Origin of the sequence: Streptomyces sp. NPDC057280, assembly GCF_042668605.1 — a bacterium.
GTDB lineage: Bacteria > Actinomycetota > Actinomycetes > Streptomycetales > Streptomycetaceae > Streptomyces.
The window spans coordinates 57,672-280,035 of sequence record NZ_JBHUYR010000005.1; the positions used below are offsets into that span (position 1 = coordinate 57,672).

The 222,364-nt window shown below is 71.5% G+C and carries 205 protein-coding genes, 1 pseudogene and 1 riboswitch (2 of these 207 only partly in view); of the genes and pseudogenes, 107 read left to right on the forward strand and 99 right to left on the reverse strand.

Annotation, left to right across the window (positions count from 1 at the left end):
* Positions 1 to 332, reverse strand: partial view of an ROK family protein gene (locus ACFUO4_RS27780; protein WP_383489904.1) — the start only. The gene continues 610 nt to the left of window position 1, outside the view; 332 of the gene's 942 nt are visible here — the first part of the coding sequence; it begins with the start codon at positions 330 to 332; its stop codon lies beyond the left edge, outside the window.
* 90 nt (positions 333 to 422) lie between these two features.
* On the opposite strand from ACFUO4_RS27780, the gene ACFUO4_RS27785 reads away from it, so the two are divergent.
* From ACFUO4_RS27785 to otsB, 3 genes are all read left to right on the forward strand, one after another.
* Positions 423 to 1,703, forward strand: coding sequence for an ABC transporter substrate-binding protein (locus ACFUO4_RS27785; RefSeq protein ID WP_383489907.1), 1,281 nt, complete (start codon positions 423 to 425; stop codon positions 1,701 to 1,703).
* Between the two features lie 43 nt (positions 1,704 to 1,746).
* The gene (locus tag ACFUO4_RS27790; RefSeq protein WP_079307019.1) at positions 1,747 to 1,974 is read left to right on the forward strand and encodes a DUF3263 domain-containing protein; all 228 of its coding nucleotides are present in this window, start codon (positions 1,747 to 1,749) and stop codon (positions 1,972 to 1,974) included.
* Between the two features lie 64 nt (positions 1,975 to 2,038).
* On the forward strand, positions 2,039 to 2,926 hold the full coding sequence (gene otsB, locus ACFUO4_RS27795) for a trehalose-phosphatase (protein WP_383489910.1): 888 nt from the start codon (positions 2,039 to 2,041) through the stop codon (positions 2,924 to 2,926).
* Here the strand turns inward: otsB and ACFUO4_RS27800 are convergent.
* Both ACFUO4_RS27800 and ACFUO4_RS27805 read right to left on the reverse strand, forming a co-directional pair.
* The gene (locus tag ACFUO4_RS27800; RefSeq protein ID WP_383490736.1) at positions 2,902 to 4,290 is read right to left on the reverse strand and encodes a trehalose-6-phosphate synthase; all 1,389 of its coding nucleotides are present in this window, start codon (positions 4,288 to 4,290) and stop codon (positions 2,902 to 2,904) included. The two genes, otsB and ACFUO4_RS27800, sit on opposite strands and share 25 nt — an antisense overlap.
* A gap of 94 nt (positions 4,291 to 4,384) precedes the next feature.
* Positions 4,385 to 5,329, reverse strand: coding sequence for a glucosyl-3-phosphoglycerate synthase (locus tag ACFUO4_RS27805; protein WP_079306947.1), 945 nt, complete (start codon positions 5,327 to 5,329; stop codon positions 4,385 to 4,387).
* A gap of 162 nt (positions 5,330 to 5,491) precedes the next feature.
* A riboswitch (SAM riboswitch) is annotated at positions 5,492 to 5,648 on the forward strand.
* 18 nt (positions 5,649 to 5,666) lie between these two features.
* Between ACFUO4_RS27805 and thrC the strand changes: the two genes are divergently transcribed.
* From thrC to ACFUO4_RS27840, 7 genes are all read left to right on the forward strand, one after another.
* Positions 5,667 to 6,962 carry a threonine synthase gene (thrC, locus tag ACFUO4_RS27810; RefSeq protein WP_079306945.1) on the forward strand — a complete coding sequence of 432 codons (1,296 nt, stop codon included), beginning with the start codon at positions 5,667 to 5,669 and terminating at the stop codon, positions 6,960 to 6,962.
* On the forward strand, positions 6,959 to 7,234 hold the full coding sequence (locus ACFUO4_RS27815) for a ubiquitin-like small modifier protein 1 (RefSeq protein WP_059195843.1): 276 nt from the start codon (positions 6,959 to 6,961) through the stop codon (positions 7,232 to 7,234). The genes thrC and ACFUO4_RS27815 overlap by 4 nt, the downstream gene beginning before the upstream one ends.
* A gap of 443 nt (positions 7,235 to 7,677) precedes the next feature.
* Positions 7,678 to 7,881: a cold-shock protein gene (locus ACFUO4_RS27820; protein ID WP_004986573.1), complete on the forward strand. Its 204-nt coding sequence runs from the start codon at positions 7,678 to 7,680 to the stop codon at positions 7,879 to 7,881.
* Between the two features lie 309 nt (positions 7,882 to 8,190).
* Positions 8,191 to 9,813: a chaperonin GroEL gene (groL, locus tag ACFUO4_RS27825; protein ID WP_059195844.1), complete on the forward strand. Its 1,623-nt coding sequence runs from the start codon at positions 8,191 to 8,193 to the stop codon at positions 9,811 to 9,813.
* Positions 9,814 to 10,036: 223 nt separating this feature from the next.
* Positions 10,037 to 11,155 (forward strand): NADH:flavin oxidoreductase, encoded by a 1,119-nt coding sequence (locus tag ACFUO4_RS27830; RefSeq protein WP_383489917.1) that lies wholly within the window; start codon positions 10,037 to 10,039, stop codon positions 11,153 to 11,155.
* Between the two features lie 28 nt (positions 11,156 to 11,183).
* The gene (locus ACFUO4_RS27835; protein ID WP_383489920.1) at positions 11,184 to 12,047 is read left to right on the forward strand and encodes a metallophosphoesterase; all 864 of its coding nucleotides are present in this window, start codon (positions 11,184 to 11,186) and stop codon (positions 12,045 to 12,047) included.
* Between the two features lie 76 nt (positions 12,048 to 12,123).
* On the forward strand, positions 12,124 to 13,581 hold the full coding sequence (locus tag ACFUO4_RS27840) for an MFS transporter (RefSeq protein ID WP_383489923.1): 1,458 nt from the start codon (positions 12,124 to 12,126) through the stop codon (positions 13,579 to 13,581).
* 22 nt (positions 13,582 to 13,603) lie between these two features.
* On the opposite strand, the gene ACFUO4_RS27845 is transcribed toward ACFUO4_RS27840, so the two are convergent.
* From ACFUO4_RS27845 to ACFUO4_RS27870, 6 genes are all read right to left on the reverse strand, one after another.
* Complete coding sequence (locus ACFUO4_RS27845; RefSeq protein WP_194084140.1) at positions 13,604 to 14,170, reverse strand: hypothetical protein; 567 nt, start codon at positions 14,168 to 14,170, stop codon at positions 13,604 to 13,606.
* A 123-nt stretch (positions 14,171 to 14,293) separates the two neighbouring features.
* Positions 14,294 to 14,824 carry a DinB family protein gene (locus tag ACFUO4_RS27850; protein WP_383489927.1) on the reverse strand — a complete coding sequence of 177 codons (531 nt, stop codon included), beginning with the start codon at positions 14,822 to 14,824 and terminating at the stop codon, positions 14,294 to 14,296.
* A gap of 40 nt (positions 14,825 to 14,864) precedes the next feature.
* Entirely contained in the window at positions 14,865 to 15,056 is a 192-nt protein-coding gene (locus ACFUO4_RS27855) for a hypothetical protein (protein ID WP_383489930.1), read from the reverse strand.
* Positions 15,057 to 15,132: 76 nt separating this feature from the next.
* Positions 15,133 to 16,461, reverse strand: coding sequence for a PTS transporter subunit EIIC (locus tag ACFUO4_RS27860; RefSeq protein ID WP_383489933.1), 1,329 nt, complete (start codon positions 16,459 to 16,461; stop codon positions 15,133 to 15,135).
* Between the two features lie 16 nt (positions 16,462 to 16,477).
* The gene (gene murQ, locus ACFUO4_RS27865; protein WP_383489936.1) at positions 16,478 to 17,413 is read right to left on the reverse strand and encodes an N-acetylmuramic acid 6-phosphate etherase; all 936 of its coding nucleotides are present in this window, start codon (positions 17,411 to 17,413) and stop codon (positions 16,478 to 16,480) included.
* A gap of 50 nt (positions 17,414 to 17,463) precedes the next feature.
* On the reverse strand, positions 17,464 to 18,393 hold the full coding sequence (locus ACFUO4_RS27870) for a MurR/RpiR family transcriptional regulator (protein WP_079306933.1): 930 nt from the start codon (positions 18,391 to 18,393) through the stop codon (positions 17,464 to 17,466).
* 55 nt (positions 18,394 to 18,448) lie between these two features.
* Between ACFUO4_RS27870 and ACFUO4_RS27875 the strand changes: the two genes are divergently transcribed.
* Positions 18,449 to 18,844, forward strand: coding sequence for a hypothetical protein (locus ACFUO4_RS27875; protein ID WP_079306930.1), 396 nt, complete (start codon positions 18,449 to 18,451; stop codon positions 18,842 to 18,844).
* The gene (locus ACFUO4_RS27880; protein WP_383489939.1) at positions 18,841 to 19,110 is read left to right on the forward strand and encodes a DUF4031 domain-containing protein; all 270 of its coding nucleotides are present in this window, start codon (positions 18,841 to 18,843) and stop codon (positions 19,108 to 19,110) included. Before ACFUO4_RS27875 ends, ACFUO4_RS27880 begins: the two co-directional genes overlap by 4 nt.
* Here ACFUO4_RS27880 and ACFUO4_RS27885 read toward each other — a convergent pair.
* Both ACFUO4_RS27885 and ACFUO4_RS27890 read right to left on the reverse strand, forming a co-directional pair.
* The gene (locus tag ACFUO4_RS27885) at positions 19,107 to 20,228 is read right to left on the reverse strand and encodes a GNAT family N-acetyltransferase (RefSeq protein WP_383489942.1); all 1,122 of its coding nucleotides are present in this window, start codon (positions 20,226 to 20,228) and stop codon (positions 19,107 to 19,109) included. The genes ACFUO4_RS27880 and ACFUO4_RS27885 overlap by 4 nt on opposite strands.
* A gap of 26 nt (positions 20,229 to 20,254) precedes the next feature.
* Entirely contained in the window at positions 20,255 to 20,902 is a 648-nt protein-coding gene (locus ACFUO4_RS27890; protein ID WP_383489945.1) for a hypothetical protein, read from the reverse strand.
* Positions 20,903 to 20,945: 43 nt separating this feature from the next.
* Between ACFUO4_RS27890 and ACFUO4_RS27895 the strand changes: the two are divergent.
* Positions 20,946 to 21,643, forward strand: a pseudogene (locus ACFUO4_RS27895) (maleylpyruvate isomerase family mycothiol-dependent enzyme).
* A gap of 69 nt (positions 21,644 to 21,712) precedes the next feature.
* The gene (locus ACFUO4_RS27900; protein ID WP_383489948.1) at positions 21,713 to 22,405 is read left to right on the forward strand and encodes a copper homeostasis protein CutC; all 693 of its coding nucleotides are present in this window, start codon (positions 21,713 to 21,715) and stop codon (positions 22,403 to 22,405) included.
* Positions 22,406 to 22,514: 109 nt separating this feature from the next.
* Here the strand turns inward: ACFUO4_RS27900 and ACFUO4_RS27905 are convergent, their stop codons facing one another.
* Positions 22,515 to 24,575 carry a UvrD-helicase domain-containing protein gene (locus tag ACFUO4_RS27905; RefSeq protein WP_079306918.1) on the reverse strand — a complete coding sequence of 687 codons (2,061 nt, stop codon included), beginning with the start codon at positions 24,573 to 24,575 and terminating at the stop codon, positions 22,515 to 22,517.
* Positions 24,576 to 24,837: 262 nt separating this feature from the next.
* Here ACFUO4_RS27905 and ACFUO4_RS27910 point away from each other — a divergent pair, with 262 nt between their 5' ends.
* Entirely contained in the window at positions 24,838 to 25,023 is a 186-nt protein-coding gene (locus tag ACFUO4_RS27910) for a hypothetical protein (RefSeq protein ID WP_179143273.1), read from the forward strand.
* A 28-nt stretch (positions 25,024 to 25,051) separates the two neighbouring features.
* Here the strand turns inward: ACFUO4_RS27910 and ACFUO4_RS27915 are convergent, their stop codons facing one another.
* The gene (locus tag ACFUO4_RS27915) at positions 25,052 to 26,695 is read right to left on the reverse strand and encodes a DNA repair helicase XPB (protein ID WP_383489953.1); all 1,644 of its coding nucleotides are present in this window, start codon (positions 26,693 to 26,695) and stop codon (positions 25,052 to 25,054) included.
* A 133-nt stretch (positions 26,696 to 26,828) separates the two neighbouring features.
* Here ACFUO4_RS27915 and ACFUO4_RS27920 point away from each other — a divergent pair, with 133 nt between their 5' ends.
* Positions 26,829 to 27,374, forward strand: a complete 546-nt coding sequence (locus ACFUO4_RS27920) for a hypothetical protein (protein ID WP_383489956.1) — start codon at positions 26,829 to 26,831, stop codon at positions 27,372 to 27,374.
* Between the two features lie 4 nt (positions 27,375 to 27,378).
* Here ACFUO4_RS27920 and ACFUO4_RS27925 read toward each other — a convergent pair whose 3' ends face one another.
* Positions 27,379 to 29,919, reverse strand: coding sequence for a helicase-associated domain-containing protein (locus tag ACFUO4_RS27925; RefSeq protein ID WP_383489959.1), 2,541 nt, complete (start codon positions 29,917 to 29,919; stop codon positions 27,379 to 27,381).
* A 152-nt stretch (positions 29,920 to 30,071) separates the two neighbouring features.
* On the opposite strand from ACFUO4_RS27925, the gene ACFUO4_RS27930 reads away from it, so the two are divergent.
* Positions 30,072 to 31,040 (forward strand): hypothetical protein, encoded by a 969-nt coding sequence (locus ACFUO4_RS27930; protein ID WP_383489962.1) that lies wholly within the window; start codon positions 30,072 to 30,074, stop codon positions 31,038 to 31,040.
* A 52-nt stretch (positions 31,041 to 31,092) separates the two neighbouring features.
* Positions 31,093 to 31,728 carry an HAD family hydrolase gene (locus ACFUO4_RS27935; RefSeq protein WP_383489965.1) on the forward strand — a complete coding sequence of 212 codons (636 nt, stop codon included), beginning with the start codon at positions 31,093 to 31,095 and terminating at the stop codon, positions 31,726 to 31,728.
* On the opposite strand, the gene ACFUO4_RS27940 is transcribed toward ACFUO4_RS27935, so the two are convergent.
* Positions 31,704 to 31,955, reverse strand: coding sequence for a hypothetical protein (locus tag ACFUO4_RS27940; RefSeq protein ID WP_079306906.1), 252 nt, complete (start codon positions 31,953 to 31,955; stop codon positions 31,704 to 31,706). The two genes, ACFUO4_RS27935 and ACFUO4_RS27940, sit on opposite strands and share 25 nt — an antisense overlap.
* 164 nt (positions 31,956 to 32,119) lie before the next feature.
* On the opposite strand from ACFUO4_RS27940, the gene ACFUO4_RS27945 reads away from it, so the two are divergent.
* Positions 32,120 to 32,503: a cold-shock protein gene (locus ACFUO4_RS27945; RefSeq protein ID WP_059195867.1), complete on the forward strand. Its 384-nt coding sequence runs from the start codon at positions 32,120 to 32,122 to the stop codon at positions 32,501 to 32,503.
* 24 nt (positions 32,504 to 32,527) lie between these two features.
* Here the strand turns inward: ACFUO4_RS27945 and ACFUO4_RS27950 are convergent, their stop codons facing one another.
* The 4 genes from ACFUO4_RS27950 to ACFUO4_RS27965 all read right to left on the reverse strand — a co-directional run bounded on the left by ACFUO4_RS27950 (position 32,528) and on the right by ACFUO4_RS27965 (position 35,997).
* Complete coding sequence (locus tag ACFUO4_RS27950; RefSeq protein ID WP_383489969.1) at positions 32,528 to 33,385, reverse strand: 1,4-dihydroxy-6-naphthoate synthase; 858 nt, start codon at positions 33,383 to 33,385, stop codon at positions 32,528 to 32,530.
* A complete protein-coding gene (locus ACFUO4_RS27955) occupies positions 33,382 to 34,020 on the reverse strand; it encodes a futalosine hydrolase (protein ID WP_079306902.1) in 639 nt (212 codons plus the stop codon). Before ACFUO4_RS27955 ends, ACFUO4_RS27950 begins: the two co-directional genes overlap by 4 nt.
* 13 nt (positions 34,021 to 34,033) lie before the next feature.
* Entirely contained in the window at positions 34,034 to 34,537 is a 504-nt protein-coding gene (locus ACFUO4_RS27960) for a hypothetical protein (RefSeq protein ID WP_079306900.1), read from the reverse strand.
* 62 nt (positions 34,538 to 34,599) lie between these two features.
* Positions 34,600 to 35,997 (reverse strand): MFS transporter, encoded by a 1,398-nt coding sequence (locus ACFUO4_RS27965; RefSeq protein ID WP_179143271.1) that lies wholly within the window; start codon positions 35,995 to 35,997, stop codon positions 34,600 to 34,602.
* Between the two features lie 326 nt (positions 35,998 to 36,323).
* On the opposite strand from ACFUO4_RS27965, the gene ACFUO4_RS27970 reads away from it, so the two are divergent.
* Entirely contained in the window at positions 36,324 to 37,250 is a 927-nt protein-coding gene (locus tag ACFUO4_RS27970) for a DUF3027 domain-containing protein (protein WP_079306896.1), read from the forward strand.
* A gap of 14 nt (positions 37,251 to 37,264) precedes the next feature.
* On the opposite strand, the gene ACFUO4_RS27975 is transcribed toward ACFUO4_RS27970, so the two are convergent.
* The 3 genes from ACFUO4_RS27975 to ACFUO4_RS27985 all read right to left on the reverse strand — a co-directional run bounded on the left by ACFUO4_RS27975 (position 37,265) and on the right by ACFUO4_RS27985 (position 39,430).
* Positions 37,265 to 37,858 (reverse strand): Uma2 family endonuclease, encoded by a 594-nt coding sequence (locus ACFUO4_RS27975; RefSeq protein ID WP_079306894.1) that lies wholly within the window; start codon positions 37,856 to 37,858, stop codon positions 37,265 to 37,267.
* Positions 37,859 to 37,910: 52 nt separating this feature from the next.
* Complete coding sequence (locus tag ACFUO4_RS27980) at positions 37,911 to 38,765, reverse strand: helix-turn-helix domain-containing protein (protein ID WP_383489975.1); 855 nt, start codon at positions 38,763 to 38,765, stop codon at positions 37,911 to 37,913.
* 200 nt (positions 38,766 to 38,965) lie between these two features.
* On the reverse strand, positions 38,966 to 39,430 hold the full coding sequence (locus tag ACFUO4_RS27985) for an ATP-binding protein (RefSeq protein ID WP_383489978.1): 465 nt from the start codon (positions 39,428 to 39,430) through the stop codon (positions 38,966 to 38,968).
* A gap of 155 nt (positions 39,431 to 39,585) precedes the next feature.
* Between ACFUO4_RS27985 and ACFUO4_RS27990 the strand changes: the two genes are divergently transcribed.
* Both ACFUO4_RS27990 and ACFUO4_RS27995 read left to right on the forward strand, forming a co-directional pair.
* Positions 39,586 to 40,437: a helix-turn-helix domain-containing protein gene (locus ACFUO4_RS27990; protein ID WP_383489981.1), complete on the forward strand. Its 852-nt coding sequence runs from the start codon at positions 39,586 to 39,588 to the stop codon at positions 40,435 to 40,437.
* On the forward strand, positions 40,434 to 40,643 hold the full coding sequence (locus ACFUO4_RS27995; protein WP_383489984.1) for a DUF397 domain-containing protein: 210 nt from the start codon (positions 40,434 to 40,436) through the stop codon (positions 40,641 to 40,643). The genes ACFUO4_RS27990 and ACFUO4_RS27995 overlap by 4 nt, the downstream gene beginning before the upstream one ends.
* Positions 40,644 to 40,708: 65 nt before the next feature.
* Here ACFUO4_RS27995 and ACFUO4_RS28000 read toward each other — a convergent pair whose 3' ends face one another.
* From ACFUO4_RS28000 to ACFUO4_RS28010, 3 genes are all read right to left on the reverse strand, one after another.
* Complete coding sequence (locus ACFUO4_RS28000; RefSeq protein WP_079306886.1) at positions 40,709 to 41,572, reverse strand: hypothetical protein; 864 nt, start codon at positions 41,570 to 41,572, stop codon at positions 40,709 to 40,711.
* 51 nt (positions 41,573 to 41,623) lie between these two features.
* The gene (locus tag ACFUO4_RS28005; RefSeq protein ID WP_079306884.1) at positions 41,624 to 42,403 is read right to left on the reverse strand and encodes a DUF5707 domain-containing protein; all 780 of its coding nucleotides are present in this window, start codon (positions 42,401 to 42,403) and stop codon (positions 41,624 to 41,626) included.
* Between the two features lie 166 nt (positions 42,404 to 42,569).
* Entirely contained in the window at positions 42,570 to 45,698 is a 3,129-nt protein-coding gene (locus tag ACFUO4_RS28010; RefSeq protein ID WP_383489987.1) for a sacsin N-terminal ATP-binding-like domain-containing protein, read from the reverse strand.
* A 265-nt stretch (positions 45,699 to 45,963) separates the two neighbouring features.
* Between ACFUO4_RS28010 and ACFUO4_RS28015 the strand changes: the two genes are divergently transcribed.
* Positions 45,964 to 46,818, forward strand: coding sequence for a hypothetical protein (locus ACFUO4_RS28015; RefSeq protein ID WP_383489990.1), 855 nt, complete (start codon positions 45,964 to 45,966; stop codon positions 46,816 to 46,818).
* Between the two features lie 22 nt (positions 46,819 to 46,840).
* On the opposite strand, the gene ACFUO4_RS28020 is transcribed toward ACFUO4_RS28015, so the two are convergent.
* Together ACFUO4_RS28020 and ACFUO4_RS28025 are read right to left on the reverse strand one after the other, a co-directional pair.
* The gene (locus ACFUO4_RS28020) at positions 46,841 to 49,240 is read right to left on the reverse strand and encodes a cation-translocating P-type ATPase (protein WP_079306880.1); all 2,400 of its coding nucleotides are present in this window, start codon (positions 49,238 to 49,240) and stop codon (positions 46,841 to 46,843) included.
* A gap of 107 nt (positions 49,241 to 49,347) precedes the next feature.
* Positions 49,348 to 49,608, reverse strand: a complete 261-nt coding sequence (locus ACFUO4_RS28025) for a DUF2530 domain-containing protein (RefSeq protein ID WP_079306879.1) — start codon at positions 49,606 to 49,608, stop codon at positions 49,348 to 49,350.
* A 133-nt stretch (positions 49,609 to 49,741) separates the two neighbouring features.
* Between ACFUO4_RS28025 and ACFUO4_RS28030 the strand changes: the two genes are divergently transcribed.
* Positions 49,742 to 51,193, forward strand: coding sequence for an NCS2 family permease (locus ACFUO4_RS28030; RefSeq protein ID WP_383489993.1), 1,452 nt, complete (start codon positions 49,742 to 49,744; stop codon positions 51,191 to 51,193).
* Positions 51,194 to 51,203: 10 nt separating this feature from the next.
* Here the strand turns inward: ACFUO4_RS28030 and ACFUO4_RS28035 are convergent, their stop codons facing one another.
* Positions 51,204 to 51,392: a ribbon-helix-helix protein, CopG family gene (locus ACFUO4_RS28035; protein ID WP_079083374.1), complete on the reverse strand. Its 189-nt coding sequence runs from the start codon at positions 51,390 to 51,392 to the stop codon at positions 51,204 to 51,206.
* Positions 51,393 to 51,537: 145 nt separating this feature from the next.
* Between ACFUO4_RS28035 and ACFUO4_RS28040 the strand changes: the two genes are divergently transcribed.
* Both ACFUO4_RS28040 and ACFUO4_RS28045 read left to right on the forward strand, forming a co-directional pair.
* Entirely contained in the window at positions 51,538 to 51,975 is a 438-nt protein-coding gene (locus ACFUO4_RS28040) for a MarR family winged helix-turn-helix transcriptional regulator (protein WP_079306875.1), read from the forward strand.
* A 26-nt stretch (positions 51,976 to 52,001) separates the two neighbouring features.
* Positions 52,002 to 53,351: an MFS transporter gene (locus ACFUO4_RS28045; protein ID WP_128111997.1), complete on the forward strand. Its 1,350-nt coding sequence runs from the start codon at positions 52,002 to 52,004 to the stop codon at positions 53,349 to 53,351.
* Positions 53,352 to 53,373: 22 nt separating this feature from the next.
* Here ACFUO4_RS28045 and ACFUO4_RS28050 read toward each other — a convergent pair whose 3' ends face one another.
* Positions 53,374 to 53,895 (reverse strand): GNAT family N-acetyltransferase, encoded by a 522-nt coding sequence (locus ACFUO4_RS28050; RefSeq protein ID WP_383489998.1) that lies wholly within the window; start codon positions 53,893 to 53,895, stop codon positions 53,374 to 53,376.
* Positions 53,896 to 53,929: 34 nt separating this feature from the next.
* On the opposite strand from ACFUO4_RS28050, the gene thpR reads away from it, so the two are divergent.
* Complete coding sequence (gene thpR / locus ACFUO4_RS28055) at positions 53,930 to 54,502, forward strand: RNA 2',3'-cyclic phosphodiesterase (protein ID WP_079306871.1); 573 nt, start codon at positions 53,930 to 53,932, stop codon at positions 54,500 to 54,502.
* A 196-nt stretch (positions 54,503 to 54,698) separates the two neighbouring features.
* Here thpR and ACFUO4_RS28060 read toward each other — a convergent pair whose 3' ends face one another.
* On the reverse strand, positions 54,699 to 55,691 hold the full coding sequence (locus tag ACFUO4_RS28060) for an aldo/keto reductase (RefSeq protein WP_079306869.1): 993 nt from the start codon (positions 55,689 to 55,691) through the stop codon (positions 54,699 to 54,701).
* Between the two features lie 175 nt (positions 55,692 to 55,866).
* Between ACFUO4_RS28060 and ACFUO4_RS28065 the strand changes: the two genes are divergently transcribed.
* Positions 55,867 to 56,805 carry a nuclear transport factor 2 family protein gene (locus ACFUO4_RS28065; protein ID WP_383490002.1) on the forward strand — a complete coding sequence of 313 codons (939 nt, stop codon included), beginning with the start codon at positions 55,867 to 55,869 and terminating at the stop codon, positions 56,803 to 56,805.
* Positions 56,806 to 56,810: 5 nt separating this feature from the next.
* Here the strand turns inward: ACFUO4_RS28065 and ACFUO4_RS28070 are convergent, their stop codons facing one another.
* Entirely contained in the window at positions 56,811 to 56,987 is a 177-nt protein-coding gene (locus ACFUO4_RS28070; protein ID WP_383490005.1) for a DUF397 domain-containing protein, read from the reverse strand.
* The gene (locus tag ACFUO4_RS28075) at positions 56,984 to 57,793 is read right to left on the reverse strand and encodes a Scr1 family TA system antitoxin-like transcriptional regulator (protein WP_383490008.1); all 810 of its coding nucleotides are present in this window, start codon (positions 57,791 to 57,793) and stop codon (positions 56,984 to 56,986) included. Before ACFUO4_RS28075 ends, ACFUO4_RS28070 begins: the two co-directional genes overlap by 4 nt.
* A gap of 83 nt (positions 57,794 to 57,876) precedes the next feature.
* On the opposite strand from ACFUO4_RS28075, the gene ACFUO4_RS28080 reads away from it, so the two are divergent.
* Positions 57,877 to 58,305, forward strand: a complete 429-nt coding sequence (locus ACFUO4_RS28080; protein ID WP_383490011.1) for a hypothetical protein — start codon at positions 57,877 to 57,879, stop codon at positions 58,303 to 58,305.
* Here ACFUO4_RS28080 and ACFUO4_RS28085 read toward each other — a convergent pair.
* A complete protein-coding gene (locus tag ACFUO4_RS28085; RefSeq protein WP_383490014.1) occupies positions 58,277 to 58,870 on the reverse strand; it encodes a Uma2 family endonuclease in 594 nt (197 codons plus the stop codon). The two genes, ACFUO4_RS28080 and ACFUO4_RS28085, sit on opposite strands and share 29 nt — an antisense overlap.
* Positions 58,871 to 58,958: 88 nt before the next feature.
* Positions 58,959 to 59,642: a GDSL-type esterase/lipase family protein gene (locus ACFUO4_RS28090; RefSeq protein WP_079306857.1), complete on the reverse strand. Its 684-nt coding sequence runs from the start codon at positions 59,640 to 59,642 to the stop codon at positions 58,959 to 58,961.
* Between the two features lie 95 nt (positions 59,643 to 59,737).
* Here ACFUO4_RS28090 and ACFUO4_RS28095 point away from each other — a divergent pair, with 95 nt between their 5' ends.
* Positions 59,738 to 60,721, forward strand: coding sequence for a WD40 repeat domain-containing protein (locus ACFUO4_RS28095; protein WP_383490018.1), 984 nt, complete (start codon positions 59,738 to 59,740; stop codon positions 60,719 to 60,721).
* 6 nt (positions 60,722 to 60,727) lie between these two features.
* On the opposite strand, the gene ACFUO4_RS28100 is transcribed toward ACFUO4_RS28095, so the two are convergent.
* On the reverse strand, positions 60,728 to 61,489 hold the full coding sequence (locus ACFUO4_RS28100; protein ID WP_383490021.1) for a TetR/AcrR family transcriptional regulator: 762 nt from the start codon (positions 61,487 to 61,489) through the stop codon (positions 60,728 to 60,730).
* Between the two features lie 100 nt (positions 61,490 to 61,589).
* Here ACFUO4_RS28100 and ACFUO4_RS28105 point away from each other — a divergent pair, with 100 nt between their 5' ends.
* The 4 genes from ACFUO4_RS28105 to ACFUO4_RS28120 all read left to right on the forward strand — a co-directional run bounded on the left by ACFUO4_RS28105 (position 61,590) and on the right by ACFUO4_RS28120 (position 66,838).
* Positions 61,590 to 62,564 (forward strand): ATP-binding cassette domain-containing protein, encoded by a 975-nt coding sequence (locus ACFUO4_RS28105; RefSeq protein ID WP_383490025.1) that lies wholly within the window; start codon positions 61,590 to 61,592, stop codon positions 62,562 to 62,564.
* Positions 62,561 to 63,424, forward strand: coding sequence for an ABC transporter permease (locus ACFUO4_RS28110; RefSeq protein WP_383490028.1), 864 nt, complete (start codon positions 62,561 to 62,563; stop codon positions 63,422 to 63,424). The genes ACFUO4_RS28105 and ACFUO4_RS28110 overlap by 4 nt, the downstream gene beginning before the upstream one ends.
* Positions 63,425 to 63,533: 109 nt before the next feature.
* Positions 63,534 to 65,057, forward strand: a complete 1,524-nt coding sequence (locus ACFUO4_RS28115; RefSeq protein ID WP_383490031.1) for a cellulase family glycosylhydrolase — start codon at positions 63,534 to 63,536, stop codon at positions 65,055 to 65,057.
* A gap of 185 nt (positions 65,058 to 65,242) precedes the next feature.
* Positions 65,243 to 66,838 carry an alpha/beta hydrolase gene (locus tag ACFUO4_RS28120; protein WP_383490034.1) on the forward strand — a complete coding sequence of 532 codons (1,596 nt, stop codon included), beginning with the start codon at positions 65,243 to 65,245 and terminating at the stop codon, positions 66,836 to 66,838.
* 105 nt (positions 66,839 to 66,943) lie between these two features.
* Here the strand turns inward: ACFUO4_RS28120 and ACFUO4_RS28125 are convergent, their stop codons facing one another.
* From ACFUO4_RS28125 to ACFUO4_RS28160, 8 genes are all read right to left on the reverse strand, one after another.
* The gene (locus tag ACFUO4_RS28125; protein WP_383490037.1) at positions 66,944 to 67,417 is read right to left on the reverse strand and encodes a hypothetical protein; all 474 of its coding nucleotides are present in this window, start codon (positions 67,415 to 67,417) and stop codon (positions 66,944 to 66,946) included.
* 96 nt (positions 67,418 to 67,513) lie between these two features.
* Positions 67,514 to 68,632, reverse strand: a complete 1,119-nt coding sequence (gene serC, locus ACFUO4_RS28130; RefSeq protein ID WP_383490040.1) for a phosphoserine transaminase — start codon at positions 68,630 to 68,632, stop codon at positions 67,514 to 67,516.
* A gap of 105 nt (positions 68,633 to 68,737) precedes the next feature.
* Positions 68,738 to 69,970 carry a cytochrome P450 gene (locus ACFUO4_RS28135; RefSeq protein ID WP_383490043.1) on the reverse strand — a complete coding sequence of 411 codons (1,233 nt, stop codon included), beginning with the start codon at positions 69,968 to 69,970 and terminating at the stop codon, positions 68,738 to 68,740.
* 70 nt (positions 69,971 to 70,040) lie between these two features.
* Positions 70,041 to 71,246, reverse strand: a complete 1,206-nt coding sequence (locus ACFUO4_RS28140; protein ID WP_383490046.1) for a cytochrome P450 — start codon at positions 71,244 to 71,246, stop codon at positions 70,041 to 70,043.
* Positions 71,243 to 71,932 (reverse strand): ATP/GTP-binding protein, encoded by a 690-nt coding sequence (locus ACFUO4_RS28145; protein ID WP_383490049.1) that lies wholly within the window; start codon positions 71,930 to 71,932, stop codon positions 71,243 to 71,245. The genes ACFUO4_RS28140 and ACFUO4_RS28145 overlap by 4 nt, the downstream gene beginning before the upstream one ends.
* Positions 71,913 to 72,260: a DUF742 domain-containing protein gene (locus ACFUO4_RS28150; RefSeq protein WP_079306839.1), complete on the reverse strand. Its 348-nt coding sequence runs from the start codon at positions 72,258 to 72,260 to the stop codon at positions 71,913 to 71,915. Before ACFUO4_RS28150 ends, ACFUO4_RS28145 begins: the two co-directional genes overlap by 20 nt.
* A complete protein-coding gene (locus ACFUO4_RS28155) occupies positions 72,257 to 72,664 on the reverse strand; it encodes a roadblock/LC7 domain-containing protein (RefSeq protein ID WP_079306837.1) in 408 nt (135 codons plus the stop codon). Before ACFUO4_RS28155 ends, ACFUO4_RS28150 begins: the two co-directional genes overlap by 4 nt.
* Entirely contained in the window at positions 72,661 to 74,445 is a 1,785-nt protein-coding gene (locus ACFUO4_RS28160) for an ATP-binding protein (protein WP_383490054.1), read from the reverse strand. The genes ACFUO4_RS28155 and ACFUO4_RS28160 overlap by 4 nt, the downstream gene beginning before the upstream one ends.
* A 198-nt stretch (positions 74,446 to 74,643) precedes the next feature.
* Between ACFUO4_RS28160 and ACFUO4_RS28165 the strand changes: the two genes are divergently transcribed.
* Positions 74,644 to 77,631: an FAD-binding and (Fe-S)-binding domain-containing protein gene (locus tag ACFUO4_RS28165; protein WP_383490057.1), complete on the forward strand. Its 2,988-nt coding sequence runs from the start codon at positions 74,644 to 74,646 to the stop codon at positions 77,629 to 77,631.
* On the opposite strand, the gene ACFUO4_RS28170 is transcribed toward ACFUO4_RS28165, so the two are convergent.
* Positions 77,628 to 78,182 (reverse strand): GNAT family N-acetyltransferase, encoded by a 555-nt coding sequence (locus ACFUO4_RS28170; protein ID WP_383490060.1) that lies wholly within the window; start codon positions 78,180 to 78,182, stop codon positions 77,628 to 77,630. The genes ACFUO4_RS28165 and ACFUO4_RS28170 overlap by 4 nt on opposite strands.
* Before the next feature lie 61 nt (positions 78,183 to 78,243).
* On the opposite strand from ACFUO4_RS28170, the gene ACFUO4_RS28175 reads away from it, so the two are divergent.
* The 3 genes from ACFUO4_RS28175 to ACFUO4_RS28185 all read left to right on the forward strand — a co-directional run bounded on the left by ACFUO4_RS28175 (position 78,244) and on the right by ACFUO4_RS28185 (position 82,981).
* Complete coding sequence (locus ACFUO4_RS28175) at positions 78,244 to 79,368, forward strand: lipid II:glycine glycyltransferase FemX (RefSeq protein ID WP_383490063.1); 1,125 nt, start codon at positions 78,244 to 78,246, stop codon at positions 79,366 to 79,368.
* A gap of 119 nt (positions 79,369 to 79,487) precedes the next feature.
* Complete coding sequence (locus ACFUO4_RS28180; RefSeq protein ID WP_383490738.1) at positions 79,488 to 80,447, forward strand: DMT family transporter; 960 nt, start codon at positions 79,488 to 79,490, stop codon at positions 80,445 to 80,447.
* A 95-nt stretch (positions 80,448 to 80,542) separates the two neighbouring features.
* Entirely contained in the window at positions 80,543 to 82,981 is a 2,439-nt protein-coding gene (locus ACFUO4_RS28185; protein ID WP_383490066.1) for a hypothetical protein, read from the forward strand.
* Here the strand turns inward: ACFUO4_RS28185 and ACFUO4_RS28190 are convergent.
* The 3 genes from ACFUO4_RS28190 to ACFUO4_RS28200 all read right to left on the reverse strand — a co-directional run bounded on the left by ACFUO4_RS28190 (position 82,938) and on the right by ACFUO4_RS28200 (position 84,846).
* Positions 82,938 to 83,144 (reverse strand): DUF397 domain-containing protein, encoded by a 207-nt coding sequence (locus tag ACFUO4_RS28190; RefSeq protein ID WP_383490069.1) that lies wholly within the window; start codon positions 83,142 to 83,144, stop codon positions 82,938 to 82,940. The genes ACFUO4_RS28185 and ACFUO4_RS28190 overlap by 44 nt on opposite strands.
* Positions 83,104 to 83,949, reverse strand: a complete 846-nt coding sequence (locus ACFUO4_RS28195; RefSeq protein WP_383490072.1) for a helix-turn-helix domain-containing protein — start codon at positions 83,947 to 83,949, stop codon at positions 83,104 to 83,106. The genes ACFUO4_RS28190 and ACFUO4_RS28195 overlap by 41 nt, the downstream gene beginning before the upstream one ends.
* Before the next feature lie 132 nt (positions 83,950 to 84,081).
* A complete protein-coding gene (locus tag ACFUO4_RS28200; RefSeq protein WP_383490075.1) occupies positions 84,082 to 84,846 on the reverse strand; it encodes a hypothetical protein in 765 nt (254 codons plus the stop codon).
* A 159-nt stretch (positions 84,847 to 85,005) separates the two neighbouring features.
* Between ACFUO4_RS28200 and ACFUO4_RS28205 the strand changes: the two genes are divergently transcribed.
* From ACFUO4_RS28205 to ACFUO4_RS28240, 8 genes are read left to right on the forward strand one after another with little or no spacing between them, the layout of a single operon-like run.
* The gene (locus ACFUO4_RS28205) at positions 85,006 to 85,800 is read left to right on the forward strand and encodes a TIGR03084 family metal-binding protein (protein ID WP_383490078.1); all 795 of its coding nucleotides are present in this window, start codon (positions 85,006 to 85,008) and stop codon (positions 85,798 to 85,800) included.
* Positions 85,797 to 87,467, forward strand: a complete 1,671-nt coding sequence (locus tag ACFUO4_RS28210) for an acyclic terpene utilization AtuA family protein (RefSeq protein ID WP_383490081.1) — start codon at positions 85,797 to 85,799, stop codon at positions 87,465 to 87,467. The genes ACFUO4_RS28205 and ACFUO4_RS28210 overlap by 4 nt, the downstream gene beginning before the upstream one ends.
* Positions 87,464 to 89,062 (forward strand): acyl-CoA carboxylase subunit beta, encoded by a 1,599-nt coding sequence (locus ACFUO4_RS28215; RefSeq protein ID WP_383490084.1) that lies wholly within the window; start codon positions 87,464 to 87,466, stop codon positions 89,060 to 89,062. Before ACFUO4_RS28210 ends, ACFUO4_RS28215 begins: the two co-directional genes overlap by 4 nt.
* An 8-nt stretch (positions 89,063 to 89,070) precedes the next feature.
* Positions 89,071 to 90,915, forward strand: a complete 1,845-nt coding sequence (locus tag ACFUO4_RS28220) for a biotin carboxylase N-terminal domain-containing protein (protein WP_383490087.1) — start codon at positions 89,071 to 89,073, stop codon at positions 90,913 to 90,915.
* The gene (locus ACFUO4_RS28225) at positions 90,912 to 92,051 is read left to right on the forward strand and encodes an acyl-CoA dehydrogenase family protein (protein ID WP_079310516.1); all 1,140 of its coding nucleotides are present in this window, start codon (positions 90,912 to 90,914) and stop codon (positions 92,049 to 92,051) included. The genes ACFUO4_RS28220 and ACFUO4_RS28225 overlap by 4 nt, the downstream gene beginning before the upstream one ends.
* Before the next feature lie 29 nt (positions 92,052 to 92,080).
* Complete coding sequence (locus tag ACFUO4_RS28230) at positions 92,081 to 93,649, forward strand: 4-coumarate--CoA ligase family protein (RefSeq protein WP_383490092.1); 1,569 nt, start codon at positions 92,081 to 92,083, stop codon at positions 93,647 to 93,649.
* Entirely contained in the window at positions 93,646 to 94,392 is a 747-nt protein-coding gene (locus tag ACFUO4_RS28235; protein ID WP_383490095.1) for an enoyl-CoA hydratase family protein, read from the forward strand. The genes ACFUO4_RS28230 and ACFUO4_RS28235 overlap by 4 nt, the downstream gene beginning before the upstream one ends.
* Entirely contained in the window at positions 94,380 to 95,036 is a 657-nt protein-coding gene (locus tag ACFUO4_RS28240) for a TetR/AcrR family transcriptional regulator (RefSeq protein ID WP_383490098.1), read from the forward strand. The genes ACFUO4_RS28235 and ACFUO4_RS28240 overlap by 13 nt, the downstream gene beginning before the upstream one ends.
* Before the next feature lie 13 nt (positions 95,037 to 95,049).
* Here ACFUO4_RS28240 and pdxH read toward each other — a convergent pair whose 3' ends face one another.
* Positions 95,050 to 95,679: a pyridoxamine 5'-phosphate oxidase gene (gene pdxH / locus ACFUO4_RS28245; RefSeq protein ID WP_383490740.1), complete on the reverse strand. Its 630-nt coding sequence runs from the start codon at positions 95,677 to 95,679 to the stop codon at positions 95,050 to 95,052.
* 278 nt (positions 95,680 to 95,957) lie between these two features.
* Here pdxH and ACFUO4_RS28250 point away from each other — a divergent pair, with 278 nt between their 5' ends.
* Positions 95,958 to 97,058, forward strand: a complete 1,101-nt coding sequence (locus ACFUO4_RS28250) for a citrate synthase 2 (RefSeq protein WP_079310525.1) — start codon at positions 95,958 to 95,960, stop codon at positions 97,056 to 97,058.
* Here ACFUO4_RS28250 and ACFUO4_RS28255 read toward each other — a convergent pair.
* The 3 genes from ACFUO4_RS28255 to ACFUO4_RS28265 form a co-directional block, all read right to left on the reverse strand.
* On the reverse strand, positions 97,055 to 98,083 hold the full coding sequence (locus tag ACFUO4_RS28255; protein WP_383490101.1) for an isopenicillin N synthase family dioxygenase: 1,029 nt from the start codon (positions 98,081 to 98,083) through the stop codon (positions 97,055 to 97,057). The genes ACFUO4_RS28250 and ACFUO4_RS28255 overlap by 4 nt on opposite strands.
* A 481-nt stretch (positions 98,084 to 98,564) precedes the next feature.
* Entirely contained in the window at positions 98,565 to 99,920 is a 1,356-nt protein-coding gene (gene iscB, locus ACFUO4_RS28260; RefSeq protein ID WP_383490104.1) for an RNA-guided endonuclease IscB, read from the reverse strand.
* Between the two features lie 680 nt (positions 99,921 to 100,600).
* Positions 100,601 to 101,512, reverse strand: coding sequence for an SDR family oxidoreductase (locus ACFUO4_RS28265; RefSeq protein ID WP_383490107.1), 912 nt, complete (start codon positions 101,510 to 101,512; stop codon positions 100,601 to 100,603).
* A gap of 134 nt (positions 101,513 to 101,646) precedes the next feature.
* Here ACFUO4_RS28265 and ACFUO4_RS28270 point away from each other — a divergent pair, with 134 nt between their 5' ends.
* The 4 genes from ACFUO4_RS28270 (at position 101,647) to ACFUO4_RS28285 (ending at position 104,984) form a co-directional block, all read left to right on the forward strand.
* Entirely contained in the window at positions 101,647 to 102,558 is a 912-nt protein-coding gene (locus ACFUO4_RS28270) for a LysR family transcriptional regulator (RefSeq protein WP_383490110.1), read from the forward strand.
* 25 nt (positions 102,559 to 102,583) lie between these two features.
* Complete coding sequence (locus ACFUO4_RS28275; RefSeq protein ID WP_079310510.1) at positions 102,584 to 102,982, forward strand: RidA family protein; 399 nt, start codon at positions 102,584 to 102,586, stop codon at positions 102,980 to 102,982.
* A 40-nt stretch (positions 102,983 to 103,022) separates the two neighbouring features.
* The gene (locus tag ACFUO4_RS28280; protein ID WP_079310524.1) at positions 103,023 to 103,424 is read left to right on the forward strand and encodes a GNAT family N-acetyltransferase; all 402 of its coding nucleotides are present in this window, start codon (positions 103,023 to 103,025) and stop codon (positions 103,422 to 103,424) included.
* A gap of 153 nt (positions 103,425 to 103,577) precedes the next feature.
* Positions 103,578 to 104,984, forward strand: a complete 1,407-nt coding sequence (locus tag ACFUO4_RS28285) for a PAS domain-containing protein (RefSeq protein WP_383490113.1) — start codon at positions 103,578 to 103,580, stop codon at positions 104,982 to 104,984.
* A gap of 21 nt (positions 104,985 to 105,005) precedes the next feature.
* Here ACFUO4_RS28285 and ACFUO4_RS28290 read toward each other — a convergent pair whose 3' ends face one another.
* The gene (locus ACFUO4_RS28290) at positions 105,006 to 105,761 is read right to left on the reverse strand and encodes an SIS domain-containing protein (RefSeq protein WP_079310509.1); all 756 of its coding nucleotides are present in this window, start codon (positions 105,759 to 105,761) and stop codon (positions 105,006 to 105,008) included.
* Positions 105,762 to 106,000: 239 nt separating this feature from the next.
* On the opposite strand from ACFUO4_RS28290, the gene ACFUO4_RS28295 reads away from it, so the two are divergent.
* Together ACFUO4_RS28295 and ACFUO4_RS28300 are read left to right on the forward strand one after the other, a co-directional pair.
* The gene (locus tag ACFUO4_RS28295; RefSeq protein ID WP_059195917.1) at positions 106,001 to 106,693 is read left to right on the forward strand and encodes a metal-dependent transcriptional regulator; all 693 of its coding nucleotides are present in this window, start codon (positions 106,001 to 106,003) and stop codon (positions 106,691 to 106,693) included.
* Between the two features lie 592 nt (positions 106,694 to 107,285).
* The gene (locus ACFUO4_RS28300; RefSeq protein ID WP_079310508.1) at positions 107,286 to 108,233 is read left to right on the forward strand and encodes an alpha/beta fold hydrolase; all 948 of its coding nucleotides are present in this window, start codon (positions 107,286 to 107,288) and stop codon (positions 108,231 to 108,233) included.
* A gap of 3 nt (positions 108,234 to 108,236) precedes the next feature.
* Here the strand turns inward: ACFUO4_RS28300 and ACFUO4_RS28305 are convergent, their stop codons facing one another.
* The 4 genes from ACFUO4_RS28305 to ACFUO4_RS28320 all read right to left on the reverse strand — a co-directional run bounded on the left by ACFUO4_RS28305 (position 108,237) and on the right by ACFUO4_RS28320 (position 111,483).
* The gene (locus ACFUO4_RS28305; RefSeq protein WP_383490118.1) at positions 108,237 to 108,368 is read right to left on the reverse strand and encodes a hypothetical protein; all 132 of its coding nucleotides are present in this window, start codon (positions 108,366 to 108,368) and stop codon (positions 108,237 to 108,239) included.
* Between the two features lie 24 nt (positions 108,369 to 108,392).
* A complete protein-coding gene (locus tag ACFUO4_RS28310) occupies positions 108,393 to 109,985 on the reverse strand; it encodes a transporter (RefSeq protein ID WP_383490121.1) in 1,593 nt (530 codons plus the stop codon).
* Positions 109,982 to 110,755: an ABC transporter ATP-binding protein gene (locus ACFUO4_RS28315; RefSeq protein ID WP_383490124.1), complete on the reverse strand. Its 774-nt coding sequence runs from the start codon at positions 110,753 to 110,755 to the stop codon at positions 109,982 to 109,984. Before ACFUO4_RS28315 ends, ACFUO4_RS28310 begins: the two co-directional genes overlap by 4 nt.
* A 65-nt stretch (positions 110,756 to 110,820) precedes the next feature.
* Positions 110,821 to 111,483: a bifunctional DNA primase/polymerase gene (locus tag ACFUO4_RS28320; protein ID WP_059195921.1), complete on the reverse strand. Its 663-nt coding sequence runs from the start codon at positions 111,481 to 111,483 to the stop codon at positions 110,821 to 110,823.
* A 458-nt stretch (positions 111,484 to 111,941) separates the two neighbouring features.
* Here ACFUO4_RS28320 and ACFUO4_RS28325 point away from each other — a divergent pair, with 458 nt between their 5' ends.
* Both ACFUO4_RS28325 and ACFUO4_RS28330 read left to right on the forward strand, forming a co-directional pair.
* On the forward strand, positions 111,942 to 113,327 hold the full coding sequence (locus tag ACFUO4_RS28325; protein WP_383490128.1) for a transcriptional regulator: 1,386 nt from the start codon (positions 111,942 to 111,944) through the stop codon (positions 113,325 to 113,327).
* A gap of 213 nt (positions 113,328 to 113,540) precedes the next feature.
* Entirely contained in the window at positions 113,541 to 115,304 is a 1,764-nt protein-coding gene (locus ACFUO4_RS28330) for a hypothetical protein (RefSeq protein WP_383490131.1), read from the forward strand.
* Positions 115,305 to 115,324: 20 nt separating this feature from the next.
* Here the strand turns inward: ACFUO4_RS28330 and ACFUO4_RS28335 are convergent, their stop codons facing one another.
* On the reverse strand, positions 115,325 to 116,632 hold the full coding sequence (locus tag ACFUO4_RS28335; protein ID WP_079310507.1) for an ABC transporter substrate-binding protein: 1,308 nt from the start codon (positions 116,630 to 116,632) through the stop codon (positions 115,325 to 115,327).
* Positions 116,633 to 116,749: 117 nt separating this feature from the next.
* Between ACFUO4_RS28335 and ACFUO4_RS28340 the strand changes: the two genes are divergently transcribed.
* Entirely contained in the window at positions 116,750 to 117,250 is a 501-nt protein-coding gene (locus ACFUO4_RS28340; RefSeq protein ID WP_079310506.1) for a hypothetical protein, read from the forward strand.
* 46 nt (positions 117,251 to 117,296) lie between these two features.
* A complete protein-coding gene (gene purU / locus ACFUO4_RS28345) occupies positions 117,297 to 118,178 on the forward strand; it encodes a formyltetrahydrofolate deformylase (protein WP_079310505.1) in 882 nt (293 codons plus the stop codon).
* Between the two features lie 170 nt (positions 118,179 to 118,348).
* Here the strand turns inward: purU and ACFUO4_RS28350 are convergent, their stop codons facing one another.
* Positions 118,349 to 119,773: a zf-HC2 domain-containing protein gene (locus ACFUO4_RS28350; protein WP_383490136.1), complete on the reverse strand. Its 1,425-nt coding sequence runs from the start codon at positions 119,771 to 119,773 to the stop codon at positions 118,349 to 118,351.
* On the reverse strand, positions 119,770 to 120,351 hold the full coding sequence (locus ACFUO4_RS28355) for a sigma-70 family RNA polymerase sigma factor (RefSeq protein ID WP_079310503.1): 582 nt from the start codon (positions 120,349 to 120,351) through the stop codon (positions 119,770 to 119,772). The genes ACFUO4_RS28350 and ACFUO4_RS28355 overlap by 4 nt, the downstream gene beginning before the upstream one ends.
* A gap of 329 nt (positions 120,352 to 120,680) precedes the next feature.
* Here ACFUO4_RS28355 and ACFUO4_RS28360 point away from each other — a divergent pair, with 329 nt between their 5' ends.
* Both ACFUO4_RS28360 and ACFUO4_RS28365 read left to right on the forward strand, forming a co-directional pair.
* Positions 120,681 to 121,061 (forward strand): STAS domain-containing protein, encoded by a 381-nt coding sequence (locus ACFUO4_RS28360; protein WP_079310502.1) that lies wholly within the window; start codon positions 120,681 to 120,683, stop codon positions 121,059 to 121,061.
* A gap of 168 nt (positions 121,062 to 121,229) precedes the next feature.
* Positions 121,230 to 121,742: an EF-hand domain-containing protein gene (locus tag ACFUO4_RS28365; protein WP_079310501.1), complete on the forward strand. Its 513-nt coding sequence runs from the start codon at positions 121,230 to 121,232 to the stop codon at positions 121,740 to 121,742.
* Here ACFUO4_RS28365 and ACFUO4_RS28370 read toward each other — a convergent pair.
* Positions 121,726 to 123,264, reverse strand: a complete 1,539-nt coding sequence (locus tag ACFUO4_RS28370) for a class I adenylate-forming enzyme family protein (protein ID WP_383490144.1) — start codon at positions 123,262 to 123,264, stop codon at positions 121,726 to 121,728. The genes ACFUO4_RS28365 and ACFUO4_RS28370 overlap by 17 nt on opposite strands.
* A gap of 87 nt (positions 123,265 to 123,351) precedes the next feature.
* Between ACFUO4_RS28370 and ACFUO4_RS28375 the strand changes: the two genes are divergently transcribed.
* From ACFUO4_RS28375 to ACFUO4_RS28390, 4 genes are all read left to right on the forward strand, one after another.
* On the forward strand, positions 123,352 to 124,557 hold the full coding sequence (locus ACFUO4_RS28375; protein ID WP_383490147.1) for an amidohydrolase family protein: 1,206 nt from the start codon (positions 123,352 to 123,354) through the stop codon (positions 124,555 to 124,557).
* Positions 124,557 to 125,690 (forward strand): acyl-CoA dehydrogenase family protein, encoded by a 1,134-nt coding sequence (locus ACFUO4_RS28380; RefSeq protein ID WP_383490150.1) that lies wholly within the window; start codon positions 124,557 to 124,559, stop codon positions 125,688 to 125,690. The genes ACFUO4_RS28375 and ACFUO4_RS28380 overlap by 1 nt, the downstream gene beginning before the upstream one ends.
* Positions 125,691 to 125,694: 4 nt before the next feature.
* On the forward strand, positions 125,695 to 126,585 hold the full coding sequence (locus ACFUO4_RS28385; protein WP_383490153.1) for an acyl-CoA dehydrogenase family protein: 891 nt from the start codon (positions 125,695 to 125,697) through the stop codon (positions 126,583 to 126,585).
* A gap of 508 nt (positions 126,586 to 127,093) precedes the next feature.
* Complete coding sequence (locus ACFUO4_RS28390; RefSeq protein ID WP_079310086.1) at positions 127,094 to 127,567, forward strand: ATP-binding protein; 474 nt, start codon at positions 127,094 to 127,096, stop codon at positions 127,565 to 127,567.
* 337 nt (positions 127,568 to 127,904) lie between these two features.
* Here ACFUO4_RS28390 and ACFUO4_RS28395 read toward each other — a convergent pair whose 3' ends face one another.
* Positions 127,905 to 128,831, reverse strand: a complete 927-nt coding sequence (locus ACFUO4_RS28395) for a cyclase family protein (protein ID WP_079310085.1) — start codon at positions 128,829 to 128,831, stop codon at positions 127,905 to 127,907.
* Positions 128,832 to 128,916: 85 nt separating this feature from the next.
* Between ACFUO4_RS28395 and ACFUO4_RS28400 the strand changes: the two genes are divergently transcribed.
* The 4 genes from ACFUO4_RS28400 to ACFUO4_RS28415 all read left to right on the forward strand — a co-directional run bounded on the left by ACFUO4_RS28400 (position 128,917) and on the right by ACFUO4_RS28415 (position 133,473).
* Positions 128,917 to 129,828: an SDR family oxidoreductase gene (locus ACFUO4_RS28400; RefSeq protein WP_383490158.1), complete on the forward strand. Its 912-nt coding sequence runs from the start codon at positions 128,917 to 128,919 to the stop codon at positions 129,826 to 129,828.
* Between the two features lie 110 nt (positions 129,829 to 129,938).
* A complete protein-coding gene (locus ACFUO4_RS28405; protein WP_383490161.1) occupies positions 129,939 to 131,087 on the forward strand; it encodes an acyl-CoA dehydrogenase family protein in 1,149 nt (382 codons plus the stop codon).
* Positions 131,087 to 132,136 (forward strand): Zn-dependent alcohol dehydrogenase, encoded by a 1,050-nt coding sequence (locus tag ACFUO4_RS28410; protein ID WP_383490164.1) that lies wholly within the window; start codon positions 131,087 to 131,089, stop codon positions 132,134 to 132,136. Before ACFUO4_RS28405 ends, ACFUO4_RS28410 begins: the two co-directional genes overlap by 1 nt.
* 77 nt (positions 132,137 to 132,213) lie before the next feature.
* Positions 132,214 to 133,473 (forward strand): MFS transporter, encoded by a 1,260-nt coding sequence (locus ACFUO4_RS28415; RefSeq protein ID WP_383490167.1) that lies wholly within the window; start codon positions 132,214 to 132,216, stop codon positions 133,471 to 133,473.
* Here ACFUO4_RS28415 and ACFUO4_RS28420 read toward each other — a convergent pair.
* Positions 133,390 to 134,424 carry a GlxA family transcriptional regulator gene (locus ACFUO4_RS28420; RefSeq protein WP_383490170.1) on the reverse strand — a complete coding sequence of 345 codons (1,035 nt, stop codon included), beginning with the start codon at positions 134,422 to 134,424 and terminating at the stop codon, positions 133,390 to 133,392. The two genes, ACFUO4_RS28415 and ACFUO4_RS28420, sit on opposite strands and share 84 nt — an antisense overlap.
* Positions 134,425 to 134,494: 70 nt before the next feature.
* On the opposite strand from ACFUO4_RS28420, the gene ACFUO4_RS28425 reads away from it, so the two are divergent.
* On the forward strand, positions 134,495 to 135,811 hold the full coding sequence (locus ACFUO4_RS28425) for an MFS transporter (protein ID WP_383490173.1): 1,317 nt from the start codon (positions 134,495 to 134,497) through the stop codon (positions 135,809 to 135,811).
* Positions 135,812 to 135,843: 32 nt separating this feature from the next.
* On the opposite strand, the gene ACFUO4_RS28430 is transcribed toward ACFUO4_RS28425, so the two are convergent.
* A complete protein-coding gene (locus ACFUO4_RS28430; RefSeq protein WP_383490176.1) occupies positions 135,844 to 136,473 on the reverse strand; it encodes a flavin reductase family protein in 630 nt (209 codons plus the stop codon).
* Between the two features lie 81 nt (positions 136,474 to 136,554).
* Between ACFUO4_RS28430 and ACFUO4_RS28435 the strand changes: the two genes are divergently transcribed.
* Positions 136,555 to 137,493, forward strand: coding sequence for a hypothetical protein (locus tag ACFUO4_RS28435; protein WP_383490179.1), 939 nt, complete (start codon positions 136,555 to 136,557; stop codon positions 137,491 to 137,493).
* A gap of 6 nt (positions 137,494 to 137,499) precedes the next feature.
* Here ACFUO4_RS28435 and ACFUO4_RS28440 read toward each other — a convergent pair whose 3' ends face one another.
* From ACFUO4_RS28440 to ACFUO4_RS28455, 4 genes are all read right to left on the reverse strand, one after another.
* A complete protein-coding gene (locus ACFUO4_RS28440) occupies positions 137,500 to 138,288 on the reverse strand; it encodes an enoyl-CoA hydratase/isomerase family protein (RefSeq protein ID WP_383490742.1) in 789 nt (262 codons plus the stop codon).
* Positions 138,289 to 138,326: 38 nt separating this feature from the next.
* A complete protein-coding gene (locus ACFUO4_RS28445) occupies positions 138,327 to 140,552 on the reverse strand; it encodes an acetate--CoA ligase family protein (protein WP_383490181.1) in 2,226 nt (741 codons plus the stop codon).
* Positions 140,553 to 140,661: 109 nt separating this feature from the next.
* Complete coding sequence (locus ACFUO4_RS28450) at positions 140,662 to 142,143, reverse strand: flavin monoamine oxidase family protein (RefSeq protein WP_383490184.1); 1,482 nt, start codon at positions 142,141 to 142,143, stop codon at positions 140,662 to 140,664.
* Between the two features lie 202 nt (positions 142,144 to 142,345).
* Positions 142,346 to 143,557 (reverse strand): flavin-containing monooxygenase, encoded by a 1,212-nt coding sequence (locus tag ACFUO4_RS28455; RefSeq protein WP_383490187.1) that lies wholly within the window; start codon positions 143,555 to 143,557, stop codon positions 142,346 to 142,348.
* Positions 143,558 to 143,749: 192 nt separating this feature from the next.
* Between ACFUO4_RS28455 and ACFUO4_RS28460 the strand changes: the two genes are divergently transcribed.
* The 3 genes from ACFUO4_RS28460 to ACFUO4_RS28470 are packed head-to-tail and all read left to right on the forward strand — an operon-like array spanning position 143,750 to position 145,261.
* Positions 143,750 to 144,196 (forward strand): DoxX family membrane protein, encoded by a 447-nt coding sequence (locus ACFUO4_RS28460; RefSeq protein WP_079310077.1) that lies wholly within the window; start codon positions 143,750 to 143,752, stop codon positions 144,194 to 144,196.
* Positions 144,196 to 144,591, forward strand: coding sequence for a Zn-ribbon domain-containing OB-fold protein (locus tag ACFUO4_RS28465; RefSeq protein ID WP_383490191.1), 396 nt, complete (start codon positions 144,196 to 144,198; stop codon positions 144,589 to 144,591). Before ACFUO4_RS28460 ends, ACFUO4_RS28465 begins: the two co-directional genes overlap by 1 nt.
* Positions 144,592 to 144,634: 43 nt before the next feature.
* Entirely contained in the window at positions 144,635 to 145,261 is a 627-nt protein-coding gene (locus ACFUO4_RS28470; RefSeq protein ID WP_383490194.1) for a GNAT family N-acetyltransferase, read from the forward strand.
* 31 nt (positions 145,262 to 145,292) lie between these two features.
* Here the strand turns inward: ACFUO4_RS28470 and ACFUO4_RS28475 are convergent, their stop codons facing one another.
* Positions 145,293 to 145,961 carry a pyridoxal 5'-phosphate synthase gene (locus ACFUO4_RS28475; RefSeq protein WP_383490197.1) on the reverse strand — a complete coding sequence of 223 codons (669 nt, stop codon included), beginning with the start codon at positions 145,959 to 145,961 and terminating at the stop codon, positions 145,293 to 145,295.
* A gap of 95 nt (positions 145,962 to 146,056) precedes the next feature.
* Here ACFUO4_RS28475 and ACFUO4_RS28480 point away from each other — a divergent pair, with 95 nt between their 5' ends.
* Entirely contained in the window at positions 146,057 to 147,376 is a 1,320-nt protein-coding gene (locus ACFUO4_RS28480) for a hypothetical protein (protein WP_383490200.1), read from the forward strand.
* 4 nt (positions 147,377 to 147,380) lie between these two features.
* Here ACFUO4_RS28480 and ACFUO4_RS28485 read toward each other — a convergent pair whose 3' ends face one another.
* Positions 147,381 to 148,547, reverse strand: a complete 1,167-nt coding sequence (locus ACFUO4_RS28485; RefSeq protein WP_383490203.1) for an acetyl-CoA acetyltransferase — start codon at positions 148,545 to 148,547, stop codon at positions 147,381 to 147,383.
* Positions 148,548 to 148,630: 83 nt separating this feature from the next.
* Here ACFUO4_RS28485 and ACFUO4_RS28490 point away from each other — a divergent pair, with 83 nt between their 5' ends.
* The gene (locus ACFUO4_RS28490; protein WP_383490206.1) at positions 148,631 to 149,806 is read left to right on the forward strand and encodes an acyl-CoA dehydrogenase family protein; all 1,176 of its coding nucleotides are present in this window, start codon (positions 148,631 to 148,633) and stop codon (positions 149,804 to 149,806) included.
* Positions 149,803 to 150,270: a nitroreductase/quinone reductase family protein gene (locus ACFUO4_RS28495; protein WP_383490210.1), complete on the forward strand. Its 468-nt coding sequence runs from the start codon at positions 149,803 to 149,805 to the stop codon at positions 150,268 to 150,270. Before ACFUO4_RS28490 ends, ACFUO4_RS28495 begins: the two co-directional genes overlap by 4 nt.
* On the opposite strand, the gene ACFUO4_RS28500 is transcribed toward ACFUO4_RS28495, so the two are convergent.
* Positions 150,271 to 150,876 carry a LysE family translocator gene (locus ACFUO4_RS28500; protein ID WP_383490213.1) on the reverse strand — a complete coding sequence of 202 codons (606 nt, stop codon included), beginning with the start codon at positions 150,874 to 150,876 and terminating at the stop codon, positions 150,271 to 150,273.
* Between the two features lie 82 nt (positions 150,877 to 150,958).
* On the opposite strand from ACFUO4_RS28500, the gene ACFUO4_RS28505 reads away from it, so the two are divergent.
* A complete protein-coding gene (locus ACFUO4_RS28505; protein ID WP_383490217.1) occupies positions 150,959 to 151,411 on the forward strand; it encodes an Lrp/AsnC family transcriptional regulator in 453 nt (150 codons plus the stop codon).
* Between the two features lie 86 nt (positions 151,412 to 151,497).
* Here the strand turns inward: ACFUO4_RS28505 and ACFUO4_RS28510 are convergent, their stop codons facing one another.
* The gene (locus tag ACFUO4_RS28510) at positions 151,498 to 152,133 is read right to left on the reverse strand and encodes a TetR family transcriptional regulator (protein ID WP_079310070.1); all 636 of its coding nucleotides are present in this window, start codon (positions 152,131 to 152,133) and stop codon (positions 151,498 to 151,500) included.
* A gap of 135 nt (positions 152,134 to 152,268) precedes the next feature.
* Here ACFUO4_RS28510 and ACFUO4_RS28515 point away from each other — a divergent pair, with 135 nt between their 5' ends.
* The gene (locus ACFUO4_RS28515; RefSeq protein ID WP_383490220.1) at positions 152,269 to 152,997 is read left to right on the forward strand and encodes a VOC family protein; all 729 of its coding nucleotides are present in this window, start codon (positions 152,269 to 152,271) and stop codon (positions 152,995 to 152,997) included.
* Positions 152,998 to 153,166: 169 nt separating this feature from the next.
* Positions 153,167 to 155,518: a PQQ-binding-like beta-propeller repeat protein gene (locus ACFUO4_RS28520; protein WP_383490223.1), complete on the forward strand. Its 2,352-nt coding sequence runs from the start codon at positions 153,167 to 153,169 to the stop codon at positions 155,516 to 155,518.
* 163 nt (positions 155,519 to 155,681) lie between these two features.
* On the opposite strand, the gene ACFUO4_RS28525 is transcribed toward ACFUO4_RS28520, so the two are convergent.
* The 3 genes from ACFUO4_RS28525 to ACFUO4_RS28535 are packed head-to-tail and all read right to left on the reverse strand — an operon-like array spanning position 155,682 to position 158,026.
* Positions 155,682 to 156,452: an enoyl-CoA hydratase/isomerase family protein gene (locus ACFUO4_RS28525; protein WP_383490226.1), complete on the reverse strand. Its 771-nt coding sequence runs from the start codon at positions 156,450 to 156,452 to the stop codon at positions 155,682 to 155,684.
* Positions 156,449 to 156,868 carry a Zn-ribbon domain-containing OB-fold protein gene (locus ACFUO4_RS28530; protein WP_079310068.1) on the reverse strand — a complete coding sequence of 140 codons (420 nt, stop codon included), beginning with the start codon at positions 156,866 to 156,868 and terminating at the stop codon, positions 156,449 to 156,451. The genes ACFUO4_RS28525 and ACFUO4_RS28530 overlap by 4 nt, the downstream gene beginning before the upstream one ends.
* A gap of 3 nt (positions 156,869 to 156,871) precedes the next feature.
* Positions 156,872 to 158,026: a lipid-transfer protein gene (locus ACFUO4_RS28535; protein WP_383490229.1), complete on the reverse strand. Its 1,155-nt coding sequence runs from the start codon at positions 158,024 to 158,026 to the stop codon at positions 156,872 to 156,874.
* A gap of 95 nt (positions 158,027 to 158,121) precedes the next feature.
* Between ACFUO4_RS28535 and ACFUO4_RS28540 the strand changes: the two genes are divergently transcribed.
* Entirely contained in the window at positions 158,122 to 159,693 is a 1,572-nt protein-coding gene (locus ACFUO4_RS28540; protein WP_383490232.1) for a FadD3 family acyl-CoA ligase, read from the forward strand.
* Between the two features lie 99 nt (positions 159,694 to 159,792).
* On the opposite strand, the gene ACFUO4_RS28545 is transcribed toward ACFUO4_RS28540, so the two are convergent.
* Entirely contained in the window at positions 159,793 to 159,957 is a 165-nt protein-coding gene (locus ACFUO4_RS28545) for a hypothetical protein (RefSeq protein WP_179143426.1), read from the reverse strand.
* Positions 159,958 to 160,179: 222 nt separating this feature from the next.
* A complete protein-coding gene (locus tag ACFUO4_RS28550) occupies positions 160,180 to 163,137 on the reverse strand; it encodes a BTAD domain-containing putative transcriptional regulator (protein ID WP_383490236.1) in 2,958 nt (985 codons plus the stop codon).
* A gap of 207 nt (positions 163,138 to 163,344) precedes the next feature.
* Between ACFUO4_RS28550 and ACFUO4_RS28555 the strand changes: the two genes are divergently transcribed.
* The 9 genes from ACFUO4_RS28555 to ACFUO4_RS28595 all read left to right on the forward strand — a co-directional run bounded on the left by ACFUO4_RS28555 (position 163,345) and on the right by ACFUO4_RS28595 (position 175,018).
* Entirely contained in the window at positions 163,345 to 164,583 is a 1,239-nt protein-coding gene (locus ACFUO4_RS28555; protein WP_383490239.1) for an amidohydrolase family protein, read from the forward strand.
* A gap of 122 nt (positions 164,584 to 164,705) precedes the next feature.
* Positions 164,706 to 165,548: a vWA domain-containing protein gene (locus tag ACFUO4_RS28560; RefSeq protein ID WP_383490242.1), complete on the forward strand. Its 843-nt coding sequence runs from the start codon at positions 164,706 to 164,708 to the stop codon at positions 165,546 to 165,548.
* 2 nt (positions 165,549 to 165,550) lie between these two features.
* Entirely contained in the window at positions 165,551 to 166,408 is an 858-nt protein-coding gene (locus ACFUO4_RS28565) for a hypothetical protein (protein ID WP_383490245.1), read from the forward strand.
* The gene (locus ACFUO4_RS28570; protein ID WP_383490249.1) at positions 166,409 to 168,682 is read left to right on the forward strand and encodes a hypothetical protein; all 2,274 of its coding nucleotides are present in this window, start codon (positions 166,409 to 166,411) and stop codon (positions 168,680 to 168,682) included.
* 105 nt (positions 168,683 to 168,787) lie between these two features.
* Positions 168,788 to 169,771 carry an LLM class F420-dependent oxidoreductase gene (locus tag ACFUO4_RS28575; protein ID WP_383490252.1) on the forward strand — a complete coding sequence of 328 codons (984 nt, stop codon included), beginning with the start codon at positions 168,788 to 168,790 and terminating at the stop codon, positions 169,769 to 169,771.
* An 11-nt stretch (positions 169,772 to 169,782) separates the two neighbouring features.
* Positions 169,783 to 170,553 carry an SDR family NAD(P)-dependent oxidoreductase gene (locus tag ACFUO4_RS28580; RefSeq protein WP_383490255.1) on the forward strand — a complete coding sequence of 257 codons (771 nt, stop codon included), beginning with the start codon at positions 169,783 to 169,785 and terminating at the stop codon, positions 170,551 to 170,553.
* Positions 170,554 to 170,641: 88 nt separating this feature from the next.
* Positions 170,642 to 171,760, forward strand: coding sequence for an LLM class flavin-dependent oxidoreductase (locus ACFUO4_RS28585; protein ID WP_383490258.1), 1,119 nt, complete (start codon positions 170,642 to 170,644; stop codon positions 171,758 to 171,760).
* 94 nt (positions 171,761 to 171,854) lie between these two features.
* Positions 171,855 to 173,576, forward strand: a complete 1,722-nt coding sequence (locus ACFUO4_RS28590) for an amidohydrolase family protein (RefSeq protein WP_383490262.1) — start codon at positions 171,855 to 171,857, stop codon at positions 173,574 to 173,576.
* Complete coding sequence (locus ACFUO4_RS28595; protein WP_383490265.1) at positions 173,573 to 175,018, forward strand: aldehyde dehydrogenase family protein; 1,446 nt, start codon at positions 173,573 to 173,575, stop codon at positions 175,016 to 175,018. Before ACFUO4_RS28590 ends, ACFUO4_RS28595 begins: the two co-directional genes overlap by 4 nt.
* A gap of 13 nt (positions 175,019 to 175,031) precedes the next feature.
* On the opposite strand, the gene ACFUO4_RS28600 is transcribed toward ACFUO4_RS28595, so the two are convergent.
* The 7 genes from ACFUO4_RS28600 to ACFUO4_RS28630 all read right to left on the reverse strand — a co-directional run bounded on the left by ACFUO4_RS28600 (position 175,032) and on the right by ACFUO4_RS28630 (position 182,545).
* Complete coding sequence (locus ACFUO4_RS28600) at positions 175,032 to 176,642, reverse strand: FAD-binding oxidoreductase (RefSeq protein WP_383490268.1); 1,611 nt, start codon at positions 176,640 to 176,642, stop codon at positions 175,032 to 175,034.
* Between the two features lie 123 nt (positions 176,643 to 176,765).
* Positions 176,766 to 177,803, reverse strand: coding sequence for an NAD-dependent epimerase/dehydratase family protein (locus ACFUO4_RS28605; RefSeq protein ID WP_383490271.1), 1,038 nt, complete (start codon positions 177,801 to 177,803; stop codon positions 176,766 to 176,768).
* Positions 177,794 to 178,822: a ScbA/BarX family gamma-butyrolactone biosynthesis protein gene (locus ACFUO4_RS28610; protein WP_079310064.1), complete on the reverse strand. Its 1,029-nt coding sequence runs from the start codon at positions 178,820 to 178,822 to the stop codon at positions 177,794 to 177,796. The genes ACFUO4_RS28605 and ACFUO4_RS28610 overlap by 10 nt, the downstream gene beginning before the upstream one ends.
* 49 nt (positions 178,823 to 178,871) lie before the next feature.
* A complete protein-coding gene (locus ACFUO4_RS28615; RefSeq protein WP_383490275.1) occupies positions 178,872 to 180,509 on the reverse strand; it encodes an FAD-dependent monooxygenase in 1,638 nt (545 codons plus the stop codon).
* Positions 180,506 to 181,168: an HAD family hydrolase gene (locus ACFUO4_RS28620; protein WP_383490278.1), complete on the reverse strand. Its 663-nt coding sequence runs from the start codon at positions 181,166 to 181,168 to the stop codon at positions 180,506 to 180,508. Before ACFUO4_RS28620 ends, ACFUO4_RS28615 begins: the two co-directional genes overlap by 4 nt.
* Entirely contained in the window at positions 181,165 to 181,524 is a 360-nt protein-coding gene (locus ACFUO4_RS28625; protein ID WP_383490281.1) for a hypothetical protein, read from the reverse strand. The genes ACFUO4_RS28620 and ACFUO4_RS28625 overlap by 4 nt, the downstream gene beginning before the upstream one ends.
* A 25-nt stretch (positions 181,525 to 181,549) precedes the next feature.
* Entirely contained in the window at positions 181,550 to 182,545 is a 996-nt protein-coding gene (locus ACFUO4_RS28630) for a phosphotriesterase (protein WP_079310060.1), read from the reverse strand.
* A gap of 210 nt (positions 182,546 to 182,755) precedes the next feature.
* Here ACFUO4_RS28630 and ACFUO4_RS28635 point away from each other — a divergent pair, with 210 nt between their 5' ends.
* Positions 182,756 to 183,622 (forward strand): SDR family NAD(P)-dependent oxidoreductase, encoded by an 867-nt coding sequence (locus tag ACFUO4_RS28635; protein ID WP_179143425.1) that lies wholly within the window; start codon positions 182,756 to 182,758, stop codon positions 183,620 to 183,622.
* Between the two features lie 26 nt (positions 183,623 to 183,648).
* On the opposite strand, the gene ACFUO4_RS28640 is transcribed toward ACFUO4_RS28635, so the two are convergent.
* Positions 183,649 to 184,500, reverse strand: a complete 852-nt coding sequence (locus ACFUO4_RS28640; RefSeq protein ID WP_383490286.1) for a helix-turn-helix transcriptional regulator — start codon at positions 184,498 to 184,500, stop codon at positions 183,649 to 183,651.
* Positions 184,501 to 184,622: 122 nt separating this feature from the next.
* On the opposite strand from ACFUO4_RS28640, the gene ACFUO4_RS28645 reads away from it, so the two are divergent.
* The 6 genes from ACFUO4_RS28645 to ACFUO4_RS28670 all read left to right on the forward strand — a co-directional run bounded on the left by ACFUO4_RS28645 (position 184,623) and on the right by ACFUO4_RS28670 (position 191,723).
* Positions 184,623 to 185,846, forward strand: coding sequence for a cytochrome P450 (locus tag ACFUO4_RS28645; RefSeq protein ID WP_383490289.1), 1,224 nt, complete (start codon positions 184,623 to 184,625; stop codon positions 185,844 to 185,846).
* Between the two features lie 17 nt (positions 185,847 to 185,863).
* Positions 185,864 to 187,078, forward strand: coding sequence for an MFS transporter (locus tag ACFUO4_RS28650; RefSeq protein ID WP_383490292.1), 1,215 nt, complete (start codon positions 185,864 to 185,866; stop codon positions 187,076 to 187,078).
* A gap of 136 nt (positions 187,079 to 187,214) precedes the next feature.
* Positions 187,215 to 188,201: an aldo/keto reductase gene (locus ACFUO4_RS28655; RefSeq protein WP_383490295.1), complete on the forward strand. Its 987-nt coding sequence runs from the start codon at positions 187,215 to 187,217 to the stop codon at positions 188,199 to 188,201.
* Positions 188,202 to 188,241: 40 nt separating this feature from the next.
* Positions 188,242 to 189,135, forward strand: coding sequence for an SDR family NAD(P)-dependent oxidoreductase (locus tag ACFUO4_RS28660; protein WP_079312169.1), 894 nt, complete (start codon positions 188,242 to 188,244; stop codon positions 189,133 to 189,135).
* A gap of 81 nt (positions 189,136 to 189,216) precedes the next feature.
* Positions 189,217 to 191,469, forward strand: coding sequence for an MMPL family transporter (locus ACFUO4_RS28665; RefSeq protein WP_383490299.1), 2,253 nt, complete (start codon positions 189,217 to 189,219; stop codon positions 191,467 to 191,469).
* Positions 191,466 to 191,723, forward strand: a complete 258-nt coding sequence (locus ACFUO4_RS28670) for a ferredoxin (protein ID WP_079312165.1) — start codon at positions 191,466 to 191,468, stop codon at positions 191,721 to 191,723. Before ACFUO4_RS28665 ends, ACFUO4_RS28670 begins: the two co-directional genes overlap by 4 nt.
* A 93-nt stretch (positions 191,724 to 191,816) precedes the next feature.
* Here ACFUO4_RS28670 and ACFUO4_RS28675 read toward each other — a convergent pair whose 3' ends face one another.
* Both ACFUO4_RS28675 and ACFUO4_RS28680 read right to left on the reverse strand, forming a co-directional pair.
* The gene (locus ACFUO4_RS28675) at positions 191,817 to 192,455 is read right to left on the reverse strand and encodes an SDR family NAD(P)-dependent oxidoreductase (protein ID WP_383490304.1); all 639 of its coding nucleotides are present in this window, start codon (positions 192,453 to 192,455) and stop codon (positions 191,817 to 191,819) included.
* Between the two features lie 95 nt (positions 192,456 to 192,550).
* The gene (locus tag ACFUO4_RS28680) at positions 192,551 to 193,129 is read right to left on the reverse strand and encodes a TetR/AcrR family transcriptional regulator (protein WP_383490307.1); all 579 of its coding nucleotides are present in this window, start codon (positions 193,127 to 193,129) and stop codon (positions 192,551 to 192,553) included.
* A 117-nt stretch (positions 193,130 to 193,246) separates the two neighbouring features.
* On the opposite strand from ACFUO4_RS28680, the gene ACFUO4_RS28685 reads away from it, so the two are divergent.
* Positions 193,247 to 193,693: an anthrone oxygenase family protein gene (locus ACFUO4_RS28685; protein ID WP_383490310.1), complete on the forward strand. Its 447-nt coding sequence runs from the start codon at positions 193,247 to 193,249 to the stop codon at positions 193,691 to 193,693.
* A gap of 25 nt (positions 193,694 to 193,718) precedes the next feature.
* Here the strand turns inward: ACFUO4_RS28685 and ACFUO4_RS28690 are convergent, their stop codons facing one another.
* Complete coding sequence (locus tag ACFUO4_RS28690; protein WP_079312175.1) at positions 193,719 to 194,111, reverse strand: nitroreductase family deazaflavin-dependent oxidoreductase; 393 nt, start codon at positions 194,109 to 194,111, stop codon at positions 193,719 to 193,721.
* Between ACFUO4_RS28690 and ACFUO4_RS28695 the strand changes: the two genes are divergently transcribed.
* Positions 194,110 to 194,988, forward strand: a complete 879-nt coding sequence (locus ACFUO4_RS28695) for an endonuclease/exonuclease/phosphatase family protein (protein WP_383490313.1) — start codon at positions 194,110 to 194,112, stop codon at positions 194,986 to 194,988. The genes ACFUO4_RS28690 and ACFUO4_RS28695 overlap by 2 nt on opposite strands.
* Before the next feature lie 214 nt (positions 194,989 to 195,202).
* Here ACFUO4_RS28695 and ACFUO4_RS28700 read toward each other — a convergent pair whose 3' ends face one another.
* Positions 195,203 to 196,705 (reverse strand): CehA/McbA family metallohydrolase, encoded by a 1,503-nt coding sequence (locus tag ACFUO4_RS28700; RefSeq protein ID WP_383490316.1) that lies wholly within the window; start codon positions 196,703 to 196,705, stop codon positions 195,203 to 195,205.
* A 131-nt stretch (positions 196,706 to 196,836) separates the two neighbouring features.
* Here ACFUO4_RS28700 and ACFUO4_RS28705 point away from each other — a divergent pair, with 131 nt between their 5' ends.
* From ACFUO4_RS28705 to ACFUO4_RS28720, 4 genes are all read left to right on the forward strand, one after another.
* Entirely contained in the window at positions 196,837 to 197,670 is an 834-nt protein-coding gene (locus ACFUO4_RS28705; protein ID WP_383490319.1) for an LLM class F420-dependent oxidoreductase, read from the forward strand.
* Between the two features lie 123 nt (positions 197,671 to 197,793).
* Complete coding sequence (locus tag ACFUO4_RS28710; protein WP_383490322.1) at positions 197,794 to 200,376, forward strand: bifunctional FO biosynthesis protein CofGH; 2,583 nt, start codon at positions 197,794 to 197,796, stop codon at positions 200,374 to 200,376.
* A gap of 81 nt (positions 200,377 to 200,457) precedes the next feature.
* Entirely contained in the window at positions 200,458 to 201,024 is a 567-nt protein-coding gene (locus ACFUO4_RS28715) for a hypothetical protein (RefSeq protein WP_079312157.1), read from the forward strand.
* A 47-nt stretch (positions 201,025 to 201,071) separates the two neighbouring features.
* Positions 201,072 to 201,608, forward strand: a complete 537-nt coding sequence (locus tag ACFUO4_RS28720) for a hypothetical protein (protein WP_059195997.1) — start codon at positions 201,072 to 201,074, stop codon at positions 201,606 to 201,608.
* Position 201,609: 1 nt separating this feature from the next.
* Here ACFUO4_RS28720 and ACFUO4_RS28725 read toward each other — a convergent pair whose 3' ends face one another.
* Entirely contained in the window at positions 201,610 to 202,110 is a 501-nt protein-coding gene (locus ACFUO4_RS28725) for a DUF2165 domain-containing protein (RefSeq protein ID WP_383490326.1), read from the reverse strand.
* A 90-nt stretch (positions 202,111 to 202,200) separates the two neighbouring features.
* On the opposite strand from ACFUO4_RS28725, the gene ACFUO4_RS28730 reads away from it, so the two are divergent.
* Together ACFUO4_RS28730 and ACFUO4_RS28735 are read left to right on the forward strand one after the other, a co-directional pair.
* Positions 202,201 to 205,416 carry a tetratricopeptide repeat protein gene (locus ACFUO4_RS28730; protein WP_383490329.1) on the forward strand — a complete coding sequence of 1,072 codons (3,216 nt, stop codon included), beginning with the start codon at positions 202,201 to 202,203 and terminating at the stop codon, positions 205,414 to 205,416.
* Between the two features lie 167 nt (positions 205,417 to 205,583).
* Positions 205,584 to 206,699 (forward strand): ADP-ribosylglycohydrolase family protein, encoded by a 1,116-nt coding sequence (locus ACFUO4_RS28735; RefSeq protein WP_383490332.1) that lies wholly within the window; start codon positions 205,584 to 205,586, stop codon positions 206,697 to 206,699.
* Between the two features lie 249 nt (positions 206,700 to 206,948).
* Here ACFUO4_RS28735 and ACFUO4_RS28740 read toward each other — a convergent pair whose 3' ends face one another.
* On the reverse strand, positions 206,949 to 208,490 hold the full coding sequence (locus ACFUO4_RS28740) for a sodium:solute symporter family protein (protein WP_079310905.1): 1,542 nt from the start codon (positions 208,488 to 208,490) through the stop codon (positions 206,949 to 206,951).
* Between the two features lie 127 nt (positions 208,491 to 208,617).
* Positions 208,618 to 209,406 (reverse strand): SDR family oxidoreductase, encoded by a 789-nt coding sequence (locus tag ACFUO4_RS28745; RefSeq protein ID WP_383490337.1) that lies wholly within the window; start codon positions 209,404 to 209,406, stop codon positions 208,618 to 208,620.
* A gap of 78 nt (positions 209,407 to 209,484) precedes the next feature.
* Here ACFUO4_RS28745 and ACFUO4_RS28750 point away from each other — a divergent pair, with 78 nt between their 5' ends.
* Complete coding sequence (locus ACFUO4_RS28750; protein ID WP_383490340.1) at positions 209,485 to 210,336, forward strand: hypothetical protein; 852 nt, start codon at positions 209,485 to 209,487, stop codon at positions 210,334 to 210,336.
* 128 nt (positions 210,337 to 210,464) lie between these two features.
* Here the strand turns inward: ACFUO4_RS28750 and ACFUO4_RS28755 are convergent, their stop codons facing one another.
* From ACFUO4_RS28755 to ACFUO4_RS28765, 3 genes are all read right to left on the reverse strand, one after another.
* Positions 210,465 to 210,656: a DUF397 domain-containing protein gene (locus ACFUO4_RS28755; RefSeq protein ID WP_059196003.1), complete on the reverse strand. Its 192-nt coding sequence runs from the start codon at positions 210,654 to 210,656 to the stop codon at positions 210,465 to 210,467.
* A gap of 242 nt (positions 210,657 to 210,898) precedes the next feature.
* Positions 210,899 to 211,756, reverse strand: coding sequence for a helix-turn-helix transcriptional regulator (locus ACFUO4_RS28760; protein WP_079310908.1), 858 nt, complete (start codon positions 211,754 to 211,756; stop codon positions 210,899 to 210,901).
* Between the two features lie 344 nt (positions 211,757 to 212,100).
* A complete protein-coding gene (locus ACFUO4_RS28765; RefSeq protein WP_079310909.1) occupies positions 212,101 to 212,859 on the reverse strand; it encodes a GPP34 family phosphoprotein in 759 nt (252 codons plus the stop codon).
* 261 nt (positions 212,860 to 213,120) lie between these two features.
* Between ACFUO4_RS28765 and ACFUO4_RS28770 the strand changes: the two genes are divergently transcribed.
* Positions 213,121 to 215,784: a D-alanyl-D-alanine carboxypeptidase gene (locus ACFUO4_RS28770; RefSeq protein ID WP_383490345.1), complete on the forward strand. Its 2,664-nt coding sequence runs from the start codon at positions 213,121 to 213,123 to the stop codon at positions 215,782 to 215,784.
* Between the two features lie 183 nt (positions 215,785 to 215,967).
* The gene (locus ACFUO4_RS28775) at positions 215,968 to 217,899 is read left to right on the forward strand and encodes an MFS transporter (RefSeq protein WP_383490348.1); all 1,932 of its coding nucleotides are present in this window, start codon (positions 215,968 to 215,970) and stop codon (positions 217,897 to 217,899) included.
* A gap of 6 nt (positions 217,900 to 217,905) precedes the next feature.
* Here the strand turns inward: ACFUO4_RS28775 and ACFUO4_RS28780 are convergent, their stop codons facing one another.
* The 3 genes from ACFUO4_RS28780 to ACFUO4_RS28790 all read right to left on the reverse strand — a co-directional run bounded on the left by ACFUO4_RS28780 (position 217,906) and on the right by ACFUO4_RS28790 (position 220,418).
* Positions 217,906 to 218,757, reverse strand: a complete 852-nt coding sequence (locus ACFUO4_RS28780; RefSeq protein ID WP_383490351.1) for a MerR family transcriptional regulator — start codon at positions 218,755 to 218,757, stop codon at positions 217,906 to 217,908.
* Positions 218,758 to 218,858: 101 nt separating this feature from the next.
* Positions 218,859 to 219,365 (reverse strand): glutathione peroxidase, encoded by a 507-nt coding sequence (locus ACFUO4_RS28785; RefSeq protein ID WP_079310913.1) that lies wholly within the window; start codon positions 219,363 to 219,365, stop codon positions 218,859 to 218,861.
* A gap of 9 nt (positions 219,366 to 219,374) precedes the next feature.
* On the reverse strand, positions 219,375 to 220,418 hold the full coding sequence (locus tag ACFUO4_RS28790) for a winged helix-turn-helix domain-containing protein (RefSeq protein ID WP_383490354.1): 1,044 nt from the start codon (positions 220,416 to 220,418) through the stop codon (positions 219,375 to 219,377).
* Between the two features lie 82 nt (positions 220,419 to 220,500).
* Here ACFUO4_RS28790 and ACFUO4_RS28795 point away from each other — a divergent pair, with 82 nt between their 5' ends.
* The gene (locus tag ACFUO4_RS28795; protein WP_383490357.1) at positions 220,501 to 221,697 is read left to right on the forward strand and encodes an MFS transporter; all 1,197 of its coding nucleotides are present in this window, start codon (positions 220,501 to 220,503) and stop codon (positions 221,695 to 221,697) included.
* Here the strand turns inward: ACFUO4_RS28795 and ACFUO4_RS28800 are convergent.
* On the reverse strand, positions 221,672 to 222,112 hold the full coding sequence (locus ACFUO4_RS28800) for a MarR family winged helix-turn-helix transcriptional regulator (protein ID WP_383490745.1): 441 nt from the start codon (positions 222,110 to 222,112) through the stop codon (positions 221,672 to 221,674). The two genes, ACFUO4_RS28795 and ACFUO4_RS28800, sit on opposite strands and share 26 nt — an antisense overlap.
* A gap of 98 nt (positions 222,113 to 222,210) precedes the next feature.
* Positions 222,211 to 222,364, reverse strand: partial view of a hypothetical protein gene (locus ACFUO4_RS28805; RefSeq protein WP_383490360.1) — the 3' end only. It continues 287 nt past the right edge of the window; 154 of the gene's 441 nt are visible here — the last part of the coding sequence; its start codon lies off the right edge, out of view; the stop codon is at positions 222,211 to 222,213.

Sequence of the window (222,364 nt, forward strand, 5' to 3'; positions counted from 1 at the left end):
CCGAGGGCGACGGGGGTGCCCAGGCGTTCGGTGAGCAGGGCGCGCAGCGGGACGTCGCGCCAGCCGAGGTTGGCGGCGTAGACGGCGACGCCCCGCTCCGCGTCGACGATGCCGGGGACGGCGACGCCGGCGGCGGACGCGGGCTCGCCGAGGTGCTCGGCGCCGTACGCGCGCAGCTCGGCGGCGAAGTCGAGGATGCCCTCGACGACCGCGTCCGGGCCGCGCTCACGGCCGGTGGCCCGGCGAGCCTGGTGGAGCAGCTCGCCGGAGGGGCCGACCAAGGCGGCCTTCATTCCGGTGCCGCCCACATCGAGGGCGATGACATGTCTCACGGGGGTAGTGTGGCCCGCCGACCCGTGAGAGGTCTAGTCCACTCACGTGGTGTAGACCTTATGTCTGACCTTTCGAAAGTTTCGGAGACCATGAGGGGCTTGGCAGTGCAGCGGCGTAGGACAGGAACGATCGCGGTGGTGTCCGCACTGGGCATGACGGCGGTTCTCGGCGGCTGCGGCCTCGGCGGGGACTCGGGGGACGTGACCCTGAAGCTGGTCGCCGCCGACTACGGGGACAGCGAGGCGAACAGCTCCCAGAAGTACTGGGACAAGCTGGTGGCGGAGTACGAGTCCGACCACCCGGGCGTGCGGGTCGACGTCAGCGTCTACTCCTGGAACGACGTCGACCGCAAGGTCAAGGAGATGGTCGCGGGCGGCGACGCCCCCGACATGGCGCAGATCGGCGCGTACGCCGACTACGCCCACGACGACCTCCTCTACTCGGCGGACGAACTGCTCTCCATCCCCACCCAGGCCGACTTCGTCTCGCAGCTCGCCACGGCCGGCGAGGTGGACTCGACGCAGTACGGGATGCCGTTCGCCTCCTCCACCCGGCTGCTCTTCTACAACAAGACCCTCTTCAGCAAGGCCGGGCTGACCCCGCCGACGACCTGGGACGAGCTCGCCGAGGACGCCGCCGCGCTGAAGGCGGAAGGCGTGAAGTACCCGTACGCGCTGCCGCTCGGTCCCGAGGAAGCGCAGGCCGAGACCATGCAGTGGCTGCTCAGCGGCGGGGGCGGCTACACCGAGGACACCGGCACCTACGGCATCGACTCCCCGGCGAACATCGACACCCTCACCTGGCTCAAGGACGACCTGGTCGGCAAGGGGCTGACCGGGCCGGTCGCGCCGGGGAAGCTGAACCGGGCGGACGCGTTCGCCGCGTTCGCGAACGGCCAGGTCGGCATGCTCAACGGGCATCCCACGCTGATGAAGACGGCCGCGGCGAAGGGCGTGAAGTTCGGCATGGTCCCGATGCCCGGCGTCGACGGCCCGACCAAGTACTCCATGGGCGTCGCCGACTGGATGACGGCGTTCAAGCAGAACGGGCACGCCGAGCAGATCGGGGACTTCCTCGACTTCGTCTACGACGAGAAGAACGTGCTCGCGTTCTCCCGCGAGTACGACCTGCTGCCGGTGACCATGTCGGCGTCCGACGCCATGAGCACGGCGAAGCAGGACCAGGACCTCAAGCCCTTCCTGACGGAACTCACCGGCTCCGAGCTGTATCCCGTCGGCAAGGTCTCCTGGGCGGAGGTCAGCGCGGCGGTCAAGCAGCGGATCGGCGAGGCGGTGACGGCCGGGGGCAGCCCGGCGGCGATCCTCAACGACCTCCAGTCGAAGGCGCAGATGGCGGAGAGCACGCAGTAGGCGGGGGTGGGGCTTGTCAGTGGCGGGGGCTACGGTCGTCGACATGAACGACCTGGCCCCCCGAGAACAGGCCATCCTCGCGCTGGAACGCCGCGGCTTCACCGGCCCCGGCGCGAAGGAACGCGCGATACGCGAGGAACTGGGCCTGGCCCCCGTCCGCTACTACCAACTGCTGAACGCCCTGCTGGACGATCCGCGGGCTTTGGCCCACGACCCGGTGACGGTGAACCGGCTGCGCAGGGTGCGAGAAGCCCGCAGATCGGAGAGGTGAGGCGGGTAGGGGCGGCGGGGGCGAGAAAAGGCATGTCATCCGCCCACGTGGATAGGGTCCCCCTATGGGCAGCCACAAGGACTCCACGGACGACTCCCTGCCGACGCCGACGCCGGTGACCCGGGCCGGACAGGACGGCCTCGCCGCGATGCTCGCGCACCCCGCGAAAACGATCGTGGCGCTCGACTTCGACGGCACCCTCGCCCCGATCGTCGCCGACCCGGAACAGGCCCGGGCCCACCCCGACGCCGTCTCCGCACTCGCCGCGCTCGCCCCGAAGATCGCCGCCGTCGCGGTGGTCACCGGCCGCCCCGCCGGAGTCGCCGTACGCCTCGGCGGCTTCGCCGGTGTCCCCGGTCTCGGACACCTCGTCGTCCTCGGCCACTACGGCGCCGAGCGCTGGGACGCCGTCACCGGCGAGGTCACCGCGCCCGCCCCGCACCCCGGTGTCGCCGCGGTCCGCGCCGAACTGCCCGGCTTCCTCGACGGCATCGGCGCCTGGCAGGGCACCTGGATCGAGGAGAAGGGGCGGGCCGTCGCGGTCCACACGCGCCGGGCCGAGGACCCGCAGGCCGCCTTCGACGCGCTGCGCGCCCCGCTCACCGACCTCGCCACCCGGCACGGCCTGATCGTCGAACCCGGCCGTCTCGTCCTGGAACTCCGTCCGCCCGGCATGGACAAGGGCGTGGCCCTGACGGACTACGTCCGCGAGCTGGGCGCCGAGGCCGTCCTCTACGCCGGCGACGACCTCGGAGACCTCCCCGCCTTCGCGGCGGTGGAAAAACTCCGCTCGGACGGCGTACCGGGGCTGCTGGTGTGCAGCGCGGGCAGCGAGGAGGTGGCGGAGCTGAAGGACCGGGCCGACCTGGTCGTGGACGGCCCGGCGGGGTTGGTAAGGCTGCTGGGGCAACTGGCGGAGGCCCTTCCTCAGGACCCCAACGCCGCCAGCTGATCGAGGAACCACTGCGCGGGCGGCAGCGCCGTGGCCGCGGCAGCCAGCCGCTTCGTGCGTTCCGCCCGCTCGCCCGGCGCCGTCGTCAGCGCCTCGTGCAGCGCGTCGGCCGTGCCGATCACGTCGTACGGGTTCACCACGATCGCGTCGTCGCCCAGCTCCTCGTACGCCCCCGCCTCCCGCGACAACACCAGCGTGCACCCCTCGTCGGAGACGACCGGCACCTCCTTCGCGACGAGGTTCATGCCGTCCCGGATGGGGTTGACGAGTGCCACGTCGGCGAGCCGGTACGCGGCGAGGGAGCGGGCGAAGTCGTCCTTGACGTGCAGCACCACCGGCGTCCAGCCCGGCGTGCCGTACGTCGAGTTGATCTCGTCCGCCAGTCGCTGCACCTCGGCCGTGTAGTCCCGGTAGACGGCCAGGTCCTGCCGGGACGGGTAGGCGAACGCCACGTGCACGACCCGCTCGCGCCATTCGGGCCGGGTCTCGAGCAGATGCTCGTACGCGCGCAGCCCCCGCACGATGTTCTTCGACAGCTCGGTCCGGTCGACCCGGACGATCGTCCGGCGCCCCTCGCCGATCTCGGCCCGCAGCGCCGCCATCCGTTCGTCGACGTCCGCCTCGTGCGACCGCTTGCGGAGGAAGTCCGCGTCCGCGCCGAGCCCGTGCACCCCGACCCGGGTGTCGCCGAGCCCGCCGGTGATCTCCGCCGCGCACGCTTCGAACGCCGACGCCCAGCGCCGGGTCAGGAACCCCAGCCGGTCGGCGCCCAGCATGCCCCGCAGCACCTGCTCGGCCACGTCGTCCGGCAGCATCCGGAAGTACTCCGGCGGCGCCCACGGGGTGTGCGAGAAGTGGCCGATCCGCAGGTCGGGGCGGAGCGCGCGGAGCATGCCCGGCACCAGGGTGAGGTGGTAGTCCTGCACGACGACCGCCGCGCCCTGCGCCGCCTCCTGCGCGAGCGCCTCGGCGAAGGCGCGGTTGTACGTCTCGTACGACGCCCACTGGCGCCGGAACTCCGCGTCGAAGACCGGCTCCAGCGGGGTCTGGTACAGCATGTGGTGGACGAACCACAGGACCGAGTTGGCGATGCCGTTGTACGCGTCCGCGTGCACGTCGGCCGGGATGTCGAGCATCCGTACCCCGGCCTCGCCCACCCCGCGCCGCACTGCCTCGCGGTCGCCGTCGCCGAGCGCCGAGCACACCCACAGCGCGTCCGCGTCCGCCCCGATCGCCGACAGCCCCGAGACCAGCCCACCGCCACCGCGCCGGGCGGCCAGCGTGCCGTCCGCCTGGACCTCGTACGAGACCGGTCCCCGGTTGGAGGCCACCAGTACCCGCGCAGAACCGAACGTTGAAGCGATACGAGCCATACGGATCAACCTAGCCCGGGCACGGATTGCTCAAACGTTCGTCCGGTTCCCCGGGGCCTGGCGGTGGCCTGGTGGCCCGGAGGACTCAGGCCACCTTCCGTTCCGCGTACTCGGCGATCTCCACCATCGGCGGGCGTTCCTCGGTGTCCACGGAGTAGGTGCGCGGTTCGAAGCCGCTCGCACCGCGCTCGAACTGGGTGAGGGCGGGGCGGATCAGGTGGCCGCGGGCCAGGCGGAGCTGGGCCGTGCGGTAGATCGCGGCGGACATCCGGCCGAGCGCCTGGCCGTCCTGGTGGCGGTGCTTGCGGACGCCCACGTCGACCTGGGCGAGCGCGTCGAGGCCGACCAGGTGCAGGGCGTCGACCAGCATGCCGAGCTCGATGCCGTAGCCGACGGGGAAGGGGAGCTGTTCCAGCAGGCTGCGCCGGGCCGCGTACTCGCCGCCCAGGGGTTGCACGAAGCCCGCCAGCTGCGGCCAGTGCATGTTGAGCAGCGGGCGGGCCATCAGTTCGGTCACCCGGCCGCCCTGCCCGGCCGCGCCGCCCAGCGGACGGTCGTACATGGCCTTGACCAGGTCGACGCCGGGCTCGGTGAGCAGCGGGCCGACGATCCCCGCGACGAAGTCGGAGGAGAACTCCTTCAGGTCGGCGTCGATGAAGCAGACGATGTCGCCGCTGGTCACCAGCAGCGACCGCCACAGCACCTCGCCCTTGCCGGGCACGGTGGGGATGCGGGGCAGGATCTCGTCGCGGTGCACCACCGTGGCCCCGGCCGCGGCCGCCACCTGCGACGTCCGGTCGGTCGACCCGGAGTCGACGACGACGATCTCGTCGACGAGCGGGACCTGCTGCATGAGGTCGTGACGGATGATCGCGACGATGTCGCCGACCGTCTCCTCCTCGTTGAGCGCGGGCAGCACGACGCTGACCGTCTGTTTCGTGCGTTGCTTGGCGGCCAGGAGCTGGTGGAGCGGGCGATCGGTCACGGACCAGGAGCGGGTGGTCAGCCAGCGCTCGACTTCGTTCAGCACAGTGCGCGGCTCCTCTGCGTTCTCTCGGCGAGTCTGGACCCGGCTGTGATCCATCTCGCGGTTCGGACGACTATCTCAACTGTCCTGGTCGTCGGTTACAGTCTTGAACAACGCGGATGACCATCGCATGTCCTGGATCGTCCGACGTTCACAACTTCATACCGCTCATCCAGAGGGGCAGAGGGATACGGCCCGATGAAGCCCCGGCAACCCTCCAGCCGGTCTCGTAGCGATCAGCATCGATCGCATCGCGAGGCTCCCGGCTAGGGAAGGTGCCAAATCCGTCTCACGGCGAGATGCGTCGTGAGGAAGATGAGGAGAAAGGGCCTCGCCTCTCATGGCTGCGCAGACTGTTGCAAGCACCACGGATTCCGCCTCCACCACCGTAGACCTCGGTCCCGCCGCGGCGCTCAGCTGCCGTGAATGCGGCCACCGCGTGCCGCTCGGCCCGGTCTTCGCGTGCGAGGAGTGTTTCGGCCCGCTCGAGATCGCCTACGACTTCTCCGCCTACGACGCCGAGGAGCTCCGCAAGCAGATCGAGGCGGGACCCGCGAACATCTGGCGCTACGCACCGCTGCTGCCCGTCCCCGCGGACGTGGCCGGCAAGCCCAACATCAACCCCGGCTGGACCAAGCTCGTCCAGGCCGACAACCTGGCCCGCGAGCTCGGTGTCGAGGCCGGCAAGCTCTTCGTGAAGGACGACTCCGGCAACCCGACGCACTCCTTCAAGGACCGGGTCGTCGCCCAGGCCATCGAGGCCGCCCGCGTCTTCGGCTTCACCACCCTCTCCTGCTCCTCCACCGGCAACCTCGCGGGTGCCGTCGGCGCAGCCGCCGCCCGCGCCGGGTTCCGCTCCTGCGTGTTCATCCCGCACGACCTGGAGCAGGGCAAGGTCGTCATGGCCGCTGTATACGGCGGTGAGCTCGTCGGCATCGAGGGCAACTACGACGACGTGAACCGCTTCTGCTCCGAGCTGATCGGCGACCCGGCCGGCGAGGGCTGGGGCTTCGTCAACGTCAACCTGCGGCCGTACTACGCGGAGGGGTCCAAGACCCTGGCGTACGAGATCTGCGAGCAGCTCGGCTGGCAGCTCCCCGACCAGCTCGTGGTGCCCATCGCCTCCGGCTCCCAGCTGACGAAGATCGACAAGGGGCTGCAGGAGCTGATCAAGCTCGGGCTCGTCGAGGACAAGCCGTACAAGATCTTCGGCGCCCAGGCGGAGGGGTGCTCGCCGGTGTCCGCCGCCTACAAGGCGGGCCACGACGTCGTCCGCCCCCAGAAGCCGGACACCATCGCCAAGTCCCTCGCCATCGGCAACCCGGCCGACGGCCCCTACGTCCTCGACATCGCGCGCCGCACGGGCGGTGCCGTGGAGGACGTCGACGACGAGCAGATCGTCGACGCGATCAAGCTGCTGGCCCGCACGGAGGGCATCTTCGCGGAGACGGCCGGTGGCGTGACGGTCGGTGTCACCCGCAAGCTGATCGAGAACGGCGTACTGGACCCGACCCTCACCACCGTCGTGCTGAACACCGGCGACGGCCTCAAGACCCTCGACGCGGTGGCCGGCACCGGCCTCACCGCCACCATCCGCCCCAACCTGGACTCCTTCCGAGAGGCTGGCCTCGCATGAGCGTGACCGTCCGCATCCCCACCATCCTGCGCACCTACACCGGCGGGCAGGCCGAGGTCGCTGCCGAGGGGGCCACCCTCGCCGACGTGATCGCCGACCTGGAGAAGAACCACACGGGCATCGCCGCCCGTGTCCTCGACGACCAGGGCAAGCTGCGCCGCTTCGTCAACGTGTACGTCAACGACGACGACGTCCGCTTCGAGCAGGGCCTGGAAACCGCGACCCCGGACGGCGCGGGCGTCTCGATCATCCCGGCCGTCGCCGGCGGCTGACCGAATGACCGAACATTACCTTCGGTAACGCCCATTATTGAGAGTTCACCTAAATTGCCCTCTCCGCACGAGAAGCGGAGGGGGCAATTCTCTATGGTTGAGCGCGGTACAGTTGGGGAACCTGCTGTGCTCCGCATGCCATACGCATATGAGTACCTGCTCCACTTGCGACGAGAAGTAGCCAAAGTGCGTGGCTCTTTTGCGAGTTTTGTGCCTTTTGCGGGGCCCGACTTGCCCTGAATCCGGGTGAATTCTCACTACATTCCGGACCTCGCGCGTCCAGAATTCTCGTCCGATTGACCTGTTGCAGACGGCAGTTGGACAGATACATTCAGCCGCGGTCGACGCGTTCCGGCGCACGCCCCCAATCCGTGGGGGGTGAGGTCTGACCCGGATCCGCGAAGTGTGGATCTGTGCAAGGGCCAGTAATAGGGGAGTTAGGCATGGCTCAGGGCACCGTCAAGTGGTTCAACGCGGAGAAGGGGTACGGCTTCATCGCGGTCGACGGTGGTGCGGATGTTTTCGTCCACTACAGCGCGATCCAGATGGACGGGTACCGCACCCTGGAAGAAGGCCAGCGGGTGGAGTTCGAGATCTCGCAGGGCCAGAAGGGCCCGCAGGCCGACATGGTTCGCGTCACCGCCTGATCGCGCGACCGACCAAACCGCAAGCGACGTCTTCTGCTGAAGGGCTCGTACCTCGCGAGGGGTACGGGCCCTTCGGCCTGTCCAGGCCCGGTCCAGGCCTGCTCGATCCAGGGGAGGCGCTTGCACTCGACCATGCCGAGTGCTAATCATTGGCGTTAGCACTCTGAAGGTGAGAGTGACAAAGAAGGACCGGGTCGGTGAGGCCCGCAGGCCAGGTGGGGCAAGGAACCACGAGGTGTGCGAGCCGTCCGTCGCGGGCGCGGGCGCGGTCCGAAGGAATCACCCCCAGTCCTGGAGGGACCACTTCACATGGCCAAGATCATCGCGTTCGACGAGGAGGCGCGGCGCGGCCTCGAGCGCGGCATGAACCAGCTCGCGGACGCCGTCAAGGTGACGCTCGGCCCCAAGGGTCGCAACGTCGTCCTCGAGAAGAAGTGGGGCGCCCCCACGATCACCAACGATGGTGTGTCCATCGCCAAGGAGATCGAGCTCGAGGACCCGTACGAGAAGATCGGCGCCGAGCTGGTCAAGGAAGTCGCGAAGAAGACCGACGACGTAGCCGGTGACGGCACGACGACCGCGACCGTCCTGGCCCAGGCCCTGGTGCGCGAGGGTCTGCGCAACGTGGCCGCCGGTGCCAACCCGATGGCTCTCAAGCGCGGTATCGAGAAGGCCGTCGAGGCCGTCTCCGGTGCCCTGCTCGAGCAGGCGAAGGATGTCGAGACCAAGGAGCAGATCGCTTCCACGGCCTCCATCTCCGCCGCCGACACCCAGATCGGCGAGCTCATCGCCGAGGCGATGGACAAGGTCGGCAAGGAAGGCGTCATCACCGTCGAGGAGTCCCAGACCTTCGGTCTGGAGCTGGAGCTCACCGAGGGTATGCGCTTCGACAAGGGCTACATCTCGGCGTACTTCGCCACCGACATGGAGCGGATGGAGGCGTCGCTCGACGACCCGTACATCCTGATCGCCAACTCCAAGATCGGCTCCGTCAAGGACCTGCTCCCGCTCCTGGAGAAGGTCATGCAGTCGGGCAAGCCGCTGCTGATCATCGCCGAGGACGTCGAGGGCGAGGCCCTGTCGACCCTGGTCGTCAACAAGATCCGCGGCACCTTCAAGTCCGTCGCCGTCAAGGCCCCGGGCTTCGGCGACCGCCGCAAGGCCATGCTCGGCGACATCGCCATCCTCACGGGCGGCGAGGTCATCTCCGAGGAGGTCGGCCTCAAGCTGGAGAACGCGACCCTGGACCTCCTGGGCCGCGCCCGCAAGGTCGTCATCACCAAGGACGAGACCACCATCGTCGACGGTGCCGGCTCCGCCGACCAGGTCGCCGGTCGCGTGAACCAGATCCGCGCCGAGATCGAGAACAGCGACTCGGACTACGACCGCGAGAAGCTCCAGGAGCGCCTGGCGAAGCTCGCCGGTGGCGTCGCCGTCATCAAGGCCGGTGCCGCGACCGAGGTCGAGCTCAAGGAGCGCAAGCACCGCATCGAGGACGCCGTGCGCAACGCCAAGGCGGCCGTCGAGGAGGGCATCGTCGCCGGTGGTGGCGTGGCCCTGCTGCAGGCCTCCGGTGTCTTCGAGAAGCTGGAGCTGGAGGGTGACGAGGCGACCGGCGCTGCCGCCGTCAAGCTCGCCCTCGAGGCCCCGCTGAAGCAGATCGCCGTCAACGCCGGCCTCGAGGGCGGCGTCGTGGTGGAGAAGGTCCGCAACCTCACCCCGGGTCACGGCCTCAACGCCGCGACCGGTGAGTACGTCGACCTGGTCAAGGAAGGCATCATCGACCCGGCGAAGGTCACGCGCTCCGCTCTGCAGAACGCCGCCTCCATCGCCGCGCTCTTCCTCACCACCGAGGCCGTCATCGCCGACAAGCCGGAGAAGGCCGCCGCGCCCGCCGGCGGCGGCATGCCGGGCGGTGACATGGACTTCTGATCCCCGGCGGATCGGACTCGTCCTGACCGAGGGCGGCACCCCCTGTTCCGACAGGGGGTGCCGCCCTCGGGCGTTCCCCGGGTTGTGCGGGGGCCGGTCACCTTCGCGTGGGCGGGATCACAGGACCCGGAGGAAATGGAAGGGTGTTCTGAGCGGTTGCTCACTGCGTAGTGTCCATGCGTATGCACATACCCGCTGGTACCCCACCGCAAGGAGCCCCCGCGTGACCGCCACCCCCTCCCGTGCCGCCGAGATTCTCGCCCGGCCGACGACGATCAACGGCCTCACCGTCCCGAACCGCATCGTGATGGCGCCGATGACGCGGATGTTCTCCCCGGGCGGCATCCCGGGCGCCGACGTGGCCTCGTACTACGCGCGGCGTGCCGCGGCGGGCGTCGGTCTGGTCGTCACCGAGGGGACGTACGTCGGTCACGACTCGGCCGGCAACAGCAGCCGCGTCCCGCGCTTCCACGGCGAGGAGCAGCTGGCGGGCTGGCAGAAGGTCGCCGAGGACGTGCACGCGGCCGGCGGCACCATCGTCCCGCAGCTGTGGCACATCGGCATGGTCCGCAAGGAGGGCCAGAACCCCGTCCCCGAGGCCCCCGCGGTCGGCCCCTCCGGCCTGCGCATCGGCGAGACCGAGCCCACCGGCACGGCCATGACCCAGCGTGACCTCGACGACGTCATCGGCGCCTTCGCCGAGGCCGCGGCCGCCGCGGAGCGCATCGGCATGGACGGCGTGGAGATCCACGGCGCCCACGGCTACCTCGTCGACCAGTTCCTGTGGGCGGGCACCAACCGCCGTACCGACGCCTACGGCGGTGACGCGGTCGCCCGTACCAAGTTCGCCGCCGAGATCGTCGCCGCCGTCCGCGAGACCGTCTCCGCCGACTTCCCGGTCATCTTCCGCTACTCGCAGTGGAAGCAGGAGGCCTACGACGCCCGGCTCGCCGAGACCCCCGAGGAGCTGGAGGCCATTCTGGCCCCGCTCGCCGCGGCCGGCGTCGACGCCTTCCACGCCTCCACCCGCCGCTACTGGCTCCCGGAGTTCGACGGCGCCGACCTCAACCTCGCGGGCTGGACCAAGAAGCTCACCGGCAAGCCCACCATCACCGTCGGCTCGGTCGGCCTCGACGGCGACTTCCTCAACGCGTTCGTGGGCCAGGGCTCCCCGCTCAAGGGCCTCGACGACCTCCTGGACCGTCTGGAGCGCGACGAGTTCGACCTCGTCGCCGTCGGCCGCGCCCTGCTTCAGGACCCGGAGTGGGCGGCGAAGGTCCTCGCGGGCCGGTTCGACGAGCTGAAGCCGTACGACGCGGCGGCGCTCCAGACCCTGAGCTGACCTCCAACTCCTGTGTAGTGTCCGGGAGATGAGGATTCTCCAGCTCTCGGACACGCACTTGGAGCGCACCGACGCCGCCAACCGGCACGGCGTCAACGCGCACGACTCCCTGCGGCTCCTCCTCGACGAACTCCGGCATCAGCGGGGCATCGACGCCGTCGTCGTCACCGGCGATCTCGCCGACGACGGTTCCCCGGAGGCGTACACGGCCGTGCAGGCGCTGGTGGGCGGGTTCGCGCGGGACGTGCTGGGCGGGGTGCCCGTGGTGTACACGACCGGGAACCACGACGAGCGCGAGGCCTTCGGGAAGGTGCTCGGCAGCGGGCACGGCGAGCCGGAGACGGTGTTCGCGTCCGAGGCCGGTGAGCGGGCCGCCGTGAGCACGGTCGGCGGGTGGCGGTTCGTGACGCTGGACTCGCTGGTGCCCGGGAAGGTGCACGGGCACCTTTCCGCCGGGCAACTCGACTGGCTGCGCGACGTGTTGGGCACCCCGGCCGAGCGCGGCACCGTCCTCGCCTTCCATCACCCGCCCATCGCCCTCGACAACCCCCTCCAGCGGGTGTTCGGCCTGCGCAACCCCGCCGACCTCGCCGATGCCGTGCGCGGCAGCGATGTCCGGGTCGTCCTCACCGGGCACTTCCATCTCCAGCTCTTCGGGCTGCTGGAGTCGGTGCCGGTGTGGGTGACGCCCGGCGTGGTCAACCGCATCGACCTGACGGCGGCGCCGGGCACCGAGCGGGCGGTGCGCGGGGCGTCCGCCTCCCTCGTGGTGCTCGGCGGGCCCTCCGGACCGCTCTTCCACACGTTCCACGCGCGTGATCCCCGGGCGCACGAGACGGTCTACGAGCTGGATGCCGACAGGGTGCGCTCCCTCGTCGAGCAGTACGGCTGACCTGCCCTTCTTTATTAAGTCAGGCAACTGACTTAAGGTTGCCCCGGTCAATTACCAAGCTGACGGAGGCCCAGCCATGTCCGACGCCCCTGCCGCGGTGCCGCGGTCCCCTGCCGTGGTGGCGGTGCTGGCCTTCGCCGGAATCGTGGTCTCGCTGATGCAGACCCTGGTGATCCCGATCGTCCCCGAGCTGCCGAAACTCCTGGACGCGCCCGCCTCCGACACCGCCTGGGCCGTCACCGCCACACTGCTCGCCGCCGCCGTGGCCACGCCGGTCGTCGGGCGCCTCGGCGACATGTTCGGCAAGCGGCGCATGCTGCTGATCAGCGGCGTCATGCTGATCGTCGGCTCGGTCGTCTGCGCGCTGGCCGACTCCCTCCTGCCGATGATCATCGGCCGTGCCCTCCAGGGCCTCGCCTCCGGTGTCATCCCGCTCGGCATCAGCATCATGCGCGACGAACTGCCCGCCGAGCGGCTGGCCTCCGCCACCGCCCTGATGAGCGCCTCCCTCGGCATCGGCGGCGCCCTCGGCCTGCCCGCCGCCGCGCTCATCGCCGACAACTTCAGCTGGCACGTGCTGTTCTGGACCTCGGCGGCGCTCGGTGCCGTGGCCATCGGCCTGGTCACCGTCTTCGTGCCGGAGTCCAAGGTGCGCACCGGCGGCCGCTTCGACCTCGTAGGTGCCCTGGGCATGGCGGCGGGCCTCGTCTGTCTGCTCCTCGCCATCTCCAAGGGCGCGGACTGGGGCTGGGGGAGCGGCACGACGATCGGCCTGTTCGCCGCGGCCGTCGTCATCCTGCCGGCCTGGGGCTTCTTCGAACTGCGCACCGACCAGCCGCTGGTGGACCTGCGCACCACCGCCCGCCGCCAGGTGCTGGTCACCAACCTCGCCTCGATCGCGGTCGGCTTCGCCATGTTCGCGATGAGCCTGGTCATTCCGCAGCTCCTCCAGCTCCCGGCCCGGACCGGCTACGGCCTGGGCAAGTCGATGCTGGCCGCCGGCCTGGTCATGGCGCCCTCCGGCCTGGTCATGATGGCCACGGCACCGATCTCCGCCGCCGTCTCCAAGGCCCGCGGCCCGAAGGTCACGCTGATGACGGGCGCCCTGATCGTCGCCGCCGGGTACGGCCTCAACATCGTCCTGATGAGCGAGGTCTGGCACTTCGTGCTCGTCTCCTGCGTCATCGGCGCCGGCATCGGCTTCACGTACGGCTCGATGCCCGCGCTCATCATGGGCGCGGTGCCCGCGTCGGAGACGGCCGCGGCGAACAGCCTCAACACCCTGATGCGCTCCATCGGCACCTCGTCGGCGAGCGCCGTCGCCGGCGTCATCCTGGCCCAGCTGACCACCGACTTCGGCGGTTACGCGCTCCCGTCGGAGAACGGCTTCAAGGCGGTCCTGGCGGTGGGCGCGGGAGCGGCGCTGCTGGCCTTCGCGGTCGCGTCGTTCATTCCGCGGCAGCGGCCCGCCGGGGGCGCGGTGCCGGTGGCGGAGGGCCCGGCGGAGTCCGCCGAGGTGACCGCCAAGTCGTAGACGTCGTACGGCAGCCGGGGTCCTACAGGTTCCCCAGCGGCTCGATGTCGACCTTCACGGGGGTGCCCCACACCCGCAGCACCTCGTAGTCGGTGAACTCGTGCACCAGCCGGTACGCCATCGCCGCGCGCGGCCCCCGGCGGGCCGCCGCGAGATACAGCTCGGCCTCGCGGCGGTCGCGGCGCGGGGTGCCGCACAGCTGCCACTCCTGGCCGTTCCACAGCTCGGGCAGCCACCGCTGCTGCGGCTGCGGCCGGTCGTCGCGGACGCCGTAGCGGGACGGGGCGGTGGCGGACGGGCCGGTCTGGGCGGGGCCGTTGATGGACGCGCGGCGGGCGGCCCGGCGCCGGGTCTCGCACAGCAGGCACAGGTCGGGGGCGTTCTCGTCGACCGGGCCATTGGGATGCTCGGCGCAGCGGGTGCTGGGCGCGGCGCTGGTGACGCTCTCGTCGAGCAGCTCCAGGGCGCGCTTGAGGTCGGCCTTGACCTCGTGGAGCTTGGCGTCGGGCGTGTCGGAGGAAAGGGCCTCGCCGTGCTCCCCGAGAAGGCGGAGGGCCCGGCCTAGGGCGGTGAGCTGGGCGTGGTTCATCGGTCCGCGTAGTCCTTGAGGTTTTCGGTGTCGAGGGTGATACCGACCGGCGAGGGAAGCTCGACGGTGTCTCCCCAAGGGTACGAGGGGACTGCTGGAAGCGGCCGCCCTTGTCGGCCGTCGTCAGGCCATGCTCTGCGCGCCGTCCAGGGACTCCCGGATGATGTCGGCGTGCCCGGCGTGCTGGGCCGTCTCGCCGATGATGTGCAGCAGCACCCTGCGGGCCGACCATCGAGCCCCGGGCTTGTGCCAGGGAGCCTCGGGCAGCGGGTGGTCGGCGTTCGGGTCGGGCAGGGACGTGACGATCTCGTCGGTCCGGCGGGCCGCCTCCTCGTAGGCGGCCAGCACACCGGCCAGGGTGTCGCCGGGCAGCATCCGGAACTCGTCGGCGCGCCGGGCGAAGTCCGCCTCGGTCTTGTTGCTGAAGTCGTCCGACGGCGACGGGCCGTTGAGGATGAAGGCCGCCCAGTTCCGCTCCACCGAGGTGACGTGCTTGATCAGGCCGCCCAGACACAGCTCGCCGGCCGTGGTCCGCTGCCCGGCCTGCTCGTCGGTGAGGTCACGGGTGGTGAAGCGCAGGAAGTGCCGGTGGTGGGCCAGCGCTTCCAGGAGGTCGGTGCGTTCGGTGGCAGAGCTCTGCGTGGTGTTGGTCATGGGGGCACGCTAGGAGCCGTATAGGTCAGATCCTGACCGCTCAGCCCTCCGCGCAGGCGTGGGTCGGGGTGGAGGCGAGGTCGTGGAGAACGGGGGCGACGGTGTGTTCCGCCGTGCACAGCACCGGGGCGGCCGTGCCCCAGTGGTTGCCGTCGTGGGGGTCGGCGTGGGCGGGGGCGGCCAGGGCGACGGCGGAGGAGGCCAGGGCGGCGGCCATGAGCATGTTCTTCATGGTCGGGAAACGACCGGCCGAGGCAGGAGTCACCTCTCCATGGGGAGCCCGAAGGCTTGCGCCGCCGGGGTCACCGTCACCTCTCCTTCGGCAGCCCGAAGACGTACGTCGCCCCGAATCCGACCGCGTACCCCGTCAGCAGCCCGCCCGCGTAGATCGCCGCCGCCGTTCCCAGCCCGCCGTTCCCGGAGAGCAGAGGGAAGAGGGCCCATCCGGACGGCCCGATCGCCGTGGCGCCCACCCGTTCGCCCAGCATCGCGAACAGTCCGACGAAGGCGCCCCCGGCCGCCCCGCCCGCGCAGGCCGTGAGGAAAGGGCGGCCCAACGGCAGTGACACCCCGTAGATCAGCGGCTCGCCCACGCCCAGCAACCCGGCGGGCAGGGCCGACTTGATCGTCGTACGCAGGGCGGTGTCGTGGCGCAGGCGGACGTACACCGCGGCCGCCGCGCCCACCTGTCCGGCGCCCGCCATGGCCAGCAGGGGGAGGAGAGTGGTCGAGCCCTGCTGTTCGATGAGGGTGGCGTGGAGGGGGATCAGGGCCTGGTGCAGGCCCAGCATCACCAGGGGGAGGAACAGCCCGCCGAGGACCGCGCCCGCGAAGGCGCCCGTCGTCGACAGCAGCCAGTTCGCCGCCGTGCCGATCGCCGAGGAGACCGTGCCGGCGGCGTACATGAGGACGTACAGGGTCGTCAGGCCGGACACCAGGACCGTCAGGGTCGGGGTGAGCAGGACGTCCAGCGTGCCCGGCACCCGGCCGCGGCACCACTTCTCCACGTACGTCCCGAGCAACGCGGCCGCCAGCGCGCCCAGGACGCCGCCCTGCCCGGGGGCCAGCGCGACGCCGAAGGCCGTCACCTTCGCGACCCCCGGGTAGACGACGACGGCCGCGACCGCCCCGCCCAGCACCGGTGTGCCGCCGAACTCCTTGGCGGTGTTGTAGCCGACGAAGACCGCGATGAGGGACATGAAGGCGGAGGCGGTGGCAGACAGGGCCGGCGTCAGCCCGGGCAGCCAACCGGTGTTCACCAGGAGCCCGTTGAGGCCCGCGAGGATGCCGCAGCCGATCAGCGCCGGGATGAGCGGGATGAAGACGTTCGCCACCCGGCGCAGCGCCATCTTCAGCGGGGTCGCGTTGCGCGCCTTCCGCGTCTCCTTCCGCAGCAGCGCCTCGAAGTCGGCCGTCACCCGCGCGACCGCCCCCGGCCCGAGAACGATCTGATACGTGTCGTCGTCCTCGACCACCCCCAGCACCCCCGGCAGCGCCCGCAACGCCTCCCCGTCCACCAGCGACGGGTCGGCCAGGCCCAGCCGCAGCCGGGTCATGCAGTGGGCGGCGGAGGTGACGTTGGCGGGGCCGCCGACCAGGGGGAGGAGGGCCGCGGCGGCGTCGTACGAGGTGGTCATCCGCCGAGCGTGCGGGTCAGCCGCCCGTCGCCGCCAGCGCGGCACGCAGATGGCCGCCGGACTCCTCCAGAAGGCGGGTGGCCGCGGGGCCGTCCACGCCGGTGAGGATCACCAGGATGGCGTTCTTCACCTCGCCGTCCGTCTCCGCCAGCGCCCGCTCGATCTCGTCGTCCCCGGCGCCCGTGGCGAGCGCGACGATCCGCCGGGAGCGGGCCCGGAGCTTCTCGTTGGAGGCGCGTACGTCGACCATCAGGTTCCCGTACGTCTTGCCCAGCCGGATCATCGTGATCGTCGACAGCATGTTCAGGACCAGCTTCTGGGCGGTGCCCGCTTTGAGCCGGGTGGAGCCGGTGACCAGTTCGGGGCCGACGACCACTTCGATGCCGTGCTCCGCGGCGGCGGCCAGTGCGCTGTGCGCGTTGCAGGACAGCCCGATCGTCAACGCGCCCTGCGCGCGGGCGTGTTCGACGGCACCGATGGCATAAGGGGTACGACCGGAGGCGGAGACGCCGACCACGGTGTCCAGGGGCGTCAGCTTCAGGGCGTCCAGGTCGGCTCTCGCCAGTTCCTTGGAGTCCTCGGCGCCCTCGACCGAGGTGACCATGGCTTCCCGGCCGCCCGCGATCAGGCCGACGACCTGCGCGGGGTCGGTGTTGAAGGTCGGCGGGCACTCGGAGGCGTCCAGCACGCCGAGCCGCCCGGCGGTACCGGCACCGGCGTACACGAGCCGGCCGCCCTGGGCCATCCGGGCGGCGATCGCGTCGATGGCGGCGGCGATCTCGGGCAGCCGCTCGGCGACGGCGGTGGGCACGGTGACGTCCTCGCCGTTCATCAGCCGGGCGATGTCGAGGGTGGGCAACTGGTCGATGTCGGCGAGCTCGGGCCGGAAGGCCTCGGTGGTGAGGGTTTCCAACTCGGCGCGCAGCACACGGGGATCGGAGGTGGAGGTCATGGGGGGCGGCTCTTTCACGTGGTTCACGTAAGGGAGGGGTGCGCGGGCTGTCACGTTCTCCCGCGATGCCGGTGCGCCAACGCCTCGTACGACGAGGCGAGCGCCGGCGCCGCGGTCTCGTACGTCCTTTGTGCCACTCCCACGAACAGGCAGTCCACGACCAGCAGCTGGCTGGTCCGCGACGACATCGCCGCCGGCCGCAGCTCGCTCTCCCGGGCCGTGGACGTCGTCAGCACATGGTCCGCGTACTGCGTCACCGAACTGTCCGGCCGCCCGGTGATCGCGACCGTCGTGGCCCCGCGCTCGAACGCGACCCGCAGCGGCTCGATGACATCCCCCGTCGCCCCGGAGTGCGTGATCGCGATGGCGACGTCCCCCGCCTTCAGCTGCACGGCGTTGGTGACGGCGAGATGCGGATCGCTGTGGGCGTGGGCTATCAGCCCTATCCGCAGCAGCTTCTGCACCAGGTCCTGGGCGACCAGCCCGGACGCCCCCACGCCGTACACGTCGATACGGCGGGCGGTCGCCGCCGCGGCGACGGCCGCCGCGAGTTGCACGGTGTCCAGACCGGCGGCCGTGTCGGCGAGCGTCTGCTGCTCGTCGTAGGCGAGTTTCGCGACGACGTCGGCGATGGGGTCGTCCACCGCGATGTCCGTCGTGATCGCGGGCGCCCGCCCCGACTGCTGCTGCGCGGCGAGACCGGCGAGGGCGAGGCGCAGGTCGCGGTAGCCGGGGTAGCCGAGGATGCGGGCGGTGCGGACGACGGTCGCCTCGCTGGTGCCGGTCAGTTCCGCGAGGCCGGTGACCGTCAGGGCCGCGCAGCCGGCCGGGTCACCGGCGACGGCCTCGGCGACCCGCTGCATGGAGCGGGTCATGGAAGGGGCGAGGGTGCGCACCTTGGCGGCGAGCGCGGCGGGCGCGGGCGGTGTGCCCGGGCCGCCCGAGGCGCTGCCGAAAATTTCCTTCACTTCCTGGGTCACACATGAAAGATATTTTCGGCTCGGTGCCGTGGTCAAGAGTGCGCACAATGGGTGCATGGATCCCTCCGGCCTCCCCGTAAGCCCATTGGAGCAGGCGTTGCACGCGGCACGCGCCCTGGTGCTCGCCGATCTGGTCGCGGGAGAGGTCGCCGACGCCGACGTGGTGTCGCTCGTCGAGGAGTCCGTCGTACAGCGTCGCTGGTGGGTGGAGCAGTGGCCGGACGGTGCGGAGTTCGTGGCGGGGCTGGTCGCGCAGGACGTCCAGGACGCGCTCCTGGAGCGGTACGGCCGCTGGCCGCTGTGCCCGGTGTGCGGGGCCGGTGACCCGCACGCGCTGGAGGTGGAGCCGGAACTCGGGCCCGATCCGCACTGGGTGTGCCACAAGGCGGGCGTGAAGGTCGCGTCCGTGGGCGCGCTGGGCTCGGCGGGCGGCGGGACGCCCTCCTCGTGACCGTCTACATCGACCCGCCCTCCTGGCCGGGGCACGGCCGGATGTGGTCCCACCTGGTGAGCGACGAGTCGTACGACGAACTCCACGCGTTCGCCGACGCCTTGGGCGTCCCGCGCCGGGCCTTCGAACGCGACCACTACGACATCCCCTCGCACCGCTACGCGGACGTGGTCGCCGCCGGCGCGGTGGAGGTCAGCAGCCGCGAGGTGGTGCGGCTGCTGACGGAGTCGGGGCTGCGGCGGCCGAAGGGGCGCCCCCTCGCCTAGGGGCGCCTGCGCAGGTACAGCCGGAGGTCGGTGTCCTGCTCGTGCGGCGCGTGCTGTTCGTGGGCGTGTACGTCCCGCTGCTCCTCCACCGTCGCCCGGGAGTATCCGGCGCGGGTGACCACGGCCTGGGAGGCGCGGTTCGTCTCCTCGATCGTCGCCATGAGCAGCCGTACGTCGTCCCGCGCCAGCGCCCACTCGCTCAGTGCGCCCAGCGCCTCCGTGGCGTAGCCCCGGCCGCGGGCGGAGGGGGCGAGGTCGTAGCCGACCTCCGCGCGGCCGTCCTCGTCCGGGGCGCCGTGGAAGCCCATGCCGCCGACCGCCTTGCCGTCCTCGCGCCGGACGAGGACGAACACGCCCCACTCCGGGCGGTGCACGCCCGCCTCGTACGCCTTGACCAGCATCCCGGCGGCCTCCCGGGTGCCGTCGTAGGGGCCGTCGGCGACCCAGTCGTAGCCGCCGTCACCGCCCAGGCGCAGGTCGGCGGCGGCCGCGGGGGTGAGGCCCTCCAGGGTGAGGCGGTCGGTGGGCAGGACGAGGTTGTTGTACCAGTCCCACTCGGTGACCGGGGCACGGCCGGGCAGCTCGCCGCGGCCGGTGGCCCACAGCAGCGTGGGCCAGTGCTCGGGTCCCGGCTGGATGTGCGGGAACATGCGGGTGAGCACGAACTCGGCGAGTTCGGACGGGGGTTCGTAGGGCAGGCCGAGGCCCTCGGCGATGTCGTGGGTGTGCAGCAGCACCTCACCGACGGCGAGCGCGGCGAAGCCCTCGGGGTTGGCGGAATAGTACGGCCGCGGGTGGTAGGCGCGGGCCCGGGGCGGCGTCACCCGGATCGTCGCGCTGAGCAACACCCCGCCGCCCTCGATGAGTTGGAGGACGCGCGCGTTGTCCGTGCCGTCGTCGACGACGATGTCGAAGGGCCGGTAGGTGTCCTGCACCCGCCCGGCCAGCCGCCCCGCGTACACGATCAGGTCCTGCGCGATGTGCTGGGCCGTCTCCCGGCAGCTCCACTCGCACCGCCCGGCCCGCACGCCGTCCCAGTCCCGCTCGACGGCGCCCCGCAGCACCGCCACGGCCCCCGCGACGGCCTCTTCCACCCGCTCCGCACCCCTGTTTCCCATGAGGGCAGGCTATGAGCCCGCTGCCCTCAGGGCGACAGCATTTCCAGCTCGGCGGCGAGGTTGTAACGGGCGGTGGACTCCCAGTGCTCGGCGCCGTACGGCGTCCGGAACAGCCTCGGCAGATCGAGAAGGTGCCGCAGGACCGCCGAACGCCCCTCCCGGAAGGCCTCGTTGGGGACGAAGTGGTACTCCTCGCGCACGGCGGCCGTGTACGCGGCGTACGCGGAGGGCGGGGCGGCGAGGATCGCGAGGTCGGCGTCGCACAGCACCTGTCCGTCACGGTCGTCGTCGGCGGGGTCGTGGGTGACGGTGAGCCGCACGAGCCGCGCGACTTCGGCGGTGGTCGCCGAGGGGACGCCGGCCTCGGGGAGGGCGCGCTCGGCGAGCCGGGCGGAGCGCTCCTCGTTCTCCGACCGCTCGGGCAGATACACCGCGTCATGGAACCAGGCGGCCAGACGGACGGCGTTCGGATCGGCGGCGTACTCCTCCAGTACGTCGATCCGGTCGAGGACCGCCGCCAGGTGCTCCACGGTGTGGTACCGGCGCTGCGGCTCCTGCCAGCGCCGCAGCAGGGCGTCGGCGTACCGGTAGGGGTTGATGGCGCAGGAGTCGTCGGTGCGTGCCGCGAGCAGCGCGCGCAGCCAACGGGAACGGAGGTCGTCGAGATCGGCCATGACCTCATTGTCGCGCCCCCCGCCGCCTGGCAGGTTGGGCGGCATGACGACTGCTGACGTACGCGACCCCGAACTCCCCGGCCTCCTCCTCATCACCGAGCGCGACGGGCTGATCCCGCTCCTGCGGTCCCGCCCCGACGCCGACTTCGCCCAGCCCACGGCCGGGTGTCCCGGCTGGACGGTCCGGGACGTGGTGGCGCACTGCTCGTCCGCGCTGATGCGGATCGTGGAGAGCCGCTTCGAGAAGGACGTCTTCTCACCGGAGGCGAACGACCGGGACATCGCCGAGCGCGCCTGGGGGCACCTCCCACGCCTTTAAGGCAGTGGGGGAGGAGCAACGCGCAGGTCGTGGACGAGCTGGAACGCGGCATGACCGAGGCCGGGCCGGTGATCGCCAAGGCGGGCGGGGTGCTGGACATGGCCGCGCTGGGGGAGTGGGTGCACGGCGGGGACGTACGCGACGCGCTCGGCGAACCGGGCGCCTACGCGGGCCCCGGCCTGCCGCACGCCCTCCTGCTGCTGTCCCGGCTCACCCGGCACAAGGGGACGCTGCCCCTGCACGCCGACCTCGACGACGTCGACGAACCGCTCACGCTGGGCGCTGCGTCGGGGGAGCGGACGCCGGCCCGGTACATCGGGGACGCCGCCACCCTCGTACGGCTGTACGCGGGGCGTCCGGTGGAGGGGCGGGCCTTCGAGCTGGCCGGGGCGGAGGCGGCGGAGCTGAACATCTTCTTCTGATTCTTCCGAGGGGCTGGCGTACCCTGAGATTGGACTAGACCTGTTGCCTACGCCTACGAACGGGGTCCCATGAGCAAGCGTGCAGTCCTCGAGGTCATCGCCCTCGACGCCGAGGACGCGATCGCGGCACAGGCCGGTGGCGCGGACCGGCTGGAGCTGGTGACCGACATGGCGGCCGACGGTCTGACCCCGTCCGTGGCGGCCTTCGCCGCGATCCGGGCCGCCGTCGGCATCGACCTGCGCGTGATGCTCCGCCTGGCGGACGGCTTCGCGGCGGGGGACGTGGACCGGCTGGTCCGGGTCGCCGGTGAGATGAGGGCGGCCGGCGCGGACCAGTTCGTGCTCGGGTTCCTCGACCCGGAGGGGGGCGTGGATCTGGCGGCCGTGGAGCGGGTCATCGCCGAACTGGACGGCTGCTCCTGGACGTTCCACCGCGCCATCGACCACACCGCCGACCGGGACGCCCTGCGCAAGCAGCTGGCGGACCTGCCGGGGCTGGACACGTACCTCACGGCCGGTTCGGCGGAGGGCGTCGCGACCGGGCTCCCCACGCTGCTCGCGGAGGCGGCGAGGGCGGGGGAGCCGGGTTACGAGCAGCAGCTCCTGGTGGGCGGCGGGCTGGAGCTGACCCACGTGCCGGAGCTGCTGGCGGCGGGAGTGGACGCGTTCCACATCGGGGGAGCGGCGAGGCCGGAAGGCTGGGCGCACCCGGTGTCGCCGAAGGCGGTAGCGAACTGGCGCCGCGTTTTGGATGCCGGGTGAGCTGCCGCCGCTAAGGGGCGCGGGGCTGTTTCGATGTGCGGCTCCGCCGCGCGGGCGCGACCAGCCACAGCGCACCCGCACTCGGCGCCCGGCATCATGAGGCACTTTCTCAGCCGAGCTGAACCGGCAGCGGCGCCGCATGGGTCACGATCAACCCCGACACCGCACGAGTGAGCGCCACATACAACCGCCGCAACCCCGTCCGCTCATCCGGCTCCCCGTCGACAACCGCCTGCGGCTCGTCCAGGACCACGTAGTCGTACTCAAGCCCCTTCGCCAACGACGCCGGCACCAGCGTCAGCCGGGTCTCCTCGGTCGTCTCCTCGCCGGGCGCGAGGTAGCCGATGCCGGCCGCGTCGAGCGCCTCCGCCAGGGCCGGGACGCGGGCGTCCGCCGCGATCAGGCCCGTCGAGCCCTCGTTGCGCAGCAGCTCCTCGCAGGCGGCGACCACCTCGGCCGTGCCGGTGATCGCGCGGAGGTCGAAGAAGCCGGGGTTCTCACGGACCGACGCCACCGGCGTCAGCCCCGGCGCGATGTGCGGGAGCAGCCGGGAGGCGTACGTGATGACGTCCGTCGGCACCCGGAAACCGGCCGTCAGCTCCTCGATCACGCCGTCCGTTTTGCCGAGGTGGGCGAGTGCCTCGTCCCAACTCCGGGTCGCCCAGGGCGTGGTGCCCTGCGCCAGGTCGCCGAGGACGGTCGCCGAGCCGGTGGTGCAGCGGCGGCCGACCGCCCGGTACTGCATGGGGGACAGGTCCTGCGCCTCGTCGAGCACCACATGCCCGAGCGAGTGCGTGCGCTCGACGACGTCCGCCGCCTCGTCGATCAACACCGCGTCCGCGGCGGACCACTTGGCCGACTTCACCGACCGCACGGGCTTCGCCCACAGGATCGTCTTCTGCTCGTCCTCGTCGAGGATCCCCTCCGCGTGCGCGGCGAGGAAGTCCGCGTCCGTCAGCAGCCGCAGTACCAGCTTCGCCGGGTCGACCGGCGGCCAGATCTGCTTCACGGCCGCCTTCACCGCCGTATTGCGTGCCACCGAGTCCTGCACCCGGTCGTCCGGCGCCTCGCCCGAGCGCTCCATCTGCACCAGCACGGCGTGCGCGATGCGCTGCGGGAGGGCGTCGCGGGCGGCGCCGTAGCGGATGTCGCGGTCGAGCAACTCGCGGACGATGTCCTCCAGTTCATACGCCGGGACCCGCCACCGGCGCGAGCCGCGCACGACGACGACCGGCTCGGTCGGCATCGTCACGTGCGAGTAGACGGCCCGCCGCAGGACCTCCGCCATCCGCGCGTCACCCTTGATGACCGCGGCGGCCGCGTCGTCGCCGCCGCGCACCTCGACGCCCTTCGCCACCAGGTCGTCGACCGTGGCCTGCTGCACGCTCAACTCGCCCAGCGCGGGCAGCACCTGCTCGATGTAGTGCAGGAAGGACCGGTTCGGCCCGATGACCAGGGTGCCGGTGCGGGCCAGCCGCTCGCGGTGGGCGTACAGCAGATAAGCCACCCGGTGCAGACCGACGGCGGTCTTCCCGGTCCCCGGCCCGCCCTGCACGCACACCGTGCCGCCCAGCCCCGACCGCACGATCTCGTCCTGCTCGGGCTGGATGGTGGCGACGATGTCGCGCATCGGGCCGACGCGCGGCCGCTCGATCTCCTGCTGGAGAAGCTTGCTGGTGGTGGCGGCCTCGGCCGGGTCGGAGAGGTGCTCGTCCTCGTACGCCGTGATGTCACCGCGCGTGTACCCGAAGCGGCGGCGCAGGCCCACGTCCATCGGGTCCTTCTTGGACGCCCGGTAGAACGGCTGCGAGACCGGCGCACGCCAGTCGATGACCATCGGGTCGCCGTCGTGGTCGTGGACGTGCCGCCGCCCGATGTAGAAGCGCTCGCCCTCCGCGCCCTCGGCCAGGTCCGTGCCGGGCGCGTGCAGATAGTCGAGGCGGCCGAAGAAGAGCGGGGTGTCGCTGAGGTCGGCGAGGGCCGCGATCCGCTCGTTGATCTGGCGTTCCAGGATCTGGGCGTTGACCCAGTTCGCGGTGACGTCCTTGATGTCGAGGGACTCGGCGTCCTCCCGCATGGCGCGCAGGGCCGCACGGGACGCGGCGAGATGGCCGCGCTCGCGGCCGAGCGGGTCGTCCAGGGGCGCGGGGTCGTCGACGGGCGTGGACAAGGGGGTGCCTCCGAAGGTGCTGCGGGCTGGGTGGCTGCTGCTGCGAGGTGCCGACCGGTTTCCGTCCGGACGGCGGCGCTCCGTCGAGGGAGGCGGGCAAGAGCGGAGATTCTAGGTGAGCGCGGTAAGAGGCCGCCAATGGATTTCCGGCGGCCCGCACCCCTAGGGGACGCGGCCCTACGGCCCCTACGACTCAGGTATCACAGCAAGTCGGGACCTTGGGCCGATGCCCTCCTTATGCCTCGGAAGCCACCATGGAGACATGAGTGCAGCGACCCTCACCCCAGCCCCCGGTCGCCCTTCCGGAGCGACCCCCCTCACCGACACCCACCCCACGCACCGCCTCGGCGACACCCTTCGCGCGATACGCGTCTTCGCCGGCGCCGCGTTCCAGGTGATCATCCTCGGCGAGTACGGCGAAGAGGCCGGCATCCGCCGAAGGAAGTAGCCCCCTCAGCCCTGCCCTGCCCTGCCCCTCAGCCCTCCGTCAGCAGTTCGTCGGCGTCCACGATCCGGTAGGCGTACCCCTGCTCCGCCAGGAACCGCTGCCGGTGCGCGGCGAAGTCCTGGTCGATCGTGTCCCGGGCGACCACCGAGTAGAAGTGCGCCTGGTGCCCGTCCGCCTTGGGCCGCAGCACCCGACCCAGCCGCTGCGCCTCCTCCTGCCGTGACCCGAAGGTGCCCGACACCTGGATGGCGACCGTCGCCTCCGGCAGGTCGATGGAGAAGTTCGCGACCTTCGACACCACGAGGACGCTGATCTCGCCCTCCCGGAAGGCGTCGAAGAGCTTCTCGCGCTGGGCGTTGGGCGTCTCGCCCTTGATGACCGGCGCCCCGAGGTGCTCACCGAGCTCGTCGAGCTGGTCGATGTACTGCCCGATCACCAGGATCTGCTGCCCGGCGAACCGCCGGACCAGCGCCTCCGTGACCTTCCGCTTCGTCGCGGTCGTCGCACAGAAGCGGTACTTCTCCTCCTGCTCGGCGGTGGCGTACGCGAGCCGCTCGGAGTCGGTCAGGTTGACCCGGACCTCGACACAGTCGGCGGGCGCGATGTAGCCCTGCGCCTCGATCTCCTTCCAGGGCGCGTCGAACCGCTTGGGCCCGATGAGCGAGAAGACGTCCGACTCCCGCCCGTCCTCCCGGACGAGGGTGGCCGTGAGGCCGAGGCGCCGCCGCGCCTGGAGATCGGCGGTGAACTTGAAGACGGGCGCGGGCAGCAGATGCACCTCGTCGTAGACGATCAGCCCCCAGTCCCGGGAGTCGAACAGCTCCAGGTGCGGATAGACACCCTTACGCCGGGTGGTGAGCACCTGGTAGGTGGCGATGGTGACGGGCCGGATCTCCTTCCTCGTCCCGCTGTACTCGCCGATCTCCTCCTCGGTCAGCGAGGTCCGCTTCACCAGCTCGTGCTTCCACTGCCGGGCGGAGACGGTGTTGGTGACGAGGATGAGCGTGGTCGACTTGGCCTGCGCCATGGACCCGGCCCCGACGAGGGTCTTCCCGGCACCGCAGGGCAGCACCACGACCCCGGACCCGCCGTGCCAGAAGTTCTCCACGGCCTGCTTCTGGTACGGCCGCAGCGCCCACCCGTCCTCGGCCAGCTCGATGGGGTGCGCCTCGCCGTCGACGTACCCGGCGAGGTCCTCGGCCGGCCAGCCCAGCTTCAGCAGCGTCTGCTTGATCTGTCCCCGCTCGGACGGATGCACGATGACGGTGTCCGGGTCGATCCGCGCCCCCACCAGCGGCGCGACCTTCTTCGACCGCAGGATCTCCTCCAGCACGGGCCGGTCGGTGGTGGTCAGCACAAGCCCGTGCGCGGGGTGCTTGCTGAGCGTCAGCCGTCCGTACCGGTCCATGGTCTCGGCGACGTCGACGAGCAGCGCGTGCGGCACCGGATACCGGCTGTACTGCACGAGCGCGTCGACCACCTGCTCGGCGTCGTGCCCGGCGGCGCGGGCGTTCCAGAGGCCGAGCGGCGTCACCCGGTAGGTGTGGATGTGCTCCGGCGCCCGCTCCAGCTCCGCGAACGGCGCGATGGCCCGACGGCACTCGTCGGCCTGCTCGTGGTCGACTTCCAGGAGCAGGGTCTTGTCCGACTGGACGATCAGCGGTCCGTTCACGTGCACTTCCCTTCCGCACGGGCCAAACGTCCAGTGTGCCGCATACCGGCGGGAACCGATCCGGCCGTCGGCGCAACCTCTGCCCCGTCTTGTCTGTCTAGTCGGGCGGGGACCGGCGGAGTGAGGAGCACGCGTGTCGGTGGTGAGGTGGGGGTTCGGGCTCGGGGCCACGGCCGTGCTGGTGGCCACGGGGGCGTGGGTGGTGTGGCCGCAGGACGTCGACAGCGACCTGTGGCGGGAGATACGTCCGGCGATCGAGGCCCGCCTCGTCGCCGAGTCGCACGGCACCGGGTACGGCGAGAGCGTCCCCGAGCTCGACGCGCGCTGGTTCTGCCACGCGGAGGCCCTGGAGCTGGACGAGCGGGACGGGGTCGTGCGGGCGGGCGTCGACACGCTCTGCATGGAGTACGGCGTCCAGGCGCACGCCCTGGTCGAGTGCTCCGGCGCCCACGTCCCGCAGGTGCTGCGCCTGGAGCGGGACGCGGACGCGGTCGGCGGCTACCGGATCGTGTCGCAGGAGCAGGCCCCCGAAGGGGCGGGGTACGCGGAGTGGACGCAGGCCCACTTCGGTCACTTCACCCGCGCCGAACTCGACGACACCGTCTCGGCCTCGCCCCTGGAGGCCGCCGCCCGCACCCACTTCGGCCTGCCCGCGGACGCCCCCGTGAGCGACTGCTAGCCGCCTAGTCGCCTGCGAGTTCGGCCACGCCCGTGATCCGGTGCAGCGGGTACGTCCGTACCTCGTCCGCCGTGTGGTCGTACGCCGTCACGAAGCCGCCCTCCACCCGGACCGGGGCGATGACGCGCTGGCTGGCGGCGCCCTCGGCGTTGACGTAGCCGATCCACAGGGCCTCGCCGGTGAGGACGGCGGCCTGCATCGTGGCGAGGGTCTCGGCGGGGCTGGTGCGCGGGAGCTCACCGGTGGGACCCGCCGCGGGGGTCTGCTTGCGCGGGGTCGTGGAGGCCAGGTCACCGGCCCGGATCGCGCGGATCGCCGCCGCCAGCAGCGTGGCGTCCGGCACCGGCGGGCCGTCCGGCACCGGCTCGGGGGCGGTGCGCGGCGGGGTGCGGTGGGCGTGTGCGCGGGCGATCAGGACGTCGCCCTCGGCGGACTCGGCGGCCGGCGCGAACCCCATCGAGCGCAGCCCGTCCAGCAGGGCCGCCGGATCGGCCTGCGAGGCGAGGACCGTGGGGGCGAGACGCCGGAGCCCCAGCCCCGCGGCCCGCTTGTCGGCGAGGATCTCGTTCAGCACGGCGTCGTCGTCGCAGCGGACGTACGCGGCGGCCGCGCCGACCCGGAGATGGCCGTGCTTGCGGGCCACGTCGTCGATCAGATAGGCGAGCGGCTGCGGCACCGGCGTACGGGAGTGCGCGGCCAGGAAGGCGTGCAGGTCGGAGGCGGACTGCCCGGCGTCCAGCGCCCGCCGCACCGAGCCGGGCGTGAACCGGTACACGGTCGCCCCGCCCTTCGACTCCACGTCCGCGAGCACGTCCAGCATGTCGGCGAGCGGCCGCCGCAACGGCCCGGGCGCCACCGCCGTCAGGTCGGCCTGGAGCAGCACATGGTCGAGCGGCTCGGGCAGCAACGGCGCGAGCAACCGCCCGGCGGCCGCGACGGCGACGGCCTGCTCGGCGGCGGAGAGGGGTTCCGGGTGGGGTGCCGGTACGGGGTGGTGGTGCACGGGCAGCCTGTCGCCGGGGCCGGTCGGCTCGTCGGGCTGCTTCGGTTCCTGCGCGGCGGCCCGGACGGAGGCGGCCGCCGGCCCCAGCAACGCCCGCCCGTGCGCCGACAGTGCCCCGCGCCCCGTGATGCCCAGCAGCTCGGCCTCGCTGAGGGTCCACTGGGCGAGTCGCGAGCGCAGGTCGTCCTCGCGGCGCTGCGGCCGTTCCCAGCGCAGTCGCGCCAGCACCGACTCCGCCGTCGGCGCCGCCCCCTCCGGCAGGCCCGCCAGCAGGGTCAGCACCCGGTGTCGTACCTCCGACGCGGCACTGCGGTCGAGGCCGGGACCCAGCGCCGACAGGGTCCGCTCCTTCGCGTCCCGGCCGCCGACCAGTCCCGGCGTCCGCGTCGCCGCCAGCCACGCCTGTGCGAGCCGCGCCCAGCGCTCCGCGGGGGGCTGTTCCAGCCACTCGTCATACGCCGGGGTCGCCGCGTACCGCTCGTCGGCCTCGCCGTCGGAGGCCAGCAGCCCCGCCGCGTAGGCCAGTTCGACCCAGAACGCGGCGACCGGCTCGGGCACGTCGAGGGCGACCGCGGTCCGCTTCAGGTCCCGCACGCTCAGCCCGCCGGCCCGCAGCACCGCGGGCCCGCCCTCGTCCCAGTCCTTCAGCAGCTCCTCGACGGTCGCCAGCGCGGTGTACGCCTGCCCGGCCGCCGTCGCGTCCACAACCTGTGGACGGTACGAGGCCGCCGCCTCCACGACCGGCGGCACCGGCTCGGTCGCCCGGTGCGCGAGCCCGCCCCGCAGATGCAGCGCGACCTCACGCGGCAGCACGACCGTCCCCGGCGCCGTCGGCAGCAGCAGCCCGAGGTCCAGCAGCCGCCGCAGCCGGGGCGCCGGATCGGCGGTGACCTGCCCGTACGGCGGCCCCCACATCAGCCGCCGCAGCACGTCGAGGGACTCCTCCGGCAGCCCGCCGAGCAGCTTCGCCATCCGCTTGCGGTCGGTGAACAACCGGGTCAGCGCGGCCACCGCCGACACCGAGTCGTGGGTGGACGGCAGCCCGGCCGCGGCCACGATCTCCTGGATCCGCCCCGGCGACATCCCCGCGGACGCCTCCTGCACGGTCGGCCCGAGCCCGGTCGGTGACGGATGCTGCGGCGAGGGCGCGAGCAGTTCCCGCGCGGTGCGCACCAGCCGCAGCCGCGTGTCCTCGCCCCACACCAGCGCCTGCTCGCGCAGTGTGCCCACCGCGCGGGGCAGCGCGGCGGCGACGGCGTGGTCCCCGGCGTCCCCGGCCATCAGCCCGAGCAGCTCCTCGTACGACGCCGGGTCCCCGGCCACGGCCAGCGCCTCCGCGGTCTGCAGCGCGAACCGGTCCAGGCGTTCGAGGGCGCGCACGACCGAGGCACGCGTCCCCGCGCGGGTGGCGAGCTGGGTGAGGTCGGTGGGGACGGGGGTGATGAGGTCGGGGCGGGCCCGCAGCAGTGCGGCCAGGGAGACGTCGTCCCTGGCCCGGAGGGCTTCGGCGAGGGAGCGGGGCGGGGTGGCCGGGGTGCTCATCCGCCCCACGGTATCCGGTCGGTACGACGGTGAGGGGTGGCTCGGGCGTCGGAACCCGCCCCGGCGGCACGACCGTACGCGGCTACGTCGGCCGCCCCGCGCGCGATACCGTCACTCCGGGGTTTCAACGCGCCGCCCCCCGGAGGGACTTCGTGGGTATCGAGAGCGATCAGGTCGTCTACGAGTATCTGAGCCGCGTCGGCGACGTCGCGCAGCAGCGGCAGTTGCCGTCCGGCACCCGCATGCGCCTCGTCTCCGAGCTGCGCAACGAGATCGACCGGCGCCGCGCCAAGGCGCCCGTGGACAGCCCCGCGGCCGTACGCGGCATCATCGACCGGCTCGGCAGCCCCGACGAGGTCGTCACCGCGGCCGGCGGCGCCCCGCAGACCGCGTCGGCTCCCACGCCCACCCCCACCGCCGTACCCGTGCAGCGGGACCGGGACGTCGCGGAGCCGCGCCCCAAGGGGCTGCGCCGGATCATCCCCAAGCCCCGTCCCGCCGAGACCCCGGACGAGGCCCCGGCCCCGCCGCACCTCGCCGGCGCGTCCGAGCTCGGGAACAGCACGCTCCCGCCGGACTGGTGGCGGACGGAGGGCTCCCCGTTCGGCGCCGGCGAGAGCGTCCCCGGCTTCGTCGGCGGCGTGGAGATCCCCGAGCTGCTCAAGCCCCCGCCGCCGAAGGAGACCCCGAAACCGCCGGCCGAGAAGGCGGCGCAAAAGCCGGCAGAGGTCGCGGAGGAGGTCGCGGCCCCGCGCCGCCGGCGTCTGTTCTCCCTCCCGAAGGGCAAGTGGACCAACCCCCTGCTGCTGCTCGCCGCCGGCTGCCTGGTCGTCGGTGCCGTGATCGGCAACCTCGTCGTGTTGCTCGTCGGCTGGCTCATCGCCTACGCCTCCCGGCGGCTGACCGACACGGAGACCAAGTGGGCCGTGATGTACCTGCCCGGCCTGGCGCTCACCGCCGGGATCGTATGGCTGTGGGGCAGGACCGAGGGCCGCTGGGGCGAGCCCATCGCCGAGGGGCAGATGAACGCCGCGGTCGCCGACACCTGGCCCTGGGTGGTGCGGGGCGCGGCGGTGGCGTCGGCGCTGTTCGTGGTGTGGCGCTCACAGCGGCAGCGGTAGGCCGGTTTTATCCGCTGTCCGGCCCTCATGCGGTCCGGGCACAATGACCCATATGGCCTCTGCACCCATCTCCGCCCCGACCGTCGGCTTCGACCTCGACATGACCCTCATCGACTCCCGGCCCGGCATCCACGCCTGTTACGTGGCGCTCGCCGAGCGGACGGGGACGTACATCGACGCCGACCTCGCGGTCACCCGGCTCGGGCCGCCGCTGGTGGAGGAGATAGCCCACTGGTTCCCGGCGGAGCGGGTGGCGGAGATGGCCGAGCTGTACCGGTCGATGTACCCGGCGATCGCCATCGCCGCGACGCCCGCGATGGACGGCGCTCGGGAGGCCGTCGCGGCCGTGCGCGCGGCGGGCGGGCGCGCGATCGTCGTGACCGCGAAGTACGAGCCGAGCGCCAAGCTGCACGTCGAGCACCTCGGGCTCGATCCCGACGCGGTCATCGGCGACCTGTGGGCCGAGCAGAAGGCGGTGGCGCTGCGCGAGCACGGCGCGTCGGTCTACGTCGGCGACCACCTCGGCGACGTGCGCGGAGCCCGTACCGCCGAGGCGCTGTCGGTGGCCGTGGCGACGGGCCCGTGCAGCGTGGCGGAGCTCACCGAGGCCGGCGCGGACGTGGTCCTGGCCGACCTCACGGAGTTCCCGGCCTGGTTCGCCGGCTACCTCCCGGCGGCCCGCGCCTGACGCCGTCCCGCCGCGACCGACCGCAGCACTCCCGCGGCGGCGATCAGGAAGCCGACGCCCATGAGCATGCTCAGTCCGAACATGTACGTCGGAAAGGGCGTCGTACCGAGAAACAGCGGGGCCACGGTGACGAGTGTGGCCACCGTACCGACGAAGAACACGATGGCACCGGCACGGATCAGTCGGTCACCGGGCCCGGCGGAATTCGCTTGGGTTTTGTCACGCACCGGACCAGGGTAGTTCCCTGCCCGAAGGAACAACCGGGCGACGTCTTGTCACCGGCCCTAAGACCATTAGCCTTGGTACCGGCGGGTCCGACGACCCGCCCCAGTGCTATCAAGAGCCGTTTTCAGAAGCAGTTTTCCGACGAGTACGAGGACGAGGAACAGACGTGCCTACCGGCAAGGTCAAGTGGTTCAACAGCGAGAAGGGCTTCGGCTTTCTCTCCCGCGACGACGGCGGTGACGTCTTCGTCCATTCCTCGGTCCTCCCCGCCGGAGTCGAGACACTGAAGCCGGGCCAGCGCGTGGAGTTCGGCGTCGTCGCCGGACAGCGCGGTGACCAGGCCCTTTCGGTCGTCATCCTGGACCCGACCCCGTCGGTCGCGGCCGCCACCCGAAAGAAGCCGGACGAACTGGCCTCCATCGTCCAGGATTTGACGACCCTCCTGGAGAACATCACACCGATGCTGGAGCGCGGCCGCTACCCCGACAAGGTCGCCGGAAAGAAGATCGCCGGCCTGCTGCGCGCGGTCGCCGATCAACTCGACGTATAGAGGGCGTACGGAACTGGTGGATTTCTAGGGGAATTCCAGTGCGTTCGGGCCGAGGGGCGGTACCAGTCCCTCGGCCGCCGCACGCGTCAGCAGACCCCTGACCGCCGCGTACCCGTCCTCGCCGAGATCCGCCGTGAACTCGTTGACGTACAGCCCGATGTGCTGGTCGGCGACGGCCGGGTCCATCTCCTGGGCGTGCTCCATGACGTACGGCCGGGACACCTCGGGCTCGTCCCAGGCGGCGCGCACGGAGGCGCGGACGGAGTCGGCGAGCCGCGTCAGCGTCTCGGCGCCCAGCGACCGCTTCGCGATGATCGCGCCGAGCGGGATGGGCAGCCCGGTGGTGTCCTCCCAGTGCTCGCCCATGTCGGCGAGCTTGTGCAGGCCGTAGTTCTGGTACGTGAAGCGCGCCTCGTGGATGACGAGTCCGGCGTCGACCTTCCCGTCCCGCACGGCCGGCATGATCTCGTGGAACGGCATGACGACGATCTCGCCGACCCCGCGCGGCAGCGTGTCCGCCGCCCACAGCCGGAACAGCAGATACGCCGTCGACCGCTCGCTGGGCACCGCGACCGTCCGCCCGGCCAGGTCGGCCCCCGCCTCCCGGGTCAGCACCAGCGGCCCGCAGCCCCGCCCCAGCGCGCCGCCGCAGGGCAGCAGCGCGTACTCGTCGAGGACGTACGGCAGCACGGCGTACGACACCTTCAGCACATCGAACTCACCGCGCTCGGCCATGCCGTTGGTGATGTCGATGTCCGCGAACGTGACGTCCAGCGCGGGCGCGTCCGGCACCCGGCCGTGCGCGAGGGCGTCGAAGACGAAGGTGTCGTTCGGGCAGGGCGAGTAGGCGATCTGCATTTTCACGGGATTCAAGGGGCTCATACCGTCTTCCAACTCTCCAGTACGGGTGCGAGCTTCCCGAAGCCCTCGGTCAGGGCCTCGAGCGCGTCGCCGATCCGCCAGGCGGCGCGGTCGCGCGGGCCGACGGGGTTGGAGACGGCCCGGATCTCCAGCACCGGCACACCGTGCAGCGCGGCGGCCTCGGCGACCCCGAAGCCCTCCATCGCCTCGGCGAGCGCGGTGGGGTGACGGCCCTTCAGGAGGGCGGCGCGGGTGGCGGTGCCGGTCACCGTGGAGACGGTGAGGACGGCTCCGGCGCGGGCGCCGGTGGCGGCGACGGCATCTCGTACGAGTGGTTCCGGCGGACGGTGGGTGACGGTCCCGAAGCCGAGCTCGGTGACCGGCAGGAACCCCTCGGCCGTCTCGGCGCCCAGATCCGCCGCGGTGATCTCGTCGGCGACGACGAGCGACCCGACGGGCGCGTCCGGCGGGAAGCCGCCCGCGATACCCGCGGAGACGACGAGACCGTAGGAGGCGGTGGCGAGGGCGGTCGCGGTCGCGGCGGCGGCGAGGGCGGGCCCCACCCCGGCGGCGATCACATCCGCGTCCATGCCCGTCAACGCACGAGCCACCGCATCCCGTTCGACCGGGACCGCGGTGGCTACGAGGATGCGCATGGCGTACGGCGGATCAGGCGTCGGCGTTGTGGAGCTTGAAGTTCCAGACGCCCTTGAACTCCTTGCTGGCGCCCGCGCTCTTGGGCTTGTCCTGCTCGACGATGCTGATGTACAGCGTCTTCGGCGCGGCCTGGCCCTGCTGGTCGGCGAAGAGGTCGACGCCCTGGAACGAGTAGTACGTCTTCTTGTAGACGTTCGTGACCTGCTGGCCGTTGATCCACAGCGCCCAGCCGGTGTCCGCGATCTTCGGGTCGACGCCGATGCGGAGGGTCTCGCTCTGGGAGACCTCGATCGCGTCGGACGCCTTCTTCAGGGCGCACTTGGTGGCCTTCTCCTGGCCGAGGTCGTCACCGTCCTCGTAGCAGGTGGCCTCGGCGCTGATGGAGTTCTTGCCGACCGTCACGGTCGCGCGGGGCGTCGGCTTGTCACAGGCCGCCAGGACGAGCAGTCCGGCGGAAACGGCGCCGGCGAGGGCGACGGCGCGGCGGCGTCGCACAGCGGCTTGCATCGTGGTCATGGCGGAAGGCTATCGGGCAGGTGCAGCAGTCTCTTTATGCGGGGTACGGCGTGCCCTGTTCGTTACGCCACGCGCGTGCGCGGACCGCCCCCGTGGCGGGCCGAGCCGAGCAGCCCCTTCACCGTCGTCAGCCAGCCCGCGGCGATGACCGCGGCGGCCACCGCGAGGCCCAGCGTGCCGTTGAGGGGCATCACGATGCCGACCGCGCCGCCGAACACCCAGGCCATCTGGAGCATCGTCTCCGAGCGGGCGAACGCCGAGGTGCGCACCTGTTCGGGCACGTCCCGCTGGATCAGCGCGTCCAGGGACAGCTTGGCGAGGGCCAGCGTGAAGCCGGTGACCGCGGTGAGGACGGCGACGAGGAACGCGCCGAAGAAGATCGCCGCCGTGATCGCCGTACCGAGGACGACCGCGAGGACGGTCACGATGATGATCTCCGGCGCGCGGGAGCGCAGCCCGGCGCCGACCGCCGTGCCGAGCGCGTTGCCCACACCCGCCGAGACGGCCACTATCCCGAGGGAGACGGCCGCGCTCTCGCCGGTCAGCGGGTGCTCGCGCAGCAGGAAGGCGAGGAAGAAGGTCAGGAAGCCGGACAGCCAGCGCAGGGCGGCGTTGGCGCCCAGGGCGTGGGTGACGGCGATGCCGACGGTCCGCAGGCCCGGGCGCTTGACCGGCTGCCGGTGGGGCCCGTGCAGATGCTTCTCGTCGGCGGCGAGCAGGGCGACGTCCTCGCCCTTGGCGGAGTCGACCTTCGGCGGCAGCGTGAAGGACAGGAAGGTCCCCGCGAGGAAGATCACGAAGGCGCCGTAGAGCGGCCAGCGCGGCCCGATCGCCTGCAACCCGGCGCCGATCGGCGCGGCGATGCCGGTGGCGAGGAGCCCGCCGAGCGTGACGCGGGAGTTGGCCTTGACGAGGGAGAACCGGGGCGGCAGCAGCCGCGGCACGACGGCGCTTCGCACCACCCCGTACGCCTTGGACGCGACGAGCACCCCGAGGGCCGCCGGATACATCTCCAGGCTGCCGCTGACGACGGCTCCGGACAGCACGAGCGCGAGCAGCGCCCGGGCCAGCATGGCACCGGCCATCGCGGCGCGGCGGCCGTGCGGGAGCCGGTCGAGGAGCGGGCCGATCACCGGGGCGAGGACCGTGAAGGGTGCCATCGTGATGGCGAGGTAGAGGGCGACACGCCCGCGGGCCTCGTCGGTGGGGACGGAGAAGAACACGGTCGAGGCGAGCGCGACCGTGATCATCACATCGCCCGCGCCGTTCACACCGTGCAGCTCGATCAGCTTGCCGAGGCCGGATTCCCCCGCGCCGTGGGCGTGCGTGGCCTTGCGGATGCCGCGGGCGGGCCCGGACACCGGGAAGTGCAGGGCACGCCCGACGGAACGCAGGGAACCTCGCGTCCTGCCGCTGCCCTTGATCCCGGTGGCCCCTTGGGGCGTCTTCGCGGTTGCCACGACGTTCATAGTGCCCCGAGTCAGGGCTTCGTAGTGCGGTTACCGCGCGTATGTCCGCGCTTTCCTGGCGGTCGGAAGGCGGTCGGAAGGCGGTCATGAGGCAGTCGGAAGGCGGTCGGAAGGACGGTAAACGTCCCGTCGGTGTAGGCCGTACGCACGCGAGCAGGTAGCGTGCGTATCTCAGCCATCCCGCAGAATGGATGGACAGGTGCGCCCGAGCGTGAGCGGGCGCGGACGTCGACGCGGCCCCCCGGTCCGCTCCGTCCGCCCCACCGCGCTTTCAGGCAGGCGCACCAGAGAGACGGCGTAGGAGAGAAGCGATACCTGTGAGCGCAGCGACCACGCGAAGCCGCACCCCCGACCGCCTGTGCGCCGAGGCCGTCGACCTCGCCCGCGCCGCAGCCGAGGAGGCGGCGGCTCCCGGCGTGGTCGGGGAGCACGCGGGTGCGGTCTCCGAGGGCGACCGTGTCGTCACGCACTTCTTCGAGTGCAAGGAACTCGGCTACCGCGGCTGGCGCTGGGCGGTGACGGTGGCGAGGGCGTCCCGCGCGAAGGTGGTGACCCTCGACGAGGTCGTCCTCCTCCCCGGCCCGGACGCCCTCCTCGCCCCCGAATGGGTTCCGTGGAGCGAGCGCCTGCGCCCCGGCGACATGGGCCCCGGCGACCTCCTCCCCACCGAGGCCGACGATCTCCGCCTGGAGCCCGGCTACTCCGGCGAGGACGAGCCGTTCCCGAACTCGCCGGTCTCGGAGGAGATGGCCGAGCTGGTGGAGGCGGAGGACGCGGAGGTCACCGCGGGCACCCCGTCGAACCTCCCGGTCGCACCCACACGCGGCACGATCGCCGCGATCGCCGAGGAACTCGGCATGCGCCGCGCCCGCGTGCTGTCCCGCTACGGCCTGCACAGCGCCGCGGACCGCTGGGAGGAGGCGTTCGGCTCCAAGACCCCCATGGCCCAGGCGGCCCCCGCCACCTGCGTCAGCTGCGGCTTCCTCACCCCGATCGGCGGCTCCCTCGGCCAGGCCTTCGGCATCTGCGCCAACGAGTTCGCCCCGGCCGACGGCAGGGTGGTGTCCCTGGCGTACGGCTGCGGCGGCCACTCGGAGGCAGCGATCATGCCGAAGCCGCCCCGCCCGGCGCCCCCGGTGATCGACGAGACGAAGGTCGACGCCTTCCCCCTCCGCCCGGCGGCGGACTCGGGTTCGGTCCCGGACGTCCCGGACGAGGCGGCGGCGGAGCTGGGGCACTCGTAGGGCTGCCCGGCGGCTCAGCTCTCGTAGCGGGGCAGGCTGGCGGTGGAGATCGTCCAGTCGCCGATGGTGACGTCCTCGCCGTAGACGAAGTCCTTGCGGGTCGCGTAGCGCGGGCCGTCGGGGGTGGAGTGGATGTCGGTGAGGACGGCGCCGGTGCCGGTGCGGGGGTCGAAGATCGCGTAGACGGGGATGCCCATGAGGGGGTAGTCGCGCATCTTGGTGACCCAGTCGTTGTTCGGGTTGGACTTGGAGACCACCTCGATGGCGGCGATGAGCGTGTGAGGGTCGATCGAACCCTGGACGTTCAGGTCGGCCCATGCGAGCACCATCACGTCGGGATGGCGCATGATGCCCTCGGGTTCGTCCTCTACGTCGGGTGCGCCGGTGTGGGCCAGCAGCTCGTCCGGCATGATCTTTTCCAGGCGGCGGCTGATGTGGGCAGCCGTGACCTCGTGAGGCCCTCCCGGCGACATCATGTCGTGGACGATCCCTTCCTTGGTGATCTCGAACTTCCCGGGCAGCGTGTCGTCCACGGACTGCAGGAAGTTCCGCATGGCCCGGTACAGGTGGGAAGCGCCCTGCCGCGCGTTGTCCGGGGCGATGGTCATGGCGCTCGCTCCTCGTCGTCTGTGCCCAGGGGCAAGGATCGTCGCTCTCATGCTAAGTGGCCTCCGGGAGATCGGTTCGGCAGTCGCGGCAGCGGCCCGGTTCGGGGGCGCGGAACACCCGCTTGCAGCCGGGGCACTCCTGCCATGGGTGCGGGGCGGCCGGTTTCGGTGCGAGGGCGCGGTACGGCGGCGGCAGGGGCGGCAGCTGGGCCGTCAGGCGGTGGGCCAGGAGGGCCGCGGGGCGGTGCAGGGGCTCGGGTGGGAGGTCCCGGGTCAGGGCTTCGCGTACGAGTGTGGCGGGGACGTCGCGTTCCAGCCACGCCGCGACTCCCGGGGCCAAGTGGGCTGCGTCGCAGGCCGACAGCAGCAGGCGGGGGTCGTCGCGGTGGAGGCGGGCGAGGAGGTCGGTGGCCTGCTGGAGGAGCTGGGGCGCGGGATAGCACGGGCGAGGGACAGCGGGGAGGGGCTTCTTGCGGGGTTGGCGGGGCTTCGTCGGCGGCGCCGGGGGCTGGTCGGCCTCGTGTTGGCTGCGGACTGCGCCCGGCTGGTTGCAGGAGATCGTGCGGCTGATGACCCGGCCGCCGGAGACGCGTTCCACTTCGCGGCGCAGATAGCCGTGGGCCTGCAACTCCCGCATCGCGTCGGCGATCCGGGTGGAACCCTCCTTGAAGCGGGCCGTGAGGCTCTTGATGCACACCTGCGCGCCCTTGGGCAGCGACTGGATGTGGGTGGCGAGGCCGATCGCGACCAGCGACAGGTCCGGGTGCTGGGCGAGATGGTTGCCGATCACCGTGAAGCGGGTGGTGTGGCGGGTGTGCTCGTGGATGAGTCCGCCGGAGTGAGGGTGATTTTTGCCCGCGATGCGGGACTGGGCGCGCGCGGGGGCGCTAGGGTTTTGGGTGTCCATCGGGAAGCTCCTACTTCCTCGGTGGTCAGGCCCTCGCACTGGGATGCCAGTCCCGGCGAGGGCCGTCGCATGTCTGCGGTGGTGTGTTGCGGCGAGCGTAGAGCAAGCAACCGGGCCGAAATCCAGCTCAGTTGGCGATGTTCACCCGGGCGGGTGAGCAGCCGCCGTGGGCGGGAGGGGTGGGGCTTGGTGGGTTTCTTTCACCGTCGTGGTCCTTTGGAAAGGGCGCCCCTTTCACCGGAGCGCGGGAAACCGGGTTCCGGTACGAAAAGGGGGACTTGGGGAGCCGGGGTGACCTCGGCCCATACCGTCTTGCGTGGTGCCGGGCCTTCCGAGACGCCCCAGCGGGACGCGAGCGCCGCCACGAGGGCGAGACCGCGTCCCGACTCCGCCTCGGGGGACGCCTGTTCGGGTCGGGGTTCGAGGTCCGCACGGGTGTCTGTGACCTCGATGCGCAGGGTGTCGCCGACGACGTAGAGCGTGAGCCGGAAGTCCCGCCCCGGGACGCGGCCGTGCGTCACGGCGTTCGCCGCCAGCTCCGCCACGATCTGCTCCGCCGGATCCGACGGCAGTCCCCAGCACCGCAGTTGCTCGGTCGCGAGCAGACGGGCGAGGCGGGCGCCTCGAGGTGTGGGGGAGAGCTGAATGCTGAAGTTGGGGATCACGTCACTCAGCGTGGTCGCGTGCGCCTACCGTGAACAGTGACGACTCCGATGCGTAGAGCGACTGTCCAAGGCTTGTCCAGCTGTGTCCAGGCTGTCCGGACGGTGCGTACGGGTAGGGGGCGTTGCGGCACGGTCGTACGGCGGAGGGGTGCGGGATGTCGGTGGAGACGGCGGAGGAGCCGGGGTGGGAGGTCGACCCGGACGACGAGTGGGGCGTCGCGGTCATCGCGACGGTGGGGCGCCAACTGCGGCTGCGGCGCGAGGCGGTGGGGATGCGGGTGCCCGAGTTCGCGGCGGCGGTCGGGTACGGCGAGGACCTGGTCTACAAGATCGAGGGCGGGAAGCGGATTCCCCGCCAGGAGTATCTGGACAAGGCCGACGAGGTGCTGGGGGCGGGTGGGCTGGTCTCGGCGTCTTGGGAGGACGTGAAGAAGGTCCGGTATCCGAGGAGGGTGCGGGAGCTCGCGAAGATGGAGGCGCAGGCCGTCGAGATCGGGGTGTACGAGTGCAATAGCGTCCATGGGCTGTTGCAGACGGCAGATCACGCTCGAACCCTGTTCGAGGCGGCTCAACCGCCGTATTCGCAGGATGACGTGGAGCGCATGGTCGCCGCTCGTCTGGCTCGGCAGTCGGTCTTCGACCGCGATCCCGCCCCGTCCATTCACTTCGTACTGGAAGAGGCCGTGGTGCGCCGGAAGGTCGGGGGCACAATGGGATGGCGACAGCAGCTCGAACACCTGCTGGAGGTGGGGGCGTTGCGCAACGTCACACTTCAGGTCATGCCGACGGACAGCGACGCCCACCCGGGCCTGGACGGCAAGATCGAGCTGCTGAAGTTCCCCGACGGAACGGCGGTTGGGCGCTCGGACGGTGCCTTCAACGGCCGGCCGATCACCGATCCGAAACAGCTCCGCATTCTCGAACTGCGGTATGGCACCATCCGGGCTCAGGCTCTCCCGCCCAGAGAGTCGCTGGCCTTTATCGAGCACCTGCTGGGAGAGACATGATCCGCAAGACCGCTGCCGAGGACGCGCGTGAACTGGTGTGGTTCAAGAGCAGCTACAGCAGCGGCACCGATGGCAACTCCTGCGTCGAAGTGGCGACCACCCCCACCACCATCCACATCCGCGACTCCAAGTACCGCGACACCAGCCCCCGCCTCGCCGTCACCCCGGCCGCCTGGCAGAGCTTCCTTCCCTACGCCTCGCGGTGAGCAACACGAACGCCGGCCCCGGACGGCTTCCGGGACCGGCGTGCGGAGATGGTGCTCGGTGAGGCTTACTGCACGTCGACGAAGTCACCCGCGGCGGAGACCGCCGGGGTGGTCGTGGTGCCCGCGAAGGAGTAGCGGAAGTAGCCGTCGGCGGCGGCGGTGACGGTCGTCTTGAGGTTGCCCGTCGAGTTGGTCTTGATCGTCTTCACCGTGGTGTAGGTGCTGGAGCCCTTCTTGCGGAACTGCAGCTTCACCGACTGGCCGGAGTACCCGTGGTACTCGTTGTCCTCCCAGTTGGCCCGGGAGAGCTTGCCGGTGACCGTGATGGTCTTGCCCTTCTTCACCGGCTCCGGCGAGGCGTTGACCGTCAGCTTGGAGTTGCGCTGGACGAGGGTGGTGCCCAGGTCGCCCTGGATCCCGTAGTCACCGGCGGAGTTGATGGCGAGACCGCCCGCGTGCCAGGTGCCGGCGTCGGAGTTGATCAGCTCGGCGTCGGACGGGTAGATGTCGATCAGGCCCGCGCAGTCGGCGGTGGTCTCCGAGGTGGGCGTGCAGGTGGCCGCCTTGACGCCGAACAGCTCGTTGACCGGGGCGTCGAACGAACCCTTGTAGATGAAGGGGCCGTTGGCGAAGTTCTCCTCGTCCGCGATGTCGATGTCCGCGGCGTGGGTCAGCGTGTAGGTGACCTTGGTGGAGACGTGGTCCTTGATGCCGACCTTGACCGCCTTGGCGATCTTCAGGTTCGAGAAGGAGACGTCCAGGTTGCCCTCGACGGCGGTGCTGAACGCACTCTTGCCCGAGGTGGCGGCGGCGAACGCCTTGGCGGCGTCGGCACGGTAGGTGGAGCTGTCCGCCTGCGCGGCCGGGACGGCCAGGGCGGAGAGGGCCAGGGCGCCGGAGACGGCGGCCACGGTGGCGCGAATACGCATGTGTTTCCTCAGCTGAGAAAGAAGAGAGTGCGGGTGCGGGTGTGCGGCTGACTACTGCACGTCGATGTAGTCACCCGTGGCGGAGACCGCCGGGGTGGTCGAGGTGCCCGCGAAGCTGTAGCGGTAGTAGCCGTCGGCCGACGCGGTGACCGTGGTGCTCAGACCGCCCGTGGAGGTGGTCTTGATGGTCTTCACGGTCGTGTAGGTGCTGGCGCCCTTCTTGCGGAACTGCAGCTTCACCGACTGGCCGGAGTAGCCGGAGTACGTCGCCGCGTCCCAGTTGGCGCGGGTCAGCTTGCCGGTGACCGTGATGGTCTTGCCCTTCTTCACGGGCTCCGGGGAGGCGTTGGCCGTCAGCTTGGACAGACGCTGGACCTGGAAGGTCTTCACGTTGTCCTTCTGGACGTAGTCGGCGTCCTTGCCCGAGGCGATGCCCCAGACCTTCCAGGTGCCGGCGACCTTGTTGACGGCGTTGGCCCCCGCCTCGATCTCGTAGCTGGCCTTGCAGTTCGCGGTGGTGGAGCTCGTTGCGGTGCAGTTGGCGTAGGCGTCGTCGGTGGTGGCCACGGCGCCGCTGTCGGAGTTGTCGAAGTCCGAGCCGTGCCACAGGATGGCCATGGCGTCCTTGACACCCGAATCGTCCGTGACCTTGAAGGTCACGGAGATCGTCTTGGTGGCGGTCGCGCCGACGACGACAGCCTTGCCACCGTTCACGACGACGTTCGAGATCTTGGTGTCGCCTACGACGGTGTCGGCCTGGGCGGCCGGCACGGCGAGGGCGGACAGGGCCAGGGCACCGGTGACGGCAGCCCCGAGGACTCGAATGCGCATGCGTTCCCCACGTGAAGAGGGGCCCCGACGGAGATCGTCCCCCACGGTCGTGTCAGCACGCCTGGGCCCAAAGTGATCGGTGAGTCTGTTGACTCACGTGATCAGATTCGTGACGCGTGGGAATGGTTGTACGGCCGGTGAAAAATTTGTGCGAGAGATTTCGGGGTCAGTCGAACCAGCGGTCCCGCGCCAGTTCCTCCGTCCGCGACGGATCCTCCAGCAGCGCCGCCACCTCGAACCGCCGCGGCCACTGTCCCGCCGCCCACGCCAGGCCGGCCGCGACGCCCTCCAGGGTGGCCGCGTGCAGGACCCCGTCGCCGGTCAGGCGCCAGTCGATCTCCACGCCGTCCACGACGAGCTCCTCGTGCTCGACGTAGGAGGACGGGGTCCGCGGACCGAGCAGGACCCGTACCGGGTCCGGTACGCCGTGCTCGGTGCCCTTCGAGTCCACCGACCCCGTGACCGACTCGCTCAGGCGCCGCACCTGGAACAGCTCCGCCAGTTCCGCGGCCCGCGTCGGACGTACCGGCAGCAGTGGCACACCCTCGGTGAAGGGCAGCAGATCCGGGGAGTCGACGACCACGGCGTCGGCCGCGTCCACGACCTCCACCCGCCCGTCCACCACGGCCCGCAACTCGTCGGGGAGAGTGACCTGTTCCGGGTCGAGGTCGGCCAACGCCCCGTAGAGGGCATGCAGTTGAGCCCCGGTCACCTCCCGCTCGGGGTCTGCCAGGCGGTCCAGGAGTTCCGCCGCGCCGCCCGGCTCGTCGAGGAGCGCGGCGACGGACGTGCGGACGCCCAGCGCCCGCAGCACCTGCTCGTCGTCGAACCCGGTCGCGTCGGCCTCGTCGTACAGGCCGCGGAGGAGGGGGTCCCCGCCGGCGGCCAGCAGGCCCGCCGGGCGTCGGCCGTCCAGGACCGGGTGCCCGCGCAGCCACCATGCGGTGTACGGCCGTACGACTTCATGGGTGCCGTCCGCGAGCAGGATGCGCACCTGCTGGGTGAGCGCGTCCCGCAGGGGCGGCTGGGCGAGGAGCGTGAGGGCCTGGGGCCAGCGTTCCTCGTCGACGAGTTCCAGGTCCCGTACGGCGACCAGCTCGGTGGCGACCGGCGGCACCGGCGAGTCCGGGAAGCGGTCCAGGACGTCCTCGCTCCACACGTCGACGGCGTCCAGCAGTCCGGCGTCGTCGGGCTCGGCGAAGTCCCCGTCGCGCGGCTCCAGTTCGTCCGGGTCGAGGACGACGTCGGTGGCGCGGACGAGGGCGAAGGTGGCCAGTACGCCACAGGCGGCGAGGGGCTGTTCGCCCCAGCGCGCCGCCAACTCCGGGTCCACCGTGGCCAGTTCGCCTTCCCGCATGACCTGGTGGAAGGGGCTGCCGGGGAAGACCAGTTCACCGGCGGGGGCCGGTTCGCCGTCCTCGTCGGGGAGGGCGAGTGCGCCGAGCCAGGGCTCGTCACCGGGTTCGAGACCCGCGTCCCGCGCCAACGCCAGCACGGTGTCGGCGAGTTCCTCCGCGTCCAGGGTGTCCTGCTCCCAGTCGAGCCCGCCCTCGTCGTCCAGGGAGGCGGCGACGGCGGCCCGTACCTGGGGGGTGGTCAGGACGGCTCGGGGGGACGCGGGCAGCGCGCCGAGCTTTTCCAGCAGCGGGTGGGCGCCGTCGGGATGCGCGACCTTCAGGCCGAGCCGGGCCAGCGTCTCCGGCTCGACCGGGGCACCCTCGGACGTGGGCAGCAGCACCTGCCGGGGCCCGATGGTGGTCCGGCCGTCGGCCAGCGGTACGGGCAGCCCGGACAGCCGGTCCGGGTCGACGCCGGCGAGGCTGTCGTAGAGCCGCCGCCACCAGCCGGGCTCCTTCTCCAGCCCGGCGAGCCGGTCGATCGCGTCGGTGAGCGGCACGCGGGCGACGCCCAGCGTCCGCAGTTCCACGCGCCGTTCGAGTCCGGCGGGGAGGAGAGTCGGCAGCACCTCGGCGAGCACGCTGACGGTGTCCGCCCCCGCGCCCTCGACGACCTCGGCCTCCCTCGGCCGCAGTGCCTCGGGCAGATCGTCCGTGGGCTCCAGGGCGGGCGGCAGGAAGGCGGTGCGCGGCAGCCGCTCCAGGACGGCGTGGCGCAGCGCGCCGTCCAGCTCGCCCTTGCCCAGCGGTCCGGGCACGAGGTCGATGATCCCGACGCCCACCGGTCGCCAGGCGGCGAGCAGGTCGGCGTACGCGTCCGCGGCCCGCTGCACGAGGAAGTCGGTCAGCGGGCCGGCGGCCGCGTGCCGCCGGGTGGGGTCGAGGGGGAAGGAGGCGATGAGCAGGGCGGGGACGCCGAGGGGCTCGTCGCTGGGGGTCGGGGCGTGCACGACGGGATTGGTGCGGGGCCGGACGGGCGCGCCCTCCGCGTCCACCGGCACGGCCCAGGTGACCGACCAGTGGGGCCGCAGCCGCTCCTCGACAGGGCGGTCGGCGAGGAGGTCGGCGGTGAGCGGGCCGTGGGCGGAGGCGACCCGCCAGGTGGTGGTCCCGGTCTCCCCGTCCCGTACGTCCTCCACGACGACGAAGACGCCGTCGGCGCGGCGGCGCAGGGTGCGGGCGTCGGTGCCCGCCTCGATCACGACCTCCTCCAGGCCGGGCAGGGCGAGGAGCAGGGCGTCGTCGACGGCGCGCAGCAGCCGCTCGGCGAGGTCGGCGGCGGCGGTGTCGCGCAGCGGCAGGATGACGGCGGTGTCGTAGCCGTCGGGGGCGGTGCCCTCGGCGGCGAAGGGCAGCCGGAGCAGCGGGACGTGCCCGTCGCGCCGCCGGATCTCGTCGCCGAGGCCGGGGCTGTGCCGGGCGGTGTCGGCGGCGAGGTCACGGGCCTCGGCGAGGGACCAGCGGACACCGCCGTGCCGGCCGACGACCGCGGGCTCGTCCGTGACGGCGAGGACGGCGGCGAATCCGACGCCGAACCGCCCGACGGAGGGCGTGCCCGCGGAGGTGTCCCGCTTGGCGGAGGCGCGCAGGGTGGAGAGGGACTCGACACCGGCGGCGTCCAGCGGGGCGCCGGTGTTGGCGGCGACGAGGACGCCGTCGCGCAGGGTCAGCCGCAGTCGCCCGGCCACTCCCGCGCGCGCCGCCGCGTCGGCGGCGTTCTGGGCGAGCTCGACGACGAGCCGGTCCCGGTAGCCGCCGAGGACGAGGTCCTCCTCGGCGTTGGCATCCTCGCGGAACCGGGCGGGGCTGGTCGCCCAGGCGTCGAGCACGCCCCGCCTGAGACGGGCGGTCCCGAACGGGTCGGCTCCCTCGGCTGCGGGCCGCACGAACTTGCTCACGATGACTCTCCTCGTCTGCGTGCGACGAAGGTACCGCGAGTTGGTCTTCGTCCCGCGCCGGGAGCCGCCGCTCCCGGCCCCCTCCTCCGCGGCGCCGCTGACCCCCGGTTTCGTCATGCGCATCCCATACGACGATCAAGCAACCCGCATGTAACGACAAAGTCGGCAAATTCGGCGTAGGGCCCTACAACCCACTCCCCAGGCCACGGATCTGGTCCCACGAGTCAACAGACTCCTAGATCAACTCTCCCCCTGGGGAACGCACATGCGCATCAGAGCCACCGTGGCCGCCATCTCCGCCGTCACCGGCGCCCTGGCCCTCACCGGCCTCGCCGTCCCGGCCGCCCAGGCCGCCGACTCCGGCACCCCCTACACGCTGGACGTCAGCTTCTCCAACTTCAAGATCGCCTCCTCGGTCAAGGTCGGCACCGGGAGCGTCAGCACGAAGGTCAGCTACACGCTGACCCACGGCTCCGACGTCGACCCCACCGCGTCGGACTTCTTCACCGACCCGTTCCTCTACCAGGGCTCGTTCGACGGCTCCGACAGCAGCGGTGAGATCTTCGGCGGCGACCCGGCCACCTGCACCGTCACCTCGGCCACCACGGCCACCTGCACCGGCACCATCGAACTCGAGCCGGGCGGCGAGGACGAAGGCGGCCTCGGCAACGCCGACGCCGGTACCTGGAAGGGCGCCGCCGAAGCCGTCGACTTCAACGGCCAGGACCCGAACAGCAACAACCTCGACTTCAGCAAGATCGGCTACAAGGACCAGGGCGGCCTCGCCACCACCAAGCTGCTGCGCCTCGCCAAGCTCACCGCCAACGCCTCCCCGGAGCCGGTGCGCAAGGGCAGGACCATCACCGTCACCGGCAAGCTGACCCGCGCCAACTGGGAGACCCTGAAGTACGCCGGCTACTCCGGCCAGTCGGTGAAGCTGCAGTTCCGCAAGAAGGGCTCCAGCACCTACACCACGGTCAAGACCATCACGTCCAGCTCCACGGGCGGCCTGAGCACCACGGTCACGGCCTCCGCCGACGGCTACTACCGCTACAGCTTCGCGGGCACCGCGACGACGTCGGCCGTCAACGCCACAGGCGACTTCATCGACGTCCAGTAAGGCCAGTAAGCAGTAACCCCCGTCATGCGGGAACGCGGCGGTCGACCCATTTCCATGTCACCTCCAGGGCGGCCGCCGCCACCACCGAGATCCCCACCGCTATCCACGGCATCGTCAGCCCCACCAGCTTCAGCGCGAAGAAGTCCTGCAACCACGGCACGGCCAGGACTAGCAGGAAGCCCGCGCCCATCGACGCCACCAGCACCACCCGCCACCACGTGTACGGCCGGGCGATGATGGCCAGCACCCACATCGAGATCAGGAACAGGGTCAGGGTCGCGACGCTCGTCTCCGCGTCCAAGGAGCCTTCGCCGGTGTAGTAGTGACGGGCAATCAGATACGTCACGAAGGTCGCCACCCCGGCCACCAGCCCGCCCGGGATCGAGTACCGCATCACCCGCCGTACGAAATGCGGCTTCGCCCGCTCCTTGTTGGGCGCCAGCGCCAGGAAGAACGCCGGTACGCCGATCGTCAGCGTCGACAGCAGGGTCAAGTGGCGGGGCAGGAAGGGATATTCGACCTGCCAGCACACCACCAGCACCGCCAGCAGTACCGAGTACACCGTCTTCACCAGGAACAGCGTCGCCACCCGCGTGATGTTCCCGATGACCCGGCGTCCCTCCGCCACCACGTCCGGCAGCGTGGCGAAGCTGTTGTTGAGGAGGACGATCTGGGCGACCGCGCGCGTGGCCTCCGACCCCGAGCCCATCGAGACGCCGATGTCCGCGTCCTTGAGCGCCAGGACGTCGTTCACGCCGTCGCCGGTCATCGCGACCGTGTGCCCGTGGGACTGCAACGCCCCCACCATGTCCCGCTTCTGCTGCGGGGTGACCCGCCCGAACACCGTGCCCTCGTCGAGCGCCTGCGCCATCCCGTCCTGGTCCGAGGGGAGCCTACGGGCGTCGACCGCCGTACCGGTCAGGCCCAGCTTCCCGGCCACCGCGCCCACCGACACCGCGTTGTCACCGGAGATGACCTTGGCGCGGACGTCCTGCTCGGCGAAGTAGCGCAGGGTGTCGGCCGCGTCGGGCCGCAGCCGCTGCTCCAGGACGACGAGAGCGGCGGCGGAGGCACCGCGGGCGACCTCGGGATCGTCGAGGTCGCCGGTCGCCCGGGCCAGCAGCAGGACGCGCAGGCCCTGCTCGTTGAGCCGCCCGGTCTCCGCCAGGGCCGGATCATCGGGATTCAGCAGCACGTCGGGCGCCCCCAGCAGCCAGGTGCTCGACTCCCCGTTGCCCTCGCTGAAGCTCGCCCCGCTGTACTTGCGGGCGGAGGAGAAGGGGAGCGACTCGGTGCAGCGCCAGTCCTCGGCGTCCGGGTAGGCGTCGATGATGGCCTGCAACGAAGCGTTCGGGCGCGGGTCCGATTCCCCCAGGGCGCCGAGCACCTTGCGTACGTACGTCTCGTCGCTGCCGCCCAGCACGCGCAGCTCGGTGACGTCCATGCCGCCCTCGGTCAGCGTGCCCGTCTTGTCGAGGCAGACGGTGTCGATGCGGGCGAGGCCCTCGATGGCCGGCAGCTCCTGCACGAGGCACTGTTTTCGGCCAAGCCGGATCACGCCGATCGCGAAGGCGACGGAGGTGAGGAGGACCAGCCCCTCCGGGACCATCGGGACGATGCCGCCGACCGTACGGGCGATGGACTCCTTCAAGTCGTGACTCTTGACGACCAGTTGCGTGATCACCAGGCCGATCGCCGCCGGGACCATCATCCAGGTCACGTACTTGAGGATCGTGGAGATGCCGGTCCGCAGCTCGGAGTGGACCAGCGTGAAGCGGGAGGCCTCCTCGGCGAGTTGGGCGGCGTACGCCTCGCGCCCCACCTTGGTGGCCTGGAACGCGCCCCCGCCCGCGACGACGAAACTCCCGGACATGACCGGGTCGCCGGGGTGCTTGACGACCGGGTCGGCCTCACCGGTGAGCAGTGATTCGTCGATCTCCAGGCCGTCCGCCTCGACGCACACCCCGTCCACGACCGCCTTGTCGCCGGGCCCGATCTCGATCAGGTCGTCGAGCACGATCTCCGACGTACTGACTTCGAGCGCCTGGCCGTCCCTCCGTACCGTCGGCTTCGCCTCACCGATCACGGCCAGGGAGTCGAGGGTCTTCTTCGCCCGCCACTCCTGGATGATGCCGATGCCGGTGTTGGCGATGATCACGTACCCGAACAGGCTGTCCTGGAACGGCGCGACGAACAGCATGACCAGCCACAGCACGCCGATGATCGCGTTGAACCGGGTGAAGACGTTCGCGCGGACGATCTCGCCGAACGACCGGCTGCTGCGCACCGGCACGTCGTTGACCGCCCCGCGCGCCACCCGCTCGGCGACCTCGGCGGTGCTCAGCCCGCCGTTCGCCACGGGGGCGGGCATGGGTACGGGATGCACAGGATCGAGTTCGGCGCCCGCGTCGATGTGCGTCATGCATTCGACGGTACGTGCGGTTTTGCGGCTTCACCCGCCGAGTGGACGGAAGTTCCGACCTGGGGAGGAGAGGCGGCCGGGCCGAGTGGTGCCCAGGTAGTACGGGCCTACTCGGCTTCCCGTAGGGCCTCGGCCCGCTTGATGGCCGCGTCGCGGCGCCGGACGTAGTAGATGCCGATCAGCCCGAGCCCCGCGCCGGCCAGGCAGGTCCATACCCACCAGGCGTGTCCGCGGTCGTCGAACCAGCCGTAGAAGGGGAGCTGGACGAGGAAGAGGACGAACCAGAGGATCGTGCCGCCGATGATGGTCGGCACGATGGGGCCCTCCAGGGGCTCCGGTGCCTCGTGCTGAGGGGTCCACTTCGCCATGGGCACAGCTTACGAGGCGGTTCCGGGTACTCCGCCGACGATCAGTTCTACGCGCGGAGATAGCTAACTCCGGGTTTATATGTTCATACTGAAACTGTTTGACTCTGTCCACTTCTGCTCGTAGGAACATCCAATGTCCACCTCGGCCACCGCCAAGGCTCCCGCGCCCGAACAGCCGGGCGGCACGCCCGCGTACGGCGCCCTCGACCGCTACTTCAAGATCTCCGAGCGCGGCAGCAGCCTCGCCCGCGAGGTCCGCGGCGGTTTCGCCACCTTCTTCGCGATGGCCTACATCATCGTGCTGAACCCGATCATCCTGGGCAGCGCGAAGGACATGTACGGGCACCAGCTCGACAACGGCCAGCTCGTCACCGCCACCTGTGTCACCGCGGCCTTCACCACGCTCCTCATGGGCGTCATCGGCAACGTGCCGATCGCGCTGGCCGCCGGTCTCGGCGTGAACTCGGTCGTCGCCCTCCAGCTGGCCCCCCGGATGTCGTGGCCGGACGCCATGGGCATGGTGGTGCTCGCGGGCTTCATCGTGATGCTGCTGGTGGCGACCGGTCTGCGCGAGCGCGTGATGAACGCGGTGCCCTTCGGCCTGCGCAAGGCGATCAGCATCGGTATCGGCCTGTTCATCATGCTGATCGGACTCGTCGACTCCGGCTTCGTCTCCCGCATCCCGGACGCCGCCCACACCACCGTCCCGCTCCAGCTCGGCGCCGACGGTCACCTCAACGGCTGGCCGGTCCTGATCTTCATCCTCGGCGCGCTGCTCACGCTCGCGCTGATCGTCCGCAAGGTGCCCGGCGCGATCCTGATCTCGATCGTCGCCATGACCGTCGTGGCGATGATCATCGAGGCCGTCGCCAACGTCCCGTCCTGGGGTCTGACGACGCCGAAGTGGCCCGGCAACCCGGTCGAGAGCCCCGACTTCGGCCTGATCGGTGACGTCAGCCTGTTCGGCGGCTTCGACAAGGTCGGTGTGCTGACCGGCATCCTCTTCGTCTTCACCGTGCTGCTGTCGTGCTTCTTCGACGCGATGGGCACGATCATGGGCGTCAGCGACGAGGCCAAGCTGACCGACGCCCAGGGCCAGATGCCCGGCATCAACAAGGTCCTCTTCGTGGACGGCCTCGCCGTCGCGGCGGGCGGCGCGAGCTCCTCGTCCGCCACCACCGCCTTCGTCGAGTCGACGGCCGGCGTCGGTGAGGGCGCCCGCACGGGCTTCGCCAACCTCGTCACCGGCGGCCTGTTCGCGGTGGCGCTGTTCCTCACGCCCGTCGCCACGATGGTCCCGTCCCAGGCGGCCACCCCGGCGCTGCTCGCGGTCGGCTTCATGATCCTGGCCAACTCGGTCAAGGAGATCGACTGGGCCGACTACACGATCGCGATCCCGGCCTTCATCACGATGGTGATGATGCCGTTCACCTACTCCATCACCAACGGCATCGGTATGGGCTTCATCACCTTCGTGGTGCTGCGCCTGGCGGCCGGGCGGGCCAAGGAGATCCCGGTCGCGATGTACGTCGTCTCCGCCGTGTTCGCCTTCTACTACCTGATGCCGGCCCTGGGGCTGACCTGATCGACCGGCCTCAGGTGAGGCCGTAGAACTTCTCCGTCTCCTCGACGGCGGTCTGGAACCGCTCGTCGAAGTCGTCCCGAATGAGCGTCCGGATCACATAGTCCTGGACGCTCATTCCCCTTTTGGCCGCATGGTCCCGGAGCCGGTCGAGCAGCTCCCCGTCTATCCGCAGGCTGAGCACGCTGGTCCCCATGAACACGAGGGTCGCGGGCCGGTCCGGGCGCCGTTCACTTTCCGCTGCCGTCTCACTCGTACGGGTGAAGGTCCGGTTTCGGTGGCCAGGCTCACGGGAATCCTCGCGCGCGCCAGCTTGTTTAGCGAGAGTAATGAGTTACTCTAAAGAGATGCCGGACCTTACCCATGGCGACGACGCTGCCGCCGTGAACTCCCTGCGCTCCGCCGTGATGCGGCTGTCGCGCCGACTGAAGCACCAGCGGGTCGACGAGTCGCTGAGCCCCACCGAGATGTCGGTCCTGGGCACCCTCTCCCTCTGCGGCAAGGCCACCCCCGGTGAGCTCGCCCGCAAGGAGCACGTACAGCCGCCGTCGATGACCCGCATCGTGGCGCTGCTGGAGGCCAAGGGACTCGTCCGGCTGGAGCCGCACCCCGAGGACCGCCGCCAGAAGGTCGTCACGAAGACGGAGCAGGCGGAGGCGATGCTCGCCGAGAGCCGCGCCAAGCGCAACGCCTTCCTGGCCGACCTGGTCGACGGACTCGACGAGGACGAGTGGGCGAAACTGCGTGCCGCCGCCCCCGTGCTGGAGAAGCTCGCACACCTGTAAGCCGACAAAAGAGGAGGCGAACCCTTTTGAGTACGGGATCCGGAGCAGACTCCGCCCCCGCACCGTCCACCCCGACCCTCGAGGACCCTGGCAGGTCCTCGATGTTCAGCTCACTCAGGAACCGCAACTACCGCCTGTTCTTCCTGGGGCAGGTCGTGTCCAACACCGGCACCTGGATGCAGCGCATCGCCCAGGACTGGCTGGTCCTCAGCCTCACCGGCTCCGCGACCGCCGTCGGTGTCACGACGGCCCTCCAGTTCCTGCCGATGCTCCTGTTCGGCCTCTACGGCGGTGTCCTCGTCGACCGTCTCCCGAAGCGCCCGACCCTCCTCGTCACCCAGTCGGCCATGGCCCTCACCGGCCTGGCGCTCGCCTTCCTGACCCTGACCGGTCACGTCGAGGTCTGGCACGTCTACCTGGCCGCCTTCGCCGTCGGCCTCGCCACGGTCGTCGACAACCCGGCCCGGCAGACCTTCGTCTCCGAGATGGTCGGCCCCGACCAGCTCCAGAACGCCGTCAGCCTGAACTCCGCGAACTTCCAGTCGGCCCGCCTGATCGGCCCCGCCGTCGCGGGTCTGATGATCACGGGCGTCGGCACGGGCTGGGCGTTCCTGGCGAACGGCCTGAGCTTCATCGCCCCGATCACCGGCCTGCTCCTCATGCGCGCCCGTGAGCTGTACGTCGTGCAGCGCGCCCCGCGCGGCAAGGGCCAGCTGCGGGAAGGGCTCCACTACGTCGCGGGCCGCCCGGACCTGATCTGGACGATCGTGCTCGTCGGGTTCGTGTCGACCTTCGGCTTCAACTTCCCCGTCTACCTGTCGGCCTTCGCCGACGACGTCTTCCACGCGGGCGCCGGCTCCTACAGCCTCTTCAACACCGTCATGGCGGTCGGCTCCCTCGCGGGCGCCCTGCTCGCCGCCCGCCGCGGCACCGCCCGGATGCGGGTGCTGGTGGTCGGCGCGGTGGCCTTCGGCACGCTGGAGATGGTGGCCTCCCTCGCCCCCTCCCTGTGGCTGTTCGCCCTGCTGATGATGCCGATCGGCATGTTCGGCATGACGGTCAACGTCACCGCCAACAGCAGCGTCCAGCTGAGCACCGACCCGGCCATGCGCGGCCGCGTGATGTCCCTCTACATGATGGTGTTCATGGGCGGCGCCCCGCTCGGCGCACCGATCGCCGGCTGGATCACCGACGCGTACGGCGTCCGGGCGGGCCTGGCGGTCGGCGGCGCGATCGCCGCGGGCGCGGCGGTCGTCATCGGCCTGGTCCTCGCCAGGGTCGGCAACCTGCGGCTGTCGGTCGGCTGGAACCACGGCCACCCGCACGTCCGCTTCGTGCCGCGACAGGCGCAGGAGCAGCTGGCGCCGGCGGCGTGAGCGCCACTGGGCCCGGGGGGTGTCAGACCCTCCGGGCCAGCAACTGCCCGGGCCACTCCTGCTCCCCGACCGTGAAGGCCTCGACGCGGCTGAAGCCGTTGTTCTCGTAGTAGCGGACGAGCTTGCCGTCGTCGCCCGCGTAGCAGTCCACGCGGAGCAGCGAGACCCCCGCCCGCCGGGTCTCCTCGGCCGCGTGCTCGATGAGGGCGCTGCCCACGCCCCGGCCCTTGAAGCGGCGCTCCGAGGCCAGCCAGTGGATGAACCGCTCGGGCTCGCCGGGGGCGGGGAGATGGGCCAGATAGGCGCCGGGCGCGTCGGTGAGGCTGAGGGTGGCGGCCGGTACGCCGTCGACCTCCGCGATGTAGGTGATGCCGTCGTCCATGTACCGCGTGACGGACTCGACCGTCTTCGGGCTCTCCGACAGCGGCTTCGATCCCCACTGTCCGGTACGCCCCTGTGCGACCAGCCACTCCACACAGCTGTCCAGCATGCCGAGTATCGCCGGGATGTCGTCGTGGTCGCCGTTCCTGATGGTGATCGCCATGACGGCAGCGTAGATCTTTGCCAAGGTGACGGGCATGAGACTTTTCGCCGCGGTGCTGCCGCCGGAGGACGTGGCCGAGGAACTCGCGGCCGAGCTGGCGGCGTTGAAGGGGCTTCCGGGGGCGGATGCGCTGCGCTGGACCGGCCGGCCCGGCTGGCACTTCACGCTGGCGTTCTACGGCGAGGTCGACGACGACGTCGTACCGGACCTGTCGGCGAGGCTGGAGCGCGCGGCGGGACGTACGGATCCCTTCGACCTGGCCCTGCATCGAGGCGGGCAGTTCGGGCGGGGCCGGGCCCTGTGGATCGGTGCCGACGGGGACATGGCCGCCCTGCGGCTGCTGGCCGAGCGGGCGGAGGCGGCGGGGCGCAAGGCGGGCGTCGACATGGGGGAGCACCGGCGGTACAAGGCGCATCTGACCGTGGCGCGGAGCCGGTCGGAGGTGGATGTGCGGCCGTACGTGGGGGCGCTGGCCGGTTTCACGGGTCGGGCGTGGACCGTGGGTGAGCTGGCGCTCGTGCGGAGCAGCCTGCCGCGGTCGGGGGTGCCGGGGGAGCAGCCGCGGTACGAGGTGGTCGGGCGGTGGGCGTTCGGAGGGGCCGGTTAGGCTCGGGGGCGTGGACCCGAAGACCCGGAACCGGATCATGGCCGTTGTGCTGGTGCTGATGTTTGGCGTTGTGGCGTTGGCGGCGGCGCTCGGTAAGTGACGGCCGGGGAACTGCGGGTTCTCTTTCGGCTGCGGGCCGGAGGTGGCTGGTCGCGCAGTTCCCCGCGCCCCTGGAGGGCGTTTGCCGTCACCGGTACTACCAGGCGAAGGCCTCCGGGGACGGTCCAGGACCCGGGAAGATCTCGTCGAGGTCGGTCAGGAGCTCTTCGCTCAGGTCCAGCTCCGAGGCTCGGATCGCCGATTCCAGTTGCTCCGCCGTGCGCGGGCCGACGATCGGGCCCGTGACGCCGGGGCGGGTGAGCAGCCAGGCCAGGGCCGCCTCGCCGGGCTCCAGGCCGTGCTTGTCGAGGAGATCCTCGTACGACTGGATCTTCGCGCGTACGGCCGGATCGGTGAGCGCCTCCGCCGTACGGCCCGAGGCGCGGCGACCGCCCTCGACCTCCTTCTTGATGACCCCGCCCAGCATGCCGCCGTGCAGCGGCGACCAGGGGATCACGCCGAGGCCGTACTCCTGGGCCGCCGGGATGACCTCCATCTCGGCGCGGCGCTCGAAGAGGTTGTAGAGGCACTGCTCGCTGACCAGGCCGATGGTGCCGCCGCGGCGGGCGGCGATCTCGTTGGCCTGGGCGATCTTGTAGCCGGGGAAGTTGGAGGAACCGGCGTACAGGATCTTGCCCTGCTGGACCAGGACGTCGATCGCCTGCCAGATCTCCTCGAAGGGGGTGGCGCGGTCGATGTGGTGGAACTGGTAGACGTCGATGTGGTCGGTCTGGAGGCGCTTGAGCGACGCGTCGACGGCCCGCCGGATGTTCACGGCGGAGAGCTTGTCGTGGTTGGGCCAGGCCTCGCCGTCGGCGCCCATGTTGCCGTACACCTTGGTGGCGAGGACGACCTTGTCGCGATGGGTGGGGTTCTTCGCGAACCAGGTGCCGATGATCTCCTCGGTACGGCCCTTGTTCTCGCCCCAGCCGTAGACGTTGGCGGTGTCGAAGAAGTTGATGCCCGCGTCCAGCGCCGCGTCCATGATCGCGTGGCTGTCGGCTTCGTCCGTCTGCGGGCCGAAGTTCATGGTGCCGAGGACGAGTCGGCTGACCTTGAGTCCCGTGCGTCCGAGCTGCGTGTACTTCATGGGTTCTTAGCCAACGGCGTGGAGTGCGCTCTAGGCAAGGGTGGTTGGGGTGCGGCGGGGCGCCGGGAGCGCCGGGAGCGCGGCGGGCGCCGGGGGGTTGACGCTAACTGATGGTTAGTGCTTTCCTTCGGGAAGTGTCAGCTTGAACTTTCAACATCTATTCCCGGAGTGTCGCATGCCCCCCACCAGCTCCGTCCGCAGGGCCGTTGTCGCCCTCGCCGCCTCCACCGCCGTGCTGGGTGCCGCCGCTGTTCCGGCCCTCGCGGCACCGCACGCCGCCACGGCGGGTCACGCCGGCCACGGCGCCCAGGGTGATTCCGCCCGCCTCGGCTACCAGAAGGACGTTGCCGCCCGTGTCCTCAAGGGCGTGTTCGAGCGCGGGGACACCGCGGTCGTCGACCGTTTCGTACGGCGGGACTACATCCAGCACAACCCGCAAGCGCCGGACGGCGCGGAGACGCTGAAGAACCTCGGCGTCGCGCTGCACCAGCAGTTCCCCGACGCCAAGTACGACATCAAGCGGGTGATCTCCGAGGGCGACCTCGTCCTCGTGCATTCGAACGTCGTCCTCACGCCGGGCACGCGGGGCTCCGCCGTCTTCGACATCTTCCGCTTCCAGGGCGGGAAGATCGCCGAGCACTGGGACGTCGGCCAGGACGTGCCGGAGAAGTCCGCCAACGGCAACGACATGTTCTCCACGGTGAGTTGGCCGCGGACGGAGCGGCCGGGGCCGGGCTTTCTCACGGCGTACAACAAGAAGCTGGTGACAGCCGCGTTCGATCAGCTGCTGGTGAAGAAGGACCTGTCGGCGCTCGACCGGTACTGGGGGCCCGAGTACGACCAGCACAACCCGAACATCCCCAACGGGGTGGAGGGTGTGAAGGCGGGCCTGGGCGCGTTCTTCGAGCAGTTCCCGGAGTTGAAGGTCACGCCGAAGCGGGTCATCGCGGAGGGGGACCTGGTCGCGGTCCACAGCCACTACGTGAACGTGCCGGGGGAGCGGGGGCAGGCGGTCGTGGATCTGTTTCGGGTGCGGGGCGGGAAGATCGTCGAGCACTGGGACGTGATCCAGGACGTGCCGGCGACTTCGGCGAACGACAACGGGATGTTCTAGATGTCCTAGAGGGACTTCAGGAAGGTCGACCAGGTGGTGGGGGTGAGGTGGAGGTGGGGGGCCTCGGTTTCGGGGGTTTTTGAGTCGCGGATGTGGATGGTGGTGGGCGTGGGAGCGACCTCCAGGCATTCGCCCTCGCCGTCGCTGTAGCTGCTCTTGCTCCAGTGGAGGTCCGTGCTCATAGCTCCCGTGCCACCTTCTCGATCAGCGTTGCGGACTCCTCGGGGCTGAGGGCCTGCGCTCGCAGAATGCCATATTTGCCGAACAGGTCTCCTACGTCGGGCTGTTCGCTCACGAAGTAGCCGCCCCGGTGGCCTTCGACATAGGCGAGCTGCTGACGGTCGATGGTCTCCAACAGGCTCATGCGACCGGCCAGACCGGCGTGGGTTTCCCGGCTGTGCGGCATCACCTGGATTTCGACGTGGCGGAGTTCGGCGATGGCAAGGACGTGGTGCAGCTGCTCCTTGAGAGTGGCTGCACCGCCCAACGGGCGTGTCAGGACGGCCTCTTCGAGCACGTAGCTGATGGTGGGCGCGGGCTTGCGGGCGAAGAGCTCCTGCCGTCCGAGGCGGGCGACGACCCGGTTGTCGATCTCCTCCTCGTCCAGGGTCGGGCAGCGGTTGGAGGTGAACACCGCCCGCGCGTACGCCTCCGTCTGCAGCGAACCCGGAATCAGGTGGGTCTGGTACACGTGCAGCGCGGCGGCCTTCCGCTCCTCCGCCAGATAGTCCTCGGTCCACGGGCGGAGCCCGCCCTTCCCGAACTCCTTCTCCGCCAGCACCACCAGTGCACCTTGTGCACCGAGCACTTGGTCGGCGATCTCCACCAACTGCCCCTTGGGCGACCGCTCCCCGCGCTCCACCATCGCCACCTGCGACTTGGAGTACCCGACGTGCTTGCCGAGGGCCTCCTGCGTCATCCCGGCCCGCTCGCGGAAGAACCTCACCAGTGTCCCGAACGTCTCCGACCCGCGATCACCGGAGTGCACAACAACCTCCCCAAGTGCACAGCCCTGCACCACCCTTGCGAACCCCTGGTCACAGTATGTGAGCGCCCGCAACGATTTGCGGCATGAACGAAAGAATCGACGCCCCCTGGATCCCGCTCTGGATCCCCGACGCCGGTCACGCCCTGCGCCTCGCCGGCGTGCACTTCGACGCCGTACGGATGAGGGCACCGCTGGCCGAGCGCGTCGCCTCCGAGCTGCTGCGCTGTACGGACTTCGACGCGGGGCCGATCGTCGCCGAGTCCACGGGTGACCGGAACATGTACTTCCTGTTGCCCCCGCAAACCGGCGCAGGCTATGCATGGCCGCCGGGCGTGAGGGTGCTGACGCGCAGTCACGGCGGAATGGCTTACGTGGGGGTGCCCGCGTTGACCGGGATCACCTGGCCGCTGGGGTGGCGGTCGGTGCCGTCGGCCGGCGTGCCGTTCGTGGACGGGGAGTTGCTGTGGGAGGTGGGGTGCGGGCTCAGTCCCGGGGGAATTCCTCGGTCTTGAGGATCAGGTCGACCACGGTGCCGGTCAGGTCGAGGTCGGTGCCGAAATCGACCTTCGTGGGCTCGGCGTAGTCGCCCTGCTTGGGGTCGGTGTAGATGGAGCAGCGGCCCTGATAGGGGTCGGCGATGACGTACAGGGGGACCTCGGCCTCCGCGTAGGCGAACCTCTTCGGACCGTAATCGTTGGCGGCCGTGCCCTTGGAGATGACCTCGGCGACGAACACGACGTCCTGCCAGCGCCAATGGCCCGTGCTGTCCTTCTTCGCCGAGTCCTTGAGCAGGGCGACGTCCGGACAGAAGCCGTTCTCGTGACCCGGGAAGTCGATACGGACGTCCGAGAACGCTTTGACATGCATCCCGAACTTATCCTCCAGCGCCCGCACGATTCGGCGGATGATGATCCAGTGCGTGTCCCGCTGCGGCGTCATGTGAACGTTGCCCTCGACGATCTCGACCCTGTAACCCTCGGGGACGGGCATCCGCTCCAGCCGCTCGAACCACTCGTCCAAGCGCTCGGTGTTGGCGTCGGCGTCGGCCATCTCGATCCTGTCTTCAAGGACGGTCATCGTGGCGCTCCTCCCCGGCTGCCCCACGGACAGGTGCAGCCGCGCAGTACAACGATACGCAGAGTCACCGGGGTGCGCCGATATTCAGTCAGCCTGTTCCGGCCTCGTACGGCTGTCCCCATCCCCACGCCTGGTGCATCGCCTCCGCGAACGCCCCCGCGATCTTGTGCTCACCGTCGGCGTTCGGATGCGTGCCGTCGTACGTGTCGACCCTGAAGTCGTACGACTGCGGCGGCGACGCCAGCAGCAGCGGCGAGCGGGGCTCGTCCAGGTCGGCGACCGTCTTCGCGAGCAGCTCGTTGAACAGGGTGACCTGGGCCGCGAAGTCGGCGTCCTCCTCGACGCGGATGTTGGTGAGGACGGGGAGGACGATCATCCGGACGCGCGGATTCGCTTCCCGCGCCGCCGCGATGAAGGCGCGGGCGTTGTCCGCGGTCTGCTCGGCGTTCGTGTAGAAGCCCAGGTCGATCAGGCCCAGGGAGACCATGAGGACGTTCGCCCGGCACGAGCGCACCGCCTCACCGATCAGCGGTGCCATGTGCAGCCAGCCCTCGCCCCACCCGGCGAGGTGGGCGCTGGGAAAGTCGGGGTCGGCGTACTCGTACGACGTCGGCGCGTCCGTCGCCTTGTCGTGCAGGGTCTCGCGCGGGCCCACCACGGCGAACGGGCCGCCGTACGTGTCGCGCAGGTGCTGCCACATCCGGTAACGCCATGTGTGTTCGCCCGCGCTTCCGATCGTCATGGAGTCGCCGACGGGCATGAACCTGAGCATCCGATCATGATGAACGATCCCGGGCAGAGGTGGGGTGTGAGAGTCGCCACCCGGCCGCCCGCCTCTCCCCGTACGGGGATGGCAAGCTTGACCGCATGCGTGCGCTAATGGGTGTCGTCGGAGCCTCTGCCCTGCTCGTTCTCCTGGGCGCGGGGCCCGTCGCCGCGGCTGACGGGGACAAGGGCTTCACCATCGAGGACCCCCGCATCACCGAGTCCAGCGGCCTCGCCGCCTCCCGCCAGCACCCCGGCATCTACTGGACGCACAACGACCAGGACACCGGCAGCTACCTCTACGCCGTCGACAGCGGCACCGGGAAGACCGTCGCCCGCATCACCCTCGCCGGGGTCGGGCAGCAGCGGGACGTCGAGGCCGTCTCCATCGGGCCCGACAACCAGATCTATGTGGGGGACATCGGCGACAACGACGGGGTGAGCTGGCCGTACGTCTGGATCTACCAGCTTCCCGAGCCCAAGAAGCTCGTCGACCAGACCATCCGCGCCAAGCAGTACGTCGTGAAGTACACGGACGGTTCGCGCGACGCCGAGTCGATGGTCGTCCATCCCAGGACCGGGCGCGTCTACATCATCGACAAGCAGGAGGACGGCGGGCATCTGTATGAGGGGCCCGCCAAGCTCTCCACCTCCGGTACCAACGTCTTCGAGCCCGTCGAGCCCGTCGACCTCTGGGCCACCGACGCCGCGTTCTCGCCGGACGGCCGACACCTCGCCGTACGCGGGTACTTCGGCGGCATCTGGTACGACTGGAACGGCGGCGACCTGAAGAAGGAGGGGCGGCTCAGCGTGCCCCTCGGGCAAGGGGAGTCCGTCAGTTACTCCGCCGACGGCACCAAGCTCATGCTCGGCAGCGAGGGTGAGGGGAGCGAGGTCGTGGCGCAGGACGCGCCGGGCGGTGGCGGCGGATCGTCCGGTTCGTCTTCCGGGGGCGGGAGCTCGGCCCAGGGCGGCAGCGGGGGCGACGGTGACGGCAACGGCACCGTCAAGGTCGGCGCCCTCGCCGTCGCGGCCGTCGTCGCCGTCGTCTTCGGGTTCCGGCGGCTGTCGCGGCCCCGGAAGTGACCGTGATCAGTCGCCCGAGCCGCGCTGTGACACGAGCACTTCCAGGCCGTCGAGGATCCGTTGCAACCCGAACTCGAAGTGGTCGAAGTCCGATCCGAAAGCGTCCTCGGAGAGCCCGGCGAGGAGCGGGTAGCGGCCGGAGGCCATGACCTTCTCCAGCATCGGCACCTGCGCCTGCCAGAACTCCGCGTCCGTCAGGCCCGTCCGGCGTTCCACCTCCTGCTGGTACAGCTGGGTGCGGGCGGCGCCGACGACGTAACCGTCGACCATGATGATCGCCGAGACCAGCTCGGGGTCGGTCAGGCCCATCGGCTTGATTCGGCTGAGGATCTTCTCCATGCCGTCGAGGGCGCTGGGGCCGAGGATCGGGCGGGACTGGTTGACCTGGAGCAGCCAGGGGTGGCGGCGGTAGAGGGCGAGGGTGGCCCGGCCCAGCGCCTCCAGGGCTGAGCGCCAGCCCCCGTCGCCCAGGTCCGCCGGGTTCTCCGACGGGCGCTGTACCCGGTCCAGCATCAGGTCGAGGAGCTCGCCCTTGCCGGGGACGTAGCGGTACAGCGACATGGTGCCCGTGCCGAGCTCGGTGGCGATCCGGCGCATCGACAGCGCTTCCAGGCCGTCGGCGTCCGCGACCTGGACGGCCGTTTCCACGATCCGGTCCAGGGTGAGCGTGGGCTTGGGGCCGCGACTGGGTCGTTTGCCGGTGTCCCACAGCAGTTCGAGCGTGCGCGCGATGTCGCCGCTGCCACTGGTCTCCGCACTGCTCGTCATGGGGGCAGCTTAATGCCGTACGAAAAAACTGAGTACGGCGTACGCGCAATCGGGTACGGTGTACTCAGTTAATGGCGGGCACGGAGAACAAGGGGGAGCCATGACCACCGACGGATACGCCGTCCGCGCCGAGGCGCTGGAGAAGCGGTACGGCGAGAAACGCGCCCTCGACGGCTTCGACCTGGCCGTCCGCGAGGGCACCGTGCACGGGCTGCTCGGGCCCAACGGCGCCGGCAAGACCACCGCCGTACGCATCCTGTCCACGCTCGTCCGGCTCGACGGCGGGCGGGCGGAGGTGGCCGGTCTGGACGTCGCCTCGCGGGCCCGTGACGTGCGGGCGCGCATCGGGCTCACCGGCCAGTACGCGGCCGTCGACGAGGTGCTCACCGGACGGCAGAACCTGGAGATGTTCGGCCGCCTGTTTCACCTCGGCGGGCGGCGCGCCAAGGCGCGGGCCGTGGAGCTGCTGGAGCAGTTCGACCTCACCGACGCCGCGGACAAGGGCGTCGGCAAGTACAGCGGCGGCATGCGGCGCCGCCTCGACCTGGCCGCCTCCATGATCCTCGCCCCGGCCGTCCTCTTCCTCGACGAGCCGACCACCGGCCTCGACCCGCGCAGCCGTGGCGAAGTGTGGGAGTCCGTAAGGGCGTTGGTCGCGAGCGGGACCACTGTGCTGCTCACCACGCAGTACCTGGAGGAGGCCGACCGGCTGGCCTCCCGCATCACCGTCATCGACCAGGGGCGGGCCATCGCCGACGACACCCCGGACGGGCTGAAGGGCAGGATCGGCGGCGACCGGATCGAGGTCGTCCTCGCCGAACGGGCCGACATCCCGCAGGTGGTGAAAGTCGTCGCCCGGGTCTCGGACGGCGAACCCGAGGCCGACGAGGGCGAGTTGCGGGTCCACGCCCCTGTCGTCGACCGGGTCGCCGCACTCACCGAGGTCGCCCGCACCCTCCAGGACGAGGGCGTCCGGGTGGAGGACATCGGGCTGCGCAGGCCCAGTCTCGACGACGTGTTCCTGCGCCTGACCGGACACCGCACGGACTCGGAGACCGAGGAGGCGACCGCATGAGCACGAGTACGAGTACGGGTACGAGCACGGGCACGGGCACAGGCACGAGTACGGGCACTTTGGAAGCGGCCCATGGCCGTACGTACTGGGTCCTGGCCGACGTCTGGAACATCGTCCGCCGCGGCCTCACCCACTACCAGCGCCAACCGGTCAACATCGCCTGGCAGTTGGGCTTCCCGATCCTCTCTGTCCTGCTCTACGGCTATGTCTTCGGCAGCGCCATGCAGGTGCCCGGCGGCGGGGACTACAAGGACTTCCTGATGCCCGGGATGTTCGTGATGACCATGGCCTTCGGCTTCATCAACACCGCGACCCTGGTGGTGTACGACGCCACGAAGGGCGTGATCGACCGGTTCCGTTCGATGCCGATGGCGTCCGCGGCCGTCGTCGCCGGACGCGGGGTGACCGATCTGCTCGTCGCCTGCGCCGAGTTGGCCATCATGATGCTGACCGCGCTCGCCATGGGCTGGCGACCCGACGGCGGATTCGGCTTCCTCGCGGCCTTCGGGCTGCTGCTGTGGCTGCGGTTCGCGCTGATCTGGATCGGGGTGTGGCTGGGGCTCATCGTGCCCAACCCCGAGGCCGCGGGCGGCCTGTTCGCGGTGGCCTTCCCCCTCACGATGATCTCCAGCATCTTCGTCGCGCCCCAGCTCATGCCCGACTGGCTGGGTCATGTGGCCGCCTGGAACCCGATCTCCTCCACGGCCGCCGCGACCCGCGACCTGTTCGGCACGCCGGTGGGCGGCGGGGACTCCTGGGTCGAGGAGCACGCCCTGCTGATGGCGTGTGTGTGGCCGGTGATCCTGACGGCGCTCTTCCTGCCGCTCGCGGTACGCAGGTTCCAGAAGCTCAGTAGGTAGCGTCACGCGTCTTGACGTGTTCATGTGACATGACTTCCATGGGGGGAGCGGGCGATGGGAGCGCTCCCATCACGTTCCGGGCCCGCGCCCCCCTAGAGAAGGCAGCGACATGTTCCGCACCTTGCGAAGAGCGTTGTGCGCGGCGGCGCTTCTGATACCGCTCCTGGCCGGCGTCAGCCCCTCGGCGCAGGCGGCCGAGGACGCCGCCGGTGCCGGTTACTGGCACACCAGCGGGCGGCAGATCCTGGACGCCGACGGCCAGGCGGTCCGGGTCGCCGGGATCAACTGGTTCGGTTTCGAGACCAGCAACCACGTCGTCCACGGCCTCTGGTCCCGCGACTACAAGTCCATGATCGACCAGATGAAATCGCTGGGCTACAACACCCTCCGCATCCCGTTCAGCGACGACATCTTCAAGGCCGGGACCGTCCCCAACAGCATCGACTTCAGCAGCGGCAAGAACGCCGACCTCCAGGGGCTCAGCTCCCTCGGCGTGCTGGACAAGATCGTGGCGTACGCCGGACAGGACGGCCTCAAGGTCATCCTCGACCGGCACCGTCCGGACTCCGCCGGCCAGTCGGCGCTCTGGTACACCGCCGCGGTCCCCGAGTCGACGTGGATCGCCAACCTGAAGGCGCTGGCGACCCGTTACCTCGGCCAGAACACGGTCGTCGGCATCGACCTGCACAACGAGCCGCACGACCCGGCCTGCTGGGGCTGCGGCGACACGGCGACGGACTGGCGGCTGGCCGCCCAGCGGGCCGGCAACGCGGTCCTCTCCGTCAACCCCGACCTGCTGATCTTCGTCGAGGGCGTGCAGACCTTCAACGGCGTCTCCGGCTGGTGGGGCGGCAACCTGATGGGCGTCGCCCAGCACCCGGTGAACCTGAGCGTCGCCAACCGGGTCGTCTACTCCGCCCACGACTACGCCACGTCCGTCGCGCAGCAGAGCTGGTTCAGCGATCCGTCCTTCCCGGCGAACATGCCGGGGATCTGGGACAAGTACTGGGGCTACATCTTCAAGCAGAACATCGCGCCCGTGTGGGTGGGCGAGTTCGGCACGACGCTCCAGTCGACCGTCGACCAGAAATGGCTTGCGGCCCTCGTGGACTATCTGCGGCCCACGTCGACGTACGGCTCGGACTCCTTCCACTGGACCTTCTGGTCCTGGAACCCCAACTCCGGTGACACCGGCGGGATCCTGAAGGACGACTGGCAGACGGTGGACACCGTGAAGGACGGGTATCTGGCGAGCATCAAGGCGCCCGGCTTCCCGTCGAACGGTGGCGGCCCGGGCGGTCCCGGCGGTCCTGGCGGTCCGGGCGGGCCCGGGGCGGCCTGCACCGCCGCCTACACCGTCACCAGTGACTGGGGCAGCGGCTTCAACGCCGAGGTGAAGGTGACCAACACCGGGACGACCGCGCTCAGTTCCTGGAAGGTGACCTGGACCTGGAGCGGATCGCAGAAGGTCACGAACATGTGGAACGCGTCGTACACGCAGTCCGGGGCGACGGTGACCGCCACCAACGCCGCTCACAACGGGGCGGTGGCCGTGGGCGGTTCGGCGACCCTCGGGTTCGGCGGGGCGCCGGGAGGCGGGAGCGTGCCGACGGTGACCTGCACGGCGACCTGAGCGGAGGGCGGGCGTCCGGCGGAGTGTTCGCCGGGCGCCCCGCTCTGTCGGCACAGCTGGTTCACATTTTTGGTTCAAATTTTCGGTCGAGATGTTCTCCGTTGGCACGCTTTTCCGAAAAGATCGCGCCGGGACCGCCCATCCTCCGAACCTTGTCCAACGCCCATGCTCTCTGAAGGACCTTCATGAGAAGAAGTACAGCCGTGCTGTGCGGTGCGACCGTCGTCGTCGCCGGCTCGCTCATCGCCGTCCCGGCCCAGGCCGACGCCCAGCAGTCCGCCCAGGCGTCGAGCGTCACCTGGAGGAAGTGCGGCACGGACGACTACCCGACCCTCCAGTGCGCGTCGGTGAAGGTGCCGCTGAACTACGCGAAGCCCACGGGGCGGAAGATAACCCTCGCCCTGTCCCGCGTACCGCACACCGCGCAGCGCTACCAGGGTCCGCTTCTGGTCAACCCCGGCGGCCCCGGCGGCAGCGGCCTGACCCTCGCCGGCTTCGTCGCGTCCGCGCTCCCCAAGGCGGTCGCGAGCCAGTACGACGTCATCGGCTTCGACCCGCGCGGCGTCGGCAAGAGCAAGCCCGCCCTGGACTGCAAGCCGGGCTACTTCAACCCGGTCCGCCCGGACTCCGTGCCCGGCACGGCCGCGATCGAGAAGGCCAACCTCAAGCGCGCCAAGTCCTTCGCCACGGCCTGCGGCACCAAGTACAAGGACGTGTTGCCGTACATCAACACGATCAGCGCCGTGAAGGACATGGACTCGATCCGCAAGGCGCTCGGCGCGTCGAAGATCAACTACTTCGGCTACTCGTACGGCACCTACCTGGGCCAGGTCTACGGCAAGCTCTTCCCGAACCGGGTGCGCCGCCTGGTGCTGGACTCCATCGTCGACCCCGACGGTGTCTGGTACGACGCCAACCTCTCGCAGGACTACGCCTTCGACGCCCGGCAGAAGGCGCTGATGGCCTGGATCGCCAAGTACGACAGCACGTACAAGCTCGGCACCGACCCGGCCAAGATCGAGGCCAAGTGGTACGCGATGCGGGCGGATCTCGCCAAGACGCCGGCCGGCGGCAAGGTGGGCGCCTCCGAGCTGGAGGACATCTTCATCCCGGGCGGCTACTACAACGGCTACTGGCCCGACCTGGCCAAGGCGTTCGCCGCGTACGCGAACGACAAGAAGACCGCCCCGCTGGTCACGCTGTACGAGAACATGGCGGCCATCGACGCCTCCGGTGACAACGGCTACAGCGTCTACACCGCCGTGCAGTGCCGTGACGCCTCCTGGCCGCGCGACTGGAAGCAGTGGCAGAAGGACAACTGGAAGGTGTACGACAAGGCGCCGTTCATGGCCTGGAACAACGCCTGGTACAACGCGCCGTGCGCGTTCTGGCCGACGAAGCCCCTGAAGCCGGTGAACGTCGCCAACACCAAGCTGCCTCCGGTGCTGCTGTTCCAGGCGACGGACGACGCGGCCACCCCGTACCAGGGCGGCGTCACCGTCCACCGTCTGCTCAAGCACTCCAGCCTGGTCGTGGAGCAGGGCGGCGGCAACCACGGCATCTCGCTGAGCGGCAACGCCTGCCTCGACAAGTACCTGGTGAAGTACCTCACCGACGGCACGGTGCCGCGCGGCAGCGGTGTGGCCGACGCGGTCTGCCAGAAGACCCCCGACCCCAAGCCGGCCGCCACGGCCTCGGCGATGTCCACGCCGGCCGCCGACCAGCCGGCCACCGCGCCGAGCGGGGCGGGTCTGCACGGTCTCCTCGGCTTCCGCGGCTGAGCCGACACGCGCTGAAGCAGGACTGGAAAAGCAGGACTGGAAAGCAGGACTGAATACGCAGGGCGCCCGGTGAACACCGGGCGCCCTGTTCGTCGTCGACGGACGTCAGCCGCGCACCGCATGGAGCGAGTGGAGCTTGGGGGCCTTGAGCAAGCTGACGCCGGTGTAGCCGGAGCTCTTGATGAAGAACAGGGGAGCGGCGAGGAACGCGACGGCGATCGCGATGATGCTCAGGGGGAACAGGACCGACCCCGACTGGCCCTCGGGCGTCGTCTTGCCGCCTTCGTAGACGGCGATGCCGAAGGCCACGACAAGGACGAGCACGGACAGTGCGGCAAGAGTCCGCAGGATGACGGTGGTCCTGCGGTAATGGGCCTCGTCGCGGACCTCGGCCACGAGGGCGGCGTCGCACGCCGAGCAGGTCAGTTCCACGCTGTGCTTGCCCGATGCCGGCCGGCGCACGCGGTACTGGGTGCTGCGCCAGGTGATGTTGCGGGTCCTGGTCGTCACGCCGGTCGTCTTGTCGGTGAGGATGTGGCGCACCGAGATCTGCACAGTGCCCGGTATCGGTCTGTTCATGCCCCAGCCGTACCCGACGAACAGGGCCCTGTCACCGACAGGGCCCTGCAACAAGTGACGCAACTACCGCTTTTTACAAGGAAGTTACAGCTTCAGCTACAGCTTCTCGATCACGTAGTCGATGCACTTGGTCAGTGCCTCGACGTCCGCCGGGTCGATCGCCGGGAACATGGCGACGCGGAGCTGGTTGCGGCCGAGCTTGCGGTAGGGCTCGGTGTCGACGATGCCGTTGACGCGCAGGACCTTGGCGATCGCGGCGGCGTCGATGTCGTCGGAGAAGTCGATCGTGCCGATGACCTGCGAGCGCTTGGCGGCGTCGGCGACGAACGGGGTCGCGTGCTTGCTCTCCTCCGCCCAGCTGTACAGGCGCGTCGAGGAGTCCTTCGTACGGGCCGTCGACCACGCCAGGCCGCCCTGGCCGTTGATCCACTCCAGCTGCTGGTTCAGCAGGAACAGGGTGGCGAGGGCCGGGGTGTTGTACGTCTGGTTCTTGCGGGAGTTGTCGATCGCCGTGGGGAGCGAGAAGAACTCGGGCACGTGACGGCCGGACGCGTGGACGCGCTCGGCGCGCTCGATCGCGGCCGGGGAGAAGACGCCGATCCACAGGCCGCCGTCGGAGGCGAAGGACTTCTGCGGGGCGAAGTAGTAGACGTCGGTCTCGGTGATGTCGACCGGGAGGCCGCCGGCGCCGGAGGTGGCGTCGACGAGGACGAGCGCGCCCTCGTCGGCACCGGCCACGCGCTTGATCGGGGCGGCGACACCGGTGGAGGTCTCGTTGTGCGTGAAGGCGTACACGTCGACGCCCGCCTCGGCCTGCGGCTCCGGGTGCGTGCCCGGGTCGGAGGCGATGACGGTCGGCTCGGCCAGCCACGGAGCGAGCTTGGCCGCCTTGGCGAACTTCGAGCTGAACTCGCCGAAGTTCAGGTGCTGCGACTTGTTCTCGATCAGACCGTGGGTCGCGACGTCCCAGAACGCGGTGGAGCCGCCGTTGCCGAGGATCACCTCGTAACCCTCGGGGAGGGAGAACAGCTCGGAGATCCCCTCGCGCACCTTGCCGACCAGGTTCTTGACCGGGGCCTGGCGGTGGGAGGTGCCGAGCAGGGAGGTACCGGTCGCGGCGAGGGCGTCCAGCGCCTCGACACGCACCTTGGAGGGGCCCGCGCCGAAACGTCCGTCGGCGGGCTTGATGTCAGCGGGAATCTGGATCTCAGCCACGAGCCGGAGCGTATCGCCTCGGTGAAACCGGACGGAAACCCGTCCGTTCGATGAGACGACTTCCCCGGCCCGTGGAACTGTCGGGATCCACGACCTCCACGACGCCTACGACTCCCGCGGGGCCGTCAGCCGTACCGGCAGTTCGAACAGGTCGTTCTGTGTCACCACCGGCTTGTTGCGGAGTTCTGTCGCCGGGACTGCCAGGTCGAGGTCCGGGAAGCGGTCGTAGAGGGCCGGGAGGGCCACGCCCGCTTCCAGGCGGGAGAGGGCGGCGCCGGGGCAGACGTGAGGGCCGTGGCCGAAGCTGATGTGGCGGTTGGGGGAGGTGCGGGTGATGTCGAACTCGCCCGCCGTGGGGCCGTGGGCCCGCTCGTCGCGGCCGATCGCGGCGTACGACACGATCAGCGCGTCGCCCGCCGGGAGGACCTTGTCGCCGACCTGGACGTCCTCCGTCGCGAAGCGGATCAGGACGTGGGAGGTGGGAGTGGAGTGGCGCAGCGTTTCCTCGACGACGGAGGACCAGTCGACCTCGCCCGCCAGGACCAGGGCGCGCTGGACCGGGTGGAGTGACAGCTGGACCACCGCGTTGACGATGAGGGAGATCGTCGTCTCGTGGCCCGCCGCGACCATCAGCTGGAGCGTGGAGACGATCTCCTCGTCGGTGAGGTGGTCGCCGTTCTCGGAGGCCTGGATGAGGGCCGAGGTGAGGTCGTCGCCGGGTTCGGCGCGCTTGGCGGCCACGGTCTCCGCCATGATGCCCGCCAGCTCCATCAGCGTGGCGATGACCTCGTCCGGCGGCGTCTGCGTCGAGAAGAACTTCTCGAACAGCTCCTTCAGGCGGGGCAGCTTCTCCTCGGCCAGGCCCATGAGGTCGGCGATGACGTACATGGGAAGCGGGTAGGCGAAGGCCGCCTTCAGGTCGACGGTGTCGCCCTCCAGATCGTCGAGCAGCTTTTCGGTCAGCGCCGTGATCCGCTCCCGCATCTCCTCCACCCGGCGCGGCGTGAGTGCCTGCGCGACCAGCGTGCGCATCCGGCGGTGGTCGGCGCCGTCGACGGTCAGCATGGAGCGGCCCGGGTTGGCCAGGCCGATCAGCGGCCAGTCCGCCGGGATCTCGCCGCGCTGCCAGGCACCCCACACGTTGATGTCCTTCACCAGCCGCGGGTCGGTCAGCAGCGCCTTCGCCTCGGCGTGATGCGTGACCGCCCAGACGGGCACCCCGCCGGGCAACTCCACGGCGGCCAGCGGCCCCGCCTCCCGCAGCCGCGCGCTCTCGCCGTCCAGGTCGGTGACGAACGGGTCGAGGGCTATGCGCGTCTGTTCCAGGTCAGTGGTCATGGGGTCTCCAAGAGGACGTAGATGGCAGAGCGCGGGCACAGGCGGGAAGCGGACCGGTACCGGCGTGGGCTCAGTGGGTCGGCACCGGTGTGAAGCGGACCGGTAGGGCGGTCAGGCCGCGCAGCCACGGGGAGGGGCGGCGGGTCAGGGAGTCGGCGGGGACCGCGAGGTCGATGTCGGGCAGGCGGTCCAGGACGACCTCGATGCCGGTGCGCGCGATGACCTCGGCGATCTCCTGCGCGGGGAACGGGCACCGGTGCTCGCCGTGTCCGAAGGAGAAGTGGGCGCTGTTGCCGCCGGTGAGCGTGGAGCCGTCGGTGCGGACCTGCGGGTCGGAGTTGGCGCCCTGGAGGCCGAGCAGCAGCAGGTCGCCGGCGCGGACCCGGCGCCCGCCGAGCTGGGTGTCGCGGGACGCCCACCGCCCGGCGACGTTCTGGGTCGGCGTGTCCTCCCACAGGACCTCGTTCATGGCGTCGGCGACACTGTTGCGGCCGCCGAACAGGGAGGCCGCGAACCGTTCGTCGGTCAGCATCAGCCGCAGCGAGTTGCCGATCCAGTCGGCGGTGGGCTGGTGGCCCGCCGCCATCATGACCATCAGGTCCTGGGCGATCTCCTCGTCCGTGAACCCGCCGCGGTGGGCGAGCATCCGCGAGACCACGTCGTCGGCCGGTGCGGCACGCCGGTCGGCGAGGAGCCGGAACATGGAGCCGGCGAGGTGCGTCTGGCCCGCGAGGGCCCGCTCCCGCCCGTCGATCATGTCGTTGAGGGCGGTGACCAGGCCCGGACCCTGCTCGTCGGAGAAGCCGTACAGCCGGGCCAGGACCCGGACCGGCAGCAGCATCGCGTAGTTGCCGACGATGTCCGTCTCGCCCTCGGCGCACACCGCGTCGATCAGCTCGTCGGCGAACTTCTCGGCGTAGGCCCGCAGTTCGGAGGGGCTCACCGCCTCCAGCGCCTCGCTGATCATCGCCGCCCGCTCGCGGTGCCGTTCGCCGACCGTGTAGAGGATCGACGGCTGCTTGCGGCCGATCATCGGCAGCAGCGGCCAGTCGTCGGGGATGCGGTCCCACTGGTTCCACAGCTCGGAGTCCCGGCTGAACAGCACCGGATCGCCGGTGACCTGGTGCAGCTCGCGGTAGCCGAGCACCAGCCAGGCCGGGATGTCGCCGTCGAGCACGACCGGCGTGACGGCACCGTGGTCGCGCCGCATCTCCCGGTACAGCCGCGCCGGTTCGGTCTGGAACCTGGGGCCGCTGAGGGGTACGGGGGCGGTCACCGCGTCAACTCCTGTTCGGATACGGGGGCGTGGGTGGCGTACGCGTCCTGTTCGCGTACGTTCTGCGTCTTGCCGGGGCCTTGGGCGGCGTACGTGTTCCGGACGTGCTCCACCAGTGTGATCAGGACCTGCTTGCCCGAGGCCCGGGAGCGGGCGTCGCAGTCGAGCAGCGGGACCTGCGGATCGAGGTCGAGGGCGTCGCGGATCTGCCGCGGGGCGTAGGCCGGGCCGCCGAAGTCGTTGCAGGCCACGACGAACGGCGTGCCGTGGTGCTCGAGCCGGTCGATGGCGTACCAACTGTCGTCGATACGACGGGTGTCGACGAGGACGACCGCGCCGAGCGTCCCCGAGAACAGCCGGTCCCACAGGAACCAGAACCGCTCCTGACCGGGGGCGCCGAAGAGGTACAGCACATTGCGGGCGTCGAGCGTGATGCGGCCGAAGTCGAAGGCGACGGTGGTCGCCGACTTCCCCCGGATCTCGCTGATGTCGTCGATGTGCTCACCGGCCCGGGTCATCGTCTCCTCGGTGTTGAGGGGACGTATCTCGCTGACCGAGCGGACGAGGGTGGTCTTGCCGACGCCGAAACCGCCGACGACGACGATCTTGAGGCCGTTGTCGGCGGTGGCACCCAGAGGGGTGCGGGCGGCTGCCTCGACGGCTGCCTCAGAGGTTGCGGAGTCCAACGAGCACCTGTTCCAGGACGTCGGGATCGGGGACGGCGGCTTTACGGGGATGGCGGGCGCTGACGCGGCCCGCCGTGAGCAGGTCGCCGAGCAGGATCTTGGTGATGCTCACCGGCAGTTTCAGCTCGGCCGCCAACTCGACGACGGCCGTCGGCAGTTGGGTCAGCCGCAGGATCGCCGCGTGCTCCGACTGCATGCCGGGGGTCGGATCGCACTCGGCGACCACGAGCGTCACCAGGTCGAAAGGGCTGTCCGCGGTGGTGTGCGCACGGCCACCGGTGAGGGTGTACAGACGGTCGGGTGAGTCGTCCCTGCCGGGGCGGCTCATGACGTCCGGGGCTGCGCGGTCAGATGGGCGCCGAGCTGTTCGACGAGCTCGCTCATGTTGTGCCCGACGAGGCCGGCGTCCGCGTCCTCGGTGGTGACGACGGCCAGGTGAGCGCCCTCGCCGGCCTCCACGATGAAGAGGACACCGCCGTAGAACTCGGTCATCGCCGACCGTACGCCGCCGGTGCCGTCCCCGAACTCCACGGACGCACCCTGCGACAGGGCCTGGATGCCGGCGGCGATCGCGGCGAGCTGGTCGGCCTGGTCGACGGTGAGCTCCGGCGTCCGGCACAACTTCAGTCCGTCCCGAGAGAGGACGAGCGCGTGCCGCGCGCCCGGGGTGCGCTCCAGCAGGCCCTCGATGAGCCAGGTGAGCTTCTCGTCGGCGGTGGTCGTGCCGGTCATGACGTGGGGTCGCCTTCCGGGGTGGGGTGGGTGTGGGCCGGGGTGGACGGTTCGGGGGTCTCCGCGGGCGCCGGAGTGGCGGGGTCGCTCTGGTCGGTGAGGGTGTTGCGCACGGCTTGGCGGAAGCTGCTGAAGCGGACGGCTCGGGCGGGGGCGCCGTCGGCCGGCCTGGCGTGTCCGGTGGAGCCGGTGAACCCAGCGGCACTGGAGAAACCGGGGACACCGGTGGCGCGCGGGGAGCCGCTGGACCCGGCCGCTTCGGCGGCACGCGCGCGCACCCGTTCCCGCTGCTCCCGCTCGGCCTCGGCGAGGGCGCGACCCCTGCGGCGCTTGGGCAGTCCGTCGGGGAGTCCTTCGGGAAGTCCTTCCGGGCCGCCTTCGGAGCGGTCCTCGGAGCGACCTGCGGGCAGGTCGTCGGGAAGGGTGGCGGCGCTGTGGTCGGGGGACTCGTGGGTGGGAACCGGGTCGGGGGCCGGGACGGACGGCGCGTCCGGGGCCGCCGGGTCCGCCTCCGTGCTCGGTTCCGGTCCGGCCGAGGTGCTGCCGGCCCGTACCGCCGTACCCGCTGCCGTCTCCTTGACCGCTCCCGCTCCCGCACCCTCCACCGGAGGAAGCGTCAGCGCCCCCTGCGGTGGGGTCGCGAGTTGTTCCGGTACGAGGATGTCCTGGGGGACGAGCATCAGGACGCCGGTGCCGCCGCGGGCCGAGGGGCGGAAGGAGACCGTGAGGCCGTACTTGCGGGACAGGCGGCCCACGACCGCGAGGCCGAGGCGGGTGCCGGTGAGGCCGCCGAGTTCGGCGTCGTCGCCCGACACCGCCCGTTCGGCGCGCCGGAGTTGGACCTCGCCCATGACGAGGCCGCTGTCCTCGACGGAGACGATGACCCCGGCCGGGACCTCCTCGACGTACACGTGGACCTCGGCGGTCGGCGGCGAGAAGTTCGCGGCGTTGTCGAGGAGTTCGGCGAGCGCGTGCATCACGCCTTCGGCGGCGTGCCCGGCGACGGCGGCCTCGCAGGCGGAGTGCACCCGCACCCGCCGGTAGCCGCTGATGCGTCCCATCGCGCCGCGCAGGATCGACTCCATGGCGATCGGGCGGGCCCAACGGCGGCCGGAGCGGGCGCCGGTGAGGACGGCGACGGAGTCGGCGAGGCGGCCCGCCTGGGCGGTGCGGTGGTCGAGGTGGAGGAGGTCGGCGAGGACGTCCTCGTCGTCGTGCCGTTCCTCCATGGCGCGCAGGTCGGCGAGCATGCCGGTGGCCAGGGCCTGCATGCGGCCCGCCGCGTTGGCGGTGGCCGACAGGGCGGTGGACCGCTCCTGCTCGGCGCGCCGGGCGCGCTCGGTCAGGCGGGCGTTCGCGGCGGTGAGGCGGGCCCGCTGCTCCTCCAACTCGGCGGTGAGGCGGGCGCGTTCCCGGGTGAGTTCGGCGGTGTGCCGGGCCCGCTCGTGGGTCAGTTCCTCGGTCAGCTGCACGCGCTCCTGGTCGAACTCCGCGCTCTGCCGGGCCCGGTCCTGGAGCAGCCGCCCGGCGTCGAGGGTGACGGCTTCGAGGCGGCGGCGGGTGATCCGGGTGTGCTGCCTGGCGTGGACGGCCACGGCGACGGCCGCGGTCAGCAGCAGCGCGCCCGCACCGGCACCGAGGGCGAGCGGGAGGCGTACCGACTCCGGTGCCCGGGCCACGGCGCCGGCGACCGCGAGCGCGGCGAGGACGGCGGTGAGCAGCGGGGCGGGCAGGAGGGCGCGGGCGGTGGGTCGTTCGCCGGGCAGGTTTGGGGCGGTCATGAGTCGGGTCCTCGGTCGGGGGCCGCTGTGCATTCCTGGGCGAGAAGCGACACCTGTCGCTCAATTAGCGGTCACTATATGGGAGTTGGTGATCAAACTGGGCAGGTTCTGGAGGCGTTCACAGATTCCGGCGGCGCGCGGTGGGTTCGTCGCCGTCGGTGTTTCGTCACTGTCAGTGGTCGGATGCATGCTGGTGCCATGACGGATCTCGAGTCGGCGCTGCGGGCGGCCGTCCGGGGTGAGGTCGGGTTCGACGTCACGTCCCGGGCGCTGATGACCATGGACGCGTCCAATTACCGGCGGGTCCCGCTGGGGGTGGTGGCGCCGAGAGACGCCGACGACGTGGCGGCGGTCCTCGCGGTGTGCCGGGAGCGCGGCGTGCCCGTGGTGCCGCGCGGCGGCGGGACGTCGATCGCCGGCCAGGCCACCGGCACCGGCGTGGTGCTGGACTTCACCCGCCACATGAACCGCCTGGTCTCCCTCGACCCCGAGTCCCGTACGGCGGTCGTCCAGCCCGGCCTGGTCCTGGACCGCCTCCAGGACGCCGCCGCCCCGCACGGCCTGCGTTTCGGCCCCGAACCCTCCACCCACAGCCGCTGCACGCTCGGCGGGATGATCGGCAACAACTCCTGCGGCTCGCACTCGGTCGCCTGGGGCACGACCGCCGACAGCGTCCGGGAACTCGACGTGATCACCGCGCGCGGGCTGCGGCTGCGGCTCGGGCAGGACTGGGCCGGCGCCCCCGACGGCCTGCGCGACCTGGTGGCAGGCGACCTCGCCCGGCTGCGCACCGGCTTCCCGGAGCTGCCCCGCCGCATCTCCGGGTACGCACTGGACGCGCTGCTGCCGGAGCACGGCGCCGACGTCGCCCGCGCCTTCTGCGGCAGCGAGGGCACCCTCGGAGTGCTCACCGAAGCGGTCGTACGCCTTGTGGCGGCGCCCCGCGCGCGTGCGCTGGCCGTGCTGGGGTACGTGGACGAGGGCGCGGCCGCCGAGGCCGCCGCTGGGCTGCTGTCCCACCATCCCCTGACCGTGGAGGGCATGGCGGCCGACCTGGTGCCCTCGGCGGCCGCCCTCCCGCGCGGCGGGGCCTGGCTGTTCGTGGAGACGGGCGGCGACAGCGAGGCCGAGGCACGCGCGCGGGCGGAGACGGTCGTGCGGGCGACGGACGTCGTGGACGCGCTGGTGGTGACCGACCCAGCCGGACAGCGGGCGCTGTGGCGCATCAGGGAGGACGCCTCCGGCACGGCGACCCGGATGCCGGACGGCTCCGAGGCCTGGCCCGGCTGGGAGGACTGCGCGGTGCCGCCACGCCGACTGGGCGCGTACCTGCGGGACTTCAGAAGCTTGCTGGGCGCGCACGGCTTGCGCGGGACGCCGTACGGCCATTTCGGCGACGGCTGCATCCACGTCCGCATCGACTTCGACCTGCTCACCGACAAGGGCGTCGCCCGCTTCCGCCGCTTCTCCGAGGAACTCGCCGACCTGGTCGTGGCCCACGGCGGCTCACTGTCCGGGGAGCACGGCGACGGGCAGGCGCGGGCCGAGCTGCTGCCGCGGATGTACGGCACGGAGCTGGTGTCCCTCTTCGAGCGCACCAAGGCCGTCTGGGACCCGGACGACCTCCTCAACCCCGGCATGCTGGTCCGCCCGGCCCCGCTGGACACCAACCTCCGCTTCTCGGTCCTCCCCCGCGAACCGGTCGACGTGGCCTTCGGCTACCCCGGCGACGGCGGCGACTTCTCGGCGGCGGTCCGCCGCTGCGTGGGCGTAGCGAAGTGCCGTACGACGTCCGCGGGCGCCGGGGTCATGTGTCCGTCCTTCCGGGCGACCGGCGAGGAGGCGCACTCCACGCGCGGCCGCGCCCGGCTGCTGCACGAGATGCTCGCGGGCGAGGTGGTGACCGACGGCTGGCGCTCGGAGGAGGTGCGGGAGGCGCTGGACCTGTGCCTGTCCTGCAAGGGCTGCCGCTCGGACTGCCCGGTCGAGGTGGACATGGCCACGTACAAGGCGGAGTTCCTGCACCACCACTACGCCGGGCGGCGCAGGCCGGCCGCCCACTACGCGATGGGTTGGCTGCCGGTGTGGCTGCGGGCGGTGGCGCGTACGCGCACGGCGTGGGCGGTCAACGCGCTGGCCGCCGTGCGGCCGTTGGCGTGGGCGGCGAAACGGCTGGGCGGGATCGCGCCCGAGCGGCGGCTGCCGCGGGTGGCGGGGGAGACGTTCACGGCGTGGTGGGGGAAGCGGGGCGGGGGGCGTGGGACCGGCGGCTTGATTCGAGGGCGTGTGCCGGGTGGCCGGACCCAGGGGCGTATGGCTGACAGCCGGGCCAGGGGGCGTACGGGCGATGGCCGGGCCAGGGGGCGTACGGGCGATGGCCAGACCCGGGGGCGCATCGCCGGCGGAGCCTCTGCCGTGCTGTGGCCGGACACCTTCACCGAGCACCTGTCACCGCAGGTGGGGCAGGCGGCGGTCCGGGTCCTGGAGGCGGCGGGCGTCTCCCTGGTCCTCCCGCCCACCCTTCACACCCCCTCACCCGCCTTCGCCCCGCTCACGGCCCGCCGCGGCCGGGTCTGCTGCGGACTCACCTACGTCTCCACGGGCCAGCTCGACCGTGCCCGTACGGTCATGCGCCGCACCCTCGACCTGATGGCGCCGGTGCTGGAGACGGACCTCCCGGTGGTCGTCCTGGAGCCGAGCTGCGCGGCGGCGCTGCGCACGGACCTGCCGGAACTCCTCCACGACGACCCGCGCGCGGCCGCACTGTCGTCCCGCGTCCTCACCTTCGCGGAGGCGCTGCAACGCCTGGCCCCCGACTGGACGCCCCCGCGTGTGAACCGCCCGGCGGTCGGCCAGACCCACTGCCACCAGCACGCGGTCCTGGGCGATGCCGCCGATCGCCGCCTGCGGGAAGCGGCGGGCCTGGAAGGCGAGTTGAGCGGCGGCTGCTGCGGCCTCGCGGGCAACTTCGGTTTCGAGGCGGGGCACTTCGAGGTGTCGCGGGCCTGCGCGGAGGACCAGCTGCTACCGGCCGTGCGCGCCGCCGCCGACGGCTCGGTGGTCCTGGCGGACGGCTACTCCTGCCGGACGCAGTTGGAACAGCTGGCGGGGGTACGGGGGAGGCATCTGGCGGAGGTGCTGGCGGAAGGGCTGGAGGAAGGGATGGAGGAGGACTTGAACCCCTAGACGACCGCCTCCGCCTCCCACTCCTCCCGCATCACCCCGAACAGCACCCTGTCGTACCGCTCGCCCCCCACCAGCACCGCACCCCGGCGCCGGCCCTCCTCCCGGAAGCCCGCCCTGGTGAAGGCGCGGACGGCGCGGGTGTTGCCGCTCCAGGTGTCGAGTTCGACGCGGTGGAGGGGAAAGCTGCCGAACAGGTGCCCCACCAGCAGCCGCAGCGCCTCCGAACCGTGGCCGTGGCCCCAGCGGTCCCGTTCGCCGATGGTGACGCCGACCGTGACCACCCCGGCGTACGGATCGAGGTCGCGGTAGTCGGCCATGCCGATCACCGTGCCGTCGGCCAGGTCCTCGACGGTCAGGACGGCCGATTCCCGCGGGATCAGCCGCAGCATCGTCTCGAAGGCGAGTCCCACGGCCTCGGCCGTGACCGGGCCGAACATCGGGTCGCCGCCGGTGGCCCAGTGCACCACCTCCGGGTCGTTGCGCCACCGCAGATGATGCTCCGCGTCCTCCGCCCGCAAGGCGCGCAGCCTCACCAACTTGCCTTCGATCATGCTGGAACCCTAGATCGCCGGCGTGTCCACCAGATGCCCAGCCCTGTGAAGGAGTTCGCGCATGCCCCTGCGGGTCCGTCCCATCCCCCGCCCCGACCACCTCGCCTTCATCGCCGCCCGCCCCTCCGCCAGCCACACGCAGATCCCCGCCTGGGGCGAGGTGAAGCCGGACTGGCGGGCGGAGAGTCTCGGGTGGTTCGACGAGGGGGAGCGGCTGGTGGGGGTGGGGCTGGTGTTGTACCGGCCGGTGCCGAAGCTGAGGAAGTACCTCGCGTATCTGCCCGAGGGGCCGATCGTCGACTGGTACGACCCCGAGCTCGGCGAGCGCTGGCTGGAGCCGATGCTCGCGCACCTCAAGCAGCAGGGCGCGTTCTCGGTGAAGATGGGGCCGCCCGTCGTCGTGCGCCGCTGGAGCGCCGACGCCGTGAAGGCCGCGATCGCCGACCCGGCCGCCCGGCGGCTGCGGGACGCCGAGGCGACCTCGTACGAACCCCGGGCTTTCGATGTCGCCGACCGGCTGCGGCGGGCGGGCTGGCAGCAGACGGAGCCGGGCGGGGAGGACGGCTTCGCCGCCGGACAGCCCCGGTACGTGTTCCAAGTGCCGTTCGCCGGGCGGTCGTTGGACGAGATCCACCGCGGCCTCAACCAGCAGTGGCGGCGCAACATCAAGAAGGCCGAGAAGGCGGGAGTCGAGGTCGTCCGCGGCGGCCCCGGGGATCTCCCGGCGTTCTACGCCCTCTACACCGAGACCGCCGAACGCGACCGCTTCATCCCGCGCCCGCTCGCCTACTTCCAGCGCATGTGGACCGTACTCAACGCCGAACACCCCGACCGCATGCGCCTGTACCTCGCCCGCCACGACGGCGATGTCCTCGCCGCGGCCACGATGCTCACGGTCGGTGAGCACGTCTGGTACTCGTACGGCGCCTCCACCGCCCACAAGCGCGAGGTCCAGCCGAACAACGCGATGCAGTGGCGGATGATGGCCGACGCCCATGAGCTGGGTGCCGCCGTCTACGACCTGCGCGGCATCACCGACACCCTGGAGGACTCCAACCACCTCCTCGGCCTGCTCCGCTTCAAGGTCGGCACGGGCGGCGAGGCCATCGAGTACCTGGGGGAGTGGGACTTCCCGATCAACCGGCTGTTGCAGAAGGCGCTGGACCTGTACATGGCGCGGCGGTAGGGGGCGGCTCCGGACGGGTCAGTGGCAAAAGGGGTTCACGTTCCTGTCGGAGTCCATTACTCTGGACTTGACAGTACATCGCGATGAACGTCCCGCGTGCCGAACCCCTGGAAGGCCCCGTGACCACCCCCAGCACCGCCGCCGACTCGCCCGCGGCAACCCCGGTTGCCGAGACCTCAGCCGCCCGGCCGCCGACGGGCGCCACCCCTCGCCGACGCTCCCTCGGCTCCATCGGCCTGGTGCTGTCCGCGGGCATCTCCGTGCAGTTCGGCGGTGCCCTCGCGGCGAGCCTGATGCCGCGCGCCGGGGCGCTCGGCGTGGTGACGCTGCGGCTGGTGGCGGCGGCGATCGTGCTGCTGGTGGTGTGCCGGCCGCGGGTGCGCGGGCACAGCCGCGCCGACTGGGCCACGGTGATCGTCTTCGGGCTCACGATGGCCGGGATGAACGGCCTCTTCTACCAGTCCATCGCCCGCATCCCGCTCGGTCCGGCGGTCGCCCTGGAGGTCCTCGGCCCCCTCGCCCTGTCGGTCCTCGCCTCCCGCCGCGCGATCAACCTGGTGTGGGCCGGGCTGGCCCTCGCCGGTGTCGTGCTGCTCAGCGGTGGCGGCTTCGGCAGCCTCGACGTCGTGGGCGTCCTCTTCGCCCTGGGCGCGGGCGCCATGTGGGCGGCGTACATCGTCTTCAGCGCCCGCACCGGCCGCCGCTTCCCGCAGGCCGACGGGCTCGCCCTCGCCATGGCGGTCGCGGCGGTGGTGTTCCTGCCGCTCGGCATCGTCGAGTCCGGCACCAAGCTGCTCGACCCCACGACCGTCGCTCTGGGCTCGGCGGTGGCCGTCCTCTCCTCGGTCCTGCCCTACACCCTGGAACTCATCGCCCTGCGCCGCCTGCCGGCCTCCACCTTCGCCATCCTCATGAGCCTGGAACCGGCCATCGCCGCGACGGCCGGCTTCCTCGTCCTCAGCCAGGCCCTGTCCGCGACGGAGGCGGTCGCGATCGCCCTGGTCATCGCGGCCAGCATGGGGGTGGTCCTGACGCAGACGGGGCGGGGCAAGGCGAAGGTTCAGGAGGACGGTTCCTGAGACGCGTGGGAAGCTCGGGCCGCCTCCCGGACAGTCGACTTCTCGTACATTCGGCGCATTGTCAGCAGCCGTGGGCAGCCTCACCCTGATCTCTCATGGACAACGGAACACCGGGCGCGCACGTCGGCGAGCCACCCTCGCCAAGGCCGGTAGAACTGGTCGAACTGGTCATACCCGGCACCGGCGTCGTGGACCGCGAGGAGGTTCTCCGGCCACCCGGTGTACGCCAGGTGAGCGGGGACGACAGCGCGGGCTGGTACCGGCCCGCGGAGGAGGACACGGACGGGCCGCGCACCGTGCGGGAGGTGTACGACTGGCCCCGGCTGCTGATCGGCGGGGCCGGCCGGGCCGCCTGGCTCTTCCTCCTGCCATTTCTCGTGATCAACCTGGTGACGTGGATGCAGCCACGATTACCGGAGCGCTCATGGCAGGGCTCCCTGTACAGCTTCGGAGCGCGGCTGCTCGGACTCTCCCTGACGGTGATGCTGGTCGGCGTGTTCGGACAGGCGGCCATGGACCAGGTCGTCTGGCAGTGCGGAGCCGAAACCGCCGAGTGCGTCTCGGGCAACTTCGCGGTGACCGCGGCTCGTGAGCCGGACACCGGGACGAGCCTGGCCCTTGCGGCCCTCGCGCCTCTGATCGTCGGCACCCTGATGGCGTTCAGCGCCCGGGACGCCAAACGCGAGTATCGCCCGGTGCTCAGGACAGCCTCGCGTGAGGACTACGAGCAGGCCGAGGAGGAGGACCGGCACCGGCGCAACGGACACCGCACCCGGCGGCCCCTGGAGGTCCGCGGCTTCTGGGAGCACAACACGCGGGCGAAGGGCCTGACCACACGGCACCTGTGCGCGGGACTGCTCACGGTGGCCATGCTGCTCATCGTCCCGCCGCTCCAGTACGACCTGCGCGAGGGCGACGCCACCCTGGCCCTGGCTCTGTTCGTGCTGACCCTGGTGATTGCCGTCCTCGTGGTGATCGACGGCCCGTACTTCCGCGCCAGCTACGTCCAGCGCGACGGAACCATGGGCGAACCACGGCGAAGGCTGCGATGGCCTCTGCGGTACGCGAAGGGGGCTGTCGGCGGCTGCTTGGCGGTGACGGTCGGCGCCATGGTGTGCAGCGCGGTGCCGGACCGGGACTGGGACGCCGCCCGCGAGCGCTCCACGATGCTGCCCGGCATGGGCGCGGAGGCGAACTACGTGGTGATCGCCCAGGGTGTCGGCCTCGTACTCATGGTCATCGCCTGCCTCGCCATGGTCCGCGGGGAGACCGGTTCGGCGTCCAGGACGACCCTGTACGGGCTGCTGGGGCCCGTGGTGGGCGTGCTGGCCTGCTTCGTGGGCTGGCTGTACACCGCGGCGTTCTCCCTGTGGCTCCAGGGCTGGCTCACCCCCGACGGTGACCCGTACGCGGCCCTCATCCCGCGAGCCGTCCAGGTGGTCGCGGCGGCCTTCCCGCTGGTCGTGTTGCTCGGCGTGGCGGTGGGTGCGGTCGCCGCCGCGTGCACGGCCCTGCACCGCCCCTGGCTGCGGAACGTCTCGCCCCCCGCCCCCGACCCCGACGCGGACCCCGACGACGTCCTCGACAACCAACGCCAGTGGAAAAGGCTCCGGTTCGCCGAGTACGCCGGAGTCCGTGCCCTGATCTGGTATGACCGCGGCCTGGCCACCCTCGCGGTCCTGGTCGTCCTTTTGACCTGCGCGATGTACGGGGCCTACTGGGTCGGCGACGGCTCCTGGCTGGCGGGCGTACGGGACGTCATGGTCGACGTACTTCAGCAGTTGACGACGCTCGGAGCCGTCATCCTCGTGGGTCTCGTCGCGGTGGCCGTGTTCGCCGTACGAGCCGTCGTGCTGCGCCCCGAGATGCGCCGGAACGCGGGGCTGGCCTGGGCCTTCGGCGCGTTCTGGCCGCGTGCGGCGCACCCGTTCACCCCGGCGGCCTGGGCGGTGCGCACCGTCCCCGAACTCGTGCACCGGATCGAGTACCTGCTGGACGAGGAGGGCCGCGACAGACGCCTCTTGATCCAGGCGCATTCCATGGGATCCGTGATCGCCGTGGCGGCCCTGTGGCAGGTGCGGCCCGACCTGCGCTGGCGCATCGCCCTGCTCACCACGGGCAGCCCGGTCGGTGTCGTGTTCCAGCGCCACTACCCCGGCTACGCGCCCGCCGAATCGGTCCACGCCCTGAAGGCCCTGCACGCCTGGATCAACATTCACCGTACGACCGACGTGCTGGCGGGACCCGTTGTCGGGAGCGCCGCGGAGGACGGCACGTTCGAGGACGTGGAGTGGAAGGACGGGGTGGACCCGGCGGCCGAGCCCGCCATGACGGAACCAGGACGCACCACGGGCCAGCCCGTCTTCTGGCCCCTCGAACGCCACCTGGCCTATCGACGGGCGCCGAGGCTCCGCCCGATCCGCGGGCGCCTTCTCGACGCCCTCGCCGGGGCGCAGCCACCACCGCCTCCGGCCGTCCCGCCGTCACGCGTCAACGGAGGACACCGTCACCGGCTGCCGTCACGAAGCGAGTGAAGGCTTCCTGGGTGACGAAAAACGCCCCGGCGTGGGGGTTCTTGGAGTCACGGACGGCGATGTGGGGGGCGAGCTGAGCTACCTCGACGCAATCACCGCCGCTGCTTCCGCTGTACGACGACTTACGCCACTGCGCTCGCGTCACGTCCAGGTTGCTCCCCATAGCGTTCCTCCATTACGCGGGCGATCAGAGCGGCCGAGTCCCGCGGTGCGAGAGCCGCGGCCTGCAGGCGAGCGTAACCGAGGGAACGCTCTTTGATCACCGACGGATTGGCCGTCATATGGCCTTGGTCGTAGCTCTCGCTGTAGTGCAGGTCGGGATGGTCGTCGAACCGGAGCAGGTTGAACGAGCCCATCATCCCGGCATGCGACCCCGCCGAGAACGGCAGCACCTGGATCTCCATCCACTGTCGCCCGAACAGGTCCAACAGGTGTGCCAGTTGCTCCCGCATGACCTCCCTGTCGCCGATCTCGCGATACAGCACGGCCTCGTCCAGCACGACCCACAGCACCGGCGGCTGCTCCCGCGCCAGGATGCGCTGCCGGTCCATTCGTGCCGCCACCATCTCGTCGAGCCGGTCCGAGTGCTCCACAGCGAGTACGGCTCGGGCGTAGGCGTTCGTCTGCAGGAGCCCGTGGACCAGCTGGCACTGGTACGTCGAGATGTACGCCGCCTTCGCCTCCATCTCCGCATACGGCTGAAACCAGTTCGGCAACTGACTCCGCAGCACCAGCCCTACCAGCCTCGAGAACATTCCGTCCGTCCCCAGCGCGGCGTCCACCCGCTCCGAGAACTCCCGCTGCGGAACCTTCGTCGCCGTCTCGATCTGCCCGATCAAAGACCCCGTACAGAACACGATCGCCCCGAGCTGCGCCAGAGTGAGCCCCGCTTCCTCCCGCCGTCTGCGCAGCTCGTACCCGTAGTAGTCCAGAGGCGATGCGGTGGGATCAAGTTCGCGGATGTGCATGTGACCACCTCCCGTCACCGAGCGTAGCGACTCGCGCACGTACGGATCGCGGGTTGTGGAAAACAAGTCGATGCAAGCGCTGAAGCTTGTCCGCGCATGCGCTCGCCGTCGCCCCGGCCGTCGAACTCCCGGTCATCCCGCCGCCGCATCCCCCGGCAGCTCCGGTGCGCGCACCATCCGCAGGAACGCCTTCACCCCCGCGATGATCTCCTGGTTGTCGGTGAGGCGGTTCACCGTGGACTCGAACTCCCGGCCCAGCGCGGCAATCCTGCGATCGGCCTCCTCCGCCCGTTCGTACGCGCTCATCGCCAGCGCGTCCACGGTCCGGCGCAGTTCCGCGAGGGCCCGGTACTGTTCCTCGGCCTTCTCCTCCAGCACCCGCGTCCCCGTCTCGGCACGGTCGAGGCGGGCGTTCAGCTCGACCACGTCGTCCCGCGGATACGTGACGTCCTTGAGCAGCGCCCCGAGCCGCCTCCGGAGCTGGCCGAACCAGGCGCCGGCCGGGCGAAAGAACGTACTCAGCAGGAAGAACGCTGCGAACCAGTAGCCGGTGAACGCGCCCGTCGCCCAGGTGACCGCGACGACGACCGCCGCCGTCACCACATGCCCCGCCACCGCCGTCCGCAGCATCGCGCGGGCGATCCGCCGGGCCTCGGCATCCCGGGTCGGGGAGATCTCCAGGCCCTTCTCCCGGCTCACCGCGATCTCCGCGAGCACGGCGTGCGCCCGGAAGTAGAGGTTCCACGGCACGGTCAGCAGAAGCAGCAGCCACAGCAGGCTCAGCACCCCCGCCCCGGCCCCGAACACCACATCCGCCGGCGCCCCCGCCAGATACGCCACGACCAGCGCCACCCCGGCCGCGACCACGGCCCCGACCCCCGCCAGAAACCTGCCCATGCCCCACCTTCCAGGTCGGATGCCCACCCTCGTCCATCGTTCCCGCGCGGCCCGGCGGCGGCATGAGTAGCCGTACTCACTCATCACCCATTCAACGGGACCGAAAAAATAATGCAAGCACGCTTGCTTGTTTATGGTGTCGGTGCCATCCTCGCTGCCATGGCAGACCCCACGCCCGTCATCGACGACCTGTGCGCGGAGAGCGAGGAACTCGATCTGCTCGTCGCTGAGTTGAGCCCGGAGCAATGGTCCTCGCCGACCCCCGCCCCCGGCTGGACCGTCGCCCACCAGATCGCCCACCTCGCCTGGACCGACCACTCCTCCCTGCTCGCCGTGACCGATCAGGCTGCCTTCTCCCGCGAGGTCGAGAAGGCGCTGGCCGCACCCGGGGACTTCGTGGACAACGGTGCCGAGGAGGGCGCGGCGAAGCCTCCGGAGCGGCTGCTCGCGTACTGGCGGGCGGGGCGCGAGGATCTGGCCGACGCGCTGCGGGCCGCCCCCGACGGCGCCCGCTTCCCCTGGTACGGCCCGCCCATGTCCACCGCCTCCATGGCCACCGCCCGCCTGATGGAGACCTGGGCCCACGGACTGGACGTGGCCGACGCGCTGGGCGTCACCCGCGCCCCCACCGACCGACTGCGGCACATTGCCCGACTCGGCGTCCGCACCCGCGACTTCGCCTTCGGAGTGCACGGACTGACCCCGCCGTTCGAGGAGTTCCGGACAGAACTCACGGCGCCGTCCGGCGAGTTGTGGACCTACGGCCCCGAGAACGCCACCGACCGCGTCACCGGCCCCGCCCTCGACTTCTGCCTCCTGGTCACCCAGCGCGCCCACCGCACCGACCTCGCCCTGACCGCCGTGGGCGAGGACGCCGACCGCTGGCTGGACATCGCCCAGGCCTTCGCGGGTCCGCCGGGCGGCGGACGCCCGCCGAAGGGGACGGCCGAGTGAACACGCTGCGCATCGGCAACGCCTCCGGCTTCTACGGCGACCGCTTCGACGCCATGCGAGAGATGCTCACCGGCGGTGAACTCGACGTCCTCACCGGCGACTACCTCGCCGAGCTGACCATGCTCATCCTCGGCCGCGACCGGCTGAAGGACCCCGGCGCCGGGTACGCCCGCACGTTCCTGCGGCAGTTGGAGGAGTGCCTCGGCATCGCCCAGGAGCGGGGCGTACGCATCGTCGCCAACGCCGGGGGCCTCAACCCGGCCGGACTCGCCACCCGCGTAGGGGAGGTGGCCGACCGGCTCGGCATCGCCGTCCGCGTCGCCCACGTCGAGGGCGACGATCTGACCGCCGCCCACCCGGGCAGCCTCGCCGCCCACGCCTACCTCGGCGGCTTCGGCATCGCGGAGTGCCTGCGCGCGGGCGCCGACGTGGTCGTCACCGGGCGGGTGACGGACGCGGCCCTGGTCACCGGGCCCGCCGCGGCCCACTTCGGCTGGGGGCCGACCGACTACGACCGGCTCGCGGGCGCGGTCGTCGCCGGGCACGTCCTGGAGTGCGGGACGCAGGCGACGGGCGGCAACTACGCGTTCTTCCAGCAGGGCGATGTCCGCCGCCCCGGCTTCCCCCTCGCCGAGCTCCACGAGGACGGCACCGCCGTCATCACCAAACACCCCGGCACCGGCGGCTTCGTCGACGTCGGCACGGTCACCGCGCAGCTGCTGTACGAGACCCAGGGCGCCCGGTACGTCGGACCCGACGTCACCGCCCGCCTCGACACCGTCCGCCTCACCCAGGACGGCCCCGACCGCGTCCGGATCTCCGGCGTCCGCGGCGAGGCCCCGCCGCCCACCCTCAAGGTCGGCCTGAACAAGCTCGGCGGCTTCCGCAACGAGGTCGTCTTCGTCCTCACCGGCCTCGACATCGAGGCGAAGGCGGCGCTGGTGCGGGCGCAGATGGAGCCCGTCCTCGGCAAAACAGCCGACGTGCGCTGGGAGTTGGCCCGCACCGACCGCCCGGACGCCGACACCGAGGAGACCGCGAGCGCCCTGCTGCGGCTTGTCGTACGCGACCCCGACCAGGACGCGGTCGGGCGGACGCTGAGCGGCGCGGCCGTCGAACTCGCCCTCGCCAGCTACCCCGGCTTCCATGTGCTCGCCCCACCCGGAAAGGGCGCGCCTTATGGGGTCTTCGAGGATGTGTACGTCCCCCATGGTGCCGTCGACCATGTGGCGGTCCTCCACGACGGCCGCCGTATCCCTGTGGCGCCGGCCCAGGACACCGTCGTACTCGAGAACCCGCCGGAGCCGTCCCTGCCCGAGCCGTTGCCCGACGGCCCGGTGACCAGGGCGCCCCTCGGTCTCGTCGCGGGAGCCCGTAGCGGGGACAAGGGCGGCGACGCGAACGTGGGGGTGTGGGCCCGGACCGACGAGGCCTGGCGGTGGCTCGCGCACACGCTCACCGTCGACCGGTTCAGGGAACTCCTGCCGGAGACCGCCGACGTGAAGGTCACCCGGCACCAGCTCCCGCATCTCCGCGCCCTCAACTTCGTCGTCGAGGGCATCCTCGGCGCCGGTGTCGCCGCCCAGCACCGCTTCGACCCGCAGGCCAAGGCGCTCGGCGAATGGCTGCGCTCCCGCCACTTGGACATCCCGGAGGCCCTGCTGTGACCGTCCTGTCGTCCGCGCTGGACGTGAAAGGCGCCGACTACCTCGCCCACCGCGAGGCCATGCTCGACAAACTGGACGAGCTGACCGCCGAGCACAGCAAGGCGCTGGCCGGGGGCGGTCCGAAGTATGTGGAGCGGCACCGCAAGCGCGGCAAGCTGCTCGCCCGCGAACGCATCGAACTGCTCCTCGACCCGGACACGCCCTTCCTCGAACTGTCCCCGCTGGCCGCGTGGGGCAGCGAGTACCCGGTCGGCGGCTCGCTCGTCACCGGCATCGGGGTCGTCGAGGGCGTGGAGTGCCTGATCACCGCCAACGACCCGACCGTGCGCGGTGGGGCCAGCAACCCGTGGTCGCTGAAGAAGGCCCTGCGCGCCAACGACATCGCTCTCGCCAACCGGCTCCCCTGCATCAGCCTGGTGGAGTCCGGGGGCGCCGACCTGCCGTCCCAGAAGGAGATCTTCATCCCGGGCGGTGCCATCTTCCGCGATCTGACCCGGCTTTCGGCCGCCGGGATCCCGACGGTCGCGGTCGTCTTCGGCAACTCCACGGCGGGCGGGGCCTACATCCCCGGCATGTCCGACCACGTGATCATGGTCAAGGAGCGCGCCAAGGTGTTCCTCGGCGGTCCGCCCCTCGTCAAGATGGCCACCGGCGAGGAGAGCGACGACGAGTCGCTGGGCGGCGCGGAGATGCACGCGCGCGTGTCGGGCCTCGCGGACTACTTCGCCGTCGACGAGCGGGACGCCCTGCGGCAGGCGCGCCGCGTGGTCGCCCGCCTCAACCACCGGAAGGCGTACGACGACCCGCCCTTCGCCGAGCCGCCCAAGTACGCGGCGGACGAACTCCTCGGCATCGTCCCCGGCGACCTCAAGACCCCCTTCGACCCGCGCGAGGTCATCGCCCGGATCGTCGACGCCTCCGACTTCGACGAGTTCAAACCGCTGTACGGCACCAGCCTGACGACCGGCTGGGCGGCCCTGCACGGCTATCCGATCGGCATCCTGGCCAACGCCCAGGGTGTGCTCTTCTCGGAGGAGTCCCAGAAGGCCGCCCAGTTCATCCAGCTCGCCAACCAGCGCGACATCCCCCTCCTCTTCCTCCACAACACCACCGGCTACATGGTCGGCAGGGAGTACGAGCAGGGCGGCATCATCAAGCACGGCGCGATGATGATCAACGCGGTGTCCAACTCGAAGGTCCCGCACCTGTCGGTGCTCATGGGAGCGTCGTACGGCGCCGGGCACTACGGCATGTGCGGCCGCGCCTACGACCCGCGCTTCCTCTTCGCCTGGCCCAGCGCCAAGTCCGCCGTGATGGGCCCGCAGCAGCTCGCGGGCGTCCTGTCGATCGTCGCCCGGCAGTCGGCGGCGGCGAAGGGACAGCCGTACGACGACGAGGCCGACGCGGCCCTGCGGGCCATGGTGGAGCAGCAGATCGAGTCCGAGTCGCTGCCGATGTTCCTCTCCGGCCGCCTCTACGACGACGGCGTCATCGACCCGCGCGACACCCGCACGGTCCTCGGCCTGTGTCTGTCGGCCATCCACACGGCGCCGTACGAGGGTGCGCGCGGCGGCTTCGGCGTCTTCCGGATGTGAGGGATCACTTGATAGGGACTGTGCTCGTCGCCAACCGGGGCGAGATCGCCTGCCGCATCTTCCGCACCTGCGGTGAGTTGGGAATCCGAACCGTCGCCGTGCACGCGGACCCGGACGCGAACGCCCGCCACACGCGCGTGGCCGACACCGCGGTACGACTCCCCGGGGCGACCCCCGCCGAGACCTACCTGCGCGGCGACCTGATCGTGAAGGCCGCCGTCGCCGCCGGCGCGGACGCCGTGCACCCCGGCTACGGCTTCCTCTCCGAGAACGCCGACTTCGCGCGCGCCGTCCTGGACGCCGGACTGGTGTGGATCGGTCCGCCGCCCGAGGCGATCGAGGCGATGGCGTCCAAGACGCGCGCGAAGGAGCTGATGGGGCTCCGGCCGCTGGGGGAGGTGAGCGCGTCCGACCTGCCGGTGCTCGTGAAGGCGGCCGCGGGCGGCGGGGGGCGCGGGATGAGGATCGTGCGCCGTCTTGAGGAGCTGGGCGCCGCACTGGAGGGCGCGCGCGCCGAGGCCGCGAGCGCCTTCGGGGACGGCGAGGTGTTCGTCGAGCCGTACATCGAGAACGGCCGCCATGTCGAGGTGCAGATCCTCGCCGACACCCACGGCACGGTCTGGGCGCTCGGCACCCGCGACTGCTCCCTCCAGCGCCGCCACCAGAAGGTCATCGAGGAGGCGCCGGCGCCCGGGCTCTCCCCGGGGCTCGAAGAGGAGCTGCGCACGCTGGCCGTGCGCGCCGCGCGCGCCGTCTCCTACGTCGGCGCGGGCACCGTCGAGTTCCTCGTCGCCGACGACAAGGCGCACTTCCTGGAGATGAACACCCGCCTCCAGGTCGAGCACCCGGTGACGGAGGCGGTGTTCGACGTGGACCTGGTCGCACTCCAGATCGCCGTCGCGGAAGGACAGCCCCTCCCCGCATCACCTCCACACGCGCGTGGCCACGCCGTCGAGGCCCGCCTCTACGCCGAGGACCCGGCCCAGGACTGGGCCCCCCAGACCGGCACCCTGCACCGCCTCACGGTCCCCGGCGTCCGCCTGGACACCGGCTACGAGGACGGCGACGAGATCGGCGTCCACTACGACGCGATGCTCGCCAAGGCCGTCGCCCACGCCCCCACCCGCGCGGAGGCGATCCGCAAACTGGCGGGCGCCTTGGAACGGGCCCAGATCCACGGCCCGACGACCAACAGAACCCTCCTCGTGAACTCCCTGCGGCACGCGGAGTTCACGACGGCGGCCATGAACACGGCGTTCTACGACCGCCACCTCACGTCGTTGACCTCGACGCCCCCCGACCCGCACGCCCCGCTGGCCGCCGCCCTCGCCGACGCCCACGGCCGCTCCCGCTTCGGCGGCTGGCGCAATGTGCCGTCGCAGTCGCAGGTGAAGCGGTACGAGGTCGGCGGCGAGGAGACCGAGGTCCGGTACCGGCACACGCGCGACGGCCTGGAGGCGGAGGACGGGGTGCGCGTGGTGCACGCCGACGCCGGTCTGGTCGTCCTCGAAGCGGACGGCGTGCGGCGCCGGTACGACGTGTCCAGGTACGGCGACGAGGTGTACGCCGGTGCGACCGCGCTGAGGGCGCTGCCCCGTTTCCCCGACCCCAAGGCGCAGCACGCACCCGGTTCCCTGCTGGCCCCGATGCCGGGAACGGTGGTCAAGGTCGCCGAGGGCCTGGCGGTGGGCGCGAAGGTCGAGGCCGGTGAACCGATCGTGTGGCTCGAAGCGATGAAGATGCAACACCGCATTTCCGCCCCGGTCACGGGGACGCTCAGCGCCTTGCATGCGGTGGTCGGCGGCCAGGTCGCCGTCGGTGCCCTGCTTGCCGTCGTAGAGGAGGACCAGTGAGCTTCACCCTGGAGTCGGACGAACACACCGCCCTGCGCGCCGCCGTCGCCCAACTGGGCAAACGCCACGGCCGCCCCTTCGACCGGGAAACCCTCTGGTCCGAGGCCGCCAAACTCGGCTATCTGGGCGTCAACCTCCCCGAACAGTACGGCGGCGGGGGCGGCGGCATCTTCGAACTCTCCCTCGTCCTCGAAGAGCTCGGCGCCGCAGGCTGCCCCCTGCTGATGATGGTCGTCTCACCCGCCATCTGCGGCACCGTCATCGCCCGCTTCGGCACCGAGACCCAGAAGCGGGAATGGCTCCCCGCCCTCGCCGACGGCACCCGCACCATGGCCTTCGGCATCACCGAACCCGACGCCGGCTCCAACTCCCACCGCATCACCACCACCGCCCGCCGCGACCCGGAGACAGGAGACTGGCTCCTCACCGGCCGCAAGGTCTTCATCTCCGGCGTCGACATCGCCGACGCCACCCTGATCGTCGGCCGCACCGAAGACGCCCGCACCGGCCGCCTCAAGCCCTGCCTGTTCATCGTCCCGAGGGACGCCGAGGGGTTCCACCGTCGGCAGATCGACATGGAACTCCAGGCAGCGGAGAAGCAGTTCGAGCTGACCCTCGACGACGTACGGCTCCCCGCCGACGCGCTCGTCGGCGACGAGGACGCCGGTCTCCTCCAGCTCTTCGCCGGCCTCAACCCCGAGCGCATCATGACGGCCGCGTTCGCGATCGGCATGGGCCGGTACGCCCTCGCGCAAGCCGTCGCCTACGCCCGCGACCGCACCGTGTGGAACGCCCCCATCGGCGCCCACCAGGCCATCGCCCACCCCCTCGCCCAGGCCCACATCGACCTGGAGCTGGCCCGTCTGATGATGCAGAAGGCGGCCCACCTCTACGACGCCGGGGACGACGCCGGCGCGGGCGAGGCGGCGAACATGGCCAAGTACGCGGCCGGCGAGGCCTGCGTGAAGGCGGTCGACCAGGCCGTGCACACCCTCGGCGGCAACGGCCTCACGCGCGAGTTCGGGCTCGCCTCGCTGATAACCGCCGCGCGCGTGGCTCGTATTGCTCCGGTGAGCCGGGAGATGATTCTCAACTACGTCTCCCACCAGACCCTGGGCCTGCCCAAGTCGTACTGACCCGGCACAGCGTTGTGCGAGGAGGAACCATGTTCCGCAGCGAGTACGCAGACGTCCCGACCGTCGAACTCCCCATCCACGAGGCCGTACTGGGCCGCGCCGGCGAGTTCGGTGACGTACCCGCCCTGATCGACGGCACGGACGGCACCACCCTCACGTACGCCCAACTGGACGCCTTCCACCGGCAGGTGGCCGCCGGGCTCGCCGAGGCGGGCGTGCGCAAGGGGGACGTGCTCGCCCTGCACAGCCCCAACACGATCGCCTTCCCGACCGCGTTCTACGCGGCCACGCGCGCGGGCGCCTCCGTCACCACCGTGCACCCGCTCGTCACGGCCGAGGAGTTCGCCAAGCAGCTCACCGACTCGGCGGCCCGCTGGATCGTCACCGTCTCCCCCCTTCTCGACACGGCCCGCAGGGCGGCCGAACTCTCCGGCGGAGTCGAGGAGATCTTCGTCTGCGACAGCGCCCCCGGACACCGCTCGCTCATCGACATGCTGGGCACGACGGCGCCCGAGCCGCAGGTCGACATCGACCCGGTCGAGGACGTGGCGGCACTGCCGTACTCCTCCGGCACCACCGGCATCCCCAAGGGCGTGATGCTCACCCACTCCCAGATCGCCACCAACCTCGCCCAGCTGGAACCGCTGATACCGGCGAAGCCCGGCGACCGCATCCTCGCCGTCCTGCCCTTCTTCCACATCTACGGCCTGACCGCCCTGATGAACGCCCCGCTCCGGCAGGGCGCCACCGTCGTCGTCCTGCCCCGCTTCGACCTGGAGACCTACCTCGCGGCCATCCAGAACCACCGCATCACCGACCTGTTCGTGGCCCCGCCGATCGTCCTCGCCCTCGCCAAGCACCCGCTGGTCGCCCAGTACGACCTGTCGTCCCTGCGGCACATCGTCAGCGCCGCCGCCCCGCTGGACGCCCAGCTCGCCGCCGCCTGCTCGCGGCGGCTGAACCTGCCGCCGGTCGGCCAGGCGTACGGCATGACCGAGCTGTCGCCCGGCACCCATGTCGTCCCCCTCGACGGCATGCGCGAGGCCCCCGCCGGCACCGTCGGCAAGCTCATCGCCGGCACCGAGATGCGCATCGTCTCCCTCGACGACCCCGACAAGGACCTCGGCGTCGGCGAGGCCGGCGAGATCCTCATCCGCGGCCCCCAGGTCATGAAGGGCTACCTCGGCCGCCCCGACGCCACCGCCGCGATGATCGACACCGACGGCTGGCTGCACACCGGCGACGTCGGCCATGTCGACGCCGACGGCTGGCTGTTCGTCGTCGACCGCGTCAAGGAACTCATCAAGTACAAGGGCTTCCAGGTCGCCCCGGCCGAACTCGAAGCCCTGCTCCTCACCCACCCGGGCATCGCCGACGCCGCCGTCATCGGCGTCTACAACGACGAGGGCACCGAGGTCCCGCACGCCTACGTCGTCCGCCAGCCCACCGCCACCGACCTCTCCGAAGGAGAGGTCATGATGTACGTCGCCGAACGCGTCGCCCCCTACAAACGCGTCCGCCAGGTCACCTTCATCGACGACGTCCCGCGCGCCGCCTCCGGCAAGATCCTGCGCCGCCGACTGAGGGAGCTCACATGACAGCGCACACCACCCTGATCGGCCGCTCCCGCGCGCGGGGAATCGAGACCCTCACCCTCGACTCCCCGCACAACCGCAACGCCCTGTCGGCAGCCCTGGTCGGCGAGTTGGCGGACGCGCTGACCGACTGCGCCAAGGACGCCGACGTCCGCGCGGTCGTCCTCACCCACACCGGCAACACCTTCAGCGCCGGCGCCGACCTCAAGGACCCACCCCACCCCGACGCGCTGGTGGGCCTCCTGCGCCAGATCGTCGCCGCACCGAAACCCGTCCTGGCCCGGGTCACCGGCCACGTCCGCGCGGGCGGCCTCGGCCTGCTCGCCGCCTGCGACATCGGCGCCGCCTCCACCGAAGCGACCTTCGCCTTCACGGAGGTACGGATCGGGGTCGCCCCCGCCGTCATCTCCCTCCCCCTCCTGCCCCGCACCGACCCGCGCGCCCTCGCCCGCTACTACCTCACCGGCGAGCGCTTCGACGCCCCCGAGGCCGCCCGCATCGGCCTGCTGACGGCGACCGGCGACGACGTGGACGCCGTACTCGAACCCGTCCTCGAAGGACTACGCAAAGCCGCCCCCGAAGCCCTGGCCGAGACGAAACGGCTGCTCACGGTTAGGGTGCTGGAAGCCTTCGACCGGGACGCGGCCGACCTCACCGCGCTCTCGGCCCGCCTGTTCGCCTCCGCGCAGGCCCGCGAGGGCATGACGGCCTTTCTAGAACGACGGGACCCCGCATGGGCGCTGTGAGCACGGTCGGCGACCGCATGGACCGTACCCCGGGCGAACGCACCGACCGTTCCCCCGGCGAACGCACGCCGAAGCAGGACCGCAGCCGGGCCACCCGGCAGCGGCTCCTCGAAGCCGCCGTGGCCTGCCTCGCCGAACACGGCTGGACGGGCTCCACGGTCTCCGTCGTCGCCGAACGCGCGGGCGTCTCCCGCGGCGCCGCCCAGCACCACTTCCCCACCCGCGAGGACCTGTTCACGGCAGCCGTGGAGTACGTCGCCGAGGAACGCTCCGGCGCGATCCGCGCCCTGTTCCCGCAGGGCGCCGCGGGCGACCGCCGGGCGGTCGTGGCCGCCCTGGTCGACCTCTACACCGGCCCGCTCTTCCGCGCCGCCCTCCACCTGTGGGTCGCCGCGTCCAACGAGGAGCAACTCCGCCCCCAGGTGACGGAGTTGGAGGCCCGCGTCGGCCGCGAGACCCACCGCATAGCGGTCGACCTGCTGGGCGCGGACGAATCGAGACCGGGCGTACGGGAGACCGTCCAGGGCCTGCTGGACATGGCCCGCGGCCTGGGCCTGGCCAACCTGCTCACCGACGACCAGGGCCGCCGGGAGAAGGTGGTCGCGCAGTGGACGGCACTGGTGGAGTCGGCGCTCGAGGACTGAGGCGGCGCAGGTCTCAGGGACTGAGCCGCTCCACCCGCCAGCTCCCGTCCGCCTCCGCCACGTACCGCAGCCGGTCGTGCAGCCGGTTCTCCCGGCCCTGCCAGAACTCCACCGTCCGCGGAGCCACCCTGAAGCCACCCCAGTGCGGCGGCACCGGCACCTGCTCGCCCTCCGGATAGCGGGCCGCCAACTCGGCGTACGACGCCTCCAGATCGGCCCGGGTCCCGATCACCGAGGACTGCTCACTGGCCCACGCGCCCAGCTGCGAACCATGCGGCCGGGTCCGGAAGTACGCGGCGGTCTCGTCCCGCCCCGTACGACGCGCGACGCCGCTGACGATCACCTGGCGGGCCATCGGATGCCACGGGAAGAGCAGCGAGACGTACGGGTTCTCGCCGAGGTCACGCGCCTTGCGGGAGGCGTAGTTCGTGTAGAAGACGAACCCCTGCTCGTCGAACTGCTTCAGCAGCACCGTCCGCGAACTCGGCCGCCCCTCCGCGTCCGCCGTCGACACCACCATCGCATTCGGTTCGAACAGATGGGCCTCGGTCGCGGCCTGCTTGAACCAGCGCGCGAACTGCTCCACCGGGGTGGCGGCGAGCTCGGTCTCGGAGAGCCCCTCGGCCCGGTACTGCTTGCGCATGGAAGCGGGGTCAGGGGCGGTGTCGGGTCCGTGGGAGACGGCGTGTGCGTCGGTCACGTGGTCATCTTGCCGTATCGAACGTCACTCCACGGAGGGTGGCACTGAGTGCCGCGAACCCTGCCCAAGCCTGGCACTCGGGGATATGGTGCAGATGCCACCCCCTGGGGTGACCGCCGACCGAACGGGGCATCACAGGGGTGACCGCCCAGGACCGCGAGCCCCGCACGGCCGTGGATCCGTCGGCGTCATCCGTCGCACACATCATGAGGAGCCGCCTGATGTCCGACTTCGTACCTGGCCTCGAAGGAGTCGTCGCGTTCGAGACGGAGATCGCCGAACCGGACAAGGAGGGCGGCGCCCTCCGCTACCGCGGCGTCGACATCGAGGACCTCGTCGGCCACGTCTCGTTCGGCAACGTCTGGGGCCTGCTCGTCGACGGCGCCTTCCGCCCCGGCCTGCCGCCCGCCGAGCCCTTCCCGATCCCCGTCCACTCCGGCGACATCCGCGTGGACGTCCAGTCCGCCCTGGCCATGCTCGCCCCCGTCTGGGGCCTGAAACCCCTCCTCGACATCGACGAGGCCCAGGCCCGCGACGACCTCGCCCGCGCCGCCGTCATGGCCCTGTCCTACGTCGCCCAGTCCGCCCGCGGCCAGGGCCGCCCCATGGTCCCGCAGCGCGAGATCGACAAGGCCCAGTCCGTCGTCGAACGCTTCATGATCCGCTGGCGCGGCGAACCCGACCCGAAGCACGTCGCGGCGGTCGACGCGTACTGGACCTCCGCCGCCGAGCACGGCATGAACGCGTCCACCTTCACGGCCCGGGTCATCGCCTCGACCGGCGCGGACGTGGCCGCGGCGCTCTCGGGCGCCGTAGGAGCGATGTCCGGCCCGCTGCACGGCGGCGCACCTTCCCGCGTCCTGCACATGATCGAGGAGATCGAGCGCACGGGCGACGCCGAGGCGTACGTCAAGCAGGCCCTCGACAAGGGCGAGCGCCTGATGGGCTTCGGCCACCGGGTGTACCGGGCCGAGGACCCCCGCGCGCGCGTACTGCGGCGTACGGCACGCGAACTGGGCGCGCCGCGCTTCGAGGTCGCCGAGGCGCTGGAGAAGGCCGCCCTGGCGGAACTCCACGCCCGCCGCCCGGACCGTGTCCTGGCCACGAACGTGGAGTTCTGGGCGGCGATCGTCCTCGACTTCGCGGAGGTCCCGGCGCACATGTTCACGTCCATGTTCACGTGCGCCCGTACGGCCGGGTGGTCGGCGCACATCCTGGAGCAGAAGCGGACGGGGCGGCTGGTGCGGCCTTCCGCGCGCTACGTGGGCCCCGGGGCGCGGAGCCCCCAGGACATCGAGGGGTACGCGAAGATCGCCGCCTAGGCCGGAGCCAGCAGGTCCTGGTGATGCCGCTCCGCCACCAGCGGATGCGCCCGCAGCTTCCCCTTGAGCTCGTTGTAGCCGTACTCGGCGAAGAGCGGGTTGGACGGATCGTCGGTGATGCCCGGTGCGGCGGAGGCGTGCGGGAAGGGCAGCGGCTCCACCCGCGCGTCCAGCCGCGGGTTGTAGAAGAACGGCACGGAGAACCGCTCGGTGGCGCCGGGCGGTGAGACGACGCGGTGGTTGGTGGCCACGAGATACCCGTTCGTGGCCACCTCCAACAGCTCCCCGAGATTCACGACGAACGCCCCCTCCAGCGGCGGCACGTCATGGAAGAGCCCGTCCTCGCGCTGCACCTGGAGGCCGCCGACCTGGTCCTGGAGGAGCAGGGTGAGGAACCCGTAGTCCTTGTGGGCGCCGACCCCCTGATCGGCGCCGTCACCGGCGCTCCCCGGGTAGCGCACGAGCTTGAGGTGCGGATGGGCCCGCTCCCCGAAGATCGGGTCGTAGAAATCCGAAGGGGCCCCGATGGAGGCGAGCAGCTCGTGCAGCAGCCGCTCGGCGACCGAGCTGAGCCGCTCGACCCAGGCGAGCGCGGCGGCACGCAGCTCGGGCAGGGAGTCGGGCCACTGGTTGGGCCCCTCCAGCCACCAGTACGCCGGCTCACCGGCCCCGGGTATCCGGGCGGGCCGCTCGGCCCCGATGTCGAGCTGGTCCCGCCAGTCCCGGCTGCCACCGGTGCGCTCGTCACCGGTACGGGTGTACCCCCGGAAGTGCGGCGAGTGCACGTTGTCGAGGGCGAGCCGGTCAGCCTCGGGGAGCGCGAAGAACCTCCGCATGGCGGAGAGGAGGGCGCGGGTCTCCTCTTCCGGGACGCCGTGCCCGACGAGCTGGAAGAACCCCACGTCATGGGCGGCGCTGTGCAGCTGGGCACGGAGCAGCGCACGGGCCTGGGGGCCGCGGTCGGCGGCCGAGAGATCGATGATCGGGAGCTGCTGGTACGACGGATTCGTCGACACGTGGGTCATGGTGCGTCCGCAAAGGGTGAGAGGGAGAAACAGCGACAGCGGAGGGCTGCGCGAAGGGGCTGGAGGCTCAGACGGAGCGTCGACAGCCCATGCTCGTGACGCGGACGTAGTCCACGTGGCGGCGTCGAACGAGCGAAAGCATGCGGTCAGAGTACTGCGTACCGCAAGAATCGCGGGTGTCGCAGGTCACTCCCGGAAAACCTGCGGGCGGGAAGAAGCCGCGGACAAGCAGACGACCCGCGAGCTCGGGTCCCCCCGCCTCAGCGGGGGAGCCGGCCGGACGTACCGGCGAGCTCACGGGTCGGGTGACTGTTTGGGATTGGGCCGGCTGCACGCATCTGTCGCGCACTGGTCCGGCACCGCACTGAATGTGGTGACGGGCCGCTAGCCCGCAGCCACCTCGCGCGTCCGGGTTTCACTCATTTACCCGATCACCTCCTTTCCCACGTGGGGCACAGCCTAGGAACCGGTCGGCCACCGATCAACCGGTTTTTCGAGATGTCGGCGGAGCGGATTCCGACCGGACGCTGTAGCCGTATCCGTCGCCCCGTTGCAGAAGCGCCAGATTCCTGTGGGACACGTTGAGCCTGCCCGTAGGCGTCTGGAGGCTGTGCTGGCCCCTGGCCCGAACCGAGATGCGACCGGTCCAGCTGCCTGCCCGTTTTCCAGTCGGAACGGTGGCTCGTACGAGATCCCCGGTGATGTATCCGAAGTGTTGCTTGGCACGGGTTCGCCGCAGACGCGGGAATCCGGACCGGTCCGGTGTGGTGCGTGCGTACGATCCGCGTCCGGTGGCCTTGGCGACGAGGACCTTCTCCGGGTATCGCACGATCACTTCTCCGGCCTCGTGATCCAGTTGTCCGACGGACAGGGCGTCCAAAGTGTGGGTCTTGGCCAGCCCCATGGCGGTCCGGATTCCCTTGGTGGCCTGACCAGTCGAGGTATGGGTGGGGATGCCAAGGTCGTTGAGTGCCTCCGTGAGCAGCCATCGGGTCGTGTTCATAGCGGCGGCGTCGCGGAGGGGTGGCTTGAGCTGGCGGAGGACTCGCGCGAGTCGCTCAGGTCGGTGGGCGAGGAACACCTCGATGGGGCTGCTGCCTTTGGCGGAGTTGCAGGGGGTGCAGGCGAGGACGAGGTTAGTGATCCGGTTCGTGCCTCCTCGGCTGCGAGGCCTGAGGTGCTCGATGTTCAGGGGAACGTCGGTGGCGTCGCAGTAGGCGCAGGCGTTGTTCCATCTGGCGCGCAAGTAGTCGCGAGCGGTGGTCCCAGCCAGTGTGCCTTGTGCGAATTCGGCTCCTCTGAGGGGGCGGCCGGCGCTCATGGAGTGGGTGTCGAAGGAGACCAGCTCCACGTGGATTTCGGTGACGGGCGCGTAGCGGCACAGTCGGTTCGCGAGGGAGAAGGTGGTGTCGACGCGGTGGCGCACTGACGGGGGCATCCAGCCTGTTGGTCTGGTGCGGTTGTCAGAACGGGGTTTCCGGTAGCGGCAGTTGGCCGATCGCCGTCGGTGTCGGTATCCGGCGCGTCGTTGCATGCCGTCGTGGATCTGGTCGCCGCGGTGCTGGAGCTCGACGGAGATGAGTCCGCGTCGGATGGTGACGGCGGTCCCCTTGCTGCCGGTTTCCTTCTTCTCGTCGGTGAGGGCGAAGCCGGTGCCTTTGGAGCCGGGGTCGATGCGCAACTGGACGCCGTCGACGGCTGATTCGGCTCGTGTGCGGTCCTTGCAGCGGATGGCGAAGGGGACTTGGCGTGCGACGACGGCTCGTCCCTTGCCGAGGAGCTCGCGGGCGCGGGCGGGGTGGCAGGGCATGAGGGGCTGTCCGTCTTTGGAGAGCACGAATACTCTGCTCGCGCCGACCCCACCCTCGTAGGACGACGGATTGTGCGTGGGAGCGTCACCGCTCCCGTTCTCTGCCTCCCTCGCCACCGCAGTGGCGCTCTTGGCGTGACGCCGTCGGGCCCTGGTGCTCTGCCCGTCGGTCTCCCCTCGCCCATGTTCCCTGCCGGTGCCCCGCGCGGTTGCGGGATGTCCGTGCGCCGTTTCGTCCCTGCTCCCAGGGGTGTCTGCTCCCACGGATTCCAGAGCAGGCTGCTGAGGAAGCACAGCCTGGTGGGTCTGCTCACCTACAGGAAACGTAGTCATCGGGGCACCTCCCTGATCCTTGGATCGTGATGACTGGGGCTGGTCACTCGACGGCGCCATGGCCGGGGGAGCGAGTGACCTCCCTTCTGAAGTTGCAGCTGAAGCTAGTCGTTGGGATCCGCTTTGATGGATCGCTTCTTCGGAAGTAGCCCATACATGAGAATTTGACGCATTCTTCAAGCGTGCAGCCGATCTTGCTGCTACTTAGCTCCCCTCCAGGTGTGTCGGGGGAGGCGGCGGGACGTTCGGGCCGCGGACAGCTTCATGGACTTCCGCGCGGGCCTGACAGCCGAGGGCCGCCACTGATACGAGCGCGCGACCGGGTCTGACAGTCACCCCGCCGAGCCCTCAGAGGCCCGCGGCCTTCGGGGCCGTCAGAGGATGCTCCGGCGCCCCTCCTCGAAGTAGTGCCCCTCCGCCAGGTCCGCGAGCAGGTCGGGCTGCTCCGGCTTCCAGCCCAGGCGCTGCCGGGTCAGGGCGCTGGAGGCCCGGAGGTCGAGGGCGATGAAGTGGGCGAACCAGCCGAAGTGGGCGGGGGCCTCGGCCCGCGGTACCTGGGCCACCGGTACGCCCAGGCCCTGGCCTATCGCGGTCGCGATGGCGTGGAGGGGGACGCCCTCGTCGTCGATCGCGTGGATGCGGGTGCCCGCGTCGGCCTTCTCCAGGGCCAGGCGGTAGAGGCGGGCCGCGTCGAGGCGGTGGACGGCGGGCCAGAGGTTGGTGCCGGCGTCGATCGTCGCGGAGACGCCCTTGTCGCGGGCGATGTCGATGAGCTTGGGGACGAAGGCGCCGTCGTCGCGGCCGTGCACGGACGGGGGCAGGCGGAGGACCGAGGCGCGTACGCCGCGGTCGGCGAGGGCGAGGGTGGCCTCCTCGGAGGGGACACGGAACGGCGCCACGGAGTCGGGGTGGGCGGCGTCCTCCTCGGTGGCGTGGATGCCGGGCTCGACCAGGAACGCCGATGTATTGACGAAGGGCTTGCCGGTGCCTTCCAGCACCGACCCCATCGCCTCGATGGCGTGCAGGTCGATCACGCCGGAGGCGGCGATGTCCGAGAAGTCGTGCTTGAAGGCGGTGTGGATGACACCGTCGGCCGCCTCCGCTCCCCGGCGCAGGCTGTCGAGGTCGTCCAGGTCGCCGCGGTGCACCTGCGCGCCCGCCGCCCGCAGCGCCGCCGCGGAGTTGTCGGAGCGGGCCAGGCCGATCACTTCGTGTCCGGCGCCCATGAGTTCACGTACGACGGCGCTGCCCACGAAGCCGCTGGCGCCGGTGACGAACACACGCATGCTGATGACCCCCAGAGGGATGGAATTCGGGAATGCGGGATGCCTCCAGCCTCGGGAACAGCAGGGTCCCGCGTCCAAAGCCTGTTTCGTATACGGCAATGCGATCTGGGCATCACCGCAGCTAGGCTCGTTGTATGGCCGACTTCGACTCCGGCTCCCAGCCGATCCCCGGCGCCGTGGACCTCGATCTCCGACTCGTCCGGTACTTCACCGTCGTCGCCGAGCACCGCCACTTCGGGCGGGCCGCCGACGCCCTGCACATCACCCAGCCCTCGCTGAGCCGCCAGGTGCAGCGGCTGGAGCGGGAGTTGGGGGCGCGGCTGCTGGACCGGACGCCGCAGGGGACGCGGCTGACGGAGGCGGGGGAGGTCTTCCTGGCGGAGGCGAAGGCGTTGCTGCGTGCGGCGGCTCAGGCGGCCGTACGCGCGCGTGCCGCCGCTCAGCCGCATCGGATGACGGTCGGTTTCACGTCGGGGATCATCGTCACCCCGGCGGTCCGGGCGGTACGGCACCGGCATTCGGACGCCGAGGTGCTGACCGTCCATCTGGCCTGGGACGACGTCCATCACGCCCTGCTCGAGCACCGGGTCGACGCGGTGGTGACGCGGCTGCCGTTCCGCACCGAGGGGCTGCGGGTGACGGTCCTCTACGACGAGCCGCGCGTGCTGATCGTGCCGCTGGACCACCGGCTGGCCGGCAAGGAGGCCGTCACGCTGGACGACATCGCCGACGAGCGGCTGCCGCGTACGGCGGACCCGGTGCGCAGCGCGTTCTGGCGGTTCGAGCCGCGTCCGGACGGGCGCCCGGCGCCGGACGGGCCGCTCATCGAGGCGGTCGAGGACAAGTTCGAACTCGTCGCGGCCGGGGAGTCGTTGGCGGTCGCCGCGCAGTCCGTGGGACGGGTCCTGCGGCCCGACCTCACCATGGTCCCGCTGGAGGGCATCGAGCCCAGCCATGTCGTCGTCGCCACCCGCGCGGACGACCGCAACCGCCTGGTGACGTCCTTCCGCAAGGCCGCGCGGGACCATCTCACCCTGGACGCGTAACCGCAGCTCACCTACGGTTTCGCAGATGACGGAGCGACGCGCGATTCTCAGTGGTTCGGTGTTCGAGGAGCAGATCGGGTACGCCCGTGCCGTGGTCGACGGCGACTGGGTGCACGTCTCGGGGACGACCGGCTACGACTACGCGACCATGACCATCTCCGACGACGTCGTCGAGCAGGCCGAGCAGTGCCTGCGGAACATCGGGGCGGCCCTGGCGGAGGCCGGGAGCGGTTTCGAGGACGTCGTCCGGGTCCGGTATCTGCTGCCCGACCGTGAGGACTTCGAGCCGTGCTGGCCGGTGCTGCGGCGGGTGTTCGGGCAGGTGCGGCCGGCGGCGACGATGATGATGTGCGGGCTCGCCGATCCTCGTATGAAGATCGAGATTGAGGTGTACGCGCGGCGGGGAGGTGGAGGACGTGTCTGATCTTCCGACAGTCCGGCTGGAGCGTGCCGTCGGCGACGCCATGCTCGAACAGTGGCGGTACGTCCACAACGTGATCATCCCGGCCGACCCGCTGAGCCTCGACGCGGTGCGCGAGCGCGGTACGCGCTACCGCCTGGAGAACGCGTACGTCGGTGACGTCCTCGTCGGCTGCTCCACCGTACGCCCGCCGGAGGGCGAGGACGCGGTGGCGACCGTCATCGCGCGCGTGCTGCCCGCGTACCGGAGACGGGGATACGGGACGGCGCTGTACGAGAACGGGCTCGCCCACGCGCGCGGGCTGGGCGCGAAGGTGATCGAGACGTGTGTGCTGGCCGTCAACGAGGACGGTCTGCGCTTCGCCGGGAAACAGGGATTCGTCGAGGTCGAGCGGTATGTGCTCGACGGCGAGAACGACGAATGGGTCGATCTCCGGCTGGCCTAGGCGCACCGGAACACCCGCAGAGACAGGAGCGGCGTACAACGATTCCCCCAACTTGTGGGAACTCGGTGTGTGCTGCGTCACGTTCCAGTTAGATGATTGCAAGTGAGCGAACCGACGTGCCGTACGTACGGACGCAGCCTGCAGGGGGTCCAGGTGAGTGCTTCCAGGCGTAGTGGGACCACCGACGAGCTGGGGCCGGACGAGCCCGAGCAGCCCGACCAGCCCGACCGGGACGGCGCGGACCTGCTCGCCGCCCTGCTCGACGGCATGGACGCGGCGCTGTGCGCCTTCGACGCGGACGGCGTCGTCACCCACTGGAACCGCGAGGCGGAGCGGATTCTGGGCTGGTCCGCGGCCGAGGCCGTGGGGCGGCACGGCTTCGCCGGGTGGGCCGTACGGGAGGCCGACGCCGAGGAGGTCGAGGGGCGGCTGATGTCCGCCATGCAGGCCCCCGGGCGGCAGGTGCACGAGTTCGCGCTGCTGACCAAGGAGGGCGGACGGGTCCTCGTACGGACCCAGTCGGCGGCCGTGCACGGTCCGGACGGCAAGCCCGCCGGGGTGTACTGCGCGTTCAGCGAGGTGCACGCGCAGATCGATCTGGAGCGGTCGATCGCGCTGAGCGAGGCGTTGTTCGAGGACGCCAGCTGGGGTGTCGTGCTGGTCGACGCGGATCTGCGGCCCGCGGTGGTGAACGCGCACGCGGCGCGGGCCCTGGGCATCGGCCGTACGGCCGTGCTGGGGCGGCCCCTGGGCGAGCTGCTCGCCCAGGGCGTGGAGGAGCTGGAGAGCGCGCTCACGCATGTGCTGGCGGAGGGCGCGCCGCCCGCTCCGGCCGAGATCTGGGTGAGCGTGCGGACGCCGGAGGGCGAGCAGCGGCGCTGCTGGCGGTGCGGGTTCGTGCGGCTGGCCTCGCCGCTCGCCGAGGAGCCGGTGCCGCTGGGCGTGGGCTGGCTGTTCAACGACGTCACCGTGGCCAAGCAGGCCGAACAGGAGGCGTCCCTGCTGCGCTTCCGGAGCAACCAGCTGCATCGCGCGGCCCGCGCGGCCGCCGAGTGCGAGGACCCGGCGGAGGCGGCGACGATCCACCTGGACTTCGCGCTCGCCGGCTTCGCCGACCACGCGCTGATCGACCGGGTGGCGGGGGACGGCTCGCTCGCCGACGGGGACTCGGACGTTCCGGTACGACTGGTCCGGGTCGCCGGGACCCCCTCCGGGGCGCCGGGGCCGAGCCTGCTGACCGGGCAGGCCGGGTTGCCGGTGCGGTACGCGGAGGGGCATCCGGCGTTGCAGTGCGTGGAGCGGGTCGGGCCGGTGCGGGCGAGCGTGGGCTCGGTGCCGGCGGAGCGGGCGCGGGAGTGGGCGCTGGCCCGGCAGTGGCCGCCGGACGCGGTGCACGCGCTGTGCGCGGTACTGCGGAGCCGGGGGCGGACGCTGGGCGCTGTGACGTTTCTGCGAGGGGCCGGACGGAGTGCGTTCGAGCGGTCCGACGCGGCCCATGCGGAGGACGTGGCGATGCGGATCGCCGCGGCGCTGGATCTGGCGGGGGCGTTGCGGGGATGAGCGGCGGCGACGGGTGACGGGTCAGCGTCGGTAGAAGATCCGGTCCCCGTACTCGTCGAACACCCGCTCGTTCCACTCCAGCCCCCCGTCCACGTTCCCCGACCGGAGCATCGGCGGCTCCACGCCCCGTTCCGCAAGGGACGTCGCCGCCGTCGCCACCATGGCCTGCATCAGGGCGGACGTCACCACCGTCGAGGCGGGGGCGAAGGGGGCCGGGACCGTGTCGAGGGTGAGTTCCGCGTCGCCGATGGCGATCTTGGAGTCGAGGACGACGTCGCAGTGGTCCTTGAGGTAGGTGCCGGAGGAGTGCCGGGAGCGGGTCTCGGCGGCGTACGCCACCGACGTCACGCCGATGACCTTCACCCCGCGCGCGCGGGCGGTCATCGCCATCTCCACCGGCATCGCGTTGCGACCGGAGAGGGAGATGATCACGAGGGCGTCGCCCGCGCGGAGCGGGGAGCAGTCCAGGACGGTGCTCGCGAGGCCGTCGACGCGCTCCAGGGCGGAGCCGAGCGTGGCCGGCATGACGTCCACGCCCACCATCCCGGGCGCCGCGAGGAGGTTCATCAGCGCGAGGCCACCGGCCCGGTAGACGACGTCCTGCGCGGCGAGCGAGGAGTGCCCGGCGCCGAAGGCGAACAGCCGGCCCCCCGCGGCGACCGTGTCGGCGAGGAGCGTGCCGGCCGCGGCGATGGGCTCGGCCTCCTCGTCGCGGACCCGCTGCAGCAGGCCGATGGCGGCGTCGAGGAACCGGTCGGCGGGCGTGCCGTCGCTCATACGAACCCCTTCGGGTTGGCTGTGTCGCGGATCACCGTGCGGTCTGGACCAGTGCGGTGTCAATACGGCCGTGCCGACGCCCCCGCGAGGGCGTGCCGCGCCGGTCCCCGTGCCCGCGAAACCAGCTCGTTTCACCGGCGCGGCACGGTTGTCAGTGCTATGCGTCAGAATTGGGGTCAGGGCCAGCGCACGCGCCGCGGAGTGGTCGCGCTTCCGGCAGAGCTAATCGAGGGGCACGTATGTCCGGACTGATCGACACCACGGAGATGTATCTCCGCACCATCCTCGAGCTCGAGGAGGAAGGCGTGGTCCCCATGCGCGCCCGGATCGCCGAGCGGCTCGACCAGAGCGGGCCGACCGTCTCCCAGACGGTGGCGCGGATGGAGCGGGACGGCCTGGTGTCCGTGGCGAGCGACCGGCATCTGGAGCTGACCGACGAGGGCCGCCGGCTGGCGACGCGCGTGATGCGCAAGCACCGCCTCGCGGAGTGTCTCCTGGTCGACGTGATCGGCCTGGAGTGGGAGCAGGTCCACGCCGAGGCCTGTCGCTGGGAGCACGTGATGAGCGAGGCCGTCGAGCGCCGCGTCCTGGAGCTGCTCCGTCACCCCACCGAGTCGCCCTACGGCAACCCGATCCCCGGTCTGGAGGAGCTCGGCGAGAAGGACGGCGCCGATCCCTTCCTCGACGAAGGCATGGTGTCGCTGGCCGACCTGGACCCGGGCGGCGAGGGCAAGACGGTCGTGGTGCGCCGCATCGGCGAGCCGATCCAGACAGACGCGCAGCTGATGTACACGCTGCGGCGGGCGGGTGTGCAGCCCGGCTCGGTGGTGAGCGTGACGGAGTCGGCCGGCGGGGTGCTGGTGGGCAGCGGCGGCGAGGCGGCCGAGCTGGCGGCGGACGTCGCCTCGCATGTGTTCGTCGCCAAGCGCTGACCGGCCGGTCGTCCTGGGGGTTTTCCAACTGCGGTGGCCGTAGGGACAGTTGTGGCGTCCCGGGGGAGGCCGCCGATGTGGCGGCGCGGTGTGGCCGATTCGAAGATTCAGTGCGCCGAATCGCAGCGCTGCGACGCCCCGCGTGCAAGGCTGTCGCGTGAGGCATATGACCTGAGGGGGCCGGGATGGTGTGCCGCAGACATATGGAGGGCCCCGGCGCCATGCGGCGCCGGGGCCTGTCCTCCCCTGTGCTGACCCGGAGCCCCGAGCTCTCAGGGTCATTCCCCTCGGACCGATTTCCCCGAGCGGTCCGCCTCCCGCAGAAGATCTCCCCTCGGTCGCGACGATCAATCCTTGAGTGAGGTCACTCGAATGAGGGGTGTTGGCGGCAGAGGACGCATTTTCGAATAGGCATTCGATAGCCTTGGGGTGAACTGCGGGGGGTGACACCCGGGGCGGAACATGCGCTTCAGGGAGAGGCGGCGGCGCGACAGCGAGCACGTCAGGCAGGACAAGGCAGAGATGGTTCACAGGACCGGCCGGCTGAGCGGGAGCAAGCGGTCCGAGCGGAGCTAGGGGGGTGCCAGGACCAATGGCGCGGCGCATCGACGTGACCGGAGCGGGCGGCGTACGCCTTGCCGCCTGGGAGTTCGGCGACCCTCCCAAGCCCGACCAGGCGGCGGAGCCGACGGAGCTGGGGGTGCGGGAGCAGGACGGCGCCGCCGGCCGGCGGGCCGGGCAGCGGACCGTCCAAGGCGCCCTCGACCGCTCACCCGGCGTGCTGTTACTGCACGGCCTCATGGGCCGCGCCTCCCACTGGGCCGCCACCGCCCGCTGGCTGTCCGAGCGCCACCGGGCCGTCGCCCTCGACCAGCGCGGCCACGGCCGCAGCGACAAGCCCCCGCAGGCCTCCTTCACCCGCGAGGCCTACGTCGAGGACGCCGAGGCGGCCCTCGAACAGCTCGGCCTCGGCCCGGCCGTCCTCATCGGCCACGCCATGGGTGCCCTGACCGCCTGGCAGCTCGCCGCGAAACGGCCCGACCTGGTCTCCGGCGTGATCATCTGCGACATGCGGGCCTCCGCCCTCGGAGCGGCCTCGCAGCGGGAGTGGGCCGACTGGTTCAAGTCCTGGCCCCTCCCCTTCGCCACCCTGGCCGACGTCCGCAAGTGGTTCGGCGAGGACGACCCCTGGGTGGAGCGCCCGAACCCCGCCCGCGGCGAGTTCTACGCCGAGGTGATGGCCGAGTCACCGGACGGCTGGCGGCCCGTCTTCGAACCCGAGCAGATGCTGAAGTCCCGGGAGACCTGGGTGTTCGACGCGCACTGGGAGGAACTGGCGCAGGTCCAGTGCCCCGCGCTGGTCGTCCGCGGTCTCGACGGCGAGCTGGGGCGGGCGGAGGCGCAGGAGATGGTGCGGGTACTGCCGCGGGGGGAGTATGCCGAGGTCGCCGACGCCGGCCATCTGGTGCACTACGACCAGCCGGACGCCTGGCGGGCAGCCGTAGAGCCCTTCATCGAGGGCCTGTTCGGAGAGCGGTAACCGTCAGCGCCTGTCCACCGTCGCCGGCATCCCGGTCAGCGTCAGCCCCTGCTTCACCGAGTCCGGCATGCCGGCCAGCCGGCAGCGCCTGTCCACCGCAGCCGGCATCCCGGTCAGCGTCAGCCCCTGCTTCACCGACTCCGGCATCCCGGTCAGCCGTCAGCCCCTGCTCACCGCCGCCAGGATCTCCGGCAGCCGGGCCGCCGTGCGCGGTGCCGCCAGCCGCAGCCCCGCCAGCGTGATCGCCGCCCCGTACAGCGCCCCCACCGGCAGCAGCACCCAGCTCCACCGGTCGCCGTCGCGCACCACGTTCAGCCAGATCGTCAGCGTGATGACCGGGGCGCACAACAGCGCGGCGGCGATCATGCCGCCGAAGATCGAGATCCAGGCGAGCCCGGTCTGCCCCGGGGCCACGTTCTTGTAGCCCTCCTGCGGGATGGAGTACGGGAAGCGGGCCGAGGTCCAGGCACCCGTCGCCAGCATCGCGCCCAGCAGGGCGAAGGACAGCCCGAGCGCCTCCGGCAGCCTGGCCCAGTCGCCGAGCATCGCCGTCGTCACGACGGTCACGAGCGTCGCGTACGGCAGGGTGATCACCAGCAGCGCCAGGGCGCGGCCGCGCAGCTCGACGTACGCGTCCCGGGGCGAGGAGATGGTCGTCGCCACCATCCAGAACGCGGAGGTGTCCTGCCCGAACTGGTTGTACATCTGGATGCCGAGCATCCCCGCGGCGAAGCACGCGAAGTAGATCGAGCCGGTGCCCTGAAGGGCGTTGAAGACAGGGACGATCAGCCCGATCGCGAGCGAGGTGACCCATGCGGCCTTCGTCTTCGGGTCGCGCCAGATGTAGCGCAGGCTGCGCTCGACCACGGTGCCCGTCCGCCCGCCCGGCAGCAGCCGCCCGAGCCCCGTCGACGTCCGCTCACGGGCGGCCGACTCGGTGGCGGCCTGGAGCGTGGAGCCGTCCGGCGCGATCATCAGCCGCGTCAGATGCCGCGACCAGAGGGCGATCAGCGCCACCAGCGCACCGAAGCTCAGGGCGAGTTGGGCGACCGCGACGCCGTACGACCCCGAACTCGCCGAGTCCACCGCCCCGATCGCGGACGCCGGCGGCACCCAGCGCAGCACGTCCCCGGCCGGGTCCAGCTGCGCCAGACCGCTCGAACCCAGTCGCTGCACACCGAAGTTGGCCAGCTGCGCCCCGATCGCGATCACGAGCCCGCTCAGCACGGCCAGGTCCCGCCCCTTGCGGCTGGTCAGCAGCCGGATGTTGGCGACGGCCACGGCCCGCGCGAGCGCCACGCACACCAGCAGCGCCAGCACCACCCCGACGACCGCGACGACGTACGCCGCCGAGCCGTGCGCCACGGACACCGCGCAACCGATCAGCAGGCACAGCGTGAACACCGGCCCGATCCCCACCAGCGAGGCCGCGAGCAGCGCCCGCACCAGCGGCCGGGGCCGCAGCGGCAGCATCACCAGCCGCGTCGGATCGAGTGTCTCGTCCCCGCCGGGGAAGAACAGCGGCATCACCGCCCACCCGACGGCCAGCACCGCGACCAGCAGCACCGCCACGGACACGGCGTGGGCGTTGCCCCGCAACGCGATCAGCCCGAGCAGTTGCAGCGCCGCGAACAGCAGCGTGACGACGGCCGACACGAGGTACGCGGCCCGCCGCCCACCGGACTGCCGCAGCCCGTTCCTGAGCAGCGACAGCTTCAGCCGTACGACGACCGCGGTGACGTCGGCACTCATCGTGCCGCCCCGCCGCCCAGCCAGTCCAGATCGGACCCGGCGTCCCGCCCGCGCGCCCCGACCAGCTCCAGGAACGCCTGCTGGAGCGAGGGCGCCTCGCCGCGCACCTCGGCGAGCGTGCCCTGGGCCCGGATGCGCCCGGCGGCCATGACGGCCACCCAGTCGCACAGCGACTCGACGAGCTCCATGACATGGGAGGAGAAGACGACGGTGGCGCCGGAGGCGGTGTAGCGCTCCAGCACCCCGCGGATGGTCTGGGCGGACACCGGGTCGACGCCCTCGAACGGTTCGTCCAGGAAGAGGACTTCGGGGTTGTGGAGGAGCGCGGCCGCGAGTCCGATCTTCTTGCGCATACCGGTCGAGTAGTCGACCACCAGCTTGTGCTGTGCTCCGGCGAGGTCGAGGACGTCGAGCAGCTGCGCGGCCCGCTTGTCGACCTCGGTCCCGGGCAGCCCCCGCAACCGCCCGGAGTAGCCGAGGAGTTCACGCCCGGAGAGCCGCTCGAAGAGCCGGAGCCCTTCCGGGAGGACCCCGATCCGGGCCTTGACCTCGACGGGGTCCCGCCAGACGTCGTGCCCGACGACGGAGACGGACCCTTGGTCGGGCCGCAGCAGCCCGGTGATCATGGAGAGGGTGGTGGTCTTCCCGGCCCCATTGGGCCCGACAAGCCCGATGAACTTCCCGGCGGGCAGTTCGAGATCAATCCCGGCAACGGCAATCTGCTGCCCGAACCGCTTCCAGAGCCCACGCACACTTACGGCCGACGTCATGCATGCCAACCTACAAAAAGGGACGCGGGGCTGAATCTATTAGCGGCTCCGCCGCGGGGCGCACGCTATCGATCCCGACCGCACGCGTAGGCAAGCGGCGAGATCAACTCCTCCGCATCCGGCAACCACCGATTCGCAGGAGTGGGCCGACAAGCCCACTGCACGGCACCCCGAGACCCGTACCGAGTAGGCGGAGCGGCAACGTAAGCACCCTCACCCAAAGCCACCAGATCCAGCGAAGAAGGCGTCCACCCCAGCTTCCGCACCAGCTCCGGCACCTTCACGGAAGCCCCCGGCAACACGAAGAAGTGCATCCGCCGATCAGGCGACAAGGTCACCGGCCCGAGCGTCAACTCCATCCGCTCCATACGGGCCAGCGCGAGAAACCCGGCCGTCTCCGGGACGGACACCGCGTCGAAGGTCCGCCCCGTCGGCAGCAGAATCGACGCCAGCGGCTGCTTCTGCCACAACCGGCGCGCGACCGTCGCACTGCCGGTCGCCTGCGTCGCCCAGTCGTCGCGCGCGGGGTGCGCGCCGGGTGCGGCGCACGCCGCGTCGCCGCAGGAGCAGCGCTGCACCCCGTCGACGGCTTCCAGCCAGGTGCCGGGGAAGACGTCCCAGTGGCGCTCCTCGGCGTAGCGTACGGCTGTCTCCAGCAGCGATTCGCCGCGCTGCTTCGGAATCTGAGCGGCTTCGGTGCCCGCGATCGTCTCTTCCACGATGAACACAACTCCCGCACCCACCTGGAGTTACGGGCGTTCAGGCCCTGCCGCCAATCTCCCGTCTGCCTCGCGGGGTTCGGCACGCGCATCTGCGGCGTTGTCGTCAGTCGCCGACGCTCCGCGTCGACTCCCTCCTCCGCCTTGCAGCTGCACGCACCGAACCCCGCGAGGCCCGCCCTTCGGGCGGACGACGGGAGATTGGCGGCAGGGCCTGTGCGCGGGGGAGGGGCATCGATTCCGCATCTGGGGCGCATGGATGCACGTGTGGGGGCGCGTGGGAGGAACGACGGCGTGATCGGGGTAGCCAGCTGTGGGGGGCGGCAACCGCCTTTACCCCGGCAATCCTCGCAAGCCTCGCATTTTCGGTCGGTTCGCGGGGCATCGATCTTCACGGCCGGATTTTTTCGGTGGAAGACACGTCAACTCGGTGCGTGGGCAGGCACCGCAGCCACAGGGGGTACGCCATGGCCGCAAGGCCTCTCGTCGCGCGGCAGCCGAACGAACGGCTGCAGGCGCTCATCCAGGAAGCGGGCTGCTCGAACGCCGGGCTGGCCCGCCGCGTCAACATGTGCGGTGCGGAGCACGGCCTCGACCTGCGCTACGACAAGACGTCCGTGGCGCGCTGGCTGCGCGGCCAGCAGCCGCGGGGCCGGGCACCGGCGATCATCGCGGAGGCTCTGGGCCGCAAACTCGGCCGTACGGTCACGATCGACGAGATCGGCATGGCCAACGGCAAGAACCTCGCCTCGGGCGTGGGTCTCCAGTTCTCGCCGACCGTACTGGGGGCCATCGAGCAGGTCTGCGAGCTGTGGCGCAGCGACGTGGGGCGGCGGGACTTCCTGTCCGGCTCGTCCGTCGCCGCCTCCGCGCTCGTCGAGCCGAGCCGCGACTGGCTGATCTCCTCGCCGGACTCCCAGGTGGCGCGCTCGGCGGGCCCCCGGGTGGGGCAGTCGGACGTGGCGGCCGTGAAGGCGATGACCCAGGCGCTCGTCGACCTCGACCACCAGTACGGCAGCGGGCATGTGCGGCCGGTCGTCGTGCACTACCTCAACAGCGTCGTCTCCGGGCTGCTCGCCGGGTCGTACCGGGAGGCCGTGGGTCGTGAACTGTTCGCCGCCGTCGCGCGGTTGACCGAACTCGCCGGGTACATGGCCATCGACACCGGCCAACCGGGCCTGGCCCAGCGGTACTACATCCAGGCGCTGCGCCTCGCACAGGCCGCCGGGGACCGCGGATACGGCGGGTACGTGCTGGCCGCCTCCATGAGCCATCTCGCCGCACAGCTCGGAAACCCGCGCGAGATCGCACAGTTGGCGCGGGCGGCGCAGGAAGGGGCGCGCGGGCGCGTGACACCGCGCGCGGAGGCGATGTTCTACGCGGCCGAGGCACGCGGGCACGCCCTGCTGGGCGACGCGCGGGCGGCGCAGGCGGCCTCCGGGCGGGCGGTGAGCGCGCTGGAGTCGGCGGACGCGGGCTCCGGGGACGATCCGGCGTGGATCGCGCACTTCGGCGAGGCCTATCTGGCCGACGAGTTGGCGCACTGCCACCGCGACCTCGGCCAGGCCGAGGCGGCGGCGCGGCGGGCGCAGGAGTCGTTGGACGGCCTGCCGGAGACCAAGGCGCGGCGCCGGGCCATCGGCTACGTCCTGCTGGCCAGCGCTCAGGTGCAGCAGCGCGAGATCGAACAGGCCTGCCACACCGGCCTGAAGGCCGTGGAACTCCTCGAGACGGTCCGGTCCAACCGGGGCGCCGAATATCTCGACGACTTCCAGCAGCGCCTCGAACCCTTCCGGGACGAGCCCGTGGTACGGGAGTTCGGGGCCCGGCTGGAGTTGCAGGCGGCCGCGTGAAATCCCTGGGTACGAGGGCGTGAACTCCCGGGAAACGAAGGCGATTGGGCGGAAAGCAGTGCTTAAGGAGGGCTTATAGAGCGGATACGGGCCCGGTTCTGTTACCGCGGTCACAGGGACGCAGGTCACGTCCCGTGCTGCGTGGCACCGGGCTCGGGGGACCCGGTAGCGTGAGCCGACGATTCACAAGGTCCCCCATTTGTAGGAGTCCCGGTGACGCAGAGTGGACAGGGCGAGGAGCCCTCGCCGCGCGTGGCGCGCGAAGGCATCGTGCTGCCCTCGGACGGTGGCGAACCGCTGCTGCCGGGTATGACCGGTGTCCCCGCGGGCGGCAGCCACGGGCCGGCGCCCGCCCCGGCGGCCCCGCCCGCCGCGCCGCCGGGCGCCCAGGCCTGGGGCACCCCGTGGGGACCCGACCAGCAGACACCGCCTCAGCAGCAGCCCGCCCCCGGCGACGGCTGGGGGGCCTCGCAGGGCCGGCCGTGGGACGAGCCGAACCCGTACCAGGGTCAGCCGCAGGCACCGGACCCGTACCAGGCACAGGGCCCGGGCCCCTACCAGGGGCAGGCGCCCGACCCGTACCAGCCGCAGACGCCGGGCTACCAGACCGACCAGCCCACCTCCTACTACCTGCCGCCGGTCGCCCAGACGCCGCCGGCGTCCCAGCCGCTGCCCCAGGAGAACGCCCCGGCGCCGCAGCCGTCCGGCTACGACACAGACCAGGCGACGTCCTACTACCTGCCGCCCGTCGGGCAGACGCCGCCGGCGTCCCAGCCGCTGCCGCAGGAGAACGCCCCGGCGCCGCAGCCGTCCGGCTACGACACCGACCAGGCGACCTCCTACTACCTGCCGCCCGTCGGGCAGCCCCTGCCGACGCCGCCGGGCGCCGACCCGTACGGCGCCCCCGCCGGACCCGGCGCCGCCACCGGCGCACCCCTGTCGCCCGTCGACGAGGGCGCCACGCAGTACATCCCGCCGGTCACCTCAGGCGCGCTGCCGCCCGAGGTGTCCGCCGAGCGGACGCAGTTCCTGGGGCACACCCCGCAGGACCCCGGGCCGCACGGACAGGCCGCTCCGCTGCCGCCCGTGTCGGGGCCGGACGCGGAGGCGACGCAGTACATCCCGCCCGTGACCGGGCAGCACGGCGGGGAGCGGCAGCCGCCCGCCGAGTTCGACAACCTCTTCCGCAGCGGGCCCGGCGGCGAGGGACCGGCCGGGGCCACGCAGGTGCTGCCGCGGTTCGAGCCGGAGCAGCCGCAGCCGCAGCCGTCGTACGTCCCGCCCACGGGCACCGGCACCGGACGCCGGGCCGCGCAGGCGGACGAGCGGGACCGCAGCGGGCCGACCCGGTCGCGGGTGCCCGCCATCGCCGCCGTGGGCATCGGTATCGCCGTTCTCGGCATCGGCGCGGGCGCGCTGCTGGCGAGCGGCGGTGGCGACGACAAGGGCGACGACAACAAGCCCGTGTCCGCGACCGCTCCGGCGAGCGACGGTGGTTCCGCCTCGCCGTCCACCGACGCCGCGAAGGAGCAGGCGGTCGCCCTGGACAAGCTGCTCGCCGACAGCGGTGACAGCAGGGCGTCCGTGATCAGCGCGGTCGGCAATGTGAAGGCCTGCAAGGACCTCGGGCAGGCGGCCACCGATCTGCGCGACGCCGCCGGCCAGCGGAACGAGCTGGTCACGAGCCTGTCCGGGCTGTCCGTGGACCAGCTCCCCCACCACACCGAGCTGACCACCGCCCTGACCAAGGCGTGGAAGGCGTCCGCGTCGGCCGACAACCACTACGCGGCCTGGGCGGACCAGGTCGCCGCCAACAAGAAGGGCTGCAAGAAGGGCCAGGCGCGCTCCACCCCGCAGACCCTGGCCGGCAACCAGGCGAGCGGCGAGGCGACCACCCAGAAGAAGACGGCCGCCCGGCTGTGGAACGCGATCGCGAAGAAGTACGGCCTGACCGAGCGCACCTACACCCAGCTCTAGGACAGGCCCTAGGGCAGGCCCTAGCCGACCTCGGCGTTCGACAGGGTCCTGCGGACGTCGGTGAAGCCCGGGTGGGCGGCCACGAGACGGCCCTGGCGGACGACCTGGAGCGTCACGTCGGTGTTGACGAGGCGGGTCAGACCGATCTTCGCGAGGCTGTTCTCGTACTCCCAGTTGAGGGTCGGGGTGAGGCCGCCGGTGTTGACCTTCAGGCCGCCGTCGAGGGTCTTGCGGATCGCGGTGCCGGTCACCTCGCCGTCGCCGAGGGACTCCAGGACGGCCTTGAGGACGGTGTAGGCGATCCAGGTGGTCTGCACTCCGGCGTCCGCGGGGTCGATGCGGTTGTCGCCGAACGCCTCCTTCTTGATCACCTGCTTCATGGGGTCCCAGCGCTTGTCGCTCGCGACCGGGTACCAGCTGGTGATGTACGACCCCTCGTACGGCCCCGACTGCCCGCCGGAGGCGTTGATCACCGTCTGGTCGACGCTGCCGAGCACGGTGGCCGTGCGCACGGCCGGGTAGTCCTCGCGGGCGCGGCGGAAGGAGTCCATGAAGGTGCCGGTGTGGTCGCCGAGGGCGGGCACCACACAGCCCTTCTTCGCCGGGTCGGTGGTGGTGTGCTTCAGGGCGCGCTCGGACTGGGCGGAGTACTCGGTGGCGTCCTCGTCGGCCAGCTGGTCCGCGGCGGCGGGGTGGCCGCCCGCCTTGAGGCCGGAGTCGATCATGGCGTGCAGCTCGTCGCCGGCGATGGAGTCGGGCCGGACCAGCGCGACGGGCCCGCAGGCACCGGCGAGTTCCTTGCCGAGGCCGGCCAGCAGGCTGGGCTGGCCGCCGTTGACGGGGAAGGAGAGCGGGCTCTCCAGCTCGGAGTTGGTGATGCCGTAGCCGCCCAGGTAGGGGATGTCGGCGCTCTCCAGGGCCGGGAAGAAGGCGTCGCCGTGCTGGCTGTAGGAGCCGACGACCGCGACGACGCCCTCGTCGGCCGCGCGCTCGGCGCACTTGGCGGCGGTGACGGTGTCGTTCTGGTCGTTGCAGACCAGGACGGAGAGCTTGCGGCCGTTGATGCCGCCCTGGGAGTTGATCCAGCGCGCGTAGGCCTGGGCGAGGGCGGGCATGCCGGGCTTGTTGGTGGCGTCGGTGTTCATCGGCGCCCAGGTCATGATCTTGATCGGGTCGTCCCCGGCACCCCCCGTGACACCGGGGACGACCCCGCAGCCGGCTATCAGTGACGCACATCCCACCAGCGCCCCCGCCGCGAGGGCGGTGGCTCTGACGGGCCGCGTGAAGGTGGGGAGGAAGGTGCTGCGGGTGCGTCGCCTGCCAGTCATGGGCACACACGCTTCCGCCACATCGCCAACCTGGGAGTGACGCACGGTCAACGAACGGTGACGTGCAGGTGAATTGCGGGGGCCGATGAGACCGATGTGACGGGGAACGTACGATCGATGACCGTGCAAGGTTCGGAGAACTCTTCCCGTCGTGGCCGTCGCTCATCCACCATGGGCGCTATGCCACTGAACGACATGCCGTGGTGGCGCTGGCGCAGCAATGTGCGCTCCGCGCTGCACATGCTCTCCGACCCGGGGTTCCAGAGGGACGTCTGGCTGGCCGGCGTCGAGGGGTACGGGGACGTCACCGACGCCGTGTACCGCCTCGTCGAGGACACCTGGCTCGACAACTGGTCCGCCGAGAAATACGTCGGCACGATCTTCCGGGACTCCCAGGAAGCCGCCCTCGTCGACACCGCCGTCCTGCGCGTGCTGCGGATCATGCACCAGGTCGGCCCGGACGCCCCGGTCTCCGTGTACATGGAGAACCCCGGCTGGCCGGAGGCGGTGCGGGCGGCGCGGGACGCGCACGTGCGCATGGCGACGGCCGACGGGGAGGACCCGGACGCCCCGCCGCGCACCCTGCACGTCCTGCAGATCATGACCCGGTCCGCGTGACGGACTCAGGCGCCGCGTCCCCGGTGGATATGCGACCCTGTCCTGCATGAACGCGCAGTCCACCCGAGCCGCGGCCACGGCCGAGCAGTACGTCCTCACCCTGTCCTGCCCCGACAAGCAGGGCATCGTGCACGCCGTGTCGAGCTACCTCTTCATGACGGGTTGCAACATCGAGGACAGCCAGCAGTTCGGCGACCACGACACGGGCCTGTTCTTCATGCGCGTCCACTTCTCGGCGGAGGAGCCGGTGACGGTGGACAAGCTGCGGGCGAGCTTCGCGGCGATCGGTGACGCCTTCCACATGGACTGGCAGATCAACCGGGCCGAGGACAGGATGCGGGTCGTGCTGATGGTCAGCAAGTTCGGGCACTGCCTGAACGACCTGCTGTTCCGCGCGCGGATCGGGGCGCTGCCCGTGGAGATCGCGGCCGTGGTGTCCAACCACACGGACTTCGCCGAGCTCGTGGCGTCGTACGACATTCCCTTCCACCACATTCCGGTGACGAAGGAGAACAAGGCGGAGGCCGAGGCGGAGCTGCTCCAGCTGGTGCGGGAGCAGGACGTCGAGCTGGTCGTGCTCGCCCGGTACATGCAGGTGCTCTCCGACGACCTGTGCAAGCAGCTCAGCGGGCGGATCATCAACATCCACCACTCGTTCCTGCCGAGCTTCAAGGGTGCGAAGCCGTATCACCAGGCGCATGCGCGGGGTGTGAAGCTGATCGGCGCGACCGCGCACTATGTGACGGCCGACCTCGACGAGGGGCCGATCATCGAGCAGGAGGTCGAGCGGGTCGGGCACGACGTCACGCCGGACCAGCTGGTGGCGATCGGGCGGGACGTGGAGTGCCAGGCGCTGGCGCGGGCGGTCAAGTGGCATGCGGAGCGCAGGATTCTGCTCAACGGGCGGCGCACGGTGGTGTTCGCCTAGGAGCTCGGGGAGTTCGGTTCGTCGGCGGCTGCGGGTGGTTCGTGGTTGCTCGCGCAGTTCCCCGCGCCCCTAAGAACAGGGACGTTCAGCTGACGCACCTCTAGGAGCGCGGGGAACTGCGCGACCAGCCCCCACGCACCCGCGGCCGCCCACGAATCCGTAACCCGCCCCTACATCCGGCTCAAGCTCGCCGCCGCGAACAGCACGTCCCTGATCGCCTCCCGGTCACCCACCTGTCCCGCCGCCGCTTCCTCCGGCGACACATGACCCGCCGCCAACTGGCAGAACTCCACGCCGTCCAGCGCCACATGCGCCACCTCGTGCTCCGCGGAGCCCACCGCGGCCGGGGAGTCCAGGGGGATCAGCCACTCGCCGCCGCCCAGGCCCTCGATCTCCAGGCGCAGCGTGCGGCCGGGTTCGCCGGCGGTGACCAGATGGCGGCCGTGCACGGGAGACGCCAGCCCGTGTTGCCGCCGCACGGCCACCGCCGTGGGCAGCATGCGGGCCGCGAGGTCGATCATGCGGTTGAGATGGCGCGGGGACGGGGGCTCGTACGGGTAGTCGACGGCCTCCGCGATGTCCTCCGCGTGGACCCAGCACTCGAAGGCACGGTCCAGCATCGCGTCGTGCAGGGGGAGTTCGAAGTCGCCGTAGGGAACGGACAGCTTGCCGGCGCCGCCGCCGGTGAACGACACCGTGCGCACCAGGTCGTGGCTCTGCTCGCGCCAGGGGGCGCGCACGGAGCGGGTGGGCGGGAAGTGTGAGCCGCGCCAGTACGCCTCCGTGCGGGCCGCCGGGGTGGGCGCCTGCGCGGTGACCTCGCCCAGCGGGTCGCCGAGGCCGAGGGCCAGCGCCACCAGGCCGTCGACGGTGAGCAGATGCGCGATCACGCCGGCGACGGTCGTACGACGGCTCGTCGCCGCGTCGGCCTCGAACCAGCGCAGCCGCACGGGCGCGTGCCACTCCGCGTCGCCCATGTCGCGGAGCAGGGCGTCCAGGCGGGCGGTCTCGGCGTCGTACGGCGCCGCCCACTCGGGGACCGGGATGCGCGGCGGGCGCCGGTCCAGGCAGCCCTCCAGGACGCGGGTGCGCAGGCCCGGGTCGAGGTCGAGGCTCTCGGGCGGATGGAGCAGGCCGACCGCTTCGCGCAGCCGCAGCGCCTCGTCCGCGCACGCGCCGCACCCGCCCAGGTGGTCCTCCACGGCGGCCGTCTCCTCCGGCGAGCAGGCGGCCAGCGCCCAGGCCCCGAGCAGCGACTTCAGCACCGGGTGCTCCAGGACGAGCGGCGGCTTCGGCAGCTCCTCCAGCGAGGGAAGCGGCTGTCCCGTGTCCTCGACGGAGGCACGGGGGAGCGGTATGCGGGGCGGCCGGTCCGGGTTCTGGGCGGGGCCGGGCGAACCATCGTCGGTCGGTCCACCGGGGCCGCCACGGTCGCCGGGGCCGGTCGGTGTGTCGGTGGGCGCCTCGTGGGGGGCGTGTCCCTCAGGGGGCTCGGAGTCCTTCCAGGCGTCCTGGTGCTCGTCCTTCTCGCGGTCCTTTCCGTCGTCCTGGCCCTCATGCTCGTCGTACGTCTCGAAGCGGTTCGCCTCGTTCATGCCGCACCCCCGTATTCCGGAGGGGCTCCGGGGGCGCCGGTGTCATGGGCCGTGGACAGCAGTTGCAGGCCCAGGCGGAGGCGGCGGCGGGCCTCGTCCTCGGTGACGCCGAGGTCGGCGGCGGTCTGGCGGTAGTCGCGACGCTGGAAGTAGGCCAGCTCCAGGGCGGCGCGCAGCGGGGCGGGCATGGACGTGACGATGTAGTCGGCGCGGGCGGCGACGGAGGCGTGGCGGACCTTGCGCTCCAGTTCTTCCGTGGAGCCGCCGCCGCCCTGGGCGAGGGCGGCGGTCTCGGTGGCGCGCAGGCGCTGCACGGCGAGGCGGTGGGTCAGCCCGGCCACCCAGGTGCGCAGCGGGCCCTGCTTGGGGTCGTAGGCGTCGGGGTGCTGCCAGACATGGGCGAAGACCTCGCGGGTGATGCCGTCGGCCGCGCGCTCGTCGCCGAGGACGCGGTGGGCGAGGCCGTGCACGAGGGAGGCGAAACGGTCGTAGAGCTCGCCGAGGGCGGCCGCCTCACCGCGTGCGAGCCGCTGCTGCATCTTGCGGTCCCAGCGGGGCGGTGCGTCCTTCTTCGCCATGCGGCCCCCTCACCCTGTTCGCCTGCCCGTCGAGCCGGGCGCCGTGCCCGTCAAGCCTGAACCCACCGTCTCCTCGAATGTAGTCGGCACGTCTGACAGCGCACGCCCCTTTGTCGCAATGCGCGCCCCCGGGGAGCGGAGGGTGATAGTGGACCTTCGCCTACCCCACCGTTTCGTGCTCATCCCCGATCGAACAGGATCGAAGGCGACTAAAACAAGCCTCTTTTGATCGGTTTCCGTTTCTCGGCTCGTGTTTCAGGGCACCGCCGGTGGGCAGCCGCGCTGCAAGGAAGCGTAGGAATCGCTTCCGTTTCCGGCGAGCGAAGGGCGTGGTGGTGGCGTTCAACGTGACCGGCGACAAGCACGGGGACTGGGCCGTGCTGCGGGTGTCGGGCGAGCTGGACCTGGTGACGTCGCCCATGCTGCGTCAGCGGGTGCACGACGCGGTGGCCGAGGGCCACCACAGTCTCGTCCTAGACCTCTCGGAGGTCTTCTTCTGCGACTCCAGCGGCGTCGGCGTCCTCATCGCCTCCCGCCGCCTCATCCGCTCCTGCCAGGGCCGGCTCCGCCTGATCCTGCCGGCCCAGGGCGCGCCGGAGGGGTCGCACGTCAACAGGGTGCTGGGCGCGCTGGGCGTACGGCGGCTCTTCGACGTCCACCTCGACCTGGACTCGGCCACGGAGGACGAGGCGGGCCCGCTGTCGGCGTAGGGGCCCCGTTTCCACAAGGGTCTCCGCTGTGCCACACCGTTGTTCCAAAATTCCCCCGGTCTTGGCACAACCGCCGCTTTCCGCAGCCTGGAACGGGCCGCGCGTCGTACGCTCCGAGCGAGATGCACCAGATGCACCCCCACGTGACGTAAGGCGGCTGGTAGAGACATGGTCAGCAGCGAGTACGAGCGCAGGATCGCCGCCCGGTTCGCCACCTTCGACCAGGACGGCAACGGCTACATCGACCGGGAGGACTTCAGCGCGGCGGCCAAGGCGCTGCTCGCGGAGTTCGGCACCGCCGCCCGGTCGGACAAGGGGCAGGCCCTGTACATCGGCGCGGAGGCGTTCTGGCAGGGCATGGCCGGGATAGCGGACCGGGACGGCGATCAGCGCATCAACCGGGACGAGTTCGTCAACGGCGCCGTCAAGCGGCTGCGGGACAACCCCGACCGGTTCGCCGAGATCGCCCGCCCCTTCCTGCACGCGGCCCTCGCCGTGGCGGACCGGGACGACGACGGTACGGCGACGGTCGAGGACACCGCGCGCGTCCTCAGGGCCCTCGGCGCGGCGCAGGACGTCGCGCTCGCCGCCGCCACCGCCCTGGACGCCGACGGCGACGGGAAGATCGCCGAGGCCGAGATCGTCCCCGCGTTCGCCCGCTACTTCACCGTTCCGGAATAGCGGACCTCCGCTCCGGAACAGAGGGACCGGAATAGCGCTCGCGCAGCTTGTACTTGAGCACCTTCCGCAGGGTCTCGTTCCGCGGAAGGGCGTCCACCACCTCCAGCCGCTCCGGCAGCTTGTGGACCGACAGCCCTTCCGCGCGGAGGTACGACACGACGTCGGCCAGCGTCAACCGCGCGGCCCCGGGCGCCGGTTCCAGCACCGCGCACACCAGCTCGCCCCGCTCCGCGTCCGGCAGCCCGACGACCGCCACGTCCCCCACCGCCGGGTGCGCGGCCAGCAGGTCCTCGATCTCCTTCGCCGAGATGTTCTCGCCCTTGCGGATGATCACGTCCTTGGCGCGTCCGGTGAGGACCAGATGCCCGGTCTCCGTGAGGTACCCCAGGTCGCCGGTGCGCAGGAAGCCCTCCTCGTCGAAGGCCTCCGCCGTCTGCGCCGGGTCCAGGTAGCCCTGGCAGACCGCCTCGCCGCGCAGCCGCACCTCGCCGTCCACGATCCGTATCTCCATGCCCGCCGGCGGCCGTCCCTCGGTCGTCGCGAGGTTCTCCGTGGTGTCGTCCGGCGAGCCCATCGTGATCATCGGAACCTCGGTCATGCCGTACCCGTGCGTGAGCTGGACGCCCATCTCGCGCACGACCGCGTGATAGACCTCCGGCGGCTTCGGCGCCCCGCCGCCGGCGAGGAGGCGGAGGGTGGGGATCACCGGGGTGCCCGGCTGCCTGCGCTGCTCGGCGAGGAACATCGAGTAGAACGCCGTCGACCCGCCCGCCACCGTCACCCCGTGCTTGCGGTACCCCTCCAGGGCGTCCGGCAGCGCGAACTGCTCGAACATGACCGCCGGGAAGCCGTACAGCAGCAGCATCACCGTGTAGTCGGGGCCCGCTATGTGGGCGTACGGGAAGGCCATCGAGCCCACGTCGGCGGCCGTGAGATGCAGCGCGTGGGCGAGGCAGGAGCCGCCCGCTATCAGCGAACGGTCCGTGTGGAGCACGCCCTTGGGGTCGGAGGTCGTGCCCGAGGTCCAGTAGATCCAGCGCACCGAGGTGCCCTCGGCGGGCGGCGGGGGCAGGACGTCCGGGTCGCCGTCGGGGAGGTCGTCGTACGCCTCGAAGACGCCCTTGGCGCCGAGCCGCCGGGCCATCCCGGTGTGGTCGAAGCCGCGCCAGGTGCCCGGCACCGCGAAGAACTCCGCCTTCGACTCCCTTAGTGCGAAGCCGACTTCGCGGTCCCGGTAGAAGGGGATGACCGGTGTCTGCACGGCGCCCAGGCGGGCCAGCGCGAAGGAGAGCAGGGCCGTCTCGATACGGGTGGGCAGCTGCCAGGCGACGACCGTGCCGGGGCGGACGCCCATGCCGTACAGACCGGCCGCCACCCGCTCGGCACGCGCGCGTAGCTCGCCGAAGGTGAGGGCGCGGTCGTCCTGGAGGAACACGGGACGCCCGGCGGTGAGCCGGGCGCGGCGCTCCACGAGCTCCCACAGCGTCCGGGCGGAACTCAGGGTGTGCGGGGTGTCCGTCATGTCTGCCCCCTGCCTTGGCTGACGACTCGTCAGGTGACATGCTATCTGACGGGTCATCAGATACGTACCGGCCGGCGGAGGGGAACCATGACCGAACTGCCCCGCATCATCAGCGTCGACGACCATGTGATCGAGCCCGCGCACCTCTTCGAGACCTGGCTGCCCGCCAAGTACCGCGAACGCGGCCCGCAGCCGCTCACCGCCGGGATCGGTGAACTCGCCTATGTGGGAGGCAAGTACCAGATCACGATGGACCCGGACGGTCCGCCCACCGACTGGTGGATCTACGAGGACCTGAAGTTCCCGTACAAACGCAACATCGCCGCCGTCGGGTTCGACCGGGACGAGATGACCCTGGAGGGGATCACCCGGGAGGAGATGCGGCGCGGCTGCTGGGACCCCAAGGCGCGCCTCGCCGACATGGACCTCAACCATGTCGAGGCCAGTCTCTGTTTCCCGTCCTTCCCCCGCTTCTGCGGGCAGACCTTCGCCGAGGCGCACGACAAGGAGGTCGCGCTGGCCTGTGTGCGCGCCTACAACGACTGGATGGTCGAGGAGTGGTGCGGCGACAGCGGCGGTCGGCTCATCCCGCTGTGCCTGATCCCCCTGTGGGACGTGGAGTTGGCGGTCGCGGAGATCCGGCGCAACGCCGCGCGGGGGGTGCGCGCCGTGACCTTCTCCGAAATCCCGACCTATCTCGGGCTGCCCTCCATCCACTCCGGCTACTGGGACCCGTTCTTCGCGGCCTGCCAGGAGACCGGCACGGTCGTCAACATGCACATCGGCAGCAGCTCCCAGATGCCGGCCGCCTCACCCGACGCCCCTCCCGCCGTCCAGGCCGCCCTCAGCTTCAACAACGCCATGGCCTCGATGATGGACTTCCTGTTCAGCGGCGTACTCGTGAAGTTCCCGACGCTCACACTGGCCTACAGCGAGGGCCAGATGGGCTGGATCCCGTACGCCCTGGAGCGCGCCGACGACGTCTGGGAGGAGCACCGCGCGTGGGGCGGGGTGCGCGGCACGATCCCCGAGCCGCCGTCGACGTACTACTACCGGCAGATCTACTGCTGCTTCTTCCGCGACAAGCACGGGGTCGCTTCGCTGGATGTGGTGGGGCGGGACAACGCCACCTTCGAGACGGACTATCCGCACGTCGACTCGACCTTCCCGCACACCAAGGAGGTCGCCCTCGACCATGTGAAGGGCCTCGACGACGAGACCGTCTACAAGCTGATGCGCGGCAACGCCATCCGCATGCTCGGCCTGGACTTCGACAAGGACCCCGACAGCTGATGGACCTGTCGTACACCGCCGAAGAGGAGGAGTTCCGGGCGGAGTTGCGGCACTGGCTGGGCACCGTACTGCCCACGCTGCCGCCCAAGCCGTCCCCCGACGACTGGCCGGCCCGCCGCGCCTACGACATGGGCTGGCAGCGCAGGCTCCACGACGCCGGATACGCGGATGTGCACTGGGACGCCTCGCCGACCCTGCGGCTGATCTTCCTGGAGGAGACCGAGAAGGCCGGCGCGCCCTATGTGGGCGCCGGTTTCGTCGGGCTGCTGCACGCCGGGCCGACCATAGCCGCCGAGGGCACGGACGAGCAGCGGGCGCGCTGGCTGCCGCCGATCCTGCGCGGGGACGAGGTGTGGTGCCAGGGGTTCAGCGAGCCCGACGCCGGTTCCGACCTCGCGGCGCTGCGCACGCGCGCGTGGCGCGACGGGGACGACTACGTGGTGAGCGGCTCCAAGATCTGGACCTCGCACGCCGAAGTCGCCGACTGGTGCGAGCTGTTGGTACGGACGGACGCGTCGGCGCCGAAGCATCGCGGCATCACCTGGCTCGCGATGCCCATGGACGCGCCGGGCATCACCGTACGGCCGCTGCGGACCCTCGCCGGGTCCGCCGAGTTCGCCGAGGTGTTCCTCGACGAGGTGCGGGTGCCGGTCGGCAACCGGGTCGGGGACGAGAACGACGGCTGGCGCGTGACCATGGTGACGCTGTCCTTCGAACGCGGCACGGCCTTCGTGGGGGAGGTCGTCGCCTGTCGCCGTGTGCTGCGCGAACTCGCCGCCGAGGCACGGAAGAACGGGCGCTGGGACGATCCGGTGCTCAGGCGGCGCCTGGGGGGTCTCAACGCCGAGTTCCGGGCGTTGTGGCGGCTCACGCAGTGGAATGTGAGCGAGGCGGAGGCGCGGGGCGGGGGGCCGGGGGTCGGGGGGTCGGTCTTCAAGTTGCGGTACTCGCAGGCACGGCAGGACTTGTACGACGCGGCGGCGGAGGTGCTGGGGGAGGGGGCGTTGGATGTGGGGGCGCCCTGGGTGGTCGACCGGTTGTCGTCGTTGTCGTACACCATCGCGGCCGGCACTTCGCAGATTCAGCGGAACATCGTGGCCGAGCGGATTCTCGGGTTGCCGAAGGGGAGGTGACGGGGTGCGGTTTCAACTGACGGGGGAGCAGGAGGCTTTGCGCGATGCGGTGCGAGCCACGGTTCGTCGTCGAGCGGCTGCGGGTGCGTGGGGGCTTGTCGCGCAGTTCCCCGCGCCCCTTGGCGGCGATGCCCAACCCGGCATTGATCGGGCGCTGTGGCGGGCCCTTGGGGAGCTCGGGTTCTTTTCTCTGCGGTTGGCCGAAGCCGATGGCGGCGCCGGACTCGGGCTTCCCGAAGCCGTGTTGGCCTTCGAGGAGGCCGGGCGGGCCCTGGTGCCCGGGCCGCTGGTCGCCACGCATCTCGCCGCCGGGGTGGTGCCCGGTGCGGACGCCGGTGAGGTGGTCGTGGCAGCCGTGGACGGGCGGATCGTGGAGTGGATGGACGAGGCCGATGTCGTGTTGCCGGGGGCCGAGGGGGCCGTGCCCTTGCGGTCCGTGGATCCGTTGACGCCGCTGCACCGGGTGCCCGCGCCGGCACCCGTCGATTCCGTCGCCGTCCTCCTCACCGCCGCCGAGCAGCTCGGCACCGCCACGCGCGCGTGCGAGCTGGCGGTGCAACACGCCCGGACCCGGGAGCAGTTCGGGCAGCCGATCGGGGCGTTCCAGGCCGTCAAGCATCTGTGCGCGGAGCAGCTGGTGCGGGTCGAGGTGGCCCGGGTGGCGGTGTACGCGGCGGCCGTGACCGCGGACCCGGCCGACATCGCGGCGGCCCGGCTGCTCGCCGACGAGGCCGCCGTGCGCGGCGCCCGCGACTGCCTCCAGGTGCACGGCGGCATGGGCTTCACCTGGGAGTCCGAGGTGCATCTGCTGCTGAAGCGGGCGTGGGTGCGGGCGCAGCGTGGTGGCGGGCGCGCGGAGAGCGAGGAGCTGCTCGCGGCCGAGCTGACGGCCTGACAGGGTCTGGTCCGCGCAGCGCCGGAGGCCCGGCCCGGAAATGTCGCGGACTGTGGCATACCGGAGTCACGGAGCGTTGATATCGGGTTGTGTCCTAGGCGTGACCCGTCACGGCCTGGAGTCGGTGTCCCGCTCCGGTACCTTCTGTGAGATGCGAGTGGTTCCGAGCACGAGCCGTGCCGGTGTTGCCTCCGAGGCGGCTCCGGACGAGGCGGTGCGCGCCACTTCGCGCCGGGTGGGAGAGCCCTTGGGCCCCGCCTGTTCGACTCCCCGCAGCGAGCGTCGCACAGTATGCCGCACGCGTACTCCTTCGCGCTGGAATATGCCCGAAGCGCTTGTTGGGGTGACTGTACGTCAACCATGCTGTCCCGTAAGGGACTCACGTTCTGTGACCCCGGCTTTGGCCGTTGTTCTGGCCATGCAAAAAATGGCTACGATCGTGGCCCTCGTGAGGCGCGAGGCTATGTGTCTGCCGGTTCGGATGGTGTGAGCGGTGCAGGTGCTTCAAATGCAGCTGGAGATCCGGCCCGACCCCGCTGAGGTGGGACGAGCCCGCAGGTGGGCGCGGTCGCGACTCGCCGGGTCCGGCATAGGGGCCGACGAGCCGCTCGCCGAGACCCTGATCCTGCTCGTGTCCGAACTGGTCACCAACGCCGTGGTGCACACCGGCTGTCCGGCCGTGCTCCGGCTGTCGCTGCCCGGTGCCGCGGCCGGGGAGGCCACCGTCCGCCTGGAGGTGGCCGACACCAGCAGCTGTGCGCCGGTGCCGCGTTGCGTCGACGGGGACGCCACGGGCGGCCGGGGGCTCGCCCTGGTCGACGGCCTCGCCGACCGCTGGGGCTGGAGCCCCGAGGGTGCCGGCAAGCGCATCTGGTGCGAACTCGACCGGTCCGCGCAGGACGACCGCGCGGCCGCGCCCGCCTTCACGGGCGGGACTTCGGCGTTCGAGGGCTACGAAGGCTTCGCGTACGAGGCGGTGTAGGGGCCGCGTGGCCGGTGCACGGCTGCACGGTGGTCTGATCGCCTCCCTCGGATGAGGGGCGGTGCGCCCTGGTGTGCTTCGGTGCGCGCCTGCGACAAATAGGGCTTAAGTAATAAAAACCCTGGTTGGTGTTGACGCCTCGTGTTCGTCTGCTCACGCTTGTGGTCAGCGATTCGCCGCGAGGGGACGACGAGGGTTTCGGTGACGGGAGCCCTTGCCGAGTGTGGGTCGTTGATTCGGCGTCGGTTCCATCGGGGCCAGGAACCGGGGCGGGTGCGCCGGAGTCGGGCGGCGGCGCGCGCGGTGCCGCCGCCCGGCCTTGCGTCGAAGGGCCTGTTCAGAGAACGGCGACCGGTGCCACGGGAGTTCCCGTCGCGCCGGTGAACGGCTCGGGCATCGCGGACAGCAGGAACGCGTAGCGGCCCTCTTCTCCACAGGCTGTGGACAACTCTTCGAGGTTCCAGTTCTGGCCCTGCAGCATGCCCATCTCCACGAGGTCCAGCGCGTGCACGGGCAGCCACAGATCCTCGACCTCGGGCGGAAACACCTCGAAGGTCAGGGTGTCGTTCGCGACGGCCGCGACATCGCGCGCGTGGAACCACTCCGGCGTACGGATCGACAGCCCGGGCGACGGATAGCCGTACCCGTGCTTGTCGCCCGCGAGCAGGACCTGTATCTGTCCCGTCCGTACGAGCACGATGTCGCCCGACCGCACGCGCGTGCCCGCGAGTTCCTCGGCCGCCTCCAGGTCCTCCGGGGTGACCGCATGGCCGCCGTCGAGCCGGGCGACGCCCCGCGCGCGTGCCACGTCCAGGAGCACCCCGCGCGAGACGAGGTGCCGCGCCTTGTCGATGCCGCTGAACTGCGCGCCGCCGTGCGCGGTGACGGTGTCGGCCGGGCGGCCGTTGTAGAGCTTCCCCGAGTGCGAGACATGCGTGAGCGCGTCCCAGTGGGTGGCCGCCTGGAGGCCCATCGTCACGGCGTCGTCGCTGCACGCCACCGTCCCCGGGCCGAAGATCTCCTGGTTGATCTGCACCATGGCGTGCAGCGGGTTGACCCGGCCCGGGATCATGCCGGTCTGCACGCCGTCCTGCTGGAGCGGCAGGGCCAGGGGGACCCGGCGACCTGTCCTGACCTCGGCGGCGGCCTGCCGCACCACCTCGTCGGTGATCAGGTTGAGGGTGCCGATCTCGTCGTCGGCGCCCCAACGCCCCCAGTTGTTCACGCGCTTGGCGATCTCGTGGAACTCGGCCGGCAAAGTCATCGGCGCTCCCCAGGGGCTTGTCTCCGGGTATCTGACGGGTCATAAAATCTAACGGTCCGTCAGAAACCGCGGGAAGGGGCCGGTCGTGGGGAACTTCTTGGCAGGCAAGGTCGTCGCCGTGACGGGGGCGGGACGCGGGATCGGACGGGCGGTGGCGATCGCGGCCGCGGCCGAGGGGGCGCGGGTCGTCGTCAACGACTACGGGGTCTCCGTGGACGGGTCCTCACCGACGAGCGAGGTCGCCGAAGCGGTCGTCAAGGAGATCGTCGCGGCGGGCGGCGAGGCCGTCGCGGTGGCCGACGACGTGTCCACGATGGCGGGCGGGCAGCGGATCGTCGACGTGGCCCTGTCGTCGTACGGGCGGCTCGACGGGGTCGTGTGCGTCGCCGGGATCCTGCGTGAGCGGATGCTGTTCAACATGACCGAGGACGAGTGGGACTCGGTCGTGGCCACGCATCTGAAGGGGACGTTCACCCTGTTCCGTGCGGCGTCGGCGGTGATGCGGAAGCAGCGGGGCGGGACGCTGATCGGGTTCACCAGCGGGAACCACCAGGGGTCCGTGTCACAGGCGAACTACAGCGCGGCGAAGGGCGGGATCATCTCGCTGGTCCGGAGCGCGGCGCTGGGGCTGCACAAGTACGGGGTGACCGCCAACGCGGTGGCGCCCGTCGCGCGCACGCGGATGTCCGCCGGGGTGCCCATGGAACTGGCGGAGATCGGGGAGCCGGAGGATGTCGCCGCGCTGGTGGTGTACCTGCTGTCCGACCGGGCTCGGGAGGGCGGGGTCACCGGGCAGGTGTACACGATCGCGGGGGCGAAGCTGGCGGTGTGGGCACAGCCGCGGGAGCTGCGCTCGGCGTATGCGGTGGGTGGGTGGACGCCGGAGGCGATTGCTGAGTTTTTGCCGGGGGCGGTGGGGACGGACCCTATGCCGATGCTGGCCCAGGTGGCGGCGATGGAGGAGGCGGCGGCGCGGGGGAATCGGCCTAACGCCTAAGAGTTCGGGTGGTGTTGGTGGTTGGCGTGTGCGGGCCGTATGTGGCTGGTCGCGCAGTTCCCCGCGCCCCTAGGTGAGCTGCAGTCCCCCGTATTGGGAGGAGAAGGCCTGTGGACTTTGGGTTCAGTGCTGGTGATGAGGTCTTCCGTGGGGAGGCTCGGGCATGGCTTGCCGCACACGCCTCGGACGCGGGCGATCGGCGCGGTTGGGAACGGACCCTCGGCTCCGCCGGGTGGATCGGGATCGGGTGGGGAGAGGCGGGGTACGGGAATCGGACGCTCGGGCTCACTCAGCAGGTCGTCTGGGCCGAGGAGTATGCCCGTTCCAGCGCTCCTCCTCGGTCCGGGCACATCGGGGAGAACCTGCTCGCGCCCACCCTCATCGCGCACGGCAGCCCGGAGCAGAAGGATCGCTTCCTGCCGCCCATCGCCGCCGGGGACGAGCTGTGGTGTCAGGGGTACAGCGAACCCGGGGCCGGGTCGGATCTGGCCGGGGTGCGGACCGGTGCCGTGCGGGAGGGGGCTCACTACCGGGTCAGCGGGCAGAAGATCTGGACCTCGCTCGCGCAGGACGCCGACTGGTGTTTCGTGCTGGCCCGGACCGAGGCCGGGTCGCGGCGGCATCAGGGGCTGTCCCTTCTCCTCGTGCCGATGGACCAGCCGGGGCGGATCGAGGTGCGGCCCATTCGGCAGCTGACCGGGACCAGCGACTTCAACGAGGTCTTCTTCGACGGGGCACGCGCGCGTGCGGAGCATGTCGTCGGGGGCGAGGGGGCCGGCTGGCGGGTCGCCATGAGTCTGCTCGGGTTCGAGCGGGGGGTGTCCACGCTGGCCCAGCAGATCGGGTTCGCCGAGGAGCTGGGGCGGGTGGTGCGGGCCGCCGTCGACTCGGGGGCGGTGGACGATCCCGTCGTACGGGAACGGCTCGTGCGGCAGTGGGCGGAACTGCGGGTGATGCGGTGGAACGCGCTGCGCACGCTCGGCCGGGTCGGGGACGCGGGGGCGCCCAGCGTGGCCAAGCTGCTGTGGGGCGGCTGGCATCAGCGGCTCGGGGAGCTGGCCATGGCCGTGCGGGGGGTCCGTGGGGGTGTGGGGCCGCGGGAGTGGGAGGCCTCCTCGCCCTACGAACTCGACGCCTTCCAGCATCTGTTCCTGTTCTCCCGGGCCGACACCGTCTACGGCGGCTCGGACCAGATCCAGCGCACGATCATCGCCGAGCGCGTGCTCGGGCTGCCCAGGGAACCCAAGGGAGTTGTGTGATGCGCGGCGTCTTGTTCGACGGCAAGCGGGTCGAGGTCGTGGACGACCTGGAGGTGCGGGAACCGGGGCCCGGGGAGGTGGTCGTCGCCATCGCGGCCGCCGGGTTGTGCCACAGCGACCTGTCCGTCGTGGACGGGACCATTCCGTTCCCCGTGCCCGTGGTGCTGGGGCATGAGGGGGCCGGCGTGGTGGCGGCCGTGGGGGCGGGCGTCAGTCATGTCTCGGCCGGGGACCATGTGGCGCTGTCCACCCTCGCCAACTGCGGGACCTGCGCGGAGTGCGACCGGGGGCGGCCCACCATGTGCCGGCAGTCCATCGGGCGCCCGGGGCGGCCGTTCACGCGGGGCGGGCAGCCGGTGTTCCAGTTCGCCTCCAACTCGGCGTTCGCGGAACGGACCGTGGTGAAGGCCGTGCAGGTGGTGCGGATTCCGCAGGACATCCCGCTGTCCTCGGCCGCGCTCATCGGGTGCGGAGTGCTGACCGGGGTGGGGGCCGTGCTCAACCGGGCCAAGGTGGCGCACGGGGACAGCGCGGTGGTGATCGGCACCGGCGGGATCGGGCTCAACGTTCTCCAAGGGGCCCGGATCGCGGGGGCGTCGCGGATCGTCGCCGTGGACGCCAATCCGGCCAAGGAGGCGGTCGCGCGGCAGTTCGGGGCGACCGACTTCCTGACGTCGGCCGAGGGCGTGCGGGAGCTGCTGCCGACGGGAGCGGACCACGTCTTCGAGTGCGTCGGGCGCGTGGAACTCGTCCGGCAGGCCGTCGACCTGCTGGACCGGCACGGTCAGGCGGTCCTGCTCGGGACGCCGCCGGCCGGGGCGGAGGCGTCCTTCGTCGTGGCGTCCATGTTCCTGGACAAGTCGATCCTGGGCTGCCGTTACGGCTCCTCACGGCCCCAGCGGGACATCCCGCTGTACGCCGGGCTGTACCGGCAGGGGCGGCTGCTGCTCGACGAACTGGTGACGCAGACGTACCCCGTGGAGGAGTTCGAGCGGGCCGTCGCGGACGCGGAGGCGGGGAAGGTGGCTCGCGGGGTGCTGACCTTCTGACGGGCGGCGGCGGAGTTTTCCACAGGCCCGGAAAATTCACTGCCGCGTTGTCGGTGCCGCCGCCTACGGTCGTCCGCATGACCTACCGCGACGTCGCCTCCAAGTCGGTGCTGATCTGGGCCGGTACGGCCGTCGGCGCCCGTATGCCGGTCGCGATGGCCCCGTTGGCGCTGGTCTTCCTGGTGCGGGAGCGGCCCGGTGGGTACACGCTGGGGGCGGCGCTCGCGGCGGCCTATGTGATCGGCGAGATCATCGGCGCACCGCTGCTCGGGATGCGGCTGGATCCCGCGCGCGGCCGTCGGCAGCTGGCCGTCGGGCTCTCGGGCGGGGCGGTGGGGTTCGCGGGGCTGGGGGCTCTGCCCGGTGCGCCGAGCGGGGTGCTGGGGGTGTGCGCCTTCGTGGCCGGGTTCACGCCGGGGGCGGTTACCGGCGGTTTGCGGACGCTGCTGACCTCGCTGGTCCCGGAACGGGCCGTGGCGCAGGCGCTGTCGACCGAGTCGATGCTGATGTCCGGGGTGTGGGCCGTGTCGCCGGTGGCGGTCGCCGGACTCGCCCTCGGCGTCGCACCGCGCACCCCGCTGCTCCTCGCCGCCGCGCTGATGGCGTCGTCGGTCGCGGGGCTGTGGCTGCTTCCCGCCCGCTGGGACGAGGAGAAGCACGCGGCGGACAGCGGGGCGTCTCCGGCCTTCCGGGTGCTGATACGTGCGTGGCCGGTGTACGTCACGGGCGCGGCCAGCCTCACCCTGCTGGGCCTCGCCGAACTCACCCTGCCCGCCCTCCTGGAACAGCGCGGCATCGGCGTCGGCTGGACCGGCCCGATGCTGGCCGGCATGGCCGTGGCGGCGGGACTGGGGGCGTTCCTGTACGGGCTGCGGGCGTGGCCGGGGCGGCTGCGCACCCGCAGTGTGGTGCTGATGGGCGGCATGTCGGCCTTCGTGGCCCTCGCCGCGCTGATACCAGGGGCGGCCGGGATCGCGGTCGCCCTGGCGCTCGCGGGCATGCTCCAGTCGGGTGCGCTGATCACGCGCAACCTGTCCCTGCGGGAGGCCGTTCCGCCGGGTGCCGCGGCCGCCGGGTACTCGGTGATGTACGCGGCGGCCGGGGCGGGTTACGCGGCGACGGGGTCCCTGGCCGGTGGGCTGCTCCAGGTCGTGGCCCCGTCCACGGCCGTCCTGGCGGGCGTGGCACTCGGGCTGCTGCTCACCGCGCTCGGCTGGTGGGGGGAGGTGCGCGGTGAGGCCCGGGCGGGGGTGTCACGTACGGCCGACGGCGGTCTCGGCGCCCGCGCGGAAGGTGCGCCGGTAGCTGGTGGGGGTGACGCCCAGCGCCGCCTGTAGGTGCTGCCGCATCGACTGGGCCGTGCCGAAACCGGCGTCCCGGGCCACCTGGTCCACGGACAGGTCGGAGGACTCCAGCAGGTGCCGGGCGCGCTCCACCCGCTGCTGGGTGAGCCACTGGCCGGGGCTGATGCCGACCTCCTCGCGGAAGCGGCGCGTGAAGGTCCGCACCGACATCGCCTCCTGCTCGGCCATGTCGCGCAGCTGGATCGGCTCGTGCAGCCGGGCGAGGGCCCAGGCGCGGGCCGCGGTCGTGGTGGCCAGCTGCGGCTCGGGCACCGGACGCTGGATGTACTGCGCCTGCCCGCCCTCGCGGTGCGGCGGTACGACGGTGCGGCGGGCCACCGCGTTGGCGACCGCCGTGCCGTGGTCGCGGCGCAGCATGTGCAGGCACAGGTCGATCCCGGCGGCGACGCCCGCGGAGGTCAGGACGTCCCCGTCGTCGACGTACAGGACGTCCGGGTCGACCTTGATCTGGGGGAAGAGCCGCTGGAGGCGCTCGGCGTCGTTCCAGTGCGTGGTGGCCGGGCGGCCGTCGAGATATCCGGCGGCGGCGAGGACGTAGACGCCCGTGCAGATGGAGGCGAGCCGGGTGCCGGGGCGGATGTGGGCGAGCGCGGCGGCCAGTTCGGGGGTCAGGACGCCCTCGTCGTAGACCGGGCCGAACTCGTAGGAGGCGGGGACGATCACGGTGTCGGCGGTGGCCAGGGTCTCCGGGCCGTTCGGCACCAGGACGTCGAAGTCGGAGTCCGTGCCGACCGGGCCCGGAGGCCGGATCGAGCAGGTGACGACCTCGTACAGGGGCCGCCCCCCGGCGTCCCGGGGGCGCCCGAAGATGCGGTGCGGGATGCCCAGCTCGAAGGGGAGCAGGCCGTCCATGGCGAGGACGACGATGCGGTGCGGACGGAACCCCGGCTCGCTGCCCGGCTCAGCGCTCGGCTCACTGCTCATGGCCCGATCCTAACGAATGCTGTCCTTCGGGCCACTCGATGCGGCGGGATCCGGCCGCGATGCTCAAGGCGTGACTCAGACGACAGAGGCGGCCGCAGCCGCCGTACCGCAGACCCCGAGCCCCAGGAAGCCGCGCATCCACCGGGCGTGGTTCGTCGCCGCCGTCACCTTCGTGACGATCATCGGCGCGGCCGCCTTCCGTTCCCTGCCCGGGCTGCTCATCGACCCGCTGCACCAGGACTTCGGCTGGTCGCGCGGCACGATCAGCGCGGCCGTCTCGATCAACCTCGCCCTGTACGGGCTCACCGCCCCCTTCGCCGCGGCGTTGATGGACCGCTTCGGCATCCGCCGGGTCGTCGCCGTTGCGCTGACCGTGATCGCGGTCGGGTCCGGGCTGACCGTGTGGATGACGGCGGCCTGGCAGCTCATGCTGTGCTGGGGTCTGCTGGTCGGCCTGGGATCCGGGTCGATGGCGCTGGCCTTCGCCGCGACCGTCACCAACCGCTGGTTCACCGAGCGGCGCGGCCTGGTCACCGGCATCCTCACCGCCGCCTCCGCCTCCGGCCAGCTGATCTTCCTGCCGGTGCTGTCCTGGATGGTGGAGGAGCACGACTGGCGCCCGGCCGCCGTCACCGTCGCCCTCGCCGCCCTCGCCGTCGTCCCCTTCGTCTGGCTGCTGCTGCGCGACCACCCGGCCGACGTGGGCCTGAAGCCGTACGGCGCCAAGGAGTTCGTGCCCAAGCCGGACCCGGTGCCGGGCGCCGCCCGCCGCGCGGTCACCGTCCTGTTCCAGGCCGCCCGCACCGGCCCCTTCTGGCTGCTCGCCGGGACCTTCGCGATCTGCGGCGCCTCCACCAACGGCCTGATCCAGACCCACTTCGTGCCCGCCGCCCACGACGCGCACATGCCGGTCCAGGCGGCGGCCTCGCTGCTCGCGGTCATCGGCGTCTTCGACGTCGTCGGCACGATCGCCTCCGGCTGGTTCACCGACCGCTTCGACGCCCGTCGGCTGCTCGCCATGTACTACGCGCTGCGCGGTGTCTCGCTGCTCTTCCTGCCGATGCTGCTGGCGCCGAGCGTGCACCCGCCGATGCTGTTCTTCATCGTCTTCTACGGCCTCGACTGGGTCGCCACGGTGCCGCCGACGGTGGCGCTGTGCCGGGAGCAGTACGGCGAGGACAGCGCGATCGTCTTCGGCTGGGTGCTGGCCTCGCACCAGGTCGGGGCGGCGCTGGTGGCCTTCCTCGGCGGTGTGGCGCGGGACGTCTTCGGGTCGTACGACATGGTCTGGTACTTCTCCGGGGCGCTGTGCGCGGCGGCGGCGCTGATGGCGCTGGTGATCCGGCGCAGGCAGACGCCGGTGCCGGCGGTGGCGGCGGTGGCCTGAGGCGCGGCCTGGGAGGGCGCCTGAGGCGCGGTCTAGAGGAAGCGCCCCCGGTGGAACAGCAGGGGTGCCGCGTCCTCGTCGCCCGTGCCCAGCGCGTCCACCCGGCCGACCACGATCAGGTGGTCGCCGCCGGTGTGCACCGCGTGGATCGTGCAGTCGATCCACGCGAGCGTCTCCGCGAGGCGCGGGGAGCCGGAGCAGGGCGCCGCGTCGTAGGCCACGCCCGCGAACTTGTCCGCGCCGCTGACCGCGAAGCCACGGCACAGGGCGCCCTGGTGGGCGGCGAGCACGTTGACGCAGAAGACGCCGGCGCGGGCGATACGGGGCCAGGTCGCCGACGTACGGCCGACCATGAACGAGACCAGGGGCGGGTCGAGGGACAGCGAGGAGAAGGACTGGCAGGCGAAGCCGGCGGGGCCGGACCCGCCGTCGGCGGCGGGCGCGGTGACCACGGCCACGCCCGTCGCGAAGTTCCCCAGCACCCGCCGGAACTCGCCCTGCCCGACCGGCGCCCGCTCGTCCTCACCGACACAGCGCAGGTCGGGGCGGGGCAGGGGGTCGAGAGGGGCGGAAGTGACGTCGCGCCCCGTGGATTCGCCCGGCGCCGCCCCCACGGACCGCAGATAGCGGACGGCTGCCTCGGCCATGCCTGCTTGTCCCATCACCCTTCCATTGAAGCTGACGGGGCGTCAGATAGGAAGGGGTGGTGAGCGGCCGCCGAAGGGCCTCCGTACCCTGCGTGCATGGGGTGGGGAGAGACAAGACGGCAGCTCGCGGACGCCTGGAAGTGGTCCGAGCTGCACACGGCCGCGGCGGCGGCCGCGCTTCAGGTGCCGGTGCTGTGGACGGTCTTCTGGATCGCGAGCATCAACGACGACGACTACGGCAGCGGCATCAACGTGCTCGCCTGGGCCTTCTTCCTGCTGGTGCTCGTCCTGCTGCCTTTCCTGACCACCCTGTACGCGGCCCTGTTCACGATGCCGACGCTCGTCCTCGCGCGCGTGGCCGCGCGTCGGACGCGTGGGCCGGAGTGGCTGTGGCGGCTCGGGGCCGTGATCCTGGTGAGCGTCTTCTGGGTGCTCGTCATGGCCGGGTGGTCCGCGCCCGCGCCGGGGTTGCTCGCCGCGGCCGGCATGCTCGCCGCGTTCGGCCTCCTTCCGCTTCTGGCCGTCGCCTACGCCCGCCGCCGCGCCAGGATCAAGGGGCGTGCCTGGGGGTTCTTCGGCGTCTGGCTCCGCTCGGCGGCCGCCACCTTTGGGCTGTGCGTGCTGATCGTCTGCGGCGCGATCGCGGCCGGCTTCGCCGGATTCCTCAAGGACTACGAGCCCCCGACCCTCTCCACCGCCCAGCTCGCCGGCGTCTGGCGCGGCGACGACGGCGCCGTCCTGAACCTGCGGGAGAACGGGCGGGCCGACTTCACCGATCTCCCGCTGGAGGACCCCGACAGCTTTGAGTACGTGCGGTGCGACGGCACCGGCACCTGGAGCGTCGACCGGGACGGCAGCGATGACGCCTACCTCGGGGAGGGGCCCGGCGTACGGGACGGCGTCGTCGTACGCCTGCACGGCGGATGCGATGAGCAGACGTACTGGACGATCGGCGGCACGGAGCGCGAGCCGGAGCTGTTCGTGCTGTTCGGTGATCCGGACGCGGGTGACCTGCGGATTCTCAAGAAGAAGTGACGGCGGTCAGCGCCCCTTGAACTCGGCGCCGCGCCGCTCCACGAAGCTCGCCACCCCCTCCCGCGCGTCCGCCGTCGTCATGTTGATCTCCTGTGCGGCGGCCTCCGCGGCGAACGCGGTGGCGCGGTCGGTGTCGAGGGAGGCGTTGACGAGCTGCTTGGTGAGGGCGAGGGCGCGCGTCGGGCCGGTGGCGAGACGGGCCGCCCACTCCGCGGCGGTCTTCGTCAACTCGCCCTCCGGGACGACCCGGTTGACCAGACCCAGGCGTTCGGCGTCGGCGGCGGTGAGCGCGTCGCCGAAGAACATCAGCTCCTTCGCGCGCTGCGGGCCGACCAGGCGGGGGAGGAGATACGCGCCGCCGCCGTCGGGGACGAGTCCACGGCGTACGAACACCTCGATGAACCTGGCCGATTCCGCGGCCAGTACGAGGTCGCAGGCGAGCGCGAGATGCGCGCCGAGGCCGGCCGCGGTGCCGTTGACGGCGGCGATCACCGGCTTCTCGCAGTCGAGGACCGCGGCGATCAGGCGCTGGGCGCCCAGCCGGAGGATGCGCGCCACGTCCCCGGCGACGCGCTCACCGGACCCCGCCCCGCCCCGCAGATCCGCGCCCGCGCAGAAGCCGCGTCCGGTCCCGCTGATGACCACGGCCCGCACCCCGGGATCGGCCGAGGCGTCCGCCAGCAGCCGGATCAGCAGGTCCCGCCCCTCGGGAGTGAGGGCGTTGAGGGCCTCGGGCCGGTTGAGGGTGATCGACGCGACCTGGTCCGTCACGGTGTGCAGCACCTCGGTGCTCATCGGCACACCACCAGCGCCGGTGTGCAGCACCTCGGCGCTCACCGGCACACCACCAACGCGTCCAGCGCCACCGCACCCTGCCCCCGCTCCAGGACCATCAGCGGGTTGATGTCCAGCTCGGCCAGTCCGTCCCCGAGTTCCAGGGCCATGCGCTGCACCCGCAGGACGACCTCGACGAGCGCGTCGACATCGGCCGGCGGCCGCCCCCGCACCCCGTCCAGCAGGGGCCGCCCGCGCAGGTCGCCCAGCATGTCCCGGGCCTGCTCCTCGGTGAACGGCGGCACGCGTACGGCCACGTCGTGCAGGACCTCCACCAGCACACCGCCCAGCCCGACCGTCACCGTCGGCCCGAAGAGGTCGTCGTGGGTGACGCCGACGACCATCTCGACGCCCCGCTCGACCATCTGGCAGACCAGCACCCCGTCCAGGGAGACGCCCTCGTAGCGGGCGATGTCGGTCAGCTCCCGGTAGGCGTCGCGGACCTGGCTCGCGGAGGTGAGCCCGATCTTCACCAGGCCCAGCTCGGTCTTGTGGGCGATCTGCGCACCGGAGGCCTTCATCACCACCGGGTAGCCCACCAGCCCCGCCGCGCGCACGGCCGCCGCCGCGCTGGTCACCAGCTGCTCGCGCGGCACGCGGATGCCGTACGCCCGCAGCAGCTGCTTCGCCGCGTGCTCGCTCAGCTGCTGACCCGGGCGCATCAGGGCCTGCGCCTTGCGGAAGGAGGGGGACGTGGTGCGCGGGGCCTCGTCCAGGGGGGAGCGGTAGCTCGCCGTGAAGCGGTGGTGGTCGAGGTAGGCGCGGACGGCGGTGATGCAGTTGCCGACCGTGCGGAAGGTGGCCACCCGGGAGGAGCCCAACAGGACCTCGCGGTACGCCGGTTCGGTGCCGACCGGTGAGCCCCACACCACGCAGACCAGCTTGTCCGTCTCCTCGGCCGCCTCCACCAGGTCCTGGACCAGCCGGTCGCTGAGCGGCGGGAAGGGGCCCGTGACCGGGCAGATCAGCACCCCGACCGACGGGTCGTCGAGGATCGCGTCGATGATCTTCCGGCCGCGCCAGTCGCCGACCGGATGCCCGCCGTTGTCGACCGGGTTGGCGACGCTCAGGTACTCCGGTATCCACTGGTGCAGTTCGGCCTGCTTGGTGTCGGAGAGCGTCGGCAGTCGCAGCCCCGCCTCCGTCGCCAGGTCGGCGAAGTGGGCGCCGGTGCCGCCCGAGATCGAGTAGACGACGACCCCGTCGGCGCGCGGCGGGCGGGCGCGGGCCAACAGGGCGGCGGTGTCCTGGAGTTCGTCGAGGCCGTCGACGCGGATCACTCCGTACTGCCGCATCGCCGCGTCCACCACCGCGTCCGCCCCGGTCAGTTTGCCGGTGTGGGAGGCGGCCGTGCGGGCGCCGGTCTCGGTGCGGCCCACCTTGACCGCGACCACCGGCACCTTGCGGCGGGCGGCCCGGTCGGCGGCCAGCAGGAAGGAGCGGCCGTCCTTGAGGCCCTCGACGTAACAGGCGATGGCGCCGACGTCCGGCTGCTCGGCGAACCAGGAGAGGAAGTCGGCGGTCTCCAGGTCGGCCTCGTTGCCGGTCGGCGCCCAGTGGGAGAGGCGGATGCCGAGCTCCTGGAGGGCGAAGACGGGGCGTCCCTGGTGCCCGGACTGGGTGATGAGGGCGATCGCCGGTCCGTCGAGGTCCTCGCGGAACCGCTCGAAGGCGTTGAGGTTGGTGTTCGGTCCGAGCAGCCGCATCCCGGACCGCCGTACGGCGACGGCCAGCCGGTCCTGTGCGGCGGCGCCCTCCTCGCCGGTCTCCGCGAAACCGGAGGCGAAGACGACCGCGAACTTGGCCTTGGCCTCGGCCAGTTCCTCGACCACCGGAAGAGGATCGGCGACCAGCAGGACGGCGAGATCGACCTGCTCGGGCAGCTCGGCGACGGACGTCACGCAGGGGATGCCGAACACGGACGGACGGCTGGGATGCACCGGGTGCAGCCGGGCCCCGACGCGCTCGGCCCAGCCGATCAGCTGCCGGGTGACGCCGGTGTTGGGCCGGCCCTCGGCGTCCGAGGCGCCGATCACGGCGACGGACTCCGGCCGGAAGAAGCGGTCCAGATCGGGGACGTCGCCGTACAGCGGGCGGCCGCTGACGTCGAGGTCGCCGACGTCGGCGGGCCGGCCGTGGACGGCGGGCCCGGGCTGCTCGCCGCAGGCGACGACCCGGGCCCGGCGGGAGTCGGTGGTGAGGGTGCCGTGGGTTGATCCAAGCATCGGTCCGCCCGCTCCTGTGTGACAGCGATTAACTGACGCAGTGTCAGATTAAAGGAACTGACGCTGTGTCAGGAATGGCCGTGCACGCAGCAAAGTGGGAGCGGGCCGGTCACAGCGCCGCCAGCACCTCCTTCGCGACCCGTTCGCCCGACCGCACCGCTCCGTCCATGTACCCGATCCAGTACGTGGACGTCTCCGTCCCCGCCCAGTGGATACCGCCGACGGGGCGGCGTAGGGCGGGACCGTACTGGGTGAGCACGCCGGGCCCGGCGATGGCGACGGGGCCGCCGCGGGTGTAGGTCTCGTTGTTCCAGCGTTGCAGGACGAAGGCGGAAGGGGAGGCGGCTTTCTCGCCGAAGTACGTCGCGTAGTCCTTCAGCACGGCGGCCCTGACCTCCGCCTCGCTCGCCGCGTCGAACCTGCGGGCCTCGTCGGCCTCGATGAAGCCCATGAGGGCGCCGTAGGAGGCGTCGGGCGGGGAGTTGTCGAAGGTGGAGCTGACCACGCCGGAATCGCTGACGACCTGGCCGTTGAGGCCGTCGGCGCGCCAGAAGGGGGTGTCGTAGATCGCGATCGCCTTGCCGACGGAGGCCATCGGCAGGCGCTGGGTGAGCTGGTCGCGGGCGGCGGGCAGGACCGGGTCGTAGGTGATGCGGGCGGCGATCGGCGGGGGGACGGCGACGACGACCCGGCGGGCGGTGACGGTGGTGCCGTCGGCCGTCACGACGTACTGGGAGCCGGACTTGGTGATCGTGCGCACCGGGGCGTTCAGCACGACCCGGTCGCCGAGGGTGGCGGCGAGCTTGATCGGGACCTGCTGGGAGCCGCCGACGAAGCGCAGCTCCTGTGCGCCGCCCGCGGTCTCGGTGAGGCGTTCCAGGGTGCCGGGGTTCGAGGCGTTGCCCGCGGCGGCGATGTAGAAGAGCACGTACAGGAAGGAGAGTTCACGGGGCTCGGCCGAGAAGACCGACGTGCAGGCCACGTCGAAGAGGAACTTGGCCGAGGGGATCACGGCGTTGGCGCGCAGCCAGGTCTCGAAGGTCTGCCGGTCCCATTCGTCGGCCCTGGCGGCGGTCCAGGGCGCGTCGACCGGGATCTGTTTGGCCAGGTCGTCGAGGGTGGCCTGGACGATCGCGGCGTTGGCGAGGCCGGCCGCGTCGATCGGCGGGACCGAGCCGAGGAGACCGTCGGTGGCGTACGGGGTCTTCTTGCCGTCCTTGTAGAGGAGGTTCTTGCCGGTGTTGTAGGTGGCGAAGGTGGCGACGCCGAGAGAGTCGGCGAGGGCCTTGATGCGGTCCTGGGTGGGGCCGATGAACTCGCCGCCGCCCTCGGTGAATCCGCCGTTGGCCAGGGACAGGTTCAGCACCCGGCCGCCGACGCGGTCACGGGCCTCCAGGACGACCACCGACGTGCCGGCCGCCACCAGATCGCGGGCCGCGGTGAGTCCGGCGAGCCCGGCGCCGACGACACACACGTCGGCGGTGCGGGTCGCGGCGGCGGCCGTCCCGGCGGTGGAGGCGGTGAGGCCGGCGGCACCGGCGCCGGCGGCACCGAGCAGGGAACGGCGGGAGAGCTGTCTTTCGGTTGCCACGTGCGTCCTCCGAGGAGAGGGGTGGGGTGGGGCCGGAAAGATGAGCCGTGCTCGAAAGATGAGCAGTGCTCGCATTCTGGCCCCGCGCGGTGGCGCGAAACAGCTCCCCGTGCTGACCCGTGAGTCACCTAGGACACATGGGCAACAGCCGTCGTACTGAAGGAGATTGAGGTCTTCTACGTACGGGCGCGCGGACGTACGGCTATGTGCGCACGGCGTCCAGGCGGGCCGCCGAGCCCGTCCGGGCGATCCTCTTCGCGATCTTCTCGGCGTCGATCGCCAGCTCGCGGAACATGCCGCTGATCGGGTTGGTGTACCCGGTGAAGTAGAGGCCGGGGGCGTTCGACGGGGTGCGGGCGCCGTGCACCAGCGGCCTGCCGCGGGCGTCGAGGACCTCGAGGTGGCCGACCAGGCCCTCCAGGGCGCGGACGTAGCCGGTCGCCGCGATCACCGCGTCCGGGGCGATGCGGTCGCCGTCGGCGAGGGCGACCTTGCCGTCCTCGAAGCCGTCGACGGCGGCGACGACCTCCACCTTGCCCGCCTTGACGGCGTCGATGAGGCCGACGTCCTGGACCGGGATGGAGCCCTCGTTGACGCGGCTGTAGAGGCCGGTGTCGGGGCGGGGCAGGCCGTGGGCGGAGAGGTCGGGCACGCTGAGCTTCCCCAGGGGCCCGGCGAGCTTGTCCACCAGCCGGACCGGCAGGCGCCGTACGAGGACGCCGGTGTACTGGGCGGCCCACCCGGCCGTCGAGCGGCGCACGATGTGCGGGGCGGTGCGGACCGAGAGCCGGACCCGGGAGGCGCCGCCCTCCACCAGGTCGACGGCGATCTCGGCGCCGGTGTTGCCGACGCCGACGACGAGGACGTCACGGCCGGCGTAGGGCTCGGGGTTGCGGTACTCCGAGGCGTGCACCAGATCGCCGGTGTAGCCGTCCCGGCCGGGCCAGTCGGGCAGGTGCGGGGTGTGGTTGTAGCCGGTGGCGACGACCACCGCGGCGCCGGTCAGTTCGCGGCCGCCGGTGGCGTGCAGCAGCCAGCCGGCGCTGTCGGCGGAGCGCTCGACCCGGGAGACCTCGACGCCGGTGACGATCTCCAGCTCGTGGTACTCGGCGTACTTCTCCAGATAGCGCACCACGTTGTCGCGGGACACCCAGCGACCGAACTTGCGCGGCATCGCCAGGCCCGGCAGGCCGGAGAGGCGGCGGGTGGTGTGCAGGTGGAGGCGGTCGTAGTGGCGCCGCCAGGAGGCGCCGACGCGGTCGGACTTCTCCAGGACGACGGCGCGTACGCCCTGGGCCCGCAGCGCGTACGCGGCGGCGAGTCCGCCGGGGCCGCCGCCGATGACGTAGACGGGGCGGGCGGCGGTGTTCTGCTCCGCGCCGGAGGGCGTGGAGGACGCTGTGGAGTCGGCCATGTGCGCGAGCGTAATCACGTGCCGGGTTGATGGGTCTCGGTCAAGACCGGAATTGGTTGCGGATTGATCACGCCTGTAGGAGGAGTGGGTGGGGCTCGTGGCGTAGGGCGCCTGGTTGTGGGGGTCCCATGGCCGCTTCCCGGGGAACCGGAGTCTTCCGGCGGCCCGCTATCTGACGTACCGTCAGATCCCATGGACACGATCTGGCTCACCGGTGCGGAATGGCTGGCCGTCCTGCGCACAGGTCTCGGGCTGTGGTGGCTGGAGAGCTGGCGGCACAAGGACAAGAAGACGTGGTTCGAGGGCGGCGGGATCACCTGGGCCGCGGACATCGCCGCCAAGCACCGGTGGACCCCGGTCCGCAGCGGCTTCGAGGTGGTCGTGCGGCCGCGCCCGAAGACGATGGCGTACGTCGTCGCCTACGCGGAACTGGCACTCGGCCTCGGTCTGATCCTCGGCCTGCTGACCCCCGTCGCGCTGGTCGGCGGACTGCTGCTCAACGTCCTCTACTTCACGCTCATGATCCACGACTGGGCGGAGCAGGGGCAGAACTCGATGATGGCGCTGATCTCGGTGGTCGGCCTGTTCGGGATGTCCTGGCAGACGTGGTCGCTGGACCACGCGCTCGGGTGGTTCTGATGAGCGAAGCCCGCCACGACCTCCCCGAGGCGGACGACTTCACGCGCGCGTACTGGGACGCGGCGGCGGCCGGCACGCTCCTCATCCGCCACTGCCGGGCCTGTGACCGCCCGCACCACTACCCCCGGGAGTTCTGCCCGCACTGCTGGAGCGAGGACGTCCAGTGGCGGCCGGCGAGCGGCCGGGCCGAGCTGTACACCTGGTCCGTCGTCCACCGCAACGACCTGCCGCCGTTCGGCGAACGCGTCCCGTACGTGGCCGCGGTCGTCCAACTGGCCGAGGGCCCGCGGATGATGACGGAAGTCGTGGACGCGCCGCCGGAGACGCTGCGCGCGGGCATGGCACTCCAGGTCGGCTTCCGCGACGGGATCCCGGTGTTCCGGCCCCGGCAATGATCGACGGCGCCCGGGTGCGGCGCCCCCGGTATTGAATGGCCCAATGGCCCATACAAGCGAACGGACTCCGAGCCACCACGCCGCTCCCGAAGTGCTCGGTCACGGGCTCCGGTTGAGTCCCTGGGACCCGCACTCCGCCGCCGACGCCGCGACCTGGCTGCGTGCCCGCGCCGACCCCGAGTTCCGGCGCTGGAACACCCCACTGGTGCCGGTCACCGACCTCGACGGCGCCCACGCCTCCCTGCGCGCGGTGGCGGAGCGCATGGCGGACGGCGAGAGCGCGTCCTTCCGCGTCGACGACGCGGCCAGCGGTACGACCCTCGGGCACATCGGCGTCAACGCGATCGACCCGATCATGAGGGTCGCCCGCGTCGGTTACTGGGTGCTGCCCGAGGCCCGCGGCCACCGCGTCGCCACCCGCGCCCTCGTGCTCGCCTCCCGCTGGGCCTTCACCGACCTCGGCCTGCACCGCCTCGAACTGGGCCACGCCCTCGGCCACGAGGCGTCCTGCCGGGTGGCCGAGCGATCCGGGTTCCGCTACGAGGGCACCCTGCGGGGCGCGATGTTCGAGTCGGGCGCGCTGGACGCCTTCCGCGACGCCCATCTGCACGCCCGCCTGTCGACCGACCCGGAACCGGGCGAGGCCGCCACGCCCCCGGACGGCCCGTGACCCCGCATCCGGCCCCGCGGCAGCCACCGCCTCAGGGCCAGAGCAGCTCCCGCGCCCAGCCGTCCTCCGTGCGGTGGTAGCGGAGTCGTACGTGCTGTCGGCGGGCGTCCCCCTGGAAGAACTCCACCTCCTCGGGGGCCAGCCGGTACAGCGTCCACGAGGTGACGGGCGCGTCCGGCTCGCGCTGCGCCCGCTCCCAGGCCGTCGCCGACGCCCGTGCCAGCTCCTCGACCGAGCCCAGCACTTCGCTCTGTCTGCCGGTCAGCGCGGCGGCGAGCGCGCCGGTCGAGCGGGCGTGCAGGTCGGCCTGTCCCTCCGCGGAGGGCGCGGCGGTCACCGGCCCGCGCACCCGCACCTGCCGGCCCAGCACCGGCCAGTAGAAGCCGAGGGCGGCGTACGGCCGGGCCGCCAGGTGTCCGCCCTTGCGGCTGTGGGAGTGGCTCGCGAAGGCCCAGCCGGAGGCGTCGGCGCCGTGCAGCATCACGGTCCGGACGTCGGGCTGGCCCTCCCGGTCCGACGTGGCGAGGGACATGGTGTGCGGCTCGGTCTGGCCGGCCTCCACCGCCTCGGCGAACCACGTGGTGAACAGGGCCAGGGGCGCCGGGGGCGCGGTCGCCGGGTCGAAGGCGGGCAGCGTGGTGGCCTGCGGGTCCCACACCCGCAGCGACCTCAGAGACTCGTGAAGATCCGGGGTTTCCATGCCCCGATTCTCGCGTGGGGAGCGATGCGGGAGTGTTTCCTGGGGGCTTGAACCGCAGGGGCAGGGCAGGAGCAGGGGAGACAACGGTGATACGCATGTCCGGTACGGCGCTCGGCGCCGCGTCCGTCCTCCTCGCGTCCCTCACCGCCTGTGCCGGAACCGGGGAGACCGCGTCGTCCCCCTCCCTCACCGCGCCCTCGGTCTACTACCTCCGCCCACCGGGCGACCGGACGGGCCCGCACGACAAGATGCCCTACTCCCTGGTGGCCGAGGACACCGGCGGCCCCGGTGCGCGCACGCTCACCGCGGACGTGCCGAAGGAGGCGCGCGGCACGGTGGTGATCCGCACGTACGGCGGCTGCGAGGGCAGTGCGTCGCACGTCACCTGCGAGGTGGACGGCGACTACAGCAACTGGGCCGACGCGCCGCGCGCCAAGGTGGTCGCCGCCGAGGGCGCGAGGGTCGGGGACTCGGCCGTCGTGACATACACGTACACGACGAAGGGCGGGAAGAAGCTCACGGCGCGGACCCGGTTCGTCGTCGGTGAGCCGGTCGTCGAGGCGGTGGCGCCGGAGTCGGTGCGGGGGGTGCGTCCCGGCGCCCGCCTCAGCGAGCCCGTCGTCGTCCGCAACACGGGCGAGGTCCCGGCCCGCGGCCTGGGACTGGAACTGTCCGTCGACGGCTCGGAGTTCGACCAGCGGTACGCCAACTGCCGCTACCCGGAGCTTCAGAAGGGCCACATCGCCGTCTGTGAATTCCCTGACCTGACCCTCGACCCAGGCGAGACCGTCGCGCTCCGCCCCGCCCCGCGCATCCGTACGCCGCGGGCGCAGCTGTACACCTCCTACGGCCGGAACGTCTGGGCCCTGGACATGGGCCCGGGGCATTACGCGACGGTCCACGAGGGTGGCGAGCACGGGGACGGACCCGTGCTCGAACCGGAGCCCACGGGCCCGCACACCGGCGGCGCCTTCGTGGCGGGCGGCGGTGCCACGAACGTCGTCCTCGACACGTACGCCGACTACGAGGTCTCCGCCGTCCATCTGAAGGGCGCGCCCGGCGACCGGAGGACCTTCACGCTCGAGGTCCGCAACAACGGCCCCGCGAACGCCGGCGCCCCGGTCCGGCTCGTCTTCGAACCGCCGCCCGGCACCTCGATGGTGAAACAGCCCATGACGGAGTACGACGACGGCGTCTGGGAGCCGTACTGCGACAACGACGACTTCACCTACACCTGCGACGTCAAGGCCCTGGACCCGGAGGAGACCCAGACCTTCGCGTTCACGATGACCCTCGGCGAACCGGGCGAGGGCACCGTGCGCCTGGAGGACAAGAAGCCGTTCAGCCCGTGGGACGTCGGCCGCCGCGACCCCGATCCGGCCGATGACACGGCCGTCGTCAGGGTGTCGCGCTGAGGGTTCACCCCCGCCCCAGCACCACCGTTCCCGACGAGCAGAACCAGCCCCCGGTCCCGGATGCCACCGCCAGCTCCGGCAAGGTCCCGTCCGGTCGGCGGACTTGGCGTTCGCCCGCTTCCCCCCGTAGCTGCCGTACCGCCTCCACGAGGAGGAACAGGCCGCGCATGCCGGGGTGTTGGGCGGAGAGACCGCCGCCGTCCGTGTTGACCGGGAGTTCGCGGGACTGCACGAACGCCCCGCCCTCGCCCTTCTTGCAGAAGCCGAGGTCCTCCAGGGTCACCAGGGTCATGTAGGTGAAGGCGTCGTAGATCTCCGCCAGTTCGATGTCGGCCGGTCGCACCCCCGCCCGTTCGAAGGCCAGGCGCCCGCTCACCGCCGCCGGGGATACGGTGAAGTCCGGCCATTCGGACATCGTGGCGTGGGAGACGTGTTCGCCGGTGCCGAGGATCGTGACGGGGGCGGCACGGCTGTCCTGGACGTACTCCTCCGCCGCCAGCAGGACCGCCGCCCCGCCGTCGGAGCGGATGCAGCAGTGCAGCTTGGTGAAGGGGTCCGCGATCATCGGCCCGGACAGGACGTCGTCCACCGTGACCGGATCGCGGAACATCGCCTCCGGGTTCCGGGCCGCGTTCTCCCGCGCCTGCACCGCCACCTCCGCCAACTGCTCCAGCGTCGTGCCGTGTTCGGTCATGTGGCGGCGGGCCGCCATCGCGTACTTGGCGATCAGCGTGTGGCCGTAGGGGACCTCGAACTGGAGCGGGCCCCGGGCGCCGAACGAGAGGTTGCCGGTGCGGCGGCCCGCCTTGATGTCCGCCCGTGCCGTCGAGCCGTACACCAGCAGCACGGCGTTCGCATGGCCCGCCGCTATCGCGTCCGCCGCGTGCGCCGCCATGACCTCCCACGTCGAGCCGCCGACCGACGTGGAGTCGACCCAGGTGGGGCGCAGGCCCAGGTACTCGGCCACCTCCACCGGCGCCAGCACCCCCGTGCCCGCCGACGCGAACCCGTCCACCACGGACCGGTCGAGGCCCGAGTCCGCGAGCGCGCGCCGGGCCGCCTGGGCGTGCAGGGTGTACGGTGTCGCGCCGTCCACCCGGCCGCAGTCGGCGAGGGCGACACCCACCACGGCGACCCTCCGGCCGCCGGTCCTCAGCAATGAGGCAGCCATGAATGACCTCTCCCTCGCTCTGTGCTTATCGACCCGCCCCTCCTAATATGACGGACCGTCAGATCCGGAGGGAAGGGGTCGCCATGGACGCCGGCTTCACCGCCGAGCAGGACGAGATCCGCCGCACCCTGCGCGAGCTGCTCCACAAGAGGTGCGGTCCGGAGGAGCTGCGGGCCGCCGTCGACACCCCCGCAGGACACGACCCGGCCCTGTGGACCGCCCTGGCCGAACAGCTCGGCCTGCCCGGACTGGCCCTCCCGGAGGCGTACGGCGGTGTCGGCTGCTCCGCCACCGAACTCGCCCTCGCGGCGGAGGAGACGGGACGGGCGCTGGCGCCCTCCCCGCTGCTCGCCACCGCCGTCCTCGTCGCCCCGCTGGTCCTGGCCCTCGGCACCGACGCCCAGCGCGCCGACCTGCTGCCCCGGATCGCGTCCGGCGCCCTCACCGCCGCCCTCGCGGCCCCCGCCGCGGGCCTCGCCCTCACCGGCGACAACCGCGGGGACTGGGCCGGCGGCGGCCGTGCCGGAGGCGTGCAGGCACGGCGGGCGGGGGCGGGGTGGACGCTGTACGGGGAGGTCGGGCCGGTGCCGGACGGGCACAGCGCGCGGCTCCTGCTGGTCGCCGCGCACACCGGCGGGTTCGCCCGCTCCCGGACGCTGCTCTTCCTCGTCGCCGGGGACGCCGACGGCGTCGTCCGCACCCGGCACACCGCTCTCGACGCGACCCGGCCGCTGGGGCACGTCCAACTGAGGCACGTGGAGGCCGAGTTACTGGGAGGCGAGGAGGGCACGGACGTCCCGGCCGCCCTCGCCCGCACCGGCGACGGCGCCGCCGCCGTCCTCGCCTGCGAGGCGGTCGGGGCCGCCGACCGGGTGCTGGAGCGGACCGTCGAGTACGTCAAGCAGCGTGAACAGTTCGGGCGGCCGATCGGGTCCTTCCAGGCGGTCAAGCACCGCCTGGCCGACGTGTACGTCCAGGTGCAGGCGGCACGTTCGGCCGCGTACTACGCGGCCTGGGCCACCGTTCAAGGTGAACGCGTCGGGGGCCTCGCCCTCGCGCAGGGACTGGAGGCGCTCCGAAGCTCCGCCGGGGAGGCGATCCAGCTGCACGGCGGCATCGGGTTCACCTGGGAGCACGACGTCCAGCTGTACTTCAAGCGGGCCGCCGGCGACGAGCTGCTGTTCGGGCCGGTGCACCGGCTGCGGGCCCACGCCGCCGACGCGGCGGCCCTGTTCACGGCGACGGAGGTGCCGGTGTGATCGGCGAGAAGACGGTGCAGCGCATTTCGTCCACGCGGGGCTTCGCCAGGGTCGCCCCACATGTCATCCCCGCCCTCGACCGGGCCGTGCACCGGCTGACCCGGGGGAAGGTCATCCTCAGCGCCCAGATGCTGCCGGGCGTCATCCTCACCTCCACGGGCGCCCGCAGCGGACAGGCCCGCCGCTCACCGCTCGCCTGCATGCCGGAGCCGGACGGCGGCTGGATCCTCATCGGCTCCAACTTCGGCCGCCCCGGCCACCCCGCCTGGACCGCCAACCTGCTCGCCCACCCCGACGCGGAGATCAGCTGGAAGGGCACCGACATCCCGGTGCGGGCCCGGCTGCTGGCGGGCGAGGAGCGGGCGGCCGTGTGGAAGCGGCTGCTGGTCTTCTGGCCGCCGTACGCGACCTACCAGGCGCGGGTGGAGCGGGAGATCCGGGTGTTCAGGATCGTGCGGCGGTAGTCACAGGGCGTGCTGCGCCAGCAGGAGCGCGCCGATGCCGAGCATCGCCGCCCCGGAGGTGCGGGTGACCGCGCGGGCGGCTCGGGGGCGGGCGGTCAGCAGGGTGCGGGCCGTGCCGCCGACGGCGAGGTAGACGGCGGCGCAGCACGCCATGTGCAGCACACCGAGCACGGCCGTCTGCACGGCCACCGGTGGATGGCTGCCCCGGGTGACGAGGAACTGGGGGAGCACCGAGAGGTAGAGCAGCAGCCCCTTGGGGTTGAGGCCGCTGATCGCCGCCCCGCGCAGGAACAGGGCCCCGCGCTCGTCACCGCCGGCCGCCGGGGCCACCGGGCGGCGCAGCACGCCCCAGCCCAGCCATACCAGGTAGGCGGCGCCCGCCACCGTGAGGGCGGTCAGCAGCCCGGGGGAGCGTGCGACCAGCACCGCGAGTCCGGCCACCGCGAGCGCGGTGTGCAGCGCGTACCCGGCCACCAGCCCAGCCACCGCCCGTCCCACCGACCGCCCCCGCACGCCGGCCGAGATGACGTACGCCCAGTCGGCGCCCGGCACGCACACCAGCAGGAGGTCGAGGGCGAGGAAGGAGAGCAGCAGTCCGGTGTCCATGCGGGGGACATTAGGCGTGAATGGCTCGAAAGTGTTGCCGAAGTTTGCCCATGATCGCGTGTTCTGGGCAAATATCTTCTTCATGGACGACGTAGACCGGAAAATTCTTGCCGAGCTTCAGCAGGACGGGCGGCTGACCGTGACCGAGCTGGCCGCGCGGGTGCGCCTGAGCGTCTCGCCCTGCCACCGTCGGCTGCGCGAGCTGGAGCGGTCGGGGGCGATCAGCGGCTACCGGGCCGTGGTGGACCCGGGGTCCGTGGGGCTGACCTTCGAGGCGCTGGTCTTCGTGTCCATGCGGCAGGAGGACCGGGACACCGTCGCCGAGTTCGAGAAGGCGCTCACCGGGATTCCCCATGTGATCGACGCCCAGCGGCTGTTCGGGGAGCCCGACTATCTGCTGCGGGTGGCCACCGCCGACCTCGCCGCCTTCCAGCGGCTCTACGACGAGCGGCTGGCGACCCTGCCGGGTGTGCAGCGGCTGACCTCGACGCTGGTGATGAAGCACGTCGTACGGGACCGTCCGCTGCCCGCATAGCGAGGCAGGCGGCGGCCGTCCGGAACGTGCCGGACGAACCACCGCCTGCCGGACAGGACTTGGGGCCTGATAAGAGAGCGGTTCCGCTACTTCGTGGGCTTCTTGCCGGTCACGCCCAGGTGCACCAACAGCGCCAGGTTCGGCTTCAGTTCGGCCTGCTTGACGCCCCAGGTCTGGAAGCCCTTCTGGTGCGAGGCGACCGCCGCGAGCATCGCGACCAGCGAACCGGCGACCGCCGCCGGGTTCACGTCCTTGTCGACCTTGCCCTTGGACTGCAACTCGGCCACCGAATCGGCCAGGGAGTTGTTCACCGAGTTCAGGATCTTCATGCGGAGCTTGTAGAACCGCTTGTCGCCCTCGGCGGCGCCGAGATCGACCACCCTGAGGATGGCGTCGTTCTTGCGCCAGAACTCCAGGAACCCGTCGACGAGTTCCTGCGCGGTCGTCCAGCCGGCCTTGCCGACCCACGACCGGCCCTCAAGGAGAGCGGTCAACTGCCCGCCCTCGGTGGCCATTTGCTCGGCGATCTCCAGGACGGCACCCTCGACGTCCGGGAAGTACTGGTAGAAGGTGGCGGGCGAAGTACCCGCCTTCCGGGCGACATCGATGACTTTGACGTCCCGGTAAGGGGAGGAGCTGAGCATCTCGCTGAGGCAGTCGAGCAGCTTCTGCCGGGTCGCCTGCCCACGCCGGCCGGCCACGCGGCCGTCGACGGTACGCACTTGTCCTGTCATGCCGTCAGCTTACCGAGGGGTGATCGGAGCGCGATTCGGCCGACTGCAAATGGGGTGCACGGGCTTCGCGGGGCGGGTGTGCCTGGTCCTGCGGGGTGCGTGAGTCGCCGTTAGTTTGGCGGTATGGCCGAAAACAGGGCATACGGCGAGGGCGTCCCCTGCTGGGTGGACGCGCAGCTTCCCGACGTCGAGGCGGGCAAGCGGTTCTACGGTGAGCTCTTCGGGTGGAGCTTCGAGGAACGGCGGTACGGCGGGGCCGTCTGGGCCCTGCGGGACGGCGAGCCGGTCGCCGCGCTCACCCGCAAGACGGACGGGCGGATGCCCACCGTGTGGACGGTGTACTTCGCCACCCCCGACATCGAGGGCCTGGCCGACCGGATCTGGGCGGCCGGCGGCCAGGTCGTCACCGCCCCCATGCCGGTCGGCGACCTCGGCACCTCCGCCCTGGTCACCGACCCGGACGGCGCCGTCTTCGGCCTGTGGGAGCCGGACACCCACCCGGGCTTCGGCGCCCGGCACGAGACCGGCACCTTCGCCTGGGCCGAGCTGTACGCCCGCGACACCGAGGCCGCCAACACGTTCTACGGCGGGCTCTTCCATGACGCCCTGTTCGGACCGGACGCCGCTCCCGACTTCGGCCGTGCCCCCGTCTCCGACGTCTTCCCGGCCGAGATGCCGCCGCACTTCCTCGTCCACTTCGGGGTCGAGGACTGCGAGGCCGCGCTGGGGGCGGTGCGGCGGCTCGGGGGGCGGGTGCAGGCGCCACCCTTCGAGACGTCCTACGGAAAGGCCGCCGTCGTCACCGACAATCAGGGGGCGTCGTTCGCCGTACTGGAGCGGCCACAGCCGTGAATCCGGGTGTTTTGCCATGAGACATCCCGATTTGCGGCCGGGTTCGCAACCTGCGCCTCGGCCAGGAAGAATCGGGGTGCGTGCCGCCATGGCGGTGCGGTGGTGAGACGCTGCACGGGGTCGCGTACATAAGGATGTGACGTGGCCCGTACGGGGAGGTGGCAGGCAAGTGGTGGATCAGCTGACGCAGCACGATCCGCGGCGGATCGGGCCGTTCGAGGTGCTGGGACGGCTGGGCGCCGGCGGCATGGGGCTGGTCTATCTCGCGCGCTCGGCGTCCGGCCGGCGCGTGGCGATCAAGACGGTCAGGACGGAGCTCGCCGAGGACCAGCTGTTCCGCGTCCGCTTCACGCGCGAGGTCGAGGCGGCCCGGGCCGTCTCCGGCTTCTACACGGCGGCCGTGGTCGACGCCGACCCGCGCGCCGCCGTGCCGTGGCTGGCCACCGCGTACGTCCCCGCGCCCTCCCTCGAGGAGATAGTGAACGAGTGCGGGCCGATGCCGGCCCAGGCGGTGCGCTGGCTCGCGGCGGGTGTCGCGGAGGCGCTCCAGTCGATCCACGGCGCCGGGCTGGTCCACCGTGACCTCAAGCCCTCCAACGTCCTCGTCGTCGAGGACGGCCCCCGGGTGATCGACTTCGGCATCGCCTCCGGTGTGTCGAACACACGTTTGACGATGACGAACGTCGCCGTCGGCACCCCCGCCTACATGTCGCCCGAGCAGGCCAAGGACTCGCGCTCCGTCACCGGCGCGAGCGACGTCTTCTCGCTCGGATCCATGCTGGTCTTCGCCGCCACCGGCCACCCGCCCTTCCACGGCGCCAACCCGGTCGAGACGGTCTTCATGCTGCTGCGCGAGGGCCCGGACCTCGAAGGCCTCCCGGACGAGCTGCGCCCGCTCATCGAGTCCTGCATGCAGATGGAGGCCGCCGGCCGCCCCAACCCGGCCGACCTCCAGGCCCAGCTGGCCCCCCACCTCTTCGGCTCCGGCTCCGACGACAGCGGCACCGCCTCGGCCTGGCTGCCCGAGCGGGCGGTCAGCCTGATCGAGGCCCGCCGCAACGGCCGCCCGGCCGTGAAGCCGGGCCAGGGCGGACGCAGCGGCGGCGGCCGGCCCGCCCCCGTGCCCCCGCCGCCCTCGCACGACCCGGTCGTCCCGGCCCGCGTCCCCGTCGGCGCCCCCGACACCGGCCCCGTACGCCTCGCGGGCGCGCAGGTGCCCATCGGTCCGGGCCCGCGCGTCGCCGACGCCCGCGCCGCCGCCGTGAAGGCGCCGCCGCCCGAGGCGGGCCTGGTCGCCAGCTGGTCCAAGCCGCGCCCCGGCGTCAACGGAACGGACGGTGCCGTGGGCCCCGCCGTACCCGCCCCGCCGCCCCTGGCCCCCGAGACGGCCTCCGGCTGGCGCCCCTGGCGGTTCCGCATGTCCAACGACGTGTGGGGCACCCCGTCCGTCGCCGGTGACCTCGTCTACGTCACCTCCTTCGAGGTGCACGCGCTGGACGTGGCGACCGGCCGGCGCAGCTTCAAGACGCGGGACGTCGCCTGGTCGATGGCGGTCGCGGACGGCCGTATCCACGCCTCCGACGGCCCCACCCTGTTCGCCCTGGAGGCCCGCGAGGGCGGTGACCTGTGGCGGCTCCAGACGGACGCCTGGGTGTACGCGCTCAAGGCCGACCGGGGCACGGTCGTCACCGGCACCCGCGGCGGCGGTGTGCAGGCCTGGGAGGCCTCCAACGGCCAGAAACTCTGGGAGCTCACCGGCGCCCAGACCGACTTCGAGTCCCCCGAGGCGGGCCCGGCCCTCCACGAGGGCACGGTCTACGTCTGGCAGGACGCCCGGCTGCGCGCCCTGGACGCCCGCACCGGCGACGAGCGCTGGTCGTACCCGATCGGCGACGCGGCCTCCTGCGGCGGGGTGCCGATCCGGGTCACGCAGGCGCCGGACGGCTATGTGTACGTCTCCGCCGGCACCCGCGTCCTCGCGCTGGACGTGGCGAGCGGCCGGGTGAAGTGGCACTTCGAGGCGCCGGCCGTGTTCCTGTGCCCGCCCGCCTTCGTGCCGGGCCCCGCGGTCACCGGCGGCGGGGTCTACCTGGCCGACTACCTCGGCACCGTGTACGCCCTCGACGCCGCCGACGGCCGCGACCGCTGGCGCATCGCCACCGAGGCGCGGTCCTCCATCGAGCCGGTGCTGGTGGCCGCCGGGCACGTCCACGTGGGCAGCGGCAAGGGCCTGTACACGCTGGACGCGGTGACCGGCACTCCGAAGTGGCGCTTCCAGGCGGGCGGCGACATCGTGGGCGCCCCCGCGGTCGCCGAGGGCCGGATCCACTTCGGCTCCACCGACCACCTGCTCTACACCCTGAAGGCCGACGACGGCCGGCTGCGCTGGAAGCTGGCGACCGGCGGCGAGATCACCGGCGCCCCGGTGGTCAAGGACGGCGTCGTGTACGCGTGCAGCAAGGACCGCTGCGTGTACGCGCTGGACGCGGAGAAGGGCACGGGAACGGCCAGAACCGCGTAGCCGGCTCCGGGACGGCCGTCGTACCGAGCGCTTGGAAGGGGTTCCGGACGGCGGCCGTCGACTCGGCGAGAGCGTGCGGGTCAGGCAGTGTTCGCGGCTCTCACCCCAGACGCTACGCCCGGGACGGGAGCGGCGCCATGCGACGACCGGGTCGCCCAGGCCGTCAGCGCGTCCTGAACCCCGGCCGGCGGGTGGAGAACAGCTCCGCCTGCCGGTCGTCCGGCAGGTTGCCCAGGGCGATCAGGTGCGGCGCCTGCGCGAACCCGGCGGCGAGCGCGGCCTCCCGCGCCGCCCACAGGGCCCGCACGGTGCCCTGCACCCCGGCGGCCGGCTGCGCGGCGATGACGGCGGCGGCTTCGATGGCCCGGGCCAACGCCTCGCCCGGCGCGGTGAGTTCGGAGACCAGCCCGATCTCGTACGCCCGCCGCGCGGACATCCGCTCCGCCGTCCCCATCAGCATCATCCGGGCGACCTCCCCGTACGGCATCCGCTGCGCCATGAGCACCGACTCGTAGGCGCTCACCATGCCGTAGGTGGTGTGCGGGTCGAAGAAGGTGGCGTCCGGGTCGGCGACGACGAACTCGCTCTCGCCGAGCAGATAGAAGGCGCCCCCGCAGGCCATGCCCCGCACCGCGGCGACGACGGGCTTCCAGAGGTCGTTGGACTTGGGCCCGACGCGCAGGAGCGGGTCGTCGGCCATGTAGGGGGAGCCGGGCTGCGGCACCTCGGTGTCGCGGTCGATCCCGGTGCAGAAGGCGCGCTCGCCGCTGCCGGTGAGGACGACGGCCCGCACGGAGTCGTCGAACCGCAACGCCCGCCATGTGTCGACGAGTTGGTCCCGCAGCTCCAGGTCGACGGCGTTGAGGCGGTGCGGCCGGTCGAGGGTGACGACGGCGACGCCGGTGTCCTTGTCGGTGCTGACCCGCAGACTCATGACCGCTCCGGCACCCACTGCGGCAGCCCGCTCTCCGGATCGGCCACGAACCGCACCCGGGCGCCGATGCGGATGCGGTCGGCGGGCAGGGAGTCGATCGGCGCCCCGGGCTCGGCGACGAGATTCCCGACCAGCCGGATGTGCGGCGCCTCGACGAGTTCGACGACGATCACGTTGTACGGCGCCCGCTCGGCGTAGTCCGGCAGGAGCGGCGGGTGGGGGACGACGTACGACCAGACGCGGCCGTGCCCCGGGACGGGCCGCCACTCGACGCCGAAGGACCGGCAGTGGGGGCAGCAGGGCCGGGGCGGGAAGCGGAGTTCGCCGCAGTCGGCGCAGGCCTGGACGCGGAGTTCGCCCTGGGCGGCGTACCGCCAGAAGGGGGCGCCCTCGGGGTCGATGACGGGGGAGAGCACGGTTCAGCTCCTGTTCGTCAGCAGCAGTGCGGAGGTCGGGACGCCCTCACCGGCGGTGACCAGACAGGTGGCGGCGCCCGGCACTTGAGCGGTACTGGTCCCCCTGAGCTGCTTCACCCCTTCGTTGATGAGGTTGAAGCCGTGGACGTAGGCCTCGCTGAGCCCGCCGCCGCCGGTGTTGATCGGCAGCCGCCCGCCGCTCTCCAGCGCCCCCTGCTCGGTGAAGGCGCCGCCCTCCCCGCGCCCGCAGAACCCGTACCCCTCCAGGGAGAGCGGGATGAGGGCGGTGAAGGCGTCGTAGATCTGGGCGACGTCGACGTCCTCGGGGGTGAAGTCGGCGTGTTTCCACAGGTGCCGGGCGGTGGCCCAGGACGGCCCGGTGAGGGGGTCGTCGTTCCAGTAGTTGACCATGCCGTGGTGCTGGGCGGGCAGCCCCTGGGCGGCGGAGTGGACGTACACGGGCGGCCTGCGGCAGTCCCGCGCCCGCTCCCTGCTGACCACGACGCACGCCAACGCCCCGTCCGTCTCGAGGCAGTTGTCGAAGAGGCAGAGCGGCTCGCTGATCCAGCGCGAGGTCATGTACATCTCGCGGGTGAGGGGGCGGTCGTACATGACGGCGGCCGGGTTCTGGTTGGCGCGGTTCCGGCAGGCGAGGGCGACGTTGAACAGGTGGTCCCGGGTCGCGCCGTACTCGTGCATGTACCGGCGGGTCAGCATGGCGATCTCGTCGACGGGCCGGAGCAGGCCGTAGGGCCGGGTCCACTGGGCGGGCGTGGGGAGCTGGGCGACGGTATTGCGCCACGGCCGGGGACCGCTGCCCCGCTTCCGCGACCGCCAGGCGACCCCGACGGACGCCTGGCCGCCGGCGATGGCGGCGGCGAGGTGCGCGACGGTGGCGCACGACCCGCCACCCCCGTACCCCACCCGGCTGAAGAAGGTGAGATCCCCGAACCCCACCGCCTTCGCCAGCTCCACCTCATCCGTCTCCTCCATGGTGAAGGAGGCGAGGGCGTCGACCTCGCCGGGGTCGATCCCGGCGTCGTCGAGGGCGGCGATGACGGCACGGCAGGCGAGGGTGCGTTCGTCCTCCGCGAGCTGCTTGGCGAAGGCGGTCTGTCCTATCCCGACGATCGCGGTGGCGTCCTTGATCCCGGCCATGCGCACCCACCTCCACACTGCCGAAGGGCTGCTGACAGGCCGTCAGGGTACAGCTAATCTGACGGGTAGTCAGCTCCGGGGTTGGGAGGAGTGCTGTGCGCGGTGATCTGGAGTGGGGCAGTGTCCCGGGACTCGTCCGGTCCGCGGTCGAGCGGTACCCGGACGTCGAGGCGGTGGTGGAGGGCCGTACGCGGGTGACGTACGCCGAGTTGGGCGCACGGGTGGAGCGCGCGTCGGCGGCCTGCATCGCCAACGGCGTCGAACCCGGTGACCGGGTGGCGATCTGGGCCCCCAACACCCTCGACTGGATCGTGGCCGCGCTGGGCGCGGTGTCGGCGGGCGCGGTCCTCGTCCCCCTCAACACCCGCTTCAAGGGCGCCGAAGCGGCGGACGTGCTGCGCCGCAGCGGGGCGCGGCTGCTGTTCGTGACGGGGACGTTCCTGGGGACGTCGTACGTGGCGTCGCTGCGGCGCGCGGTGGGCGAGGGCGAGGGCCTGCCGGCGCTGGACCAGGTGGTGGTGCTCGCGGACGACGCCCCGGCCGACTACCGCACGTGGAAGGACTTCCTGGCGAGCGGGGAGGGGGTGGGGGCGGCGGAGGTGCGCGAGCGTGAGTCCCGCGTCGAGGGCTCCTGCCCCTCGGACATCGTCTTCACGTCCGGTACCACGGGCCGCCCGAAGGGCGCGGTGATCACGCACGCGCAGACGCTGCGGGCGTACGGGATCTGGAGCGACCTGGCGGGCCTGCGGCAGGGCGACCGCTACCTCGTCGTGAACCCCTTCTTCCACACCTTCGGCTACAAGGCGGGCGTGATCGCCTGCCTCATGCGGGGCGCGACGATGATCCCGCAGCCGGTGTTCAACGTGGACACCGTGCTGGCGAACGTGGCCTCGGAAGGGGTGTCGGTCCTCCCCGGCCCGCCGACCCTCCTCCAGTCCCTCCTGGACCACCCGGCGAGGACGTCGTACGACCTCTCGGCGCTGCGCCTGGTGGTGACCGGTGCCGCCGTGGTCCCGCTGACCCTGGTCGAACGGCTGCGGGACGAACTCGGCGTGTCGACGGTCCTGACGGCGTACGGCCTCTCGGAGGCCAGCGGCATCGTCACGATGTGCCGCCGCGGTGACGCCCCGTCGGTCATCGCCTCGACGTCCGGCCGGGCGATCCCGGGCACGGAGGTCCGCGTCGAGGCGCCGGTGGGCGAGCCCGGCGAGGTCCTGGTGCGCGGGTTCAACGTCATGCGGGGCTACTTCGAGGACCCGGCGGCGACGGCGGAGGTGCTCTCCCCGGACGGCTGGCTGCGCACGGGCGACGTGGGCGTCCTGGACGCCGGCGGGAACCTGCGGATCACCGACCGCCTGAAGGACATGTTCATCGTCGGCGGCTTCAACGCGTACCCGGCGGAGATAGAGCAACTCCTCGGGCTGCACCCGGAGGTGACGGACGTGGCGGTGATCGGCGTACCGGACGCACGGCTGGGCGAGGTCGGCAGGGCGTACGTGGTGCGTCGCGCGGGCGCGGTCCTGACGGCCGACGACCTGATCGCGTGGGCGCGCCGGGAGATGGCGAACTACAAGGTGCCGAGGTCGGTGGAGTTCGTGCGGGAGCTGCCGCGGAACGCGAGCGGGAAGGTGGTGAAGGGGGAGCTGCGGCGGACCGCGGCCGGCTGACGGGGCGCCCCCTGGACATGTCTCGGACATGCCTCGGCCGCGGCGGCTCCCCCTCCGCGCCGCCGCGGCCGATCCCCGTGCGGGAAAGGTTCGTGTGGGTCAGGCAGGGTTGTCCGTGATGTGGACGTTGTCGGTGGTGGCCTCGTCCGTGTCCGTGCTCTTGACCTTGAGCGGCTCGGTGGTGATGTGGACGTTGTCCGTCGTCGCGTCGCTCGCGGGCTTGTCCGTGATGTGGACGTTGTCGGTGCTGGTCTCGTCGCTCATGTTCGCTGGCTCCCCTGACAGTTCGGTGCGATGGATGGGCAGGATCCGCCCGGCAACTCCCCCGCGGGCTGCCGGGCGGATCTGCTGGGCCGGTTCACCTTAGATGTCCGGCCCGGTGTCGCTCCGTCTGCCCCCCGACGCGACGGCTCGACACAGCAGAGAGTGCCGGGCGGCGATAAACGAATGATGAACGCGTCCGGCGGCACGGGCCGTCGGCTTGGTTCAGGCCGCCGCGACCGGGCTCAGCAGACCCCTGACCTCGGTGGCCTCGGGTACACCCAGCGCCTCGAAGATCTCGAGAGCGTCCCGCCAGCACACCTGGGCCCGGCCTTGCTGGCCGATCCCGCTGAGGGCCCGCCCGAGGATCGTGAGAACGTTGCCGCGTCGCCATTCGCCACCGATGTCCCGCAGCAGCGTCAGAGCCATCTCGGCGTTTGCAGCCGCCTGCGCGGGGCGCCTCGCCGCGAGATCGAGCTCGGCGAGCCGGAACAGGCTCATGCCCTCCCACAGACGCTGGCGGCTCTCCCGGAACACCTGGAGGGCCTGGTGCAGGCACTCGGCGGCCTCGGCGAGCTTTCCGCTCTGCTTGAGCGCCAGGCCCAGCGCGTACCGGCCGTTGGCACCGCGCAGGGCGTGTCCCAGGTCGTCGTACATCGCCGCGCCCTGCTGGGCCAGCGCCACCGCACTCGCCGTCCGCCCGGTGACCAGATGGATGCGCGAAAGATTGCACAGGGCACTGGCCTCGCCCGCGCGGTCGCCGAGGGCGCGGAATCCGTCGATGGCGAAGGTGAGGTGCTCTTCGCTCGCCTCGTGCCGGTTCTGGTAGTGGGCGACCGCCCCGCTGATGTTGGCCGCCCAGCACCCGGTGAGCGGGTCGGCCGCCACAGCGGCCAACTCCGAGGCGCGTGAGGCCTCCTGGAGGGCGGCGTCGAACTTGCTGTCGGAGACCTGGTGCATGAAGGCGAGGGTGGTCAGGGCCCGTGCCTCCGCGCGAGGGTCGCTCGCCTCCCGGGCCGCATCCCGCAGCAGCGCGGCGACCGCGCCGTACTCCTTCGAGTTGGCACCCGACTCGGCCAGGTCCACGGCCGCCCAGAGCACGTCGACGGCTCGCCGCAGCGTCTCGGGCCGCGCCGATTGCCGTACGCAGGCCAGCAACGGGACCGCCTCCGCGTACAGCCAGTCCTGCGCCGCGTGCCGGTCCGAGAACACCAGCCCCGGATACGCCGCCTGCTCCAGGTGAGCCACCAGCCGGTCCCCCGGCCGCTCGATCAGGTACACCCCGCCGACCGTCGCCAGATAGAAGTCCAGCAACCGCGAAAGCGCCGCCCCCCGCTCCTCGGGCGGCCACTCGTCGCGTTCCGCGCACGCACGCGCGTAGAGGCGTACCAGGTCGTGGAAGCGGTAGCGGCCGGGTGCCGCGGACTCCAGCAGGGATGTGTCCACCAGGGATTCGAGGACGTCCTCGGTGTCCTCGACGGGCAGGTCCAGCATCGCCGCCGCTGCCGCGAGGGAGATGTCCGGGCCGTCCGCCAGGCCCAGCAGGCGGAACGCGCGGGCCTGGGCCGGTTCCAGCTGGCCGTAGCCGAGTTCGAAGGTGGCCTTGACCGCCAGGTCGCCCGCCTGGAGTTCGTCCAGGCGACGGCGTTCGTCCGCGAGCTTCGCCGCCAGGACCGAGACGGTCCAGGTGCGGCGGGCCGCGAGGCGGGACGCCGCGATGCGGATCGCCAGGGGGAGGAAGCCGCAGGCCGCCACCACGTCCAGCGCCGCCTCCCGCTCGGAGGCCACGCGCTCCTCGCCCACGATCCGCGTGAAGAGCTGGAGCGCCTCGTCGGGGGACATCACGTCCAGGTCCACCAGGTGCGCGCCCGCCAGGTCCACCATCCGGACCCGGGACGTCACCAGGGCCGCGCAGCCCTCCGTGCCCGGAAGGAGCGGTCTCACCTGTGCCGCGTCCCGGGCGTTGTCCAGCAGGACCAGTACCCGTCTGCCGTCCAGCACCGAGCGGTACAGCGCCGCCCGCTCCTCCAGCGAGTCCGGGATCGCCGAGTCCGCCGTGCCGAGCGCCCGCAGGAACGCGCCCAGCACCGTCTCCGGCTCCGCCGCCCGCTGCCCCGCGCCCTGGAGGTCGACGTACAACTGGCCGTCGGGGAAGGCCGAGCGGGCCTGGTGGGCGACATGGACGGCGAGGGTCGTCTTGCCGACGCCGCCGATGCCCGCCAGCGCCGACACCGCCATCACCCGGCCCTCGGAGGAGGCCAGCACGTCACCGAGCTCGGCCACGAAGGACGCGCGGCCCGTGAAGTCAGGGACCGTCGCCGGGAGTTGAGCGGGGCGGACCGGGGTCGCGGCGGGTTCCGAGCGCGGGGACGACGGTTCCGCGAGGCCGGGGTCCGCCTGGAGGATGCGCTGCTGGAGGTCCTTCAGCCCGGGCCGCGGGTCGACGCCCAGCTCGTCCGCGAGCAGGCGCCGCGTGTCCGCGTACACGGCGAGGGCCTCCGCCTGCCGGCCGGAGCGGTACAGCGCCAGCATCAGCAGCTCGCGCAGGCGTTCCCGCAGCGGGTGCGCGGCGGTCAGGGCGGTGAGTTCCGAGACCGCCTCCGCGTGGCAGCCCTGCTCCAGGTCCATGTCGAGGCGGGATTCGAGGAGTTGCAGACGCCACTCCTCCAGGCGGACCCGTTGCGAGGACGCGTACGGGCCCGGCACCCCCGCCAGCACCTCGCCGTCCCACAGGGCCAGGGCGCGGGCGAGCACCTCGCGGGCGTGGCACAGGTCCCCGGCGCCGCGTGCCTTCTCCGCCTCCGTCGCCCACTCCTGCGCCACCGTCACGTCCAGCGCGCCCTCACCGAGGGAGCGGATCGCGTAGCCGCCCGCGTCGCTGACCAGTACGCCGGGGTCGAGGACCTTGCGGAGCCGGGAGGCGTACGTCCGGACGGCCGCGAGGGCCTGCGACGGGGGCTCCTCGCCCCACAGGGCGTCGATCAGCTCGGCCGCGGTGGCCGTCCGGCCCTCCCGCAGGAGCAGGGCCGCGAGCAGGGCCCGTTGCTGGGGCGAGCCCATCGCCAGGGGCTCCTCGCCGCGCCAGGCGCGCACCGGTCCGAGCACGCTGAAGCGCAGCGACGGGCCTGGCTCCGCCGAGGAGCCGGGACGCCGCTGCTCAGGCACCCGCGGTAGACCGTCCATCGAGTCCCCCTCAACCCAGTGAGCAACCCCGCCAGTTTGCCTTGTTCATGGCAGATGCGTCAGCTGTGGAGAGTCTGATCACAGGTGGGCGCGCGGTAAATCACAAGTCCCTCACGCCCCCTCCGCACAATTCCGCGCACAAACCATCATGACCAGGCGCTGTCACCGTAGCTGACGGGTCGTCAGATCAGCGCTACCGTGGCCCCCATGGAGACCGCCACCGGCACCACCTTCCCGTTGATCATCTCCGTCGACGACCACACCGTTGAGCCCGCCGACGTCTGGCAGAACCGGCTTCCGAAGAAGTACCTGGACGTCGGTCCCCGCGTGGTCCGGGCCCCGCTGAAGGAAATGACCTTCCTGGGCGGCCGGTTCAGGCCCGTCATGGGCACCCCCGGCCAGAGCGACGGCCCGATCGGCGACTGGTGGGTGTACGAGGACCTGCACCGGCCGCTCACCCGCCTCGACACCGCCGTCGGCTACAGCAGGGACGAGATCAAGCTGGAGATCATCACCTACGAGCAGATGCGGCAGGGGTCGTACGACGTCCCGTCCCGCCTCGCCGACATGGACGTCAACCACGTCCAGTCCGCCCTGTGCTTCCCCACCTTCCCGCGCTTCTGCGGCCAGACCTTCACCGAGGCCGCGGACCACGAGCTGGGGCTGCTGTGCATCCAGGCGTACAACGACTGGATGGTGGAGGAGTGGTGCGGCCCCGCCGCCCACGGCCGGCTCATCCCCCTCACCCTCATCCCGCTCTGGGACGCCGAACTGGCCGCCGCCGAGGTCCGCCGCATGGCGGCGAAGGGCGTCCGCGCCGTCGCCTTCTCCGAGATACCCCCGCACCTCGGCCTGCCCTCCGTCCACACCGACGCCTGGGACCCCTTCCTCGCCGCGTGCGACGAGACCGGCACCGTCATCGCCATGCACATCGGCTCCTCCAGCCGGATGCCCTCCACCTCCGCCGACGCCCCGCCCGCCGTCGGCTCCACCATCACCTTCGCCAACTGCTGCTTCTCGATGGTCGACTGGCTGATGAGCGGCAAGTTCGAACGCTTCCCGGGCCTGAAGGTGATGTACGCGGAAGGGCAGATCGGCTGGATCCCCTACATCCTCGAACGCGCCGACGTCGTCTGGGAGGAGAACCGCGGCTGGGGCGGCGTCGCCGACAAGGTCCACCGGCCGCCGTCCGAACTCTTCGCCGACCACGTCTACGGCTGCTTCTTCGACGACGCCTTCGGCCTCAGGAACCTCGACGCGATCGGCCTCGCCAACGTCCTCTACGAGACCGACTACCCCCACTCCGACTCCACCTGGCCGAAGTCGAGGGAGGTCGGCGAGGCGCAGATGGGCCACCTGGACCCGGACGCGATCGAACGCATCGTCCGCGGCAACGCCATCGACCTGCTCGGGCTGACCCCCGACGGACTGTGGGACGGCATGTGAGGAGTTCATGTGAAGAATCTGGTCGTCCGCTAAGGTGATGCCCCTGGGGGGCATGCAGAGACAAGAGGTCCATGCGGTTGCCCCGTGCCTGTTCGGACAGGGGAAATCGGGGGGCCATTCAGGTGCCGTACACCGCAGAGATCAGCCGGACCAACCCGGGCTGCTTCATCTTCCTGGTGGACCAGTCCGCCTCGATGAGCGACCCGATGGGCAGCGGTGAGGAGACCAAGCAGCGGGCCGAGGTCGTGTCCGACGCCATCAACCGACTGCTGACCGAACTGTCCGTCAAGTGCGCCAAGGAAGAAGGCGTACGGGACTACTTCCACGTGGCGGTGATCGGCTACGGGCACAACCACGTCGGCTCCGCCTACAAGGGTGCGCTGGCCGGACGCGACCTCGTTCCGCTGAGCGAGGTCGCCAACAACCCTGCCCGGGTGGAGAGCCGTACCAAGAAGGTGCCCGACGGGGCAGGCGGTCTGGTCGAGACGTCGGTGCAGTTCCCGGTGTGGATGGACCCGGTCACCAACGGCGGTACGCCGATGACGCGTGCCCTCGGCTACGCCGACAACCTGGTCGCGAACTGGGTCGAGGAGCACCCTGGCGGCTTCCCACCCATCGTGCTGAACCTCACCGACGGCGAGTCCACCGACGGAGACCCGACCAGCGCTGCCATCGGACTGGCCTCGCACGCCACCGCTGACGGACCGGTCCTGCTGTTCAACCTGCACGTCTCCGGCAGCGGCGGCACGCCGATCACGTTCCCGGACGGCGAGGAGGCGCTGCCGGACACCTACGCCCGGCTGCTGTTCCAGATGTCCAGCGTGCTGCCCAGCCACATGCGCTCCTACGCGGCCTCCCAGGGACACCGGGTCAGCGAGACCACCCGCGGATTCGTCTACAACGCCGACATCACTCAGATCGTCGAGTTCCTCGACATCGGCACCCGCGCGACGGAACTGCGCTGACCATGGGGGGTCTTCCGGCGCTGCCGGAGTCGCAACTGCTGCGGTTGCCGAAGGCGGGCAGCAGGCCGGAAGAGTGCGAGGACGCCGGACTGGTCTGGGATCCCGCCGAACCCGGCGTCGATGATGACGGCCGCCTCGTGCAGTCGCTGTACGCCGCCGTCTCGGACGGGGCCTCGGAGAGCCTGTTGGCCCGGGCCTGGGCTGGGCAGCTCGTCAACGACGTCATCGAGTCCATGCGTATGAACGGGGACTGGTGGCGGGGGCCGGAGCACTTCGCGCAGGACCTGATCGACCGCTCCTCGTGGCACTGGGAGACCTTCCTGGCCCAGTACCAGGAGAACCGCGCCGCACAGGGCCGACCCATCACCTGGTACGAGCAGCCCGGGCTGGAGAAGGGTGCCTTCGCCACCGTGCTGGGGACCGAGATCCGCGGCACGCTCCTCGACACGGGCGAGACCCGCTGGACCTGGCACGCCTTCGCGCTCGGGGACAGCTGTCTGTTCCAGATCCGGGACGGCGCCGTGCACACGTCGTTCCCGGTGACCGACCTGGCGGAGTTCGGGATCACGCCGATGCTCCTCGGCAGCCGCAACCGTGACTGGGAACTGGTCGCGCGGCGGATGACCGTCGCCCACGGCGAGTTGGAGCCCGGTGACGAACTCCTGCTGGCGACCGATGCGTTGGCCGCCTGGACGCTGGCCGGCGAGGGCGCCGGGCTGATGCCCGGACGGCAACTGGCGGCCATCGCGCCGCAAGGGGAAGAGCAGTTCGCCGAATGGATCGCTCACCAGCGCTCCGGCGGCCACATGAGAAACGACGACGTCACGCTCATCCGGACGTGGGTGAGAGCGGAGGCATAAATGGCGGTGTCCCGCGGCGGTCCCTCCGCCCCCGGACCCGGTGCGGTCAGGAAGTTCCCCACGGGGGCGCTGTACGCGGAGGCACTGCAACACCCCGAGCTCTGCTTCAGCGACCCCGACCTCAAGCATGGCAAGGTCGAGCAGAGCCCGGTCCTCGGGCCGAAGGCGATCTCCGGGAACTTCGCCAGCGTCTTCTCCGTCACCGCCCCCGGCGGACAGCGCTATGCCCTCAAGTGCTTCACCCGGGACAGCGCGACGCTCGGGAATCGGTACGCCGCGATCAGCTCCGCGCTGGGGGCGCTGGACAGCGGTGCGCTTTCGCAGCCTTGGTCGGTGGGGTTCGACTTCCTGGAGCAGGGTGTACTGGTCCAGGGCCACTGGTTTCCCGTGGTCAGGATGACCTGGGTGCAGGGCACCGGCCTGATCAGCTGGATCGAGCGCAACCTCCAGGACTCGGCCGCGGTGCGCGCGCTCGCCGACCGTTTCGTGGCCATGATCGCCGACCTGGAGGACAACGGCATCGCCCACGGCGATCTCCAGCACGGCAATCTGCTGGTCGCCGCCGACGGCACCATCCGCCTCGTGGACTACGACGGCATGTACGTGCCCGCGCTGCGGGGCGAACAGGCCACGGAGAACGGGCATCGCAACTACCAGTCGCCGTCCCGCACGGCCGCCGACTTCGGCCCGCACATGGACCGCTTCTCCGCCTGGGTCATCGCGCTCTCCCTGGTGGCCGTGGCGACCGATCCGGGGCTGTGGCACCAGCTCCACGATCCCCAGGGCGAGTCGCTCATCCTGTCCGAGCCGGACTTCAAGGAGCCCGCCACCTCACTGGCCTGGCCGGTGCTGCTGCACCACCCCGACGCGCGGGTGCGGGAACTCGCCGACCGGGTCAAGGGCTTCGTCGCCCTGCCCTGTTCCGCCTTGCCGGCCGTGACCGCCGACACCGTCAAGGTGCCCGCCCAGCGGTCTGGCGGCGGCACCCGGTCCGGCGCGGCCGCCGCACAGGGTGGATCCCCGCCCTGGTCCACCGCCGCCGTGTCCGGTGCGTCTGCCACCGCATCGAGTACGGCCCCGGCGGGCGTCCCGGCCTGGATGACAGGCCGGGTCCCCGTCACGCCCGCCACCCCCTCGGCGCCGACGACGGCGCCCGCCAACGCCGGTTTCGTCAGACGCCGGGTCGGCGACCTGGTCGCGGGCACCGGGGCGCTGCTCACCACATCCGCGCCCGGCGCCCTGGTGCTCTCTGCGGCGCAGCCGGCATCAGCGCTGCCCGGCAGCCAGACGGCCGCTCTGGTCCTTGCCGTCGCCGCCCTCACCGCGGGCCGCAGGCGCCGCCCCGAGTACCGGGCGGCACACGCGCAGATCGCCGGGCTGAAGGGACGGGCCCGGGAGCTGGCCGATCCGGCCCGCGCCCATCAGCGGATCGGGCAGGAGATCCATACCCTGGACAGTGACCTGGCCAAGGACAACGCGGCCTCGGACAAGAAGGTCCAGGCACTGCAGACAGAGCTCAAGGACGGTCTCGCCAGGATCACCATGAACATGAACCGGCGCAGCGGAAAGGCGCAGCAGGAGCTCGCCGGACTGCCCGCTCAGGAGAAGGCGCAGCTGGCCGCCGCGTTGGAGCCGGCGATCAGGGCCCATGTGCAGGACCGGCTGCGCCGAACGCCGATCCGGGAGGCCCGGGCGCTCACCAACATGGGGCCCAAGATGGTCACCGCGCTGGAAGCCGCGGGCATCCGGACGGCCGCCGACTTCACGGGAGTGATCTATTCGATGAATCAGGGCTATGCCAGCCGTAACGCCTACCTCGTGCTCGCCGGCGGACATCAGGTCAAGGTCCCGGGCATCGGCGAGGCGCGAGCCACCACCCTGGAGAACTGGCGGCAGAACCTCGAACAGCGTGCCCGGCAGTCCGCTCCCACCTCCCTTCCCGCGCAGGACAAGGCGCGCATCAAGGCCGACATCGCCGCGCGTCGCCGCAGGCTGAAGGCCGACGTGAAGCAGGCCGAGACGGATGCCCAGCGGGAGCGCGACGCTCTTCAGCAGCGCATCACGGGCGAGCGAACCCGCCTCACCACCCAGCGCCAGCAGCACGCCACGGACATCCAGCGCAAGCGGGCCGATCTCATCCGGCAGCAGAAGCAACTCGCGGGCAGCGAGCAGGAGCGCGCCAGGGTGCTGGCCCAGCTGACCGACGTACGCAAGGAGGTCAAGCGGTCGTTGGGCAGGGTCCGGTACGTGAGGTTCGTGCTGACCGGACGCTGAGGGGCGACCGGCTGGGGCCAGGGGATGCCTTGTCATTTCTCCCGCCGCGCCGCACCATGGCACCGCCGTCAGAACTGACGGACCGTCAAGTCGGCTGGGAGTGCCATGCAGCCTCACCGCACGACAGATGAAATCGCCCGCCTCGCGCATGCCACCGCCGCGCCGCCCGACCGGCTCGAGTACGGCATCCAGCTCCCCGTCCAGTCCCAGAGCACGATCTACACCGAGCCCTGGGAGGCCACGGCCGGGCCGGCGGATCTGGTCGCCGTGGCGCGGGCCGCGGAGGACGCCGGGTTCGCCTACGTCGCGAGCTGCGACCATGTCGCCATCCCGCGCAGGCTCGCCGCCGCGATGAGCACGGTCTGGTACGACCCCGTCGCCACCCTCGCCCATCTGGCCGCCGTCACCGAGCGCATCCGGCTGCTCAGTCATGTCGCCGTCGTGGGGCTGAGGCATCCGCTGCTCAGTGCCAAGCAGTACGCCACCGTCGATCACCTCAGCGGGGGGCGGCTGATTCTCGGGGTCGGGGCCGGGCACGTGGCGGAGGAGTTCGAGGTCCTGGGGCTGGACTTCCGGCAGCGGGGGGCGCTGCTCGACGAGTGTGTGGACGCGCTGCGGGTCGCGCTGGGGACCGAGGAGTTTCCCGAGCACCACGGGAAGTTCTACGACTTCCAGGGGCTGGGGCAGCGGCCGCGGCCCGCCCAGGCGCGCGTTCCGCTGTGGGTCGGCGGGTCCTCGCCCGCCGCTGTCCGGCGGGCCGCGCTCAAGGGGGACGGCTGGCTGCCGCAGGGCGACCCGCGGGACCGGCTGCCCGCGCAGATCGCCGAGCTGACGCGGATCCGCGAGGAGGCGGGCGTCGAGGCGCCGCTGACCGTCGGCGCCATCGTCGAGCCCCTCTACATCGGGCGTCCGGGGTGGGATGTGGGGCGCCGCACGCTCACCGGCTCCCCGGAGGCGCTCGCCGAGTCGCTGCGGGCCTATCGCGCGATGGGCGTGCACCAGATCCAGGTGCGGTTCCGCAGCCGCGGCCGTACCGAACTCACCGACCAGATGGCGGCCTTCGGGACCGAAGTGGCGCCCCACCTCTGAGGAGATGCCGGATGGGCAAGCTGGACGGACGCGTCGTCATCGTCACCGGCGCGGCACGCGGACAAGGGGAGCAGGAGGCGCGGCTGTTCAGGGAGGAAGGGGCGCAGGTCGTCCTCGCCGACGTCCTCGACGAACCGGGGGAGGCGCTCGCGCGGGACATCGGGGCGCGGTACGTCCATCTCGACGTCGGCGACGAGGAGCAGTGGCGGGACGCGGTGAACGTGGTCAAGAACGCCTTCGGCCGCGTCGACGGCCTCGTCAACAACGCCGGCGTCCTGCGCTTCAACTCCCTCGTCGACACGCCCCTCGACGAGTTCATGCAGGTCGTGCGGGTCAATCAGGTCGGCTGCTTCCTCGGTATCAAGACCGTCGCCCCGGTCATGGAGGACGGCGGCACCATCGTCAACACCGCCTCCTACACGGGCGTGACCGGCATGGCCGCCGTCGGCAGCTACGCCGCCAGCAAGCACGCCGTCCTCGGTCTCACCCGGGTCGCTGCCCTGGAACTCGCCGGCCGGGGCATCCGCGTGAACGCCCTGTGCCCCGGCGCCATCGACACCGCCATGTCCAACCCGGCCCAACTGGACCCCGGGGCCGACGTGGAGGGGATGAGCCGGGCCCTCGACCAGCTGTACCGCAAGCTCGTGCCGCTCGGGCGGATCGGCCGGCCGGAGGAGGTGGCGCGGCTCGCGCTGTTCCTGACGTGCGAGGACTCGTCGTACATCACCGGGCAGCCGTTCGTGATCGACGGGGGGTGGCTGGCGGGGGTCAGTGTCGTCTGACTGGCCGTCAGGTATTGACGTTTCTGACGGTACGTCAGAAAGTCGTAGCACTCAGCAGACCCAACTGGACGTGGGACGGTGAACCGCCTTGGAATTCGGGCTCTTTGTACAGGGGTACGTGGGTAAGCGCGCCGAGACCGATCCGCTCGCCGAGCACAAGGCGCTGATGGAGGAGACCGAGTACGTCATCCAGGCGGACAAGTCCGGCTTCAAGTACGCCTGGGCCTCCGAGCACCACTTCCTGGAGGAGTATTCGCATCTGTCCGCGAACGACGTCTTCCTCGGGTATCTCGCGCACGCGACGGAACGGATTCACCTGGGGTCCGGGATCTTCAACCCGCTCGCCCAGGTCAACCACCCCGTGAAGGTCGCCGAGAAGGTCGCCATGCTCGACCATCTCTCCGAGGGGCGCTTCGAGTTCGGGTCCGGGCGCGGGGCCGGGTCACACGAGATCCTCGGGTTCATACCGGGCGTCACCGACATGAACTACACCAAGGAGATCTGGGAAGAGACCATCGCCGAGTTCCCCAAGATGTGGCTCCAGGACGAGTACGTCGGCTTCCAGGGCAAGCACTGGCAGCTGCCGCCGCGCAAGGTGCTGCCGAAGCCGTACGGGAAGTCGCACCCGGCGATGTGGTACGCGGCGGGGTCGCCGCCGTCGTACGCCATGGCGGCGAAGAAGGGGCTCGGGGTGCTGGGGTTCAGCATCCAGAAGGTGTCCGACATGGAGTGGGTCCTGGAGCAGTACAAGAACTCCGTCGTGAACGCCGAGCCGGTCGGGGACTTCGTCAACGACAACGTGATGGTGACGACGACCGCGATCTGCGCGCCCACGCATGCCGAGGCGATCGAGATCGCGGTGAACGGCGGGCTGCACTATCTGCCTTCGCTGGTCTTCCGGTACCACGACACGTTCCCGCGGCCCGAGGGGTTCCCGGAGTGGCCGGAGACGCTGCCGGAGTACACGCCGGAGTTCGTGGAGCTGCTCATCGAGGAGGAGCTGCTGATCTGCGGGGATCCGGACGAGGTGCTCACGCAGTGCAAGCGGTGGGAGCAGGCGGGGGCGGATCAGTTGAGCTTCGGGTTGCCGGTGGGGGTGCCGAAGGAGGAGACGTTGCAGACGATCCGGTTGATCGGGGAGCACGTGATTCCGAAGATCGACACGGATCCTGTGCATCGGACGACGCGGTTCCGAGGGGCTGTCTGAGGTTGTACGGCGGGTGCGGGTTGTCTGTGGCTGGTCGCGCAGTTCCCCGCGCCCCTAAAGGCCCTCCACCCAGCCCGAGTTGAAGGGGGCACCCATGCTCGATCACCTCATCAAAAGGGCGACCGTTGTCGATGGCACCGGGGCGCCCGCATTCACCGCCGACGTCGGTATTCGTGACGGGCGTATCGCCGTCGTCGGCAGCGTCAGCGAGGAAGCCCGTAGCAGCGAGGACGCATCTGGCCTCGTCCTCGCGCCCGGGTTCGTCGACCCCCACACCCACTACGACGCCCAGCTGTTCTGGGACCCCTACGCCACGCCCTCGCTCAACCACGGCGTGACCACAGTCGCCGCCGGCAACTGCGGGTTCACGCTGGCGCCCTTGCGGGCGGAGGACGCCGACTACACCCGGCGCATGATGTCCAAGGTCGAGGGCATGTCCCTGGTCGCGCTGGAGGAGGGGGCGCCCTGGAGCTGGGAGTCGTTCGGGGAGTATCTCGACGCTCTCGAAGGGCGGATCGCCGTCAACGCCGGTTTCATGGTGGGGCACTGTGCGCTGCGGCGGTACGTGATGGGGGCGGAGGCCATCGGTGGGCAGCCAAGTGGTGAGCAACTCGACACCATGTTGCGGTTGTTCCACGAGGCCATGGACGCCGGGGCCTGGGGGCTCTCCACCACCCAGTCGACCACCCACTCGGACGGGGACGGGAAGCCCGTCGCCTCCCGGCATGCCCTGCCCGCCGAACTCGTCGCGCTTTCCAAGGCGGTCGGCGAGCACGAAGGGACGCAGATCGAGGCCATCGTCGCCGGGTGTCTCGACCAGTTCAGCGACGCCGAGATCGAGCTGTTCGTGGAGATGAGCGCGGCGGCGGGGCGGCCGCTGAACTGGAACGTGCTCACCATCGACGCCGCCGTCCCCGAACGCGTCCCGCGCCAGCTGTTCGCCAGCGAGCAGGCGCGGAAGGCGGGCGGGCGGATCGTCGCCCTCACCATGCCGATCCTCACGCCGATGAACATGTCCCTGGGGACGTTCTGCGCGCTCAACCTCATCCCGGGCTGGGGGCCGATCCTCGGCCTGCCCGTGCCCGAGCGGATCGAGAAGCTCCGTGACCCGGACGTACGGGCCGGGATGCTGGAGCGCGCCCGGTCCAAGGAGGCCGGCGTCTTCCGGCGGCTGGCGAACTTCGGGCGGTACGTCATCGGCGACACCTACAGCGAGGCGAACCGCGGGCTCAGCGGGCGGGTCGTGCGGGACATCGCGGAGGAGCGCGGGCAGGACCCGTTCCAGTGCCTGGTCGAGATCTGCGCGGCCGACGACCTCCGTACGGTCCTGTGGCCCATGCCCACCGACAACGACCCCGCCTCCTGGGCGCTGCGCGCCGAGACCTGGCAGCACGAGGACGTGCTGCTCGGCGGCTCGGACGCGGGGGCGCATCTGGACCGGATGTGCGGGGCGCCGTACACCACCAGGTTCCTCGGGGACTGTCTGCGCGGGCGGAAGCTCGCCACGCTGGAGCAGGCGGTGAAGATGCTGACCGACGACCCGGCGCGGCTCTTCGGGCTGCGTGAGCGGGGGCAGGTACGGGAGGGCTGGCATGCCGACCTCGTGCTCTTCGACCCGGAGCGGATCGGCGCGGGCACGGCCACCCTGGTGCACGACCTGCCGGGTGACAGTCCGCGGCTGGACTCCAAGGCGCTCGGGGTACGGGCCGTGTGGGTCAACGGGGTCGAGGCGATCCGCGACGACGCGGTGAGCGGGGCGGTGCCCGGGAAGGTGCTGCGCTCGGGGCGGGACACCCGGACGGTGAGCACCCGGTGAAGGAGCGGCTGTTCATCGGGGGCGAGTGGACCCAGCCGGACGGCGGGCACTACGCCGTGGTCGATCCGGCCACCGAGGAGACCGTCGGGTGGGCGCCGGAGGCCTCGCGGGATCAGGTGCACGCGGCCTGCGCCGCGGCCCGCGAGGCCTTCGGGGCATGGTCGCGTACGGCACCCGAGGAGCGCGCGGCGATCCTTGCCCGGGCGGCCGACGTCATCGCCGGCCGATTCGTGCCGTACGCCGAACTCGCCCAGGCGGAGACCGGCGCGACGACCGGCACCGCGCGGGCGATGCAGGTCGGCGTCGGGATCGCCCGGTTCCGGCGGTACGCGCGCGTGGAGAGCGCCGAGTGGGCCGTCCCGCCGCAGATCAACGAGGCCGGGCCGATGGGGAAGGCCGGGGTGATGGGGGCGCTGGCCGTCCGCCAGCCCGTCGGGGTGGTCACCTGCATCACCTCGTACAACAACCCGTGGGCCAACCCGGCCGGCAAGATCGCCCCCGCCCTCGCGATGGGCAACACGGTGGTGGTGAAGCCTGCTCCGCAGGACCCCCTGTCCGTCTACCGGATGGCGGAGGCGCTGGAGGCGGCCGGGCTCCCGCCGGGCGTGCTCAGCGTGGTCTCCGGGCGCTCGGTCGACGTCGGTGAGGCCGCCGTGGACTCCCCGGACGTCGACATGGTCTCCTTCACCGGCTCCACCGCCGTCGGGCAGCGCATCGCCGAGGTGTGCGGGCGCGGCATGAAACGGCAGCTGATGGAACTGGGCGGGAAGGGCGCGGCACTCGTCTTCGACGACGCCGACGTCGGCTCGGCGGTGGCCGGGATCGGGACGACCTTCTCCTTCTACAGCGGGCAGATCTGTACCGCGCCGACGCGCGTGCTGGCCCAACGGGGCGTGTACGAGCGGCTGGTGGACGGGCTCGCCGGCTACGCCGGGCGGCTGAAGGTCGGGGACCCGCGGGAGGCGGACACGGTGGTGGGACCGGTGATCTCCGCCCCGCACCGGGAACGTGTCGAGTCGTACGTGGAGTCGGGCCGCAAGGAAGGCGCCACGGTCGTCGCGGGCGGCGAACGGCCGCCGTACGAGCGCGGCTTCTACGTCGCCCCGACCCTCCTCGCGGACTGCACCAACGCGATGCGGGTCGCCCGCGAGGAGATCTTCGGGCCGGTCGTGGCCGTCGTCCCCTTCGACGACGAGGAGGAGGGCATCGCCCTCGCCAACGACTCCGACTACGGCCTCATCGACTACGTCTGGTCCGGCGACGTCGCCCGCGCCTTCCGGGTGGCCCGGCGGCTGCGGGCGGGCGGGGTCGGTGTGAACACGGTCGGGCGGAACATGGAGGCGCCGTTCGGCGGGTTCAAGAAGAGCGGGGTGGGCCGGGACGTCGGGTCGTACGCGCTGCACGCCTACAGCGAGGTGCAGGCGATCGTCTGGCCCGGGTGAGCGGTCGGCCGCCCTACGGGAGCCGTATCGACTGGGCGTGGCGGAAGAAGTCCGTCGGGTCCCAGCGGGCCTTGACCTGCTGGAGACGGGCGTAGTTCGACCGCCAGTACAGGGTGTGCCAGGGCACGCCCGAGGTGTTCCAGGCCGGGTCCGAGAGGTCGGGGTCGGGGTCGTTGACGTAGCAGCCGCCGGTCAGGTCGTTCGGGACGGGGACGCCGCCGGTGTCCTGGAACGACTCCCGGTACAGGTCCCGGAGCCAGGCGAGGTGCTTGTCGTCCTCGCGCCGGTCGATCCAGAAGTTCTCGTAGAGGGCGATCAGGGCCGCGTCCCGGTGCGGGATCGCCGTGGCGCCGGGGGCGGTGTCGTTGGTGCGGCCGCCACCGCCGTTGAGGGAGATCACGGCGTTCGGGTTCGTGTAGTCGGTGCGGGTCAAGTGCCGGTACATGACGGCCAGTTGGGCGTCGGTGAAGCTCCCCTTCAGCCACGCCGTCTTCACCGCGCTGCGCAGCGTGTGGTCGTACAGCAGGACCGGGCTGCTGGTGCCGAGCAGTTTCGTCGAGGCCAGCCACGGGACGCGGCGGGAGGGGAAGGCGGCGGCGAGGCCGGTGCCGGCGGCGAGGGCCGCGGTGTAGTCCGCGAGCAGCCGGTCGGCGTCCGGGTCCGTGCCGTCGACCTGGGTGAACAGGGCCACGCCGCCCGTCGCCCCCTGGCGCATCAGCAGATAGCCGGAGAGGGAGACGAACGGGGAGGAGGTGGCGCCGTTGGCCACGTGCCAGGCGCCGAAGTTGCGGACCAGGCGGGCCATCGACGGGGCGTCCAGCCGGCTCCACGGGATCTCCGCCAGGCTGACCAGCACCTCGCGGGGCGGCGCGGGCAGCTGGAGGCCCGGCGCGGTTCCGGTCGCGGCGGGGGAGCGGAACCAGTAGCGGGTGATGACGCCGAAACTCCCGCCGCCGCCACCCGAGGTGGCCCACCACAGGTCCCGGTGCGGGTCCGAGGGCGCGCGCGAGGCGACCACCGTACGCACCCGCCCCGAGGCGTCCACCACCACCATCTCCACGGCCTCGATGTGATCCGCCACCAGCCCGAACCGCCGCGTCAGCGGCCCGAACCCGCCGCCGCTCGCATGCCCGCCGATCCCCACGGTCAGACACGCGCCGCCCGGGATCGTCACCCCCCACCCCTTGTACAACGCCTCGTAGATCTGCCCCAGTTGGGCCCCGGCGCCGATGGCGAAGGCGCTGCGGGCGGGGTCGTAGGCGATCCCGTTCAGCGGGGACGTGTCGATGATGACGTCGGTGTCGGGGTGGTGGACGAAGTCGGCGTAGCAGTGGCCGCCGCTGCGCACCGACACCCGCTTGCCGGCGCGGACGGCCTCTGTCACCGCCTGCACCACCTGTTCCGTGGAGGCGACGAGGCGGATGGCTTCGGGCGTGGCCGCCCACCGCTTGTTCACGCCGGTGGCGAGCTCCGCGTACCGCGCGTCACCGGGGCCGACGGACACGGAAGGGGCGGCGGAGGCCGCGCTCGCGTCCGTCGGGGTGAGGACGCCCTCGGCGACGGCCAGGGCGGACACCCCGGTCATCAGGGCCCGTCTGCTGATCTCGCTGCTGGGTCTGGGCATGGCTGGGTCGGTCTCCTCGCAGGGTGGGAAATCAGGCCGGGGCCCGGACGATCGGGGGACGTGACCGCCCGGGCCCCGGGGTCGTGGTGTCCGCACGTCCCGGCCGCCCCGGGGCTCGCGGTGTCAGGGAACGGCGTCGCGGTGGGCGCGGTACCAGTCGGCCTGGTCCCGCAGGGTGCGCTCCAGCGGGCGGAACTCCACGCCGAGTTCGCGCTCGGCGCGGGCGGAGGTCACCCGGCGGCGGTCTCCTTCCAGCAGGGCCCGCACGCCCTCCCGGGTGGCGGTCGGCGTACTGCCGCGCAGCCGGCCGCCGGTCTCCAGCAGGGCGGCCATGAGCAGCGCCAGCCGGGCCGGCACCCCGCGCGGGGGCGCGACCCCGAGGGCCCTGGCCGCGATCCGGCAGACCTCGGGGAGCGGGACCCACTCGCCGGCCACGATGTAGCGGCGGGCGTGCTCGCCCTTGGCGGCGGCCCGGACACAGGCGTCCGCCACGTCACGGGCGTCCACCACGTGGTTGCCCGCCCGGGGGACACCGCCGAGCCGGCCCTCGGCCACCGAGGCGAACAGCCGCCCGGCGGAGGTCGGCCCGGCGTCGCCCGGCCCCCACATCCAGCCCGGGAGCACGATCGGCACCCGCACCCCGCGCTCGGCGCCGAAGGCGCGGACCGCCTCCTCCGAGCGCAGCTTGCTCGCGTAGTAGCCGTTGGCGCGGGTGCCGCGCCCCTCCGGGGTGTCCTCGTCCGAGGGCCGGCCGTCGGGGCGGGTGCCGAGCGTGCCGATGGAGCTGGTGTGCACCACGACCGGCACCCCGGCCGCGGCCGCCGCGTCGAGCAGTCCGGTGACGGCATCGACGTTCGTGGCCGTCAGCAGCGCCGCGTCGTGCCCTCCCGGCGCGTAGTACTCCCGGAAGTACGCGGCCGTGTGGATCACCGCCGTGTGTCCCGGGAGGGACGGGGCGAGGGTGCCCGGATCGCGTACGTCGCCCCGGAGGACGGTGAGTTGACCGTGCCCGGGGAGCAGGGCGCGGGCCCGCTCCGGGTCCCGGACCACGGCCGTCACCGCGCTGCCGCCGTCGAGCAGCTGCCGTACGACATGGCCCCCGAGCAGTCCGGTGGCACCGGTGACGAGCACCCGCTGCAACGGCGGACCGGTCACGTCCATTGCACCACTTCCAGCCGGATCGTCGTCGTCACCGCCCCTTCCTGCCGGACCTCGATCACCACGGGCACGGCGAGCGTGCGCAGGTCGTCCTGGCGGCGGAACCCCTGCACGGTGGCCCGCAGTTCGGTCACCTGGTCCAGTTCCGCGTAGTCGGTGAACTCGGTCTCGATGGCGGAGATGGTCAGCGTCTGCGGGGACAGCCCGTGCAGCTGGGCCACGGCGGCGATCGCGAGCTGGCGGGCCGCCTCCATCTGGAGATGGCCGGGGACGTGGTCGAGCGGGTGGTCGAACATGTGCGGGTGACTGGCGTCGAGGACCAGCTGCGCCGACACCCGGGCCTCGCTCGCCACCACCGGGGCGGTGATCACGACGTTGCGGGCCTCGCTGCGGCCCACGGCGGACGGTGCCGCCGGGGTGAAGCGCGGCAGCGCCAGATCCGTCGCCGCCGTACGGCGCTTCGCCCGCAGGGTGCGGTAGGCGCGCTGGGACACGATCAGCAGGGCGCCGTTGCCGGACATCGCCACATGGCCGTCCAGGGCGACGTTCCCGCTGAAGGTGAACCCCTGGACGCGGCCGGCCTTGTTGCGCCGGGGATGGACGGTCATCGTGACGAGGACGTGCGCGGGCGTCGCCCCGATCCGCAGCTGGGTCAGGCCCACCGTACGGAGGTTGAGGCTGCGGAAGATGAACGCGGAGCCCAGTTCCACGTCCAGGTGCTCGTGGGCCACCAGGACGCCGGCCTGCCGGACCACCTCGATGAGCAGCGTGTAGTCGTACATCGGCGCGTTCTCGCCGATGAGGTGGCCGCGGGGCAGCTGGGCGGCGACGAGGAAGGTCTCCTCGCCGATCGCCGCGGAGTCGGTGACGAACACCTCGGCGACGGAGGTGCGGTGCACCAGCGTGCGGGAGACGGTGGCGTCGTAGCGCAGCCGGGCGGCGGCTTCGGCGACGGGGTCCGCCGGGGAGTCGGGCTTGTCTTCTGTCTCGAGATCGGTGGGCTGGGTCTCGGGCATGGTCATGATCGGGTGGGGGTCCTTTCCGACCTGGGGTGGGTGTCGGTCCACGGGATCAGGCCGCCTCGGCGGCGCCGGCCCGCTGCGAGGGCAGCCGGTCGAGCAGTTCGAGGACGCCCGGGATGCCGGCCCGGGCCCCGACCGTTCCGTCGGGGCGTACGTAGGCGAGCCAGGGCGTGCCGTCCTCCTTGCCGAACCCGGGGCCGGACACGCGTGCGGTGTCGCAGCGGGCATCGGCGGCGCCGCCGGCGCGCCCGGCCCCGGAGCTGTCGCCAGCGGGCCTGACCCAGAGCACGTCCGTGATGTCGTCCACACCGCGCCCCCGCAGCGCGGCCACGGCCCGGACGGCCATGTCGCCGGCGGCCTGGTCCCCGTAGGCGAGAACCGTGTGCCGTCCGGCCGTCAGGTACTGGTGGAGCGAGTCGGCCTTCGTGCCGTTCAGCGGGATCAGCGCGGTGTCCGGGACGCGCCGCCCCAGCTTCACGCCGCGGGGCACGGCCGCGGCGCCCGGCAGGTCGGCGACGGCGGGGCTCGCCGAGTGGTCGAGGTCGAGCTGGGCGAGCTGCGGCAGCATCTGCTTCTCCAGCAGGCCCCGCCGGGAGAAGGACTGCATGGTGGCGTCCCGCATGGCCCGGGCCATGGGGTTGCGCAGCAGCCACATCCGGGTCTGCTGGTCGGCGTTGCGCACCGCCTGCACGGAGGCCGGGCGGCGCTCCGGCTCATAGCTGTCGAGCAGCTCGGCAGCGGCGCCGCGCAGCACGGAGGCGAGCTTCCAGCCGATGTCGTAGCCGTCCTGGACCCCGGTGTTGAGGCCCTGGCCGCCCGCGGGGCTGTGCGCGTGGGCGGCGTCCCCGGCGATGAAGACCGGGCCCGCGCGGAACGCGGGGGCGACCTTGGCGTGCACCTGGAACCGGTTGGACCACCAGGTCTCGCGCAGCCGCAGCCCGCCGGGGCCGCGCTCGTCCAGCAGGGCCTGCAACTGCTCGTCGGACGGCGGCCGGGTGCTGCCGTCGGCCGCGATGTCGAAGAAGACCCGGTGCCCGCCGTCCGGCAGCGGGACGAGGACCAGCACGCCCTCGGGGGTGATGTGGTACTGCGCCTCGTCCTCGGGCGCGGGCCCCTCCAGCCTGCCGTCGCCCAGCAGGAACACCCGGTCGTAGGTGTGCCCCTCGAAGGAGATGCCGACGGCGTCCCGGACCCGGCTGTGGGTGCCGTCCGCGCCGATCACATAGCGGTACGTCCCGCGCTCCACCCGGCCCTGCACGGTCCGCAGCGCCACCGTGACCTTGTCGCCGGCCACGGTGAGCCCCACGGCCTCCGTCTCCCACTCGACCTCACCGCCCAGCGCGTGCAGCCGCTCGTACAGGGCGGCCTCCGTGACGGGCTGCGGGGCGCACAGCGGATGACGGAAGGCGGTGCCGTCGAGGCCGCCGAACCGCATGCCCCCGACCTGCTTTTTGCGCGACCAGTAGGTGGCGCCGGCCAGCGGCAGTGCCGCCTCGACGATCGGCCCGGCGGCACCGACGCGGCTCAGGCACTCCAGCGCGCCGCTCCACAGCACCAGCGCCTTGGGCGCGCCGCCCGGCCCGTCGCGCCGGTCGACGATCCGGCACGGCACGCCCAGCCCCAGCAGGGTGCAGGCGGCGGTCAGACCGGTGGGGCCCGCGCCGACGATCAGGATGTCCTCGGTCATGGTGAAGTCCCTTCGGAGTCCGGTGCGTTGCCTTCCAGGTGGGTGAGCACCTCGCGTACGGCGGTCTTCGTGTCGGTGAACAGCACGGAAGGGATGCCGAGTTCGCGGGCGGCGGCGCAGTTCTCCTCGGTGTCGTCGACGAACAGGCACTGGTGCGGTGCGACGCCGAGCCGCTCCAGCAGAATCCGGTAGATCTTGGGGTCCGGCTTGCGCACGCCCTCCTTGTGGGAGTCGACGACGACCTCGAAGAGCTCGTCGACGGGGAGCTGGGCGCGCCAGCGCGGCTCCCACTCGCGGACGTTGTTGGTGAGCAGGGCGAGCCGCATGCCGTCCGCGCGCAGGTCGCGCAGGAAGTCGACGAAGGGCTGGTTGGGGCGTCGGCCGCGGAACCACAGCTCCCCGAACTCGTGGTCGTCCAGGACCTTCTCGGACCCGGGCGGCAGTTCGGCGAGGATCCGGTCGGCCATCTGGCGTTCGCTGATCGCGCCGATCTCCAGGGCGGCCATGGGGGTCTCGCCGTGCTTCTCGGTGGCGGCGAGGAACGCCTCGGCGAGGGCGGTGGTGTCGAGGCCGGCCAGGGCGGCGAACTCGCAGAAGGTCTCGGCCAGCGGGTTGGTGAGCACGCCGCCGTAGTCGACGACGACCACGTCGGCGCTCATGACGCCTCCGGTTCCGCCGCGCTCGCCGGGCCGCTCTCCCACTGGAGCCCGACCATGATCAGTTCGGTGTCGCCGATGTTGTGCATCTGGTGGCACAGGGGTTCGTCCGCCGGGTTGAACAGGACGATTCCGTCCGGGAGTTCGCCCTCGCGCAGGACCTCGCCCTCGGGACCGAGGGAGCGGACCTTGGCGCCGCTGAGCACCACGGTCGCCCAGGGCTTGCGGTGGGTGTGCAGGGGGCGGGTGCCGCCCGGCGGTACCTGCTCGACCCAGGCCTTCACCCAGGGGGTGTCCAGGCACAGGGGTGCGCCGAGCTCTTCCCAGGGGCCTTGCGCGGTGACGGGACTGTGGGTCACGACATGCCTCCTTGCAAGGTCGGTGTCAGTAGGGGGCGTTGGCGGCGAAGAAGCGGCGCGGATTGTCGACGAGCATGGTGCGCAGGTCCTCGTCGCTCACCTCGGCCTTGCGCAGCGCGGGCAGGACGTCGTCGTGGATGTGCGTGTAGTTCCAGGAGGGGGCGACGAGTTCGCGCTGGTCGGTGGTGAGGTAGTCCAGGAAGCACGGGCAGTCGTGGGACAGGACGAGCTGGGAGGCGTACCCCAGGCGGACCAGCCGGGCGACGGTCTCCACGCGCTGGTCCAGCGGGGCGATGAACTCCATGCCGAAGCGGTCCATGCCGAGGAACGAGCCGGCGTCGAGCAGTTCGCGCAGGTAGTCGAGGTCGTCGCTGTCGCCGGAGTGCCCGATGACGACCCGGCTGAGATCGACGCCCTCCTCACGGAACACCTTCTGCTGCAGCAGGCCGTTGCGCACCAGGGCGTTGCTGTGTGTCTGGATCGGCGCACCGGTCTCGCGGTGGGCCTGGGCGGTGGCGCGCAGGACGCGCTCCACACCCTCCGGTAACTGCTCGGTCTCGGTGGCGCACTTGAGGACGGCCGCCTTGACGCCGGTGTCGCCGATGCCCTCGGTGATGTCGCGCACGAACAGCTCGACCATCGGGTCCGGGCCCTCGAAGACCCGGCCGGGGCCGCGGAAGGCGAAGTACATGGGCTCGTCGTTGTAGGTGTAGACGCCGGTCGCCACGACGATGTTGAGCGCCACGCGCTCGGCCACCTTCTTGATACGGGGCAGGTAGCGGCCCTGGCCGAGGACGGTGAGGTCGACGATGGTCTCGACCCCGCGCTCGGCGGCCGCGTTCAGCTTCGCGACGGCGCTGTCGATCTGGTCCTGCTCGTTCCAGAGCTGAGGATTGTTCTCCTGTATTTCGGTACTGAGGACAAAGACGTGTTCATGCATCAATGTGACGCCGAGCCGGTCCAGCGGAATGCCGCCTTTAACGGTCTCGACTATGACGGGTTCAATGGAATTTGCTGCCATTATCGCCTCCCCGGGGCGTGGCTTTCACTCCTGCAGCAACAATCCACACCCGGCGGTCGCGTTGTCAACGAATACTTGGCCGGACGGTGGTGCCATTGGCACTAGTGGTTTCAGTAATCTTGTCCGGCGGCCGTGCGAGGAGGAGTGTGAGGCTCGGAGAAAACCGATTGCGCGAATGCGCGTGAGGATTCGGCCGTGAAGGAGCAGGACGTGACCAGCACCGAACGGGTCGCTCTGGTGACCGGCAGCACGAGCGGTCTCGGGGAGGCGACCGCACGACTCCTGGCGGAGGAGGGCTGGCACGTGGTGGTGCACGGCCGTGATCCGCGCAGGGTGGCCAAGGCCCTCGCCGGGGTACGGGCGGCGGGCCGGGGCCGGGGAAGTTCCCTCGTCGCCGATCTGTCGCGGCGCGCCGGGGTGCACGCGCTGGCCGACGAGGTGCTGGCCGCGCACGGCCGGCTGGACGCCCTGATCAACAACGCGGGCGTGGCCACGCCCAACCGCAGCGCCCGCACCCGCCGGGTCACGGCCGACGGGCTGCAACTGGAGTGGCAGGTCAACTTCCTCGCGCCGTTCGCCCTGACCCTGCGCCTGTCGGGCCTGCTCGCCCGCTCCGCGCCCGCCCTGGTCGTCAACGTCAGCTCCGTCGCCCAGGGGTGGGGGCAACTGCGCTGGGACGACCTCCAGATGGCGGGACGCTGGGACCGTATGGCCGCCTACGCGCAGTCCAAGCTGGCGCTGACCGCGTTCACCAACGAGTACGCGCAGCGCCTGCGGGCCGACGGGGTGCGGGCCAACAGCCTCCATCCGGGCATGTGCGCCACGAAGATGGTGCGCAGCACGTTCGTGCTGGCCCCGCACCGGACGGGGTACGGCGCCCGGAACATCGTCCGGCTGGTCACCGATCCGCGGCTGGAGAACGCCAGCGGCGTCTACTTCCACGAGCGGCGGCGCATCGAACCGAACCCGTTCGCGCAGGACGCGGCGGGCCGGCGGCGGTTGTGGGAGGTGGCCCTCGACCAGTCGGGCGTCATCGGCCGACCGGACGAGGTCCCCGCGGAACTGCTGACCGCGTGAGGGTTTGTGGCTCTGCGGCGGGAAGGTCAGTCGACGAGCGCGCTCAGCCGTCGTGCCGTCTCCGAGCCCGGGGTCGCGAAGTGGGAGACGATGCTGAGCCCGGGGCCGCCCTCCACCGACAGCTTCACGTAGTTGAGCTCCAGCTCTCCCACGACCGGGTGCCGGAAGCGGCGGACGGAGGGGGCGAACGCCTGGACGTCGTGCGAGGTCCACCATTCGCTGAACAGCTCGCTGGACCTGCGCAGGCTGCTGACCACCTCGATGAAGCGCGGACTGCCCAGTTCATGCGCCGACTCGGCCCGCAGCAGCCCCACCAGCCAGCGCGCCTCGCGCTCCCAGTCGGGCAGCAGCTCACGGGCCTCGGGGGCGTTGAACATGAGCCACAGCGCGTTGCGTTCGTGGACCGGCAGATGCTCGAACCCGCCCATGAGCGCCGCCTCCGCGCGGTTCCACGCGACCACGTCGAAGCACCGGGTGATCACATACGCGGGGTTCGGGTCGAGCAGGTCGAGGAAGGTCTGGATCTCGGGTCCGGGGACCTGCTCGTCGCCGGCCGCCGCGGTGTCCGGCGGCACCTCGCCGGCGAGCCGGAACAGATGGCTGCGCTCCACGGCGTCCAGCGACAGGGCCCGCGCGATCCCGCCGAGGACCTGCCGCGAGACGTTGATGTCCCGCCCCTGCTCCAGCCACGTGTACCAGGTGAGGCTCACGCCCGAGAGCTGGGCGACCTCCTCCCTGCGCAGCCCCTGAATTCGGCGACGGCTCACCTCGTTTCCGGAATTAATCAGTCCACTCTTTTTAGGATCCGCTTTCCTGCGCCGGGACCTCAGGAAGTCCCCGAGTTCCTTCCGGCTCTGTTCGTCCTTCAAATTTCCCATTAGAGCCCCCGTGGGATCGGATTCGTGGTGCGGAAACCACTAGCAGTGACTCTACTCTCCCTCATCCCGGAATCGTGCTCAATCATGAAGGGGAGTCAGTGAGTACACAGGAAGGACACCTCATGGAAATGGACGCGGACGAGCTGCTCGCTCAGCTCTTCCTCACGCCCGAGGGCCTGCGCGAACCCTATGCGCTGTATGACCGGGTCCGGGAACTGACCCCAGTACATCGCACCGCACTCGGCCACTGGGTGGTCACGGGTTACGACGACGTGAACACTTTCCTGCGCAGCCAGCACGCGCTCAAGGACCCGTACCGGGTCTTCGCGCCCTGGGTCGGCAAGGACGAGTGGCAGGAGCACGCCGCCCTGCGCCGGCTGCCGAACATCATGCTGTGGGCCAACCCGCCGGACCACACCCGGCTGCGCAAGCTGGCCGGCTTCGCCTTCACCAACCGGGCCGTCCAGGCCATGCGCCCGCAGATCACCGCCATGGTCGAGAGCCTCGCCGACAAGCTCGAGAACGACGGCGTCATCGACTACATGAAGGACTTCGCCTTCCCGCTCCCGGCGATGGCCACCGGCCGCATGCTCGGCATCCCCGACGCCGACCTGCCCTCGCTCCAGGAACCCATGCGGGCCTTCCAGGACATCTACGAACTGGGCCTGACCCCCGACGACCTGGCCGCCTGCGACAAGGGCGCGCAGTTCACCGACGACTACTTCAGCGAGCTCGTCGAGGAGCGCCGCAAGAACCCCGGCGACGACCTGCTGTCCGCCCTGATCGCCGCCAAGGACGGCGCCGACCAGCTCAGCCAGGGCGAACTCATCGGCATGTGCAACCTGTTGTTCGGCGCGGGCTTCGAGACCACCACCAACCTCCTCGGCAACGGCATGCTCGCCCTGCTGCGCCACCCCGAGCAGATGGACCGGCTGCGCGCCGAACCGGACCTGATCCCGGGCGCGGTGGAGGAGATGCTCCGCTACGACAGCCCGACGCAACTCGGCAACCGGGTCACCGACTCGCCCGTCGAGATCGCCGGCACCGTGATCCCCGAGGGCTCCTCCGTGGTCGCCCTGGTCGGCGCCGCCCACCGCGACCCCCGCCGCTTCCCCGACCCCGACCGCTTCGACGTGGGCCGCGGCGACGCCCCGGTGCTGTCGTTCAGCTCCGGCATCCACTACTGCCTGGGCGCCTCCCTCGCCCGCATGGAGGCCCAGATCGCGTTCTCCACCCTGCTGCGCCGCTTCCCCGGGCTGCACTGCCCGGGCGGCGCGGACGCGGTCGTCTTCCGGCCTCGGCTGACCCTGCGCGGCGTGGAGTCCCTGCCGCTCGCGGCCGGTTGACGGCACGGACGCCTCCCATGGCCTCGTCCGTACGCCCCGGCTCACCCCGGCGGCACGCCGCCGCCCCCGTCCCCCGCGCCCCGGTCCGGCTGCTCGCCCTCGCCTGCGGCCTCACCGTCGGCAACCTCTACCTCGCCCTGCCGCTCCTGGACACCATCGCCGCCGACCTCGGCCGCTCGCATCTCGCCGCGAGCCTGCTGGTGGTGGCGACGCAGGCCGCGTACGCCCTCGGCCTGGTCCTCGTCGTCCCGCTCGGCGACCTCCTCGACCGGCGCCGGCTCATCCTCACGCTCCTCACCGCGGAGACGGCCGCACTGCTGCTCGCCGCCACCGCCCCCGGCATCGGCGTCCTCTACGCGGCGGCCGCCCTGATCGGCCTCGCCTCGGTCGCGGTGATGGTGATGGTCCCGTTCGCCGCGTCCCTGGCGCCCGAGGACCAGCGCGGCCGGGTGCTCGCCGCCGTGATGAGCGGCGTCCTCGTCGGCTCGCTGCTGATCCGCTTCCTGTCCGGCGTCGTCGGCGACCGCACCGGCTGGCGGCCCGTGTACTACGGTGCCGCGACCTGCGCCGGCCTCCTGGTGCTGGTCCTGCGCGGCCGGCTGCCCCGGGCCGGTGCCGCCCCGCCCACGGCGACCGGCCTCGGCTACGGGGCGCTGCTGCGCTCCCTGCCCGGCCTGGTCGCCGCCCACCGCACGCTGCGCCGCCGCACCCTGTACGGCGCGCTGTGCTTCGCCGCGTTCACCGCGTTCTGGACCCCGCTGCCGTTCCTGCTCGCGGGCGACCACTACGGCTACGGCGCCGACGCCGTGGGCCTGCTCAGCCTCGTCGGGATCGGCGGGGTCGCGGCCGCGGGGCTGGCCGGCCGGGCCACGGACCGCGGCCGCGGCACGGCCCTCACCGGAATCCTGCTGGCCGGGGTGTGCCTGTCCTTTCTTCCTGCGGCCCTAGGGCAAACATCCCTGGCATTTCTCGTCCTCGCCACCTTCACCCTGGATTTCGCGGTCCAGGGTGCGCACATCGCCAATCAGGGTGCGATCTACCAGGTTCCTCCGGAAATTCGTGGCCGAGTCACGTCGGTCTATATGACCGGATATTTTCTGGGCGGCGCCGTGGGAGCCTCCGGAGCCGCTCTCGCGTATTCCGCTTCCGGGTGGACCGCGGTGTGCGCACTGGGTGCCGGACTGTCCGGTGCGGCCGCTCTGACCTGGCTCTTTCATCTGATCCGGCGCTGACGGTCCGCTGGTGGCGGCACTGCTATTAGTTTTTCCACCATTGTGCGCGGAAGTCCCCGTGCATACGCTGAAAAGCCGGGGCCCATGTGCTGGAAAGCTGGGAATTCGGCTTCTTCCGAGACGACTGGAGTAGCAAATGGATGTGCCGCGTCGCGAACTCGCGAAGGGCCTCGAAGTGTCCGCACTCGGGCTCGGCTGCATGGGAATGGCCGAATTCTACGGCGACCGGAACGACCCGGAATCCATCGCCACGATCCACCGCTCCGTCGACCTCGGCGTCGACTTCATCGACACCGCCGACATGTACGGCGACGGGGTGTCCGAACAGATCGTCGGCAAGGCGCTGCGCACCGGCGGACTGCGGGACAAGGTCGTCCTGGCCACCAAGGGCGGCATGATCCGCACCCCGACCGGCGTGGAGCTCGACGGCTCACCGGCCCACCTCCACAAGGCGATCGACGCGAGCCTGGCCCGCCTCGGCACGGACCACGTCGACCTCTACTACCTGCACCGCATCGACCCGATCGTGCCGGTCGAGGAGTCGGTGGGCGCGCTGTCGGAGATCGTGCGGGCCGGCAAGGCGCGCTTCATCGGCCTGTCGGAGGCCGGCGCCGAGACCGTCCGCCGGGCCCACGCGGTCCACCCCGTCTCCGTCCTCCAGACCGAGTACTCGCTGGCCAGCCGTGGCGTGGAGGACAAGATCCTGCCCACCTGCCGGGAGCTCGGCATCGGCTTCGTCGCCTGGGGCCCGCTCAGCCGGGGGCTGCTCGGCGGTCAGATCCTCACTGACGAGGACCTCGCCACCGACGACCTGCGCCGCTTCCTGCCGCGCTTCGAGCCGGACAACCTCGCGGTCAACGGCGCGATCGTCGCCCGGCTCGGCGAGATCGCCCTGGAGAAGGGGTGCAGCACCGCCCAGCTGGCCCTGGCCTGGCTGCTCGCCCAAGGCGTCGTCCCCATTCCGGGCAGCCAGACCCGCCGCGACTTCGAGGAGAACACCGCGGCCCTGCACGTCGACCTCACCCCGGCCGACCTCGCCCGCATCGAGACGGTCGCGCCGCCCGGCGCGTTCGCGGGGGAGCGTTTCCCGGCCGGCCTGATGCATCTGGTGGAGGACGAGTGAACGACCCCACCGCCACCCCCTCACGAACCCGGAGGCACTCATGAGCCCCACCTCGTCCGCCCCCGTCGCCCTCGTCACCGGCGCGGCCGGTGGTCTCGGCAGCGCGACGATCAAGAAACTCTCGGACGCCGGCTGGCAGGTGATCGCCGCCGTACGCACCCCCGAGGCGCTCAGCCAACTGCCCCTCGGTCTCGCCGCGGTCACCCCCGTCGTCCTCGACGTCACCGACCCCGACTCCATCCACGCGGCCGCGACCGCCGTGGCCCCCGTCCTCGCCGACCACGGCCTCGACGCGCTGGTCAACAACGCCGGCGTCGTCGTGCAGGGCCCCGTGGAACTCGTACCGCCGCACGCGCTGCGCCGCCAGTTCGAGATCAACGTCCTCGGCCAGATCGCCGTCACCCAGGCGTTCCTGCCCGCGCTGCGCCGGGCGGGCGGCCGCGTGGTCAACGTCGGCGCGGTGACCGCGCGGACCGCCGTGCCGTTCTTCGGCCCGGTCGCCGCGTCGAAGGCGGCCCTCGCCTCGCTCAACGACACCCTGCGCCTGGAGCTGAAGTTCCTCGGCGTGGACGTCGTCCTCGTCGAACCCGGCGCGCTGGAGACGGAGATCTTCCACAAGGCGGACAAGGCCGCCGCCGACGACGGCTGGGCCGGCGACACCGAGGCCCGCCAGCGCTATGTGAAGGCCCTCGGTGACGCCCAGGCGGCCGCCGCGAAGCAGAAGGCCACACCGGTGGAGAAGGCGGCCGGGACCCTGACGAAGGCGATCACCGCCCGCCGCCCCGCCACCCGCTACCTCATCGGCCAGGACGCCCGCGCCCTGTCGTTCCTGCGCATCCTGCCCGACCGCTTCCGCGACGGACTGCTCCTGCGCACCCTCGGCCTGAGCCGCGCGAGCTACCCGAGCCCGGCCGAGCCGGTGCACCCCCGCTGAACCACCCCCGCCTCAGCCCCTGAGCGCCCCCGCACCGCACCCGCGTCCCCACCCGCGTCACCTCCGGAGGGAACCACCACCATGTTCGAGCGTCTGGCCAGGCTGACCACGGCGCGGCCACGTCTCATCCTGTTCCTGGCGCTGCTCTTCGCCGTGGGCGCCGTCGTCCTCGGCGGCGGGGTGGCCGACCGGCTCCAGGGCGGCGGCACCACCGACCCCGCCGCCGAGTCCTCGCAGGCCGCCCGGCTCCTCGACCGGGAGTTCGCCGCGGGCCGACCCAATCTGGCGCTGCTCGTGAAGGCGGACGCCGGTGTCGACGACCCGGCGGTGACCGCGGAGGCCGAGCGGCTGACCCAACGGCTGGCCGCCGAGCACGACGTCCAGGGCGTCACCTCGTACTGGCAGGCCAAGTCCCCGGCGCTGCGCAGCGAGAACGGCCGCTACGGCCTCGTCGTCGCCCGCGTCACCGGCACCGAGACCGAGGCCGACGACACCCTCAAGGCCCTCGCCCCGCACTACCGCGGCCGCCACGGCCCGGTCGACGTCTCCATCGGCGGCGCCGCCCAGATCCGCGCCGAGGTGCAGGACACCAGCCGCGAGGACCTGGCCCGTGCCGAGGTCATCGCGCTGCCGCTGACCCTGTTCATCCTGGTCCTGGTGTTCCGCAGCGCCGTCGCCGCCCTGCTGCCCGTGATCATCGGCCTGATCGCCATCGTGGGCACCAACGCGAGCCTGCGCGTGATCACCGGCTTCACCGACGTGTCCGTCTTCGCGCTCAACCTGACCACCGCGCTCGGCCTCGGACTCGCCGTGGACTACGGCCTGTTCATCGTCCGCCGCTACCGCGAGGAACTGCACGGCGGCGCCCCGCCCCAGGCCGCCGTACGCACCACGCTCGGCACCGCCGGCCGCACGGTCGCCTTCTCCGCGCTCACCGTCGCCGTGGCGCTCTCGGCGATGCTCCTGTTCCCCATGTACTACCTGCGCTCCTTCGCCTACGCCGGCATCTCGGTGGTCCTCATCGCCGCCGCGGCGGCGCTCGTCGTCCTGCCCGCCCTGCTGCTGGTCCTGGGCAAGCGGATCGACGCGCTCGACCTGACCCGGATCTTCCGCCGCCGTACGGCCGAGGGCACCGCACCGGACGCCTCGGGCCGCCGCTGGCGGCGGATCGGCGAGGCCGTGGTGAAACGCCCGGTCGTGTTCGCCGTCACCGCGGTCGCGTTCCTCGTCGCCCTCGGCGCCCCCTTCCTCGGCGTGACGTTCGGCAACATCGACGACCGCCAACTGCCCAAGGACGCCGAGGCGCACCAGGTCCACCAGGTCATCCGCGACGGCTTCACGTCCCGCCCCACCGGCGAACTCGACGTGGTGGCACAGGGGGTGGACGGCAGGACCCGCGGCACGGACATCGCGTCGTACGCGACCACCCTGTCCCGTCTCGACGGGGTCGTACGGGTCAACTCCTCGGCCGGCACCTACGCCGACGGCCGTCTGGTCCAGGAACCGGGCCCGGCCGGCACCCGCTACACCACGACCGGCGCCTCCTACCTGGCCGTCGAGCCGTCCCTGGAGGACGTCTCCCCGGAGAGCCAGGACCTGGTCCGCGCGATCCGTGACGTGCCGTCCCCGTTCCCGGTCCTGGTGGGCGGCGGCGCGGCCGAACTCGTCGACACCCAGGACACGTTGGCCGACCGGCTGCCGTACGCGCTGCTCGCGATGGTCGGCGTCACGATGATCCTGCTGTTCCTGATGACGGGCAGCGTGGTGGTCCCGCTGAAGGCGGTGGTCCTCAACGTCCTCAGCCTGTCCGCCACGTTCGGCGCCCTGGTCTGGGTCTTCCAGGACGGTCATCTCAGCGGCCTGCTCGGCGACTTCACGGTCACCGGCTTCATCCCGGCCACCCTGCCCGTGCTGATGTTCTGCGTCGCCTTCGGACTCTCCATGGACTACGAGGTGTTCGTCCTGTCCCGCATCAAGGAGGAGTACGACCGCACCGGTGACACCACCCGCGCCATCGTCTTCGGCCTCCAGCGCAGCGGCGGCGTCGTCACCGCGGCCGCCGCCGTCCTGTCGGTCGTCCTGGTGGCCATCGGCACGTCCCAGATCACCAACATGAAGATGCTGGGCCTGGGGCTGGCGCTGGCCGTCCTGATGGACGCGATCGTGGTCCGCGGCGTCCTGGTCCCGTCGGTGATGCAGCTGCTGGGCCGCGCCAACTGGTGGGCGCCCGGCCCCTTGCGGCGCCTGCACGGCAGGTTCGGCATCAGCGAGGGCGGCCCGTCCGGGACGGTGGTGCCCGTACCGGCCCCGACCAAGGCGGGAGAGCGGGTATGACAGCAGAACAGACCGGGCCATCGGAACAGACGGAGCACTGGACCATCGAGATCGACTCCGCGGTCTGCGTCGGCTCGGGTCTGTGCGCGGGCAGTGCCGCACGGGCCTTCACCCTCGACACCGCCGGCCGCGCGACGGCACCGGAGTCTCCTGTCCCGGCCGACTCCGACCTGCTCGAAGCCGCCGAGAACTGCCCCGCGGCGGCCATCACGCTCCGCACGGCGGAGGAGGGCAAGGAGATCTTCGCGCCCTGAACCCCCACAGCGACGCGGACCTCCTGCCCGTCCCCGATGCCCGGACCGCCCCTGGTCCGGGCATCGGCATGTCGGCACCCCGGCATCGGGCGGCTAGACGAGCACCTCGCGCTCCCACTGCGCCCGCGGCTGGGAGTGCAACCGCCAGTACTGCTCGGCGATCTCGTCGGGGTCCCAGGCGGTACCGGGGGCGACCGGGCCGCTCACCGTGACGGTGGCGACGTGCACGCCGGACGGACCGTACTGCCGGTCGAGCAGATCGACGAGCGAGCGTACGCCCGCCTTCCCCAGCGACAGGCTGACGTACTCCGGCTTCGGCTCCGGCATCCCGCCGGTGACGACGAAGGTGCCCCGGCCGCGCTCGGCCATGCCCGGCGCGGTGTGCGCGGCGGCGGTGAGGGCGCCGAGGACGTTGACGGCGTAGGTGTCGAGGTGGGTGCGCAGGGGGAGTTCACCGACGGTGTCGGGGCGGATGACGGCCGCGTTGTAGACGACGACGTCCGGGGGGCCGAGTTCGGTGGCGGCGGTGTCGAGGGCGGCGCGGAGGGCGACCTCGTCGCCGCTGTCGGCGACGAGCGGCAGGGCCCGTACACCCTCCAGGCTCTCGGCCACGCCGGTCACCGTCTGCTTGCTCCGGGCGACCAGCGCGAGATCGAACCCCTCCCGCGCGAACCGCCGGGCCACCGCGAGCCCGATCCCCGGCCCCGCCCCGATGACCACCGCTGACGTCATGAAAGCCCCCTTGTCCTGGTCCCGACCTGACCTTTACAAAGGTCAACTCCGGTCGGCGGAGGGCTTGTTCCCGCAGAGCCGGTCGCTGGGGCGGGTCAGAGCATGGCGAGCCGGTCGACCAGCAGCTCCACCCTCCGCTCGGTCTCCTCCGGCGGCAGCCTGCGCGTGCGGGTCAGGGTCGCGATCCCGTGCAGGGACGCCCAGAACAGCTCGGTGAACAGCCCCGGTTCGACCCCGTCCCCGGCGACCTCGGCGAGGGTCTCCAGCAGCGCGGCGAAGGCGTCCTTCAGGGGCTCGGGGGTGTCCTCCTGCGCGTACGGCAGACCGCCGTCGAGCTGGAACAGGGCGTCGTAGACCGCGGGGTTGCGCTCGGCGAAGTCGAGGTAGCCGCGGGCGAGGGCGGTGGCCCGGGCGCGCGGGCCGTCGGCGGCGGCGGTCGCGGCCCGTACGGCGGCGGCCAACTCGGTGGCGCCCTGGAGGGCGACGGCGCCGATGATCTCCCGTTTGCCGCGGAAGTGGCTGTAGAGGACGGGCTGGCTGTACTCGATGCGCTCGGCGAGCCGGCGGGTGGTGACCGCGTCCCAGCCCTGCTGCTCGGCGAGTTCGCGGGCCGTCGCCACGATGAGGCGCTCACGCTCCGCCCGTTCGCGCTGCTTGCGTTCCTGTACCGACATGACTACATCCTAGCACCGCTAGACAATCGAGCGGCAGTAGGTCTAGCGTTGCCTCAACAGCTAGCGACGCTAGATTCCATGCGGCGCTAGATCCAGCCTTCAGCTCAGGGGGTCACCATGCTCAGCACACTCGAGGTCGTCACGGTCGTGGTCGTCGGCGTCATGGTGGGGGTGGAGTTCGCCGTCGCCTTCGTCATGAACCCGATCCTCAACGCGCTCCCGGAGGAGAGCGGCCAGCTCGGTCACGCCCACGGGGGCCGGATGCTCGGGGCGGTGATGCCGGTCTGGTACATCGGCTCGCTGGCCCTGGTGGCGGTCTGGGCCGTCGCCGGCCGGCATCACGACGGCATCGGCCTCGTCATCACCGCCGGCGCACTGCTGCTCCTCAGCGTGATCATGTCGATCCTGCTGCTGGTCCCGATCAACAACCGCAACAAGACGTGGACCCCGGAGAACCGCCCCGCGGACTGGAAGCAGCAGCTGAACCTCTGGCTGCGCTGGCACTACGTCCGCGTCGCGGTCATCGTCGGCGCCTTCGCCCTGCTGGCCGCGGCCCTCGTCTGAGGCGCGGGTGGGGTGGCGGAGCCGCTCAGTCGGTCAGATCCACCCGCACCGTCAGCAGCTGCGCCCCCATGGCCCGCACCCCCACACTGTTCACCCGGGGCAGGCCCCGCAGGCGCGCGATCGGGTCGTCGTCGGGCAGCAGATGAGCGACGCCGTGGTGCCAGCGCCCGCGCAGCCGCACCCGCACCCGGGGGTCGGCCTTGATGTTCCGGACGTACTGCGACCGTTCCCCGAACTCCGACACCAGCCAGAACGAGTCCCCGACCCGCCGCCCGCCGAGCGGGGTGCGGCGGGGCAGGCCCGAGGTGCGGCCGGTGGTCTCCAGGAGGGTCTGGGTCGGCAGCCGGCGCATGACGGCGTTGAACCGGCGCTGGAAGGCGGCGACGATCCGGTACTTGCGTTCGTTGTGGCGGGGCATGGTCACCAAGTCTGCTGGAGAGGCCGGTGAGGTGGTCGTGCGGGTCGTGACATGGAACCTGTGGTGGCGGTTCGGCCCGTGGGCCGAGCGGCAGAAGGCGATTCTCGCCGTACTGCGTGAGCTGCGGCCGGACGTCGTCGGCCTGCAGGAGGTGTGGGCCGACCGCCGCACCGGCGAGAACCTCGCGGAATGGCTCGCCGCCGAGCTGGACCTGCACTGCGCCTGGGCCCCGTCCCCCGCCCCCGAACGCTGGCGGCGCCGCATAGCCGACGACTCGGTGGACATCGGCAACGCGGTCCTGAGCCGCTGGCCGGTGACGGACCGGGCGACCCTGCGCCTGCCCGCGCCACCGGACCTGGACGACGGCCGACAGGCCCTGTACGCCCGCGTCGAACCGCCGGGCGGCGCCCCGGTCCCCTTCTTCACCACCCACCTCACCTCCCCCCTCCACGCGTCGGCGGTCCGCGTCCAACAGGTCAGGGCCCTGGCCGAGTTCGTGGCCGAACACAGTGGCGGCACCCCCTTCCCGCCCGTCGTCACCGGCGACTTCAACGCCTGGCCGGACTCCGACGAGATCCGCGCCTTCGGCGGCACCCGCACCGCCCCGGTCGTCCCCGGCCAGGTGTTCTTCGACGCGTGGGAGTACGCCGAACAGGGCGCCCCCGCGGCGACCTGGACCCCGGAGAACCCGTACGTCCATCCGGGCCTCGGCCCGGGCGGCCGCATCGACTACATCCACGTAGGGGGTCCGGCGGGCCCGGACGGCGAGGGCACGGTCCGAGGGACAGGGCGGGCCGGGCACGGTCCGGTGGACGGGGTGTGGCCGTCGGACCACGCGGCGGTCGTCGCCGACCTGACGGGCGGGGTCACTGCGTGAAGAGTGACGCCGGATGCCGAGGGTCGGCGGCGCAGACGTACAGCCCCGCATGACCGCCCCGCCCGACGATCACCCCGGTCGGCTCACGCGCCGCGCGGCCGGAAGCGGTCCGCCGCCTCCATGGCGTAGTCGCACGTCGTCCAGCCCGCGTTCCGCCGGCTCGACCCTGGGGCCTGTTCGGCGGATGTCGCCGGGAGCCTGGGGGCTGCCCGCCTCACCGCCCCAGGAAGATCGGGTTCGTGAACGCCGCCAACGCCCCCGGCAGCGGCCCCGCCGCCGTCTCGTGCCGCACCTCGGCGCGTACGTACGCCGCGTAGGCCGGAGTGGTCCTCCACTCCACCACCCCCGACCCCGCCACCGGCAACGCGGCGCTCGTGAACAGCACCCCCTGGTCGGTGACGAACCGGACGGTGCAGCGCGGCGCCCCCGAAACCTCCAGCCGTACCGTCACCGGCGTGTCCGTGTCCGCTCTCAACCTGCCGCCGATTCCCGCGTGTTGGCCCTTGCTCCCGACCGCGGTGAAGTCCAGCGAGACCCGGGCGGACTCGGCGATGTACGACCGTCCCGCCCGGATGCCCTCCTGGATCGCCTCCCGCGTCAGGTCGTCGGCCAGGACGACCGTCTGCGGCGAGCCGACCACGTCCGGGTCCCGATGCGCGTCGCTGTTCCCCATCGCCGGAATCCAGGCCCGCCCCTCGCGCGCGGACGCGACCAGCATGCTGTCCCAGTCGGCCAGCGCCACCTCGTCGTCGGGTGTGTAAGACCCGTTCCAGACCTCCACCGCGTCCGCCTCGCCGAAGCCGAACCGCCATCCGCACCCCACGCAGGTGGCGTGCGGATGGGCCGGGACGACGAGACCCCCGGCCCGGCGGATACGGCGGGCGAACCGGCCGAAGCGGTTGTCGCGGGCCCGGTAACGCCAGTCCACGAAGGTGCCGGGATCCGTGCCGAGCGCGAGGACGTGCCCGTTCCTCGTCGTGATCTCCTCGCCCAGCATCACCAGCAGGTCGTCCCCGGCCACGTCCGCCCAATGGGCGTGCGCCGCATGGGTGTTGTGCTCGGAGGTGTTGATGAAGTCCAGCCCCGCGGCTCGCGCCAGCGCGCCGATCTCGGCGGGGGTGCGGCGCCCGTCCGAGTACCAGGAGTGCAGATGGCAGTCACCGCGGTACCAGGCCCGGCCCCGCCCCTTCGCGCGCGGCGGCGGATACGTCGGCTCGACGACGTCACCCGGCTCGCCGTACGTCAGCGTGACCGTGATCTCGTACGACAGCCCCTGCGGCGCCACCGTGTACGGGCCGAGCGCGATCGACCAGGTGCCTTCGCGCACCGGCCCCGGGACGTACCCCGGCGTCGCGTCGTCGGCGCGGAGGAAGAACTCGCTCCTGGCCCCTCCCGACCAGCCCCGGAAGCCCTCGCCGCCCAGTTCGGTGCCGCGCTCGTCGAAGATGCCGATGTCGAGGGCGTTGCCGGCGGTGCCCGCCGGGACGGCGGGGCGGTCGTAGGTGTAGGCGACCTTGATCTCCCGTACCCCGGAAGGGACTTCGACCGGCACGTACACGAAATCGGGGGACCCGGTGGGGAGCGTGCCCCGGATCGTCCTCGTCTCCGTCTCGCCGTCCGCCGCTGAAGCGAAGGTCACGCTTCCCAACGTAAGCGCGGCGGCGGCTCCCGTCACGACGAGTGTGCGTCTTCCGATGTGGCGCTCGTCCTCACACATGCGTCCCACTGTCGGGGAGGAGAGTGAACTGCCGTGAAAGAAAAGGGAATCAGGGGCAGCCGAACACTTCCGACACCGATGCCGACCAGTCGGTATGGACATATCGCCCTCGGCGCGGTACAGATGCGGCTATGCGTATCTCCGTCACGATCTTCCTCACCGACGAGACCATCACCCCGACCCGGCTCGCCCGTGAGCTGGAGGAGCGGGGGTTCGCGGGCCTGTACCTGCCCGAGCACACCCACATCCCCGTCGAGCGGACCACTCCGTACCCGGCGGGCGGCGACCTGCCCCCCGAGTACGGCCGCACCCTCGACCCCTTCGTCGCCCTCGGCCAGGCGGCGGCGGTCACCGGGACGCTCGGCCTCGGCACCGGCATCACCCTGGTCGCCCAGCACGACCCCATCGACCTCGCGAAGCAGATCGCGACCCTCGACCACCTCTCCGGCGGCCGCTTCACCCTCGGCCTCGGCTTCGGCTGGAACGTGGAGGAGGCCGCCGACCACGGCGTCGAGTGGCGCACCCGACGCGAGCTGGTCCGGGACCGGATGGCGCTGATGCGGGCCCTGTGGTCCGAGGAACCGACCGCCTACAAGGGGGAGTTCGGCGGCGTGCGCGCCAGCCACGCCCACCCCAAGCCCCTGCGCGGCCACCTCGGCCCCCGCACCCTCGTCGGCGGCGCCGCGGGCCCGAAGCTCTTCGCCCACATCTGCGAGTACGCGGACGGCTGGATGCCGATCGGGGGGAGGGGCCTGACGGAGACGCTGCCGGTCCTGAGGGCGGCGTGGGCAGAGGCGGGGCGCGAGGAGGGCGCACTTCAGGTGGTGCCGTACGCGGTCTATCCGTCGCCGGGGAAGCTGGCGCATTACGCGGAGCTGGGCATCGAGGAGGTGGTGGTTCAGTTGCCGCCGGCGGGGGAGGCGGAGGTGCTGCGGGTCCTGGACGCATATGCCGAGTACCTGTAATCGAGCGAGGGGCTGACGTCCGTCAGGGGCGCGGGGAACTGCGCGACCAGCCCCCGCACACCCGCACCCGACAACGCACCACACCGCACCACCCCCCTGATCACCCGAACGTATGCTCAAGAGATGACGACTTCCGCCACCGGAACCGGCCCCACCGAAAACTCCCTGCGCCGCGCCCTCAAACGCGCCCGCACCGGCGTGGCCCTCGACGTCACCGAAGCCGCGGTCCTCCTCCAGGCCCGCGGCGAGGCCCTGGACGACCTCACCGCGACCGCGGCCCGCATCCGTGACGCGGGCCTCGCGGAGGCAGGCCGCCCGGGCGTCATCACGTACTCCAAGAGCGTCTTCATCCCCCTGACCCGCCTGTGCCGGGACAAGTGCCACTACTGCACCTTCGTCACCGTCCCCGGCAAGCTCCGCCGGGCCGGCCACGGCATGTTCATGTCCCCGGACGAGGTCCTGGACATCGCCCGCAAGGGCGCGGCCCTCGGCTGCAAGGAAGCCCTCATCACCCTCGGTGACAAGCCCGAGGACCGCTGGCCGGAGGCGCGCGAGTGGCTCGACGCGCACGGCTACGACGACACGATCGCGTACGTCCGCGCGATATCGATCCGCATCCTGGAGGAGACGGGCCTGCTGCCCCACCTCAACCCCGGGGTGATGTCCTGGACGGACTTCCAGCGCCTCAAGCCGGTCGCGCCCAGCATGGGCATGATGCTGGAGACCACCGCCACCCGCCTGTGGTCGGAGCCCGGTGGCCCCCACTACGGCTCCCCGGACAAGGAACCGGCTGTGCGCCTGCGCGTCCTCGAGGACGCGGGCCGCTCGTCCGTGCCCTTCACCTCCGGCATCCTCATCGGGATCGGTGAGACGTACGAGGAGCGGGCCGAGTCCCTCTTCGCGCTGCGCCGCGTCGCCCGCTCCTACCACGGCGTCCAGGAACTGATCATCCAGAACTTCCGCGCCAAGCCGGACACCGCGATGCGCGGCATGCCGGACGCGGAGCTGGACGAGCTGGTCGCGGCCGTGGCGGTGGCCCGGATCGTCATGGGCCCGGCCGGGAACATCCAGGCCCCGCCGAACCTGGTGGACAGCGAGTACGAGCGGCTCATAGCCGCCGGCATCGACGACTGGGGCGGGGTGTCGCCGCTCACCATCGACCACGTCAACCCGGAACGCCCCTGGCCGCAGATCGAGGAGCTGGCGGCGAAGTCGGCGGCAGCCGGGTTCGAGCTGCGCGAACGCCTCTGCGTGTACCCGGAGTTCGTCCAGCGCGGCGAACCCTGGCTGGACCCGCGGCTGCTGCCGCACGTGCGGGCGCTGGCGGACGAGGAGACCGGCCTGGCGCGCGAGGACGCGGTCGTCGAGGGGCACCCCTGGCAGGAGCCGGAGGAGGTCTTCGTCCCGTCCGGCCGCACCGACCTGCACACCACCATCGACACCGAGGGCCGTACGACCGACCGCCGGGACGACTTCGACGTCGTCTACGGCGACTGGGGCGCCCTGCGGGAGGCGGCGGCGCCGGGAATGGTGCCGGAGCGCATCGACACCGACGTCCGGCAGGCCCTCGCTACGGCCGCCGACGACCCCACCAGGCTCACGGACGCCGAGGCGCTCGCCCTGCTGCACGCGGACGGCCCGGCGCTGGACGCCCTGACGCGGATCGCGGACGACGTCCGCAAGGCGGCGGTCGGCGACGACGTGACGTACATCGTCACGAGGAACATCAACTTCACCAACGTCTGCTACACCGGCTGCCGCTTCTGCGCGTTCGCCCAGCGCCGCACCGACGCGGACGCCTACACCCTCTCCCTGGACCAGGTCGCCGACCGCGCCCAGCAGGCGTGGGAGGTCGGCGCGGTCGAGGTGTGCATGCAGGGCGGCATCCACCCGGACCTGCCCGGCACGGCGTACTTCGACATCGCCAAGGCGGTCAAGGAGCGCGTCCCCGGCATGCATGTGCACGCCTTCTCGCCCATGGAGGTCGTGAACGGCGCGACCCGTACCGGCCTGTCCATCCGCGAGTGGCTGACGGCGGCGAAGGAGGCGGGCCTGGACTCCATCCCCGGCACGGCCGCCGAGATCCTCGACGACGAGGTCCGCTGGGTCCTCACCAAGGGCAAGCTGCCGACGGCCACCTGGATCGAGGTGATCACGACGGCCCACGAGGTGGGCATCCCGTCGACCTCGACCATGATGTACGGCCATGTCGACCAGCCCCGCCACTGGCTGGGCCACCTGCGCACCCTGGCCCGCATCCAGCAGCAGACGGGCGGCATCACCGAGTTCGTGACGCTGCCGTTCATCCACACCAACGCCCCGGTCTACCTGGCCGGCATCGCCCGCCCCGGCCCGTCGATGCGGGACAACCGGGCGGTGACGGCGATGGCCCGCCTCCTCCTCCACCCGCACATCCCGAACATCCAGACCAGCTGGGTCAAGCTCGGCACCGAGGGCGCGGCGGAGATGCTGCGCTCCGGCGCGAACGACATGGGCGGCACGCTCATGGAGGAGACGATCTCGCGCATGGCGGGCTCGTCGTACGGGTCGTACAAGTCGGTGAAGGACCTGATCGCGGTCGCCGACGCGGCGGGCAGGCCCGCCAAGCCCCGCACCACGCTGTACGGCGAGGTCCCCGAGGAGCGGCAGCAGGCCGCGGCGGTGTCCGACGGGCATCTGCCGGAGCTGCTGCCGGTGCTGGACTGAGGCTGCTGGGCGAGGACTGCTGGACGAAGAGGGCGGGCGCACGGCAGTACGATGATCCGACCCTGTCGGTGAGCTGAGGAGATACGTGCCGTGCCTGCCCCGAAGGTCTGGGTGACCGGTCTGACGGTGGGAGCGATAGCCGTGGTCGCCGCTCTCGCCGTCCAGGCGGACAAGGGCGCCAAGCCCGAGGCGACGGGCGCCGCGCGCCCGAGCGCGTCGACGTCCGCGCACCCCTCGGCCGGTCCCACGAAGGCCGCGCCGACCGCCGTGCCGGACGACTCGGGCACCGGCCGCCGCATCGTCTACTCGCTCGGCGAGAAGCGGGTGTGGCTGGTCGACGCGAGCGACGCGGCCCGCCGCACCTTCGCCGTGTGGCCGGGGACGGTCTCCCCCGACCCGGGGAACTACACGGTCGGGACCCGCTCCGGCGACCCGATCACCGGCTCCGACGGGGTCAGGATCGAGCACGTCGTCTACTTCGCCGCGAAGTCCGGCAAGAACATCGCCTTCTCCAACGCCGTCGACGGCTCCTCCCCGCCCCCGCCCGCCGCGGGCACCCAGACCGGCGGCATCCGCATGAAGAAGGCGGACGGCTCCGCACTGTGGACGTTCGGCGAGACGGGCACGGCGGTCGTGGTGGTCAAGTAGGGGCGCAGGGACTGCACTTGGGCCGCCGATCTCCGTACGGTGACCGGATGGACAGCTCCGTCGTCTTCAACATCGTGACCACGGCCATCGCGGTCGTCGCCGTGGTGACCTCCGTCGTCTTCAGCGCCCGGCAGGCCCGCATCGCGAAGCACGCCAACCACATATCCGTGATGATCGACCTGCTCGCGGAGTTCCGGTCGGTGGAGTTCCACGGGCACCACGACTACGTCACGCTGCGGCTGGGGGCCGAGAACGATCCGGCGGCCGGGGTGCGCGGGCTGCCCGCCGAGGCCAGGACCTCTTTCTACAGTGTCGTGTACTACTACCAGTCCTTCGCCAACCTGGCGGTCTTCGGGCTGCTCGACGAAACCCTGCTGGTCACGGTCCTGCGCACCCGGATCGTCTCGGTGTGGGAGGCGATCCGGCCGTTCGTGGCCCGCGAGCGGGAGCTGCGCGGGCCGAACGGCGGAACGTATCTGTCGAGCTTCGAGGAACTGGCGAGGCTGGCGGCGCAACTGCCGCCGGAGCACGTCCGCGAGCGGATCGCCGAGATCCGGCGCAGACGCGAGCGCGGGCTGAGCTGACTCAGGCGTCCCGCGCCGCGGCGGGCAGCTGTACGACGATCAGCGCGACCCCGCTCAGCACGAACACCCGCAGCGCGGCGTCCAGCCCGTTCCAGTCCTCCGACTGCCACATCGAGAACCACTCCCCGCCGATCGCCATGAACCCGGCGCCGAAGAGGAGCATGACCATGAGCAGGCCGTAGGTGGCGAAGCGGCGGGCGCGGGGGTCGTCGCGGCGGGCGTGGAGCCAGGTGCCGTACACCAGCACCAGCGCGGCCACCGTCTCCCAGACGATGATCGCGACGTACGCCGCGTCCTGAAGTCCCTTGCTGGTGACCGCCCGCCACATCAGGTCGTCGTCCTTGAAGGTGGTGTCCATCGCGAGGACATGCCGGACGAACTGCTGGTTCGTCCCGAAGTCCGTGATGTTCCCGAAGGCCACGAGGGCCATGTAGAGGGCGACGGTGGCGGTGAGGAGGGTGGCGGCGAGGTGGAGTGGGGTGCGTGGGGGTGTGGTGGCCATGGCGATCATTTTTCCCTGTGGGGGTGACGCCTCGCCGTACGCATTGAGCCAGAATGACGGGGAGTCGCCGCAGCGAGGAGACGTACGGGGATGGCGCAGTCGCCTGGATCGGAGCCGGCGGACCGGTTCGTCGGCCGGGAGGCCGAACGGGCCCGGTTCCTGAGGAACTTGGACCTGCCGGCGGGAGACCCGGACCACCGCTCGCGGTTTCATGTGCGCGGTGACTCAGGTGTCGGGAAGACCTTCCTGGTCGAGGAGTTGAAGAGGCTCGCACGCGAACGCGGAGCGCTCACGGCCTACGTCGACGAGGACGCGGGGAGCGTGCCGGACGTCCTGGAGCTGATCTGCCGTCAGTTCGCCGCGCAGGGACGCAGACTGAAGCCCCTGGAGCGCCGGCTGGCCGTCTACAAGGAGCGGCGGCGCGAGGCGGAGGCGGCGATGCGGGCGCAGGAACCGGAGGCGGCGTCCGCCGGGAGCCGGGCCGCCGTCCAGCTGGGCATGGGGGCGCTGGAGACCGCGGTGCCGGGATCCGCCCTGCTCACCCGGGCGCTGCCCGCCGACCTGATCGCCCAGGGCGCGGACCGGCTGCGGGCCGGCCTCAGCACCCGCTTCCGGAACGCCGACGACATCGACCTCGTCCTGCACCCGGAGGCCGCGCTCACCCCGGTCCTGCTCCGTGAACTGCGTGCCGCCGCCCCGGCCGTACCGCGGATCGTGCTGTTCTTCGACACCTACGAGAGGACCGGCCCCTTCCTGGACCCGTGGCTGCACGGCCTGTTCCGGAAGGGGGGCGAGCACGGCGGGCCGCCCGACACGGTGGTCGTCGTCACCGCCGGTCAGCTGCCCCTGCCCGCCGGCCGCTGGAGCGGTGCCGTGGAGCTGCCCCTCACCCCGTTCACCGACGCCGAGGCGCGTCGACTCCTCGCCGGGAAAGGGGTGGTGGCCGAGCCGGTGGTCGCCGAGGTGCTGCGGGTGACCGGCGGCCTGCCCGTTCTCGTGTCCACCCTCGCCGAGAAGCGGCCCGGCGGACCCGACCAGGTCGAGGACCCCAGCGCCGACGCCGTGCAGCGCTTCCTGCGGGCCGAGCCGGAGGTCCGCCATGACGTCGCCCGGCTCTGCGCGCTGCCGCGCTGGCTGGACGGCGACGTCTTCCGCGTCCTGGTCGAGCTCCCGGACGGTGAACTCGACGCCCAGTACCGGTGGTTGCGGGGACTGCCCTTCGTCGGGGAGCGCGGCGGCCGCGTCCGGTACCACGACGTCGTACGGGAGCCGATGCTGCGCCAGGAGCGGCTGCACTATCCGCACCGGTGGCGGGAGCGGCACCGGCGGCTGGCGGCGGCGTTCGCCGCGTGGCGTCAGGACGTGGGGGAGGGACTGGACGCCGAGGGCCGCTGGGCGGACGAGGAGTGGCGGGCCCTGCGCCTGGAGGAGACGTACCACCTGCTCTGCGCCCGGCCGGCGGCCGCCCTCCCCGACGCGCTCGGCCTGTTCGTCGAGGCCTGCCGCGAGGACGAGGTCGAGGGCCGCCGCTGGGCCCGCATGCTCCAGGACGCGGGCGGCGCCACGGACCACGTCCAAGCGGCCGACTGGGGAAGGGAGTTGGGCGAGACGCTCGATGCCGAGGCCGGTCTGGCCCGCGCGCTGGACCTGCTCCTGACCCGTCCGGGCCTGGACCCGCGCGGCCGGGCGGCGGCCCACGCGCTGCGGGGCCGCGAGTGGCGCCACGAGCGGGAGTACGGGCGGGCGCTGGAGGAGTACGACCGGGCCATCGAACTGGATCCCGACACGGCCCGCGCCCACTACGGACGGGGCCTCACCCTCCAGCTCATGGAGGACCACCCGGCCGCCCTGGCCGCCCTCGACCGCGCCGACGCGCTCTCCCCGGACACCGGCTGGATCATCGCCGAGCGGGCCGAGACCTACCGTCTGGCGGGCCGGGTCGAGGAGGCTGTCGCCGACTTCGACCGCGCCCTCGCCCTGGACCCGACCGACGCGGGCGCCCTGACCGGGCGGGCGGTGTGCCGGCAGGCGCTGGGGCGGTACGACGAAGCGCTCGCCGACTTCAACCGCTCGCTCGCCATCGACGAGGACCTGTGGACACTGGTGCGCAGGGCCCGGCTGCGGCGCAGCCGGGGCGAGTCGGAGCAGGCGTTCGCCGACTTCGACCTCGCCGTGTCCCGGGCCCCGGACGCGGCGTGGGTCGCCTCGGAGCGGGGCGACGCCTACCGGCTGGAGGGCCGCTACGAGGACGCGGTCACCGAGCTGGGCCGTGCGATCGCCCGGAATCCGGACCACGCCTCGGCGTGGGCGAGCCGGGGCGAGGCGCTGGAGCAGCTCGGCCGCGCCGAGGAGGCGCAGGCTGACCTGGACCGTGCGATCGAGCTGCGGCCCGGCTATGCGTGGGCGCTGGCCATGAGGTCCCGGGCGAAGTTCGCGAACGGCGACGTGGCGGGCCATTTCGCCGATCTGGAGGAGGCCGTGGCGCAGGCCCCGGACGCGATCTGGATCCGTCTCGAACTCGGCTCGGAGTATTTGGACGCGGGCCGCCACGAGGAGGCGTTGGCCACCCTGGAGCGCTGTCTGGAGCAGGAACCCGAGGAGGCGAGCTGCTGGGCGATCGCGGGCGCGGTCCACCGGGCCCGCGGGGATCTGGCCGAGGCGCTCCGGCACCTGGACCGCGCCCTCGCCCTGGCCCCCGAGTACGGCTGGGCGTACAGCCAGCGCGCCCGTGTGGGCCTCGCGACGGGCCGTGTGGACCAGGCGCTCGCCGACCTCGACCGTTGTGTGTCCCTGAACACGGAACCGAACTGGGCCCGCCGCACGGCCGTGGAGTTGCTCCTGCTCTGCGAGCGCTGGGACGAGGCCGAGGCCCGCCTCACCGACGACATGGACGACCTGTCCCTCGCACTCCACCGCCATGCCGGCCGCTGGACGGAGGCCCGCCGCGTCGCCGAACGCCTCCGCGAGGGCGACGAGCCGCTCGCGGGCACCCTCGGGCTGGCGCTGACCGTGAGCCGATCGGAGGGCCTCCCGGCAGCGGCCCCCCTCTGGCAGGACCTGGTCCGCGCGGTGGGGGAGAGCACCACCCTGACCCCCCTGGAACGCGCCCAGGCCCACTGCTTCACGGCCTGCGCCCTCACCGACCGCCCCACAGCGGAACAGGGCCTCGCCGAGGTCCTGGCCCTGAACCCCGACTGGCTGGAACTGGCCGACCTGACATCCATCCTCAGGGAACTGAAAGCAAGCCCGGGCGCGGACGCCTCCCTGATCACCGACTGCCTGGAGGAGGCGCGTCACGCGGGGTAGCGGTGAGGAAGGCCGACCGTGTGTTCGGTGGAAGCCGACCACCTGTGACCAATAGCGACCACTCCGTACACACCCCGCATACCGATCCGTCCCCTGAACTGACCGTTCCCGGTCGATTACAGTGCTGAGTCGTTGTGTCCGCGGGCGGTGCCGCTGGGGAGGTCTTGGTGGGTGTGACAGCCGGGGCCATATGGGGCCGCGCCGAACAGCAGGACTTCCGCAGCCGGGTGCGCGGCACGCTGCTCGGGGTCGCCGTCGGGGACGCGCTCGGGGCGCCCGTCGACCGGCTCGACCTCGCCGCCGTCCAGGAGACCTACGGCGTCGAAGGCGTCGTCGACCTCGCGCCCGCGTACGGGCGGCGCGGCGCGGTCTCCCACCTCACCCAGCTCACCCTCTTCTCCGTCGACGGGCTCATCCGCGCCCAGGTCCGCCGGGACACCGGCGCCTGGCATCCGCCCACCGACCTGCACCGCGCCTATCTGCGGTGGGCCGCCACCCAGCGGGACTGGGGGCCCGACGAGCGGCGCAAGGACGACGGATGGCTGGCCCGGGAGGAGTGGCTGTACGCCCGGCGCGATCCCGCCCGCTCCCTGCTCCTCGGCTTCGGCGACGACACCATGGGCACCCTCGACGCCCCCAAGAGCCCCGGCGAGGCCGGGCCCGAGGCCGCCGCCCGCTCCGCGCCCTTCGGGCTGCTCGTCGGCTGGGAGCCGCAGCTCGTCGTGCAGCTCGCCGTGGAGTGCGCCGCGCAGACCCACGGCCATCCCGTCGGCTACCTCGCGGCGGGCGCGTACGCCGCGATCGTGCACGGGCTCGCCCGCGGCGAGAGCCTGGACGCCGCCGTCCAGCAGACGCTCGCCCTCGTCGCCGCCCGGCCCGGACATCAGCCCGTGTCGGACGCGTTGCAGCACGCGCTGGGTGCCGTACGGCAGGGGATGCCGACGCCCGCGAGGGTGGGGGAGCTGGTCGGGGCGGCCACGGCCGAGGGGCTGCTTGCCGCCGCCGTCTACTGCGCCCTGGTCAGCGAGGACGTACGGCACGGTCTCTGCCTCGCCGTCAACCACGACGGCCCCTCGGCTGCGGCCGGCGCCCTCACCGGCGGCCTCCTGGGTGCCCTGCACGGGGAAACGGCCCTCCCGCCGGCCTGGCTGGCCGAACTGGAGGGCCGCCCGACGCTGCTGGAACTGGCCGACGACTTCGCGATGGAAATGACCCAGGGCCCGGCGCTGCACGGTCCTGCGGGGGCGTCGCCGGGTTGGCTGGCGCGGTATCCGCGGGCCTGAGCGCGGTTCGCGGCTTGGGTCTCGTCGTGGGTCGGGGCCGCGCCGGGGGGTGTCCGTCCTCGGAACGGCGCGGAATGGGTCTCCTAGAAAGGGCGCCCGTGTTGACGCGCCAACCGCTGCGGGCGGACACCCCCCGACACGTCCCCTTCCCGCCGTTGCCGACTGCGACTCCGTGCGGGTGACTCCCCAGGGGCGCGGGGAACTGCGCGACCAGCCCCCACCGACCCGCACCCGCCAGCGATCCCCGGCTCACGCCTCCGTAGGCACCGGCTCAGCCCGCGCAGCGACCCCGTCGCCGTCCGTGTTGATCTTCTCGATGATCGCCAGCCGTTCCGGGGTGTCCTCCGGCTTGAGGAAGCCGATCAGGATGTAGAGGACCAGGGAGACCGCGAGCGGCACCGAGACCTGGTACTGGAGCGGGACTCCGCCGTCCACGTTCCAGTTGATCGGGTAGTTGACCAGCCAGAAGGCCAGCAGCCCCATCGACCAGCTGGTGAGCGCCGCCGTCGGGCCCGAGCGGCGGAACGGGCGGAGCAGGCCCAGCATCATCGGGATGGCCATCGGGCCCATCAGACCGGCGACCCACTTGATGACGACCGTGATGATGTCCTTGAAGGTGGGGGAGTTGACCTGTGTCGCCGCCGCCATGGAGAGGCCGAGGAAGACGACCGTGGTGACGCGGGCGACCCGCAGGCCCTGGCCCTCGGTCCACGCCCGGGCGCGGCGCCAGACCACCGGCGCGCAGTCACGGGTGAAGACGGCCGCGATCGCGTTCGCGTCGGAGGAGCACATCGCCATGGTGTGCGAGAAGAAGCCGACGATCACCAGGCCCAACAGGCCGTGGGGCAGGAGCTGTTCGGTCATCAGACCGTACGCGTCGGAGCCGTCCGGCTTCTGTGACTGCACCAGGAGCGGGGACAGCCACATCGGGATGAAGAGGACCACCGGCCAGATCAGCCACAGGGCGGCGGAGAGGCGTGCCGAGCGTTCCGCCTCGTACGCGCTGCCCGTGGCCATGTAGCGCTGGGCCTGGTTGAGCATGCCGCCGTTGTACTCGAAGAGCTTGATGAAGAGGAACGCGAGGAGGAAGACCGTTCCGTACGGCCCGACCAGTGGCTCGCCGTGGCCCTTCAGCTGCGGCTCGTCCCAGGCGCCCCAGAAGCCGATGCCCTTGTCGTTCAGCTTCAGGACCACCGCGATCAGCATGGCTATACCGGCCAGCAACTGGATGACGAACTGGCCGAGTTCGGTCAGCGCGTCCGCCCACAGGCCGCCGATCGTGCAGTAGACGGCGGTGATGGAGCCGGTGATGAAGATGCCCTGGGTGATGGTGATGCCGGTGAAGACGGACAGCAGGGTCGCGATCGCGGCCCACTTCGCGCCTACGTCCACGATCTTCAGCAGCATGCCGGACCAGGCCAGCGCCTGCTGGGTTTTGAGGTCGTACCGGTTCTTCAGGTACTCCAGCGGGGAGGCCACGTGGAGGCGGGAGCGGAGGCGGTTGATGCGCGGGGCGAAGAGTTTCGAGCCGATCGCGATGCCCAGGGCGATGGGGAAGGACCAGGTGACGAAGGAGGTGACGCCGTAGGTGTACGCGATGCCCGCGTACCCGGTGAACATCACCGCGCTGTAGCCCGACATGTGGTGCGAGATGCCGGAGAGCCACCAGGGCATCTTGCCGCCGGCCGTGAAGAAGTCGCTGACGTTGTCCACGCGCTTGTGCGACCACACGCCGATCGCCACCATCACGCCGAAGTAGCCGATGAGCACGGCCCAGTCGAGACCGTTCATGTGCGCCCTCCCAGGGTTCGACCCGGCGCTCATCGTGGGTGCTCGTGCGTGAACACGACAAGCAGGCGTAAGGTCAAGGGGAGGTAAATTCATTCGGCATGCTGGCCTTCGTTCATCTATATGAACGTCATCGCATCAGCTCCCCGGCGTTGACCAGCAACGACTGTCCCGTGATGGCCCGTGCCCGGTCCGACGCCAGGAACACCGCCGCGTCCGCCACATCCCCGTCCGTGGCGAGATCGGGCAGTGCCATCCGGTCCGTCAGCCGCTTGAGCACCTCGGCTTCCTCCGCCCCCTCCGTGTGCGCGGTGAACTGGACGTACGCCTGCACCGGCGGTCCCCACATCCAGCCCGGCAGCACCGTGTTCACGCGGATGCGGTACGGGCCGAGCTCCCGCGCCAGCGAGTACATCGCGCTCGTCAGCGCCCCCTTCGACGCCGCGTACGCCGCCTGCCGCACCTGCGAGGGCGCCGCGACCGAGGACTGCGTCCCGATGAACACCACCGAACCCCCGCACCGCTTCAGCGCCGGCAGACAGGCCCGCGTCATCCGCAGCGACCCCAGCAGGTTCACGTCGATCACGGACTGCCAGGTGGTGAAGTCCGCGTCCTCCAGGCCGCCGAAGTAGCTGTCCCAGGCGGCCACATGGACCACCGCGTCGATCCGCCCGAACCGTTCCTCGGCCAACTCCGCGAGGGCCGCGCACTGCTGCTCGTCGGTGATGTCCGTGGAGAGGTACGCGGTGTGCGTGCCGTCCGGATCGATGTCGGAGGCGGACTCCGCCAGGTTCGCCTCCGTGCGCGCCCCGAGCACGGCGTTCCCGCCGTCCCGTACGACGGCCGCGGCGACCTGATGCCCGAGCCCGGCGCCGACGCCCGACACCACGACGGTCTTCCCTGAGAGCAGTGATGACATCGATGACCCTCCCGGCGACTCTGGCGCATTATCTGACGGGGCGTCAGAGTAAGGGCGACCGCAGGAAAGGGGAACCGCATGAGCGACGACACCCGCAGCGAGACGCACACCGAGACGTACGCCGAACTGGCTGCCGTAGGGCCGTACGGAGTCCGCCCCGGCCACGCCCTGATCACCATGGTCGAACCGCACCCGGGGCACGAGTACGCCTACAACCGCTGGTACGAGGACGACCACTACTACGCCGGCGCGATGGCGATGCCCTGGATGTACGCCGGGCGGCGCTGGGTCGCCACCCGGGATCTCCAACTCCTGCGCTATCCCGAGAAGTCGGCGGTCGCCCAGCCGGTCACCGCCGGGTGCTACATCTCGACGTACTGGATCACGGACGGCCGCTACGCCGACCACATGAAGTGGACCGTCGGCATCAACAAGCGTCTGAACCGGGACGGACGGGTCTACCAGGACCGGACGCATGTCTTCACGGCGTTCCAGGACCACGAGGCGACCGTGTACCGGGACGGGGCCGCCGGGCCGCGTGACTTCCACGCCCTCGACCACCCCTACGCGGGCCTGGTGGTGGAGGTCGTCGACGCCGAATCGGCCGCGCAGCGAGCGGAGTTGCTGGAGTGGCTGCGCTCCCGGCATCTGCCGAAGCGGGTCGCGGGCTCACCGGCCGCGATGGTGACCGTGTTCCGCCCGACGCCGCTGCCCGGCGACCGCATGACGTACGTGAAGCAGGTCGAGGGCGTCGACACCCGGCTGACCCTGCTGTGGTTCCTGGAGGCGGACCCGCGGGACTGCTGGGAGGCCTGCTTCACGGGCCTGGACGGGCCGGTGGCGGAAGCGGGCCTGGGAAGGGTGGAGTTGGTCGCGCCGTTCATACCGACGGTGCCGGGGACGGACAAGTACGTCGACCGGCTGCGCTGAGCCGTTCCCGGGCCGGTGCCCGGGCACAAGCCGAGCCCCCTCGGCAAGGACGGCGAGCTGGACGAGAGGGCTCTTGGACGATGCTTGTGAAGTTGTGTTGGAACCGATCACTCGATCGCTCGACCTGCTTACGCCTTGACCGAGCCGACGAAGGCGGTCCACGCGTCCGCGGGGAAGGCCAGGGTGGGGCCGTCCGTGACCTTCGAGTCCCGGACGGCCATCGCCGCGAGGACCGGGGACTTGATCTCGACGCACGCGCCATTGCCCTGGGAGTAGGAGGACTTGACCCACTCGTCCGTGACGCCCTGCTTGATTGCCATGTTCGCTCCGATTAGCCAGTTGCTGAGTTGCTGTCACCGCGGTGTGCTTTTTGTCTCCGTCCGCACGACACGGTTTGCGCCAACGTTGTTGCCTCGATGGCGTGATCGACGCTACTCGCCAACATCGGAGTACGGGGAAGGTATTCACCCGCCCGGGTGGCATATTCCAGTGGGGTCTTCCATCACGGCCCGACTTAGGTGTACCTTTCGGCGCCCGCCTTACAGACTGGCCCGTTGTGCGGTCAGCGGGCGTACTCTTTGGCCACCTTCGAGATGAAGTCCCGGCTTTGGTCCGCGTTGAGGGCCTGTGCCCGCAAATGCTCGTACATCACGCTGTACTTCTGCACGTCCTGCGCCTTCTCCAGGTACAGGTCGCTGGTGACACCCTCGATGTAGACCACGCTGGAATCGGCCGCGTCCGGGAACTCCAGGATCGCGTACTGCCCGCTGACCCCCGGGTGCGCCCCCATCGTGAACGGGATCAACTGCACGGTCACGTGCGGCAGCTGGGACATCTCGATCAGATGCTCCAGCTGCTCGATCATCACCTGCTTGTTCCCGACCTCGCGGCGCAGGGTCGCCTCGTCGAGAACCGCCCACAGGCGCAGCGGGTTGTCGGCGGCAGAGATACGTTCCTGTCGGCGCAGGCGCACCTGGACCCGCTTGTCGATGTCGGTCGGCGTCGCCTCGGGAAGCGCGCCGGAGATGAGGGACTCGGCATAGGTACGGGTCTGCAACAGGCCCGGGACGACCTGGGGGTCGTACACCCGCAGACTGGCCGCGTCCGTCTCCAGGCCGATGTAGACGGAGTAGGGGATGTCCCCGAAGGAATGCCACCACCCCTGCTGGCGGCTGTCCTTGGCCATTTGCATGAGCGAGTCGACGATCCGGTGGTCCTCGACCTCGTAGACCCCGCACAGGTCGCGGACGTCGCGCTGGCTGATACTGCGCCGCCCGTTCTCCAGACGGCTGATCTTCGACTGCGACACCAGCAGCCGTTCGGCGACCTCTTCGGCGGTCATGCCCTTGAGCTCGCGGAGCCGGCGCAGCTCCTGGCCCAGCCGGCGCCGCCTGACGGTGGGGTTGACATTGGTCGCCACGAGAACGTGCACCTCCGGCTGCGTGCCTTCGAAAATTGCCACTTTGCGTATCTGCTGTTGAGCAGACTGCCACCAAGGTGCTTTCTACCGCTGGGAAACCGTGGATATGCGCTGCACAGGCGCCGGTTCGCGGTGAACGGCGGTGACCCGCGCCCCGTTGTGAGGGTGTGGGCGAGAGTGCGGGCACAGAAAAAGCGCGCGGGACGGCGGGACCGTGGTGTCGTCCGGACACACGGTCCCGCCGCCCCGCGCGGACCAGCGGCTCCCGATTCCGGGTATGGGGCTGCGCCGGCAGTGCGTGTGGTGCGACTCGGTTCCAGCGGTGGTGTCGTGGGAACTGCGGCTCAGTGGGCCACGACACGCGCCATGGAACCGCGGCGTGGTTGCACCGGAACACCGCGAGCGGGTTCCGCTGCGACCCTGCCACCGGGTGCGGCCTGACGGCCGGTCGCCGGAGCGGGGCTACGGCGCGGCTGTGCCGCCACACCGTTCTGGACGTCCATCACCGCGTGCGCGACGAGACCGCCCATGGGGTCGTGCCTGATCAGATCCCGCAGCCGGGACCGCGAGGACCTGCCCTCGTTGCCCGGGTACAGATGCTTGCCGAGGCCGACCGCGTGGGCCAGGGCGGCCAGCGCCGCGGTCCGCGGGTCCGGCGGTACGCCGGTGCGGATCGCCGAGTCCAGCCGGGCCTTGATCTCCCGGCTGATGGCGTTGTCCGTCGCCTGATAGCGAGTCGTCGGCAACACCCCGCACATCTGACCGGCGACGGCATGCACCATGCCGCACCGCTCGAGATGCGAGAGGTAGGTCTGGCGCAGCCCCAGGCGAGGCCCGCCAATCCAGTTCACTGCCCGCACGGGAGCGCCACGCCTTCGCAGCAACTCCAACGCGCAGTCCAGCGTCGGATCTCCAGTCGGCCGTGGTACGACCACGGCGATACGATCCCCGTCTGGGGCTATCCGTCCGGCCAGCGCCAGCTCCACTAGCTGTGCTCCGGCCAGACCGAGGTCGAGCGACTGCGGCTGTGCGGTGGTACCCGTGGTCGGGTCCAACGCCAGCAGCAGAAGCTCCTCCGGAAGTGTTCTGCGGCTCCTGCCCATCCATGCCTCCCCGCGTGGATGTACGACAGGGTGACCCCTCTCACATTGGTCTGTCGAGGGTGCGTGACCTGTTTGTAGTGGAACCAGTAGGTATGTCGTTCTCGTCTACCGCAGGAGCCAAGCCCTCACACAGGACACTGGTACACGGTTCGGACAGTGCGGTGGACCGGTGACCGGGGCAGGCGGTCGGATAGAAATTCACGGTCCACGGTCCAGATCCACAGGTTCACGGTTCACGGGTTCACGGTTTAGGAGGCATCGGTGGCGGGCGAGTCCCCCGACAGGTCGAAGCAGCGCGAGTCGTCGGCAGAACCGACGTCGGGGAGCGCGGGTCCGGTTCCCGAGGCCAGGACCGAGGTCCGCGATCCGCGGCTCGCGGTGGCCCGGGACGCCGTGGAGGAAGCCGGTTCCACCGCGGACGCCGGCCCGGAGTCCCGCGGCGGCGTGGACACGGCGACGCGCGTGTTCTCGGTACGGGACGTGGCGAAGGCCAGGGAGTCGGCGGCGCGGGCGGATGCTGCCGAGGCCTCATCGGCCGACGCCCCCGAGGACGCCGGGTCGGGCGAGGGCGGGGACTCGCGGCTGCGGGCCGCGGTGGCCGCGTGGGTCCGCTCGGGAGACGGCACGTCGCAGAAGGCCGGTGACGCGGGGGAGGCCGGGGCCGAGACCGACGGCGAGACGAAGGCTGACGCCGCCGGGACCGAGACCGACGGCCAGGCCGAGGCGGGGACGGAAGCCGACGGCGAGACGAAGGCTGACGCTGCCGGGGCCGAGGCTGACACCGAGACGGACGCCGACAGCGCGCCGGACGCCGAGGGCGTGGCCGCAGGGGCGGACGGCGGCCGCAGGGCGGGGGAGAGGCCCGAGGGTGCCTCCACGGCCGCTGAGGAGCCTGAGACGGCCGCTGAGGCTGCCGAGGACGCGAAGGGCGACGCCGACCGGGACACCGGCGAGCCCGAGCCGGCGGCATCCAAGGAGCCGAAAGCGTCGGAGGGGCCCGAGGACGCCCCGCGGCTGAGCGATGAGCCCGCGGAGCCCGAGGACGCCCCGCAGCCGAACGACGAGCCCCGCGACGCGGTCGGCTCTGCCCGGCCCAAGGACGAGCCGGAGGACAAGCCGGTCCCCGCGGCCCCGAAGCCCGACCCGCGCGCCGCGACCGGCACGGCAGCCGCCGCCTCCGCCCCGGCGACCGGCACAGCGGGAGCGGCCACCGCCCCCACCGACGCGCCGCAAGCCGCCGACGGCGAGAAGTCCCCGGAGGGCTCCCCCGCATCCGGGAGCGACAGCCGCGCCGCCGCCCGCACCGACGCGTCTCAAGTCCCCGATGGCGAGAAGTCCCCGGAGGGCTCCCCCGCACCCGGCAGCGACAGCCGCGCCGCCGCGCCCGCCGACGGCGGCAAGGCCCCGCAAGAGGCACCCGCATCCGGCGACGCCACCCGTGCGGGCGGGACGAAGGCCGAGGCCGACGCCGAGCGGCGGGTCGACCAGCCCACCACCATGCTCAAGCTTCCCAAGGCCCCGACCCCGGCCCCGGCTCCCACCCCCGCCCCCGAGCGCACCAGCAAATTCGTCGCGCTCAAGCCCGACGTCACCACCGCCGTCCCCCAGGTCGGTCCCGAGCGGACCACCCAGCAGCCGCTCCCGCCGAAGCCCCCGCTGGATCTCCTGGCCGAGCTCACCAACACGCCCCCGCCCCCGGAGACCCCCCTCCGCACCACCGTCCGCCGCGTGAAGATCTGGACGCCCGTCGTCCTGCTCCTCGCGGTCGTCTTTGCGGTCGTACAGTCCGTACGCCCGCTGCCCACCCCCACCCTCCAGCTCACCGCCGAGGAGACCTACTCCTTCGACGGCGGCAAGGCCGACGTCCCGTGGCCGGCCCAGGGACAGGCCGCCCTCGAGGTGCAGGGCATCGGCTCCTTCGGTTCGTCCGGGGAGCAGAAGCCCGTGCCGATCGCGAGTGTCGCCAAGGTCATGACGGCGTACCTCATCCTGCGCGACCACCCTCTGAAGGGCGACGCCAAGGGCCCGATGATCAAGGTCGACCAGGCCGCCGAGGACCAGGCGTCCGCGGAGGGCGAGTCGACCGTGAAGGTGAAGGCCGGCGACGAGATCTCCGAGCGCGAGGCGCTGCAGGGCATCCTGCTCGCGTCCGCGAACAACGTCGCCCGCCTGGTGGCCCGCTGGGACGCCGGTTCCGAGAAGGGCTTCGTGGCGAAGATGAACGCCGCCGCCAAGGACCTCGGCATGACCAACACGACGTACACCGACCCGTCGGGTCTGAACGACACGACCGTCTCCACGGCCGTGGACCAGGTGAAGCTCGCCAAGAAGGCGATGAAGGACCCCGTCTTCCGCTCGGTCGTGTCGATGATGGAGTACTACGACTACAAGGGCGCCCTGCAGCGCAACTGGAACAAGCTGGTCGGCCACAACAACGTGATCGGCATCAAGACCGGCACCACCACCTCCGCCCGCGGCAACCTGGTCTTCGCCGCGACGAAGGAGATCGACGGCGAGACCCGCACCATCGTCGGCGCGGTCCTGCGCCAGCCCGAGGGCGGCTACGACAACACGATCCTCCAGGGCGCCTTGTCGGCGGGCGACAAACTGATCCAGGCCGCACAGCAGAGCCTGAAGTCGGCGACGATCCTGAAGAAGGGCGACGTCGTCGGGTACGTCGACGACGGCCTCGGCGGCAGGACGCCCGTCGTCGCCACCAAGGACGTCAGCGCCGTCGGCTGGTCCGGCCTCACGGTGAAGCTGACGTTCGCCGCCGACGACGTACCGCACACCGCGAAGGCCGGCACCAAGGTCGGCTCGCTCACGGTGGGTGACGCCTCGAAGGGCGGCGTCTCGGTCCCGGTCGCCCTCCAGAAGGACCTTGCGGAACCGGGCTTCACGGACAAACTGACCCGCCTCGGCTGACCGAGGGCCGAGGAACCGCCCCGCGTCCCGCCGCCGACGCCCCCGCCCGGGGGCCCGGCGGCGGGCTGCGTGCTAGCGTCACGAATCGGGGCAGGTCGCCGGTCGCGCACAACGCGACCGTGAACGAGGCCGGAACATCACACGGCCGAGAAAAGAAGACGGGACACGGGGAGTTGCCTTCAGGTGGCCACTGCGGAGCCGACACGCGCAGACGACGCCGATCCGGGCTCGGACATGAGCCCGCGAATACGCGTGCCCGCACCGCGCAGAGAGAGCGCCAAGAGCACCGACAGCGCCCAGCGCACCGAAAGCACCGAGAATGCCGTGAGCAGCACCGACACCCCGGTCGCCGCCGCCGCTCCTGAGGCGTCCCCGGTGCCCTCCCGTTTCCTCACCGCCTTCCTCGCTCTGCGTGAGCGGGTCCTGCGGCACCCCGTGCTCTCCTTCACCGCGCTGTCCGGCGGGCTCCACATCATGTGGTTCTTCCTGTTCGCCAACAGCGGTGGCGACCTCGCCGCCCAGGACGCCTGGGCGGAGTTCGTCGGCCGGCACCCGGACTCGGCGTACAACCTCGCCTGGTACGGCGGCATGCACCCGGTGTCGTACAGCGTCGTCTCGCCGTATCTGATGTCGGTCCTCGGTGTCCGTACGACGATGATGATCGCCGGCACCGTCTCGGCGGGGCTGCTCACGCTCATCCTGCTGCGCAGCCGGTCCGTGAAGAACCCGCTGTGGGCCTCGCTCGCGGGGGTCATCGCCTTCTTCTGCAACGCCGTCTCCGGGCGCGTGACCTTCGGTCTCGGCACGATGTTCGCGCTCGGCGCGGTCGCGGTGGTGTTCTGCTGGCCGTACCGCTGGCGCTACAAGCGGTGGGCGAAGGCCTTGTGCGCCGCCCCGCTGGCCGCGCTCGCCACGATGGCCTCGCCGGTCGCGGGGCTGTTCGTGGGGCTGGTCGCGGTCGCGCTGTTCCTGCAGAAGCGGCGGCCCGGCGCCTGGGCGCTGGGCATCGCGCCGACCGTGGTGGTCGCGGTGTCGGCGTGGCTGTTCCCGTTCTCCGGCACCCAGCCGATGATCTTCGGTTCGGTGATCCTGCCGTTCCTGTACGGCGCCATCGTCTACTTCGTGGTCCCCAAGGGGTGGAAGACGGTCCGGCTGACGGCCGCGGTGTACGCGCTCGCCGTCGTCCTGGTCTGGCTGATCAGCTCGCAGATCGGGTCGAACATCTCCCGGCTGCCGATGCTGTTCGCCGGGACGGTGCTGGTGGCGGCGCTGCCGTTCACGGTGCCGCGCAGCCGCAAGTGGTACGCGATCGTGGTGGCCATCGCCGGCTTCGGCGGCTGGGTCGGCTTCAAGTCGGTCGACGACGTCCTGAACACCACCCCTGCCGCCTCCTGGGCCCGCGAGCTCGCCCCGCTCGTCAACGAGCTCCAGGAGGTCGGCGCGGAGAAGGGCCGCGTCGAGGTCGTGCCGGCCCGCTCCCACCGGGAGGCGTCCGCGCTCGCCCCGTACGTCAACCTCGCCCGCGGCTGGAACCGCCAGGCCGACATGGAGCGCAATCCGCTCTTCTACGACGACACGCTCAACTCGGCGAACTACCACGAGTGGGTCAAGCGCTGGGCCGTGCACTTCGTGGTCGTCTCCAAGGACGAGCCGGACGGGGACGGGGCGAAGCGGGAGCGGGACCTCGTCCAGCGCGGGATGCCGTATCTGAAGCAGGTCTGGGGCGACGCCAACTGGCAGCTGTTCCAGGTGACCGACCCGACCCCGCTCGCCGAGCCCAACGCGGTCGTGGACCGCGCCGAGCAGGGCGAGATGACCCTCCAGGTGAAGAAGGCCGGCCGGATCCTCATCCGCATCCCCTACTCGCCGTGGCTGAGCATCGTCGACGCCGACGGCAAGAGCCTCGAGCCGCCGAAGGAGACGGACGCCTCCAAGGACCGGGCCGACGGGGAGCCGAAGACGTACGACAACGTCAACGGCTGCCTGATGGAGACCGAGGAGGACGCCCAGGGCGACAAGTGGACCGAGCTGATCGCGCCGAAGGCGGGGACGTACCGGCTGGCGGCGCCGTATCAGCTGCCGCGGGGCACGCCGTGTCCCGACGAGCTGAAGTGACCCCGGTTACCTGACCGGGAAGGCGACGTCACAGACGGGGTCCTCGGGCCCCGCCGCCTCCCAGTCCGCGAAGTAGATCTCCCGGCAGGGACCGGCCTGTTCCAGACCCTGCCCGGCGATCCACTCCTCCACCGCCTCGAAGGCGGCCATGATCTGCGGATGGGCCACCTGGGCCTTGGTGATACGGGTGTACGCGAACCGCTGCGCCGGCTCGACCCGGACCTGCGTCCCCCGCCCCCGGCCCCGCGCCGCCGCCCAGGCCCGCGCGGCGGCCGCGTCGGCGACCGGTACACAGGACTCGGCGGGCCCGTCGCTCTCCATGGACACCTCGGAGTGGTAGCGGACGAACGGGGCCGCGGTCACGCCCCCGCACTCCCGCGCGCCCTGCTCCAGCCGGCCCAGTGAGGCGCCGATCCAGGCCGGCAGCTCGTCGGCCAGCACATGCCGTGTCTCGGTGATCACCACCTGCTCCGGCAGCTCCACCGTCTCCACCACGAACTTCCCGTACATCTCGGAGCTCCTCCCCGACAGTCGTCCACGGAGGTACTCGGCGAGCGTCCGCTGCCCGGCGAGCCGGGTCTCGACCCCGGCCCAGTAGGCGGCCAGCACGTCCGCGCCCGCGACTCCGCCCGCCTCGACCACCTCGGCGATCCTCGCCAGGGGCATGTCGAGCTGCCGCAGCATCGCCACCAGCCGGGCGCGTTCCACCTGACCGGTCCGGTAGTAGCGGTAGCCGCTGGCCTCGTCGACGTACGCGGGGGCCAGCAGCCCCAGCCGGTCGTACAGCCGCAGGGCCTTGGCCGACAGGCGGGCCCGCGCGGCGAACGCGCCGATGGTGAGCAGGTCGTCGTCAGTCACCGGACCATCCTCGTCCTCCGTCACCGGACGGTTCCTCCGCCCGGTGACGAGGAGGCTCCGCCCTGCCCCAGGGGCAAGGTCAACGGCCCCCAGGGGCAAGGTCAACGGGCCAGCTGGGCCTCCACGGCGGCCACGAGCTCCGCCGCCTCCGGCTCGGTCTGCGGGGAGAAGCGGGCGACGACCGTGCCGTCGCGGCCGATGAGGAACTTCTCGAAGTTCCAGCGGATGTCGCCCGCGTGCCCGTCGGCGTCGGCGAAGTCGACCAGCCGCTCGTAGAGCGCGTGCCGGCCCTCGCCGTTCACCTCGACCTTCTCGGTCATCGGGAAGGACACGCCGTAGGTCGCCGAGCAGAACTCCGCGATCTCCTCGGCGCTGCCGGGCTCCTGGCCCATGAACTGGTTGCAGGGCACGCCGAGGACGGTGAAGCCCTGGTCGGCGTACGCCTTCTGGAGCTTCTCCAGGCCGTTGTACTGCGGGGTCAGCCCGCACTTGGAGGCCACGTTCACGATCAGCACGGCCCGGCCGGCGTACTGGGAGAGGTCGGCGGCGCCGCCCTGGAGGGTGCCGATCTCGACGGAGAGGGGGGAGGTGTTGTCAGCAGTCGTCATAAGCGGATGCTAGCTCCGGTAAGTGTCGGGCCGACGTGAGGGCCCGGTGCGGGAGGCTTCGGTGCGGGATGCCTCGTGGCGCGACTCCTCGCTCCGGGAGGCCTCCACGAGCACGGTCCCGGCCGCCGTCCGCTCGTACAGCACCGACCGCCCCGCCCGCCGCCGCTCCACCAGCCCGGCGTCCAGCAGCACGCGCAGATGGCGGCCGACGGAGCCGAGGGCGCGGCCGGTCACCGCGACCAGCTGGGTCGTGCTCATCGGCGTTTCGAGCAGCACCAGCAGCCCGGCCCGCGCGGCCCCGACGAGCGCCCCGAGCCCGCCCGGGACGGGCCGGTGCCGGTGGTCCTCGGCGAGCACACCGAGACACGGGTAGACGACGGCGTACCGCTCCCGCCCCTCCCACGACACCCAGCCGTTGCCCGTCGTCACCGGGATGAAGGACAGCTCGGCGCCGGACGCGACCTCCCGCGGCGGGTACTCGTGCAGGTTGACCTGGAACCGGCTCTCCCCGAGCCAGCGGGTCCAGGGCCGCAGCGAGTCCAGTACGGCCGCCCAGCCGCCCTGGCTCACCCGCGCGGTCCGCGCGACCACGTCGGCCTCCAGGACGCGCCGCCGACGGTCCCAGTACGGCCGCACGGCCTCCTCCCAGACGTGGGTGAGGAGCGCGGTCGCCCGCTCGGGCAGGTCGTCCCGCTCCAGGAGCGCGGGGAGCGGTCCGGCGAGGGAGACGCGGAGGTTGGCGCGGGCCGCGTCGGGGGCGGCCGTCCGCACCCGGGCCGCGGTCTCCTCGAAGCTCTCTCCGGCGCGCGGCGTGGGGCAGACGAAGTCGGCGATCCAGGACCGGAGCGCGGCGTCCACGAGGGCGTCGGCCACCGGGTCGGCGGCGAGGTACGCGCGATAGCCCGGCAGATGCGCCCGCAGCCACGCCTCCTCACCGGGGTGGGCGGCGGTGCCTCTGCGCAGCAGCCACAGATTCGCGAACGTCTCGGCGAACGGCGAGACCACGAACCGACTGCGGGCAAGGGTGTCGGCATCGAGCTGCCACCACCCCATGAGCCCCCCCGTGCCGCACTGCGGCTTTCGCCGACGCGCGAAACAATAACGATCGCCGCCCGGTCCCTTCTTGACTGCCTCCATGCGCAGCTATCGCGACCTCTTCCGCACCCCGGAGTTCACCCCCTTCTTCCTCTCCTACGCCGCCTTCAACGCGGCCCTGACGATCGGCGGACTGTCCCTCGCCACGATGGTCTACCGGGCCACCGACTCCCCGCTGCTGTCGGCGCTGAGCATGTTCGGACCGCAGCTCGCGCAGGTCCTGGGCGCCACGTTCCTGCTCTCGGGAGCCGACCGGCTGCGCCCGAGGTCGACGCTGGTCTGGTCGGGCCTGGCCTTCGCGGCACTGACGGCGGTACTGGCGCTGCCCGGACTCCCGGTCTGGGGAGTCTTCGCCGTGGTGGTCCTCCAGGGCCTGATCGCGTCGCTGGGCGGCGGGGTGACCGGCGGCCTGCTGAACGAGATCCTGCCCAAGTCCGGTTTCGTGCTGGGCCGTTCGGTGTTCAACATGGCGTCGGGCCTGATGCAGGTGCTGGGCTTCGCGCTGGGCGGCGCCCTGCTCGCACTCCTGTCCCCGCGGCTCTGTCTGCTCCTGGCGGCCGCGCTGTACCTGACCCAGGCGGTGGGCTACCGCCTGGGCCTGACGGCCCGTCCGCCGCGCGCCTCCGGCCGCCTCTCGGTTCGAGCGACGTGGCGCAACAACGCGTTCTTGTGGTCCTCGCGGGGCCGCCGCCTGACCTACCTCGGCCTGTGGCTCCCCAACGGCCTGGTGGTGGGCTGCGACTCCCTGTACGTCTCCTACGCCCCGGAGGCGGCCGGCGCACTGTTCGCGTCGGGTGCGCTGGGCATGTTCATGGGTGACGTCCTGGTGGGCCGCTTTGTGCCGCCCGCCCTGCGCGGGCGCCTGGCCACACCGCTGCTCCTGCTGCTGGCGACGCCGTATCTGCTGTTCGCGCTGCGGCCGGACGTGGTGTGGGCGGCGATGGCGGTGTGCCTGTCCAACGTCGGCTTCGCCGCGAGCCTGGTCCAGCAGGAGCGGCTGATGTCCCTCACCCCCGACGACATGGCGGGCCACGCCCTCGGGCTGCGCTCCGCCGGGATGCTCACCATGCAGGGCGTGGCGGCGGCACTGGCCGGTTCGCTGGCGCAGGTGACGTCCCCGGCGGCGGCGATGGCGATGGTGGCGGGGGCGTCGGTGCTGGTGACGTCGGCGCTGGCGGTGGCGGGCCGACGGCAGCCGGACGCCGAGGCGGCTACGGCGCCGGGTCTGGCTCGCTGAATACTTCCGGCACCTTGTTGTCGAGGACGACGCGGGAGAGGAGCGCGGCGAGACGGTCGCGCTCGGCGGGGGTGAGACCGGCGGGCAGCGCGTCGATGCGCCGGCAGGTCTCCTCGTAGAACTCCTCGGCGAGTTCGGCGCCCTGCTCGGTGAGACTCACACGTACGGCACGCCTGTCCCGGGGATCGGGTTCGCGGCGGACGAGGCCACGCCGGACGGTCCGGTCGACGAGCCCGGTGAGACTCGACTTGGCGAGGCCCAGGGTTTCGCCGAGCTCGGTCATGCCCTGGGGGTGGGGCATGAGGACGCAGAGGAGTTGCCCCTGTTGGGGGGTGATGTGGAAGGCGCGGCTGGAGTCGGCGTAGACGGCGTTGACGAGGAACGCGGAGCGGACCAGGGCGGGGACGATGCCCAGGGTGGTGGTGGGGGGTGGTTTGGGCATTTGGTCAGCCTAGCTGGGCGGTTTGGCGTGCTGCTGCGAGGTTGTGGCGACAGACGGGACGTGCTCCGTGCTCATGGCCGTACGGGACCGTGCCCGTCACCGGTGATCGCGACACCGATGTTCCCCCCGGCGGCGATCGACCGCTCCCCGGACGCGACGACCACCGCAGCCGTGCCGCGAGGCAGCAGTGCCGCCAACTCCCCTTCCAGCCCGGGGTCCTTGCTC

What these genes read in the sequence shown, in the direction of transcription:
- ACFUO4_RS27785 (WP_383489907.1), top strand. Translation starts at nt 423, where the DNA reads ATGAGGGGCTTGGCAGTGCAGCGGCGTAGGACAGGAACGATCGCGGTG.
- ACFUO4_RS27790 (WP_079307019.1), top strand. Translation starts at nt 1,747, where the DNA reads ATGAACGACCTGGCCCCCCGAGAACAGGCCATCCTCGCGCTGGAACGC.
- otsB (WP_383489910.1), top strand. Translation starts at nt 2,039, where the DNA reads ATGGGCAGCCACAAGGACTCCACGGACGACTCCCTGCCGACGCCGACG.
- thrC (WP_079306945.1), top strand. Translation starts at nt 5,667, where the DNA reads ATGGCTGCGCAGACTGTTGCAAGCACCACGGATTCCGCCTCCACCACC.
- ACFUO4_RS27815 (WP_059195843.1), top strand. Translation starts at nt 6,959, where the DNA reads ATGAGCGTGACCGTCCGCATCCCCACCATCCTGCGCACCTACACCGGC.
- ACFUO4_RS27820 (WP_004986573.1), top strand. Translation starts at nt 7,678, where the DNA reads ATGGCTCAGGGCACCGTCAAGTGGTTCAACGCGGAGAAGGGGTACGGC.
- groL (WP_059195844.1), top strand. Translation starts at nt 8,191, where the DNA reads ATGGCCAAGATCATCGCGTTCGACGAGGAGGCGCGGCGCGGCCTCGAG.
- ACFUO4_RS27835 (WP_383489920.1), top strand. Translation starts at nt 11,184, where the DNA reads ATGAGGATTCTCCAGCTCTCGGACACGCACTTGGAGCGCACCGACGCC.
- ACFUO4_RS27840 (WP_383489923.1), top strand. Translation starts at nt 12,124, where the DNA reads ATGTCCGACGCCCCTGCCGCGGTGCCGCGGTCCCCTGCCGTGGTGGCG.
- ACFUO4_RS27845 (WP_194084140.1), bottom strand. Translation starts at nt 14,170, where the DNA reads ATGAACCACGCCCAGCTCACCGCCCTAGGCCGGGCCCTCCGCCTTCTC.
- ACFUO4_RS27850 (WP_383489927.1), bottom strand. Translation starts at nt 14,824, where the DNA reads ATGACCAACACCACGCAGAGCTCTGCCACCGAACGCACCGACCTCCTG.
- ACFUO4_RS27855 (WP_383489930.1), bottom strand. Translation starts at nt 15,056, where the DNA reads ATGAAGAACATGCTCATGGCCGCCGCCCTGGCCTCCTCCGCCGTCGCC.
- ACFUO4_RS27860 (WP_383489933.1), bottom strand. Translation starts at nt 16,461, where the DNA reads ATGACCACCTCGTACGACGCCGCCGCGGCCCTCCTCCCCCTGGTCGGC.
- murQ (WP_383489936.1), bottom strand. Translation starts at nt 17,413, where the DNA reads ATGACCTCCACCTCCGATCCCCGTGTGCTGCGCGCCGAGTTGGAAACC.
- ACFUO4_RS27875 (WP_079306930.1), top strand. Translation starts at nt 18,449, where the DNA reads ATGGATCCCTCCGGCCTCCCCGTAAGCCCATTGGAGCAGGCGTTGCAC.
- ACFUO4_RS27885 (WP_383489942.1), bottom strand. Translation starts at nt 20,228, where the DNA reads ATGGGAAACAGGGGTGCGGAGCGGGTGGAAGAGGCCGTCGCGGGGGCC.
- ACFUO4_RS27890 (WP_383489945.1), bottom strand. Translation starts at nt 20,902, where the DNA reads ATGGCCGATCTCGACGACCTCCGTTCCCGTTGGCTGCGCGCGCTGCTC.
- ACFUO4_RS27900 (WP_383489948.1), top strand. Translation starts at nt 21,713, where the DNA reads ATGAGCAAGCGTGCAGTCCTCGAGGTCATCGCCCTCGACGCCGAGGAC.
- ACFUO4_RS27910 (WP_179143273.1), top strand. Translation starts at nt 24,838, where the DNA reads ATGAGTGCAGCGACCCTCACCCCAGCCCCCGGTCGCCCTTCCGGAGCG.
- ACFUO4_RS27925 (WP_383489959.1), bottom strand. Translation starts at nt 29,919, where the DNA reads ATGAGCACCCCGGCCACCCCGCCCCGCTCCCTCGCCGAAGCCCTCCGG.
- ACFUO4_RS27935 (WP_383489965.1), top strand. Translation starts at nt 31,093, where the DNA reads ATGGCCTCTGCACCCATCTCCGCCCCGACCGTCGGCTTCGACCTCGAC.
- ACFUO4_RS27950 (WP_383489969.1), bottom strand. Translation starts at nt 33,385, where the DNA reads ATGAGCCCCTTGAATCCCGTGAAAATGCAGATCGCCTACTCGCCCTGC.
- ACFUO4_RS27955 (WP_079306902.1), bottom strand. Translation starts at nt 34,020, where the DNA reads ATGCGCATCCTCGTAGCCACCGCGGTCCCGGTCGAACGGGATGCGGTG.
- ACFUO4_RS27960 (WP_079306900.1), bottom strand. Translation starts at nt 34,537, where the DNA reads ATGACCACGATGCAAGCCGCTGTGCGACGCCGCCGCGCCGTCGCCCTC.
- ACFUO4_RS27975 (WP_079306894.1), bottom strand. Translation starts at nt 37,858, where the DNA reads ATGACCATCGCCCCGGACAACGCGCGGCAGGGCGCTTCCCACCTGTAC.
- ACFUO4_RS27980 (WP_383489975.1), bottom strand. Translation starts at nt 38,765, where the DNA reads ATGGACACCCAAAACCCTAGCGCCCCCGCGCGCGCCCAGTCCCGCATC.
- ACFUO4_RS27990 (WP_383489981.1), top strand. Translation starts at nt 39,586, where the DNA reads ATGTCGGTGGAGACGGCGGAGGAGCCGGGGTGGGAGGTCGACCCGGAC.
- ACFUO4_RS27995 (WP_383489984.1), top strand. Translation starts at nt 40,434, where the DNA reads ATGATCCGCAAGACCGCTGCCGAGGACGCGCGTGAACTGGTGTGGTTC.
- ACFUO4_RS28000 (WP_079306886.1), bottom strand. Translation starts at nt 41,572, where the DNA reads ATGCGTATTCGCGCCACCGTGGCCGCCGTCTCCGGCGCCCTGGCCCTC.
- ACFUO4_RS28005 (WP_079306884.1), bottom strand. Translation starts at nt 42,403, where the DNA reads ATGCGCATTCGAGTCCTCGGGGCTGCCGTCACCGGTGCCCTGGCCCTG.
- ACFUO4_RS28015 (WP_383489990.1), top strand. Translation starts at nt 45,964, where the DNA reads ATGCGCATCAGAGCCACCGTGGCCGCCATCTCCGCCGTCACCGGCGCC.
- ACFUO4_RS28020 (WP_079306880.1), bottom strand. Translation starts at nt 49,240, where the DNA reads ATGACGCACATCGACGCGGGCGCCGAACTCGATCCTGTGCATCCCGTA.
- ACFUO4_RS28025 (WP_079306879.1), bottom strand. Translation starts at nt 49,608, where the DNA reads ATGGCGAAGTGGACCCCTCAGCACGAGGCACCGGAGCCCCTGGAGGGC.
- ACFUO4_RS28030 (WP_383489993.1), top strand. Translation starts at nt 49,742, where the DNA reads ATGTCCACCTCGGCCACCGCCAAGGCTCCCGCGCCCGAACAGCCGGGC.
- ACFUO4_RS28040 (WP_079306875.1), top strand. Translation starts at nt 51,538, where the DNA reads ATGCCGGACCTTACCCATGGCGACGACGCTGCCGCCGTGAACTCCCTG.
- ACFUO4_RS28050 (WP_383489998.1), bottom strand. Translation starts at nt 53,895, where the DNA reads ATGGCGATCACCATCAGGAACGGCGACCACGACGACATCCCGGCGATA.
- thpR (WP_079306871.1), top strand. Translation starts at nt 53,930, where the DNA reads ATGAGACTTTTCGCCGCGGTGCTGCCGCCGGAGGACGTGGCCGAGGAA.
- ACFUO4_RS28060 (WP_079306869.1), bottom strand. Translation starts at nt 55,691, where the DNA reads ATGAAGTACACGCAGCTCGGACGCACGGGACTCAAGGTCAGCCGACTC.
- ACFUO4_RS28065 (WP_383490002.1), top strand. Translation starts at nt 55,867, where the DNA reads ATGCCCCCCACCAGCTCCGTCCGCAGGGCCGTTGTCGCCCTCGCCGCC.
- ACFUO4_RS28070 (WP_383490005.1), bottom strand. Translation starts at nt 56,987, where the DNA reads ATGAGCACGGACCTCCACTGGAGCAAGAGCAGCTACAGCGACGGCGAG.
- ACFUO4_RS28080 (WP_383490011.1), top strand. Translation starts at nt 57,877, where the DNA reads ATGAACGAAAGAATCGACGCCCCCTGGATCCCGCTCTGGATCCCCGAC.
- ACFUO4_RS28085 (WP_383490014.1), bottom strand. Translation starts at nt 58,870, where the DNA reads ATGACCGTCCTTGAAGACAGGATCGAGATGGCCGACGCCGACGCCAAC.
- ACFUO4_RS28090 (WP_079306857.1), bottom strand. Translation starts at nt 59,642, where the DNA reads ATGCTCAGGTTCATGCCCGTCGGCGACTCCATGACGATCGGAAGCGCG.
- ACFUO4_RS28095 (WP_383490018.1), top strand. Translation starts at nt 59,738, where the DNA reads ATGCGTGCGCTAATGGGTGTCGTCGGAGCCTCTGCCCTGCTCGTTCTC.
- ACFUO4_RS28100 (WP_383490021.1), bottom strand. Translation starts at nt 61,489, where the DNA reads ATGACGAGCAGTGCGGAGACCAGTGGCAGCGGCGACATCGCGCGCACG.
- ACFUO4_RS28105 (WP_383490025.1), top strand. Translation starts at nt 61,590, where the DNA reads ATGACCACCGACGGATACGCCGTCCGCGCCGAGGCGCTGGAGAAGCGG.
- ACFUO4_RS28110 (WP_383490028.1), top strand. Translation starts at nt 62,561, where the DNA reads ATGAGCACGAGTACGAGTACGGGTACGAGCACGGGCACGGGCACAGGC.
- ACFUO4_RS28115 (WP_383490031.1), top strand. Translation starts at nt 63,534, where the DNA reads ATGTTCCGCACCTTGCGAAGAGCGTTGTGCGCGGCGGCGCTTCTGATA.
- ACFUO4_RS28120 (WP_383490034.1), top strand. Translation starts at nt 65,243, where the DNA reads ATGAGAAGAAGTACAGCCGTGCTGTGCGGTGCGACCGTCGTCGTCGCC.
- ACFUO4_RS28125 (WP_383490037.1), bottom strand. Translation starts at nt 67,417, where the DNA reads ATGAACAGACCGATACCGGGCACTGTGCAGATCTCGGTGCGCCACATC.
- ACFUO4_RS28135 (WP_383490043.1), bottom strand. Translation starts at nt 69,970, where the DNA reads ATGACCACTGACCTGGAACAGACGCGCATAGCCCTCGACCCGTTCGTC.
- ACFUO4_RS28150 (WP_079306839.1), bottom strand. Translation starts at nt 72,260, where the DNA reads ATGAGCCGCCCCGGCAGGGACGACTCACCCGACCGTCTGTACACCCTC.
- ACFUO4_RS28155 (WP_079306837.1), bottom strand. Translation starts at nt 72,664, where the DNA reads ATGACCGGCACGACCACCGCCGACGAGAAGCTCACCTGGCTCATCGAG.
- ACFUO4_RS28160 (WP_383490054.1), bottom strand. Translation starts at nt 74,445, where the DNA reads ATGACCGCCCCAAACCTGCCCGGCGAACGACCCACCGCCCGCGCCCTC.
- ACFUO4_RS28165 (WP_383490057.1), top strand. Translation starts at nt 74,644, where the DNA reads ATGACGGATCTCGAGTCGGCGCTGCGGGCGGCCGTCCGGGGTGAGGTC.
- ACFUO4_RS28170 (WP_383490060.1), bottom strand. Translation starts at nt 78,182, where the DNA reads ATGATCGAAGGCAAGTTGGTGAGGCTGCGCGCCTTGCGGGCGGAGGAC.
- ACFUO4_RS28175 (WP_383490063.1), top strand. Translation starts at nt 78,244, where the DNA reads ATGCCCCTGCGGGTCCGTCCCATCCCCCGCCCCGACCACCTCGCCTTC.
- ACFUO4_RS28185 (WP_383490066.1), top strand. Translation starts at nt 80,543, where the DNA reads ATGGACAACGGAACACCGGGCGCGCACGTCGGCGAGCCACCCTCGCCA.
- ACFUO4_RS28190 (WP_383490069.1), bottom strand. Translation starts at nt 83,144, where the DNA reads ATGGGGAGCAACCTGGACGTGACGCGAGCGCAGTGGCGTAAGTCGTCG.
- ACFUO4_RS28195 (WP_383490072.1), bottom strand. Translation starts at nt 83,949, where the DNA reads ATGCACATCCGCGAACTTGATCCCACCGCATCGCCTCTGGACTACTAC.
- ACFUO4_RS28200 (WP_383490075.1), bottom strand. Translation starts at nt 84,846, where the DNA reads ATGGGCAGGTTTCTGGCGGGGGTCGGGGCCGTGGTCGCGGCCGGGGTG.
- ACFUO4_RS28205 (WP_383490078.1), top strand. Translation starts at nt 85,006, where the DNA reads ATGGCAGACCCCACGCCCGTCATCGACGACCTGTGCGCGGAGAGCGAG.
- ACFUO4_RS28230 (WP_383490092.1), top strand. Translation starts at nt 92,081, where the DNA reads ATGTTCCGCAGCGAGTACGCAGACGTCCCGACCGTCGAACTCCCCATC.
- ACFUO4_RS28235 (WP_383490095.1), top strand. Translation starts at nt 93,646, where the DNA reads ATGACAGCGCACACCACCCTGATCGGCCGCTCCCGCGCGCGGGGAATC.
- ACFUO4_RS28240 (WP_383490098.1), top strand. Translation starts at nt 94,380, where the DNA reads ATGGGCGCTGTGAGCACGGTCGGCGACCGCATGGACCGTACCCCGGGC.
- pdxH (WP_383490740.1), bottom strand. Translation starts at nt 95,679, where the DNA reads ATGCGCAAGCAGTACCGGGCCGAGGGGCTCTCCGAGACCGAGCTCGCC.
- ACFUO4_RS28250 (WP_079310525.1), top strand. Translation starts at nt 95,958, where the DNA reads ATGTCCGACTTCGTACCTGGCCTCGAAGGAGTCGTCGCGTTCGAGACG.
- ACFUO4_RS28255 (WP_383490101.1), bottom strand. Translation starts at nt 98,083, where the DNA reads ATGACCCACGTGTCGACGAATCCGTCGTACCAGCAGCTCCCGATCATC.
- ACFUO4_RS28265 (WP_383490107.1), bottom strand. Translation starts at nt 101,512, where the DNA reads ATGCGTGTGTTCGTCACCGGCGCCAGCGGCTTCGTGGGCAGCGCCGTC.
- ACFUO4_RS28270 (WP_383490110.1), top strand. Translation starts at nt 101,647, where the DNA reads ATGGCCGACTTCGACTCCGGCTCCCAGCCGATCCCCGGCGCCGTGGAC.
- ACFUO4_RS28275 (WP_079310510.1), top strand. Translation starts at nt 102,584, where the DNA reads ATGACGGAGCGACGCGCGATTCTCAGTGGTTCGGTGTTCGAGGAGCAG.
- ACFUO4_RS28280 (WP_079310524.1), top strand. Translation starts at nt 103,023, where the DNA reads ATGCTCGAACAGTGGCGGTACGTCCACAACGTGATCATCCCGGCCGAC.
- ACFUO4_RS28290 (WP_079310509.1), bottom strand. Translation starts at nt 105,761, where the DNA reads ATGAGCGACGGCACGCCCGCCGACCGGTTCCTCGACGCCGCCATCGGC.
- ACFUO4_RS28295 (WP_059195917.1), top strand. Translation starts at nt 106,001, where the DNA reads ATGTCCGGACTGATCGACACCACGGAGATGTATCTCCGCACCATCCTC.
- ACFUO4_RS28300 (WP_079310508.1), top strand. Translation starts at nt 107,286, where the DNA reads ATGGCGCGGCGCATCGACGTGACCGGAGCGGGCGGCGTACGCCTTGCC.
- ACFUO4_RS28310 (WP_383490121.1), bottom strand. Translation starts at nt 109,985, where the DNA reads ATGAGTGCCGACGTCACCGCGGTCGTCGTACGGCTGAAGCTGTCGCTG.
- ACFUO4_RS28315 (WP_383490124.1), bottom strand. Translation starts at nt 110,755, where the DNA reads ATGACGTCGGCCGTAAGTGTGCGTGGGCTCTGGAAGCGGTTCGGGCAG.
- ACFUO4_RS28325 (WP_383490128.1), top strand. Translation starts at nt 111,942, where the DNA reads ATGGCCGCAAGGCCTCTCGTCGCGCGGCAGCCGAACGAACGGCTGCAG.
- ACFUO4_RS28335 (WP_079310507.1), bottom strand. Translation starts at nt 116,632, where the DNA reads ATGACTGGCAGGCGACGCACCCGCAGCACCTTCCTCCCCACCTTCACG.
- ACFUO4_RS28340 (WP_079310506.1), top strand. Translation starts at nt 116,750, where the DNA reads ATGACCGTGCAAGGTTCGGAGAACTCTTCCCGTCGTGGCCGTCGCTCA.
- purU (WP_079310505.1), top strand. Translation starts at nt 117,297, where the DNA reads ATGAACGCGCAGTCCACCCGAGCCGCGGCCACGGCCGAGCAGTACGTC.
- ACFUO4_RS28350 (WP_383490136.1), bottom strand. Translation starts at nt 119,773, where the DNA reads ATGAACGAGGCGAACCGCTTCGAGACGTACGACGAGCATGAGGGCCAG.
- ACFUO4_RS28355 (WP_079310503.1), bottom strand. Translation starts at nt 120,351, where the DNA reads ATGGCGAAGAAGGACGCACCGCCCCGCTGGGACCGCAAGATGCAGCAG.
- ACFUO4_RS28365 (WP_079310501.1), top strand. Translation starts at nt 121,230, where the DNA reads ATGGTCAGCAGCGAGTACGAGCGCAGGATCGCCGCCCGGTTCGCCACC.
- ACFUO4_RS28370 (WP_383490144.1), bottom strand. Translation starts at nt 123,264, where the DNA reads ATGACGGACACCCCGCACACCCTGAGTTCCGCCCGGACGCTGTGGGAG.
- ACFUO4_RS28375 (WP_383490147.1), top strand. Translation starts at nt 123,352, where the DNA reads ATGACCGAACTGCCCCGCATCATCAGCGTCGACGACCATGTGATCGAG.
- ACFUO4_RS28380 (WP_383490150.1), top strand. Translation starts at nt 124,557, where the DNA reads ATGGACCTGTCGTACACCGCCGAAGAGGAGGAGTTCCGGGCGGAGTTG.
- ACFUO4_RS28390 (WP_079310086.1), top strand. Translation starts at nt 127,094, where the DNA reads ATGCAGCTGGAGATCCGGCCCGACCCCGCTGAGGTGGGACGAGCCCGC.
- ACFUO4_RS28395 (WP_079310085.1), bottom strand. Translation starts at nt 128,831, where the DNA reads ATGACTTTGCCGGCCGAGTTCCACGAGATCGCCAAGCGCGTGAACAAC.
- ACFUO4_RS28410 (WP_383490164.1), top strand. Translation starts at nt 131,087, where the DNA reads ATGCGCGGCGTCTTGTTCGACGGCAAGCGGGTCGAGGTCGTGGACGAC.
- ACFUO4_RS28415 (WP_383490167.1), top strand. Translation starts at nt 132,214, where the DNA reads ATGACCTACCGCGACGTCGCCTCCAAGTCGGTGCTGATCTGGGCCGGT.
- ACFUO4_RS28420 (WP_383490170.1), bottom strand. Translation starts at nt 134,424, where the DNA reads ATGAGCAGTGAGCCGAGCGCTGAGCCGGGCAGCGAGCCGGGGTTCCGT.
- ACFUO4_RS28430 (WP_383490176.1), bottom strand. Translation starts at nt 136,473, where the DNA reads ATGGGACAAGCAGGCATGGCCGAGGCAGCCGTCCGCTATCTGCGGTCC.
- ACFUO4_RS28435 (WP_383490179.1), top strand. Translation starts at nt 136,555, where the DNA reads ATGGGGTGGGGAGAGACAAGACGGCAGCTCGCGGACGCCTGGAAGTGG.
- ACFUO4_RS28440 (WP_383490742.1), bottom strand. Translation starts at nt 138,288, where the DNA reads ATGAGCACCGAGGTGCTGCACACCGTGACGGACCAGGTCGCGTCGATC.
- ACFUO4_RS28445 (WP_383490181.1), bottom strand. Translation starts at nt 140,552, where the DNA reads ATGCTTGGATCAACCCACGGCACCCTCACCACCGACTCCCGCCGGGCC.
- ACFUO4_RS28455 (WP_383490187.1), bottom strand. Translation starts at nt 143,557, where the DNA reads ATGGCCGACTCCACAGCGTCCTCCACGCCCTCCGGCGCGGAGCAGAAC.
- ACFUO4_RS28460 (WP_079310077.1), top strand. Translation starts at nt 143,750, where the DNA reads ATGGACACGATCTGGCTCACCGGTGCGGAATGGCTGGCCGTCCTGCGC.
- ACFUO4_RS28465 (WP_383490191.1), top strand. Translation starts at nt 144,196, where the DNA reads ATGAGCGAAGCCCGCCACGACCTCCCCGAGGCGGACGACTTCACGCGC.
- ACFUO4_RS28470 (WP_383490194.1), top strand. Translation starts at nt 144,635, where the DNA reads ATGGCCCATACAAGCGAACGGACTCCGAGCCACCACGCCGCTCCCGAA.
- ACFUO4_RS28475 (WP_383490197.1), bottom strand. Translation starts at nt 145,961, where the DNA reads ATGGAAACCCCGGATCTTCACGAGTCTCTGAGGTCGCTGCGGGTGTGG.
- ACFUO4_RS28480 (WP_383490200.1), top strand. Translation starts at nt 146,057, where the DNA reads ATGTCCGGTACGGCGCTCGGCGCCGCGTCCGTCCTCCTCGCGTCCCTC.
- ACFUO4_RS28485 (WP_383490203.1), bottom strand. Translation starts at nt 148,547, where the DNA reads ATGGCTGCCTCATTGCTGAGGACCGGCGGCCGGAGGGTCGCCGTGGTG.
- ACFUO4_RS28490 (WP_383490206.1), top strand. Translation starts at nt 148,631, where the DNA reads ATGGACGCCGGCTTCACCGCCGAGCAGGACGAGATCCGCCGCACCCTG.
- ACFUO4_RS28500 (WP_383490213.1), bottom strand. Translation starts at nt 150,876, where the DNA reads ATGGACACCGGACTGCTGCTCTCCTTCCTCGCCCTCGACCTCCTGCTG.
- ACFUO4_RS28505 (WP_383490217.1), top strand. Translation starts at nt 150,959, where the DNA reads ATGGACGACGTAGACCGGAAAATTCTTGCCGAGCTTCAGCAGGACGGG.
- ACFUO4_RS28515 (WP_383490220.1), top strand. Translation starts at nt 152,269, where the DNA reads ATGGCCGAAAACAGGGCATACGGCGAGGGCGTCCCCTGCTGGGTGGAC.
- ACFUO4_RS28525 (WP_383490226.1), bottom strand. Translation starts at nt 156,452, where the DNA reads ATGAGTCTGCGGGTCAGCACCGACAAGGACACCGGCGTCGCCGTCGTC.
- ACFUO4_RS28535 (WP_383490229.1), bottom strand. Translation starts at nt 158,026, where the DNA reads ATGGCCGGGATCAAGGACGCCACCGCGATCGTCGGGATAGGACAGACC.
- ACFUO4_RS28545 (WP_179143426.1), bottom strand. Translation starts at nt 159,957, where the DNA reads ATGAGCGACGAGACCAGCACCGACAACGTCCACATCACGGACAAGCCC.
- ACFUO4_RS28550 (WP_383490236.1), bottom strand. Translation starts at nt 163,137, where the DNA reads ATGGACGGTCTACCGCGGGTGCCTGAGCAGCGGCGTCCCGGCTCCTCG.
- ACFUO4_RS28555 (WP_383490239.1), top strand. Translation starts at nt 163,345, where the DNA reads ATGGAGACCGCCACCGGCACCACCTTCCCGTTGATCATCTCCGTCGAC.
- ACFUO4_RS28565 (WP_383490245.1), top strand. Translation starts at nt 165,551, where the DNA reads ATGGGGGGTCTTCCGGCGCTGCCGGAGTCGCAACTGCTGCGGTTGCCG.
- ACFUO4_RS28570 (WP_383490249.1), top strand. Translation starts at nt 166,409, where the DNA reads ATGGCGGTGTCCCGCGGCGGTCCCTCCGCCCCCGGACCCGGTGCGGTC.
- ACFUO4_RS28575 (WP_383490252.1), top strand. Translation starts at nt 168,788, where the DNA reads ATGCAGCCTCACCGCACGACAGATGAAATCGCCCGCCTCGCGCATGCC.
- ACFUO4_RS28580 (WP_383490255.1), top strand. Translation starts at nt 169,783, where the DNA reads ATGGGCAAGCTGGACGGACGCGTCGTCATCGTCACCGGCGCGGCACGC.
- ACFUO4_RS28590 (WP_383490262.1), top strand. Translation starts at nt 171,855, where the DNA reads ATGCTCGATCACCTCATCAAAAGGGCGACCGTTGTCGATGGCACCGGG.
- ACFUO4_RS28600 (WP_383490268.1), bottom strand. Translation starts at nt 176,642, where the DNA reads ATGCCCAGACCCAGCAGCGAGATCAGCAGACGGGCCCTGATGACCGGG.
- ACFUO4_RS28605 (WP_383490271.1), bottom strand. Translation starts at nt 177,803, where the DNA reads ATGGACGTGACCGGTCCGCCGTTGCAGCGGGTGCTCGTCACCGGTGCC.
- ACFUO4_RS28610 (WP_079310064.1), bottom strand. Translation starts at nt 178,822, where the DNA reads ATGACCATGCCCGAGACCCAGCCCACCGATCTCGAGACAGAAGACAAG.
- ACFUO4_RS28615 (WP_383490275.1), bottom strand. Translation starts at nt 180,509, where the DNA reads ATGACCGAGGACATCCTGATCGTCGGCGCGGGCCCCACCGGTCTGACC.
- ACFUO4_RS28620 (WP_383490278.1), bottom strand. Translation starts at nt 181,168, where the DNA reads ATGAGCGCCGACGTGGTCGTCGTCGACTACGGCGGCGTGCTCACCAAC.
- ACFUO4_RS28630 (WP_079310060.1), bottom strand. Translation starts at nt 182,545, where the DNA reads ATGGCAGCAAATTCCATTGAACCCGTCATAGTCGAGACCGTTAAAGGC.
- ACFUO4_RS28640 (WP_383490286.1), bottom strand. Translation starts at nt 184,500, where the DNA reads ATGGGAAATTTGAAGGACGAACAGAGCCGGAAGGAACTCGGGGACTTC.
- ACFUO4_RS28645 (WP_383490289.1), top strand. Translation starts at nt 184,623, where the DNA reads ATGGAAATGGACGCGGACGAGCTGCTCGCTCAGCTCTTCCTCACGCCC.
- ACFUO4_RS28650 (WP_383490292.1), top strand. Translation starts at nt 185,864, where the DNA reads ATGGCCTCGTCCGTACGCCCCGGCTCACCCCGGCGGCACGCCGCCGCC.
- ACFUO4_RS28655 (WP_383490295.1), top strand. Translation starts at nt 187,215, where the DNA reads ATGGATGTGCCGCGTCGCGAACTCGCGAAGGGCCTCGAAGTGTCCGCA.
- ACFUO4_RS28660 (WP_079312169.1), top strand. Translation starts at nt 188,242, where the DNA reads ATGAGCCCCACCTCGTCCGCCCCCGTCGCCCTCGTCACCGGCGCGGCC.
- ACFUO4_RS28665 (WP_383490299.1), top strand. Translation starts at nt 189,217, where the DNA reads ATGTTCGAGCGTCTGGCCAGGCTGACCACGGCGCGGCCACGTCTCATC.
- ACFUO4_RS28670 (WP_079312165.1), top strand. Translation starts at nt 191,466, where the DNA reads ATGACAGCAGAACAGACCGGGCCATCGGAACAGACGGAGCACTGGACC.
- ACFUO4_RS28675 (WP_383490304.1), bottom strand. Translation starts at nt 192,455, where the DNA reads ATGACGTCAGCGGTGGTCATCGGGGCGGGGCCGGGGATCGGGCTCGCG.
- ACFUO4_RS28680 (WP_383490307.1), bottom strand. Translation starts at nt 193,129, where the DNA reads ATGTCGGTACAGGAACGCAAGCAGCGCGAACGGGCGGAGCGTGAGCGC.
- ACFUO4_RS28685 (WP_383490310.1), top strand. Translation starts at nt 193,247, where the DNA reads ATGCTCAGCACACTCGAGGTCGTCACGGTCGTGGTCGTCGGCGTCATG.
- ACFUO4_RS28695 (WP_383490313.1), top strand. Translation starts at nt 194,110, where the DNA reads ATGGTCACCAAGTCTGCTGGAGAGGCCGGTGAGGTGGTCGTGCGGGTC.
- ACFUO4_RS28690 (WP_079312175.1), bottom strand. Translation starts at nt 194,111, where the DNA reads ATGCCCCGCCACAACGAACGCAAGTACCGGATCGTCGCCGCCTTCCAG.
- ACFUO4_RS28700 (WP_383490316.1), bottom strand. Translation starts at nt 196,705, where the DNA reads ATGTGTGAGGACGAGCGCCACATCGGAAGACGCACACTCGTCGTGACG.
- ACFUO4_RS28705 (WP_383490319.1), top strand. Translation starts at nt 196,837, where the DNA reads ATGCGTATCTCCGTCACGATCTTCCTCACCGACGAGACCATCACCCCG.
- ACFUO4_RS28710 (WP_383490322.1), top strand. Translation starts at nt 197,794, where the DNA reads ATGACGACTTCCGCCACCGGAACCGGCCCCACCGAAAACTCCCTGCGC.
- ACFUO4_RS28720 (WP_059195997.1), top strand. Translation starts at nt 201,072, where the DNA reads ATGGACAGCTCCGTCGTCTTCAACATCGTGACCACGGCCATCGCGGTC.
- ACFUO4_RS28725 (WP_383490326.1), bottom strand. Translation starts at nt 202,110, where the DNA reads ATGGCCACCACACCCCCACGCACCCCACTCCACCTCGCCGCCACCCTC.
- ACFUO4_RS28730 (WP_383490329.1), top strand. Translation starts at nt 202,201, where the DNA reads ATGGCGCAGTCGCCTGGATCGGAGCCGGCGGACCGGTTCGTCGGCCGG.
- ACFUO4_RS28740 (WP_079310905.1), bottom strand. Translation starts at nt 208,490, where the DNA reads ATGAACGGTCTCGACTGGGCCGTGCTCATCGGCTACTTCGGCGTGATG.
- ACFUO4_RS28745 (WP_383490337.1), bottom strand. Translation starts at nt 209,406, where the DNA reads ATGTCATCACTGCTCTCAGGGAAGACCGTCGTGGTGTCGGGCGTCGGC.
- ACFUO4_RS28750 (WP_383490340.1), top strand. Translation starts at nt 209,485, where the DNA reads ATGAGCGACGACACCCGCAGCGAGACGCACACCGAGACGTACGCCGAA.
- ACFUO4_RS28755 (WP_059196003.1), bottom strand. Translation starts at nt 210,656, where the DNA reads ATGGCAATCAAGCAGGGCGTCACGGACGAGTGGGTCAAGTCCTCCTAC.
- ACFUO4_RS28765 (WP_079310909.1), bottom strand. Translation starts at nt 212,859, where the DNA reads ATGGGCAGGAGCCGCAGAACACTTCCGGAGGAGCTTCTGCTGCTGGCG.
- ACFUO4_RS28785 (WP_079310913.1), bottom strand. Translation starts at nt 219,365, where the DNA reads ATGACGACTGCTGACAACACCTCCCCCCTCTCCGTCGAGATCGGCACC.
- ACFUO4_RS28790 (WP_383490354.1), bottom strand. Translation starts at nt 220,418, where the DNA reads ATGGGGTGGTGGCAGCTCGATGCCGACACCCTTGCCCGCAGTCGGTTC.
- ACFUO4_RS28795 (WP_383490357.1), top strand. Translation starts at nt 220,501, where the DNA reads ATGCGCAGCTATCGCGACCTCTTCCGCACCCCGGAGTTCACCCCCTTC.